The organism is Rhizobium sp. AN80A (genome assembly GCF_030053015.1).
GTDB lineage: Bacteria > Pseudomonadota > Alphaproteobacteria > Rhizobiales > Rhizobiaceae > Rhizobium > Rhizobium metallidurans.
Map to the genome: position 1 here is coordinate 852,800 of NZ_JASJPX010000003.1, position 225,157 is coordinate 1,077,956.

207 protein-coding genes, 3 tRNA genes, 23 pseudogenes and 3 riboswitches (2 of these 236 cut by a window edge) are annotated in these 225,157 nt (G+C 62.8%); of the genes and pseudogenes, 89 read left to right on the forward strand and 144 right to left on the reverse strand.

What is annotated here, in order from left to right; all coding sequences use genetic code 11:
* Positions 1–214: the 3' portion of a DUF1127 domain-containing protein gene (locus P3R82_RS15690; RefSeq protein ID WP_283194507.1), read on the forward strand. It extends 38 nt beyond the left edge of the window; the window shows 214 of its 252 coding nt (coding positions 39–252); its start codon lies beyond the left edge, outside the window; the stop codon is at positions 212–214.
* 23 nt (positions 215–237) lie between these two features.
* Here P3R82_RS15690 and P3R82_RS15695 read toward each other — a convergent pair whose 3' ends face one another.
* The 7 genes and pseudogenes from P3R82_RS15695 to P3R82_RS15725 all read right to left on the reverse strand — a co-directional run bounded on the left by P3R82_RS15695 (position 238) and on the right by P3R82_RS15725 (position 6,102).
* A complete protein-coding gene (locus P3R82_RS15695) occupies positions 238–636 on the reverse strand; it encodes a hypothetical protein (RefSeq protein WP_283194508.1) in 399 nt (132 codons plus the stop codon).
* A 48-nt stretch (positions 637–684) separates the two neighbouring features.
* Positions 685–1,356, reverse strand: coding sequence for a phosphoribosylformylglycinamidine synthase subunit PurQ (gene purQ / locus P3R82_RS15700; RefSeq protein WP_283194509.1), 672 nt, complete (start codon positions 1,354–1,356; stop codon positions 685–687).
* Positions 1,353–1,610 carry a hypothetical protein gene (locus tag P3R82_RS15705; RefSeq protein ID WP_112941606.1) on the reverse strand — a complete coding sequence of 86 codons (258 nt, stop codon included), beginning with the start codon at positions 1,608–1,610 and terminating at the stop codon, positions 1,353–1,355. Before P3R82_RS15705 ends, purQ begins: the two co-directional genes overlap by 4 nt.
* Before the next feature lie 19 nt (positions 1,611–1,629).
* Positions 1,630–1,873, reverse strand: a pseudogene (purS, locus tag P3R82_RS15710) (phosphoribosylformylglycinamidine synthase subunit PurS).
* Between the two features lie 47 nt (positions 1,874–1,920).
* Entirely contained in the window at positions 1,921–2,685 is a 765-nt protein-coding gene (gene purC / locus P3R82_RS15715; protein WP_183901804.1) for a phosphoribosylaminoimidazolesuccinocarboxamide synthase, read from the reverse strand.
* Positions 2,686–2,914: 229 nt separating this feature from the next.
* A complete protein-coding gene (locus P3R82_RS15720) occupies positions 2,915–5,152 on the reverse strand; it encodes a GGDEF domain-containing phosphodiesterase (protein WP_283196355.1) in 2,238 nt (745 codons plus the stop codon).
* 395 nt (positions 5,153–5,547) lie between these two features.
* Positions 5,548–6,102, reverse strand: coding sequence for an alpha/beta hydrolase (locus tag P3R82_RS15725; RefSeq protein ID WP_183901802.1), 555 nt, complete (start codon positions 6,100–6,102; stop codon positions 5,548–5,550).
* A gap of 154 nt (positions 6,103–6,256) precedes the next feature.
* On the opposite strand from P3R82_RS15725, the pseudogene P3R82_RS15730 reads away from it, so the two are divergent.
* Both P3R82_RS15730 and P3R82_RS15735 read left to right on the forward strand, forming a co-directional pair.
* Positions 6,257–7,061, forward strand: a pseudogene (locus P3R82_RS15730) (DUF2189 domain-containing protein).
* Positions 7,062–7,146: 85 nt separating this feature from the next.
* Positions 7,147–7,683: a low affinity iron permease family protein gene (locus P3R82_RS15735; protein ID WP_283194510.1), complete on the forward strand. Its 537-nt coding sequence runs from the start codon at positions 7,147–7,149 to the stop codon at positions 7,681–7,683.
* Here the strand turns inward: P3R82_RS15735 and purB are convergent.
* The 4 genes from purB to P3R82_RS15755 form a co-directional block, all read right to left on the reverse strand.
* Positions 7,658–8,965, reverse strand: a complete 1,308-nt coding sequence (purB, locus tag P3R82_RS15740) for an adenylosuccinate lyase (protein WP_283194511.1) — start codon at positions 8,963–8,965, stop codon at positions 7,658–7,660. The two genes, P3R82_RS15735 and purB, sit on opposite strands and share 26 nt — an antisense overlap.
* Before the next feature lie 79 nt (positions 8,966–9,044).
* Positions 9,045–9,533: a hypothetical protein gene (locus P3R82_RS15745; protein WP_283196356.1), complete on the reverse strand. Its 489-nt coding sequence runs from the start codon at positions 9,531–9,533 to the stop codon at positions 9,045–9,047.
* Between the two features lie 22 nt (positions 9,534–9,555).
* On the reverse strand, positions 9,556–10,233 hold the full coding sequence (rpe, locus tag P3R82_RS15750; protein ID WP_183901798.1) for a ribulose-phosphate 3-epimerase: 678 nt from the start codon (positions 10,231–10,233) through the stop codon (positions 9,556–9,558).
* Between the two features lie 39 nt (positions 10,234–10,272).
* Complete coding sequence (locus tag P3R82_RS15755) at positions 10,273–11,355, reverse strand: branched-chain amino acid ABC transporter substrate-binding protein (protein WP_283194512.1); 1,083 nt, start codon at positions 11,353–11,355, stop codon at positions 10,273–10,275.
* Positions 11,356–11,517: 162 nt separating this feature from the next.
* Here P3R82_RS15755 and P3R82_RS15760 point away from each other — a divergent pair, with 162 nt between their 5' ends.
* Complete coding sequence (locus tag P3R82_RS15760) at positions 11,518–12,012, forward strand: flavin reductase (protein WP_283194513.1); 495 nt, start codon at positions 11,518–11,520, stop codon at positions 12,010–12,012.
* Between the two features lie 14 nt (positions 12,013–12,026).
* Entirely contained in the window at positions 12,027–12,344 is a 318-nt protein-coding gene (locus P3R82_RS15765) for a TfoX/Sxy family protein (RefSeq protein WP_283194514.1), read from the forward strand.
* Positions 12,345–12,369: 25 nt separating this feature from the next.
* On the opposite strand, the gene P3R82_RS15770 is transcribed toward P3R82_RS15765, so the two are convergent.
* The 4 genes and pseudogenes from P3R82_RS15770 to P3R82_RS15785 form a co-directional block, all read right to left on the reverse strand.
* A complete protein-coding gene (locus tag P3R82_RS15770; RefSeq protein WP_183901794.1) occupies positions 12,370–12,789 on the reverse strand; it encodes an NUDIX domain-containing protein in 420 nt (139 codons plus the stop codon).
* A 4-nt stretch (positions 12,790–12,793) separates the two neighbouring features.
* Entirely contained in the window at positions 12,794–14,308 is a 1,515-nt protein-coding gene (locus P3R82_RS15775; RefSeq protein ID WP_283194515.1) for a DEAD/DEAH box helicase, read from the reverse strand.
* A gap of 158 nt (positions 14,309–14,466) precedes the next feature.
* Positions 14,467–15,786 carry a M23 family metallopeptidase gene (locus tag P3R82_RS15780; protein WP_283194516.1) on the reverse strand — a complete coding sequence of 440 codons (1,320 nt, stop codon included), beginning with the start codon at positions 15,784–15,786 and terminating at the stop codon, positions 14,467–14,469.
* A gap of 125 nt (positions 15,787–15,911) precedes the next feature.
* Positions 15,912–16,386, reverse strand: a pseudogene (locus P3R82_RS15785) (peroxiredoxin).
* 118 nt (positions 16,387–16,504) lie between these two features.
* On the opposite strand from P3R82_RS15785, the pseudogene P3R82_RS15790 reads away from it, so the two are divergent.
* A pseudogene (locus tag P3R82_RS15790) lies at positions 16,505–19,904 on the forward strand (hypothetical protein).
* Positions 19,905–20,141: 237 nt separating this feature from the next.
* On the opposite strand, the pseudogene P3R82_RS15795 reads toward P3R82_RS15790, so the two are convergent.
* Positions 20,142–21,307: pseudogene (locus P3R82_RS15795) on the reverse strand (IS481 family transposase); the annotation flags it as partial.
* 102 nt (positions 21,308–21,409) lie between these two features.
* Between P3R82_RS15795 and P3R82_RS15800 the strand changes: the two are divergent.
* A complete protein-coding gene (locus tag P3R82_RS15800; RefSeq protein ID WP_283194517.1) occupies positions 21,410–21,532 on the forward strand; it encodes a hypothetical protein in 123 nt (40 codons plus the stop codon).
* An 11-nt stretch (positions 21,533–21,543) separates the two neighbouring features.
* Here P3R82_RS15800 and tyrS read toward each other — a convergent pair whose 3' ends face one another.
* On the reverse strand, positions 21,544–22,800 hold the full coding sequence (gene tyrS, locus P3R82_RS15805; protein WP_283194518.1) for a tyrosine--tRNA ligase: 1,257 nt from the start codon (positions 22,798–22,800) through the stop codon (positions 21,544–21,546).
* Positions 22,801–22,930: 130 nt separating this feature from the next.
* On the opposite strand from tyrS, the gene P3R82_RS15810 reads away from it, so the two are divergent.
* A complete protein-coding gene (locus tag P3R82_RS15810) occupies positions 22,931–24,055 on the forward strand; it encodes an anhydro-N-acetylmuramic acid kinase (RefSeq protein ID WP_283194519.1) in 1,125 nt (374 codons plus the stop codon).
* Complete coding sequence (locus P3R82_RS15815) at positions 24,052–24,579, forward strand: GNAT family N-acetyltransferase (RefSeq protein ID WP_283194520.1); 528 nt, start codon at positions 24,052–24,054, stop codon at positions 24,577–24,579. Before P3R82_RS15810 ends, P3R82_RS15815 begins: the two co-directional genes overlap by 4 nt.
* A 9-nt stretch (positions 24,580–24,588) precedes the next feature.
* Here P3R82_RS15815 and P3R82_RS15820 read toward each other — a convergent pair whose 3' ends face one another.
* The 3 genes from P3R82_RS15820 to P3R82_RS15830 are packed head-to-tail and all read right to left on the reverse strand — an operon-like array spanning position 24,589 to position 25,906.
* A complete protein-coding gene (locus P3R82_RS15820; RefSeq protein WP_183901786.1) occupies positions 24,589–24,807 on the reverse strand; it encodes a hypothetical protein in 219 nt (72 codons plus the stop codon).
* Positions 24,804–25,226 carry a putative toxin-antitoxin system toxin component, PIN family gene (locus tag P3R82_RS15825; RefSeq protein WP_283194521.1) on the reverse strand — a complete coding sequence of 141 codons (423 nt, stop codon included), beginning with the start codon at positions 25,224–25,226 and terminating at the stop codon, positions 24,804–24,806. The genes P3R82_RS15820 and P3R82_RS15825 overlap by 4 nt, the downstream gene beginning before the upstream one ends.
* Positions 25,227–25,228: 2 nt before the next feature.
* Complete coding sequence (locus P3R82_RS15830; protein WP_283194522.1) at positions 25,229–25,906, reverse strand: alpha/beta hydrolase; 678 nt, start codon at positions 25,904–25,906, stop codon at positions 25,229–25,231.
* Between the two features lie 204 nt (positions 25,907–26,110).
* Here P3R82_RS15830 and P3R82_RS15835 point away from each other — a divergent pair, with 204 nt between their 5' ends.
* The 7 genes and pseudogenes from P3R82_RS15835 (at position 26,111) to P3R82_RS15865 (ending at position 33,044) form a co-directional block, all read left to right on the forward strand.
* Complete coding sequence (locus P3R82_RS15835) at positions 26,111–27,277, forward strand: cysteine desulfurase family protein (RefSeq protein WP_283194523.1); 1,167 nt, start codon at positions 26,111–26,113, stop codon at positions 27,275–27,277.
* A gap of 164 nt (positions 27,278–27,441) precedes the next feature.
* Positions 27,442–28,910 (forward strand): annotated as a pseudogene (sufB, locus tag P3R82_RS15840) (Fe-S cluster assembly protein SufB).
* Between the two features lie 69 nt (positions 28,911–28,979).
* Entirely contained in the window at positions 28,980–29,201 is a 222-nt protein-coding gene (locus tag P3R82_RS15845) for a hypothetical protein (RefSeq protein WP_018902232.1), read from the forward strand.
* 39 nt (positions 29,202–29,240) lie between these two features.
* Complete coding sequence (gene sufC / locus P3R82_RS15850) at positions 29,241–29,996, forward strand: Fe-S cluster assembly ATPase SufC (RefSeq protein WP_183901782.1); 756 nt, start codon at positions 29,241–29,243, stop codon at positions 29,994–29,996.
* Between the two features lie 24 nt (positions 29,997–30,020).
* Positions 30,021–31,295, forward strand: a complete 1,275-nt coding sequence (sufD, locus tag P3R82_RS15855) for a Fe-S cluster assembly protein SufD (RefSeq protein ID WP_283194524.1) — start codon at positions 30,021–30,023, stop codon at positions 31,293–31,295.
* A gap of 12 nt (positions 31,296–31,307) precedes the next feature.
* The gene (locus P3R82_RS15860) at positions 31,308–32,549 is read left to right on the forward strand and encodes a cysteine desulfurase (protein WP_283194525.1); all 1,242 of its coding nucleotides are present in this window, start codon (positions 31,308–31,310) and stop codon (positions 32,547–32,549) included.
* 114 nt (positions 32,550–32,663) lie between these two features.
* A complete protein-coding gene (locus P3R82_RS15865; RefSeq protein ID WP_183901779.1) occupies positions 32,664–33,044 on the forward strand; it encodes an SUF system Fe-S cluster assembly protein in 381 nt (126 codons plus the stop codon).
* A 3-nt stretch (positions 33,045–33,047) separates the two neighbouring features.
* Here P3R82_RS15865 and P3R82_RS15870 read toward each other — a convergent pair whose 3' ends face one another.
* Together P3R82_RS15870 and P3R82_RS15875 are read right to left on the reverse strand one after the other, a co-directional pair.
* Positions 33,048–33,350, reverse strand: a complete 303-nt coding sequence (locus P3R82_RS15870; RefSeq protein ID WP_283194526.1) for an addiction module antidote protein — start codon at positions 33,348–33,350, stop codon at positions 33,048–33,050.
* The gene (locus P3R82_RS15875) at positions 33,347–33,649 is read right to left on the reverse strand and encodes a type II toxin-antitoxin system RelE/ParE family toxin (RefSeq protein ID WP_283194527.1); all 303 of its coding nucleotides are present in this window, start codon (positions 33,647–33,649) and stop codon (positions 33,347–33,349) included. Before P3R82_RS15875 ends, P3R82_RS15870 begins: the two co-directional genes overlap by 4 nt.
* A 152-nt stretch (positions 33,650–33,801) precedes the next feature.
* On the opposite strand from P3R82_RS15875, the gene sufA reads away from it, so the two are divergent.
* Entirely contained in the window at positions 33,802–34,194 is a 393-nt protein-coding gene (gene sufA / locus P3R82_RS15880) for a Fe-S cluster assembly scaffold SufA (protein ID WP_283194528.1), read from the forward strand.
* Between the two features lie 159 nt (positions 34,195–34,353).
* Complete coding sequence (locus P3R82_RS15885) at positions 34,354–34,974, forward strand: LysE family transporter (protein ID WP_283196357.1); 621 nt, start codon at positions 34,354–34,356, stop codon at positions 34,972–34,974.
* A 169-nt stretch (positions 34,975–35,143) separates the two neighbouring features.
* On the opposite strand, the gene P3R82_RS15890 is transcribed toward P3R82_RS15885, so the two are convergent.
* On the reverse strand, positions 35,144–36,094 hold the full coding sequence (locus P3R82_RS15890) for an IS110 family transposase (protein ID WP_283194529.1): 951 nt from the start codon (positions 36,092–36,094) through the stop codon (positions 35,144–35,146).
* Positions 36,095–37,134: 1,040 nt separating this feature from the next.
* On the opposite strand from P3R82_RS15890, the gene P3R82_RS15895 reads away from it, so the two are divergent.
* Positions 37,135–37,809: a VIT1/CCC1 transporter family protein gene (locus tag P3R82_RS15895; RefSeq protein WP_283194530.1), complete on the forward strand. Its 675-nt coding sequence runs from the start codon at positions 37,135–37,137 to the stop codon at positions 37,807–37,809.
* A 16-nt stretch (positions 37,810–37,825) separates the two neighbouring features.
* Here the strand turns inward: P3R82_RS15895 and P3R82_RS15900 are convergent, their stop codons facing one another.
* On the reverse strand, positions 37,826–39,679 hold the full coding sequence (locus P3R82_RS15900; RefSeq protein WP_283194531.1) for an ABC transporter ATP-binding protein: 1,854 nt from the start codon (positions 39,677–39,679) through the stop codon (positions 37,826–37,828).
* Between the two features lie 144 nt (positions 39,680–39,823).
* A complete protein-coding gene (locus P3R82_RS15905) occupies positions 39,824–39,964 on the reverse strand; it encodes a hypothetical protein (RefSeq protein ID WP_283194532.1) in 141 nt (46 codons plus the stop codon).
* 216 nt (positions 39,965–40,180) lie between these two features.
* Here P3R82_RS15905 and P3R82_RS15910 point away from each other — a divergent pair, with 216 nt between their 5' ends.
* On the forward strand, positions 40,181–40,654 hold the full coding sequence (locus tag P3R82_RS15910; RefSeq protein WP_283194533.1) for a cupin domain-containing protein: 474 nt from the start codon (positions 40,181–40,183) through the stop codon (positions 40,652–40,654).
* A 12-nt stretch (positions 40,655–40,666) separates the two neighbouring features.
* Here P3R82_RS15910 and P3R82_RS15915 read toward each other — a convergent pair whose 3' ends face one another.
* The 5 genes from P3R82_RS15915 to P3R82_RS15935 form a co-directional block, all read right to left on the reverse strand.
* On the reverse strand, positions 40,667–40,939 hold the full coding sequence (locus tag P3R82_RS15915) for a DUF982 domain-containing protein (protein WP_283194534.1): 273 nt from the start codon (positions 40,937–40,939) through the stop codon (positions 40,667–40,669).
* A gap of 316 nt (positions 40,940–41,255) precedes the next feature.
* Positions 41,256–44,120, reverse strand: a complete 2,865-nt coding sequence (gcvP, locus tag P3R82_RS15920) for an aminomethyl-transferring glycine dehydrogenase (protein WP_283194535.1) — start codon at positions 44,118–44,120, stop codon at positions 41,256–41,258.
* On the reverse strand, positions 44,120–44,482 hold the full coding sequence (gcvH, locus tag P3R82_RS15925) for a glycine cleavage system protein GcvH (RefSeq protein ID WP_112945865.1): 363 nt from the start codon (positions 44,480–44,482) through the stop codon (positions 44,120–44,122). Before gcvH ends, gcvP begins: the two co-directional genes overlap by 1 nt.
* Positions 44,483–44,913: 431 nt before the next feature.
* Entirely contained in the window at positions 44,914–46,050 is a 1,137-nt protein-coding gene (gcvT, locus tag P3R82_RS15930) for a glycine cleavage system aminomethyltransferase GcvT (protein WP_283194536.1), read from the reverse strand.
* A gap of 70 nt (positions 46,051–46,120) precedes the next feature.
* Positions 46,121–46,202, reverse strand: a riboswitch (glycine riboswitch).
* 3 nt (positions 46,203–46,205) lie between these two features.
* Positions 46,206–46,293, reverse strand: a riboswitch (glycine riboswitch).
* Positions 46,294–46,404: 111 nt separating this feature from the next.
* Positions 46,405–46,674, reverse strand: coding sequence for a hypothetical protein (locus P3R82_RS15935; RefSeq protein ID WP_183902103.1), 270 nt, complete (start codon positions 46,672–46,674; stop codon positions 46,405–46,407).
* Between the two features lie 202 nt (positions 46,675–46,876).
* Here P3R82_RS15935 and P3R82_RS15940 point away from each other — a divergent pair, with 202 nt between their 5' ends.
* The 8 genes from P3R82_RS15940 (at position 46,877) to P3R82_RS15975 (ending at position 52,704) form a co-directional block, all read left to right on the forward strand.
* On the forward strand, positions 46,877–47,035 hold the full coding sequence (locus P3R82_RS15940; protein ID WP_283194537.1) for a hypothetical protein: 159 nt from the start codon (positions 46,877–46,879) through the stop codon (positions 47,033–47,035).
* 68 nt (positions 47,036–47,103) lie between these two features.
* The gene (crcB, locus tag P3R82_RS15945; RefSeq protein WP_283194538.1) at positions 47,104–47,481 is read left to right on the forward strand and encodes a fluoride efflux transporter CrcB; all 378 of its coding nucleotides are present in this window, start codon (positions 47,104–47,106) and stop codon (positions 47,479–47,481) included.
* A gap of 121 nt (positions 47,482–47,602) precedes the next feature.
* A complete protein-coding gene (locus tag P3R82_RS15950; RefSeq protein ID WP_183902100.1) occupies positions 47,603–48,595 on the forward strand; it encodes an RluA family pseudouridine synthase in 993 nt (330 codons plus the stop codon).
* 32 nt (positions 48,596–48,627) lie between these two features.
* Positions 48,628–49,281: an HAD-IA family hydrolase gene (locus P3R82_RS15955; protein ID WP_283194539.1), complete on the forward strand. Its 654-nt coding sequence runs from the start codon at positions 48,628–48,630 to the stop codon at positions 49,279–49,281.
* An 8-nt stretch (positions 49,282–49,289) separates the two neighbouring features.
* Positions 49,290–50,084 (forward strand): ATP12 family chaperone protein, encoded by a 795-nt coding sequence (locus P3R82_RS15960; RefSeq protein WP_283194540.1) that lies wholly within the window; start codon positions 49,290–49,292, stop codon positions 50,082–50,084.
* A 75-nt stretch (positions 50,085–50,159) separates the two neighbouring features.
* Positions 50,160–50,630 carry a hypothetical protein gene (locus P3R82_RS15965; protein ID WP_283196358.1) on the forward strand — a complete coding sequence of 157 codons (471 nt, stop codon included), beginning with the start codon at positions 50,160–50,162 and terminating at the stop codon, positions 50,628–50,630.
* A 23-nt stretch (positions 50,631–50,653) separates the two neighbouring features.
* Positions 50,654–52,186: an acyl-CoA carboxylase subunit beta gene (locus P3R82_RS15970; protein ID WP_283194541.1), complete on the forward strand. Its 1,533-nt coding sequence runs from the start codon at positions 50,654–50,656 to the stop codon at positions 52,184–52,186.
* A gap of 125 nt (positions 52,187–52,311) precedes the next feature.
* Positions 52,312–52,704, forward strand: coding sequence for a DoxX family protein (locus tag P3R82_RS15975; RefSeq protein ID WP_283194542.1), 393 nt, complete (start codon positions 52,312–52,314; stop codon positions 52,702–52,704).
* A gap of 135 nt (positions 52,705–52,839) precedes the next feature.
* Here the strand turns inward: P3R82_RS15975 and fghA are convergent, their stop codons facing one another.
* The 11 genes and pseudogenes from fghA to P3R82_RS16030 form a co-directional block, all read right to left on the reverse strand.
* Complete coding sequence (gene fghA / locus P3R82_RS15980) at positions 52,840–53,673, reverse strand: S-formylglutathione hydrolase (protein WP_283194543.1); 834 nt, start codon at positions 53,671–53,673, stop codon at positions 52,840–52,842.
* 1 nt (position 53,674) lies between these two features.
* Complete coding sequence (locus tag P3R82_RS15985; RefSeq protein ID WP_183902094.1) at positions 53,675–54,142, reverse strand: YaiI/YqxD family protein; 468 nt, start codon at positions 54,140–54,142, stop codon at positions 53,675–53,677.
* Positions 54,143–54,469: 327 nt separating this feature from the next.
* Positions 54,470–54,727, reverse strand: a complete 258-nt coding sequence (locus tag P3R82_RS15990) for a type II toxin-antitoxin system ParD family antitoxin (RefSeq protein WP_183902092.1) — start codon at positions 54,725–54,727, stop codon at positions 54,470–54,472.
* Positions 54,728–54,862: 135 nt separating this feature from the next.
* The gene (gene gfa, locus P3R82_RS15995) at positions 54,863–55,441 is read right to left on the reverse strand and encodes an S-(hydroxymethyl)glutathione synthase (RefSeq protein ID WP_283194544.1); all 579 of its coding nucleotides are present in this window, start codon (positions 55,439–55,441) and stop codon (positions 54,863–54,865) included.
* Positions 55,442–55,659: 218 nt separating this feature from the next.
* Complete coding sequence (locus P3R82_RS16000; RefSeq protein WP_283194545.1) at positions 55,660–56,118, reverse strand: GNAT family N-acetyltransferase; 459 nt, start codon at positions 56,116–56,118, stop codon at positions 55,660–55,662.
* Positions 56,115–57,242: an S-(hydroxymethyl)glutathione dehydrogenase/class III alcohol dehydrogenase gene (locus tag P3R82_RS16005; RefSeq protein ID WP_283194546.1), complete on the reverse strand. Its 1,128-nt coding sequence runs from the start codon at positions 57,240–57,242 to the stop codon at positions 56,115–56,117. The genes P3R82_RS16000 and P3R82_RS16005 overlap by 4 nt, the downstream gene beginning before the upstream one ends.
* Positions 57,243–57,376: 134 nt before the next feature.
* The gene (locus P3R82_RS16010) at positions 57,377–58,645 is read right to left on the reverse strand and encodes a hypothetical protein (protein WP_283194547.1); all 1,269 of its coding nucleotides are present in this window, start codon (positions 58,643–58,645) and stop codon (positions 57,377–57,379) included.
* A gap of 100 nt (positions 58,646–58,745) precedes the next feature.
* Positions 58,746–60,755, reverse strand: a complete 2,010-nt coding sequence (locus P3R82_RS16015; protein ID WP_283194548.1) for an acetyl/propionyl/methylcrotonyl-CoA carboxylase subunit alpha — start codon at positions 60,753–60,755, stop codon at positions 58,746–58,748.
* Positions 60,756–60,849: 94 nt separating this feature from the next.
* Positions 60,850–61,548 carry a hypothetical protein gene (locus P3R82_RS16020; RefSeq protein WP_283194549.1) on the reverse strand — a complete coding sequence of 233 codons (699 nt, stop codon included), beginning with the start codon at positions 61,546–61,548 and terminating at the stop codon, positions 60,850–60,852.
* Between the two features lie 96 nt (positions 61,549–61,644).
* Positions 61,645–62,572: pseudogene (locus P3R82_RS16025) on the reverse strand (DMT family transporter).
* Positions 62,573–62,705: 133 nt separating this feature from the next.
* A tRNA-Leu gene (locus tag P3R82_RS16030) sits at positions 62,706–62,790 on the reverse strand.
* 178 nt (positions 62,791–62,968) lie between these two features.
* On the opposite strand from P3R82_RS16030, the pseudogene lipB reads away from it, so the two are divergent.
* A pseudogene (gene lipB / locus P3R82_RS16035) lies at positions 62,969–63,688 on the forward strand (lipoyl(octanoyl) transferase LipB).
* 69 nt (positions 63,689–63,757) lie between these two features.
* On the opposite strand, the gene P3R82_RS16040 reads toward lipB, so the two are convergent.
* Positions 63,758–64,126, reverse strand: coding sequence for a hypothetical protein (locus tag P3R82_RS16040; protein ID WP_183902081.1), 369 nt, complete (start codon positions 64,124–64,126; stop codon positions 63,758–63,760).
* Between the two features lie 267 nt (positions 64,127–64,393).
* Positions 64,394–65,089: an HAD family hydrolase gene (locus P3R82_RS16045; protein ID WP_283194550.1), complete on the reverse strand. Its 696-nt coding sequence runs from the start codon at positions 65,087–65,089 to the stop codon at positions 64,394–64,396.
* Between the two features lie 224 nt (positions 65,090–65,313).
* On the opposite strand from P3R82_RS16045, the gene rpiA reads away from it, so the two are divergent.
* The 4 genes and pseudogenes from rpiA to gor all read left to right on the forward strand — a co-directional run bounded on the left by rpiA (position 65,314) and on the right by gor (position 69,629).
* The gene (gene rpiA / locus P3R82_RS16050; protein ID WP_283194551.1) at positions 65,314–66,012 is read left to right on the forward strand and encodes a ribose-5-phosphate isomerase RpiA; all 699 of its coding nucleotides are present in this window, start codon (positions 65,314–65,316) and stop codon (positions 66,010–66,012) included.
* Between the two features lie 16 nt (positions 66,013–66,028).
* Positions 66,029–66,589: a DUF2059 domain-containing protein gene (locus tag P3R82_RS16055; RefSeq protein WP_283194552.1), complete on the forward strand. Its 561-nt coding sequence runs from the start codon at positions 66,029–66,031 to the stop codon at positions 66,587–66,589.
* Positions 66,590–66,686: 97 nt separating this feature from the next.
* Positions 66,687–68,057, forward strand: coding sequence for an IS1182 family transposase (locus tag P3R82_RS16060; protein ID WP_283194553.1), 1,371 nt, complete (start codon positions 66,687–66,689; stop codon positions 68,055–68,057).
* Between the two features lie 187 nt (positions 68,058–68,244).
* A pseudogene (gor, locus tag P3R82_RS16065) lies at positions 68,245–69,629 on the forward strand (glutathione-disulfide reductase).
* A gap of 22 nt (positions 69,630–69,651) precedes the next feature.
* On the opposite strand, the gene P3R82_RS16070 reads toward gor, so the two are convergent.
* Positions 69,652–70,968, reverse strand: coding sequence for a TadE/TadG family type IV pilus assembly protein (locus tag P3R82_RS16070; protein WP_283196359.1), 1,317 nt, complete (start codon positions 70,966–70,968; stop codon positions 69,652–69,654).
* A gap of 323 nt (positions 70,969–71,291) precedes the next feature.
* Between P3R82_RS16070 and P3R82_RS16075 the strand changes: the two are divergent.
* Positions 71,292–72,663, forward strand: a pseudogene (locus tag P3R82_RS16075) (3-deoxy-7-phosphoheptulonate synthase class II).
* A gap of 55 nt (positions 72,664–72,718) precedes the next feature.
* Here the strand turns inward: P3R82_RS16075 and P3R82_RS16080 are convergent.
* From P3R82_RS16080 to P3R82_RS16095, 4 genes and pseudogenes are all read right to left on the reverse strand, one after another.
* Entirely contained in the window at positions 72,719–74,458 is a 1,740-nt protein-coding gene (locus tag P3R82_RS16080; protein ID WP_283194554.1) for a pilus assembly protein TadG-related protein, read from the reverse strand.
* Positions 74,455–74,877 (reverse strand): TadE/TadG family type IV pilus assembly protein, encoded by a 423-nt coding sequence (locus P3R82_RS16085; protein WP_018902358.1) that lies wholly within the window; start codon positions 74,875–74,877, stop codon positions 74,455–74,457. Before P3R82_RS16085 ends, P3R82_RS16080 begins: the two co-directional genes overlap by 4 nt.
* 173 nt (positions 74,878–75,050) lie before the next feature.
* Positions 75,051–75,575: a DUF1003 domain-containing protein gene (locus tag P3R82_RS16090; protein WP_183902075.1), complete on the reverse strand. Its 525-nt coding sequence runs from the start codon at positions 75,573–75,575 to the stop codon at positions 75,051–75,053.
* Positions 75,576–75,662: 87 nt separating this feature from the next.
* Positions 75,663–77,559: pseudogene (locus P3R82_RS16095) on the reverse strand (LTA synthase family protein).
* Between the two features lie 274 nt (positions 77,560–77,833).
* Here P3R82_RS16095 and P3R82_RS16100 point away from each other — a divergent pair.
* Together P3R82_RS16100 and bluB are read left to right on the forward strand one after the other, a co-directional pair.
* A complete protein-coding gene (locus tag P3R82_RS16100) occupies positions 77,834–78,667 on the forward strand; it encodes a hypothetical protein (protein WP_283194555.1) in 834 nt (277 codons plus the stop codon).
* Positions 78,668–78,692: 25 nt separating this feature from the next.
* A riboswitch (cobalamin riboswitch) is annotated at positions 78,693–78,876 on the forward strand.
* A 39-nt stretch (positions 78,877–78,915) separates the two neighbouring features.
* Positions 78,916–79,602 (forward strand): 5,6-dimethylbenzimidazole synthase, encoded by a 687-nt coding sequence (gene bluB / locus P3R82_RS16105; protein WP_283194556.1) that lies wholly within the window; start codon positions 78,916–78,918, stop codon positions 79,600–79,602.
* Between the two features lie 12 nt (positions 79,603–79,614).
* Here bluB and P3R82_RS16110 read toward each other — a convergent pair whose 3' ends face one another.
* Positions 79,615–80,745, reverse strand: coding sequence for a DUF2865 domain-containing protein (locus P3R82_RS16110; RefSeq protein WP_283194557.1), 1,131 nt, complete (start codon positions 80,743–80,745; stop codon positions 79,615–79,617).
* A gap of 171 nt (positions 80,746–80,916) precedes the next feature.
* Complete coding sequence (locus tag P3R82_RS16115) at positions 80,917–83,229, reverse strand: NADP-dependent malic enzyme (protein ID WP_283194558.1); 2,313 nt, start codon at positions 83,227–83,229, stop codon at positions 80,917–80,919.
* Between the two features lie 252 nt (positions 83,230–83,481).
* On the opposite strand from P3R82_RS16115, the gene P3R82_RS16120 reads away from it, so the two are divergent.
* Together P3R82_RS16120 and P3R82_RS16125 are read left to right on the forward strand one after the other, a co-directional pair.
* Positions 83,482–84,294, forward strand: coding sequence for a UDP-2,3-diacylglucosamine diphosphatase (locus P3R82_RS16120; RefSeq protein ID WP_183902114.1), 813 nt, complete (start codon positions 83,482–83,484; stop codon positions 84,292–84,294).
* Between the two features lie 168 nt (positions 84,295–84,462).
* Positions 84,463–85,684 (forward strand): annotated as a pseudogene (locus P3R82_RS16125) (MFS transporter).
* On the opposite strand, the gene dgcA reads toward P3R82_RS16125, so the two are convergent.
* Positions 85,636–86,619 carry an N-acetyl-D-Glu racemase DgcA gene (gene dgcA, locus P3R82_RS16130; RefSeq protein ID WP_283194559.1) on the reverse strand — a complete coding sequence of 328 codons (984 nt, stop codon included), beginning with the start codon at positions 86,617–86,619 and terminating at the stop codon, positions 85,636–85,638. The pseudogene P3R82_RS16125 and the gene dgcA sit on opposite strands and share 49 nt — an antisense overlap.
* A 98-nt stretch (positions 86,620–86,717) precedes the next feature.
* On the opposite strand from dgcA, the gene P3R82_RS16135 reads away from it, so the two are divergent.
* Genes P3R82_RS16135 through P3R82_RS16155 form a run of 5 tightly spaced genes read left to right on the forward strand, consistent with a single transcriptional unit; the run spans position 86,718 to position 91,277 of the window.
* Entirely contained in the window at positions 86,718–87,887 is a 1,170-nt protein-coding gene (locus tag P3R82_RS16135; RefSeq protein WP_283194560.1) for an MlaE family lipid ABC transporter permease subunit, read from the forward strand.
* 9 nt (positions 87,888–87,896) lie between these two features.
* Entirely contained in the window at positions 87,897–88,745 is an 849-nt protein-coding gene (locus tag P3R82_RS16140; protein WP_183902066.1) for an ABC transporter ATP-binding protein, read from the forward strand.
* Between the two features lie 9 nt (positions 88,746–88,754).
* Complete coding sequence (locus P3R82_RS16145; protein ID WP_283194561.1) at positions 88,755–90,125, forward strand: MlaD family protein; 1,371 nt, start codon at positions 88,755–88,757, stop codon at positions 90,123–90,125.
* Between the two features lie 16 nt (positions 90,126–90,141).
* Complete coding sequence (locus P3R82_RS16150) at positions 90,142–90,756, forward strand: ABC-type transport auxiliary lipoprotein family protein (protein WP_283194562.1); 615 nt, start codon at positions 90,142–90,144, stop codon at positions 90,754–90,756.
* A 29-nt stretch (positions 90,757–90,785) separates the two neighbouring features.
* Positions 90,786–91,277, forward strand: a complete 492-nt coding sequence (locus P3R82_RS16155; RefSeq protein ID WP_283194563.1) for a GNAT family N-acetyltransferase — start codon at positions 90,786–90,788, stop codon at positions 91,275–91,277.
* 283 nt (positions 91,278–91,560) lie between these two features.
* On the opposite strand, the gene P3R82_RS16160 is transcribed toward P3R82_RS16155, so the two are convergent.
* Complete coding sequence (locus tag P3R82_RS16160) at positions 91,561–91,716, reverse strand: hypothetical protein (protein ID WP_183902062.1); 156 nt, start codon at positions 91,714–91,716, stop codon at positions 91,561–91,563.
* Between the two features lie 159 nt (positions 91,717–91,875).
* Positions 91,876–92,160 (reverse strand): hypothetical protein, encoded by a 285-nt coding sequence (locus P3R82_RS16165; protein WP_283194564.1) that lies wholly within the window; start codon positions 92,158–92,160, stop codon positions 91,876–91,878.
* A gap of 106 nt (positions 92,161–92,266) precedes the next feature.
* Between P3R82_RS16165 and coaD the strand changes: the two genes are divergently transcribed.
* The 5 genes from coaD (at position 92,267) to tgt (ending at position 96,186) form a co-directional block, all read left to right on the forward strand.
* Positions 92,267–92,761, forward strand: coding sequence for a pantetheine-phosphate adenylyltransferase (gene coaD / locus P3R82_RS16170; protein WP_183902060.1), 495 nt, complete (start codon positions 92,267–92,269; stop codon positions 92,759–92,761).
* Between the two features lie 25 nt (positions 92,762–92,786).
* Entirely contained in the window at positions 92,787–93,350 is a 564-nt protein-coding gene (locus tag P3R82_RS16175; protein WP_183902059.1) for a peptidylprolyl isomerase, read from the forward strand.
* Positions 93,351–93,376: 26 nt separating this feature from the next.
* Positions 93,377–93,886, forward strand: a complete 510-nt coding sequence (locus tag P3R82_RS16180; protein ID WP_283194565.1) for a peptidylprolyl isomerase — start codon at positions 93,377–93,379, stop codon at positions 93,884–93,886.
* Positions 93,887–93,972: 86 nt separating this feature from the next.
* Positions 93,973–95,055, forward strand: coding sequence for a tRNA preQ1(34) S-adenosylmethionine ribosyltransferase-isomerase QueA (gene queA, locus P3R82_RS16185; RefSeq protein ID WP_283194566.1), 1,083 nt, complete (start codon positions 93,973–93,975; stop codon positions 95,053–95,055).
* Positions 95,056–96,186 carry a tRNA guanosine(34) transglycosylase Tgt gene (gene tgt, locus P3R82_RS16190; protein ID WP_283194567.1) on the forward strand — a complete coding sequence of 377 codons (1,131 nt, stop codon included), beginning with the start codon at positions 95,056–95,058 and terminating at the stop codon, positions 96,184–96,186.
* A 2-nt stretch (positions 96,187–96,188) separates the two neighbouring features.
* On the opposite strand, the gene P3R82_RS16195 is transcribed toward tgt, so the two are convergent.
* The 7 genes from P3R82_RS16195 to rutA form a co-directional block, all read right to left on the reverse strand.
* The gene (locus P3R82_RS16195) at positions 96,189–96,617 is read right to left on the reverse strand and encodes a DUF4864 domain-containing protein (protein WP_283194568.1); all 429 of its coding nucleotides are present in this window, start codon (positions 96,615–96,617) and stop codon (positions 96,189–96,191) included.
* A 79-nt stretch (positions 96,618–96,696) separates the two neighbouring features.
* The gene (locus tag P3R82_RS16200) at positions 96,697–97,005 is read right to left on the reverse strand and encodes a hypothetical protein (RefSeq protein ID WP_283194569.1); all 309 of its coding nucleotides are present in this window, start codon (positions 97,003–97,005) and stop codon (positions 96,697–96,699) included.
* 124 nt (positions 97,006–97,129) lie between these two features.
* Entirely contained in the window at positions 97,130–97,663 is a 534-nt protein-coding gene (locus P3R82_RS16205; protein WP_283194570.1) for a flavin reductase, read from the reverse strand.
* A 9-nt stretch (positions 97,664–97,672) separates the two neighbouring features.
* On the reverse strand, positions 97,673–98,464 hold the full coding sequence (gene rutD / locus P3R82_RS16210) for a pyrimidine utilization protein D (protein WP_283194571.1): 792 nt from the start codon (positions 98,462–98,464) through the stop codon (positions 97,673–97,675).
* Positions 98,465–98,469: 5 nt separating this feature from the next.
* Positions 98,470–98,859, reverse strand: a complete 390-nt coding sequence (gene rutC / locus P3R82_RS16215; RefSeq protein ID WP_111565069.1) for a pyrimidine utilization protein C — start codon at positions 98,857–98,859, stop codon at positions 98,470–98,472.
* A gap of 23 nt (positions 98,860–98,882) precedes the next feature.
* Positions 98,883–99,620: a pyrimidine utilization protein B gene (rutB, locus tag P3R82_RS16220; RefSeq protein WP_283194572.1), complete on the reverse strand. Its 738-nt coding sequence runs from the start codon at positions 99,618–99,620 to the stop codon at positions 98,883–98,885.
* Positions 99,617–100,708, reverse strand: coding sequence for a pyrimidine utilization protein A (rutA, locus tag P3R82_RS16225; RefSeq protein WP_283194573.1), 1,092 nt, complete (start codon positions 100,706–100,708; stop codon positions 99,617–99,619). Before rutA ends, rutB begins: the two co-directional genes overlap by 4 nt.
* A gap of 73 nt (positions 100,709–100,781) precedes the next feature.
* Here rutA and P3R82_RS16230 point away from each other — a divergent pair, with 73 nt between their 5' ends.
* Together P3R82_RS16230 and P3R82_RS16235 are read left to right on the forward strand one after the other, a co-directional pair.
* Positions 100,782–100,922, forward strand: a complete 141-nt coding sequence (locus P3R82_RS16230; protein ID WP_283194574.1) for a hypothetical protein — start codon at positions 100,782–100,784, stop codon at positions 100,920–100,922.
* A gap of 217 nt (positions 100,923–101,139) precedes the next feature.
* The gene (locus tag P3R82_RS16235) at positions 101,140–102,912 is read left to right on the forward strand and encodes an ABC transporter ATP-binding protein (protein WP_283194575.1); all 1,773 of its coding nucleotides are present in this window, start codon (positions 101,140–101,142) and stop codon (positions 102,910–102,912) included.
* A 133-nt stretch (positions 102,913–103,045) separates the two neighbouring features.
* Here the strand turns inward: P3R82_RS16235 and P3R82_RS16240 are convergent, their stop codons facing one another.
* From P3R82_RS16240 to metG, 5 genes are all read right to left on the reverse strand, one after another.
* Positions 103,046–103,825: an ATP-binding cassette domain-containing protein gene (locus P3R82_RS16240; RefSeq protein ID WP_283194576.1), complete on the reverse strand. Its 780-nt coding sequence runs from the start codon at positions 103,823–103,825 to the stop codon at positions 103,046–103,048.
* Between the two features lie 477 nt (positions 103,826–104,302).
* A complete protein-coding gene (locus P3R82_RS16245) occupies positions 104,303–104,497 on the reverse strand; it encodes a TetR-like C-terminal domain-containing protein (protein ID WP_283194577.1) in 195 nt (64 codons plus the stop codon).
* A 41-nt stretch (positions 104,498–104,538) separates the two neighbouring features.
* Positions 104,539–105,372: an MBL fold metallo-hydrolase gene (locus tag P3R82_RS16250; protein ID WP_283194578.1), complete on the reverse strand. Its 834-nt coding sequence runs from the start codon at positions 105,370–105,372 to the stop codon at positions 104,539–104,541.
* 4 nt (positions 105,373–105,376) lie between these two features.
* Complete coding sequence (locus P3R82_RS16255) at positions 105,377–106,159, reverse strand: TatD family hydrolase (RefSeq protein ID WP_283194579.1); 783 nt, start codon at positions 106,157–106,159, stop codon at positions 105,377–105,379.
* A 7-nt stretch (positions 106,160–106,166) separates the two neighbouring features.
* Positions 106,167–107,720: a methionine--tRNA ligase gene (metG, locus tag P3R82_RS16260; RefSeq protein WP_283194580.1), complete on the reverse strand. Its 1,554-nt coding sequence runs from the start codon at positions 107,718–107,720 to the stop codon at positions 106,167–106,169.
* A 269-nt stretch (positions 107,721–107,989) separates the two neighbouring features.
* On the opposite strand from metG, the gene P3R82_RS16265 reads away from it, so the two are divergent.
* Positions 107,990–108,784, forward strand: coding sequence for a sulfite exporter TauE/SafE family protein (locus tag P3R82_RS16265; RefSeq protein ID WP_283194581.1), 795 nt, complete (start codon positions 107,990–107,992; stop codon positions 108,782–108,784).
* Positions 108,785–108,813: 29 nt separating this feature from the next.
* On the opposite strand, the gene P3R82_RS16270 is transcribed toward P3R82_RS16265, so the two are convergent.
* The 8 genes and pseudogenes from P3R82_RS16270 to P3R82_RS16305 all read right to left on the reverse strand — a co-directional run bounded on the left by P3R82_RS16270 (position 108,814) and on the right by P3R82_RS16305 (position 118,346).
* Positions 108,814–109,839: a DNA polymerase III subunit delta' gene (locus P3R82_RS16270; RefSeq protein WP_283194582.1), complete on the reverse strand. Its 1,026-nt coding sequence runs from the start codon at positions 109,837–109,839 to the stop codon at positions 108,814–108,816.
* Positions 109,832–110,528: pseudogene (gene tmk / locus P3R82_RS16275) on the reverse strand (dTMP kinase). The gene P3R82_RS16270 and the pseudogene tmk overlap by 8 nt, the downstream one beginning before the upstream one ends.
* Positions 110,529–110,669: 141 nt before the next feature.
* Positions 110,670–111,878 (reverse strand): D-alanyl-D-alanine carboxypeptidase family protein, encoded by a 1,209-nt coding sequence (locus P3R82_RS16280; protein WP_283194583.1) that lies wholly within the window; start codon positions 111,876–111,878, stop codon positions 110,670–110,672.
* Positions 111,879–111,920: 42 nt separating this feature from the next.
* Positions 111,921–113,018, reverse strand: a complete 1,098-nt coding sequence (locus P3R82_RS16285; protein ID WP_283194584.1) for a septal ring lytic transglycosylase RlpA family protein — start codon at positions 113,016–113,018, stop codon at positions 111,921–111,923.
* 226 nt (positions 113,019–113,244) lie between these two features.
* A complete protein-coding gene (locus P3R82_RS16290; RefSeq protein WP_183902044.1) occupies positions 113,245–113,907 on the reverse strand; it encodes a porin family protein in 663 nt (220 codons plus the stop codon).
* A gap of 134 nt (positions 113,908–114,041) precedes the next feature.
* A complete protein-coding gene (locus P3R82_RS16295) occupies positions 114,042–115,505 on the reverse strand; it encodes a pyridoxal-dependent decarboxylase (protein WP_283194585.1) in 1,464 nt (487 codons plus the stop codon).
* Positions 115,505–117,037: a hypothetical protein gene (locus P3R82_RS16300; RefSeq protein WP_283194586.1), complete on the reverse strand. Its 1,533-nt coding sequence runs from the start codon at positions 117,035–117,037 to the stop codon at positions 115,505–115,507. The genes P3R82_RS16295 and P3R82_RS16300 overlap by 1 nt, the downstream gene beginning before the upstream one ends.
* A gap of 37 nt (positions 117,038–117,074) precedes the next feature.
* Positions 117,075–118,346 carry a tetratricopeptide repeat-containing protein gene (locus tag P3R82_RS16305; protein WP_283194587.1) on the reverse strand — a complete coding sequence of 424 codons (1,272 nt, stop codon included), beginning with the start codon at positions 118,344–118,346 and terminating at the stop codon, positions 117,075–117,077.
* A 365-nt stretch (positions 118,347–118,711) separates the two neighbouring features.
* On the opposite strand from P3R82_RS16305, the pseudogene P3R82_RS16310 reads away from it, so the two are divergent.
* Positions 118,712–120,359, forward strand: a pseudogene (locus P3R82_RS16310) (phosphoethanolamine--lipid A transferase).
* A 55-nt stretch (positions 120,360–120,414) separates the two neighbouring features.
* Here the strand turns inward: P3R82_RS16310 and P3R82_RS16315 are convergent.
* The 7 genes from P3R82_RS16315 to P3R82_RS16345 all read right to left on the reverse strand — a co-directional run bounded on the left by P3R82_RS16315 (position 120,415) and on the right by P3R82_RS16345 (position 125,705).
* Complete coding sequence (locus P3R82_RS16315) at positions 120,415–120,744, reverse strand: response regulator (RefSeq protein WP_283194588.1); 330 nt, start codon at positions 120,742–120,744, stop codon at positions 120,415–120,417.
* Between the two features lie 52 nt (positions 120,745–120,796).
* Positions 120,797–121,441 carry a tyrosine-protein phosphatase gene (locus P3R82_RS16320; protein WP_283194589.1) on the reverse strand — a complete coding sequence of 215 codons (645 nt, stop codon included), beginning with the start codon at positions 121,439–121,441 and terminating at the stop codon, positions 120,797–120,799.
* 222 nt (positions 121,442–121,663) lie between these two features.
* On the reverse strand, positions 121,664–123,337 hold the full coding sequence (locus P3R82_RS16325; protein ID WP_283194590.1) for a phosphoethanolamine--lipid A transferase: 1,674 nt from the start codon (positions 123,335–123,337) through the stop codon (positions 121,664–121,666).
* Positions 123,338–123,483: 146 nt separating this feature from the next.
* Positions 123,484–124,038 carry a dual specificity protein phosphatase family protein gene (locus tag P3R82_RS16330; RefSeq protein ID WP_283194591.1) on the reverse strand — a complete coding sequence of 185 codons (555 nt, stop codon included), beginning with the start codon at positions 124,036–124,038 and terminating at the stop codon, positions 123,484–123,486.
* A 212-nt stretch (positions 124,039–124,250) separates the two neighbouring features.
* Positions 124,251–124,339, reverse strand: a tRNA-Ser gene (locus P3R82_RS16335).
* A gap of 185 nt (positions 124,340–124,524) precedes the next feature.
* Complete coding sequence (locus P3R82_RS16340) at positions 124,525–124,731, reverse strand: hypothetical protein (protein ID WP_283194592.1); 207 nt, start codon at positions 124,729–124,731, stop codon at positions 124,525–124,527.
* Between the two features lie 692 nt (positions 124,732–125,423).
* Complete coding sequence (locus P3R82_RS16345; RefSeq protein WP_018899882.1) at positions 125,424–125,705, reverse strand: hypothetical protein; 282 nt, start codon at positions 125,703–125,705, stop codon at positions 125,424–125,426.
* Between the two features lie 218 nt (positions 125,706–125,923).
* Between P3R82_RS16345 and P3R82_RS16350 the strand changes: the two genes are divergently transcribed.
* From P3R82_RS16350 to P3R82_RS16375, 6 genes are all read left to right on the forward strand, one after another.
* On the forward strand, positions 125,924–127,816 hold the full coding sequence (locus tag P3R82_RS16350; protein ID WP_283194593.1) for a peptidylprolyl isomerase: 1,893 nt from the start codon (positions 125,924–125,926) through the stop codon (positions 127,814–127,816).
* A gap of 15 nt (positions 127,817–127,831) precedes the next feature.
* Complete coding sequence (trpD, locus tag P3R82_RS16355) at positions 127,832–128,848, forward strand: anthranilate phosphoribosyltransferase (RefSeq protein WP_183900235.1); 1,017 nt, start codon at positions 127,832–127,834, stop codon at positions 128,846–128,848.
* A gap of 9 nt (positions 128,849–128,857) precedes the next feature.
* Entirely contained in the window at positions 128,858–129,670 is an 813-nt protein-coding gene (trpC, locus tag P3R82_RS16360) for an indole-3-glycerol phosphate synthase TrpC (RefSeq protein ID WP_283194594.1), read from the forward strand.
* Between the two features lies 1 nt (position 129,671).
* Positions 129,672–130,172: a cyclic pyranopterin monophosphate synthase MoaC gene (moaC, locus tag P3R82_RS16365; protein ID WP_283194595.1), complete on the forward strand. Its 501-nt coding sequence runs from the start codon at positions 129,672–129,674 to the stop codon at positions 130,170–130,172.
* Positions 130,169–131,392: a gephyrin-like molybdotransferase Glp gene (gene glp / locus P3R82_RS16370; protein WP_283194596.1), complete on the forward strand. Its 1,224-nt coding sequence runs from the start codon at positions 130,169–130,171 to the stop codon at positions 131,390–131,392. The genes moaC and glp overlap by 4 nt, the downstream gene beginning before the upstream one ends.
* Before the next feature lie 112 nt (positions 131,393–131,504).
* A complete protein-coding gene (locus tag P3R82_RS16375) occupies positions 131,505–131,918 on the forward strand; it encodes an ACT domain-containing protein (protein ID WP_283194597.1) in 414 nt (137 codons plus the stop codon).
* Positions 131,919–131,946: 28 nt separating this feature from the next.
* Here P3R82_RS16375 and P3R82_RS16380 read toward each other — a convergent pair whose 3' ends face one another.
* From P3R82_RS16380 to P3R82_RS16400, 5 genes and pseudogenes are all read right to left on the reverse strand, one after another.
* The gene (locus P3R82_RS16380; RefSeq protein WP_283194598.1) at positions 131,947–132,660 is read right to left on the reverse strand and encodes a 50S ribosomal protein L11 methyltransferase; all 714 of its coding nucleotides are present in this window, start codon (positions 132,658–132,660) and stop codon (positions 131,947–131,949) included.
* A gap of 161 nt (positions 132,661–132,821) precedes the next feature.
* Positions 132,822–134,744, reverse strand: coding sequence for a DEAD/DEAH box helicase (locus P3R82_RS16385; protein WP_283194599.1), 1,923 nt, complete (start codon positions 134,742–134,744; stop codon positions 132,822–132,824).
* Between the two features lie 96 nt (positions 134,745–134,840).
* Entirely contained in the window at positions 134,841–136,700 is a 1,860-nt protein-coding gene (locus tag P3R82_RS16390; protein WP_283194600.1) for an adenylate/guanylate cyclase domain-containing protein, read from the reverse strand.
* A 6-nt stretch (positions 136,701–136,706) separates the two neighbouring features.
* Positions 136,707–137,240, reverse strand: coding sequence for a FecR family protein (locus tag P3R82_RS16395; RefSeq protein ID WP_283194601.1), 534 nt, complete (start codon positions 137,238–137,240; stop codon positions 136,707–136,709).
* 116 nt (positions 137,241–137,356) lie between these two features.
* Positions 137,357–138,498: pseudogene (locus tag P3R82_RS16400) on the reverse strand (citrate synthase).
* A gap of 85 nt (positions 138,499–138,583) precedes the next feature.
* On the opposite strand from P3R82_RS16400, the gene P3R82_RS16405 reads away from it, so the two are divergent.
* Complete coding sequence (locus P3R82_RS16405; protein WP_283194602.1) at positions 138,584–139,672, forward strand: citrate synthase/methylcitrate synthase; 1,089 nt, start codon at positions 138,584–138,586, stop codon at positions 139,670–139,672.
* Between the two features lie 104 nt (positions 139,673–139,776).
* Positions 139,777–141,489, forward strand: coding sequence for a PAS domain-containing methyl-accepting chemotaxis protein (locus tag P3R82_RS16410; RefSeq protein ID WP_283194603.1), 1,713 nt, complete (start codon positions 139,777–139,779; stop codon positions 141,487–141,489).
* Positions 141,490–141,773: 284 nt separating this feature from the next.
* On the opposite strand, the gene P3R82_RS16415 is transcribed toward P3R82_RS16410, so the two are convergent.
* From P3R82_RS16415 to P3R82_RS16430, 4 genes are all read right to left on the reverse strand, one after another.
* Positions 141,774–143,402, reverse strand: a complete 1,629-nt coding sequence (locus P3R82_RS16415) for a CTP synthase (RefSeq protein WP_283194604.1) — start codon at positions 143,400–143,402, stop codon at positions 141,774–141,776.
* 182 nt (positions 143,403–143,584) lie between these two features.
* Positions 143,585–144,133 carry a preprotein translocase subunit SecG gene (gene secG / locus P3R82_RS16420; RefSeq protein WP_018899897.1) on the reverse strand — a complete coding sequence of 183 codons (549 nt, stop codon included), beginning with the start codon at positions 144,131–144,133 and terminating at the stop codon, positions 143,585–143,587.
* Between the two features lie 106 nt (positions 144,134–144,239).
* Positions 144,240–145,010, reverse strand: a complete 771-nt coding sequence (gene tpiA, locus P3R82_RS16425) for a triose-phosphate isomerase (protein ID WP_047510594.1) — start codon at positions 145,008–145,010, stop codon at positions 144,240–144,242.
* A 152-nt stretch (positions 145,011–145,162) separates the two neighbouring features.
* The gene (locus P3R82_RS16430) at positions 145,163–146,053 is read right to left on the reverse strand and encodes an alpha/beta hydrolase (RefSeq protein WP_283194605.1); all 891 of its coding nucleotides are present in this window, start codon (positions 146,051–146,053) and stop codon (positions 145,163–145,165) included.
* Positions 146,054–146,272: 219 nt separating this feature from the next.
* Here P3R82_RS16430 and parE point away from each other — a divergent pair, with 219 nt between their 5' ends.
* The gene (parE, locus tag P3R82_RS16435; protein ID WP_283194606.1) at positions 146,273–148,360 is read left to right on the forward strand and encodes a DNA topoisomerase IV subunit B; all 2,088 of its coding nucleotides are present in this window, start codon (positions 146,273–146,275) and stop codon (positions 148,358–148,360) included.
* A gap of 20 nt (positions 148,361–148,380) precedes the next feature.
* Here the strand turns inward: parE and P3R82_RS16440 are convergent, their stop codons facing one another.
* A complete protein-coding gene (locus P3R82_RS16440) occupies positions 148,381–148,842 on the reverse strand; it encodes an OsmC family protein (RefSeq protein WP_283194607.1) in 462 nt (153 codons plus the stop codon).
* A gap of 326 nt (positions 148,843–149,168) precedes the next feature.
* Here P3R82_RS16440 and P3R82_RS16445 point away from each other — a divergent pair, with 326 nt between their 5' ends.
* A complete protein-coding gene (locus tag P3R82_RS16445; RefSeq protein WP_183900333.1) occupies positions 149,169–150,338 on the forward strand; it encodes an AI-2E family transporter in 1,170 nt (389 codons plus the stop codon).
* A 117-nt stretch (positions 150,339–150,455) separates the two neighbouring features.
* Positions 150,456–150,866: a hypothetical protein gene (locus tag P3R82_RS16450; protein ID WP_283194608.1), complete on the forward strand. Its 411-nt coding sequence runs from the start codon at positions 150,456–150,458 to the stop codon at positions 150,864–150,866.
* Between the two features lie 5 nt (positions 150,867–150,871).
* Here P3R82_RS16450 and P3R82_RS16455 read toward each other — a convergent pair.
* The 3 genes and pseudogenes from P3R82_RS16455 to P3R82_RS16465 all read right to left on the reverse strand — a co-directional run bounded on the left by P3R82_RS16455 (position 150,872) and on the right by P3R82_RS16465 (position 153,321).
* Positions 150,872–152,012: pseudogene (locus P3R82_RS16455) on the reverse strand (DUF2336 domain-containing protein).
* Between the two features lie 123 nt (positions 152,013–152,135).
* Positions 152,136–152,737: pseudogene (locus tag P3R82_RS16460) on the reverse strand (flavin reductase family protein).
* A complete protein-coding gene (locus P3R82_RS16465) occupies positions 152,737–153,321 on the reverse strand; it encodes a nitroreductase (RefSeq protein WP_283194609.1) in 585 nt (194 codons plus the stop codon). Before P3R82_RS16465 ends, P3R82_RS16460 begins: the two are co-directional and overlap by 1 nt.
* A gap of 113 nt (positions 153,322–153,434) precedes the next feature.
* Between P3R82_RS16465 and P3R82_RS16470 the strand changes: the two genes are divergently transcribed.
* Positions 153,435–154,526 (forward strand): hypothetical protein, encoded by a 1,092-nt coding sequence (locus tag P3R82_RS16470; protein ID WP_283194610.1) that lies wholly within the window; start codon positions 153,435–153,437, stop codon positions 154,524–154,526.
* A gap of 87 nt (positions 154,527–154,613) precedes the next feature.
* On the opposite strand, the gene thrS is transcribed toward P3R82_RS16470, so the two are convergent.
* The 4 genes from thrS to P3R82_RS16490 all read right to left on the reverse strand — a co-directional run bounded on the left by thrS (position 154,614) and on the right by P3R82_RS16490 (position 158,118).
* On the reverse strand, positions 154,614–156,620 hold the full coding sequence (gene thrS, locus P3R82_RS16475; protein ID WP_283194611.1) for a threonine--tRNA ligase: 2,007 nt from the start codon (positions 156,618–156,620) through the stop codon (positions 154,614–154,616).
* A 122-nt stretch (positions 156,621–156,742) separates the two neighbouring features.
* On the reverse strand, positions 156,743–157,270 hold the full coding sequence (locus P3R82_RS16480; RefSeq protein ID WP_283196360.1) for a DUF1697 domain-containing protein: 528 nt from the start codon (positions 157,268–157,270) through the stop codon (positions 156,743–156,745).
* A complete protein-coding gene (gene yidD / locus P3R82_RS16485) occupies positions 157,267–157,668 on the reverse strand; it encodes a membrane protein insertion efficiency factor YidD (RefSeq protein ID WP_283194612.1) in 402 nt (133 codons plus the stop codon). Before yidD ends, P3R82_RS16480 begins: the two co-directional genes overlap by 4 nt.
* 3 nt (positions 157,669–157,671) lie before the next feature.
* Positions 157,672–158,118, reverse strand: coding sequence for an iron-sulfur cluster assembly scaffold protein (locus P3R82_RS16490; RefSeq protein ID WP_283194613.1), 447 nt, complete (start codon positions 158,116–158,118; stop codon positions 157,672–157,674).
* A 303-nt stretch (positions 158,119–158,421) separates the two neighbouring features.
* Between P3R82_RS16490 and folE the strand changes: the two genes are divergently transcribed.
* The 3 genes from folE (at position 158,422) to P3R82_RS16505 (ending at position 160,591) form a co-directional block, all read left to right on the forward strand.
* Positions 158,422–159,036 (forward strand): GTP cyclohydrolase I FolE, encoded by a 615-nt coding sequence (gene folE, locus P3R82_RS16495; protein WP_283194614.1) that lies wholly within the window; start codon positions 158,422–158,424, stop codon positions 159,034–159,036.
* Positions 159,037–159,060: 24 nt separating this feature from the next.
* Entirely contained in the window at positions 159,061–159,519 is a 459-nt protein-coding gene (gene hisI, locus P3R82_RS16500; RefSeq protein ID WP_283194615.1) for a phosphoribosyl-AMP cyclohydrolase, read from the forward strand.
* A 109-nt stretch (positions 159,520–159,628) separates the two neighbouring features.
* Complete coding sequence (locus tag P3R82_RS16505; protein WP_283194616.1) at positions 159,629–160,591, forward strand: patatin-like phospholipase family protein; 963 nt, start codon at positions 159,629–159,631, stop codon at positions 160,589–160,591.
* 19 nt (positions 160,592–160,610) lie between these two features.
* Here P3R82_RS16505 and P3R82_RS16510 read toward each other — a convergent pair whose 3' ends face one another.
* Both P3R82_RS16510 and P3R82_RS16515 read right to left on the reverse strand, forming a co-directional pair.
* Positions 160,611–161,045, reverse strand: coding sequence for a CBS domain-containing protein (locus P3R82_RS16510; protein WP_183900205.1), 435 nt, complete (start codon positions 161,043–161,045; stop codon positions 160,611–160,613).
* A 102-nt stretch (positions 161,046–161,147) separates the two neighbouring features.
* Positions 161,148–161,915 (reverse strand): rhomboid family intramembrane serine protease, encoded by a 768-nt coding sequence (locus tag P3R82_RS16515; protein WP_283194617.1) that lies wholly within the window; start codon positions 161,913–161,915, stop codon positions 161,148–161,150.
* 280 nt (positions 161,916–162,195) lie between these two features.
* Between P3R82_RS16515 and P3R82_RS16520 the strand changes: the two genes are divergently transcribed.
* The 7 genes from P3R82_RS16520 (at position 162,196) to P3R82_RS16550 (ending at position 168,558) form a co-directional block, all read left to right on the forward strand.
* Positions 162,196–162,858 carry a PAS domain-containing protein gene (locus tag P3R82_RS16520; RefSeq protein ID WP_283194618.1) on the forward strand — a complete coding sequence of 221 codons (663 nt, stop codon included), beginning with the start codon at positions 162,196–162,198 and terminating at the stop codon, positions 162,856–162,858.
* A gap of 88 nt (positions 162,859–162,946) precedes the next feature.
* A complete protein-coding gene (locus P3R82_RS16525; RefSeq protein WP_183900202.1) occupies positions 162,947–163,558 on the forward strand; it encodes a PilZ domain-containing protein in 612 nt (203 codons plus the stop codon).
* 60 nt (positions 163,559–163,618) lie between these two features.
* Complete coding sequence (gene pip, locus P3R82_RS16530) at positions 163,619–164,587, forward strand: prolyl aminopeptidase (RefSeq protein ID WP_283194619.1); 969 nt, start codon at positions 163,619–163,621, stop codon at positions 164,585–164,587.
* A 376-nt stretch (positions 164,588–164,963) separates the two neighbouring features.
* The gene (locus P3R82_RS16535) at positions 164,964–165,569 is read left to right on the forward strand and encodes a transglutaminase-like cysteine peptidase (RefSeq protein ID WP_283194620.1); all 606 of its coding nucleotides are present in this window, start codon (positions 164,964–164,966) and stop codon (positions 165,567–165,569) included.
* A gap of 247 nt (positions 165,570–165,816) precedes the next feature.
* Positions 165,817–166,587, forward strand: coding sequence for a hypothetical protein (locus tag P3R82_RS16540; protein WP_283194621.1), 771 nt, complete (start codon positions 165,817–165,819; stop codon positions 166,585–166,587).
* Between the two features lie 122 nt (positions 166,588–166,709).
* Positions 166,710–168,164, forward strand: a complete 1,455-nt coding sequence (locus P3R82_RS16545; RefSeq protein WP_283194622.1) for a serine hydrolase — start codon at positions 166,710–166,712, stop codon at positions 168,162–168,164.
* Positions 168,165–168,279: 115 nt separating this feature from the next.
* Positions 168,280–168,558, forward strand: coding sequence for a hypothetical protein (locus P3R82_RS16550; protein WP_183900197.1), 279 nt, complete (start codon positions 168,280–168,282; stop codon positions 168,556–168,558).
* Positions 168,559–168,595: 37 nt separating this feature from the next.
* Here P3R82_RS16550 and P3R82_RS16555 read toward each other — a convergent pair whose 3' ends face one another.
* Both P3R82_RS16555 and P3R82_RS16560 read right to left on the reverse strand, forming a co-directional pair.
* Positions 168,596–169,033 (reverse strand): DUF1489 family protein, encoded by a 438-nt coding sequence (locus P3R82_RS16555; RefSeq protein WP_183900196.1) that lies wholly within the window; start codon positions 169,031–169,033, stop codon positions 168,596–168,598.
* A 124-nt stretch (positions 169,034–169,157) separates the two neighbouring features.
* Positions 169,158–170,564, reverse strand: coding sequence for an L-serine ammonia-lyase (locus P3R82_RS16560; protein ID WP_183900195.1), 1,407 nt, complete (start codon positions 170,562–170,564; stop codon positions 169,158–169,160).
* A gap of 188 nt (positions 170,565–170,752) precedes the next feature.
* Between P3R82_RS16560 and P3R82_RS16565 the strand changes: the two genes are divergently transcribed.
* Positions 170,753–171,517, forward strand: coding sequence for a DUF599 family protein (locus tag P3R82_RS16565; protein ID WP_283196361.1), 765 nt, complete (start codon positions 170,753–170,755; stop codon positions 171,515–171,517).
* Positions 171,518–172,504 (forward strand): DUF1624 domain-containing protein, encoded by a 987-nt coding sequence (locus tag P3R82_RS16570; protein ID WP_283194623.1) that lies wholly within the window; start codon positions 171,518–171,520, stop codon positions 172,502–172,504.
* Between the two features lie 16 nt (positions 172,505–172,520).
* On the opposite strand, the gene P3R82_RS16575 is transcribed toward P3R82_RS16570, so the two are convergent.
* Both P3R82_RS16575 and mgtE read right to left on the reverse strand, forming a co-directional pair.
* Entirely contained in the window at positions 172,521–172,913 is a 393-nt protein-coding gene (locus P3R82_RS16575) for a MerR family DNA-binding transcriptional regulator (protein WP_183900193.1), read from the reverse strand.
* A gap of 77 nt (positions 172,914–172,990) precedes the next feature.
* Positions 172,991–174,402, reverse strand: a pseudogene (mgtE, locus tag P3R82_RS16580) (magnesium transporter).
* A gap of 169 nt (positions 174,403–174,571) precedes the next feature.
* On the opposite strand from mgtE, the gene P3R82_RS16585 reads away from it, so the two are divergent.
* Positions 174,572–175,066: a peptide deformylase gene (locus tag P3R82_RS16585; protein WP_283194624.1), complete on the forward strand. Its 495-nt coding sequence runs from the start codon at positions 174,572–174,574 to the stop codon at positions 175,064–175,066.
* Between the two features lie 5 nt (positions 175,067–175,071).
* On the opposite strand, the gene P3R82_RS16590 is transcribed toward P3R82_RS16585, so the two are convergent.
* From P3R82_RS16590 to pcsA, 14 genes and pseudogenes are all read right to left on the reverse strand, one after another.
* Positions 175,072–175,776, reverse strand: coding sequence for a DUF502 domain-containing protein (locus P3R82_RS16590; RefSeq protein WP_183900190.1), 705 nt, complete (start codon positions 175,774–175,776; stop codon positions 175,072–175,074).
* Positions 175,777–175,891: 115 nt separating this feature from the next.
* Complete coding sequence (gene glmS / locus P3R82_RS16595) at positions 175,892–177,718, reverse strand: glutamine--fructose-6-phosphate transaminase (isomerizing) (protein ID WP_283194625.1); 1,827 nt, start codon at positions 177,716–177,718, stop codon at positions 175,892–175,894.
* 108 nt (positions 177,719–177,826) lie between these two features.
* Positions 177,827–179,188, reverse strand: coding sequence for a bifunctional UDP-N-acetylglucosamine diphosphorylase/glucosamine-1-phosphate N-acetyltransferase GlmU (gene glmU / locus P3R82_RS16600; RefSeq protein ID WP_283194626.1), 1,362 nt, complete (start codon positions 179,186–179,188; stop codon positions 177,827–177,829).
* Between the two features lie 81 nt (positions 179,189–179,269).
* Positions 179,270–180,022, reverse strand: a complete 753-nt coding sequence (locus tag P3R82_RS16605; RefSeq protein ID WP_283194627.1) for a FadR/GntR family transcriptional regulator — start codon at positions 180,020–180,022, stop codon at positions 179,270–179,272.
* 14 nt (positions 180,023–180,036) lie between these two features.
* Positions 180,037–181,004 (reverse strand): annotated as a pseudogene (gene yjfF, locus P3R82_RS16610) (galactofuranose ABC transporter, permease protein YjfF).
* Complete coding sequence (locus tag P3R82_RS16615; protein WP_283194628.1) at positions 181,001–182,017, reverse strand: ABC transporter permease; 1,017 nt, start codon at positions 182,015–182,017, stop codon at positions 181,001–181,003. Before P3R82_RS16615 ends, yjfF begins: the two are co-directional and overlap by 4 nt.
* Complete coding sequence (gene ytfR / locus P3R82_RS16620) at positions 182,014–183,537, reverse strand: galactofuranose ABC transporter, ATP-binding protein YtfR (RefSeq protein WP_183900331.1); 1,524 nt, start codon at positions 183,535–183,537, stop codon at positions 182,014–182,016. The genes P3R82_RS16615 and ytfR overlap by 4 nt, the downstream gene beginning before the upstream one ends.
* A gap of 120 nt (positions 183,538–183,657) precedes the next feature.
* Positions 183,658–184,620: a galactofuranose ABC transporter, galactofuranose-binding protein YtfQ gene (gene ytfQ, locus P3R82_RS16625; protein ID WP_183900184.1), complete on the reverse strand. Its 963-nt coding sequence runs from the start codon at positions 184,618–184,620 to the stop codon at positions 183,658–183,660.
* A gap of 145 nt (positions 184,621–184,765) precedes the next feature.
* Positions 184,766–185,839 (reverse strand): BMP family ABC transporter substrate-binding protein, encoded by a 1,074-nt coding sequence (locus tag P3R82_RS16630; RefSeq protein ID WP_283194629.1) that lies wholly within the window; start codon positions 185,837–185,839, stop codon positions 184,766–184,768.
* Between the two features lie 45 nt (positions 185,840–185,884).
* Complete coding sequence (locus P3R82_RS16635) at positions 185,885–186,805, reverse strand: ABC transporter permease (protein WP_183900182.1); 921 nt, start codon at positions 186,803–186,805, stop codon at positions 185,885–185,887.
* Entirely contained in the window at positions 186,802–187,887 is a 1,086-nt protein-coding gene (locus tag P3R82_RS16640; RefSeq protein ID WP_283194630.1) for an ABC transporter permease, read from the reverse strand. Before P3R82_RS16640 ends, P3R82_RS16635 begins: the two co-directional genes overlap by 4 nt.
* A complete protein-coding gene (locus P3R82_RS16645; RefSeq protein ID WP_283194631.1) occupies positions 187,877–189,451 on the reverse strand; it encodes an ABC transporter ATP-binding protein in 1,575 nt (524 codons plus the stop codon). The genes P3R82_RS16640 and P3R82_RS16645 overlap by 11 nt, the downstream gene beginning before the upstream one ends.
* 39 nt (positions 189,452–189,490) lie before the next feature.
* Positions 189,491–190,474: a quinone oxidoreductase gene (locus P3R82_RS16650; RefSeq protein ID WP_283194632.1), complete on the reverse strand. Its 984-nt coding sequence runs from the start codon at positions 190,472–190,474 to the stop codon at positions 189,491–189,493.
* Positions 190,475–190,484: 10 nt separating this feature from the next.
* Complete coding sequence (gene pcsA / locus P3R82_RS16655; RefSeq protein ID WP_283194633.1) at positions 190,485–191,213, reverse strand: phosphatidylcholine synthase; 729 nt, start codon at positions 191,211–191,213, stop codon at positions 190,485–190,487.
* Between the two features lie 247 nt (positions 191,214–191,460).
* Here pcsA and P3R82_RS16660 point away from each other — a divergent pair, with 247 nt between their 5' ends.
* Positions 191,461–192,273 carry a ferredoxin--NADP reductase gene (locus tag P3R82_RS16660; protein ID WP_283194634.1) on the forward strand — a complete coding sequence of 271 codons (813 nt, stop codon included), beginning with the start codon at positions 191,461–191,463 and terminating at the stop codon, positions 192,271–192,273.
* Positions 192,274–192,328: 55 nt separating this feature from the next.
* Here the strand turns inward: P3R82_RS16660 and P3R82_RS16665 are convergent, their stop codons facing one another.
* The 5 genes and pseudogenes from P3R82_RS16665 to P3R82_RS16685 all read right to left on the reverse strand — a co-directional run bounded on the left by P3R82_RS16665 (position 192,329) and on the right by P3R82_RS16685 (position 196,760).
* Entirely contained in the window at positions 192,329–192,946 is a 618-nt protein-coding gene (locus P3R82_RS16665) for a GntR family transcriptional regulator (RefSeq protein WP_283194635.1), read from the reverse strand.
* Between the two features lie 110 nt (positions 192,947–193,056).
* Positions 193,057–194,265, reverse strand: a complete 1,209-nt coding sequence (locus tag P3R82_RS16670) for an ABC transporter permease (RefSeq protein ID WP_183900175.1) — start codon at positions 194,263–194,265, stop codon at positions 193,057–193,059.
* Positions 194,255–194,971, reverse strand: a complete 717-nt coding sequence (locus P3R82_RS16675; protein WP_283194636.1) for an ABC transporter ATP-binding protein — start codon at positions 194,969–194,971, stop codon at positions 194,255–194,257. Before P3R82_RS16675 ends, P3R82_RS16670 begins: the two co-directional genes overlap by 11 nt.
* Positions 194,968–196,294, reverse strand: a pseudogene (locus tag P3R82_RS16680) (efflux RND transporter periplasmic adaptor subunit). The gene P3R82_RS16675 and the pseudogene P3R82_RS16680 overlap by 4 nt, the downstream one beginning before the upstream one ends.
* Before the next feature lie 259 nt (positions 196,295–196,553).
* Positions 196,554–196,760 (reverse strand): hypothetical protein, encoded by a 207-nt coding sequence (locus P3R82_RS16685; RefSeq protein ID WP_183900172.1) that lies wholly within the window; start codon positions 196,758–196,760, stop codon positions 196,554–196,556.
* Positions 196,761–197,127: 367 nt separating this feature from the next.
* On the opposite strand from P3R82_RS16685, the gene P3R82_RS16690 reads away from it, so the two are divergent.
* The 5 genes and pseudogenes from P3R82_RS16690 to P3R82_RS16710 all read left to right on the forward strand — a co-directional run bounded on the left by P3R82_RS16690 (position 197,128) and on the right by P3R82_RS16710 (position 199,160).
* A tRNA-Lys gene (locus tag P3R82_RS16690) sits at positions 197,128–197,203 on the forward strand.
* Positions 197,204–197,417: 214 nt separating this feature from the next.
* Complete coding sequence (locus tag P3R82_RS16695; protein ID WP_283194637.1) at positions 197,418–198,038, forward strand: hypothetical protein; 621 nt, start codon at positions 197,418–197,420, stop codon at positions 198,036–198,038.
* A gap of 96 nt (positions 198,039–198,134) precedes the next feature.
* A pseudogene (locus tag P3R82_RS16700) lies at positions 198,135–198,398 on the forward strand (DUF2934 domain-containing protein); the annotation flags it as partial.
* Positions 198,399–198,484: 86 nt separating this feature from the next.
* The gene (locus tag P3R82_RS16705) at positions 198,485–198,646 is read left to right on the forward strand and encodes an entericidin (RefSeq protein WP_283194639.1); all 162 of its coding nucleotides are present in this window, start codon (positions 198,485–198,487) and stop codon (positions 198,644–198,646) included.
* 184 nt (positions 198,647–198,830) lie between these two features.
* The gene (locus tag P3R82_RS16710) at positions 198,831–199,160 is read left to right on the forward strand and encodes a DUF6665 family protein (protein ID WP_283194640.1); all 330 of its coding nucleotides are present in this window, start codon (positions 198,831–198,833) and stop codon (positions 199,158–199,160) included.
* A gap of 28 nt (positions 199,161–199,188) precedes the next feature.
* Here P3R82_RS16710 and P3R82_RS16715 read toward each other — a convergent pair whose 3' ends face one another.
* Complete coding sequence (locus P3R82_RS16715) at positions 199,189–200,994, reverse strand: sensor domain-containing diguanylate cyclase (RefSeq protein WP_283194641.1); 1,806 nt, start codon at positions 200,992–200,994, stop codon at positions 199,189–199,191.
* Positions 200,995–201,147: 153 nt separating this feature from the next.
* Between P3R82_RS16715 and P3R82_RS16720 the strand changes: the two are divergent.
* A pseudogene (locus P3R82_RS16720) lies at positions 201,148–201,896 on the forward strand (cytochrome c biogenesis CcdA family protein).
* 59 nt (positions 201,897–201,955) lie between these two features.
* Here P3R82_RS16720 and P3R82_RS16725 read toward each other — a convergent pair.
* Genes P3R82_RS16725 through P3R82_RS16750 form a run of 6 tightly spaced genes read right to left on the reverse strand, consistent with a single transcriptional unit; the run spans position 201,956 to position 207,355 of the window.
* A complete protein-coding gene (locus P3R82_RS16725) occupies positions 201,956–203,167 on the reverse strand; it encodes a UbiH/UbiF family hydroxylase (RefSeq protein WP_283194642.1) in 1,212 nt (403 codons plus the stop codon).
* 37 nt (positions 203,168–203,204) lie between these two features.
* Positions 203,205–203,717: a DUF934 domain-containing protein gene (locus P3R82_RS16730; protein WP_283194643.1), complete on the reverse strand. Its 513-nt coding sequence runs from the start codon at positions 203,715–203,717 to the stop codon at positions 203,205–203,207.
* Positions 203,717–205,390, reverse strand: coding sequence for a nitrite/sulfite reductase (locus P3R82_RS16735; RefSeq protein ID WP_283194644.1), 1,674 nt, complete (start codon positions 205,388–205,390; stop codon positions 203,717–203,719). The genes P3R82_RS16730 and P3R82_RS16735 overlap by 1 nt, the downstream gene beginning before the upstream one ends.
* A gap of 8 nt (positions 205,391–205,398) precedes the next feature.
* The gene (locus P3R82_RS16740) at positions 205,399–205,713 is read right to left on the reverse strand and encodes a DUF2849 domain-containing protein (protein WP_111561437.1); all 315 of its coding nucleotides are present in this window, start codon (positions 205,711–205,713) and stop codon (positions 205,399–205,401) included.
* 2 nt (positions 205,714–205,715) lie between these two features.
* Positions 205,716–207,152 (reverse strand): siroheme synthase CysG, encoded by a 1,437-nt coding sequence (gene cysG / locus P3R82_RS16745; protein WP_283194645.1) that lies wholly within the window; start codon positions 207,150–207,152, stop codon positions 205,716–205,718.
* A 2-nt stretch (positions 207,153–207,154) separates the two neighbouring features.
* A complete protein-coding gene (locus tag P3R82_RS16750) occupies positions 207,155–207,355 on the reverse strand; it encodes a hypothetical protein (RefSeq protein WP_283194646.1) in 201 nt (66 codons plus the stop codon).
* 59 nt (positions 207,356–207,414) lie between these two features.
* Between P3R82_RS16750 and P3R82_RS16755 the strand changes: the two genes are divergently transcribed.
* The 3 genes from P3R82_RS16755 to P3R82_RS16765 are packed head-to-tail and all read left to right on the forward strand — an operon-like array spanning position 207,415 to position 210,096.
* The gene (locus P3R82_RS16755) at positions 207,415–208,002 is read left to right on the forward strand and encodes a nucleoside deaminase (protein WP_283194647.1); all 588 of its coding nucleotides are present in this window, start codon (positions 207,415–207,417) and stop codon (positions 208,000–208,002) included.
* 19 nt (positions 208,003–208,021) lie between these two features.
* The gene (mazG, locus tag P3R82_RS16760) at positions 208,022–208,855 is read left to right on the forward strand and encodes a nucleoside triphosphate pyrophosphohydrolase (RefSeq protein ID WP_283194648.1); all 834 of its coding nucleotides are present in this window, start codon (positions 208,022–208,024) and stop codon (positions 208,853–208,855) included.
* An 11-nt stretch (positions 208,856–208,866) separates the two neighbouring features.
* Entirely contained in the window at positions 208,867–210,096 is a 1,230-nt protein-coding gene (locus P3R82_RS16765) for an NAD(P)/FAD-dependent oxidoreductase (RefSeq protein WP_283194649.1), read from the forward strand.
* Positions 210,097–210,129: 33 nt separating this feature from the next.
* On the opposite strand, the gene hflX is transcribed toward P3R82_RS16765, so the two are convergent.
* The 7 genes and pseudogenes from hflX to dusB all read right to left on the reverse strand — a co-directional run bounded on the left by hflX (position 210,130) and on the right by dusB (position 219,481).
* A complete protein-coding gene (gene hflX, locus P3R82_RS16770; RefSeq protein ID WP_283196362.1) occupies positions 210,130–211,458 on the reverse strand; it encodes a GTPase HflX in 1,329 nt (442 codons plus the stop codon).
* A gap of 76 nt (positions 211,459–211,534) precedes the next feature.
* Positions 211,535–211,777 carry an RNA chaperone Hfq gene (gene hfq / locus P3R82_RS16775; protein ID WP_018325164.1) on the reverse strand — a complete coding sequence of 81 codons (243 nt, stop codon included), beginning with the start codon at positions 211,775–211,777 and terminating at the stop codon, positions 211,535–211,537.
* 241 nt (positions 211,778–212,018) lie between these two features.
* On the reverse strand, positions 212,019–213,383 hold the full coding sequence (locus P3R82_RS16780) for a sigma-54 dependent transcriptional regulator (protein ID WP_018899970.1): 1,365 nt from the start codon (positions 213,381–213,383) through the stop codon (positions 212,019–212,021).
* Positions 213,373–215,644 (reverse strand): annotated as a pseudogene (locus tag P3R82_RS16785) (PAS domain-containing sensor histidine kinase). The gene P3R82_RS16780 and the pseudogene P3R82_RS16785 overlap by 11 nt, the downstream one beginning before the upstream one ends.
* Before the next feature lie 224 nt (positions 215,645–215,868).
* Positions 215,869–217,320 (reverse strand): nitrogen regulation protein NR(I), encoded by a 1,452-nt coding sequence (gene ntrC, locus P3R82_RS16790; RefSeq protein ID WP_283194650.1) that lies wholly within the window; start codon positions 217,318–217,320, stop codon positions 215,869–215,871.
* On the reverse strand, positions 217,317–218,468 hold the full coding sequence (locus tag P3R82_RS16795) for a nitrogen regulation protein NR(II) (RefSeq protein ID WP_283194651.1): 1,152 nt from the start codon (positions 218,466–218,468) through the stop codon (positions 217,317–217,319). The genes ntrC and P3R82_RS16795 overlap by 4 nt, the downstream gene beginning before the upstream one ends.
* Positions 218,465–219,481: a tRNA dihydrouridine synthase DusB gene (gene dusB, locus P3R82_RS16800; protein WP_283196363.1), complete on the reverse strand. Its 1,017-nt coding sequence runs from the start codon at positions 219,479–219,481 to the stop codon at positions 218,465–218,467. Before dusB ends, P3R82_RS16795 begins: the two co-directional genes overlap by 4 nt.
* A gap of 147 nt (positions 219,482–219,628) precedes the next feature.
* On the opposite strand from dusB, the gene P3R82_RS16805 reads away from it, so the two are divergent.
* Both P3R82_RS16805 and P3R82_RS16810 read left to right on the forward strand, forming a co-directional pair.
* Positions 219,629–220,849: a bifunctional 2-C-methyl-D-erythritol 4-phosphate cytidylyltransferase/2-C-methyl-D-erythritol 2,4-cyclodiphosphate synthase gene (locus P3R82_RS16805; RefSeq protein WP_283194652.1), complete on the forward strand. Its 1,221-nt coding sequence runs from the start codon at positions 219,629–219,631 to the stop codon at positions 220,847–220,849.
* Entirely contained in the window at positions 220,846–221,346 is a 501-nt protein-coding gene (locus tag P3R82_RS16810) for a CinA family protein (protein WP_283194653.1), read from the forward strand. The genes P3R82_RS16805 and P3R82_RS16810 overlap by 4 nt, the downstream gene beginning before the upstream one ends.
* Positions 221,347–221,352: 6 nt before the next feature.
* Here P3R82_RS16810 and P3R82_RS16815 read toward each other — a convergent pair whose 3' ends face one another.
* The 8 genes from P3R82_RS16815 to P3R82_RS16850 form a co-directional block, all read right to left on the reverse strand.
* Complete coding sequence (locus P3R82_RS16815) at positions 221,353–221,796, reverse strand: type II toxin-antitoxin system RatA family toxin (RefSeq protein ID WP_283194654.1); 444 nt, start codon at positions 221,794–221,796, stop codon at positions 221,353–221,355.
* 9 nt (positions 221,797–221,805) lie between these two features.
* A complete protein-coding gene (locus P3R82_RS16820) occupies positions 221,806–222,375 on the reverse strand; it encodes an AAA family ATPase (RefSeq protein ID WP_283194655.1) in 570 nt (189 codons plus the stop codon).
* Positions 222,376–222,417: 42 nt separating this feature from the next.
* A complete protein-coding gene (locus P3R82_RS16825; protein ID WP_283196364.1) occupies positions 222,418–223,005 on the reverse strand; it encodes an AAA family ATPase in 588 nt (195 codons plus the stop codon).
* A 147-nt stretch (positions 223,006–223,152) separates the two neighbouring features.
* Positions 223,153–223,359: a type II toxin-antitoxin system RelE/ParE family toxin gene (locus P3R82_RS16830; RefSeq protein ID WP_349294071.1), complete on the reverse strand. Its 207-nt coding sequence runs from the start codon at positions 223,357–223,359 to the stop codon at positions 223,153–223,155.
* 5 nt (positions 223,360–223,364) lie between these two features.
* The gene (locus tag P3R82_RS16835) at positions 223,365–223,601 is read right to left on the reverse strand and encodes a type II toxin-antitoxin system ParD family antitoxin (RefSeq protein ID WP_283194656.1); all 237 of its coding nucleotides are present in this window, start codon (positions 223,599–223,601) and stop codon (positions 223,365–223,367) included.
* A 66-nt stretch (positions 223,602–223,667) separates the two neighbouring features.
* Positions 223,668–224,642, reverse strand: coding sequence for a lipoyl synthase (lipA, locus tag P3R82_RS16840; RefSeq protein WP_283194657.1), 975 nt, complete (start codon positions 224,640–224,642; stop codon positions 223,668–223,670).
* Positions 224,643–224,682: 40 nt separating this feature from the next.
* Entirely contained in the window at positions 224,683–224,931 is a 249-nt protein-coding gene (locus tag P3R82_RS16845) for a GlsB/YeaQ/YmgE family stress response membrane protein (protein ID WP_283194658.1), read from the reverse strand.
* Between the two features lie 14 nt (positions 224,932–224,945).
* Positions 224,946–225,157, reverse strand: the 3' portion of a protein-coding gene (locus P3R82_RS16850; protein ID WP_283194659.1) for a GlsB/YeaQ/YmgE family stress response membrane protein. It continues 43 nt past the right edge of the window; the window shows 212 of its 255 coding nt (coding positions 44–255); the start codon falls outside the window, past its right edge; the stop codon is at positions 224,946–224,948.

Here is a 225,157-nt window from a genome sequence, read left to right on the forward strand (position 1 = left end):
CCATCAACCGGAGCAATTCCGCGACAGGGCGAGATTTGACCGGCGCAATGTGTGGGCCACTTTTGGCCAAGTCTGGAGCAGCATTCTGATCTGGCACAAGAAACGGGCCAGCCGGCGCGTGCTCCGGGATCTGACGGATTCCGAGCTCCACGACATCGGCATCAGCAGGGCCGATGCCGACAAGGAGGTCGCAAAATCGTTCTTCTGGGATTGAGGCCGGGAAGCGTCGGTGGCCGCTTAGCTGCAGCTCTTGTTGCCGCCGGCCCAGCGCGTAACGTCCTGCGCGATGCGCGGACGTGCCGGGCCATCCATCATCGGGCCAAAGGCGTCGAGCTTGGAAGGGTTGCCTTCCGCCTGGACGACCAGCAGCGGCCGACCTTCCGGGCTGTTCCTGGGAACGACGAGGATACGCGGGCGGCCGGAGAACGAGTTGAGTTCGGGAGCGAGCCTGTAAGCGGTAAACGCCGCGTCGCCCGACTTGAACCAGCAAGTGTTGGCGGCCACCGCCACGCGTTCCATGGTCGACAGCGCGCTGCGATCCTGCGAGGGCGCCGGTGTCTTGGATTGGCAAGACGCAACCAGTGCCGCGATCGCGGCAACGGCGAAGATATGTGTCAGGGGCATGTGAGGGCGCATCGATCTTGCTCCAGTGGACCGGATGAATGGCCTCATACCCGTTTAAGGTTAAGCAGCGATTACGTCGAGCGCGGAAGCGAACAACGCCCGGCCGTCGGAACCGCCATGGGCTGCCTCGATCAGGTTTTCGGGGTGCGGCATCATGCCGAGCACGTTGCCGCCCTCGTTCATGACGGCGGCGATGTCGTTCATCGAACCGTTCGGGTTGGTGCCCTCGGCATAACGGAAGACCACCTGGCCGTTGCCTTCGATCTTCGCCAGCGTTTCGGCGTCGGCGAAGTAGTTGCCGTCGTGGTGGGCGACCGGGCAGCGGATGATCTGGCCCTTGGCATAGGCGCGGGTGAAATCGGTCTCGGCGTTCGCCACTTCGAGCTTGATCTCGCGGCAGACGAACTTCAGCGACGAATTGCGCATCAACGCGCCCGGCAGCAGGCCGGATTCGACGAGGATCTGGAAGCCGTTGCAGACGCCCAGAACCTTCACGCCCTTGTTGGCCTTCTCGATGATCGCCTGCATGACCGGCATGCGCGCGGCGATCGCGCCGCAGCGCAGGTAGTCGCCATAGGAGAATCCACCCGGAATGACGATCAGATCGACATCTGGAATGTCGGTCTCCGTCTGCCAGATCGTCACCGGCGCCTTGCCGGAGATCTTGGTGAGAGCGGCGATCATGTCACGATCGCGATTGAGGCCCGGAAGCTGAACGACGGCGGATTTCATGGGTGTGGTTCAAACCTTGCTTGTGCTTCTGCGAGTTCTCGAAGTTCGAGACGGTTTTCAATGCGTTCGAGGCGTTGGTCGTGACGGTCGAGCACGCTGTAGATGTTATGGATGTCATGATGCATGGACACCATCGTTCCGCGCATCGCGTTCATCTCTTCCTTCAATCCGCGCTGGCCGAATTTCAGCTCAGCAATGTCTGCATGCACTCGCTTCAAAAGTTCATACACCAGTTCACTGCTGATTTCAGCCATCGGACAATCTCCACAACCTTTAGTCGAGAGAAATAGTATAATTCTCGATAACGGTGTTGGCGAGGAGTTTTTCGCACATGGCCTTGATGTCGCCTTCGGCCTTGGCCTTGTCGGTGCCTTCGACTTCGACGTCGAATACCTTGCCTTGGCGGACATGGCCGACGCCATCGAGATCCGAGCGCGCCGAGCGCGCCTTCGATGGCCTTGCCCTGCGGATCGAGAACGCCGTTTTTCAGCGTGACGGTTACACGAGCCTTGATCACTTTGTCTTCCCTTGCCTTTTTAGCGAATGGCTTGCTCAGCCACTATGTTACTTGACGAGCACCGGACCGGTGCCGCGCACAGGCTCGTTCTCGTTGATGATGCCGAGGCGGCGCGCCACTTCCGAATAGGCTTCGAGAAGGCCACCCATGTCGCGGCGGAAGCGGTCCTTGTCCATCTTTTCCTGGGTGTCGATGTCCCAGAGACGGCAGCTGTCCGGCGAGATCTCGTCGGCGAGGATGATGCGCATCATGTCGCCCTCATAGAGGCGGCCGCATTCGATCTTGAAATCGACGAGCTGGATGCCGACGCCCAAAAACAGGCCGGTCATGAAGTCGTTGACGCGGATCGCCAGCGCCATGATGTCGTCGAGCTCGGCGGGATTGGCCCAGCCGAAGGCGGTGATATGCTCCTCGGAGACCATCGGGTCCTCGAGCGCGTCGGACTTGTAGTAGAACTCGATGATCGAGCGCGGCAACACCGTGCCCTCGTCGATGCCGAGACGCTTGGCGAGCGAGCCGGCGGCGACATTGCGCACGACGATCTCAAGCGGGATCATCTCGACTTCGCGGATCAACTGCTCGCGCATGTTGAGGCGGCGGATGAAGTGCGTGGGAATGCCGATCTTGTTCAGATGGTTGAATATGAACTCGCAGATGCGGTTGTTCAGAACGCCCTTGCCATCGATGACTTCGTGCTTCTTCTTGTTGAAGGCGGTGGCGTCGTCCTTGAAGAACTGGATCAGCGTGCCTGGCTCGGGTCCCTCATACAGAATCTTGGCCTTGCCCTCGTAAATACGGCGGCGACGGTTCATTGCGATTGTTCTCTTGTCGTTGGCGCTCTTGGGATTAGCGCGAGTGGATCGATCTCGTGGCGTCCCCATAAAGGAAAAGCGAGGGTTTCACAATCCGCCTGTCACTCCTTCCCCGGATTCCGGTCTTCCGGAGCACCGATGCGAGAATCGAATGTCTGAGAATGGCATTCTACCCCGTTTCCCGGCTTAACAAAACGACCGTAGGTTTATGCCGGGGTTGTGCAGTGTTTTATTTGGCGGCAGTCGCCTTGCTCGGCTTGCTCGGCTTGCGCGGCGAGGGCGCTTGGGCGGCGGCCGCCTGGCGCCAGCTGGCGGCCCGCACGAAAGAGGGGATCTGCACTGACGGCATCGGACGGGCCAGCGCATAGCCCTGCAGCACGTCGCAGCCGAGGTCGCCGAGAATCCGGGCGTGCTCCATGGTCTCGACGCCTTCGGCGGTGACCAGAATGCTCAGGGAGCGGCCGATCTCGATGATCGAGCGGACGAGCTTGCGCTGTTCGGAGGAGGTCGGCAGCATCCGGATCAACTCGCGGTCGATCTTCAGCGTCTTCGGGCTTAGCCTGAGCAGGCTGACGATCGAGGCGTGGCCGGTGCCGAAGTCGTCGATCTCGATGTCGATGCCGAGCCGGCGGAACTGGCGGAGATTGGCGATGACAGCGTCATCGCAGTCATCGAGCGAAATGGATTCCAGAAGCTCGAAGGCGATGGTTCCGGGCACGATCTTCAGGGCCCGCAGCTTCTTGCCCAGAGCTGGATCGTCAAGTCTCCGGGAGGAGACATTGACGGCGATCTTCGGAATGACGATGCCTTCGCGCTCCCACGCTTTGCGATCGGCGAGCGCCTGCTCGAGGATGACACCGTCGATGGTCGCGACGACGTTGATATCCTCGGCTATGTCGAGAAAGCGATCGGGCGCAAGCAGGCCGTGTTCGCGGTGTTGCCATCTCGCCAGCGTCTCGACACCCGTCACGTCGAGCGTGCGGGCATCGAACTGCGGCTGATAAAAGGGCACGAATTCGCGCCGCTCGAGACCGATGAGGATATCGTCGGCCAGCCGCTTGCTCGCGATCACCTGGCGACGGGCGTCCTTAGAGAAGAATTCGTGCCGGTTCCTGCCGCCGCTCTTGGCGCGATAGAGCGCGATGTCGGCGTTGAGCAGGAGCTGCTTACCATCCAGCATCGGGCCGCTGTCGGTGGCGATGCCGACGCTGGCGCCGAAGCGGCACTCGTGATGCTCGTAGCGGATCGGGCGGCTGAGTTCGCGCACGATGCGCTCGGCCATGTTGGAAATCTTCTTCGGCGTGACATCGATCGCGCACAGCACCACGAACTCGTCTCCGCCGATGCGGGCCACGAAATCCCCCGGCCGAACGGCTTCGGTCAGGACCGAGGCGGCATGCTTCAGCATGGCGTCGCCGGCGCGGTGGCCGAGCGTGTCGTTGATCTGCTTGAAACGGTCGAGGTCTATGTGCAGAACCGCGAGCGTATCGTCGCCGGTGCTGCTCGCCGTCGAATATTCCTCCAGCTTGCGATCGAGATAGCGTCGGTTCGGAAGCCCTGTGAGGAAGTCATGAAGGGCGAGATGCTCGATGCTCTCCTTGGCCGCCTCCAGTTCGCGGTTGTGGGCCTCTGCGAGGTCCTTGGCCCGTTGAAGCTCGGCGTTGAGCGCCACTTCCTCGGTCACGTCCCAATTGGCGCCGATCAGCTTGCGGTGGCCGTTGCCGTCGATGAAGAAGGCCGCCTTGGCGCGGATGACGCGCTCGGCGCCATCGCCGCGGATGATCCTGAATTCATGCTGGAATCCCGACTGGCGCTCGATGTTTTCCATCACGGTCCTATGCACACGGTCGCGGTCGTCGGGATGCAGCGTCTCGCTCCAGGCGTCGCCGTGCCAGGCGCGCGTCGCGTCCTTGATGCCGTAGATCCACAGCAGGCGCGCGTCCCATTCGACGGTGCCGGTATCGAGATCGGACTCGAACACGCCGATCCCTGAAATGTCGAGCGCGAGATCGAGCCGCCGCGACATATGCGCCAGACGCTCTTCCGCCTCCTTGCGGGCGGTGATGTCGGTGTCGGTGCCGACGAGACGGGCAGGGGCGCCGTTTTCATCCCACTCGACGCAGGCGCCGCGGCATTCGATCCAGATCCAGTGGCCGTCCCGGTGCCGCTCGCGATATTCGAAGACACGGAAGTTCGGATCGCCGGCGTTCTGCCGATCGATCGCGTCGATGACGAAAGCGCGGTCATCGGGATGGATCAGCGCGATCCAGGTATCGTAGTCGCCATCCGCCTCTTCGTCGGGCGCGATGCCGCGCATGGCCTTCCAGGTCTGCGAATAATAGCGCGTTCCAAGCTTCAGGTTGTGATCCCATACGCCGAGATCGGAACCGACCAGCGCATAGTTCCAGCGGCTTTCGCGCTCGACAAGCGCGTCGTTTTCGCGATCGGAAGCATCCGCGGAGGCGATGGTGTCATCGCTTTTTCTCGAACCAACCGGTTGATCAGGCGTCTTCTTCGTCAATGCTCGCACTCGCTCGTCTGGCGTGTGTCAATTTGCTTATGTTAAATTAATCCGGGCTTAATAACGGAGAAAACTTATGCGTCTGTCCAGTCTTTCGGGCGAACGCTTCCGGCTGAACGCTTCACGCCGATGCTCGCGGCGATATTTTGCCAGGATCGTCGCGACGGCCGCAAAAATACCGCCCGGTGTTTTGCGCCCTATATGAGGGGCATGGAGGAAAAGCCATGGCTCAGGATTGGCCAATGTTCATCATGCAATGCGTCGTGCTCGCCGCGTTCGCGAGCGTGTTCTTCGTTCGCGGCGAGGGCGACTGAGCTTGTCGGCGTTGGAACGCGCGCAGCCTAGCCCTTGAGGCGGCTGAGGAACTGCGCGAAGACCATCGTGCCCTCGGGCCACGGGCCGTGGCCGGAGTCGGCGTTGATGTGGCCGGACTCTCCCGCATCGATCAGCAATGAGCCCCAGCTGGCGGCAATCTCGTCGGCGTGCTCGTAGGCGCCGAAGGGATCGTTGCGGCTTGCGACGGTGATGCTCGGGAACGGCAAGGGATCGCGGGGATAGGGACCGAAGGTCATCAGATGCTTGGGGCGGATGTCGGGATTGGTGACATCGGGCGGCGCCACCAGAAAGGCGCCGGCGACGGGTTTCTTGAACTGCGGGATCGCATGCAGAAGCGACGGCACGCCGAGCGAGTGGGCGACCAGCACCACCGGGCGGGTCGACGCATTGACTTCCTCGGCAATTCTGGCTGCCCAGTCCTCGCGCACGGGCTTGGACCACTCCGCCTGCTCGACGCGGCGCGCGGTGCTGAGTTTGGCCTGCCAGCGGCTCTGCCAGTGGTCGGGGCCGGAATTGGTGTAACCGGGAATGATGAGGATATCGGCGTCTGAAGCTTTCATGGTGCCGCCGATGTGAGAAGGCGTGGCGACAAAGTCAAGGGAAAGCGGGACAGCTCCGGCGATTTTTGTTATACTGCGCCACTGCCGGTCGCGTTCGATGTCGGCACCGCCGATGCTTTCGCCGCTGGCCTCAATGGCTGAGGAGGAGAAAGCCATGACGGCATTTCACGTCATGTCCGGCGCGGACAATGTCTATTCGCGCCCGGTCATCAACAGAATTGGCCTTGCGGACGTCTTCGACGCCATCAGGCTCGGCATGGCGGATTTCAGGGAAAAACCATCGCATTACGTGTTTCTGTGCCTGATGTATCCGATCGCGGGCATATTTCTCGCGGTCGCGACGTCGAGCGCCAACCTGCTTCCGATGATATTCCCGCTGATCGCCGGCTTTGCCCTGATCGGCCCCCTGGCGGCGATCGGTCTCTATGAAATCAGCCGGCGACGGGAGGCCGGAATGGACAGTTCCTGGCGGCACGCCATGGACGTGACGCGGTCGCCGGCCTTCCCGTCGATCGTCACGGGCGGGCTTCTCCTGTTTGCGTTCTTCGTCGTCTGGCTCGTGGCCGCGCAGACGCTCTACATGAACGTGTTGAGCGACGTGTTTCCTCGGTCGATCTCCACCTTCTTCTCCGAGATCTTCGGCACGCCGCAGGGCATGCAGCTGATCGTCTGGGGCAACCTGATCGGCTTCGGATCTCGCGCTGATCGTGCTGGCGACGACCGTCGTCACATTCCCGATCCTGCTCGATCGCGATATCGGCCTCGTCGCCGCCATGGAAACATCGTTGCGGGCGACGCTTGCCAATCCCGTTCCGGTCCTGTGCTGGGGCCTGATCGTTGCGGTCTCGCTCGCCGTCGCGACCATCCCGCTCTTCGTCGGGCTGGCGCTGGTGATGCCGATCCTCGGTCATTCGACCTGGCACCTCTACCGCAAGCTGGTGGCGCCGCCGATCGTGTGACTGCCACCTTATTGCGACCTGGGCTGCGCAGGAACACAATGCCTCCCTCCAAGTTTGACTGATGCAGGCTTCGAGGGAGGCAATCATGACCGACACCCAGCATATCTTCATGCGCTTTTCGGCGAAGACGTCGGAATGGGCGGGCAAGCCCGCCACATTCGTGCTTGCTTTGGTGCTCGTCATCCTTTGGGCCGCGACAGGATCGTTCTTCGACTATTCCCAGACATGGCAACTGGTCATCAACACCGGCACGACGATCATCACCTTCCTCATGGTGTTCGTGCTGCAGAACGCGCAGACGCGCGACACGCGCGCCATTCAGGCCAAGCTCGACGAACTGATCCTGACAAGCCATGCGGAGAACCGGTTCATCGGCATCGAGAACCTCGACGAGGACGACCTCAAACATCTCGATCGGCTGGTGGCGAAAGCTGCGAAGGGCGGGCAGGCGGAGAAGCAGGCGGCGGCCGACGCCGCGCCGAAATCCACCAAGACCGCCACCGCCGTGCGCAAGAAGATCGATGCGGCGGCGCGTTCGCGCAAGGACAAACGAAGCGGCGCCCCGAAAGGCGCCGCAGAAGAATTGACCGTGCCGATCAGCCGTTGGCGAAGACGCGGCTGAAAATCGTGTCGACGTGCTTGGTGTGATAGCCGAGATCGAACTTCTCGCGGATTTCCTCTTCCGTGAGCGCCGCGCGCACTTCCGCGTCGCCAAGCAGTTCCTCGAGGAAATCGGCGCCCCTTTCCCAGACCTTCATGGCGTTGCGCTGCACCAGACGGTAGCTGTCCTCGCGCGAGACGCCGGCCTGGGTCAGCGCCAGAAGCACGCGCTGGCTCATGACCAGTCCCTTGAACTGGTTCATGTTGCGCAGCATGTTTTCCGGGTAGATCACCAGCTTCTCGACGACGCCGGCGAGACGGTTCAGCGCGAAATCCAGCGTGATCGTCGTATCGGGGCCGATGGCGCGCTCGACGCTCGAATGGCTGATGTCGCGCTCGTGCCAGAGGGCGACATTTTCCATGGCCGGAACAACCGACATGCGCACGAGGCGGGCGAGACCCGTCAGGTTTTCGGTGAGCACCGGGTTGCGCTTGTGCGGCATGGCGGACGAGCCCTTCTGGCCGGGCGAGAAGAACTCCTCGGCTTCGAGCACTTCGGTGCGCTGCATGTGGCGAATTTCGATGGCGACGTTTTCGATCGACGAGGCGATGACGCCGAGCGTCGCGAAGAACATCGCGTGGCGGTCGCGCGGGATGACCTGGGTCGAGATCGGCTCGGCGGCGAGGCCGAGCTGTTCGCAGACATATTCCTCGACGCTCGGGTCGATGTTGGCGAAGGTGCCGACGGCACCGGAGATCGCACCGGTCGCGACTTCGGCGCGGGCGGCGACCAGACGGTCGCGGTTGCGCTTCATTTCAGCGTAGAAGCGCGCGAAGGTCAGGCCCATCGTGGTCGGCTCGGCGTGGATGCCGTGGCTGCGGCCGATGCGGACCGTGTCCTTGTGTTCGAAGGCGCGGGTCTTCAGCGCCGCGAGCACGCGGTCCATGTCGGCGAGCAGAAGGTCGGCGGCGCGCACCAGCTGGATGTTGAAGGTGGTGTCCAGCACGTCGGAAGATGTCATGCCCTGGTGGACAAAGCGGCTGTCGGGACCGATGAATTCGGCGAGATGCGTCAGGAAGGCGATGACGTCGTGCTTGGTGACGGCCTCGATCTCGTCGATGCGGGCGACGTCGAATTGGGCGACCGAACCCTTTTCCCAGATGGTGCGCGCGGATTCCTGCGGAATGACGCCGAGATTGGCGAGCGCGGTGCAGGCATGAGCCTCGATCTCGAACCAGATGCGGAACTTGGTTTCGGGCGACCAGATGGCGACCATTTCAGGTCGGGAGTAGCGCGGGATCATGGCTTCCTGCTTTCGTTCTAGGGAATGTTGGCGTTTTTCAGAAATGTTGGCGCCCCTGTAGCAAAGACGGGCGGCAATCTCAACGCATGCGTTTCGCAAGGGCGAAACTCGTCGCCAGCAGGCAGACGAGGCCGAGGGGGAAGAACAGCCGCAAACCGAGGACCATGAACTGGTAGACGGAGCTCGCGCCGGTGAAGAGGAACTGCACAAACCAGATCACCGAGCCGGGCGAGGCATGCCAGCGCGAGTAGAAGACGCGGTAGTCCATCGCGAAGAGAAATGCCGTCATCAGGATCGTGCAGGCCGAAAGTGCGACGAAGAAGGCGGCGAACCGCGTTTCGATGCGGCGCCGGTACGCGAAGAAGCGTCCCAGCATGAGCGCGAACGGCCAGGCAAGCAGGCCGCCCGCGAAATAGAGGATGGCGAGGTCGTCGACGTGGCTTGTCCGCAGGCCGTTGCGGACGTAAAGCGTGCTCATCGCCGAGGCCAGCATCTGGAGAGCCCAGAGAGGCGCGCCGGCGAGCACGGCGGAGTAGGGCGGGTAAGCCGCCTGCAGCCGTTCTCCCATCAGCGACACGTCGGTCCCGGCATTATTTGGATTGGCCTTCAGCGGCCGCGCGGAGCGCCGATATGGCCGACCTGTAGGCCTCGACGGAGCCGCCCTTGAAGATGGCAGAGCCGGCGACGAGCACGTTGCCGCCCGCCTTGCCGATGACGGGAGCGGTCTCGACCGTGACGCCGCCATCGACCTGGAGATCGATCGGTCGGTCACCGATCAGTGACCTGGCGGCGGCGATCTTGTCGGCCATGGCGGGAATGAACTTCTGGCCGCCGAAACCGGGATTGACCGACATGATGAGGATCATGTCGATATCATCCAGCACGTTTTCGAAGACCGAGAGCGGCGTTGCCGGGTTGAGGGTGACGCCGACCTTCTTGCCGAGATTACGCACCGTCTGCAGCGAGCGGTGCAGGTGCGGGCCGGCCTCGGCGTGAACGGTGATGCGGTCGCAGCCGGCCTTGGCGAAGGCCTCGAGATAGTCGTCGACGGGCGCGATCATCAGGTGGCAGTCGAAGGTCGCGTCTGTATAGGAGCGCAGCGACTTGATGACGTCGGGACCGAAGGAAATATTGGGAACGAAGTGACCATCCATGACGTCGAGGTGGATCCAGTCGGCGCCGGCCGCTGTCACGTCGCGCACCTCCTGGCCGAGCTTGGCGAAGTCGGCGGCCAAAACGGATGGCGCGATGCGGATGGGCTGGGTCATTGTCTCTCTCCGTTGAAGTCGCCCGACATCAGGCAGGCGTTATTGCGCCGGCGCGTTGAAGGGCACGAATGCCCCGGCGCGCCATTGCATCAGCTGGTAAGGGTTTTGCGACAGCTCGCGGCCGGCGTCGAAGGCGATCTGGCCAAGTACGGTGTCGAAGGGCGTGCCGGCGAGATGCTGGGCGACGGGTCGCTCATCGGCGGCCGCGGCCTGCACCGCCTTGATCGCGATCTCGACGGCGGCATAGGACGGCAGGACATAGCCCTCGGGCTCGATACCGGCTGCACGCAGCGCCACGCCCGCGGGCGACGCGTCGGCGCGGGCGGTATAATCGGGCAGCGTCACGGCACGGACGCCGTCCGCAAGCGGCAGAGGCTGGTCGGCCGCGCGCATCGCGTCACCGCCCATCAGGTCGAGCGCGATCTTGTCGGCCTTTGCGTCGCGGGCGATGATGGAGACGTCGCTGCGGTCGCCGCCGATGAAGACCTTGGTGGCGCCCGCTCTCTTGAGCCGGCGAACGAGCGCGATCTGCTGTTCCTGGCCGGGGCGGTAGGTATCGGTGAAAACGGGCTTCAGGCCGTTCTGCTCCAGCGCGTTGCGCACCGCTTCGGTGAGTTCCCGGCCGTGGATCGTTCCGTCCTCGACAAGCGCGATGGGGCTCGATGCCCAATCGCGCAGGATGACCTCGATGATCTTCGCCGCCTCGGCGCCATCGGCGGGCGCGAGCCGAAACAGCGGCCAGCCGTTCTTCAGCGCATCTTCCATGAGAATGCGGGAGCGCACGGAGACGGTGATAGCCGGGATATTGGCGTCCTTCAGCTTGGGGAGCGCGCCGTCGAGCGTCTGGCTGCAGAGAAAGCCGACGGCGACCTGAACCTTGGCCGATATCAGCGCGTCGGCGACCGTGCCGCCGCTGCCATCCTCACAGGTTTCATTGACGGTGACGATGGTGTCGCCATCCTCGCGGATCTTCGCCCCGGCGCCGGCCACGATCTGGGCACCGAGCGCGGCGAAATTGCCCGTCTGCGGTGCAACGACGCCGATCGTCACGCCGGCTGCATGGGATTCTCCCGCTGCGACAAGCAGCAACGGAAGAAGACCTAAGCAACGCGAGATAGTCATGAAGGATGCGCCCCAAGCGATTATTCCTGCTCTTTTATCCGTCCGAACCGGATCGTCAAAGAAAAACGCACGGATCGGTCGCTTTTCGGCAGCGGTTTGTAGAAAAGATAACCTATCGCCGTCATAATGCGCCGCAAATGCGTGTGTTCGTGGAGTAAAATTTTGTTGAGCAAGCAACCGATCCATCCCGGCCTTTACAGGGACGCGATGAGCCGCTTCGGCGGTCACGTCCAGTTGGTGACGACGGCAGTCGGCGATCTGCGGCGCGGGGTGACGATCACGGCGGCCTGTTCGGTGTCGGACAATCCGGCGACGGTGCTCGTGTGCCTGAACAACAGCAATCCGAAGAACGAGATCTTCTTCCGCAGCGGCATCTTCGCGCTCAATACGCTGGGCGCGCATCACCAGACACTCGCCGACGCGTTTTCCGGACGCACCAAGATGGAGGACGGCGAGCGTTTCTCGACGGGCCGGTTCGACAGGCTGGTCACAGGCGCGCCCGTGCTGATGGACGCGCTCGCCTCCTTCGATTGCCGGGTGACGGAGATCAAGGAGATGACCACGCATCACATCATCTTCGGCGAGGTGATGGCCGTGCGGTTCGACGAGGCGAAGCCGGCGCTGTTCTACATGAACCGCGATTACTACACCCTCTAGAAACGGGCTTTCTCATGGACGCGGCCGAAATCGAAGAGATGTTTCAGGGGCTCGGCCCGGTCACCATCAAGCGCATGTTCGGCGGCAAGGGGATCTATCATCTCGGCCGGATCGTCGCGCTGGAGTTTCGCGGCGACATGCTTTTGAAGGCCGACGACGTCAGTTCACCCGCCTTCGCGGAGGCCGGCGCCAGCCAGTGGACCTATGAGGGAAAGAGCGGCAAGCCGGTGAAGATGCCGTACTGGTCGATCCCCGACGACGCCTATGACGATCCAGACCTGATGGCGGGCTGGGTGCGGCTTGCTTACGAGGCGGCCATCAGATCGGAGTGATCGGCCGCGTCTTCCAAGTTCAATTCTAGAATTGCTCGCTGCCGAGACGGCCGATGGCGGCCTCGGCGAAGGCGGAGAGCGGCCGCGGCAACTCGCTGCGTGTGAACCAGCCGAAATCAGACAGCTTGTCAGGCTCGGTCAATGCCGGCTCGCCCGAGTAGTCTTCGGCGATATAAAGAAGTGAGATCCAGTGCTGGCGGTCGGCGTCGCTGATGACCTCGGTCGGGCCGAGAAGGCTGACGCGGCCGATTTCGAGGCCGCTTTCTTCCTCGGCCTCGCGCTTCGCGGCCTGCTCGGCGGGCTCCATATGATCGACCTTGCCGCCCACGATGCTCCAGTGGCCGGCTTCGGGCGCCTTGACGCGCTTGTAGAGCAGGATCTTTCTGTCGCGCAGGATAACCAATCCCACGCCGAGACCCGGAAAATCAATACCGGGGCTGCCCATCGCGTCAGATCTTGGCGTTCGCCGTGATCAGCATGAAGGCGGGAATGTCGTCGCCGAAACCGACCGGTGTCGGGCCGTCGTCGTGGTCGCGATAGCGGCGGCGGTCGCGATTGTCGTCGTTAGCCGGGTAAGGGCGGTTGCCGCGCGCGTTGTTGTTCTGTCTGTTGTTCTCTGACTTGCGCTCTTGCTTCACGCTTTCGACCCTTGCTGGTGCGGCTTGTACCGGTGCGGCTGCTGTTTCGATCGTCTCGACGCCATTATCCTCGGCGGCGATATCAGATTTATGACCCGAACGATTTCTGCCACGGCCACGGTCCTTGTCCCGCTCACGGCCGCCCTTGCGGCGCGAGCGATCGTCGTCACGGCTCGGCTCGGCCGGCGGCAACGTCGAGAGATCGCCATTGTGCCATACGATCTTCTCACCGATCAGCTTTTCGATCGCGTCGGTGAATTTCTGGTCGCGGCTGGTGACGATGGTGAAAGCAGCGCCTGCGCGGCCTGCGCGGCCGGTACGGCCGATGCGGTGTACATAATCCTCGGCGTGAATAGGTACATCGAAGTTGAAGACGTGGCTGACATCGGGGATGTCGAGACCACGGGCCGCGACGTCGGAAGCCACCAGAAGCTGGAGCTGGCCGTCGCGGAAATTCTGCAGCATGGTCGTGCGCGAACGCTGGTCCATGTCGCCATGCAGCGCGCCGACGGAGAAGCCGTGACGTTCCAGCGAACGGAACAGATCGGCGACGTCCTTCTTGCGGTTGCAGAAGATGATGGCGTTCTTCAGCTCTTCCTGGGCACGAATGAGGTCGCGCAGCGTCGAGCGCTTCTCGTAGTCCTTGCCATGGGCGGCGACGAAGCGCTGCGTGATGGTCTTGGATGCGGAGGCGGGCTTGGCGACTTCGACACGTTCCGGATTCTGAAGGAAGCGGTCGGCCAGCTTCTGGATCTCCGGCGGCATGGTGGCCGAGAAGAACAGCGTCTGGCGGGTGAACGGGATCATCTTGGCGATGCGTTCGATATCGGGAATGAAGCCCATGTCGAGCATGCGGTCGGCTTCGTCGATGACGAAAATCTCGACGCCGCTCATCAGCAGCTTGCCGCGCTCGAAATGGTCGAGCAGGCGGCCGGGGGTGCAGATGAGGACATCGGCGCCACGCTCGAGCTTGCGATCCTGATCCTCGAACGAAACGCCGCCGATCAAAAGCGCGACGTTGAGGCGGTGGTTCTTGCCGTATTTCTCGAAATTCTCGGCGACCTGGGCCGCGAGTTCGCGGGTCGGCTCGAGGATCAGCGTGCGCGGCATGCGGGCGCGGGCGCGACCCTTCTCCAGCAGCGACAGCATCGGCAGAACGAAGGAAGCGGTCTTGCCGGTGCCCGTCTGTGCGATGCCGCAAATATCGCGGCGCTGAAGCGCAAACGGAATCGCGCCAGCCTGGATAGGTGTTGGCACCGTGTAGCCCGCGTCCGTGACAGCGGAAAGCACTTTTTGGCTCAAGCCAAGATCAGCAAATGTCGTCAAAGGGAAAACTGTTTCCGTTCCGGTTCGGCCGGACTCAGGCTTGAGTCGGCGTGATTGCATGCCGCAATGCAGCGCCACATAGGCTGAAACGGTTGAGAAGTCAAGGAAGCGGCGCGGTCTCAGGGTTGTTGAGGTAAAACCACGGTTAGCGAGATCGTTCAGTTTATATAACCGGCGAGTTTCGTGCCGGCGCTGATGAAGTAGATCGGGTCGACGGCGCGTCCATTCTGGCGCACCTCGTAGTGCAGGTGGGTGCCGGTGGAGCGGCCCGTGCTGCCGGCCAGCCCGACCGCGTCCTCGCGGCCGACGATGTCGCCGACCTTGACCAGGACCCCGGCCATGTGGCCGTAGCGGGTGATGATGCCATTGCCGTGGTCGATCTCGACCATGTTGCCATAGCCGCCGCTCCATCCCGCCGTAATCGCCTTGCCGGGGGCCGTCGGGCGGATCTTCTCGTTGGGCGTGAAGCGGAAATCGATCCCGGAATGCAGCGCCAGCCGGCCCATGAAGGGATCGCGGCGGTTGCCGAAGGGGCTGGTGACTTCCTTGCCGATCGCGGGATGCTGGAATGGCAGCGATACGGCGGTTTCGCGCACGGCTTCGAGCCGGGTGAGGGCGGTGTCCAGTTGCGCCAGCGAATTGTCGAATTCATTGCCGATCCCGGGGCCGATCTCTGGCTCGACATAGGGGCCGCCGACGGCGCTGTTGTCATCCGGCTTGACACCGGCCGTCTCGGAGGGGACGCGGATCTGGAAGCGGGTCAGGACGTTGGAGATCGCGGCCGAGGCATCGCTGGCGTCGGTCGTCAGCTGGCTGACGCGATCGCGCTGGCGCTGCTCGATCCCCTTGAGGGATAGCGTGACCTTGGAGAAGACGCGGTCGGCACGATCGCCGCTGGTTTCGCGCGGCGGGACGTAGGCGAGCGTCGAATTGTCCGGCGTCACGTCGGCCGGTGTCGCGTCGCCGGCGAGCTGGCGTTCGATCGGTTGCATCGCGGCCGGCAGTTCGGCGCGCTTGCCTTTGGCGTCGGCCGCATCGGCGGATGCCGGCGTTTCGGTCTTGGCGTCGAGGCCGGAATTTTCCGCCCGGTCGAGCAGCTGGCCGAGCTTGCCGCGGCGCGAGACCAGCGCCTGCTGCTGCTCCATCAGCTTGTCGACCTTGTCTTCGACGACCTGCTGGTCGAGCAGCTGGCGCGAGGTGACGCGATCGACCTGGGCACGCAAGGCGGCGATGCGATCCTCGTAGTCGTGCTGCATGCGCGCCTGGCGCGCCATCGTGGCGCCGATGAGATCGTCACGGAGCACGAGGTAGGAGGTGGCGAGCAGGTAGCCGATCGCGAAAACACCCACGAAGCAGAACGCGATTGCCGCCATCCACGGCTTGACGGTCAGGTGACGGACCCGGTCGCCGCTGGCAAGGATCAGGATATGTTCCTGTTTTTGTTTGCCGAATATGCGGTTCTGCTGTGTGTGCGTCACGGAGAATCTCCCAACTGACGGACCTGCCTCAATTGGATCGATTACACACTGTTAAGGTTAATAAAGCCTTAGATTTGGCCTTGTTCAACACATGGGTGAATTTTCGGAATTTACTCTTTTCGCGGTCAGGAGGGGAGATTCCTGACCGCCTCCAGCACCGCTTCGGCGTGCCCGGCGACCTTGACCTTCTGCCAGATGGCGGCGATCTCGCCATTGGGGCGGATCAGGAAGGTCGTGCGCTCCACGCCCATATAGGTGCGGCCGTACATGCTCTTTTGCTTCCAGACGCCATAGGCCTCCAGCGTGGTCTTGTCCTCGTCGGCGGCGAGCGTCACGCCAAGCTTGTGCTTCTTGATGAACCGATCATGGCAGGTGGCCGAGATCCGGCGACATTCCGACAATGGCGGCGCCCGATTTCTCGAACGCGTCGGCGAGCGCCGTGAAGGCGATCGATTCGGTGGTGCATCCGCTCGTGTCGTCCTTCGGATAAAAGAACAGAACCAATGCCTTGCCGCGAAAATCCGTCAGTTTCACGCGTCCGCCGCCGTCGCGCGGGAGGTCGAAATCGGGCGCCATGGAGCCGATGGTGAGTTCCGCCATGGGGAAACCTTTCTTTTGCCGGGTTTGTGGATAAGAGGTGATTTGCCAGATATATATTGGACAAATCAGCGTCCAGCCAGTCTGGTCCAATCACAGAACAGGGGTACAGGCGAGGCGCATGTCGGCGATCCGCGGCGAGAAGGTCAGATTCCGCAAGAAAGATATCGTCGCGCTGCACGATCTTCCCTCCGCACGGACCGAGGATCCGCTGATCGTGCATTGCCCGCCGATGCGCTCGGGCATGCGTCGGACGGCCGGTCTCGCGGGCGGCCTGATCGGCTTGTTTATCTTCATCGTCGCCGCCATCATCTTCACCGTCGAAAGCGGCGTCTTCGATGAGCCCTTGTCGCGGCAGGCGCAGTCGGCGTTGAATTCGGCGATCGGGCCGCGTTACCGGGCCGAGGTCGGCTCCACGGTCATCCGCTTCACATCCAACATGCGGCTGGCGCTCGAAGCGCGCGACGTCAGCGTGATCGACGAAAAGAGCGGTCAGCATATGTCGACGACGGGCGCCATGCGCATGGCGCTCGATCCCCTGCAATTGTTCCGGGGACGGATCGCCATCGCGCAGGTGGAGGCGCAGGACATCGCTCTCGACACCGCGCTGCTGCCTTCGGGCAAACCCTTGAAGCTGGACGGCCTCAGGATCGACCAGATTCCGGCCGCGATGGAAACGGTGTTCGAGCAGCTGGATGTTCTCGACGGCTTCGTCGATCGCGGCGGGACGAAGTCGATCAAGCTCGAGGGCCTCGACATCAAGCTCGCCGACACGGCCAACGGGCCGCTGTCCATCGTCGTCAACAGCCTGGTGTTCTCACGAAACCCGCAGAACGCGCTGCAGCTCGATGGCGAGGTCGCGATCAACGGTCGTTTGACGACGCTGCACCTGGCGACCGAAAAGGCCAACGGGCGAACGTCGCGGCTGACGGGCGAGCTCGATGGCGCCGATCTGGCGCCGTTCACGCTGAAGCGCAACGCGATCGGCGAGATCCGCCAAGGTGTCGACGCACTGGCGGGTACGGCGGTTTCAGCCGTGCGCGGCGACGAGGCGACCACGCCGTCGCTTGCCGTCGCGGTCAATCTGCAGGCGGGCAAGTTCTACATGGACGGCGACGAGCAGGAGCTGACGGGCGGGCAGGTCAACCTTGCCTATGACTTCAGCAAGCAATCGCTGGAGATCGCACGCTCGCGGCTGCAGTTCGGGCCAACGATCGTGCCCTTCAACGGCGCGCTGATCGACCTCGACAAGATCGACACCACCGCCGCGAAGGGTTTCGGCGTCGATCTCCTGATCAGCGGCGGCACGGCCGCGCCGGTGACCTCGGGCGAACAGCCGCTTGCCTTCGATGTTCAGGCGACGGGGCGCTATTTCGTCGACGCGCGCGAGCTGCAGTTCGCCAATATGACCGTGTCGAGCCCGGGCGGATCGCTCTACGGTTCGCTGCGGGTCCGTTTCGGAGACAAGTCGCCCGAGATCAGCTTCTCCGGCCAGTCGCAACAGTTGCAGACCACCGCGGTGAAGCAGCTCTGGCCGTTCTGGATGGCGACCAAGGGGCGCGAGTGGGTCGAGCGCAACCTTTACGGCGGCGTGGTGTCCAATGCCTCGATCGATGTCTTCATTCCCTTCGGGCGGCTGGAGGAGGCCGTCGGCAAGGGGCTGAAGCTGGATGAAAACCAGATCAGGATCGCCTTCGACATCGCCAATACGCGCATGAACGTGACCGGCGACATTCCGCCAATCCGCGATACCAACGCGCATTTCTCGCTTGCCGGTCCGAAGGCGACGATCTCGATCAAGAGCGGCAAGTCGTTCTTCCCGTCCGGGCGCACCGTCGACGTCGGCGAGGGTACGTTCATCCTGCCGTCCACCTACGACAAGCCGCTGATGGCCGAGCTCAACCTGCCGATATCGGGCGCGGCCGACGCGATCGGCGAGCTGCTGACCTTCAAGCCCATCCAGGTGCTGCAGCGGGCGGGCTTCGTGCCAGAGGATCTGAAGGGCAACGTCACCGCTTCGGTGCAGGCGCGCATCGGTCTCATCGCCTCGCAAAACCCGCCGCCGGTCGAATGGAAGGCGGTGCTGCAATTGCAGGACCTGGACGTCGCCAAGGCCATATCGGGACGCAAGATCACCAATCTCGACGGCACGCTGACGGCCGACCCGAAACAGGTGGTTCTCGACGGCAAGGGCTACATCGACGGCGTGGCGGCGGCGATCAAGCTGGTCGAGCCGACCGAAAAGTCCTCCGACATCCAGCCGCAGCAAAGCGTGACGGCAACGCTCAACAACGATCAGCGCGAGAAGATCCTGCCTGGCCTGTCCGATATCATCGACGGTCCGATCAGCGTCCAGCTCGACCGCATCGACAAGGATCGCCAGTCCGTATCGCTCGATCTCGGCAAGGCGAGGCTCGATCTGCCGTGGATCGGATGGTCGAAGGGAAGCGGCATCGGGGCGACGGCCGATTTCGAGATTTCCGGGCCCGACGACAATCTGCAGATCAAGAATTTCGTCCTGAAAGGCGACGGATTTGGAGCCAGCGGCGCGCTGTCGATGAGCAAGGGCAATCTGCAGAAGGCCGATTTCGACAGCGTGAAACTGTCGTCGCTCGACAATTTCGCGATCTCGCTTCGCCGCGCCAAGGGCGGCATGGAGGTCTCGGTCTCCGGCGCCAGCGCCGACGTGCGTCCGGTTCTGGCGCGGATCAAATCGGGAAGCGGAGACAAGGGCGACGGGGCGTCGAAGAGCGACAGCAGCGTTTCGCTGAAAGCCAGCCTTGGAAGCGTCGTCGGCTTCAACGACGAGAAGCTGCGCAACGTGCAGGCCACCTACATGGCTGATGGCAGCCGCATCCGCTCGCTCAACCTGTCCGGCCTCACCGACAGCGGCGAAGCCGTGGTCGCGCAGACGCAAGGCGGCGGCGCCATCACCGTTACCAGCGGCGATGCCGGCGCCGTCTCGCGGTTCGCCGATCTCTATCAGCACATGCGCGGCGGCCTGCTCAACCTTTCCATCCGGCTCGGCGCCGGCGACGACTGGGACGGCTCGATCGACGTGCGGCGCTTCTCCATCGTCAACGAGCAGCGCCTGAATTCGATCGTCTCGACACCTGTCGGCCAGGAACAGCGCAGCCTGAACGCGGCCGTGAAGCGCAACATCGACACATCCGCGCAACGATTCCAGCGCGGCTTCGCCCGCATTCTGTCGAGAAACGGCGTCGTCGGCATCGAAAACGGCGTGGTGCGCGGCGATCAGGTCGGCGCGGTGTTCCAGGGCACGCTGCGCGACGGTTCGCGGCAATATGGACATGACCGGAACCTTCATGCCCGCCTACGGCCTGAACCGGCTGTTCGCCGAACTGCCGATCATCGGCATCATCCTCGGCAACGGCACCGACCGCGGCCTGATCGGCATCACCTTCAAGCTGACGGGCAAGCTCGATGCCCCGAACCTGACGATCAACCCACTGTCGATCATCGCACCCGGCGTTTTCAGGAATATTTTCGAGTTTCAGTGAGGCGATGATGGGTGAGGATCGCTAACCTGCCGAATTTACGGTGTTTCCTTCTCCCTCGACGCCATCCTCGGGCTCGTCCCGAGGATCTGAGCACGTGCCCCGGAGTGCGACGGTGATGGTGCTTGTGGTGACGGTCCAGCAATTGGCTTTTGCGTAGGCCAATCGTTGGAAACGCCCGCCATGTGTCCACTCGCGTCGAGCAAGTGGCGCCGTGCTCAGATCCTCGGGGAGTGTAAAGCCCGGAGACATCCGTGACAGTCGTTCGGAGACATGCCTGACACTCACGTCGGGTTTGCGAGGTCGATTTTTGCGACCTTGGTTGCGCCGAAGAAGACGCCATAGAGGCCGTCGCGGTCGAGGGGGCGGATGGCGAGGCATTCGCCCTTGAAGGCGCCGGGCACGCGCCATGCCTGGCCCTTGAAGCTGATGTAGCCCTTGGTGGTGCTGATGCGCCGGACGATCTCGCCGCTGTCGTAGACGGGCTCCGGCAGGCGCTTGGGAAACGATCTTGGCGAGGGGCTGTAGCGACTGGCCGGAACCGCCATGCCGATCGCCTCGTGCGGGCGGTGGTGATTGTAGATCTCGCGCCAGAGATCGAATGCCTTCTGCGCCTGGGGCTGGCCGGAGAGCGTCGCGAAGTTCAGTACCTCGGCCTTGAGGCTGCGGTGGAAGCGCTCGTTCTTGCCGCGTCCCTGCGGGTGATAGGGCCTTGCATGGATGAGATCGATGCCGAGCTTGAGCAACCAGACGCGCAGCCGCGTCCACTGGTTGGGAACGCCGGTGCCCCACGGGTTGCCGTTGTCGGTATAGATGGCCATGGGCAGGCCGTAGCGGCGCAAAATAGGCTCCATGCGGCCGCGAACGGTCGGCATCTGCTGGTCGAGGCAGGCCTCGATGGCGATGGCGAAGCGGGAATGGTCGTCGATGATGGTGAGCGGATGGCACCATGCACCCGAGGTCAGCCTGATCTGTCCCTTGAAGTCCATCTGCCAAAGCAGGTTGGGCGCCTCGCGCTCGAAGCGGCCTGGCGCCAGGTGGTCCTTGGTGTGCGGGCCGATCCTGCCGTGGCGGGCAAGGATCGCATGCACGGTCGAGGCGCAGGGCGGCGCGATGCCGAGATCGAGCAGCCGCCTTGCGATCTTGCGGGCGCCCCATGCCGGGTGTTCGTCGCGCACCGAAAGCACCGAGCGCTCGAGATCAGTGGTGCGCCGCGGGCTTGCATGCGGCCGCCGCGACCGGTCCTCGACCGTTTCGCCGGCGGCGAACCGCTTCAGCCAGACATAGCCCGTCTGGCGGCTGATGCCGAAGCGCTCGCAAAGCGCCGAAACATTCGCTCCCTCACGTCCAGCCAACCGGCAGAATTCCAAACGCTCGTCCACAACCGACCTCGCCCGCCAAGCCATCAAAACCTCCCGGATTGCAATCCGAAAAGTGTCAGGCATGTCTCCGAACATCTGTCAGGTATGTATCAAGGCTGTACAACAAGGCCGAGGATGACGGTTGAGATGGTGGTTTCCGTCTCGAAAGCGTTGAATCTGCGCCATTTTCGGCTCCTCGGCGTCATCCTCGCGACGCGGCAAAGCACAAAAAAGGCCGGCGATCGTGCCGGCCTTTTGGTGAAGTCCTGAACAACCCGCGCTTACGCGGCCGGGCGGATCAGGATGTGTTTCTTCTTGCCGAGCGACAGCTTGATCACGCCGTCGGCGGTCACTTCACCTCCGCCGATGAGCTTGCGCTCGTCGCTGATGGCCTGGTCGTTGATGCGGACCGCGCCGCCCTGGACATGGCGGCGGGCTTCGCCGTTGGAGGCGGCGAGGCCGGCGCGGACGATCAGGGCGAGCAGGCCGATGCCGGCGTCGAGTTCGGCCGCGGGCACGTCGATCGAGGGCAGGTTGTCGGCGAGCGCGCCTTCCTCGAAGGTCTTGCGGGCCGTTTCGGCCGCCTGTTCGGCGTTTTCACGGCCGTGCAGGATCGTGGTGACCTCGGTCGCCAGGATCTTCTTGACCTCGTTGAGCTCGGAGCCGGCAAGGGCCGAAAGGCGGGCGATCTCGTCCATCGGAAGCGTGGTGAAGAGCTTCAGGAAGCGCGGCACGTCGGCGTCTTCGGTGTTGCGCCAGTATTGCCAGAAGTCATAGACCGGCAGCAGGTCGGCGTTGAGCCACACCGCGCCCGAAGCGGACTTGCCCATCTTGGCGCCCGACGAGGTGGTGAGCAGCGGCGAGGTCAGCGCGTAGAGTTGCTCGGTCCCCATGCGGTGACCAAGGTCGATACCGTTGATGATGTTGCCCCACTGGTCGGAGCCGCCCATCTGCAGCCGGCAATCGTAGCGCTTGGCGAGCTCGACGAAGTCGTAGGCCTGCAGGATCATGTAGTTGAATTCGAGGAAGGACAGCGAGTGCTCGCGGTCGAGGCGCGTCTTGACGCTGTCGAAGGAGAGCATGCGGTTGACCGAGAAATGACGGCCGACATCGCGCAGGAATTCGAGGTAGTTCAGCGAGCGCAGCCACTCGGCGTTGTTGATCATCAGCGCCGGATTGCCCGACTTGTCGTAGTCGAGGTAGTTGGCAAAGCAGCTCTTGATCGAGGCGATGTTCTCCTCGATCGTATCGACCGTCATCAGCTTGCGGGCCTCGTCCTTGAAGGAGGGGTCGCCCACCATGCCGGTGCCGCCGCCCATCAGCGAGATCGGACGGTGGCCGGTGGCTTGGAACCAGTGCAGCATCATGATCTGGGTGAGGTGGCCGACATGCAGGCTCGATGCGGTCGGGTCATAGCCGATATAGGCGGTCACGGTTTCCTTGGCGAGCAGGGCGTCGAGGCCGGATTCATCGGAGATCTGATGAATGAAGCCACGCTCTTTCAGCGTGCGGAGGAAATCGGATTTGAACTCGGTCATGACCTTTTGCTTTCGGATCAGGATTTTCGGATTGGCTATTGTTGAAGCAACGCGGCGCGTTTAGCACTGTTTTCTCGCACAGTCACCATTTGGTTGATTGGCTCCTTTATTTGTAGATCATCGAGGGACAATGGGGAAAATCCTGACAGCGATCGGCCTGATGAGCGGCACCTCGATGGACGGGGTCGATGCGGCGCTGCTTGAGACCGACGGCGAAAATATCATCCGTCGCGGCCCGAGCCTCTACGTGCCCTATGACGACGATCTGCGTGGCCGCTGGAAGCAGGCGCTGCAGACGGCCAAGGCCGTGGTCGAGCGCGGCGACCGGCCGGGCGACCTCGCGGACGCCGAGAGGGTGCTGACGCTTTGCCATGCCGCCGTGGTCAAGTCCTTGCTTTCGCGTCACGGCCTCAAGCCTGACGATATCGACCTCATCGGCTTTCACGGGCAGACGGTGCTGCACCGGCCGGATGCCGGCGTCACCGTGCAGATAGGCGACGGACCGCTGCTCGCGTCGGAGACCGGCATCGACGTCGTCTACGACATGCGGGCCAACGACATGGTGCATGGCGGGCAGGGCGCGCCGCTGATCCCGGTCTATCATGCGGCCCTCTCCGCCAACCTGCCGGACGGTTTCGCCGCGCCCGTGGTGTTCGTCAATATCGGCGGCATTTCGAACCTCACCTATGTAGGTGCCGACGGCGCGCTTTCGGCTTTCGACAGCGGGCCGGGGAATATGCTGATCGACCAGTGGGTCGAGGCGCATACCGGCCGGGCCTACGACCGCAACGGCGAGACGGCCAGCCGCGGGGCGGTGGTGCCGGATCTTACGCGCCGCTATCTGTCGAGCCCGTTCTTTTCCGGCAATATCAGGCGCTCGCTCGACCGCGGCGATTTCCTGCCGCCTGAAAAAGGCGAGGTGTCGCTGGAGGACGGCGCGAGGACGCTGGCGCATGTCACCGCCGCCTCGATCGTCACGCTCGCCGATCACCTGCCGCACCCGCCCAGGACATATGTCGTCTGTGGCGGCGGGCGGCTCAATCCCGTGATCATGCGCGAATTCGCCGATCTCGCCACGGCAAAGGGCGCGCGGGTCGTCTCGGCGGAGATGGCAGGCTTCGACGGCGGCGCCATGGAGGCGGAGGCCTGGGCCTATCTGGCGGTGCGCTCGCTCAACGGACTGCCGCTGACATATCCAGGGACGACAGGCGTTTGTGCGCCCGAGACCGGCGGCGTGATCGCGAGGAAGCCATGACCGACACCATTATCCTGAAGACGCCCCGGCTCGTCTTGTCCATGTGGGGGCAATACGACGTCCATCTGCTGCAATTGCTGCATTCGACGATCGAGACCACCCGCTACCTCTCGGGTGCCGCACCCTGGAGCGCTGCCAAGGTGCAAGAGCGCTTCATGAGCTTTTTCGCCGAGCAGGCCCGCGATGGCGTGACAAAATACAAGGTCACCAGCCTCGACGACGGTCGCTTCATCGGCCGCGCCGGCTTTTCCCGTTATGGCGGAGATCGCGGCGCGTTCGAGCTCGGCTACTCGCTTCGGCAGGAGGAGTGGGGCAAGGGTTACGCGACGGAACTGGGGAAGGGCCTGGCGGACTGGTTTTTCGACAAGGGGCTGGCTGACCAGTTCATCGCATTCACGCATCCCGACAATGTCGCGTCGCAACGTGTTCTGACGAAAATCGGCATGCGGGGCCGCATGCCGCTGACCATAGACAACATGTCCTGCCCGACCTTCGAGCTGACCGCCGAGATGCGCCAAGCCTAGCGGACGCGCTTAGCTTCTGTCGGGCTTACGCAGGAGGTCCAGCGCCTTGTCGACATCACCGCGTCCGCGTTCCGACATCGCTTCGAACGTCTGGCGCGCTTCGAAGTCCCGCACCATCCGCGCCGTCATGTCGCTCAGCAGATCCTCCACGGTTCTACCGCTCTCGGCCGCGATGTCCGCGACTTTCCTCTCGACATCCTTGGAAACCTGAAAACTCAGCATCGTCATGAATTTCGCTCTTCGAGAAAGACATCGGGCGTGACGACGCGCAAATCGGGAAACCGCAATTCCCGCTGGCGAAAGTCTCGCTGGTTATAGGTGACGATTGTAGCGCTGTTTGCCGCAACGGCCAATTCGAAAACATGGTTGTCGGCTTCGTCGGGAAGATTGGGCCGCCAGAGGTAGAATACTTCCTGCCATTGGCTGCGGGAAACGAAAGCACGGAGCAGCAGCTGGCGTTCCTCCAGACTCAAACGAGCCGCCCTGAAGAGCGGCTCGCGTTCGATAACATCGAGATATTCCAGAAACAGCGTGGCGCCGATTACGGGCGTCAATTCCCCCGTCAGGCACAGCTCAATAACGCGGCTGGCTGGGCCGTTGCCGATACAAGCGCTGACGAGCACGTTGGTATCGACAACGATCCGCATCGTCAGCGGATGCGCTTGGCGGCGGGCTCCGGGACCAGTTCGCCGTTGAGGCGGCGGTCGAGGTAGTCCTCGCATTCGCCCATCAGCGTTTCCACCTGGCCGTTGAAGAAGTGGTTGGCGCCCGGCACCGTGCGGTGGGTGATGAGGATGCCCTTCTGGGTCTTCAGCTTCTCGACCAGGCCGTTGACGTCCTTCTCCGGTGCCACCTTGTCGGCGTCGCCGTTGATGATCAGGCCTGATGACGGGCAGGGCGCGAGGAAGGAGAAGTCGTAGGTGTTCGGCTGCGGCGCGATCGATATGAAGCCTTCGATCTCCGGACGGCGCATCAGGAGCTGCATGCCGATCCACGAGCCGAAGGAATAGCCGGCGACCCAACAGGTCTTCGAATCAGGATGCAGGCTCTGCACCCAGTCGAGCGCGGAGGCCGCGTCCGAGAGTTCGCCGGCGCCATGGTCGAATTCACCCTGGCTGCGGCCGATACCCCGGAAGTTGAAGCGCAACGTCGTGAACCCGCGCTTCTGGAACATGTAGAAGAGCTGGTAGACGATCTGGTTGTTCATCGTGCCGCCGAACTGTGGGTGCGGGTGCAAAATGAGGGCAATCGGCGCGCTCTTTTCCTTGGAGGGCTGGTAGCGGCCTTCAAGGCGGCCTGCGGGGCCGTTGAAAATGACTTCGGGCATCGGTACTCCGGCTTTTATTTCTCGCGTTCGCCCTGCGCAGACTTGACGGACGTTGTCAGCTTTTCTAAAACGCAGTTTAGAACAATTCGAAACTTGCATGGCAATCCACGCAGTGTTGGATGTGTCATAGGACAAGCCCGGCTGACTTTTCAAGGAAAATGCACCGGTCCGCCACGCAAGAAACAAGCGCAGGACGAAAAGATCATGGCGCCGGCCCGGCTCTATCTCGATTGGAACGCGACGGCACCGCTGCATCCCGCAGCGCGCGACGCGGTCCTGCGGGCGCTTGATATGTTCGGCAATCCGAGTTCCGTCCATGGCGAGGGCCGCGCGGTACGCGCCGCGATCGAAGGTGCCCGCCGGCAGGTAGCGGCCCTCGCCGGCGCCGATCCCGCCCATGTCATTTTTACCAGCGGCGCCACCGAGGCCGCCAACATGGTGCTGACGCCCGATTTCCGCATGGGCCGCACGCCGATGGCGATCGGGCATCTCTATCACTCGGCGATCGAGCATCCGGCGATCCGCGAGGGTGGACGGTTCGGCAAGTACCGCACGACCGAGATTGCGGTGACCGCTAACGGCGTCGTCGATCTCGATCAGCTGCAAAGCCTTCTGGCCGGCCACGACAAATCGACCGGGCTGCCGATGGTCGCGGTCATGCTCGTCAACAACGAGACGGGCGTGGTGCAGCCGGTGGGCGAGGTGGCCAAGGTCGTTCAGGCACATGGCGGCCTGCTCGTGGTCGATGCCGTGCAGGCGGCTGGCCGGATCGCGCTTGATATCAATGCGTTGGGCGCCGATTTCGTCATCGTCTCCTCGCACAAGATCGGTGGTCCTAAAGGCGCCGGCGCGCTGGTGTCGCGCGGCGAAGTGCTGATGCCGAGGGCGCTGATCCACGGTGGCGGCCAGGAAAAGGGTCACCGGTCGGGGACCGAGAATTCGCTTGCCGTCATCGGCTTCGGCGCGGCGGCCGAGGTCGCTGTCCGAGAGTTCGACGAGCGCAATGCCCGCATCTCCAGCCTGCGGCAGCAGCTGGAAGACGGAATGCGCGCGGCAGCGCACGATGTCGTCATTTATGGCGCGGATCAACAGCGGGTCTCCAACACCACCTTCTTCACCCTGCCGGGGCTGAAGGCGGAGACCGGGCAGATCGCATTCGATCTCGAAGGCGTGGCGCTGTCTGCCGGTGCTGCCTGCTCGTCCGGCAAGGTCGGCGAGAGCCATGTTCTGGTGGCGATGGGTCGTGATCCAAAGCTCGGCGCGCTCCGGATGTCGCTCGGTTTTTTCACGACGGACGAGGATATCGCCAGGGCCGTCGCGACATTCACGAAGATAGCCGCGCGGCGCAAGCCGGCGGGAGAGGCGGCGTGATTGCCTGATAAGGCGCCACGACCGCCTGATAAATTTGCGAAAACGCAAATTTCCACTTGCCATTCGGGCTGAAAAGTCCCCTTTGGCCACTTACATAAGGGGCAACCAAAATTGCCCGAACGACAAGCTGCCGGACCTTTTCTCCGGCGAGATTGGAGAACGATATGCCCGCCGTCCAGGAAACGGTCGATCGCGTCCGCGAGATTGACGTCGATCAGTACAAATACGGTTTCGAGACGATCATCGAGATGGACAAGGCACCCAAGGGCCTGTCCGAGGATATCATCCGTTTCATCTCCGCCAAGAAGCAGGAGCCGGAATGGATGCTCGAATGGCGTCTGGAAGCCTACAAGCGCTGGCTGACGCTGGAAGAGCCGAACTGGGCTCGCGTCGATTATCCGAAGATCGATTTCAACGACATCCACTACTACGCGGCGCCGAAGTCGACGCCGGGCCCGAAGTCGCTCGACGAGGTCGATCCTGAAATTCTCAAGGTCTACGAGAAGCTCGGCATTCCGCTGAAGGAACAGGAAATTCTGGCTGGCGTCGAACGGCCGAAGATCGCCGTCGATGCGGTTTTCGACAGCGTTTCCGTCGTGACGACGTTCAAGGAAGAGCTGAAGAAGGCCGGCGTTATCTTCATGTCGATCTCGGAAGCCATTCGCGAGCATCCGGAACTCGTGCGCAAGTATCTCGGCTCGGTCGTTCCGACCTCCGACAACTACTATGCGACGCTGAACTCGGCCGTCTTCACCGATGGTTCCTTCGTGTTCATTCCGAAGGGCGTTCGCTGCCCGATGGAGCTGTCCACCTACTTCCGCATCAACGAGAAGAACACCGGCCAGTTCGAGCGCACGCTGATCATCGCCGAGGAGGGCGCCTACGTCTCCTATCTCGAGGGCTGCACCGCGCCGCAGCGCGACGAAAACCAGTTGCATGCGGCCGTGGTCGAGCTCGTTGCTCTCGACGACGCCGAGATCAAGTATTCGACGGTCCAGAACTGGTATCCGGGCGATGCCCAGGGCAAGGGCGGCATCTACAACTTCGTGACCAAGCGCGGCGATTGCCGTGGCGCGCGTTCGAAGATCTCGTGGACGCAGGTCGAAACCGGTTCGGCGATCACCTGGAAGTACCCGTCCTGCATCCTGCGCGGCGATGATTCCAGGGGCGAGTTCTACTCGATCGCGGTGTCGAACGGCCATCAGCAGATCGATCGGGCACCAAGATGATCCATCTTGGCAAGAACACGTCGAGCCGCATCGTGTCGAAGGGTATTGCTGCCGGCGTCTCGCAGAACACCTATCGCGGCCAGGTCTCGGCCCACCGCAAGGCATCGAACGCCCGCAACTTCACGCAGTGCGATTCCCTTCTGATCGGCGACAAATGCGGCGCTCACACGGTTCCCTACATCGAGGCGAAGAACTCGACCGCGCAGTTCGAACACGAGGCGACCACCTCGAAGATCTCCGAGGACCAGAAGTTCTACTGCCTGCAGCGCGGCATTCCCGAAGAAGAGGCGATCGCCCTGATCGTCAACGGCTTCGTCAAGGAAGTCCTGCAGGAACTGCCGATGGAATTCGCCGTCGAAGCGCAGAAGCTGATCAGCATCTCGCTTGAGGGTAGCGTCGGTTAACCTGAGGCAGGTGTCGTCCTCGGGCTTTGCCCGAGGATCCGAGAAGCGGTCGTTTGAAGGACGGCAGATATGAACGAGAAGGTCGAACATCTCATCCTCGAACATTTGCGCGCGGTACGGGCGGATATCAGTTCGATGAAAGAGGAAATGGCCGGCATGCGCGGCGAAATGTTCGCAATGCGCCAGCACATGGGCGGGCTTATGAGCGCCCAACTTGTTCAAGACACGGAAATCGCGGGCCTCAAGGTCCGCATAGAGCGAATGGAAAAGCGGCTTGAGCTGAGCGAATAGGCTCGCGGACCGTCGACTGAGACCTGAAGGATAAAGAGAATGCTTGAAATCAAGAACCTGCACGCCCGCATCGCCGAAGACGGCACCGAGATCATCAAGGGGCTGAACCTCACCGTGAAGGCGGGCGAAGTGGCTGCGATCATGGGGCCGAACGGCTCCGGCAAGTCGACGCTGTCCTACATCCTGTCCGGTCGTGACGATTACGAGGTCACCGAGGGCGACATTCTCTACAACGGCGAGAGCATTCTCGAACTCGATCCGGCGGAGCGCGCCTCCAAGGGCATCTTCCTCGCCTTCCAGTATCCGGTCGAGATTCCCGGCGTCGCCACCATGCAGTTCCTGAAGGTCGCGATGAACGAGCAGCGCAAGGCGCGCGGCGAGGAAGAGCTGAAGACGCCTGATTTCATGCGCCTCGTCAAGGATGCGGCCGCCAAGCTGCAGATCAACACCGAGATGCTGAAGCGTCCCCTGAACGTCGGCTTCTCCGGCGGTGAGAAGAAGCGCGCCGAGATCCTGCAGATGGCGCTGCTGGAGCCTCAGCTTTGCATCCTCGACGAAACCGACAGCGGCCTCGACATCGACGCGCTGAAGATCGTCGCCGACGGTGTCAACGCGCTGCGCTCGCCCGACCGCGCCACCATCGTCATCACCCACTACCAGCGCCTGCTTGACTACATCGTGCCGGATACCGTTCACGTTCTCTACAAGGGCCAGATCATCAAGAGCGGCGACAAGACGCTGGCGCATGATCTGGAAGCCAACGGTTATGCCGACATCATCGGCGCGGCGGCCTGATCTAGGCGGAAAGGAACTGGTCGCATGAACATGCAGACGACGACCCGCCTGACCGCCGCTGAAGCGGCGCTGATCGAGGCGTTCAACAACGAGATCGGCGAGCTGCCGGGCGATGGCGCCGTGATCGCCATTCGCGACCGGCTGCTCGACGACCTGAAGACTTCGGGGCTTCCAACGCGCCGCGTCGAGGCCTGGCACTACACCGACCTGAAGACGCTGCTGCGCGCCGTGCCCGTACAGGCAGGCGACGCCGGCTCCGACGCCCGCGATCCGCTGGTCGAGGGTTCGGCCGTGCTGTCCGTCATCCAGGGACGTCCTGATCACAAGGCGCGCGCCGGCGATCTCGCGATCTCGTGCTATGCCGACCAGCTGTCGGATGGTTCGGCCGCCGATCGCCTCGGCGCGCTCGACAAGGACGACGCGGTCGGCCGGATCAACGGCAGCTTCGTGCGCGACGGCTACGTCATCGACGTGCCCACCGAGGCCGTGCTTGAAGAGCCGCTGGAGATCCAGTTCGTGCATGCTGGCGGCCAGACGCATATGCGCCTTCCGGTCAGCATCGGCGCCGCCGTCCAGGCGACCGTGATCGAACGTCACCTGTCGGTGACGGCGGACGCGGCGCTGGTTTCGCATGTCAGCGACGTCACGGTCGGCGAGGGCAGCGAAGTGACCTGGATCATCCTGCAGCAGCAGGGCGGCGACGATACGCATCTCGGCCAGATCCGCGTCGAGCTTGCCGCGAACGCCAAGCTGAAGCTGTTCGTCATCAATGCCGGCGGCCAGCTGGTGCGCCAGGAACTGCATATCAAGGTGGCGGGCGAGGGTGCTGACCTGACGCTGCGCGGGATCAACCTGCTCGGCGCCGAGACGCATACCGACGTGACCATGGTGCTCGGCCACAACGTGCCGCATACCGGTTCCACCGAGATCATCCGCAACGTCGTCTTCGACCGCGCCAGGGGCGTGTTCCAGGGCATGATCCGGGTGGCACCGGACGCGCAGAAGACCGACGCGAAGATGGCGTGCAACACGCTGCTGATGTCCGACGACGCCGAGTTCTCGGTGAAGCCGGAGCTCGAGATCTTCGCCGACGACGTGCAATGCGGCCATGGCGCCACGGTTGCCGATATCGACCACAACCATCTCTATTATCTGATGGCGCGTGGTATCCCGGAAAACAAGGCGCGCGCCATGCTCGTCAACGCCTTCGTTGCCGAGATCGTCGAGGAACTGGAAGACGAGGCCCTGGTCGAAGCGCTGGAAGGCGTGATCTCGGCCTGGCTCGAAAAGCACGCCTGATCGGACGAGATGATGGACAAGATAGTGCCCGCAACCGCCTATGACGTCGAAGCCATTCGCAAGGATTTTCCGATCCTTGCGAAGGAAGTGTACGGCAAGCCGCTGGTCTATCTCGACAACGGCGCCTCGGCCCAGAAGCCGCAGGTGGTGATCGACGCGATCAGCCACGCCTATTCCAGCGAATACGCCAATGTCCATCGCGGCCTGCACTTCCTGTCCAACGCCGCCACCGAAGCCTATGAAGCCGCGCGCGAAAAGGTGCGCCGCTTCCTGAACGCGCCGTCGGTCGACGACATCGTCTTCACCAAGTCCTCGACCGAGGCGATCAACACGGTCGCCTATGGCTGGGGCATGCCGAATATCGGCGAGGGCGACGAGATCGTCATCTCGATCATGGAGCACCACTCCAACATCGTGCCGTGGCATTTCATCCGCGAGCGGCAGGGCGCCAAGCTGGTCTGGGTCCCCGTCGACGACGAGGGTGCCTTCCACATCGAGGACTTCGAAAAGAGCCTCACCGAGCGCACCAAGCTGGTCGCCATCACGCATATGTCGAATGCGCTGGGCACGGTCGTTCCGGTCAAGGAGATCTGCCGGATCGCGCATGAACGCGGCATTCCTGTCCTCATCGATGGCTCGCAGGGCGCCGTCCACATGCCTGTCGATGTGCAGGATATCGATTGCGACTGGTACGTGATGACCGGCCACAAGCTCTATGGTCCCTCGGGGATCGGCGTGCTCTACGGCAAGAAGGATCGGCTGAAGGCGATGCGGCCGTTTCAGGGCGGCGGCGAGATGATCTTCGAGGTGACCGAGGATGCCGTCACCTACAACGACCCGCCGCACCGCTTCGAGGCCGGCACGCCGCCGATCGTGCAGGCGATCGGGCTCGGTTATGCGCTCGACTACATGGACAAGATCGGCCGCGAGGCGATCGCACTTCACGAGGCTGATCTGGGGGCCTATGCGGCCGAGCGGCTGCGCGACATCAATTCGCTGCGCGTCATCGGCAACGCGCCCGGCAAGGGCGGTATTTTCTCCTTCGAGATCGAGGGGCTGCATGCCCACGACGTCTCGACCGTGATCGACCGTCGCGGCGTCGCTGTTCGGGCCGGCACGCATTGCGCCATGCCGCTCTTGAAACGTTTCGGCGTCACCTCCACATGCCGTGCATCCTTCGGCATGTACAATACCCGTGCCGAGGTAGATGCCTTGGCCGACGCGCTCGAGTATGCGCGCAAGTTCTTTGGCTAGAGCTGTTCCATCTTTTTTCGAATGGAAGAACAGCTCTGGTTTGTTTTGTATACGCAATTCCGGACGGAAAACCGCTTCGCACTTTTCCTGGAATTGCTTTAAGGAGTGGTCCGCATGAGTTTGGACGATAGCGAACAGAAGATCGACGTGCGCGAAGGCATCGTGCATTCCAGCATTCCGGCCGACGAACTGGCGCGCCTCAGCGACGACGTCATCATGGCGCTGAAGACGGTCTACGACCCTGAAATTCCCGCTGACATCTTCGAACTCGGGCTGATCTACAAGATCGACATCGAGGACGACCGGATGGTCAAGATCATGATGACGCTGACAGCCCCCGGCTGCCCTGTTGCCGGCGAGATGCCCGGCTGGGTCGAAAACGCCGTCGGTTCCGTCGAAGGCGTGTCGGGCGTCGAAGTGGCGATGACCTTCGATCCGCCGTGGACGCCGGATCGGATGTCGGAAGAAGCGCAGGTGTCGGTCGGCTGGTATTGATGCTCAGGCCGCCGATCTGTCGCCGGGAATGACGGGCGCAATGCCGATGCCGAGCGCCTTCATCACTTTCATGATGGTAGCAAATTCCGGATTGCCCTGGCCGCTCAGCGCCTTGTAGAGCGCTGCACGGCTCATTCCGATCTCGCGTGCCAGTTCGCTCATGTTGCGGGCTTTGGCCACGACGCCGAGGCTTTTGGCGATAAAGGCCGCGTCCTGGGTTTCGAAGGCGGCGGCGATGAACTCCTCGATCGCTTCTTCGCTGTCGAGAAATTCGGCGGCGTCAAAGGGCAGGGTCTCTGTCGTCATCGTGCGTCCTTCCATTCCCTTGCGAGGCGCTTCGCCTCGATGATATCGCGGGTTTGCGTCGACTTGTCGCCGCCGCTAAGCAGCACGATCAGCGTCGAGCGGTCCATCGTGACATAGATCCGGTAGCCCGGTCCGTAGTCGATGCGCAGTTCGCTTACGCCATCGCCGACCGCCTTGATGTCACCGAGATGCCCGGTCTCGATGCGCAGCAGCCGCGAAGCGATCCGGGCAACGGCGCGGCGATCTCTCTGCCGTGAAAGCCATTTGGCGAAAGTCGCCGTTTGAACCACCGTTAGCATGAAGAATGCATCCTGTGGAGTACACAAATCGATGAAAAAGCATTTGAAGGCAATGATCTCGGCATTCGATATTGAAGCATCGATCATCGCCGCTTAAATTGGAAAGAACAAGCGCCGGACCTTGACCCCGGTTGCGGAAGGAGAATGGGCCCATGGGCTTTGCAGTCATGAGCATGACCGACACCGCCGCCGCGCGCGTGAAGGCGATCGTCGAGAATTCCGGGCCGGAGGCGAAGGGGATCTGCGTCGGTATCAAGAAGGGTGGCTGCGCGGGGATGGAGTATACCATCGACCTCGTCACCGAACCCAATGCCAAGGACGACCTGATCGAGCGCGATGGCGCGCGCGTGTGGATCGAGCCGTCGGCGGTTCTCTATCTGCTTGGCACCGAGATGGGCTTCGAGCAGACGACGCTGCGCTCCGGCTTCACCTTCACCAATCCGAACCAGACGTCGGCTTGCGGCTGCGGCGAATCGGTCGAACTGAAGCCCGCCGATCTGGCGGCGCTCGCGGCGCGCGGCGATGCCGTGGTGCCTGCGCGGTAAAGACCGCGGCGTCGACCGCAACCGTGCCTCCATTATGGCCCGGTATTTTCTCTCGGGTATTTTGTCATGAGACATTTCGTCTTGAGCAATTCGCAAGGGGCCGCCGGTTTCGGCGGCTTTTTCGTTGCGGCGCGCGCCAGAGCGTTTAAGACCCGCCAGATGTTTCTGCTGCTCCTCAAGGGCGCTCTCCTGGGTGTCATCATCACCGCGCCGCTCGGGCCGATCGGCATGCTGTGCATCAACCGGACGCTGGAGCGCGGCTTCCTCGCCGGCTTTTCCTGCGGTTTCGGCACGGCGATCGGGGATGCCAGCTATGCGCTGGTGGCCGTCACCGGCATCGCGGTTTTCGCCGAAGCCATGTCGATGGCGACCTTGCCGCTGGCGATCGGCGGCGGATTGCTGCTTCTGTTTATCGGTTGGCGCGGGCTGACCCATGACCCGGCTCAAGCGGCCGAGATCGGCGCCGGCGGCCTGCTTGCCACCACGGTCGCGACCTTCCTGCTCACCATATCCAACCCGGCGACGATCCTCTCCTTCGGGGCGCTGTTCGCCGGCTTCGGCCTGCTCGACGAGACGAGGCGCTTCAGTTCGGTCGCGATCGTCGGTGGCGTCTTTGCGGGCTCGCTGGCCTGGTGGTTCTGCCTCAGCGGCGCGGTCAGCCTGGCGCGTGATCGGTTGTCGGAGAATTTCACCACGAAGGTGATGCGGGCGACGAGTTGGCTGCTGATCGTCTTTGGTGTCGTGGCGCTTGGCTCGGCGGCGTATACGTTGCTTGGGTGAGGGGTTTGCGGGTTAGAGGTGGCTGGCGTTGTGCCGGTGGCCCCCTCATCCCCGGTGCAACTTTGTTGCACCTGAAACCTTCGGGCACCTTCTCCCCGTTGGGGCGAAGGGGAGGTTGGCGCGAGCGGCTTGCCACGAATCTCTTCTCCCCGCGGGGAGCAACCATGTCTCATCTTCTCACATATTTCGGCGTCCATTCGGTCTGTCGGGTGAGGATTGTGTTGGCGAGAATGACGAGTTTGCGGGCCACCGCGATGACCGCGCACAGGTGCTCCTTGCCGTTGCCGCGCAACCGCTTGTAGAAGGCCGCGAGATCCGGATTGTGCCGGCTGGCGGTGAAGGCGCACATGAAAAGGCTCTTGCGCAGCCGTTCGCGACCGCCCTGGATCCGGCGCCTGCCGCGATGCTTGCCGCTGTCGTCATCATAGGGTGCGACACCGGCAAGGGCGGCGACCTCGTTGCGGCCGGCATGGCCGAGTTCGGGCATGCGGATGACGAGGCACAGCGCGCTGCGCATTCCGATCCCCTTGATGGAGACCAGAAGATCGAGCCGCCGCGCCAGATCGGGGTCGTCGCGCACCAGCTTTTCGAGCCGCAGCATATGCGCATTGCGGCAGGTCTCGAGCCTGGCGATTTCGCGGGCGTGGCGGCGCTTGACGATCTCAGGCACGGCGGTCTCGGCGAATGTCTTCACCAGCGCGACCTGCTGTTCGATCTGCTCCAGATAGGTCAGTTCGGCCGAAAGCCGGTCGAAGCGGGCATCGGGCAGCGCCGGCAGCGTCTTCAGGCTGGCGGTGAAGACGGCAATCAGCGTGGCGTCCAGCCGGTCGTTCTTGGCCCGCTGCAGCCGGCTTCTGGCGAAGTACCGCAATTGCGCCGGCTGCAGGCGCGCCGCCGGGCGCTTCTTGCCCCGCAGATGCACCATCAGCCGCCATTCGTAGCCACCGGAGGCTTCGAAGCCGACCCTTTTGACATCATGCTCTTGAAGAAAGGCGTCGAGCCGCTTCAGGCCCGCCGCGTCGTAGGTGACCCGCAGCCGCGCGTCACCGGGATGGATGGCGATGTCGAGATGGCTTTTGCCGACATCGATTCCGGCACAGATCATGCTATCATCGGTCATCTTCGTCGTCCCTGTCTTGGATACGAACCCCAAGGTTCCTGCAACCACACGGGCCTGATGAAGAGCCGGTTGCGATCCTGCTCCCCACAGCCCCTGACGGCTGAGAAGGTGACGATCCGACAACCAACTGCCGGGCGGGCGGCCACCCGCCCGGCAGAAACAACTATCTCATATTTTGATCATCCAAGAAGGTGGCGGCAGCCGGATGAGGGGGTTGCGGGCGCTGACGTTGGCCACTTTTAAAACTCCCACCTGCAAAACAGCATGCGTTTCCCCCGGCAGGGTCTTTCCCCCCCGGTTGATACGGTATCTGATCGGACGGGGCGCCAAAAGCTGCCTCGTAAATAGTTTAGTTTTGTTGACACCTTCCGGCGCCCCGTTCGGCGGTCTGCTATCGTGTCCTGGTTCCTTTACCGGGTGATCGGCATCTTTTCAGAGATATGCTCGCGGGATTGTTCTTGTTCTTGAGGCTTTCGCTCCCCGGGCATCCCGAAGGGCCGTCTTGATCGACGCCGGGAGGGCCTCCACGGACCTGTCGCCCGCGGCACCCCGGCGCCGTTCCGCAAAACCCTTTCGGGCTCAACGGTCGGCCAGTCGCCGTCCCTCATGTGCATAGGCGCGTGGTATCGGCGAACCGACCTTCGCACCCGCACACCAACTCTTCGCTGGCGGGACCATTCCGCGACGCCCCTCGTTTCACCCTGCGTCAGGGGCTTCCCGAAAGCGCCGGTCCCGCCTCGCCGGTAACGCAACCGGTGTATCCGAAGACGGGACGGGGTGAGTGTGGCGCAGGCGGTGAGCGCGGGGATGAAAAAATGGCCATGCTGCTGATTTCGTTGCCGGAGCACTGATTTTCATCAACGTGCATGCGGCGAGCGTGGGCGTGCGGCAAAGAGACGAGCCACTCCGCATAACCCTGGATCCGGGCCGTCGATCCGGGCCCTTGATCCGGCTCAATGAAGAAACCGGCCATTTCGACCATAGTTCGCTGTCGCATGCCGGCAGGGCGACGGGTGGATGTTGCCGGTTGGAACAAGGCCGTGACGTTCAGGACGATCCGCTCCATCTTCGAGACGCTCGATCCGGGCGACGCGCTCGCCGAAGTGCTTTTCGGCCTGATCATGGCGCTGACCTGGACGATCGGTTCCAGGCTCGTGATGCAGGAAGAGGGGCTTGATGTCAGGGGCCTGATCGTCTCGACACTCGGATGCAACATCGCCTGGGGGCTCATCGACGCCGTGCTGCGCATTCTTGGCACGACGTTCTTCAGGAACAGGCGGTTGCAGCTGTTCGCGAAGATCAGGACGGCGCGCGACGAAGCCGCAGCCCTTGCCGTGATCCGCAAGGAGTTTCCAACCGAGGGGGCGGCGCTCTCGGTCGACGATGCCGATGCCGAGGCGCTCTATCGGTCGGTGCTGACGCTTGCCGGCCGGTCTACGCCGCGCCGGCTTTCCTTGACGAGAGACGATCTTGTCGCGGCGCTCGCGGTGTTTCTGCTGGTTTCGGCGACGGCCATTCCGGCGGTCATCCCCTTCTTCCTGATCGCGGATGGCGAACGCGCCTTGCGGGTGAGCAACCTGCTGCTGACCGGCCTGCTGTTCTTTACCGGATATGCATGGGCCGGCTTTTCCGGCGGCAGGCCACTGCACGCGGGAGTGACCATGACCTGCCTTGGGTTGGCCCTGGTCGGCATTGCCGTGGTGCTGGGTGGCTGACGCGTGAGCGGTCTAGCTAGCCGACCTCCTCGGGGATGAAACCGCCGGTCTGGCGTTTCCATAGACGCGCGAAGAGGCCGTCTCCTTCGGCCAGTTCGGCGGGGCTTCCCTCCTCGACGATGCGTCCCTGGTCGAGCACGACGATGCGGTCCATCATGGCGATGGTCGAGAGGCGGTGGGCGATGGCGATGACGGTCTTTCCCCGCATCACCAGATCGAGCTTTTCCTGAATGGCGGCTTCGGATTCGCTGTCGAGTGCCGATGTCGCCTCGTCGAGCACCAGGATCGGCGCGTCCTTCAAAAGGACGCGGGCGATGGCCACGCGCTGGCGCTGGCCGCCCGAGAGCTTGATGCCACGATCGCCGACATAGGCGTCGTAGCCCTTACGCCCCTCGGCGTCGCGCAGATCGGCGATGAACCGGTCGGCGCTCGCTGTCCTTGCCGCCTGTTCGATCTCGTCGCGCGCCGCCTCCGGCCGGCCGTAACGGATATTGTCGCCGACGGAGCGGTGCAGCATCGAGACGTCCTGCGCGATGACGCCGATGTTGCGGCGAAGGCTCGCCTGGGTGACATCGCGGATATCCTGGCCGTCGATCCGGATGGTGCCCGAGCCGACGTCGTAGAAGCGCAGCAGCAGGCTCACCAGCGTCGTCTTGCCCGCGCCGGAGAGCCCGACCAGGCCGACCTTCTCGCCGGGACACAGCGTGAGCGACAGGTTGGCGACGACCGCTTTGCCGGCCTTGTAGGCGAAGGTCACGTCGTCGAAGCGTATTTCGCCGCGGCTGACATCGAGATCGACGGAATCGGCGCGGTCGGTGATGGTCGGCGGTGTCGTCATCACCGGCATGGCGTCCTTGATCGTGCCGATCGCCTGGAAGATCTGCTGGCCCATCTGCAGGAAGGTGAAGGTGTGACCGGAGAGGCGTTGCAGCACATAGACGGCGCCGACGAACTCCCCGATCGTCAGGAACTGCCTGATCAGGCCGGTGAAGCCGATCGTCAGGATCGCCAGCCACAGGAGCATGTTGAGCGCCACGACGATGAGCTCCGAGGTGCGATAGATCCGCTGCTCGCGGTGCTGGGTGCTGATCGACGTGCCGATGATGCTTCGGATGGCGCCGGCCTCGCTGTCTTCGGCGGCGAACTGCTTGATCATCTGCATGTTGGTGTAGAGATCGGTGATGGCGCCGGCAACCAGGCTGCGCTGCCTGGCGGTGCTGCGCGACCGCTCGGTGAAGACGGGCGCCATCTTGACCGCGAGCGCGACGTTGAGCGCGATCCAGATGGCGGCGGGCACGGCGAGCTGCCAGGAGAGCGCGCTCAGGAGGACCACCGAGCCGACCATCTGCAGCAGGAAGCGCGGGATCGACTGGAAGGCTGCGATGATCTGTTGCTGCACGGCCGACGACACCTGCTGCAGCCGCGAGGCGACCTGGCCGGCGTAGAGATCATGGAAGAAGGCGAGATCCTGCCGCTCCACCGCCTTGTGCCCCTGCCACTGGATGGCGGCGGGCATGCCGACGCCGAGCGTGTGCGAGGTCAGCGTATTGACGAGAAAGGAGGCGACCGGCATGGCCGGGAAGATCAGCAGCCCGAGGACGGTGAGAAGCGGCCATTGCTCGCCGAGGAAGAGCGCGGCACCTTTCTGTGTGACGCCGTCGACGATGACGGACAGGCCCCAGACGATCGCCAGGTTCATCGCCTCGATCGCCATCGATGACAGCGCCAGCGCGATCAGCACGCCGCGGAACATCGAGATGAAATGCAGGAGGACGGCGACCGGCCCTTTCGACGGCAGCGGCTGGTAGGGGATGTCGAGCGGCCGGATCAGGCGCTCGAAGGGGCGGTAGATGGCATCTGAAATCGACATGGGGTCTCTGGTCCGTTGCCGGTAACGCAGTCGTTTCCCGTCGGGATTGACGGGATCACGCAAACAGGCCTGGTGGTCTCATGTCCTCACGCGGTGACTGGAGATGGCGCACGAGACGTTCATAGGCGGCGAAGGCTGGCGACGTCAGTGCAAGGACGCCGAATGCCAGAGGGCAGTTGGCCGCCGTGGCGGATCGAAGAGTTTCGGCGGGCCGATCACGGCTGTGGCCGCGCGCGGGGCGGGGAGGTCGACTTCCCGCGCGATCATGCTGATGACAGGCGACATGCGATCCTCCTCGTCTGGATGAACGGTGACGTGCTCGAGTGTCGATAAGTGGAGATTATAGCAATTTTCGCGCGCATCAAGCTTTCGCGATGCCGTGTTTGACGCGCTGTGCGTGCATGTTTTGCTGGAGGCTAGCGGCGCTCGACGGGGCTTGGTAGAGCTTTGTGTCTGCCATCTAGGGCGGTTTCTCTTTCAATCCCGCAAGGATACCGTGTCATGACCATCGAGATGTCTCATTCCAAAGCGACCGAAGAGGTCATCAAGATACCGGCGATCGGATTGGAGCTCGGCGTGCGGGTCGATCCATCGACGACAGGCGGCGCGTTCTGCTTCATCGACACGGTCAACGCGCCCGGCTTCGGGCCGCCGCGCCATCGGCACAAGGAGACCGAGGTCTTCCGGGTGATGGAGGGGCGGTATCTGTTCGAGGTGGATGGCGCGCGGTTTTACGCCGATGAGGGCGATGTCGTCACTGTCCCCGGTGGTGCCGCGCATGCCTTCGTCAACGTGACCGACCGGCCGGCGCGGCAGTATATCCTGATCGCGCCGGGACTCGATGCGCGGGCCTTCTTCCTCGGGCTTGCCGACGTCATGCGCGACGGGCGGCCGGATACGGCGGCGCTCAATGTCTTCGCCAAGACATGGGACGTGGAGTTTCTGGGGCCGCCGCTGACGGTGCCGACCGAGTGACAGCCCGTCCGCTCAATCCTTCCTGATATCGATGCCGGCCTCGAGCGCCGCGGCGATGAAGGCCTTGCGGGCGTCGTCGTTGCTGCGCTTGCCCTTGATGACGTCGGCGCAGATCAGCAGCGCCTTGTCGAGCGCGGGGCCGTCTTCCGTCGGCCAGTCCTCGATCATCGCCCAGGAGGCGGCCTGGGTGGTGGCGATGGTGACGTACTGGCCGGGCTCCTCCAGCGCCAGCGTCACGGGCTGAGGCCAGGGCTGTTGGGTGAGATCGCCGTCGGATTTTGCCATGAAACTGCTCGCCTGTTGTCTATTGCCGCGTGGCGGCCTGCTTAAAGCGACGGGCGGGTGGGGGCAAGCGGAAAGACGCGGGATGTGAGCCATCGGGCGATGATGGCGGGGGAGGAGCGGTGGGTGCGCAGCAGGTGGCTTTGTCCATGCCGGTGCGGCTTTGGTGGGCGTGCTTAGATCCTCGGGACGAGCCAGAGGATGACGGTCGAGAGCGGATTGTGGCTCGATATCAACAGGTTGGCGCTGCGCCGTTTCTGCACCATCCCCAAAAACACCAAAACGCCCGGACAAAGCCGGGCGTCTCGATCTCGTATCCCTACTCGGCCGCTTCGGCGTAATCCTCGAGCGGCGGGCAGGTGCAGATCAGGTTGCGGTCGCCGAAGACGTTGTCGACGCGGTTGACCGGGGACCAGTATTTGTCCACGCGGAAGGCGCCGGGGGGGAAGCAGGCCTGTTCGCGCGAATAGGGGCGATCCCATTCGCCGACAAGGTCTTCGACCGTGTGCGGGGCGTTCTTCAGCGGGTTGTTGGTCTTGTCGGAGCGGCCTTCCTCGATGTCGCGGGCTTCCTGGCGGATCGCCAGCATCGCCTCGCAGAAGCGGTCGAGTTCGGCCTTGGTTTCCGATTCCGTCGGTTCGATCATCAGCGTGCCGGCAACGGGCCAGCTCATGGTCGGCGCATGGAAACCGCAGTCGATCAGGCGCTTGGCGACGTCGTCGACGGTCACGCCTGCTCTGTCGACCAGCGGGCGCGTGTCGATGATGCACTCATGCGCCACGCGGCCGGCCTCGGACTTGTAGAGCACGTCGTATTCGCCCTTCAGCCGGGCGGCGATGTAGTTGGCGTTGAGGATCGCCACCTTGGTTGCCTGCGTCAGGCCTTCGCCGCCCATCATCAGGCAGTAGCTCCAGGAGATCGGCAGGATGGATGCCGAGCCGAAGGCTGCCGCGGAGACCGCACCCGAACGGCCGTCGGTTTCGGGATGGCCGGGGAGGTGGGGCGCGAGGTGCGACTTGACGCCGATCGGGCCCATGCCGGGTCCGCCGCCGCCATGCGGGATGCAGAAGGTCTTGTGCAGGTTGAGGTGGCTGACGTCGGAGCCGATGTCACCAGGGCGGGACAGGCCGACCATGGCGTTCATGTTGGCGCCGTCGAGATAGACCTGGCCGCCATGCCTGTGCACGAGATCGCAGATCTCCTTCACCGTTTCCTCGAACACGCCATGCGTCGAGGGGTAGGTGATCATGCAGCAGGAGAGGTTGTCCGAATACTGCTCGGCCTTGGCGCGGAAATCGTCGAGGTCGATGTCACCGTTTTCGCGAACCTTGACGACCACGACCTTCATGCCGACCATCTGGGCGGATGCCGGGTTGGTGCCGTGCGCGGACGTCGGAATCAGGCAGACGTCGCGATGGCCGTTGCCGTTGGCGATGTGGTAGTTGCGGATCGTCAAGAGGCCGGCATATTCGCCCTGCGCGCCGGAGTTCGGCTGCATGGAGAAGGCGTCGTAGCCGGTGACGGCGCAGAGCTTTTCGGTGAGGTCGTCGATCATCTCGCGATAGCCGAGTGCCTGATCGGCCGGCACGAAGGGATGGATATCCGAAAACTCGGGCCAGGTGATCGGCAGCATTTCGGCCGTGGCGTTGAGCTTCATCGTGCAGGAGCCGAGCGGGATCATCGAGCGGTCGAGCGCCAGATCGCGGTCCGAGAGGCGACGGATGTAACGCGTCATCTCGCTTTCGGCGCGGTTCATGTGGAAGATCGGATGCGTCAGGTACTCGCTGGTACGCGCGAGGCCCTTGGGCAGGCGATAGCTGGGCTCGAAATCGGCGACGGCGAAGTTGCCGCCGAAGGCGCGCCAGACGGCTTCCAGCGTCGCCGGGCGGGTGCGCTCGTCGAGGCTCATGCCGATCTTGGTGGCGCCGACCTTGCGCAGGTTGACGCCTTCGGCGACCGCCGCGCGCAGGATGACGCCCTGCATGTGGCCGACGTCGACGGTGATGGTGTCGAAGAAGGTTTCCGGCTCTATGGTGTAGCCGAGCTTTTCCAGACCCTTGGCCATCAGCACGGCCTTCTGGTGGACTTGCTGGGCGATCGCCTTGATGCCCTTGGGGCCATGGAAGACGGCGTACATCGAGGCCATGACGGCGAGCAGAACCTGCGCGGTGCAGATGTTCGACGTCGCCTTTTCGCGGCGGATGTGCTGTTCGCGGGTCTGCAGCGACAGGCGGTAGGCGCGGTTGCCGCGGGCATCGACGGAGACGCCGACCAGACGGCCGGGCATGGAGCGCTTGTGGGCGTCCTTGACCGACATGTAGGCCGCGTGCGGGCCGCCGTAGCCGACGGGAACGCCGAAGCGCTGCGACGAGCCGATGGCGATGTCGGCGCCCATTTCGCCGGGTGACTTCAGAAGCGTGAGCGCCAGGATGTCGGCGGCGACGATGGCGATGGCGCCGGTCTGGTGCAGGCGCGAGATCAGGCCGGTGAAATCATGCACATGACCGTGCGTGCCCGGATACTGGAAGATGGCGCCGAAGACGTCGACCGGGTCGAGATCGGTGAACGGGTTGCCGATGACGACGCTCCAGCCGAGCGGCTCGGCGCGGGTCTTGATCAGCTCGATCGTCTGCGGATGGCAGGCGGCGTCGACGAAGAAGGACTTGGCCTTCGACTTGGAGACGCGCTCGGCCATCGCCATGCCTTCGGCGGCGGCCGTTGCTTCGTCGAGCAGCGAGGCGTTGGCGACGTCGAGGCCGGTCAGGTCGCAGATCATCGTCTGGTAGTTCAAGAGCGCCTCGAGGCGGCCCTGGGAGATTTCCGGCTGGTAGGGGGTATAGGCCGTGTACCAGGCCGGGTTTTCCAGGATGTTGCGCTGGATGACCGGCGGCGTGATCGTGCCGTAATAGCCCTGGCCGATCAGCGAGGTCAGGACCTTGTTCTTGTTGGCGGTTTCGCGCAGCTTGTCGAGCGCCTCCCGCTCCGTCATCGGCGCGCCCCAGACGAGCGGCGCCTTCTGGCGGATGGAGGGCGGCACGGTCGCGTCGATCAGCCCGTCGAGGCTGTTATAGCCGATAACCTTGAGCATATCGGTCATTTCGGCCGGCGAGGGGCCGATGTGACGACGATTGGCGAAGTCGTAGGGCTGGTAGTCGGTAAACTGGAATTCCGTCGGCGTCGTCATTACGCGGTGAGCTCCTTGTATGCCGCTTCGTCGAGCAGGCCATCGGCATCGGCGGCGTTGGCAAGCTTCAGCTTGAAGAACCAGCCAGACCCTTGAGGATCGGAATTGACCAGCGACGGATCGGCGACGATGGCCGGGTTCACTTCGGTGATTTCACCTGCGAGCGGGCAGTAGACATCCGAGGCCGCCTTGACGGATTCGACGGTGGCCGCGTTGTCGTTCTTGCCGAAGGTGGCGCCGACTTCAGGCAGTTCCACGAACACCAGATCGCCGAGTTGCTCGACGGCATAGGTGGTGATGCCGACGGTGGCGACACCGGCTTCGATCTGCAGCCATTCGTGTTCTTCGGTGAATTTCAGCATGGGATGGTCCTCTCTGGGGAATGGGGTGATTGGGTGGTTTAAGTGGAGGCGATGGTGGAGGCTTTGCCGGGTGATACCCCCCTCTGTCCTGCCGGACATCTCCCCCACAAGGGGGGAGATCGGCGAGTGGCCAGGTCTAGGTCAAACAATGAAGGTTGAGCGAGCGGGTGCGTCCAGCCAATCTCCCCCCTTGTGGGGGAGATGTCCGGCAGGACAGAGGGGGTACCCCACGCGCAATGCTAACAGCGGCGGCCCGCTCCACGCTCACCGTTTGGCAAGGCGCTTGCTCCGGGTCGATCTCCCCTCTTGTGGGGGAGATGCCCGGCAGGGCAGAGGGGGGTAATCCTCGCGCAACGCCAGCGACGGCGGCCTGCGAACAGTGCGCCTGAATAGGCAGTGCAACGATATGGATCGCCGCCGCGCTCATGGTCTTATCGCTTGTACGTCGGAGCGACGAAGGGCAGGGCCGCGACGGTGACCGGCAGGTACTTGCCGCGTACCTCGGCGTAGACGACCGTTCCGACATCGGCAGAGGCGACCGGTACGTAGCCCATGGCAACAGGGCCTTCGGCGCTCGGGCCGAAGCCGCCTGAGGTCACTTCGCCGATCTCGGTCTTGCCTTCCTGGTCGGCGTAGAGCTTGGCGTGGCCGCGCACCGGCGCCTTGCCATCGGGCTTCAGGCCGACGCGGCGGCGGGTGGCGCCGTGGTCGAGTTCGGAGAGGATGCGTTCAGCGCCGGGGAAGCCGCCGGCGCGGGCGCCGCCCGATTTGCGGGCCTTCTGGATGGCCCAGACGAGGGCTGCCTCGACGGGGGTCGTGGTCGTGTCGATGTCGTTGCCATAGAGGCAAAGGCCGGCTTCGAGGCGCAGGCTGTCGCGGGCGCCGAGGCCGATCGGCTCGACGTCGGGATGTTCGAGCAACCGCTTGGTGACATCGACGGCCATCTCCGAGGGGATCGAGATCTCGTAGCCGTCCTCGCCGCTGTAGCCGGAGCGCGAGACAAGACAGGAGACGTCGTGCAGGCGGCAATGGCGGACGTCCATGAACTTCATGGCGGCGACATCGGCCCAGAGTTCGGCCAAGGCTTCGACGGCGCGCGGACCCTGCAGCGCGATCAGCGCGCGGTCGAGCACCGTGATGTCGCAAGTGTCGGAAAGGTGTTTTTGGAGGTGCGCGACGTCGGCATCCTTGCAGGCGGCGTTGACGACGACGAAGAGGTGGTCGTCGAGATGGGTGATCATCAGGTCGTCGAGGATGCCGCCGTTGTCGTCGGTGAAGAAGCCGTAGCGCTGGCGTCCTTCGGCAAGCCCGAGGATATCGACCGGAACGAGGCTTTCGAGCGCGAGCGCTGCGTCCTCATACTTGCCCGACTTCGCCTTGATGACGACCTGGCCCATGTGGGACACATCGAAGAGACCGGCGGCCGCGCGGGTCTGCAGATGTTCCTTCATGACGCCGGCTGGATATTGCACCGGCATGTCATAGCCCGCGAAGGGTACCATGCGGGCGCCGAGCGACAGATGCAGGTCATGCAGCGGGGTTTTCTTCAGGGCAGCAGTATCGTCCAAGGACGCCTCCGGTGTTTGCGCGTGGGTTCCATGCGCGGGCTCAATATTCGGGCGCGGTTGCGCCTTGTTTCGAGCCCCCTCTGTCTGTTTGCCTGAGATTGTTATCCCTTCGGCGCACGTTTTTTTAAACGCGTCTCTCCAGAGTTCCGTCTGCCCCTTGCTGGTCCTTTTGCCTGAGAGTTTCCGGGGCGGTTGCTCCTTCGGCACCGGCTGCGACGAGCCGGCTTCTCCCAACAAGGTTGAGCGCAATTATCTGGCGATGGTGCGGCTTGGCAAGGGGGAATGTCGCCGGCGAGCAATTTTTTGTCGCGTGCATCTGCCGATCGGCTCCCGCAGGGATCGCGACCGGTGGTCTCAGTCTTCCTCGTAGAGCTTGAGAGCCTGCTGCAGGGCGGCCTGCGGCTGACGCTGGCCCATGGTCATCAGGTCGAGCGCGACTTCGGTCGAGTTGATGACGGCGGCCGTTTCATCGGGGCCTTCGTCGGCATCGGCGTGGCGCTGCCGTTCGGCCACCTTGCGGGCGTCCTTGGCGGCGGTGCTCGCGGATACGCGCGGGGCGATGCGCAGCGCTTCAAACGCCGCTGCCGCCGTACTTGCCGAAATGGAACCAACGAGAACTGACATGTGACAGATTTAGGACGGCGCACCTTCCCGTGCCGCTAAGAATATCGCTAAAATATGAGCGAATGTGATGGTTCTTGTGCCGTGCTTCTGCTTTTTGCGATATATTTCAAATGTAGTGCGCCGCTAGATCTTTCTCATGGCCTCGTTACTTTCCGCGTTACTCGAAAACATGATCGTCAAATCCTTCAAAGGAGGAGTTCAGATGCACCGTTTTCACGCGCTTGCGCTTGTCGGAGCGCTGCTTGCAACCGCCTTCATCGCCACGGCCTGCACGTCGACCGCGCCGAGCCGCAATGGCGACATGCCAATGAACTCGGCCTGCGCGCTGGGATTCAACAACGACCGGCCGTGCAGCTATTGAGGTGTCGGGGTGAATTGTAGCGATCACTGTCGATTGGCAACGCTTCCGGCCTGCGCTACACAAGCGGCATGATCCAGGCTCTTCTCGTCGCCGTCGGCGGCGCCATCGGTTCGGTGCTTCGCTATTATGTCGGCCAGTGGTCGTTGCGGCTGATGGGGCCGGGCTTTCCGTGGGGGACGCTTGCCGTCAATGTTGTCGGTTGTTTCGTGATCGGGGTTTTCGCCGAGCTGATCGCGCGGCGGTTCAATGCCTCGAACGAATTGCGGCTGCTGTTGATCACCGGGTTTCTCGGCGGCTTCACGACATTCTCCGCCTTTTCGCTGGATGCGATTTCGCTGATCGAGCGCGGGGCGATGGCGTCGGCGGCGGTCTATATGGTGGCGAGCGTGGGGCTGTCGATGGCGGCGGTTTTCGCCGGGCTTGCGATGATGCGCGCGTTGATCTGAGGTCAGACATGGGCTGATCTGACGTCTTCTGAGATTCAGGTTTCCGTTTTTGCGTAAAATGCTCTAAAGCCAGCGGCAAAGGCCGCGCCTGGTGCCGGCAACTCTTTCCGAAAGTACAGACATGGCTGGCATTGAACATATTACCGTCGAAGCCGACGAGGCGGGCATGCGCCTCGATCGTTGGTTCAAGATCCACTATCCCGGCCTCGGATTCGGTCCGCTGCAGAAGCTGATGCGTTCCGGCCAGGTGCGTGTCGATGGCGGCCGCGTGAAGACCGATGCGCGCGTGCAGCCGGGGCAGGTGGTGCGGGTGCCGCCGCTCGATGTCGACGCCAAGAAGAGCGGGCCGATCGCCAGCCACGATCTCAAGCATGGCGGCGACTACGAACTGTTGCAGCGCATGGTTTTGCATGAGGACGACAAGGTGATCGTGCTCAACAAACCGGCCGGCCTTGCCGTGCAGGGCGGTTCCGGCGTGACGCGCAACATCGACAAGATGCTGGAGGCCTGGACGAGCCCGAAGGGCGAAAAGCCGAGGCTGGTTCACCGCCTCGACCGCGACACCTCTGGCGTGCTGGTCATCGCCCGCACGCGCGGTGCGGCGCAGAAGCTGACGGCGGCGTTTCGCGAGCGCGACACCAAGAAGACCTACTGGTCGCTGGTCAAGGGCGTGCCGCGCAAGCACGAGGACAAGATCTCGACCTGGCTGGTGAAGGAACAGACGCCCGACGGTGACCGTATGCGTGTCTGCAAGCACGGCGAGGAGGGCGCCGACCACGCGATCTCCTATTACAAGGTGCGCGAGACGGCGGCCCAGAACCTCGCCTGGCTGGAGATGGAGCCCTATACCGGCCGCACGCACCAGCTGCGCGTCCACGCGCTGCATATCGGGCACCCGATCATTGGCGATCCCAAGTATTTCGACGACGACCACAACTGGGATTTCCCCGGCGGTATCCAGAAGCGGCTGCATCTGCACGCCCGCAAGATCGACGTTCCGCATCCGAGCGGCGGGCGCCTGCGGGTGACCGCGCCGCTGCCGCCGCACATGGTCCAGACCTGGAACCTGCTCGGCCTCGATCTGGCGGAAGCGGACCGGGAAGACTTCGAATAAACTTGGGAATGACGCTTGAAATGAATTCGGGAATGAAACTGGCATTGTTCGATTGCGACGGCACGCTTGTCGATAGCGCCGCGCTGATCCATGAGGTGATGGCGCGCACCTTCGTGCATTTCGGCCATGACCGGCCCGATATCTCGCAGACCAAGGCGATCATCGGGCTGACGCTCGATATCGCCATCGCGCGCATGCAGGGCAAGCCGCATGTGGACGACGAGGCGGTGGCGATGACCGCGCACTACAAGGCGATCTACGCCGATGTGCGCGCCGAAGCCGGCGTCGACGTGCCGCTGTTCGACGGTATCGGCGAGTTGATCCGGACGCTGGCCGAGAAGGACGAGGTGTTGATCGGCGCGGTGACGGGAAAGTCGCGTCGGGGACTGGTGCACATTCTCGAGACGCACGGTTTTGCAGGCGATTTCATCGTCTCGCGCACCGCCGACGATTGCCCGTCGAAACCGCATCCGGCCATGGTGACGGAATGCTGCAGCGAAACGGGGATGAATCCCGCCGACACCATTGTCATCGGCGATGCGATCTACGATATGCAGATGGCGAAGGCGGCCGGTGCCACGGCGATCGGCGTGTCCTGGGGCTATGCCAGCGTCGACGAGCTGGTCGCGGCCGGCGCCGATATGATCGCCTACCATCCGGCCGACATACTGAAGCATTTTTCCTGAGGTGAGCCATGCGTGATCTGTTGAACGACCTGTCCGAGGGGCTGAGCCATCCCGATCCGATCCGCCGCGCGCAGATCCAGATGAAGAAGCCGCTGCCCAAGCGCTTCTACAAGGACGTCTCGGTCAGCGAGGCCCAGGGCACCGACGCCGGCTTCGTGGTCGCGCTCGACGGCAAGCCGGTGCGCACGCCGGCCCGCAATCTCCTGGCTGCGCCGACGCGCAAGCTCGCCGAGCTGATGGCGGGCGAGTGGACGGCGCAGGGCGACGAGATCGATCCGGCCTCCATGCCCGTCACCAAGCTGATCAACACGGCCATCGACGGCGTTGCGACCGACACGCAGGCGGTGTTCGAGGACATACTGCGCTTTTCCGGCACCGACATGCTGTGTTACCGCGCCGAGGGTCCGGAAGAGCTGGTGGCGCGGCAGACCGCGCTCTGGGACCCGGTGCTCGACTGGGCGTCGAACGCGCTCGGCGCACGCTTCATCCTGGCCGAGGGCATCGTCCACCAGCAGCAGCCGCAAAGCGCCATCGCTGCGTTTTCGGCGGCGCTGCGCAAGCACGACAACGCGATCGCGCTCGCGGTGCTGCACACGATCACGACGCTGACGGGCTCGGCGCTTTTGGCGCTGGCGTTTGCCGAAGGCGAGCTCGATGAAAACGAAGTCTGGTCGCTCGCGCATCTCGAAGAGGACTGGACGATCGAGCACTGGGGCAGCGACGAAGAGGCGCAAGAGCGGCGCGCGTTGCGTTTCATCGATTTTCTCGCCGCCACCCGTGCTTTTTTGGCACTGAAGGGCTGAAATAGATTGCCATGACCGTCTTTATGGCGAAGATCGCGACTCTTAGTGGGGTGGACGCGGTTTTTCGTCATGAATATGTTTCAGTCGGTTGTTTCCAAAATCTTATTTTCGCTTGTCGCACTCGTTTCGAGCCTGGCGCTGGCTTCCTGCGGCTCGCTGATGCCGAAGGAGGCGCCGGGTCCGGTTTATGACGTGCGCAGCGCCGTGGTCGTCTCCGGGCCGAAAGTGCCGCCCGCAGTGCTTGCCGGCGTGGGCGATCGGGTCAACAAGGCGATCAACGCCACGGTGCGCAAGGAGGTCTATCCGCGCGTCGTGCTGACCATCCGCGTCGTTTCCGTCGCCAAGGAGCAGGGGTACGACAAGAGCCAGAGCTCGGCGAAGATCACCGTCGATGCGGCGTCGGTCGACGACGGCACCGTCATCGCCGTCTCGCAGTTCGAGGTGCTCAGCCGCTCGAACCTTTCGGATGCGTCCGACGAAATTCTTGCTGAAAACATCGCGGCGCGTATCCGGTCGATCTTCACGCTCAGCCCGGGTTCGGAATAATCGCGCCGTAACGGGAGGTCGCCTTGAAGGAAATTCTCGAAGAGCTCGAACGCCGCCGCGATATCGCCCGCAAGGGTGGCGGGGAGACACGCATCGAGGCGCAGCACAAGCGCGGCAAGCTGACGGCGCGCGAGCGCATCGACCTCATTCTCGACGAGGGCTCCTTCGAGGAGTTCGGCATGTTCGTCGAGCACCGGTCGAACGATTTCGGCATGGAGAAGAGCCGGATCGCCGGCGACGGCGTGGTCACCGGATGGGGTACGGTCAACGGCCGCACCGTCTTCGTCTTCGCCAAGGATTTCACGGTGTTCGGCGGCTCGCTGTCGGAGGCGCATGCCGAGAAGATCATCAAGGTCCAGGACATGGCGCTGAAGAACCGCGCGCCGATCATCGGCATCTACGACGCCGGCGGCGCGCGCATCCAGGAAGGCGTGGCGGCGCTCGGCGGCTATGCCGAGGTGTTCCAGCGCAACGTGCTCGCCTCGGGCGTGATCCCGCAGATCTCCGTCATCATGGGGCCTTGCGCCGGCGGCGACGTCTATTCGCCCGCCATGACCGATTTCATCTTCATGGTGCGCGACACCTCCTACATGTTCGTGACAGGTCCCGATGTGGTCAAGACCGTGACCAACGAGACGGTGACCGCCGAGGAGTTGGGCGGCGCCTCGGTGCACACGACGAAATCCTCGATCGCCGACGGCGCCTATGACAACGATGTCGAGGCGCTCTCGCAGGTGCGCCGGCTGATCGATCTGCTGCCGCAGTCGAACACGTCCGCGGTTCCCGAGATCGAATGTTACCAGTCGGTGACAGATACCGACATGTCGCTGGATACGCTGGTGCCAGCCAATGCCAACAAGCCCTACGACATCAAGGAACTGATCCTGAAGACGGCGGACGAGGGCGATTTCTTCGAGATTCAGGCGAGTTTCGCCAGGAACATCGTCTGCGGCTTCGGCCGGATCGAGGGCTCGACGGTCGGCTTCGTCGCCAACCAGCCGATGGTGCTGGCCGGCGTTCTCGACAGCGATGCCTCACGCAAGGCGGCGCGCTTCGTCCGCTTCTGCGACTGCTTCAACATCCCGATCGTCACCTTCGTGGACGTGCCGGGCTTCCTGCCGGGGACGGCGCAGGAGTATGGCGGGCTGATCAAGCACGGGGCGAAGCTGCTCTTCGCCTATGCCGAAGCGACCGTGCCGAAACTGACCGTGATCACCCGCAAGGCCTTCGGCGGCGCCTACGACGTGATGGCGTCGAAGCATCTGCGCGGCGATCTCAACTATGCGTGGCCTACGGCGCAGATCGCCGTGATGGGCGCCAAGGGCGCGGTCGAGATCATCTTCCGCAAGGACATCGCCGATCCCGAAAAGATCGCCGAACATACCAGAATGTACGAGGAGCGCTTCCTGTCTCCGTTCGTGGCGGCGGAGCGTGGCTATGTCGACGAGGTGATCATGCCGCATTCGACGCGGCGGCGCTTGGCGCGCGGGTTGAAGATGCTGCGCAACAAGGATCTTACCAATCCCTGGAAGAAGCACGACAATATTCCGCTCTAGGGTGATTAAGTCGTGGAAAAACGATGAAAATCAAGTGGATGTGATTGGAGTTGCTGTGAGGGTGGCTTTTTTGTCTTCGAGCGTATCGCTAACGCTCCTCTGTCTTATGACCTAAGGAGAGACTTATGCCCAGTTTCGAACGCCTTAACGCGTACCAGCCCTATGCGCTGGCCGCGCTCCGCATCATCACCGCCTTGCTCTTCATCGAGCACGGCACGATGAAGCTTTTCGCCTTCCCGATCCCCCAGCCGGGTCTCGGCGATTCCCTTCCGCCCATGCTTCTGGCAGCTGCGCTGCTCGAGGTCTTCGGCGGTCTGGCGATCCTCGTCGGATTCCTTACCCGCCCTGTTGCCTTTATCCTGTCGGGCCAGATGGCGGTCGCCTACTTCATGGCGCATGCGCCGAGCGGCTTCTACCCGGCCGAGAACGGCGGCGAAGCAGCAATTCTTTACTGCTTCATCTTCCTGTTCCTGGTGTTCGCGGGCGCCGGCGCCTTTGCGATCGACAAGCGCAGGTAACAAGCGCGAGGTTTGATCGGACGGCGGCGGATCTGTCACGCGGCGCGGTTCGATCAGGCGACATATGGAGGCGCAAACGACGAGCGCATCGACCGATCGGCCCCTTTCGGGGCCGATCGTGTGTCCGGGGACGTCTCAGCCGAGACGTTCGGCATGCCACTTCAGGTGATCGTCCATGAAGGTCGAGATGAAGTAGTAGGAGTGATCGTAGCGCTCGTGCATGCGCAGCGTCAGCTTGATGTCGGTGCCCTCGATCGCCTCTTCGAACAGCCAGGGGCGCAGGCCGTTTTCCAGGAAGCCGTCGGCCTTGCCCTGGTCGATCAGGAATTCGGGGAAGCGGGCGCCATCCCTGACCAGGGCGCAGGCATCGTACTGGCGCCATGCGGCGCGGTCGGCCCCGAGATATTTTTCGAAGGCGGGGGCGGACCAGTTGGCGGTCGAGGGCTCGACGATCGGGGCGAAGGCCGAGCAGCTCTTGAAGCGGCCGGGGTTCCTGAGCGCGATGGTCATGGCGCCGTGGCCGCCCATGGAATGGCCGAAGATGCCCTGGCGATCCATGTCCATGCGGAAGTGCGGGCGGATAAAGGCGGGCAGTTCCTCGGTGATGTAGGTGTACATCTGGTAATTCTCGGCCCAGGGCTTTTCGGTGGCGTCCAGGTAGAAACCGGCGCCCTTGCCCATCTGCCAGTTGGTCAGTTCGTCCGGCACGTCGTTGCCGCGCGGGCTGACATCAGGGCAGACGATGATCAGGCCGAGCTCGGCCGCCATGCGGCGATACTCGCCCTTTTCCATGACGTTGGCGTGGGTGCAGGTGAGGCCGGAGAGATACCACAGCACCGGGCAGGGCTTTTCGATCGCCTGCGGGGGCACGAAGACGGCGAAGGTCATGTCGCACTTCAGCGCATCCGACGTGTGCGTGAAGACGCCCTGCATGCCGCCGAAGGCGGTCGCCTGGGATAGGATGTTCATTCTACTCTCCTGGTGGTGGCGTGACGGCCTTGGCGCGGCGGCACAGCCGATCGAATGTTTCGAGGAATCGGGAGCGGTCCTTCGGGCCGAAGGCGGCGTTGTAGCCCTTGCTTTCGCCGGTCTCGCGCAGATGCGCGCCGAGATCGCGCATGGCGCTCGCCATACCGATATTGGTGTCGTCGAAGACGCGGCCGGTGGGGCCGGTGACGAAGGCGCCCGTCGCGACGCAGCGCACCGCAAGCGGTACGTCGGCGGTGACCACGACGTCGCCCGGGCCCGCATGCTCGGCGATCCAGTTGTCGGCGGCGTCGAAGGCGCTGGAGACTATGACATTGTGCACCATCGGATCGCGCGAGGGGCGCAGGCCGGAGTTGGCGACGAAGGTCACCTCGATGCCGAGGCGTTCGGCGACCTTGAGAACCTCTGGCTTGACCGGGCAGGCGTCTGCGTCAACGTAGATATGGTGCATGGGTGTTTGTCGGTGTCCGTGGTGTCAGTCTTCAAAAAAGCGATGATAGTCTCGCGCGGCATGTAAGAGGCGGAGCAGTTCTATGCCCGATCCGTCGGAAATGGGTTCATAGACCACGATATATTGTCTGAAAGTAAAAAGCCGGAGGTTTGGGAACTTCGGAAAACGGGTTACGCCAAGAAACGGATTGTCGGCAAATATCTGCGGCTCGAGCTTCAAGTCTCAATGCGAAATCGTCCGCGCGAGATTCACTATCCTTGGCAATGAAGTTCCAGGCATCAAGAGCATCCAGAAGGAACAGCCGTCGACGACGTATCGTGCCGCTGCTCATATCTTTCCGGTGCGGAACTTGACGAGGAGATCTTTCATCGGCTCCATCGGCTCCGAAGGGCCACTGGCTAGCCCTTTTTCGATCTCGGCCTCGATTCCGGCAATAAATGCTGCCGCCTGCCGTTCACGTTCTTCGACCAAGCGAAGCCCTGTCGACACAACGTCGTTCGCGCCGTCAAAACGGCCGGTCTCGACTAAACGATCGATGAGATTCTGCTGCTGTTCTGTCAGAGACAAGGCGGATGTTGCGGACATACGTGATCCCTTGGTTTGTCGTTGGAAGCAGTTTATCAAATCGACACAGTCGGCGCTTCCTAAAAATACATGGATTCGCGTACGCAGGCGCTGCGCGCGGTCGGCGCGCAGCAGGTTTCACAGTAAGTACGATCCTCACGCCTCCTTCAGCGTGCCGGCCTTCTTCGCGGCGAAGGTCGCGAGCACATCCATGAGCGTCGGGTTCAGGCAGTCGTAGGGCGCAAGGCCGAGTTCGTTCAACCGACCGCGAACGCCGGCCATGGCCGAGGGCGGGGTGCCGCTCTCGATGATCGAGGAGACGAAGGCGGCGAAGGTCGGTTCGGGCCAGCCAGGCTCCTGGAAGCGTTCCGGATGGACGAAGGACAGTCCCTTGAAGGCGTGGTCGCGCTCGACGGGGCCGTACATGTGGACGCCGCACTCCTTGCAGGCGTGGCGCTGGATCAGCGCGTCCTTGTCGACGACGGCGAGCTTGTCGCCGTTTTCGAGAACGGTGACGTTGTCGGTCGAGGCGACCGCGACCACCGAGAAGGCGGCGCCCTTGGGCTTCCAGCACTTGGTGCAGCCGCAGGCATGGTTGTGCGCGACCGTGCCCTTGACCGCGAGTTTGACCGGGCGGCTGGCGCAGGCGCAGACAAGCGTGCCACCACCGAAATTCGACTGGCCTTTCTTGACCCCGCCATCGAGCGCGGGGTGGATTGATACCTGATATGCCATGCTCAGCTTCTCCTCCTCAGCTGCCGATGGCTCCCAAATCAGGACCGATTTGTGAAAAAGCCGCCGGCCATTTCAAAGTCGTGCCGCATTGCGTGGTGGGTGTGTCTTGGCGCTCCCCGCGCCCTGTTGGGCAGGGTTGGATGTCGGATACAAATCTAACAAACCGGCCTGATGAAAACCAGCGAGATCCGCATGGTGGGATCCGCTGGTCCGGCTCGTCAGGCTCTGACCATGTCGACGTGCGGGATGCCGTCCTCGAGATATTCCTCCGACGTCGTCTCGAAGCCGAAGCCGCCGTAGAAGCGGGCGAGGTGGCTTTGGGCGGAGAGGTAGATCGGCGCTTGCGGATAGCGATTTTCACAGACGGAAATGGCCTCGCGCATGACGGCGTCGCCGAGGCGTTTGCCGCGATGATCAGGCGAGACGACGACGCGGCCGATCTTGGCGGGTGCGTCCTTGTCCGCCGGTGCGAAGATGCGGGCGGCGGCGATCAGATCGCCATCCTGCAGCAGGCGCAGATGCAGGGCGTCCGCGTCCTTGCCGTCGAGTTCGGGATAGGGGCAGTTCTGCTCGACGACGAAGACGTCGACGCGCATTTTCAGCAGAGCGTACAGCTCGACGGCGGAGAGCTCATCGAGCCTCCGCGCATCGACCGTGTAGTTTGGCTGGGTGATCAATAGACCACCACGCCGCGGATCGATTCACCCTTGTGCATGAGGTCGAAGCCCTTGTTGATGTCTTCGAGCGGCATGGTGTGGGTGATCATCGGATCGATCTGGATCTTGCCTTCCATGTACCAGTCGACGATCTTCGGCACGTCGGTGCGGCCACGCGCGCCGCCAAAGGCGGTGCCCATCCAGTTGCGGCCGGTGACCAGCTGGAACGGACGGGTCGAGATTTCCTGGCCGGCGCCGGCGACGCCGATGATGACCGACTTGCCCCAGCCGCGATGCGAGGATTCGAGCGCCTGGCGCATGACCTTGGTGTTGCCGGTGCAGTCGAAGGTGTAGTCGGCGCCGCCGATCAGGTCGCCGTGGCGCTTCGTCATGTTGACCAGATAGGGCACGATGTCGTCGCCGACTTCCTTCGGGTTGACGAAGTGGGTCATGCCGAACTTCTCGCCCCAGGCCTTGCGGTCAGGGTTGATGTCGACGCCGATGATCATGTCGGCGCCGGCGAGGCGCAGGCCCTGAAGGACGTTGAGGCCGATACCGCCGAGGCCGAAGACGATGGCGGTGGAGCCGATCTCGACCTTGGCGGTGTTGATGACGGCGCCGATGCCCGTCGTCACGCCGCAGCCGATGTAGCAGACCTTGTCGAAGGGGGCGTCGGGGTTGATCTTGGCGAGGGCGATCTCGGGCAGAACGGTGAAGTTCGCGAAGGTCGAGCAGCCCATGTAATGGTGGATCTTGTCCTTGCCGATCGAGAAGCGGCTCGTGCCGTCAGGCATGACGCCTTGCCCCTGCGTCGAGCGGATCGAGGTGCAGAGGTTGGTCTTGCGCGAGGTGCAGGAGTAGCATTCGCGGCATTCCGGCGTGTAGAGCGGAATGACGTGGTCGCCCTTCTTCAGCGAGGTGACGCCGGGGCCGACGTCGACGACGATGCCGGCGCCTTCATGGCCGAGGATCGCCGGGAACAGGCCTTCCGGGTCGGCGCCCGAGAGCGTGAAGTCGTCGGTGTGGCAGATGCCCGTGGCCTTCACCTCGATCAGCAACTCGCCGGCCTTGGGGCCTTCGAGCTGCACGGTCATCACTTCGAGTGGTTTTCCTGCCTGTACGGCAACAGCGGCGCGAACGTCCATGGTCGTCTCCAATATGCTGATTTGATCGGGCGGACTTTTGCACGCCTGGGGAGCGGGGCTCAAGGAAAAAGCCTCGCCGCCTGGTAAAATCCTTGTCGGATGAGCGGCTTGCGCCGGTCTTTATACCATCTGCGTCAAAACAGCCGGTCGATCGCGGTGATCACGGCATAGCCGTGCATGGCGATGGCGGCGTAGAGGCCGAAGGAGACGAGCAAGCGTTCGCCGCCGTTCATCTCGTCGAGCTTCTGGCGCGGCTTGAAGGAGCCGCCGCCGATGACGCTGACGAGGGTGAAAATCAGCAGGCCGACGACGAGATAGCGCGCCGGAAGCCCTATCGCCGCGCCGATCGACAGGATGCAGAGCGTGACGAGAAAACTCGCGAGGATCTGCGAACGGTGGGTTCTGAAGATCTGCCGCAACACCTGGCCGCCATCGAAGCGCTGCATCGGCAGAAGGTTGAGCAGATTGAAGGCGCCGAGGATCAGCAGGAACACCAGGATCGGCGGGTCAGCCGCGGCCGGCAGTATGCCGTTTTGCGTGAAGCCGTGGCCAAGGATGAGGATCGGCACCAGGAATGCAGACATGCCCGATCCCATCAGCGCGCAGGTCGCGACCTCGAACAGGGAGCGATAGGGCCGGCTGCCGATGGCGATGCCGCCGAGGAAGGGAATGAAGATCATGCGCGCAGACGTGTGGCCGAACATGCGGTAGGCGGCCATGTGGCCGAGTTCGTGCAGGGCGATCACGACTGTCAGGAAGGTCGAGATCATCAGGCCGCGCGTCGTCAGGCCGATGAAGGGCCAGAGGAGCAGCGTCGACAGGATGGCAAGCGCCACCTGCACCAGCGGGTGCTCGAAATAACCCTGCGGCTCTGACGTGCCGGTCTTCAGCCAGCCGTCCAGCGCCTGCATTTCGCGGCGGAGGGCGACGTAGCGGAAGATCAGGAAGGCGAGGCCGCGATAGCGATCCGTCTGGTCGATTTCCAGAACCGCGCCGCCCGCCACCGGCCTGATGATCCGGCGCTCGCGATAATCCCTCCAGAAGGACGCATCGAGCGTGCTGTCGTCGATGACGGATGATTGAAAACCGTGGGCGTTGGCGGTGATCGCCGCCAGGGGCTCGATCGAAAGCAGCCGGCGAAGGGGAGCGTCGTTTCTGTCGGTATGGCGATAGATCTGTTCGACGATGTTGCCGCCAGCCTCCACCTGCCGGCTCGATATCACCGAATGGTGCCAGCTGGCGTGCGCGCCCATCGGGTTCATGGCGTTCCAGAGCGCTTCCGGCGTGCAGTCGAAGGCGCGGCTGACATGCAGCGTCCTCATCCCCAGGGGCATTCGCATCAGGAGCCACAGCATGCCGAGATTGATGGACAGCAGCAGCAGCGCGGATTGCATGACACTCATCGCTTACTCCATCCGGCAGGCCTCCGGATGGGTTAAATATTAGCGGTCACGCGTTAACAAATGCGGAGCGGATCGCGACGGGGCGGTGTGCCGGAACAGGTCAGGCAAACTCCATGATGACGGCATCGACGGCCAGGCTTTCGCCCGGCCTGGCGTTGATGACGCCGACCACAAGGTCGCGCTCGGCGCGCAGCACGTTTTCCATCTTCATGGCTTCGACGACCGCGAGCGTCTCTCCGGCCTTGACGTCCTGTCCCTCGGTGACCGCGATCGAGACGACCAGACCCGGCATCGGGCAGAGCAGCAGCTTGGACGTATCCGGCGGCAGCTTGACCGGCATCAGACGGTCGAGTTCGGCGTGACGCGGCGTCAGCACCCTGGACTTCACCGACAGGCCCTGCCAATCCAGCCTGAGGCCGTTGAGGATCGGGCGCAGCTGCGCCGTGACCGGCTGCCTGCCGACCTTGCCGCGCCAGACCGGCTCGCCCGGTCTCCAGTCGGTGACGACGCTCAAGGTCTCGCCGGCGACATCCATGTCCATTTCGAAGGGGACGGTCACGAGACCATCGAGCAGGCGGACGTCGATATAATCGTCGCCGAGCCGGACGCTCCAGTGATCGCGCAGCGGATCGGACGCGCCGCGCAGCCGGTCGGCGAAGGTTTCGCGGCGATTGGCTTCGATCAGCGCGGCGGACAACGCGATGGCGGCAAGCGTCGCGCGCTGGCGCTCATCGGGCATCATGGGCGCGAAGCCATCAGGATATTCCTCGGCGATGAAGCCGGTCGACAGCCGGGCCTCGCGCCAGCGGGGGTGTTTCATCAGGGCCGACAGGAACGGGACGTTGTGCTCGATGCCGTCGACCACGAAGCCATCCAGCGCTTCGCCCATGGCCTCGACCGCCTCGGCGCGCGTCGGCGCCCAGGTGCAGAGCTTGGCGATCATCGGATCGTAATACATCGAGATCTCGGCGCCTTCGAAGACGCCGGTGTCGTTGCGCACGACCGCGTTGCCGGCCTTGCCTTCGGATGGCGGCCGGTAGCGGGTCAGGCGGCCGATCGAGGGCAGGAAATTGCGGTAGGGATCCTCGGCGTAGATGCGGCTTTCGACGGCCCAGCCGTTGAGTTCGATGTCCTGCTGCGCGAATGGGAGTTTCTCGCCGGCAGCTATGCGGATCATCTGCTCGACGAGATCGATGCCGGTGACGAGTTCGGTAACAGCGTGTTCGACCTGCAGGCGGGTGTTCATTTCGAGGAAGTAGAAATTGCGATCGCGATCGACGATGAACTCGACGGTGCCGGCGCTCTGGTAGTCCACGGCCCTGGCAAGCGCCACCGACTGCGCGCCCATGGCCGCGCGCGTGGCCTCGTCGACGAAGGGCGAGGGCGCCTCTTCCGCGACCTTCTGGTTTCGGCGCTGGATGGAGCATTCGCGTTCGCCGAGATAGACGACGTTCCCGTGCGCGTCGGCGAGAAGCTGGATCTCGATATGGCGGGGATCGACCACGTATTTCTCGACGAAGACGCGATCATCGCCGAAGGAGCTCTTCGCCTCCGAGCGGGCGCGGTCGAAGCCGTCGCGGACCTCGGCCTCGTTCCAGGCGATGCGCATGCCCTTGCCGCCGCCGCCGGCCGAGGCCTTGATCATCACGGGATAGCCGATCTCGGCGGCGATCGTCTCCGCGTGCTCGGTGTTTTCGATGACGCCGAGATAGCCGGGGACGGTGGAGACATTGGCGGCGCTGGCGAACTTCTTCGATTCGATCTTGTCGCCCATGGCGTTGATCGCCTTGGGCTTCGGGCCGATGAAGACGATGCCTTCCTTCTCCAGAGCTTCGCAGAAGGAGGCGCGCTCGGAGAGGAAGCCGTAGCCGGGGTGGACGGCCTGGGCGCCGGTCGCCTTGCATGCCTCGATGACTTTCTCGGCCACGAGATAGCTCTCGGCGGCGGCGGCCGGGCCGATGTGGACGGCTTCGTCGGCCATCTCGACATGGAGCGCGTCACGATCGGCGTCGGAGTAGACAGCGACGGTCGCTATCCCCATGCGGCGCGCCGTCTTGATGACGCGGCAAGCGATCTCGCCGCGATTGGCGATCAGAATTTTCGTGAACATGAAGACTCCACCCGTGACGTGCGCTTCGAGTCTTAAGCATAAAGACGGGAACGCACAATCACGGAGAAGAGGGCACGGATCGAGCTGTGTTCGATCAGGCGACGGCGGCTTCGCCGCTATCGACGAGCCGGAGCCAGCGGGTGCGCCGTGGCGCCTCGGCGTAATCGACCAGCACGAGCGCCGAGACGATCTGCGACCAGCGCGGATGGTTGGAGGCGGGAAGCGTTTCCTCGCCTATGCGCATCAGCACCGCCCAGGTGAGCGCCTGTACCGTTATGGCACCGCCGTCGCTGAGCGCCCGCAGCACGCGCATGATGTAATCCACATCCTGTCTCGTGATTCCGCGGCGCGCGATGGCGCGGCCGTGATGATAGGCGCCGCGGCTGTCGGACAGCGCCAGGCGCAGCTGGTCTAGCGCGAAGGCGCGCAGCTCGTCGGGGACGTAGGCGGAGATCTCGATGACGTGCAGCACGAGTTCCAGCTCGACGGCCGAATGGACGACGCCGTCGGCGGCGATCATGCGCATCAGCCATGCGACGTTGATTTCGTCGAGAGAGCCTTGTGGGTAGTTATAATGGACGATGAAGGCCGCGAGTTGCTCCACGAAATAGGTGTTCCATTCGGGGCATTTTTCGGGGCAGGAATTGTTCAGGGCCAGCATGACGACAACGTCGTCGGCGCTCCTGACGCCCTCGGGAAAACTGTGTCTGCGCAGAAGATCGATGTCCTCCACGCCAAGTCGATGCTTTCCGGCGATGACACATGCCGGAAAAGCGAGTCGAATTTCGCTCATCTTTTCTCTCCAGGCCTCATCATGAGACCGAAGATTCTTCTAGCGCCAGCGAATTGATGTTCTCTCAATAGGCGGAGTTAACAAGGCGTTTACGGTTCAGGCCTGTTTGGCGGCTCGCGCCTGCACCCGTTCGCGCCAGATGATGAAGAGGCCGGAGGCGACGATGATCATGATTCCCACCCATTTGGAGAAGTTCGGGAAATCGCCGAACAGGGCGTAGCCGAGGACAGTGGCGGAGATGATCTCGAAATACTGGAACGGCGCCAAAAGCGAGAGCGGCGCCATTCGGAAGGCCCTGACGACGATCATGTGCACGTAGCCCGAGAGCGAGCCGAGAATCAGCAGCAGCACGAGGCCGAGAAGGGATGCCGGGAGCGAGACTTCGAAATCGCTGACGCCCAGGCCGTTTCCGACGATCAGCGCGACGGACATGAAGAGCGTGCCGCCGATGCCGGCCATGGTCTGCATCGTGAGCGGCGAGATCGGCGTTGCCGATGGCGCGGTTGAGGAAAAGATAGAGCGAGAACAGGAAGGCGCACAGAACGGGGAGCAGCGCCTTGAGGCCGAAGACTTCATAGCTCGGCTGGATGACGATCATCGCGCCGCCGAAGCCGACCACGATCGCCGTCCAGCGCCGCCAGCCAACCTTGTCGCCGAGAAAGAAGGCCGACAGGGCGGCGAGCATGAAGGGCTCGACGAAATAGATCGCGAAGACGTCGGCGAGCGGCATGTATTTGACGGCGATGAAAAAAAGGAGGCTCGCCGCCCCATGCAGCGCGCCGCGCAGCAGGTTCATCCACGGTCGCTTGGCCCGCAGCGCGTTCCAGCCGAACATGACGAAAAGAATCGGCAGCGTGCAGACGAGCTGGAAAAAGAATCGGTAGAACGTGACCTGGCCGGGCGACATGCCCTCGAATGTCGCCATGTACTTGGCGATGGCGTCCATGGCGGGAAGGACGATCATGGCACCGATCATCAGCGCCATGCCTTGCAGGGGATTGTGCCAGTCGGTCTTATCGGACATCGTCGAGAAATTTCATTGGGCTGGGAGACAGCCGTTATAGACAATAAAATCTCTCATTAAGAGATGCCGTGCGCGACATTTCGCGTCGCCGGGAGCCAGTCGTACTGGCTGGTCTCACTCCTCGGGAGAGAGATGGTGCGGTCGAGAAGACTCGAACTTCCACGGGTTGCCCCACAGCGACCTCAACGCTGCGCGTCTACCAATTCCGCCACGACCGCATCGTGGTAGGTGCCGGTTTGTGCCGGCGACGCAGCATGTAGCAAAAGGTTTTTCGGGACACAAGGGCCATGTGACAGATTTTTTCAAACAAGGTGACAGCGTTTGTAAAGGCGGCAAATCGGAGCCATATAGACGCTCTGAAAAGCCCGCTCTCACAGGCAGTGCGGGTCGCAAGGAATGGCTATGTTACGCACGGATCTCGATTTTTCCATGTTTCCACACGCCGGTTCGCGCCCGGCGCGCTGGCGGATATCCGATGGGCTGGTGCCCTATCAGGAGGCTGTGGATATCATGGAGAAGGAAGTGGCCGATATCGCCGAGGGCGGCGACGAGCTGGTGTGGCTGGTGGAGCACCCGCCGCTCTATACGGCCGGAACCAGCGCCGATGCACGCGATCTGGTGCAGCCCGACCGCTTCCCGGTTCATGCGACTGGTCGTGGCGGAGAGTACACCTATCATGGGCCCGGCCAGCGGGTCGCCTATGTGATGCTCGACCTGAAACGCCGCCGCCAGGATGTCCGCGCCTTCGTGGCGGCACTGGAGGAGGTGATCATCCGTACGCTGGGCGGGATGAACGTGCGCGGCGAGCGTCGCGAGGATCGTGTCGGCGTGTGGGTCTGTCGTCCCGACAGGCTGCCCCTGCCGGATGGAAGCATGGCGGAGGACAAGATCGCCGCTCTCGGCATCCGCCTGCGCAAATGGGTGACGTTTCACGGGCTGTCGCTCAATGTCGAACCCGATCTCGATCATTTCGGGGGGAATCGTTCCCTGCGGGATTTCGGCCTATGGGGTCACCAGCCTCGTCGACCTCGGCCTGCCGGTGACGATGGACGACGTGGACGTGCTGCTGCGCAGAATCGTTCGAGATCGGTCTTCGGCGAGACGGTCAACGGCTGAGCGGGCCGTCAGGCGCCGCCGCTGTCGAGAAGGGCCGGTTGCAAGCCGGCCCTTTCGCTTTTCGCCGGTCTACTTGTCGCCGACGTCGCGGCAGGCATCGGTGTGCGAGGCGCCGCCGTCACCGCCTGCCGTGTGCAGGCCATGGCCTCTCGGCGTGTAGTCGCATGCGGGGAGTGGCTTGATGCTTGCCGTCGCCATCTTGTCGACCGGCGGCGAGGTGCGAACGGGGGCGAAGCCGTCGCTGTCGTTGGTGTAGTCGCTGGAATACTGCGGCGCCTTGTGCTGGGTGTAGTGAACCGGCTTCGGCGGGGCAACCCTGACGGGAGCAAAGCCGTCGCTGTCATTGTTGTAGTCGTTGGAATACATCGGCTGGGCAAGGGCCGCACCGGAAAGTCCGAGGGCAAGCACCGCGGCAGCGGCTGCGAATTGAATGCGCATATCAGATCTCCTCAATCCATCATTGCACACAAAGTGGCGAACATTACCCTCGGCAAGAGCCAGTTCGCGCCTCAATTGAGGCCGGATTGTGAAGCGGATCTGACAGTCGCGAGCACGTTTTTTCACATGAAATCACGGGGTCGCGACTTCGTTTGATCGCTAATTGATCAGGTTCGCGATTCGCTAAACCAGGGAGTGACGCGGCGTCATCGCGGCAATCGTGAGATGATGTTTTCGCTCAAAACAACCCGTTTTGGCCGCGAAATGTTAGCCGGCGTTGCGGACTTCGGCCGCGCCGATCAGGTCTTCCACGAGGTCGGGCGTGAGCTCGCTGAACGCGGCGATGATGTGGGTCGGCCGCAGGCTTTCGATCGGCACGTCGGAATAGCCGAAGGGCACGGCGATCGAGGGGATGCCGGCATTGCGCGCGACGAGGATATCGTTGGCGCTGTCGCCCACCATGATCGTGCGTCGCGGGTCGCCGCCTGCCATTTCGACCGTGCCGAGGAGATGGCCGGCATCGGGCTTGCGGACCGCGAAGGTGTCGCCGCCGGTGATCGCGTCGAAATAATGCGTCAGCTGCAGCCGCTCCAGCAGCGTGCGGGCGAGGCCCTCCAGCTTGTTGGTGCAGACGGCGAGCCTGTACCCCTTGCTCTTCAAATGATCCATCGCATCGATCAGCCCGGGATAGGGCACGGTCGCGCCCGGCATGTTTTCTGTATAATGAGCGATGAAGCGTTCGAGCAGGCCGGGCAGTTGCTCGGGTTCCAGCGAATGCCCCTGCAGCTTGCAGGCCCTCTCGATCATCACCTTGGCGCCATGGCCGACCAGATGCGTCAGGTCGTCATAGGTGACCGGCGCGAGGTCGAGCGCGGCGATCGTGTGATTGAGGCTATCGACGAGGTCGATATGGGTGTCGAGGAGTGTTCCGTCGAGATCGAAGACGACAAGGGCAGGGGTCAATGGAGTTTTCGCCTGTTCAGTGTTGGGATGCATCCGAGTTAAGCGATGAAGGCCGCAAAAGCAACGCTTTGGCCCGGCGAAGCGGGCTTTCGGCATGTGGTTTGGATTTCCAAACCGCGATGTTATTTTGGCTTTCGTTTGACTGGCGGGCCGTGTAAACAACGCAACCAGCCTAACGCTGGGTCGCCCAACACCGGGCAAAGCAAACTGGGAGTGAGCGGCGCATGGATGCCCGCGAAATGAAGATCAAGGCCGCCGCGGCGGCACTCGCCCATGTCGAGCATGGGATGCGTCTCGGGATCGGAACCGGAAGCACGGCCGAGGAATTCGTGCGGTTGCTCGCCGAGAAGGTCGCGGACGGGTTCAAGGTCGAGGGCGTTCCGACATCGGAGCGCACGGCGCGGCTTTGCGTCGAGCTCGGCGTTCCCTTGAAGTCGCTCGACGAACTGCCGGAACTGGATCTGACGATCGACGGCGCCGACGAAGTCGACGCGGCGCTCGCATTGATCAAGGGTGGCGGCGGCGCCTTGCTGCGCGAAAAGATCGTTGCCGCCGCGTCCGGCCGCATGATCGTGATCGCCGACGAGAGCAAGCTGGTCGATACGCTGGGCGCCTTCGCGCTGCCGATCGAAGTCAACATGTTCGGCCTCGTTTCGACGCGCATCGCGATCGAAAAGACGGCCACGAGACTTGGCCTTTCGGGTGGGTTGACGCTGCGCCAATCCGGCGACGGCAATTTCACCACGGATGGCGGGCACTATATTATCGATGCATCTTTTGGCCGTATTCCTGATGCAGAGGCGCTCTCAACTCAGTTGAATGCGATCCCTGGTGTCGTGGAACACGGCCTCTTTCTCAATATGGCCGCGCTGGCGATCATCGCCGGCCCGGCGGGCGCGCGCGAACTGCGGGCAACAAGGTAACAGGAGCAAGGAACTCATGAATAAATTTGCAGGTTTTGGCCGTTTTGCTGCTGCGACCGTCATTCTCTCGGGTGTCGTCCTGGGCTCGGTCGCCCATGCGCAGGAAGCGTCGCCGGAACAGCTGAAGGCAGCCCGCGCGGCCATCGACGCGATCGGCGCCACCACCCAGTTCGACAACATCCTGCCGGGTCTCGCGGAGCGCCTGAAGGCCGACCTGATCCAGGATCTGCCGAACTATCAGGACCAGATCACCGCCGAAGTCGACAAGCAGGCGCTGGCTCTGGCGCCGCGTCGCGCCGACCTCGAAAAGGAAGCGGCTCTGACCTACGCCAAGGCGTTCTCGATCGAGGAACTCAATGCGATCGCCGCCTTCTACAGCTCGCCGGTCGGCCAGAAGCTGCTGAAGGACGGCCCGATCGCCTCGCGCGAAACCGTCAAGGCCGCCGACATCTGGGCGCAGGGCATCTCGCGCGACCTGCAGAAGACGACCAGCACCGAGCTTGCCAAGGTTATCAAGCCGGCTCCGGCCGCCGAAGCGGCTCCCGCCGCCGGCGCCAAGCCCGCCGCCAAGCCGTAAGGTTCGCAGCATCGCTCAATACGAAGCCCCGGTTCGCCGGGGCTCAGACTGCTGACAAACCCCTGGCTCTGGCTGGGGGTTTGTGATTCACTGGGACATGCTGAAGAAACCTGCTCCCGAACAGACGGCTCTCGAGATGGTGACGCTCGACAGTCTGGTGCCCAAGGATCACCTGCTTCGCAAGATCGATGCGGTGATCGACTTCACCTTTATCCATGATCGCGTTGCCGGGCTTTATTGCGCCGACAACGGCCGGCCGCCGCTCGATCCGACCTTGATGTTCAAGGCGCTGTTCATCGGCTACCTGTTCGGTATCCGCTCGGAGCGTCAGCTGGTGCGCGAGATCGAGGTCAATGTCGCCTATCGCTGGTTTCTGCGGATGAAGCTGACGGACGGGGTGTTCGATGCCTCGACGCTCAGCCAGAACCGGCGGCGGCGCTTCAACGATACGTCGGTCGCCCAGGACATCTTCGACCACATCGTCGAACAGGCGATCGGCCATGGCCTGGTCGACGGCACCGTTCTTTATACCGACAGCACGCATCTGAAGGCCAATGCCAACAAGGGCAAGTACGATCTCGAGATGGTCGCCAAGTCGCGTTCCGACTACTGGGCCGATCTCGACAGGGCGATCGAGGCCGAGCGGGCGCTGCATGGCCAGAAGCCCTTGAAGGAGAAGGAGCGCGAGCCCGAGATCAAGCAGACCAAGGTCAGCCGCACCGATCCCGACAGCGGCTACATGGTGCGCGACGGCAAGCCCAAGGGCTTCTTCTATCTCGATCATCGCACCGTCGATGGCCGTCATGCGATCATCACCGACACCCATGCGACGCCGGCCAACGTGCATGACAGCATCGTCTACCTCGACCGGCTGGACCGCCAGCGCGAGCGCTTCTCTTTCGACGTCAAGGCGGTGGGCCTGGATGCCGGCTATGCGACTTCGGGCATCGCCAACGGCCTGGAGGATCGCGCCATCCTCGGCGTCACCGGCTACCGCAATCCGACCCCGCCGAAAGCCGGCATGATGCGCAAGTCGAAGTTCGTCCATGACGCCGAGGTGGATGGCTATCGTTGCCCCGAAGGCCAGTTGCTTACCTACGCCACCACCGACCGCAACGGCTATCGCCACTATACATCCGATCCGGCGATCTGCCGCGATTGCCCGCTACTGGCGTCGTGCACATCGAACGGCAAGGCGGTACGCACCATCACCCGCCATGTCTGGGCCGATGCGCGCGAGCGCACCGATGCCAACCGGCTCAAGCCCTGGGGCAAGGCGGTCTATAAACGGCGCAAGGAGACGGTCGAGCGATCCTTCGCCGACGCCAAACAACTGCATGGCCACCGCTACGCGCGGTTCCGAAGTCTCGTCCGGGTCCAATGCCAGTGCCTGATGGCCGCAACCGCCCAGAACATCAAGAAGATCGCAATGGCCCTCACCAAGGCCAGCCAACCGAGCCCCGCATGAGAAAGCGACCATCCGAAAGCCTCGTTCAAAACAGCCGATCCAGCGCGCAACTCAGAACAAAATAAACCCCGCCAAAAAATGACGGGGTTTGTCAGCAGTCTGAGCCCCGGTTCGCCGGGGCTTTTGTTTTTGGCGATATCGGTACTATATCAAAGTTCCTTCCTGACGATTCCTGCCGGAGATCCCCATGACAGCCTATGATTACGACCTCTTTGTCATCGGTGGCGGCTCGGGCGGCGTGCGCAGCGCGCGGGTGGCGCGGCGCTTGGAAAGAAGGTGGCGATCGCCGAGGAATATCGATACGGCGGCACCTGCGTCATTCGCGGATGCGTGCCGAAGAAGCTCTTCGTCTACGCCTCGCAATATCGCGAGCATTTCGAGGACGCGGCCGGATCCGGCTGGACCGTCGGCGAAAGCACGTTCGACTGGAAGAAGCTCATCGCCGCAAAGGACGCGGAAATCGCCCGGCTCGAAGGGCTCTACAAGAAGGGCCTGTCGGGCGCCAACGCGGAGATCCTCGAGACGCGCGCGGAACTCGTCGACCGACATACCGTGCGGCTCGTCAGTAGCGGCAAGACGGTGACGGCGAAGACGATCGTGATCGCGACCGGGGGTACGCCGAACCTGCACCCCGCGCTGCCCGGTCACAATCTCTGCATCACCTCCAACGAAGCGTTTCATCTGGAGGAATTGCCGCGCTCGATCGTCATTGTCGGCGGCGGTTATATCGCCGTCGAATTCGCCAATATCTTCCATGGGCTCGGCGTCGAGACGACGCTCGTCTATCGCGGAGCGGAAATCCTGTCGCGCTTCGACCAGGACCTGCGGCACGGCCTGCACGAGGCGATGGTCGCCAAGGGGATCAAGATCCAGTGCCACGACATGCTGAAGAGCGTGGCGAAGGGCAAGGACGGGCTGATCGTCGAGACGCTCAACAACGGAACGATCGACGCCGACGTGGTGATGCTCGCCATCGGCCGCGTGCCGAACTCGCTGGGGCTCGGGCTCGAGGCGGCCGGCGTCGAAACGAACGCGCAGGGCGCCATCGTCGTCGACGCCTATTCGCGCACCAGCGTCGACAACATCTACGCGCTGGGCGATGTCACCGACCGGGTACAGTTGACGCCGGTGGCGATCCACGAGGCGATGTGCTTCATCGAGACGGAATACAAGAACAACGCGACGAAGCCGGATCACGAGACGATCGCGACCGCGGTCTTCTCGCAGCCCGAGATCGGCACGGTGGGGCTGAGCGAGGAAGAGGCCGGCAAGCGCTACAGCGACGTCGAGGTCTATCGCGCGCAGTTCCGGCCGATGAAGGCGACGCTGTCGGGGCGTGCCGAGAAGATGATCATGAAGCTGATCGTCGATGCGGCGAGCCGCAAGGTCGTTGGCGCCCACATTCTCGGCCACGATGCCGGCGAAATGGCGCAGCTCCTCGGCATCACGCTGAAGGCCGGCTGCACCAAGGACGATTTCGACCGGACCATGGCCCTTCACCCGACCGCCGCCGAGGAGCTCGTCACCATGTATGCGCCGAGCTACCGGCTCAAGGACGGCGTGCGGGTCTGACGCGCGTCAGCTGGTAAACCTATCAGCTGGTGATGCGGGGCGTGCTGACGATCTTCATGAACAGCGCCTGCATGGCTTCGGCGATGCCTTCGGTGGGGCTGACGGCGAAATAGAGACCGGGGCTGGCGCATTCCTCCATCTTCGTCGAGATCTTGCCTTCGAAGGGTTTCACCCAGTCGTTGTAGAAGGGGTTTTCCGGAAGCGGCAGATAGCGCGTGTAGAGGACGGCGATCTTGATGCCCTTGTCCTTGAGCGCCTTGCAGCTCTTGACGTCGATGGGCTCGATGCAGCGGTTGCCATTGGCGCCTTTCGGGCTGGTGCAACCTGACGGCTTGCGGCTGTCGGCAACGCCGTCGGCCACGAAGAATACGATCTTCTGACGGTCGGCGTCGCTCGTGCCCTTGCCGATGGTGCCCTTGATCTCGTCCTTGATGCCGGCGAGCGCGTTGTCGAAGCTCGTTTGCTGGTCGTCGTCGTAGTTCTGATAGGGGATGCTCATCAGCTGGATCGCATTGGTCGCCGTCGCGACCTTGCCGAGGTCGGTGTTGATCTCGGCGACCTTGAACAGCTTGGCGTCCTGCGCGGTCTTGCCGAACGTGTAGGCCGCGACGCGGAACTGGTTGTTCATCGTCTGCGTGTCGGTTGCCTTCGCCATCAGCGCCTTGACGGCCTGGGCGACCACGTCGATGCGGATCGTTATCTTGTTATTGCGGGCGATGTTGTAGTAGCTGTTCTTGTCCTCGACACCGGATGTCGACACAATGTGACAGGCGAATGCGCAGGTGCCGTCGGAGCCATTCTTCGTGGCCTTGAGCATCTTGTCGATGTCGGTCTGCGTCGCGCCGACGCCCATGGAGGGCGTGTTGTCGAGCAGCATGTAGAAATCCATGTAGGACGGCGTTTCGTAGCGAGCGGTGGCCGTGCCCGAGATCGGCATGCTGGTCTGGCCGAGGATCTGCATGAAGGAGGTCGGCACCCGTGTCTGGAAGGTGACGGATGACGTCAGCACGCTGCCGGTCTTTACGACATCGACGCTGACGTCGATCGGAAAGCTGGTGGCTTCGCCCGACAGTTGCGAGCGGAAGAGTTCCTGAGCGTCGGTCTTGCCGATCGCGATCGTACCGTCGCCGGTCATCGTCTGCGCTTTCTTCATGGCCGGCGACATTTGCGCGACGGCGCCGACGGCGGCGGCATCGGCCGCGCCCTGAAGCTGTGTGCGCATGGTGAGCGCCTGCGAGAAGTCGATCGACAGGCCGGCCGCGCCGATCAGGGGCACCATGAGGATGGCGGTGATCAGGCCGAAATTGCCCGAACGATCCGCCAGCAGGCGATCAAACATACGCATTGGAAATATCCGAGGAGGGGAAAAGTCATGATTGAAAAGCGGGAGCGTCATGCTCGGCTGTCTGAAAACAGCGTGATCCTTAACGTCAAAGCATAAATTAGATACAAAGCGTCTTGGTATATCGAACGTTAAGGTCGTGCCGGGCATTTGAAAACGCGGCCGCGAATACCTTTATAGGGCGTCATCTAATGGCGCGGCGAGGCGGACAAAAGCGCGCCGAACCCCGCTATGCAAGATGACGCTAAACGGCTATAAGCCGCCCATATTTCAAAGACGGGATATCCGGCCGGTACCGGATACTGAAACAGGTGAACGAGATGGCACAGAATTGGACTCCGAACAGTTGGCGGCAAAAACCGATCCAGCAGGTTCCGGACTATCCGGATCAGGCAGCAGTTGCGGCGACGGAAGCCCAGCTGGCGTCGTATCCTCCGCTCGTTTTCGCAGGCGAGGCGCGTCGTCTCAAAAAGCATCTTGCCAATGTGGCCGAAGGTAACGGCTTCCTCTTGCAGGGTGGCGATTGCGCCGAAAGCTTCGCGGAACACGGCGCGGACAATATCCGCGACTTCTTCCGCGCGTTCCTGCAGATGGCCGTCGTCCTGACCTATGGCGCGCAGCTTCCGGTCGTCAAGGTCGGCCGTATCGCCGGTCAGTTCGCCAAGCCGCGCTCGTCGGGCATCGAAACGCTCGATGGCGTGTCGCTGCCGAGCTACCGTGGCGACATCATCAACGGCATCGAGTTCACCGAGGAAGCGCGCATTCCGATCCGGAACGCCAGGCCATGGCGTACCGCCAGTCGGCCGCGACGCTGAACCTTCTGCGCGCCTTCGCGATGGGTGGCTATGCCAACCTCGAGAACGTGCATCAGTGGATGCTCGGCTTCATCAAGGACAGCCCGCAGGGCGAGCGCTATCGCAAGCTGGCGGATCGCATCAGCGAGACGATGGATTTCATGAAGGCGATCGGCATCACCGCCGAGAACCAGCCGAGCCTGCGCGAGACCGATTTCTTCACCAGCCACGAAGCGCTGCTGCTTGGCTATGAAGAAGCGCTGACGCGCGTCGATCCGACCTCGGGCGACTGGTACGCCACGTCTGGCCACATGATCTGGATCGGCGACCGTACGCGCCAGCTCGATCACGCGCATGTGGAATACTGCCGCGGATCAAGAACCCGATCGGCCTGAAGTGCGGCCCGACGCTGCAGGCGGACGATCTGTTGAACCTGATCGACGTCCTGAACCCGCAGAACGAGGCCGGCCGTCTGACGCTGATCTGCCGCTTCGGCCACGACAAGGTCGCCGAGCATCTGCCGCGCCTGATCCGCGCCGTCGAGAAGGAAGGCCGCAAGGTCGTCTGGTCCTGCGATCCGATGCATGGCAACACGATCACGCTCAACCACTACAAGACCCGCCCATTCGAGCGGATCCTGTCGGAAGTCGAAAGCTTCTTCCAGATCCACCGCGCGGAGGGCTCGCATCCCGGCGGCATCCACATCGAGATGACCGGCAAGGACGTGACCGAATGCACCGGCGGCGCGCGCGCCGTGACGGCGGAAGACCTGCACGACCGCTACCACACGCATTGCGACCCGCGTCTCAATGCCGACCAGGCGCTCGAACTCGCCTTCCTGCTCTCCGAGCGGATGAAGAGCGGCCGTGATGAGAAGCGGATGGCCGTCAACGGCTGAGGCTGATCGCCTGCTTAGACTGTTTGAATGAGCCCGGCCATCGCGCCGGGCTTTTTCATTGCACCAGCACGGATTGCTGGCACCGCGCATCGGTGAAGCGCACATCGGCCTCGCCGATCTTGATGCCGAGCATCAGCAGCGTGTTGTAGAGCACCTCGTCGAGCGGAGCGGTGACGCTCGACAGCGTATCGGCGATTGCCTGCATCACCGCCTTGTTGGTCCCGAGCGTCAGCACCAGCAGCTGGATCTGGATATCGGTGCCCGCGATCAGCGACTGCACGGCGGAGGTGAGCGTATCCCTGGTCGAGACGTTCTTGATCGTCTTGTTGGTGATGTCGTTCGGCTGGAATGTCAGGCGTGTCTTGCTGGTATTGGTCAGGTTGATGTCGGCGAGCGCGTTCACCTTGAGGAGCAGCGCGTCGATGATGGTGGCTGATGTGACGCGCGGCTTGGTTCCGAAATTGGCCATGGCGGTCGGGTCGACGTCGCCGAGCGCGATTTCGGCGACGCCAGGCACGACGTCGACGCCGATGCTGGCGCTTTTCGGACCGCCGCCGAGGCAGGCGAAGTTCGCGAGCTTGGCTTCCGCGTAAGCGGCCTCGACATAGAGCGGCACGCGCAACTTGATGCCGGCGATGGCGCTGAGCCCGGTCACGCCGGCTTCGATGGCAATGCGGATCTGCGCCGTCCTGACGGCCGATCCCGTCGTGCCGATGGCATTCGAGGCGATCCCCTTGGGGCGTTCGCCGATCGCGATCTTCAGCGTGACGCTGGTCAGCCCCGGAACGGTACCGGCGAGATTGACCCCGACCTGCTTTCCCTGGTTGGCGGCGAAGGCGCTTGCCGAGATGATGTCGAGCGCGCTGGCTTCGAGCAGCAGGTGCGATCCGGAGCCGATCATCCGCTCGCCGACGGAACCGAGGCTGATGAGGTTCTGCAGCTTGACCTTGATCTGCGTGGTGCCGAGCCCCTTCGACAGCGAGGTGATCGCCTTGTTGACCGATGGCGTCAGCCCTTGCGTGGCGGCCAGCGTGTCGAGCAGGCGCGGATAGGAGATGTCGGTCGCCAGCAGTTCCTCATAGGTGCCGGCGGTGAGATTGAGCCTTGTCGCGAGAAGATCGAGATAGGACAGGAGGTCGATGTTGGCGGAGGCGAGCGCGTCGTAATCCACCGCCTTCAGCGACACCGTCGTGCCGAGCAAGCCACCGAGAACGGCGTTGAGCAGGCCGCCGTTAAGGCTTGCGTGGCGCGAGCCGACCGAGAAGGCGGCGAGCTTGGAGGCGGATGCCGTTCCCGTGGCGCTCAGCGTCGGGGGCGGGATGATGGCGGCGGCGAAGGTCAACTGCGCCTTCTGCTGGATCGCAACCTTGACGGCATCGTAGGGCTGGGTGCCGGCCACGAAGCGCTGTTCCAGCGGCACGTTGGGATCGGCGAGATAAATCCCTGGCGTGTACTGGACGACGGCATCGAAAGTGCCGAGCTGGGCGGCGTTCAACAGTTTCGTTCCGGATGATGTTGCGTAAGCGACGCCTGACTTTACGGCGACGTTCAGGCCGTTTTGCTGGAAGTTTGTCACCAGATTGCCGGCGGCGTTGTTGATGTCGGAGGCCGCGACGATGGCGCCGATGTCGCTCAATTGCTGCAGGCGGCGCTGTTGCAGCGTCATCGCGCCGAAATCTATGCCGAGCGCCAGCGTCGAGATGATCAAAGGCGCGCTGAGCGCGGCCATGATCGCGATATTGCCATCCCGGCGGGCGCAGAGGCCCGCCAGATATCGCCTTACGCCTGCTTTCATATACCCCCCATGCGGATGGTGGCGAAGCGGCGGATCTTCGTGTCGGGAAGTGGAAATGTATAGAGATTCCAGATCGGTAGCGCGCTGGCATCATACTCCGTCGTGACCGTGAACTGGTTGGCGTTCGTGGGGTCGGTGGCGACGGTGACCTGAAGCTTCTTGCGATCGATCAGGGGATCGTTGAGGGTCGACAGCGCGATGTAATTATTGACGAGCTGGGCGCGTTCCTGCTCCGACAGGCCGGCCACCGCCGTGCGCGCCGCGTCCGCCGTCAGCTGCTGCAGCGCATGGGCGGCGCTCAGGTAGATGCCGTAGGCGATCAGGGTGAGAAGAACGAGCAGGAAGACCGGGGCAACGATGGCGAACTCGATCGCGGCAGCGCCCTGCCGATTGGCGAGAAGACGTCGGGCATTCCTCATGCACTGCACTCCTTGCGATGATCCTCGCCGCAGCGAAGACAACCGAAGGATACATTTGTCCGTCTTAATTTTTACTTACCTAATAAACCACATGCGTGTACCCGCGAGATATCGGAGTGTACGGAAATGACGCGCCGTGCCTGTGGCCGGCTAAATTTTCGCTCACCCGGATGTCAATCGCCGAGCTTGCGGGTGAGCTTGGCGATATCCTCGCGCAGGGCGGCGATTTCGGTCATCACCTGCATGTCGATCTTCTGATGCAGCGACAGCACTTCCAGCTCGGCCTTCAGGTTGACCTCGTAGTCCTTGGCGGCCTCGAAGCGGTCGCGCTCGGCCTGCCTGTTCTGCGACATCATGATGATCGGCGCCTGGATGGCGGCGACCATGGAGAGGACGAGATTGAGGAAGATGAAGGGGTAGGGGTCGAAGGCACCGGTGGCGAGAATGATGGTGTTGACCACGCACCAGACGGCCAGAAAGACCAGGAAGGTGGTGATGAAGGCCCAGGAGCCGCCGATGCGGGCGATGTTGTCCGCCATCCGCTCGCCGAATGAGGATTCGGCGCTAAGGGCGGCGTTGATATCCGTCGAAATGACCTTGCGCGCATGCGCCTTCGCCAGCACGCGCTTTTCGATGTCGCCGAGTTCGTTGGCGGATTTGTCGAAATGCAGGTGGACCAGACTGGAGAGATTGTTCATGGCGCGACTCCCGATCAACTTGTGTTGGCGGGGAGTATTCCGTTCTGCGCCAGGAATGCAATGCAGCAAGATGCGCGAATGCCAGACTCAGGTGCCCTCGGCCTTCAGCCAGGCGTGCTGCGGGAAGAAGCGTTCGATGCTCTGCCCCTTGCCGAACATGACGTCGTATTGCAGGTAGCGGTAGTCGCGGACCAGCGGATCGACGGTCTTGGCGTCGCGGATCCAGTCGGGGGAGGCGGCGTTGTCGCGGGCGATCAGCTGGTAGCGGTCGACGACCGGGTATTTCTTCTGCACGCGGCCGAGAAAGCCGGTGTAGAAGGGGTGCTCGTAGCCGGCGAATTTCAGCAGGTGATAGGGCAGCTGCGACGGGCTGATGGTGCCGACATCCTGCTTGACGCCCTTCCTGTTCGACCAGATGACCAGCGGCGTCTCGTGTTCCTGCTTCATGACATCGACGGAGGCGCGACGGGTCGCGACCTGATCGGGCATGTAGCCGGTGTTGGTATAGACGCTTCCAAGGGGCGGCAGATGATCGCCCCAGAGCACGATGATGGTCTCGCGATCACGCCTGGACGCCCATTCGGTCAGCATCCTGAAGCTGTCGTCGGCCTCCTTGATGCCCTGGGTATAGGTGCCGAGCGTCGTGCGGTCGGCGTCGGTCAGACTGCCGGCGATGTCGACCGTGTTGCTGGCATAGCGGTTGGCCTCGTAGGGTCCGTGTCCCTGCAAGGTGACGCCGAAGAAGAAGAAGGGCTGATCGAGCCCGTCGGCCTCCTGCATGATCTCCCGCATCAGGCTGTCGTCGGAAGCGAAGATACCGCGCTTTTCCATGGCCGGCATGGTTTCCTCGGTGCGAAACTCCTCGAAGCCGAAATTCTTGTAGACCTCGTTGCGGTTCCAGAACCAGCCGCTGAACGGGTGGAGCGCACGGGCGGCATAGCCTTCGCCACGGAAGAAGGTGGCGAGCGAGGGGACGTCGTTGCGGATATATTGCTGGTAGGGGATGCTGCCATAGGGCAGGAAGGCGTTGGAGAAGCCGGTCAGCGCCTCGAATTCGACATTCGAGGTCATGCCGCCGAATTCCGGCGAGAAGACGTGGCCGGACTGCGCGGCGCGAATGGTCGGCATCGGGTCCTGCTGGAACTCCAGCGTCTTCAGGCGCGTCGGATCCCAGAAGGATTCTGCTCATCAGCATGATCACGTCGGGCTTGTCGCTCGGCCCCTTGATGTAACCGTAATTGCGCGACGGGATCGCGTCGAGCGCCTGCGTTCCAAAGCCCGCGGGCGAGGCGACGTCGGCCATGGGTATGTTGAAGATGAAGGCGAGGATGAAGCCGTTGCTGCGGTAGTTCTCCTTCTGATCCCACATCATCGGCACGACCTGCAGGCGGTCGCGAATATAGGAATACTGCGAGTAATCCATCAGCGAGCCGAAGGCGGCGATGACGGGAACCGTCAGGCAGAGATTACGGATGCGATTGCGGCTTGTCATCTTCGGCAGGCGGCGCCAGGCATGGCGCCAGGCAAGCAGGAGACCGGTGACCGAGAGCAGAATGCCGACGGCCACCGCCACCGCCGTCATCGGCCGGTCGCGTACCATGACGGGAAGCAGTTCGAGGATCTGGCGGCCGAACAGCATGTCCGAGGGATAGAGCGGATCGGAGAGATAGTGCTGTTTCTGGTTGGATATCAGCGCCGGCACCAGCACGAGCGGCAGGACCACCAGCGCCGACAGGAAACGTCGCCCGAGCGCCGCATCGACGCACAGCATGACGACCGTCAACATGACGACCGTCGTCATTCCCGGACGGGCCATCGACGTCAGGAAGGCGCCGACATCGGTGACGCCGCCGCGCGAGATCACTTCGACAGAGAACGTCGCGAGCAGCGCCATCACCGCAGTCAGGGCGACCGCGATCGAGCCGCGCAGGATGGATGGACGGGTTTGGGAGCCGACGCCACCATAGAGCACCGCCTCGCGCATTGCCGCTCCGGACCTTAAAACTTGCGCGATCAATGTCGGAACTCCAGCGTCATGATAATGTCATCGAACTGTCACATCTTTGTCATGAACGCCAGATGAACCATGGTTGTTTCCCGGCCTTAACGTTTTTTTGATCACAAACTTCTCGACGCCCGGTTGTCCCGGGCCAGATGGACACGGCGGCAGGGCCGGGCGACGCCGCGACTGCGCGATCCTTGCGCGCCCGATTTAGCTGTCGTAGGTCTTTAAGGTGTTCGCGTAAGAGGAGGTTTGCATGCGCAGTTCCGTCGAGATCCACAACATCAGGACGGGCGAGACCCGTGTGATCTGGCAGACCGAGAGGCTGGTGGAAGCGCCCAATTACGCCCCGGACGGAAGCTATCTGCTGCTCAACGACGAAGGCTTGCTCTACCGGCTGGCGCTCGACGGATCGGCGAAGGTGGAGAAGGTCGATACCGGTTTCGCGACGGCCTGCAACAACGACCACGGGATTTCGCCCGATGGCACGAGGATCGTCATTTCCGACAAGATTGAGTTCGGCAAATCGGCGATCTACACGCTGCCGATCGATGGCGGCACGCCACAATTGGTGACCACCAATCATCCCTCCTACTGGCACGGCTGGTCGCCCGACGGGAAGGAACTCGCCTATTGCGGCATTCGCGACGACGTCTTCGACATCTACACGATCGACGTCACAGGCGGCGAGGAACGGCGGCTGACGCATGGCGAGGGGCGCAATGACGGGCCGGATTACTCGGCCGACGGACGCTGGATCTACTTCAATTCCAGCCGCACCGGCCTGATGCAGATCTGGCGCATCCGCCCTGATGGAACCGGCGTCGAGCAGGTGACGCACGACGATTACGGCAACTGGTTCGCGCATCCATCGCCCAGGAACGACAAGGTCGTGCTCATCTCCTACGATCCCGATGTCTTCGATCACCCGCGCGACAAGCATGTGCGGATGCGGATCATGGATATGGATGGCAGCAACCTGACGACGCTGTTTACGCTCTTCGGCGGGCAGGGGTCGATCAATGTTCCGAACTGGTCACCTGACGGTGACGCGTTCGCTTATGTCCGATATTTCCCGGTCGAAGCTTGAGCGATTGCATCCGGCGCGGTTTGTCGGCATAGGTGGCGCGTCGGGTGCCCGCGCGCTTGCGGGAGAATCGGGAATTCGGTGCAAGACCGGAACGTGCCCAACGCTGTAAGGCCGACGTCTGCCGCTTGATGCCACTGGCGATTTGCCGGGAAGGTGCCGCAGACGGATGAAGCCAAGTCAGAAGACCGGCCCGACATCCATAGACTGACCGCCTGGACAGCGGCCGGTTGTGTTGTTGGGGATTGACGATGCGACCAGACCAATCTGGCTCTCTCACGAGCGCCGGTGCCTTTTCGGCGAGCGAGCGCGACGCCGTTTATAGAGCCATAGAGACCAGACGAGACGTGCGATCGGAGTTTCTGCCTGATCCGGTACCGGATGACGTCATCGGGCGGCTTCTCTCGGCTGCCCATCACGCGCCTTCGGTCGGCTTCATGCAGCCGTGGAATTTCATCGTGGTGCGCGACGAGGCCGTGCGATCGGCCGTGTGGGAGGCTTTCGCCAAGGCCAATGCCGAGGCCGCGGAGATGTTTTCCGGCGAGCGTCAGCAGGCCTACCGCGCCTTGAAGCTGGAGGGCATTCGCACCGCGCCCGTCGGCATCTGCGTGACCTGCGATCCGGATCGCTGCGGCGAGGTGGTGCTGGGGCGGACGCACAACATGCGAATGGATTCCTACTCCACCGTCTGCGCCATCCAGAACCTGTGGCTTGCGGCGCGTGCCGAAGGCGTCGGCGTCGGCTGGGTCAGCATCTTCCACGAAAGGGATCTGAAGCGCGCGCTCGGCGTGCCTGAGCGGATCGAGATCGTCGCCTGGCTCTGCGTTGGCTATGTCGACCGGCTTTACGAGGAGCCGGAACTCGCCGCGAAGGGATGGCGGCAGCGGTTGCCGCTGGACGAGCTGGTGTTTGCGGATCGCTGGGGCGGGGGCGTGTAGCCGGCGATGCCCCTACCGCTTCGGCGCGGGTGCCGGCGGCTGTTGCTGCTGCGCGCCCGGCATGGCGGGGTTCTTGAGGTCGATCGTACCCCGGTCGCCGGCAAGGAACTGTGGGCCGACCTGGCGCACCTTGCCGGCTGTCGGATCGTAGGGACGATCGGGGACCTGCGGCTGGGGCGGTGGCGCCGGCTGTTGCGGCGTCGCGTTGCTCTCGGGCTTGGCGATGGCGGGTTTCGGGGTTTCGATCGATGTGATCGAACTCTGCTGTGGCGGAGGCTCGCCGACCTGCTGGTTGCGGCGCATCTGTTCGTAATAGGCGGGCAGATTGCAGCTGCAGGACGACGTCTCGCCGGGCTTGCGGTTCTTGTAGGCGAAGGCATACGGCATGGCGCTATAGGGAGCGCCTGACGAGGCCGAGATCATGCTGTCCGTCTCGCCACTGGAGACGTCGCGATAAAAGAGCTCCGTCTGGATGCCGGGGCACATCTGCTGGCAGGTGCTGGCGTCGCGGGCGAAATCGAAGGAGGTGGCGTTCGAGCGGAGCGGGAAGAATCCGCCGTCGCAGGTGCGCACGCAGACGGTATTCAGATTGGAGAGCGGCTGGCCACTCGGCGAGAACGTGTAGGAGCGCTGCCGCTCGCCACCGAGCGGAATGAAGGTGTCATCGCGCATCGCCTGATCGTCGATGCTGGGCGGGCTCGCATATTGCGGTTCGTCATACTGCTGCATCGGCGCATTGCAGTTGTTTTCATCGAGGGCCGCGAACAGCTCGTTGCGCAGGCGGGCGTCGGGGCTTTGCGCGCGCAGCTGGTCTCGGCGCATCTGCAGGTTGGCGATGTTGTCGAGCATCTTCGCTTCGGCCTGATCGAGCTCGCCGCAATAGCCGGCATTGTCGCCGCCGATGATCACCATGCTGCCGCTGCTGCAGCCGTTGCGGCGCAGGTCGCTGCGCAATTTGCGAAGCTCGATGTTCTGCTCGGCGATGGCGCTGGCGAACCTGCGGACCTCGGGCGAGTTGCCGCCGATCGTCTCGGGTACGGTGGCGAGACGAGCGCGCAATTGGCCGCAGATCGGCGCCATCTGCGCATAGGCGGGGGCGGATAGGGCAATCAGAAATGCTGCGGCCATATTGAGGCGGATCAAGGCATCGTCCCGTCAGTGAGCAAATACCGAATGGCGAAGGGCGGACCATGGCCCGCCCTTCGATATAACCTGCTTGTCTTAACAAGCTGCCGCTCAAAGCCTAACGCATTTCCGGCGTTCAAGGCAAATCACGCCGGTACACATCCGCGCGGGCCAAATCAGGCGGCCAGATCAGGCGGGTTGCGAGGCCTCGACGACCGCGAGCGCGGCCATGTTGACGACGCCGCGCGAGGTGACCGACGGCGCCAGGATATGGGCGGGCATGGCCGCGCCGAGCAGGATCGGGCCGACATGCAGGCCATCGATCATCGACTTGACGACGCCAAGGGTGATGTTGGCCGCATCGAGGTTCGGGAAGACCAGGAGGTTGGCTTCGTCGTGCAGCGTCGTGTTGGGCATGACGCGCTTGCGCAGCGTTTCGGAAATCGCGCTCTCGCCATGCATCTCGCCATCGACCTCGAGATCGGGCGCGGTCTCGCGCACGAGCTGCAGGGCGTCGCGCATCTTGGTGGCGCTCTCGGATTCACGCGAGCCGAAGTTCGAATGCGAGACCAGGGCGGCGCGCGGCGTGATGCCGAAGCGCTTGATTTCCTCGGCGGCGAGCACGGCGGATTCCGCCACTTCCTCGGCCGTCGGGTTGAACGTGACATAGGTGTCGGTGAAGAAGGTGGCGCCACGCTGCGAGATCAGCAGGCTGAGCGCCGAGAAATCGCGGACATTCGGGCGCTTGCCGACGATCAGGCGGACATCGCGCAGGTGCTTCTCATAGCGGCCTTCGAGACCGCAGATCAGCGCGTCCGCCTCGCCACGCTTCAGCGCCAGCGCGCCGATGACGGTCGTGTTGGTGCGAACGATGGTGCGGGCGGCTTCCGGGATGACGCCGCGGCGGCCGACCAGCGACAAATAGAGCTCGACATATTCGCGGAAGCGCGGATCGTCCTCGGGATTGATAACGTCGAAATCCGCCAGCGGACGGATGCGCAGGCCGTAGCGCTGCAGGCGTGTTTCGATGACCTGCGGACGGCCGATCAGGATCGGCTTGGCGATGCCTTCCTCGAGGAGGACCTGGGCGGCACGCAGCACGCGCTCGTCTTCGCCTTCGGAGAAGATGACGCGCTTCTTGTCGGCATTCTTAGCCGCCGCGAAAATCGGCTTCATGACGAAGCCGGAGCGGAAGACGAAGCGGTTCAGCTGGTCGAGATAGGCATCGAAATCGGCGATCGGGCGCAGTGCCACGCCACTGTCGGCCGCAGCCTTGGCGACGGCGGGGGCGATGCGCAGGATGAGCCGCGGATCGAAGGGCGAGGGGATCAGGTAGTTGGGGCCGAAGATCGGCGTTTCATCCGAATAGGCGCGGGCGGCGACATCGGACGGCTCCTCGCGCGCGAGTGCCGCGATGGCGCGCACGGCGGCCATCTTCATTTCCTCGTTGATCGTGACGGCGCCGCAATCGAGCGCGCCGCGGAAGATGTAGGGGAAGCAGAGGACGTTGTTGACCTGGTTGGGGAAGTCCGAGCGGCCGGTGCAGATCATCGCGTCGGGGCGGGCGGCGCGGGCGAGATCGGGCATGATTTCGGGGTTCGGGTTGGCGAGCGCCATGATGAGCGGCTTATCCGCCATCTGCGCCAGGAGCTCGGGCTTCAGGACGCCGGCGGCGGACAGGCCGAGGAAGACGTCGGCGCCGCCGATGTTTTCGGCGAGCGTACGCGTGTCGCTCTTCTGCGCATAGACGCTCTTCCATTCGTCCATGAGCTCGACGCGGCCTTCGTAGACGAGGCCTTCGAGGTCGTGAACCCAGATGTTTTCGCGCTTGGCGCCGAGGGTGACCAGCAGATTGAGGCAGGCAAGGGCCGCGGCACCGGCGCCAGAGGCGACGATCTTCACCTCCTCGATCTTCTTGCCGGCGAGCTCCAGGCCATTCAGGATCGCGGCGGCGACGATGATGGCGGTGCCATGCTGGTCGTCATGGAAAACCGGGATCTTCATCTTCTCGCGCAGCTGGCGCTCGATCTCGAAACATTCCGGCGCCTTGATGTCCTCGAGATTGATGCCGCCGAAGGTGGGCTCCAGCGAGGCGACGGTCGAGACCATATGGTCGACGGTCGATGCGTCGACCTCGATGTCGAAGACGTCGATGTTGGCGAACTTCTTGAAGAGGACGGCCTTGCCTTCCATGACCGGCTTGGAGGCCAGCGGGCCGATATTGCCGAGGCCGAGAACGGCGGTGCCGTTGGAGATCACGGCAACCAGGTTGGCGCGCGACGTATAGTCGGCGGCCGTTTCCGGATTGTCGCGGATGGCAAGACAGGGGGCGGCGACGCCCGGCGAATAGGCGAGCGCCAGATCGCGCTGGTTGCCGAGCGGCTTGATGGCCTGGATCTCGATCTTGCCGGGACGGGGATAACGGTGGAAGAACAACGCCTGTTCATCGAGGCTGCCGCCTGCCGCCTTGTTGTCCGTCTTCGGTTTGTCGCTGTGATCCATCGTAATGCTCCGGGCTGCCGCACATGCTTTCATTGGAGCGCTTTCAATACATCAATCGAAAGGCGGTAACAGCGGGAATTTCGGTTCCTGTTCTCAAAAATTGCGCAAATGTCGAACCGCGCCCGCGTGATGCCGCCGATTGGTCAGCAAGGGCCGCCGATCACGTTCGTGTCATCATCCTGAAACACGAGTCTGGTTTTCAGGGGCACAGATGAAGCATGGGGCACGGGCAGGATGCTTGTGAAGGACAATATGGATACCCGCCACTTCCGTACGCTCTTTATTTCCGACGTGCATCTCGGCTCGAAAGCCGCGAAAGCCGACTTCCTGATCGACTTTCTGAAGTACCATGAAGCCGACACGATCTTTCTCGTGGGAGACATCGTCGACGGCTGGCGCCTGAAGCGCAGCTGGTACTGGCCGCAGGAATGCAACGACGTGATCCAGAAGCTGCTGCGCAAGGCGCGCAAGGGGACGCGCATCATCTATATCCCCGGCAATCACGACGAATTCCTGCGCGACTTCCCCGGCATGCACTTCGGCGGCATCGAAGTGGCCGAGCGGATGATGCACGAAGCGGCCGACGGCAAGAAGTATCTGGTGCTGCACGGCGACGAATTCGACGTCGTCGTGCGCAATGCCCGCCTGCTCGCCTATCTCGGCGACTGGGCCTACGACATGGCGATCATGATCAATATCGGGCTCGCCGCTGTCCGCCGCAAGCTCGGCATGCCGTACTGGTCGTTCTCGGCCTGGGCGAAGCTGCAGGTCAAGCACGCGGTCAACTTCATCGGCGAGTTTCAGAAGGTCGTGGCCGAGGAAGCCCGCAAGAGCGGCGCCGACGGCGTGATCTGCGGCCACATCCACCATGCCGTCATGGAAGACATGGACGGCGTGCGCTACATCAACACCGGCGACTGGGTCGAGAGCTGCACGGCGATCGCCGAACACGAAGACGGCACCTTCGAACTCATCGAATGGCGCACCATGGGTGGCGCCCTAGCTCCGGCGCCGCTGGCGCTCGAAGATCATCGCAAGCGCGAGCCGGCGCAGCAGGCAGCTTAGCGCCCTGATATCTCGCTGTTGCGAAACGGAATTGTGCGGGTGCTGCCGTTGCCGTTTCGCGACAGCTTCGGCTTATTTTTGAAATCGGTTTGGGGCGACCTTTTCTCGCCTTGGTCGCGCTTACGGTGACATGTTAGGCAACGCAAAGGTTCCTTTCAGGTCACACCGATGATTCCCGCCACGAAAGCCTCCTTCACCGAGGCCGCGCCAGCCCATTTCCGGCTGCTGAGCGCTTTGTCCTACTGCGCGCCACTGCTCGTGAACGGTGTCGCGCTGCCGTTTTTCCCCATCTGGCTGGCGATGCACGATTTCAGCGATCGTGAAATCGGCATCATCCTGGCCGTGCCGATGGTGGTGCGCGTTCTCGTGGCGCCCGTCGTCGCGATGTATGCCGACAGGATGAAGGAACGCGCCGACGTGCTGGTGTTTTCCGGCGGCCTGTCGCTCCTGACGGCGATCGCGCTCTACTGGACCGACACCTTCTGGCCGGTGCTGATCGTCTACACGATCCAGGGCGCGACCTTTTCTCCCTATGTGCCCGTGGTCGAGATCGATCGTCATCTCGGGCGTGCGGCGCTGGGGTTTCGACTACGGCTCGATGCGGGTCTGGGGCTCGATCGCCTTCATCGCCTCGACGCTGGTCGGCGGCCGGCTGATCGGAAACTGGGGCGGGCAGATGGTTCTGCCCGTGATGATCTTCGGCTTCCTGATGACCATGGTGATGGCGGTCTACTGTCCGCGCATCGGGCCGACGCGGCGGCGCGGTACGCCTGTCGATCTGCAGCAGGCAACCGGCAGTTCGCTTCGGCAGCCGCATTTGCTGGTGCTGCTCATCGGCGTCGCCATCCAGCAATCGAGCCACGCGCTGCTTTATGTCTTCGCCACGATCTATTGGCGTGATCTCGGATTTTCCGGCACCGAGATCGCGGTGCTGTGGAGCGCGGGGGTCGCCGCCGAGGTCACCGTGTTCTTCCAGTCGAAGAGGATCTGCTGCTATTTCGACGCCTGGACGCTGATCCGCGTCGGCGCCGCCATCTGTGTCTGCCGCTGGCTGCTGTTTCCGATGCAATGGGGCTTCGTCGGCTTCTTCCTGCTGCAGTGCCTGCACGCCTTCAGCTATGCCTTCGTTCATACCGGCGTGCAGCGGCGCATCATCGCCTCGGTGCAGGCGGCGCAGGAATCGTCGGCGCAGGGCGCGTATTTCTTCTACAACGGCATGTTCATGGGGCTGATGACCATCGCCTCCGGCTATATCTACGCGCTGCTCGGCCTGGCGAGCTACTACGTCATGGCGCTTGCGGCGGTGCTGGGGCTCGGACTGATCATCGTCGCCTATTATCTTCAGCCCCAGAGCGCGGATTCGGGCGGAAAGACGAGCGAGCCGGCATAGCGCAGGCCCGGCTCGCGATCGCGGGCGAGAAGCAGCGGTCCGTCGAGATCGACGAAGGCGACATCCTGGGCAAGGAGTACGGCCGGCGCCATGGCAAGCGACGTTCCGACCATGCAGCCGAGCATGATGCGGAAATCGAGCCGCTCGGCTTCGCGCTTCATCGCCAGGGCCTCGGTCAAACCGCCGGTCTTGTCGAGCTTGATGTTGATGGCGTCGTAGCGGTCGCGCAGGCTGGCGAGATCGCCGGTATGGTGGACGCTCTCATCGGCGCAAACAAGGATCGGGCGGTCGATGTCGGCAAGCAGTTCGTCCCGGCCGGCCGGCAGCGGCTGCTCGACCAGCGCCACGCCGCATTCGGCGGCGATCCGCAGATGGTGGGCGAGGCGTTCCTCCGGCCATCCTTCGTTGGCGTCGAGAATGATCGCGGCATCGGGCGCGGCCGCACGAACCGCGCGGATGCGGCTCTCGTCGTCTCCGGTGCCGACCTTGACCTTGAGCAGGGCGCGCGCCGCGTTGGCGCGGGCGTGCTCGGCCATCACCTCGGGCTCGCCGAGGGAGATCGTGAAAGCGGTGGTCAGCGAATGCGGCGCGGCCAGGCCAAGCATGGCCGCGACCGACGTGCCGGTTTGCTTGGCTTCGAGGTCCCATAGGGCGCAATCCACGGCGTTGCGGGCGGCGCCGGGCGGCATGGCCTGCTGCAGATCGGCGCGCGAGAGGCCTGCCTCGATCAGCGGGCGCGCGGCTTCGATCTGCGCGCCGACGCTTTCCATCGTCTCGCCGTAGCGGCGATAGGGCACGCACTCACCTCTGCCCGAGAAACCGTGCTCGCCGACCGTGCAGACGATCACCTCGGCGCTGGTCTTCGTGCCGCGCGAGATCGTGAATGTACCCGCGATTGGAAATGAGTCCGTCTGAATTTCAAGTGACCGTGGCATAAATGCAATCCTGCAAGCATGGAAATCTGGTGCGGCATCGTTATATTGGCTCAACGCTGCGGACCTGTGTTCGCGAGTCGGCAATGTCGCCGTAAGCCTTGAGAGACACAAGCATTTTGAAGTCCGAGAACCGTAACGCCGCCTCACTGCACGTGGACGACCAAGCACAGGGTTCGGATACACTCGTGCATCTCGAAGGCAATTGGCGAAGCGCCAACATACATCTCGTTCTCAAGGATTTCGACAAGCTTTCGGCCCGCAAGGGCGGGAACCTGACGATCGATCTCTCGGGAATCACCGATATCGACACGGCCGGCGTCTGGCTGCTGTGCCGGCTGAGGAAGCAGGTCGAGAGTGCCGGCGGCACGATGACGATCGAGGGCAGCAATCCGCATATCGACGAACTGCTCGAATCGTTTTCCGAGGAACGGCCGAAGCCGGAGGTGGAGCAGGTTCCGCCGCTTTCGCTGCCGGAACGGATTTTCGCTCCGATCGGCCGGATGATGTACGACCTGTGGAACAATCTCGCGGCGGCGATGTACATCCTCGGATCGGCGGTGCGCGGCGCGCAGATGAAATTCGGTCGCGGCAGCGGCGTTTCGCCAGCGTCGATCGTCAACCAGATCGACCATATGGGCGTTCGCGCCGTGCCGATCATCCTTTTGATGTCGTTCCTGATCGGCGCGATCATCGCCCAGCAGGGCGCTTTCCAGCTGCGCTATTTTGGCGCCGAGGTGTTCGTCGTCGATCTCGTCGGCATTCTGCAATTGCGCGAAATCGGCGTGCTTTTGACCGCGATCATGATCGCCGGCCGTTCCGGCAGCGCGATCACGGCCGAAATCGGCTCGATGAAGATGCGCGAGGAGGTGGACGCGCTGAAGGTCATGGGCCTGAACCCGATCGGCGTCCTGATCTTTCCGCGACTGGTGGCGCTGACCGTGGCGCTGCCGCTTCTGAGCGTGCTTGCCAATTTCGCCTCGCTGTTCGGCGCCGCCGTCGTCGCCTGGGCCTATTCGGGCATCACCTTCGCCAACTTCATAGCGCGCCTGCACGAGGCGATCACGCTGTCGACCGTGCTGTCGGGGATGATCAAGGCGCCGTTCATGGCGCTGGTTATCGGTATCGTCGCCGCCGTCGAAGGCTTAAAGGTAGGGGGCAGCGCCGAATCGCTCGGCCAGCACGTGACGGCGGCCGTGGTGAAGGCGATCTTCGTGGTCATTCTCATGGACGGGCTGTTCGCCATGTTCTATGCAGCTATTAATTTTTAGGGATTTTGCGTGGACGAGCAGCAAACGACGACCAAGGACGAGGCAGGGCGGGACATCGTGCTTTCAGCGCGCGACGTCACCGTTGGCTTCGGGTCGAAGATCGTTCTCGATAATCTGAACCTCAATATCTACAAGGGCGAGATCCTGGGCTTCGTCGGTGCGTCGGGGACGGGCAAGTCGGTACTGATGCGCACGGTGCTGCGCCTGCTGCCGCGCCGCTCCGGGCAGATCAAGATCCTCGGCCAGGACTTCGACGAGCTCGACGAGCCGCAGCGCAACGCGCTCGACATGCGCCTCGGCGTGCTCTTCCAGCAGGGCGCGCTGTTCTCGTCGCTGACGGTGAAGGAGAACATCCAGGTTCCGATGCGCGAGTATCTCGACCTGCCGCCGGCGCTGATGGACGAACTGGCGCATCTGAAGATCAGGCTGGTGGGCCTGGCGCCGGACGCGGCCGACAAATATCCTTCGGAGCTCTCCGGCGGGATGATCAAGCGTGCCGCATTGGCGCGCGCGCTGGCGCTCGATCCGGAACTGGTGTTTCTCGACGAGCCGACCTCCGGCCTCGACCCGATCGGCGCGTCGGAATTCGACGACCTCATCGCCAAGTTGCGCGACACGCTCGGTCTGACCGTCTACATGGTGACGCACGACCTCGACAGCCTGTTTTCGGTTTGCGACCGTATCGCGGTGCTTGGCAAGAAGAAGGTGATGGTCGAGGGAACGATCGAAGACATGCTGGCCTATGACGACCCCTGGGTTCAGGCTTATTTCAAGGGCAAGCGCGCGCGTTCGATCGTGCCGCAGAATGGCCACGCATCAGCCGACATCAGGCTGGCGCAAGATAGCCGCGGGAAGTGAGCGGATAAGATGGAAACCAAAGCGAACTACACAATCGTCGGCTTCTTTACGGTTCTGGTCATCGCGGCAGCCTTCGGCTTCGTTTACTGGATGGCCCAGTACGGCCGCGGCGGACCGATGGCCGAGCTTATCGTGCGCATTCCGGGCTCGGCGAACGGGTTGAGCGTCGGCTCGCCGGTGCGCTTCAACGGCATCCAGGTGGGTTCGGTACAGTCGCTGTCTATCGACGCCGATGATCCGCAGTTCTCGCTCGCCTTCACCGAAGTGCGTGTCGATGCGCCGATCTACCCGACCACCAAGGCGGTCCTCGAGATCCAGGGCCTTACGGGGGCTGCCTATGTCGAGCTGTCGGGCGGCCGCGTCGGGGAGAAGAACATCCTGCAGGCGGCCTCCGAGGCCGGCAAGCGCGCGGTCATCGTCGCCGACCAGTCGAGCGTCACCAACCTTTTGTCCACGGCCGACAAGATTCTCGAGCGTGCCAACGATGCCGTCGGCCAGGTTCAGGGCTTCGTCAAGGATGCCCGTGGACCGCTGACGAAAACGCTGCAGAACGCCGAGACCTTCTCGGACGCGCTGGCCAAGAATTCCGGCAATATCGACAGCTTCCTGCAGAGCGTGGGCCAGTTGTCAGACACCGTGCGCAACGTCTCCGGCCGCGTCGACTCGACGCTCGCGGCCATTGAATCGCTGGTGAAGACTGTGGATGCCAAGAAGATCGACACGATCCTGTCCAATGCGGAAACGGTGAGCCGCAATGTGGCAGACGCGTCGGGCGGCCTGAAGGACGCCATCCAGAAATTCGAGGAGACGGCGACCACCTACAACGACTTCGGCAAGAAGGCGCAGGCGACGCTCGACAAGGTCGACACGCTGGTGGCGCAGATCGATCCGGCCAAGGTCAGGGGTTCCATCGACGATATCGCGCAGACGACCAAGGATGCCCGCGCGGCGGTCGCCTCGATCAAGGATGTCGCCGATACCGTGAACGCGCGCCGCAGAGACGTCGATTCGACGATCCAGAACGTCACCGAGATGGCCAACAAGCTGAACGCCGCATCGACCCGCGTCGACGGCATTCTGGTGAAGGTCGACAAGCTGCTCGGCGACGACAGCACGCAGTCGATGTTCACGCAGGCGCGCGACACGCTGGAATCCTTCAAGAAGGTGGCGGACAATCTCAACAGCCGCATCGGACCTATAGCCGACAATCTGCAGAAGTTCTCGAGCGGCGGCCTGCAGAACGTCCAGGCGCTGGTCAACGACGCGCGCCTGACAGTGCAGAATTTGAACGATGCGATCAGCAATTTCGACAAGGACCCGCAGCGGTTGATCTTCGGCGGGGACACGGTCAAGCAGTATGACGGCCGGACCAGGCGTTAACAGGGGAAGTCAGCATATGGCTGTGTCGGATATAGTGGTGTCTCGCTCGTGGCTCATGAAAAGCATGATCGCCATGCCGTTGCTGGCCGCTGCGCTGGCCGGCTGCGGGACAGCGGCCAAGAACGATACCTATGATCTCTCGGCGCCGGCAAGCGGCGCGGGACCTTCGGCGAAGGGGCGCCAGATCCTGGTGCAGCAGCCGACGGCGCTGCAGGCGCTGAACAGCGAGCAGATCGTCATCAAGGTCTCGTCTTCGGAGATCCAGTATCTTGCCAAGGCGCAGTGGAGCGACAAGCTGCCGCGCATGGTTCAGGCCAAGCTCGTCGAGGCCTATGAGAATTCCGGCAAGGTCGGCGGTGTCGGCGTTCCCGGCCAGGGGCTGGCGATCGACTATCAGGTGATCACCGACATCCGCGCCTTCGAGATCCGCACAGGTGGCGGCAGCCAGGCCGTCGTCGAAATCTCGGCCAAGATCGTCAACGATCGCAATGGCTCGGTCCGGGGGCAGAAGGTGTTTTCGCAGACGGTGCCGACCGGCGGCGGCTCGAACGAGGCCTTCGTCAAGGCGCTTGACCGTGCCTTTGCGAGCGTCACCACCGAGATCGTCGACTGGACGCTGACGTCGATCTGATCGATCGGGAAGCCGTTTCGGAGGCTGGCATGATCAGGATTTTGGGCGCGGACGATGTCGAGGCGTTCAAGCGCATCCGGCTCGAGGCGCTCCGCATGGAGCCGGCCGCTTTCGCCAGCAGTTTCGAGGATTGGGCGGAGCTTGCCGACGAGGAATGGCGGCGACGACTGCTTGCCGACGCCGTCTTTCTTGCTTTCGACGGCGAGGAGCCCGTGGCGATCATGGGACTGATCAGGCAGCGGGCAAGCAAGATGGCGCATCGCGCGACGATCGTGATGGTCTATGTGCGCCGGGACAAGCGTGGTACCGGTCTGGCGCGCGAGCTGCTCGACCATCTCGTGAACCACGCCCGGCAGCAGGGTATCCGCCAGCTTGAATTGACCGCCAGCGCTGAAAATCCGGCCGCGATCGGCTTTTACCGGAACGCGGGGTTCGTACAGGCGGGGCTGATCCCCGGAGGCGTGATGGAAGGCGGTCGCGAGATCGACGACGTGATCATGGTCAGGCGGATCACACAATAATCTTCCCGGTCGTTCATCGAAATTCGGCCGCTCGTCGCGTTCAAGAAACGAAAAGGCCGAGCGCTGGGACACGCTCGGCCTTTCGTATTTCAGCTGTCGGGCTGCTCAGGGCCGATCAGAAGACGCTATGCTTTCCATGCAGTCTCTTATCTTCCTCGGTTTCGCGCCGCAGGGCGGTCACGGTCGATGCCACAGATACGATAAACATGATGCTGATAAGGGCAGTAAGCACAGTCAAGATCGTGAACATAAGCAATCCTCCAGGATTTTGCTTTCACGCCCCTCAGTATTGGCTCACAACGGAGGTGCGGGCCGATGCGTAAGGGCCGTATACTTTGGACGTTTCTACCTTCTGATCATAAAGCGCAACAGTTGCTGCAAGCATACCGGTCATCATTACCATCCATACTGCGTTAATCATGGTAATCTTGTTTGGCATATTTATCTTCCTTGTAGCGCCTATTTGCGCAACGCTTCGATTGAAAGAACGCGTCCGTTTGGATTTGGTTCCGCAGGACATTGACAAGTCGTTTACCAACGCCGATCTGAAGCCTCTTTGAATGCCTCGTTCATCTGGCGTTCATCTTCCTAAATCGGTTTATGCGTCTTCTCTAATCGGTTTAAAGGAGACGCGACCCATAACGCGCACGATCTCGTGATGTTCCCTGACGTCCCGGCGCACCCACGCACCGTCGCGCATCTCCATGATGTAGGCGTAGAGAAATTCGGCGGCGAGGGAGAGAGCGACTGATATGATGACAAGGAGGATGAGCATCTTGGGTTTCCAGAAGTGAACCGATCCCTGACGGCATCGGCGGCGTTGATGCATCCGGTTATAAGGATCGCGGCTGAAGCGGCCTTGAATGGGGCGTTCATCCGGCATTCAGTCGCCCGCCGCGCCCTCGCGCGCGCCGCCGGCGTCCGGGGCAAATGACTTGCGGCAAGGGCCTATCCGTGACAAAAGGCGTCGAAACAAATGGCCGGGGCCAATGACGACAGCTTTCTATCCGGGGTCTTTCGACCCGATCACGAACGGACATGTTGACGTGCTCGTGCAGGCGCTGAACGTGGCGTCGAAGGTGATCGTGGCGATCGGCATTCACCCGGGCAAGACGCCGCTCTTTTCGTTCGAGGAGAAGGGCGAACTCATCCGTCGGTCGCTGGCCGAGGCGTTGCCGGAGCGGACGTCGGATGTGTCGGTGGTGTCCTTCGACAATCTCGTCGTCGATGCCGCCCGAGCGCATGGCGCGGCCCTGCTGATCCGGGGTCTGAGAGATGGCACCGATCTCGATTACGAAATGCAGATGGCCGGGATGAACAGGCAGATGGCACCCGATATCCAGACCGTTTTTCTGCCCGCCGGCACGGCCTCGCGGCCCATAACCGCCACATTGGTCCGGCAAATCGCGGGCATGGGAGGCGATGTCAGTGCTTTCGTGCCTGCCGCCGTCTTGAAAGCCCTTCAATCCAAGCGCAAATCCTAGGCGAATTCGCCGCAACGGAGCTCACATGAAACTGTTTTATATTGCATTTGCCGGCGTGCTCTATCTCGCTTCGTTCGTTGGCGACGCTTTCGCCGCCGACACGATGACGATCGAGCTGAAGAGCGGACCCGTCGTGATCGAACTCGCGCCCGACGTCGCGCCGAAGCATGTCGCCCAGATCGAGGCGCTGGCCAAGAAGGGCGCCTACGACAACGTTGCCTTCCACCGCGTCATCGACGGCTTCATGGCGCAGACCGGCGACGTGCAGTACGGCAACATGGAAAAGGGCTTCGACAAGAACCAGGTCGGCACCGGCGGTTCCGACATGCCTGACATTCAGGCCGAGTTCTCCAAGACGCCATTCGTGCGCGGCACGGTCGGCATGGCGCGCTCGCAGGACCCGAATTCGGCCAACTCGCAGTTCTTCATCATGTTCGCCGACGGCTCCTTCCTGAACGGCCAGTACACGGTTGTCGGCAAGGTGATCTCCGGCATGGAAAACGTCGACAAGATCAAGAAGGGCGAAGGCCAGAACGGCGAAGTCAGCGATCCCGACCGCATGGTCAAGGTCACCATCGCCAAGAAGTAAGTTTCAAGACCAGTAGGAGAATAAGAATGGCTGAGATCAAGGATCCGGAAAACACCATCATCCTGGAAACCACCAAGGGCAAGGTCGTCATCCAGCTTCTGCCCGAAGTCGCGCCCGAGCACGTGGCCCGCATCAAGGAACTCGCGCGCGAGAAGGCCTATGACGGCGTCGTGTTCCACCGCGTCATCAACGACTTCATGGCGCAGACCGGCGACGTGAAGTTCGGCAAGAAGGGCAGCGAGAGCTTCAACCCGGGCCGTGCCGGCATGGGCGGCTCCGAGAAGCCGGACCTCAAGGCCGAGTTCTCGGCCGTCAGCCACATCCGCGGCACCTGCTCGATGGCCCGTTCGCAGAACCCGAACTCCGCCAACTCGCAGTTCTTCATCTGCTTCACCGACGCTCCGTGGCTGAACAAGCAGTATTCCGTCTGGGGCCAGGTCATCGAAGGCATGGATAACGTCGACAAAATCAAGAAGGGCGAACCGGTCGTCGATCCGGATTCGATCGTCTCGATGCGGGTTGCCGCCGACGTCTGATTGTGATTTCTGCTGAAACCCGCCCTTGCGCGAGAGCGCGGGGCGGGTTTCGCTTTGCCTGGACCAGCCTTCCCGGAACTGCCTTCATGCGCGTAGACCTTTTCGATTTCGAGCTTCCCGATGAACGGATCGCTCTGCGGCCCGCCGAGCCGCGCGACAGCGCGCGCCTGCTGGTCGTCGACCCGCACCGCGAAGCGCAACTCTCCGATCACCGCGTTTGCGACCTGCCGTCGTTCCTGAAGCCGGGCGATGCGCTCGTGTTCAACGACACCAAGGTCATTCCGGCGCAACTCGAAGGTATCCGCCACCGGGAGGGTGCGGGCGGCCAGCAGGTTTCGGCGACGCTGCACATGCGGGTCGGCGCCAATCGCTGGAAGGCATTCGCGAAGCCGGGCAAGCGCATCAAGGTCGGTGACCGGATCGCCTTCGGCGATAGCGGCGAGAGCTGCCTGCTCGGCGCGCTCGACTGCACCGTGGAAGAGAAAGGCGAGGGCGGCGAGGTGACGCTTGTCTTCGATCTGTCGGGCCCTGCGCTCGACGAGGTCATCCATTCCGTCGGCCATATTCCGCTGCCGCCCTACATCGCCGCCAAGCGTGCCGAGGACGAGCGCGATCGCGCCGACTACCAGACGATCTATGCCCGCGAGGACGGCGCCGTCGCCGCGCCCACCGCCGGGCTGCATTTCACGCCGGAGCTTTTCGCGGCACTCGACGAGGCCGGCATCGAGCGGCATTTCGTGACGCTGCATGTCGGCGCCGGCACCTTCCTGCCGATGAAGGTCGACGACACCGACGATCACAAGATGCATCTCGAAAGCGGCTATGTCAGCGACGAGACAGCCGCCAGGCTGAATGCCGTGAAAGCGAGGGGCGGGCGGATCGTGTGCGTCGGCACCACGTCGCTCAGGCTGATCGAAAGTGCCGCGCAGAACAGCGGCGAGATCCGCGGCTGGGCGGGCGCCACTGGCATCTTCATCACGCCGGGCTACCGCTTCAAGGCGGTCGACGCGCTGATGACCAACTTCCACCTGCCGCGCTCGACGCTGTTCATGCTGGTTTCGGCCTTCGCCGGCCTGGAGACCATGCACGCGGCTTATGACCATGCCATTTCGACAGGCTACCGCTTCTATTCCTATGGCGATTCCAGCCTTCTTTTCCGGAAAGACTAGATGACCGAGAACTTCCAGTTCACCCTCAAGAAGACCGATGGCGGCGCGCGCCTCGGCGAAGTCTCCATGCCGCGCGGCACGATCCGCACGCCGGCCTTCATGCCCGTCGGCACCGTCGGTACCGTCAAGGCGATGTATCTCGACCAGGTGCGCGACGCCGGCGCCGACATCATCCTTGGCAATACCTATCACCTGATGCTACGCCCCACTGCCGAGCGCGTCGCCAGGCTTGGCGGTCTGCACAAGCTGATCCGCTGGGATGGGCCGATCCTCACCGACAGCGGCGGCTTCCAGGTCATGTCGCTCTCGGGCCTGCGCAAGCTCGACGAGCAGGGCGTGACCTTCAAGAGCCATGTCGACGGCAGCCTGCACCACATGTCGCCGGAGCGCTCCATCGAGATCCAGGGGCTGCTCGACAGCGATATCCAGATGCAGCTCGACGAGTGCGTGGCGCTGCCGGCCGAGCCGCGCGAGATCGAGCGCGCCATGGAGATGTCGCTGCGCTGGGCCGAACGCTGCAAGGTGGCTTTCGGCAACCAGCCGGGCAAGGCGATGTTCGGCATCGTGCAGGGCGGCGATATTCCGGCGCTGCGCGTGCGCTCCGCAGCAGCGCTCGCCGATCTCGACCTCAAGGGCTACGCGGTCGGCGGCCTTGCCGTCGGTGAGCCGCAGGCTGTCATGCTGAAGATGCTCGAGGAGACGCTGCCGGTCCTGCCGACCGAGAAGCCGCGCTATCTCATGGGCGTCGGCACGCCCGAGGATATCCTCCGCTCGGTGGCGCGCGGCATCGACATGTTCGACTGCGTGATGCCGACCCGCTCCGGCCGTCACGGCCTGGCCTTTACCCGCCGCGGCAAGGTCAACATCCGCAATGCGCGCCATGCCGAGGATATGCGCCCGCTCGACGAGCAGTCGAACTGCCCGGCGACGCGTGATTACTCGCGTGCCTACCTGCACCACCTCGTGCGCTCCAACGAGGCGCTGGGCGGCATGCTGCTCTCTTGGAACAACCTCTCCTATTACCAGGAACTGATGCAGGGCATCCGCAAGGCGATCGCCGAAGGCCGCTTCGCCGATTTCATGGCGGAGACGGAAGCGGAGTGGGCTAGGGGCGATCTCGAACCCGTCTGAACTCAGATACCCTTGCTCTCAGTGTCCGGCAGGATCTGGACGCCGCCGATCTTGTAGCCGCCATCCGGCTGACGGATGACCTGGTAGATCGCCGTCCAGTCCTTGCCGTCGCGGCCGGAGATCAGCACCTCGTGGTAGATCATCGCGCCGTTGTCGATCGAGCGGCTGCGGCCGAAGGCGTAGTTTCCGGGGTGATAGACCGGCTCGTAGCTCTTCTTGACCATGGCGAAGAAGAGGTTCTTGTCGGGATAGGCGGCCTTGATGCCGGGGGCGGCATAGGAATAGGCCTTTTCGGAATCGTCCTGCAGGAATGCCTTGATCTGCGCCTCGATCATCGACCGCGTGGTGTCCAGAGGGTCTTGCGCGCGCGCCGGAGACAGCGTGACGATGGCGGTGAGACCGAGGATGAGGACTGCGAAGAAGGCGCGCATCGGCATATCTCCCACTATCCGCGGCGCATGGCCGCCACCCCTTGGATAGTAGGGCTTTCAGCGCGCAAGGAAAGGGCAATCAGAGCCGGCCGCGTGCGAAAATTCGCGACAGGAGCAGGCCCGCGACGAGCACGCCGGCGGCGATGAAAATGGTGTCGATGGGCGTGCCGATATAGAGCGGCCCGACATTGGCAAACAGCAGGAAGGCGATGACGAAATTCGTCCAGCCCCAGACGACATTCAGTTCCGCCGAGCTTTCCCCGGCGCCCGACCCGCGCGCGAATGGCGTGCGAAACGGGCGGCCGCAGACGCCGTTGACGAAATGCGGAATGCCGTTGGTCATGATGGCTGCGGCGAAGAAATGAACGATAAAGGCGATCCAGGGCATCGACGTCTCCGAGCTGTTCATCCGGGCCGATCATGCTCGTGACGCAACGGCAGGTTACGCTACGGGACGACCCGGAATTCCGGCAGGGAACGCGCTGACCTAAGCTCTTGTTCCATAAGCCGGATCAGATCGTGTGATAGCGGCGATCGAAGTAGATAAGCGCCCGGCCGCCTTCGCTTTCCCTGATGGCGACCACCTCGCAGATCAGGATGTCGTGGGTGCCGCCATCGGAGACCGACTTCACCTTGCAATCGAGCGAGATCAGTGCGTCGTCGAGCGCCGGCGCCCCGGTCGCGAGGGACGACCAGCTGGCGCCTTCGAACCGCTCCCGGACGGGCGTCTTGCCGCCGAAGCGCCGGCTCAGCTCTTCATGGGCGTGCGACAGGGTGTTGACGCAAACTACGCGGTTGGCGCTGACGGCGGGGTAGGCGGAGGAGCCGCGATTGATGCAGACGAGCAGGGTGGGCGGATCGTCGCTGACGCTGCAGACGGCGGTTGCGGCAAAGCCCGCGAGGCCCGCAGGACCGTCCGAGGTGACGACGTTGACGGCGGCGCCGAGGCGGGCCATGGCGTTGCGGTATTCCTGCTTGCGCTGGTCGGGAACAGCATCCGCGATTGTCGCTGGCGCTTCTGGGATCATTTTGGCTGATGCTTGCATATCTGGGTCCTAGCGGATTTCGGATCTCGCGTCACGAAGGAAGCGCAGCACGGTGTCGTTGAAGGTCTCGGGCTCCGTCACGTTGACGGCATGCGCGCCGAAGTCCGTCAGAGCCAGTTCGGCGTGCGGCAGTCCCTCGGCGAGGCGGACCGATCGGGTGCAGGGGACGAGGAGGTCGTCGCGGGTGGCCATGACGAGCGTGTGGGCGGCGATGTCGGACAGCCGGTGATCGAGATCGAAGGCCCGGAGCGCCGCGATACGACGCAGGATATTGGCCTTGCCCTGGAAATGGGCAATGGCGTGCCGCTCCTCGGCATCAAGACGCTCGGCATTTTCGGACATCCAGACCGAGGGATAGAGGAAGAGCGGCTGCGCCTTGACGAACATCTCGACCCCCGACCGCTCCAACAGTTCAATCCTGACATCGAAGCAACGATCGGAGTGCGGATCGGCCTTGCTCCAGGCGTTGACGAGGACGAGCTGGCCGATCATGTCGGGCCGGCGGAGCGCGAGGTCCAGCCCGATCAGCCCGCCAAGCGCATGCCCCATGAAGTCGAAGCGCTCGAGGCCGAGAGCCAGCGCGATCTCCAGCACGTCGTCGGCCATGGCGGCGATGCCGCCCGCCTCGGGCATCTCGCCGCCGGTACGGCCGGTGCCGCGATGATCGTATGTGACGACGCGGAAGTCAGCTGACAGCGCCTCGATCTGCGGCGCCCAGTAGCCGGCCGCGCCGCCGAGGCCCGATGACAGGATGATGGTGCGAGCGCCGGCATGGGTCTGGCCATGAATGTCGAAATGCATCCCGGTCATTTCTTGCCGATATGGGCGACGGTCGCGATCTCGACCAGAGCGTCCGGCTTCACCAGGCCGCACTGGACGCAGTAGCGGGCCGGCTTGTCGCCGGGGAAATACTCGGCATAGACGGCGTTGACGGCCTGGTAGTTGGCCCAGTCGGTGACGAAGATGTGGTTCATGGTCACGTCTTCCATCGTACCTCCCGCCGTTTCGATCACCGACTTGATGATCTCCAGCACATGGCGGGTCTGGGCGCCGGCGTCGCCGACATGGACGACATCGTTGTTCTTGTCGAAGGGCAGCGTGCCGGAGACATAGACGATGCCGTCGGCAAGCGTGCCTGGCGAATAGGGGGCGATCGGCTTCTGCGTTCCCTCGGGGACGATGATCGATTTTGGCATGATGTGTCCTCTTCTGTTCCTGATCAGGCTTCGGTTGGCGCTGCTTGAGAGATGACGCCGCAGAAATCGTTGACGGTGGCGACCCAGCCGAAGAATTTCTCGACGTTGTAGACGGTCGCCTGCTGGATGAAATCGGGCCCGAGGTGATGGGTCGCGTCCTCCAGCATCACGCCGAAATACTCGAGGTGGAAAGCATCGCGCAGCGAACTCTCGACGCAGACGTTGGTGGCGATGCCGACGAAGACGAGATTGCGGATGCCGCGGGCGCGCAGCACGCTGTCCATGTTGGTGTTGAAGAAGCCGCTGTAGCGGGTCTTCGGCACCAGGATATCGCCCGGTTGCGGCTGCAGCTCGTCGACGATCGCGTAGTCCCAGGTGCCCTTGGCCAGCAGCTGGCCCTGCAGCTCCGGCCGCTGGCGCATGGTCTTGAGGGCATTCGACTTGTGATAGTTGGGCGAGCCCGGTCCGCCGGCCTCGACGTAGTCCTTGTCCCAGCCGTTCTGGAAATAGATGACCTGGACGCTTGCAGCGCGGGCGGCGTCGAGCGTCTTCTTGATGTTCGCGATCGTGCCCTTGGCGCCCGAGATGTCGAAGCCGGCGAGGTCGACATAGCCACCTTCCGTCGAATAGGCGTTCTGCATATCGACGACGACGACGGCGGTTTCGCTCGGCCTCAGCGTGATCGGCTCGGGGCGGGCGGGGAGGGTGACGCTCCGCGTGCGCTCGCGCGGCGGCTGGTATCCTGCCGGTGCGACGCTCATTCGGCTGCCTCCAGCATCGGCTTGACATGCCGGCGGCATGCCATCAGCGGCTGGATGCGGGTGCCGAAATCCTCGACGCCCTTGACGAAGTCGTCGAAGGTCAGGAGCACGCCGCCGGTGCCGGGGACGGTTGGCACTTCGTCGAGCAACTTCGCCACGGTCTCATACGAGCCGACAAGCGTTCCCATGTTGATATTGACGGCGGAGACGGGGTCGGCCATCTGGCGGATATTGGTGTCGGCGCCGGATTTGGTGTCGGCCGCGCCCTGAACGCCGAGCCAGGAGATCGCCTCCTGATCGGCACCGGCCTTGTAATGCTCCCACTTGGCGCGGGCGGCTTCGTCCGTCTCGTCGGCGATCACCATGAAGAGCACGAAGGAGGAGACGTCACGGCCGGTCCTGGCGGTGGCGGCCTTCAGGCGTTCGGCGGCGGGCGCGAAGGCCTTGGGCGTATTGACGCCGACGCCGAAGCAGAAATTGTAGTCGGCATATCGCGCGGAGAATTCCATGCCGGCATTCGACGAACCGGCGCAGATGACCTTCATATCGGCCTGCGGGCGTGGAGAGAGGCGGCAATCGTCCATCTGGAAGAACTCGCCCTTGAGATCGCTCCTGCCGGTTTCCCAGAGTTCACGCAGCACGGTGGCATATTCGCCGAGATAATCGTAGCGCCTGGAAAAATACTCGTCGCCCGGCCACATGCCCATCTGCGAATATTCCGGCCGCTGCCAGCCGGTGACCAGATTGAGGCCGAAGCGGCCGTTGGAGATGCTGTCGATGGTGGACGCCATGCGCGCGACGATGGCCGGCGGCATGACGAGGGTGGCGGCGGTGGCGAAAAGCCGGATGCGCGTGGTGACGGCGGCCAGTCCCGACATCAGCGTGAAGGATCTGAGATTGTGATCCCAGAACTCGGTCTTGCCGCCGAAGCCACGCAGCTTGATCATCGACAGCACGAAATCGAAGCCGTATTTCTCGGCCTTGAGGGTGATCTCCTTGTTGAGCTCGAAGCTCGGCTTGTACTGCGGCGCGTTTTCCGACAGCAGCCAACCATTGTTTCCGATCGGGATGAAAACACCGACTTCCATATCTGCTCTCCTCTTGAGGCCTCGCGGCCAGGATCTGGTTCGGCATCTTCAATGCAGGCGGCGTGCCAGATTGATGAAGATCAATGAAATCAACACCATGCGGCAGGGCGCGACCGAATTTATTTATCGTTTGGTCAAATTTTTATCGGGCGGTAAAATTCATGCCGAAAAAGCGGACATGGATGCTCAAATTTTTGGCCACGTTCCGACATGACCGAATATTCGACGGATCCGATGCGCCGGTCCTGCCAGCCACAACCTCGGGAGGCGGTCTCACCAAGAAGTAACTTGACTTTTTGACGCTGGATTTGGATATCGGGCAAATCCTTGAAGCGGCTGGCTTTTGCCGGGACGCGCTGTTTTCCACACAGTTGCATTCTGCGCCCGATGGCGCGCCGCGGCATATTATATTGATTGGGAAGGGCTCGCGGATGAGCACATCGTCGCTGCTGAAACGCTTCGCCGGCTATTACAGGCCGCACCGGGGGCTGTTCGTGCTCGATTTCGGCAGCGCCGTGACGGCGGGCCTGCTGGAGCTTGCGTTTCCCGTAGCCGTCACGCTGTTCATCGACCGGCTGCTGCCGACGGGGCAGCTCGGGCTGATCGGACTGGCCGTCATCGGGCTGCTCGCCATCTATGTCGTCAACGCCGGATTGCAGCTGATCGTGACCTATTGGGGCCACATGCTTGGCCTGAAGATCGAGACGGAGATGCGGGCGAAGGCGTTCGATCATCTGCAGAAGCTTTCCTTCTCCTATTTCGACAATCAGAAGACCGGCCATCTCGTGGCGCGGCTGACCAAGGATCTGGAAGAGATCGGCGAGGTGGCCCATCACGGCCCCGAAGACATCTTCATTGCGATCATGACGCTGGCCGGCGCCTTCATTCTCATGTGGTGGGTGCATCCGCCGCTGGCGATCGTCACCGCGCTGATCGTGCCGCTGGCGGCCGTGGTGACGACGCGCTATGGCGGCCGGATGACCAGGACCTGGCACGCGCTCTATGGCCGCGTCGCGGATTTCAACGCCCGCATCGAGGAGACGGTTGGCGGCATCCGTGTGGTTCAGGCGTTCGCCAACGAGGATCACGAGCGCCGGCTCTTCGCGGTCAACAATGCCGGTTATCTTTCGACCAAGCTGGACGCCTATTGGGCGATGGCGGCATCGACCTCGCTTTCCTATCTGTCGATGCGTCTCGTACAGGTGGTGGTGATGCTCGTCGGGGCCTGGTACGTGACGAGGGGCGAGCTGTCCACGGGCGGTTTCGTGGGTTTCCTGCTTCTCGTCGGCGTCTTCTTCCGGCCGATCGACAAGATCAATTCGGTGATCGAGACATATCCGAAGGGGATCGCCGGCTTCCAGCGCTACGCGTCGTTTCTCGATACCGACCCGGATATCGCCGACCGCGCGGATGCCAGGAACATGCCTCGGCTGACGGGCGACATTCGCTACAGCAACGTGCATTTCGGCTATCGGGCCGGAAAGCCAATCCTCGACGGGCTCGATCTGACGATCAAGGCCGGCGAGACGATCGCCTTTGTCGGGCCATCGGGTGCCGGCAAGACGACCGTCTGCTCGCTGCTGCCGCGCTTTTACGAGGTGAGCAGCGGCGAGGTTTCCATAGACGGCGTCGATATACGCCAGATGACGCTGGCGTCGCTGCGCTCGAGCATCGGCATCGTGCAGCAGGACGTGTTTCTGTTTGCCGGGACGATGCGCGAAAACATCGCCTATGGCAGGCTCGGCGCCACCGAAGACGACATTCTCGAGGCGGCCCGCCGGGCCCGTCTCGACGAGGTCATCGCCGGCCTGCCCGATGGCCTCGACACGATCATCGGCGAGCGGGGCGTCAAGCTGTCGGGTGGCCAGAAGCAGCGCCTGGCGATTGCCCGCATCTTCCTGAAAAACCCGCCGATCCTCATTCTCGACGAGGCGACGTCGGCTCTGGACACGGAGACCGAGCGGGCGATCCAGCAATCGCTGTCCGAGCTCTCCGAGGGGCGCACGACGCTTGTCATCGCGCACCGGCTGGCGACGATTACCGAGGCCGACCGGATCTGCGTCATCGACAAGGGCAGGGTGGTCGAAGAGGGCAGCCACCGCGACCTTCTACGGCGCGCCGGCCCCTATCGGCGGCTGCACATGGCGCAGCAGACGGGCGCGCCCGATGACGACGGCGAGGCGGGTACGAAGAAGCTGGCCTAGCGTAAACACAATGACATCCTCACCTAGCGTGAGGATGGTTTTCGCCTAAGGTGACGATCGGGTTTGTCCTGTCCCGTCAGATGGTTGGCCGGCTGTGTTGTTGTCAGGCGAGGCCGGCGCGCACGCCGGGACGCTACAGCAGATAGCTGACCGGCTCGTTGCTCACAGGGTGCGGGAAAACGCCCATATCAACCCCGAAGACGGACTTCAGCACATCCGACTGAACGATATCGGCAGGCTTTCCGCGGGCCGAAATCCTGCCGTCGTTGAGCGCCACCAGCTCGTCGCAGTAGCGCGAGGCGAGATTGATGTCGTGGAGGACGACGACGATGGTCAGGCCACGCTCATGGCTCAGTTCGCGCAGCAGCGACAGGACGCCGGCCTGATGGGCAAGATCGAGGGCGGAGGTCGGCTCGTCGAGCAGCAGGCAGCTGGCGTTTTGCGCCAGCATCATGGCGATCCAGGCGCGCTGGCGCTCGCCGCCCGACATGTTGGCCACGAGGCTATCGGCGAAGCGCTCGAGATCCGTGCGCCGGATCGCATCCTCGACCAGATCGCGGTCGGCCTTCGTGAAGCGTCCAAGCGTGCCGTGCCACGGAAAGCGACCGAGCGCGACGAGCTCGCGCACCGTCATGCCGTCGGTGGCGGGCGTGAACTGCGGCATATAGGCGATCTCGCGGGCAAAGGCGCGCCCGCTCCAGCTCGCCGCCGGCTTTCCCTGGAGCGCAACGGTGCCCGATGTCGGATCGACCTGGCGGGCGATGGTCTTCAGAAGCGAGCTCTTTCCCGAACCATTCGGCCCGACAAGCCCGTAGACACGACCGGCCTCGAGCTTCAGGTCGACGCCACGCAAAATATGCTTCTTGCCGGCCTCGTAATGGATCTGCGACAGGGCGAGGAATTCGGCGGGCATGATGGCATCTCCGGCTGCGTACATAGGGTGCGACGCCGGACATCCGGACCGCACGGATGTAACTGCAAAACTTCACTGATCATGTCAACTTATGGCGGTGAAACGGCGGCGGAGCAGATGGCCTGGTTTCTCGGGCATGATGGCGTGCGGCCGTGGGAGGATGTGATGTCGCGAACGACGGGCGGCAGACGGTCGATGCGCGCTGCGGCTTTCCGGAGAAGGGAGCGGGCTGCTGCAAACGTCAGCTTTGTGGCAACAGACCGTTGAAATCATTGGCATGTTGCAGTTGGAAATAGAACCCACCCTACATATATACAAATATCGCATAAGATAGATTATGGAACAAAAAGATATATGCGGTAGCGGGAAACTGGCTCGATCTAGTGGCAGCCGCTTATTGCTTCGCTTCGTCGATCAGGCTCAATCGCCGTCGCCGCGCAATCCCAGGCAGACCTGCCGGATCACCTTGTCGAGCTGCTAAGTGTCCTCCTCGAGCCGGCCGGTCAGCAAACGGCTCCAGGCGAAGCCGGCCGGGAGTTCGATCGTCAGTTCCGGATCGACGTCGGCACGGATGTCGCCTCGGCGCTTGGCGCTGCGCACCAGTTCGGCTGTCCGACCGATGCGCTCGGCCATGTAGGTCCTGAGCGCTGCCGACGACGTCGTGTTCGTCACAGACCTGACAAGCCACCTCGGAAGCCGGAATTGCGTGAGGCTTAGTCCCCGCGCTCCGGGCTTTCGAGTTCAATCTCGAAGCTCATTTGGTCATAGGCCGGAACGACGTGATCGGGCGTCTCGGCCATGACGGTGTCGTAGTCGAGCGGCGTATGCATGTGGGTCAGGATGGCGCGCTTGGGCTGCAGGCGGCCGATCCATTCGAGCGACTGCTCGAGCGACAGATGGCTCGGGTGGTAGCGGTATTGCAGCGCATCGATGATCAGCACGTCGAGGCCCTGCAACTTCTGTACGCTTTCGGGCGGAAAGTCGCTGATATCGCTGCAATAGGCCACATCCCCGATCCGGAAGCCGAGCGAGGTGATGTCGCCGTGCTGTTGCAGGTGCGGGTGCAATGAAATGGCGCCGCCGGCGCCGGTGATACGAACAGGCGTGTCGAGATCGCGGATCAGCCTTGCTTCGACGATCGGCGGATAATTGCTGCCGGGAGGCGTTTCCAGGCAATAGCCGAAGCCCTGGCGAATGCGGTCCATGGTCGCTTCGTCGGCGTAGATCGGTACGCGCTGCTGGGCGCCGAAATAGTAGCCGCGCAGATCGTCGAGCCCGTGGATATGATCGGCGTGTGGATGGGTGTAGGCGACGGCGTCCACATGCCCGACCCTGGCTGATATCATCTGCTCGCGAAAATCCGGCCCGGTATCGATGACCACGGTGGTGACGCCGCCGTTGTCGTCATATTGCTGGATCATGAAGGAGGCGCGGGTGCGCCGGTTCTTCGGATTGTCGGGATTGCAGGCGCCCCAGTCGCCGGTGATGCGCGGAACGCCTGGAGAGGACGAGCAGCCGAGAATGGTGAACCGCCGCCTGTAGCCCACCGTGTCAGATCCTCGGCATCTTGGAGAAGCAGCGGAAGGCGTTGTCCGTCGTGATCGTCGCCATCTCGGCGTAGCTGAGGCCAAGCGTCTCGGCGAGCACCTCGGCCGTGTTGACCACGTAGGACGGCTCGTTGCGCTTGCCGCGCCACCGCTTCGGCGCGAGATAAGGCGCGTCCGTTTCGACCAGCAGGCGGTCGTGCGGGATGGTGGCGGCGATGTCGCGCAGCTCCTGCGACTTCGGGAAGGTCAGGATGCCGGAGAAGGACACGTAGCCGCCGAGCTCCACGCCCGTGCGCGCCAGATCGGCACCGGCCGAGAAGCAGTGGAGGATGAAGGGGAAGGCGCCCTTCCCCGTCTCCTCGGTCAGGATCGCGGCCATGTCCTCGTCGGCGCTGCGGCTGTGAATGACCAGCGGCAGCCTGGTTTCTCGGGCTGCCTCGATGTGGCGCAGGAAACCGGTCTTCTGGTCCTCGGGCTTTTGCGTGTCGTAGAAGTAGTCGAGACCCGCCTCGCCGATCGCGACCACCTTCTCATGCGCATTGGCCAGACGGATCAGGTCTTCGGCCTGAATGTCCAGCTCTTCGTCGGCATTGTTGGGATGCGTGCCGACGGAGCAGTAGACGGACGGATACTTCCCGGTGATCGCGAGCAGATTTTCCAGCTTGCGGACGCGGGTGGAGATCGTCACCATCTGCTTGACGCCACTGTCGTGCGCACGCTTGACGATCTCGTCGCGCTCCTCCTCGAAGTCGGCGAAATCCAGATGGCAATGGGTATCGATCAGCATCCTGGCCTCACGCCTGCGGCGCGACGTAGCGCGGGAAGACCGGCGTCGGCGCTTCGAGCGGCGTGCCCGACACCAGGCGTCCGGCTTCACCGAGCGCCGTGAAGTCGCGCTTGTCGGCGGAGGCTCCCACGAGGTCGAGCATCTTTTCGGCGGAGCCCGGAACGAAGGGCTGCAGCAGGATGGCGATCTGGCGCACGACTTCGGCCGTGACGTAAAGCACGGTCTCCATACGAGCAGGATCGGTCTTCTTCAACGCCCAGGGCTGCTGGCCGGCGAAATAGCGGTCGGTCTCGGACACGACGGATATGATCGACGTCAGCGCGCGATGGATGAGCTGCTTTTCCATGTCCTCGCGCGTCGAGGCGAGCAGCGCGTCGGCTGCGGCCAGCATCGCCTTGTCCTCGTCGGTCAACGGACCGCAGACGGGGATCTTGCCGTCGCAGTTCTTGACGATCATCGACAGCGAGCGGCTGGCGAGGTTGCCGATGCCGTTGGCCAGGTCGGCGTTGATGCGGGTGCCGATCGCCTCTTCGCTGCAATTGCCGTCATGGCCGAAGGAGATTTCGCGCATCAGGAAGTAGCGGATCGCGTCGAGCCCGAAATGCTCGATCAGTTCGAACGGATCGAGCACGTTGCCGAGCGACTTCGACATCTTCTCGCCGCCCTTGGCCAGCACGAAGCCATGCGCGAAGACGCGCTTTGGCAGCGGCAGCTTGGCCGACATCAGGAAGGCAGGCCAGTAGACGGCGTGGAAACGGATGATGTCCTTGCCGATGATGTGTACGTCGGCCGGCCAATACTTGGCGCGCGGGCCGTTCTTGTCCTCGAGGTAACCCGTGGCGGTCAGATAGTTGGTCAGCGCGTCGACCCAGACGTACATGACGTGTTCCGGATCGTTCGGCACCTTGATGCCCCAGTCGAAGGTGGTGCGCGAGATCGACAGATCCTTCAGCCCCGACTTGACGAACGAGATCACCTCGTTGCGTCGCTCGGCCGGACCGATGAAATCCGGCTCGGCTTCGTAGAGCGCCAGCAGCTTGTCCTGGTATTCGGAGAGCTTGAAGAAGTAGCTTGCCTCCTCCACCCACTCGACGGGCGTGCCCTGCGGTCCGTAGCGCACGCCGTCGGCGCGCAGCTCGGTCTCGTTTTCCTGGTAGTAGGCCTCATCGCGCACCGAGTACCAGCCGGCATAGCTGTCCTTGTAGATGTCGCCGGCGTCGGCCATCCGGTTCCAGATGTTCTTCGACGTCTCGTGGTGACGCTCCTGCGTGGTGCGGATGAAGTCGTCGTTCGAGGCGTTGAGGAGCTTGGCCATCGCCTGGAATTCGCCGGAATTGCGGTCGGCGAGTTCCTGCGCGGTGATGCCTTCGGCGCGCGCCGTCTGCTGCATCTTCTGGCCGTGCTCGTCGGTGCCGGTCAGGAAGAACACGTCCTTGCCATCGAGGCGCTGGTAGCGCGCCATGGCATCCGTCGCGATCAGCTCGTAGGCGTGGCCGATATGCGGCTTGCCGTTCGGGTAGGAAATCGCGGTGGTGATGTAGAAGGGTGTCTTGTCTGTCATGGCGGCCATTCTCGTGCGGCTTATTCTTTGAAATCTATACGCCGCTCCTTAGCGCATGTGGCGGCGAAGCGAAACAGTAAGTTTGGAATGGTACGCCTCCAACGCGTGCCGAAGCAATCTTCGTGACGGCCGCGTGCTTGACTCGTTTTTTTCCGCATTCTACCCAAGGGAACCATCGAACAGGGTTCAGCAAACGTGACAACAGACGCCCGCCGCACCGCCGTTTTCAGCGCAGGCTTGCTCCGCGTAGGCTTGGGGCCGGCGATCTGATGCTCTCCAACTTCGATCCGCTTTATTCGCTCTCCGGTTTTTTCGTGGGAGCGCTGGTCGGCATCACCGGTGTCGGCGGCGGCTCGCTGATGACGCCCCTGCTCGTCTTGTTGTTCGGCGTCCATCCGGCGACCGCCGTCGGAACGGACCTGCTTTACGCGGCCGTCACCAAGAGCGCCGGCACCGCCGTCCACGGCATGCATGGACGCATCAACTGGCGGATCGTCGGCTGTCTTGCCGCCGGCAGCGTGCCGGCCGCCCTTGTCATGCTGTGGCTTCTTTCAGGCGTCGACCGCAAGAGCATCGAAGTCGCGCATACGATCACGACGGCGCTTGGCTGGCTGCTCGTCATGACGGCCTTCATGCTGGTGTTTCGCAAGCAAGTGATGGCGCTTGCGCAGCGCTCGATGGGCGAGCGGCGGCCGCTGCGGCCGGCAACGCTCGCCATTCTGACCGTCGTGCTCGGGCTGGCTCTCGGTATCCTGGTGACGTTGACGTCGGTGGGTGCCGGCGCGCTGGGGGTAACCATCCTGCTCGTGCTTTATCCGCGCCTCGACGTGCGCGAGATCGTCGGCTCCGACATCGTCCATGCTGTTCCGCTGACGCTGATCGGCGGCATGGGCTACTGGATGATCGGCGAGATCGACTGGACCATGCTTGCGGCGCTGCTCATCGGCTCGATCCCCGGCATCATCGCCGGCAGCCTGCTGGCGCCGAAGCTGCACGAGCGAACCATCCGCCTGGTGCTGGCGGCGACGCTCTCGATCGTCGCCTACAAGCTCCTGGCCACCTGATCACGATCCGGGTGATCACGGCCTTCCGATCAAGGTCCGGGCTGCTTGATATCGCCGAGAATGCCGAGAATGGTCTGCTTGCGGTCGAGATTGTAGGCATCGGAGACCGTCAGGCGCTCGACGATATCGCTGTGCAGGCGCGACAGACGTTCGGCCTGGGCCACCTGCCCCGCCATCGCCGCAGCCTTCGCCCTGCCCATCAGGTCGTCGCCGAGATGGCTTGCGAAGAACTCGAAGATCGTGTCGCTTTCCTTGCCCGATAATGCGTCGGCGAGACGGTGCATGGCCTTTCGCGCCGATGGCCCCTGCAGGGTCAGCGCCTCGTTATAGGCGGCAATGATTTCGCCGCCGCCGTAGTTCACCAGCTTCAGCGCTTCGCCGACGCTGCCATTGGCCGAGGCCAGCAGCGACGGCTCGTTCGCGTCCACGCCGAGATGGCCGAGAGCGGAGCGCAGCGCGTCGTCACCGAGCGGCGACAACTTGAGCGGCAGGCAGCGGGAGCGGATGGTCGGCAGGAGCTTGCCCGGCGCATGCGAGATCAGCAGGAACAACGCGCGCTTCGGCGGCTCCTCGAGGATCTTCAGGATGGCGTTGGCGGCACTTCGGTTCATGTCGTCGGCGGGATCGATGATGACGATGCGCCAGTTGCCCGTGCCCGAGGTCTGCGAGAAGAAGCGTCCGGCCCGGCGCACCTCGTCGACGGTGATCGCCGATTTTACCTTGCCGGTCTTCTCGTCGACCGGACGAGCGAGATGCAGCAGGTTGTGCGAGGCGCCGGAATTGATCTGGCGGCTGACGGACGAATTCGGGTCCGGATCGGCCAGAAACTCCGGCGCGCTCTCCGGATCCGGATGCGACAGGACATGATTGGCGAAGCGGAAGGCGAGCGTCGCCTTGCCGATCCCCGACGGCCCTTCCATCAGCAGCGCATGGTGCCCCTTGCCCGATCGGTAGGACTGCGCCAGGAAGGCTTCCGCGTCTTCGTGACCGAACAGCCTGGTGTTTTCCGGCGGCCAGATGGCGCCGTCGAGAAGGCTCGGGTGCTCCTCACTCATCGATATCACTCATCGCCGGCTCGGCGACCTTCGGCGCATCCGTCGGCGCCAGCAACTGGCTGACGATCGAGACGATCTCCGCCGCGATCGCCTCCTCGGTCTGCATTGCGTTGACGACGTGGCAGCGCTCGGGCTCGCGCGAGGCTATGTCGAGGAAGGCTTCGCGGCGCTTCTCGTGTGTTTGGATCTCTTCCTTCTCAGAATCGATCGGGCGCCACATCGCCGGCAGCACCGCGGCGCCTGGCGCGCTCGAGGCCTGCCTTGGCCGGCAGGTCGAGCATCAGCGTGCAGTCGGGAACGACGCCGTTGATCGCCACGCGTTGCAGCGTTTCGATGAAGTCGGGCTCGAGATTGCCCGTGACGCCCTGATAGACACGCGAGGAATCCATGAAGCGGTCACAGAGCACGACCTTGCCCTCGGCAAGTGCCGGACGGATAATCTCTTCGACGTGATCGTTGCGGGCGGCCGCGAAAAGGACTGCCTCCATGCGGGTTCCAAAGGATTCGGCAGCACCCGACAAAAGCACATGCCGCACGGCCTCGGCGCCCGGCGAACCGCCCGGCTCGCGCGTGACCACGACATCATGGCCCCTGGCGCGCAAGGCATCGGCCAGCCTGCGGATCTGGGTGGACTTTCCAGCCCCCTCACCGCCTTCAAACGTAACGAACAATCCGGTAGCGGATGACAACAATATCTTCCTGCGATCTTGGCCTGCACTCAATCGGCGCCGCTGCGCCACGCCAGTACGTCTAACCGAAGATGACGGCGAGCGGAACCGATTCGCGTCGATCTCCGAGCTTTGTCACAGGGTGAAACGCGACTATGGCGATCATGTGGGCTCGGCCGGCTTATCCCAGAGCCAGGAAAACAGCAGCGTTTCGCCCAGTTCCAGCACGGCGTCGACGGCGCGGCTGCTGAGCGAGCCCTCCTCGATCGACGTCTTGGTGTAGAGCGGCACTTCGCGCAGCAGTCTGCTGCCCGCGAAAAGCCGCAGCGTGCCGACTTCGCGGTCCGCTTCGACCGGGGCCGGCAACGGCCAGCGGTAGACGATGCGGGCCGCCAGCCGGTCGGGATTGGTGACCGGGATGTAGACGCTGATCGGGCTTTTCGCGACGAGTTCGACGCTGCGCGATGCGCCGCCATAGACGCTGGCGGTGCCGATGACCTCGTTGTCGGCGAAAAGCTGGCGGATTTCAAAGGCGCTGAGGCCCCATTCGAGCACGCGCCTGGCTTCCTCGGTGCGCTCCTTGTCGGATGCGATACCACCGAGCGCCATGAACAGGCGGCGACCGTTGCGCTCGGCCGACGCGACGATCGAGTAGCCCTCGCCTGCGGCAAAGCCGGTCGCCAGACCGTCGACGCCGATCCCGAAGCCAAGCAGCGGGTTGCGGTTTCGTTGGAAGATCTTGTTCCACTGGAAATCCGGCTGGGCGAAGTAGGGATAATAGGCCGGGTAGCCCTGTTGCAGCCGCTCCGCCAGCGCCACCATGTCGAAGGCCGTCGTCTTGCTCTTGCCGTCGGGAAGCCCGGTGGAATTGGCGAACAGCGAATGCTGCATCCCAAGCGTCTTCGCGCGCCGTGTCATGCTTTCGGCGAAAGCCGCCTCGCCGCCGCTCATGCCTTCGGCGAGAATGATGCAGCTGTCGTTGGCACCCTGAATGGCGATCCCGCGCAGGAGGTCCTCGACGCGGACGTTGGATTTCAGCGCGGCGAACATGGTGGCGGTGCGCGACGGCGCGCCGCCGGTGCGCCAGGCGTATTCGGATACGGGATACAGGGTATCAAGCGTCAGCTGGTTGCTCGCCAGCGCGTCGAAGACGAGCTCGGCGGTCATCAGCTTGGCGAGCGAGGCCGGCGAGAATGTCTGATTTTCGTTCTTGGCAAGCAGGACCGTACCGGTCGACGCCTCGACCATATAGGCCTGCGCGGCCTTGGTGGCGAAGCCCTGATTGGCATCGCCCGCCGCGACGGCATCGGTCGAAACGGCCTGCGCCAGCGGCAACAGGCACACACAAAGACGAAGCACATGTTTCAGCATCGAAACCCTCATCGATCCGATCCCGAGAGACCTGGGAAACATTTACTTCAACGCAGACTTCGATGCCTGCTGACGCTTGAATGATGCCAGGATGCTTTCTTCGGTCAAGCCGTCATTGCGGACCATTACCGCATCGAAGGCGAGACCGACCGCGACAGTCTTCGCGCCCTCTTCCTGGTAGCCCATGGCCATCGATCCCTGCTGCCAGCCATAAGGCCGCTCGTAGGGATAGGGACCGACTTCAGGCAGAACAACGACCTCATCGAACGATGGGGAAGCGGCATTGTCGAAAGACGGCGTGCGCAAAGGTGTGGGAACCGCGGCGGCATAGGGCTCGCTCGGGGTCGATCCGGCGTAGGAGGTGGCGGACTGCGGAACGGGAACGCTGTCTTCCGCCGGCGGAGTGAAGCCGCCGAAACTCTGGATTTCGTCGCGCGTGATGCGCTTGCTGTTGGACGCCACCATGACGCCGCTGGCGATCTGCCCCTCGCCCGGCGACACGCCCGGGATACGGCTGCCCTTCGGCACGTAGGAGGCCATCAGATACGGCATGTCGTAGCCATCCATGCGGGCCTTGCCGACATACTGCACGCGCACATTGCCGGTGCCGCTACGCCGGAGATCGAGCATATCGGCGGTCTTGTTCGAGAGATCGATAATGCGGCCTTCGTGATACGGGCCGCGATCGTTGACGCGCACTATGATCGACGAGCCATTTTCGACATTGGTGACGCGTGCATAGCTCGGCAACGGGAAAGTCGGATGGGCGGCGGAAATGGACATCTGGTCGTAGACTTCGCCGTTGGCTGTCAGGCGCCCATGGAAGGCCGAGCCGTACCAGGAGGCGATGCCGACCTTGTTATAGGAGAAGTCTTCCTTCGGGTAATAGGTCTTGCCCTTGACGACGTAGGGATTGCCGACAAGGTAACGCCCGCCGCCCTTGGGGATGTTGTTGCCATTGGCAACGCGCGGGCTCGCCTTGACGCCGTATTCCTTCTCGGAAAAATATTCCTTGCCGTGCGTGCGCTTGGCCGTCGTCGTGGGCGCCGTTCCGCATGCGGTCACCATCACACTGATAAGCGACAAGCCCACCCACCGCATAGGTGTCGCAAATGCCGCCGCCCGGAAGTCTCGTCTCATATGTTCCACGCCGCTCAAGACCGTTATGGCTCAAAGTCCGCCTTTTCAGGCAAACTAGCCGTACCGTCATCAACCTAACGAGACTTTAATCATGCGGCTTTCACGGCGAATTTGCGAAAGCTTTCGCCCAGATAGAGACAATTCTAATCAATATGGTTAATGAATCGCTAAATTAACGAAGCGATCCGACACATCCAAGCCGTCTCAACCCGCCGGAATCCGGCCGTCAGAAACGGAATGAAACACCGAGGTTAACGGCATTGGTGATGATGTTTGTCTTGAGCTTGTCGCCGCTGTCGATCGGCACGTTCACAAGCGAATAGTTTCCCTTGTACTCAAGGAAGGTCGACCAGCGGTCGGTGATGCGGAAGTCGACGCCGGCCTGGGCCTGGAACGTGACGCCGCCGACTTCGTAGCCGAACGTCGTGCCGGATGGGCGCGTCACTTCGACATGCGGGATGTTGAGGCCGACACCGGCGCCGACATAGGGCGTCCAGCGCTTGCCCTCCTGCGGGAAGCGATAGAGCGCGTTCGCGGTCACAAGGTTCAAACCGTCGGTGAATTCGAACTTGGACCAGCCCGACGTGGCGAGCGTCTTCTCGTCGGCGTAGACCTTGGCGTGGGTGTAATCGATCGACAGGCCGAGGTTGGGATAGTTGAAGTTCTCGAGCCACCAGATGGCGCGTGCGCCATAGTAGGGCGGCGTGCTGAAGGACTTGCCTTCCCAGCCGGCGTTGAAGCTGGTTCCATCGGACACGTCGACGCCGCTGTGCGGCGCTGTCTGGTAGCCGCCGTATACGGAAAACTGCAGATCCTCGGCTTGCGCCGGGGCGTAGAGACAGGCGGCTGCGACGAATGCGTATGTGGACAGGCGGAATGCGCGACGCATGAATGGTCCCCAGGTTATCAACCCGGCGATATTCGCCGCCGTTTGTAACAGCCCTATTTCATTTCGGCGGGCGGAGGATTGATTGGCGACCTGTGTCAATAACGCCACAATGCAAGGCCGGGCCGATGAAAAGGCTAACCGAGACGCTGCGAGAGAATTGTGACGAAGCTGTCGATATCAGCCTTCGTCGTCCGGTGGTTGACGATCGCGCAGCGCACTGCAAGTTCGCCGTCCACCGTGGTCCACGATGGAGCCGCGAGGCCTGATTCGTGCAGATCGAGCACGAGTTCCCGGATGAAATCGTCATTGGCTCCGCCAATGCCGAAGCAGACGATATTGAGCGCAACCGGCGCCCTGATCTCGAAACGCGGGTCACGGTCAAGGCGTGCGGCAAGATAGCGAGCGAGCTCGCACGTATGGGCCATCGCGTCGCCCATGCGCTCCGCGCCGAGCGTCTCGATCGTCATCCAGGTCTTCAGCGCCCGGAAGCCACGGGACAGGTCGGGTCCGAGGTCGCAGGGCCAGGTATCGCCGGCCGCAAGCCCCCTGCCCGAGCGCTGCAGATAGGCGGCCGGCTGCGCGAAGGCTCGCTTGTGAGCGTCGCTGTCGCGCACCAGCAGGAAGCCGGCATCATATGGAACGTGGCCCCACTTGTGGAAATCAAGCGCCACGGAAGCCGAGCGCTCGATGCCTGCGAACAGGTTTTTCAATGCGGGCGCCAGCACGCCCAAGGCGCCTATCGCGCCATCGACGTGAAACCAGATTTTCTCCGCTTCGGCGATCCCGGCGATCTCCTCCAGAGGATCGATGGCGCCGGCATTGACGGTTCCCGCCGTCCCCACCACGAGGAAGGGGCGAAAACCCTGCGCGCGGTCTTTTGCGATGGCGGCCCTCAGCGCCTGCATGCTCATGCGGCCGGCTTCGTCGACGGCGACGGAGCGCAGGTTCGCGGAACCGATGCCCGATAGCTCCATCGCCTGGGCGATGCAGACATGCGCCTGCGACGATGTATAGGCGACGAGTTGCTCGCCGGTTGCACCCACACCATCCCGCCGAACGCCCTCGCCCAGCGCTTCGGTTCTGGCAACGATCAGCGCCAGGAAGTTGGCCATGGACGAGCCGGTGACGAACAGGCCGCTTGCCGATCGCGGATAGCCGAGCGCTTCAGCCATCCAGCGCGTGATCTGCTTCTCGACCTCGATGCCGACATGATCGCGGCCGCCGCAGTTCATGTTCAGTCCGGCGGCGACCATCTCGGCCACCATCCCGACCGGCGTGCCGGCGCCGTGGACCCATCCCATGAAAAGCGGATGCAGATTGCCCGTTGCGTAAGGAAAGATGTGCTCACGCACGTCGCCAAGGACGTCATCGAGCGCGCGCGGATCCAGCGGCAGCGAGCGCGTGAATTTCGCTCGCGTTTCCGGCGGCATCGGCTGCCAGACCGGCTTTTGCCCGACATTGGCGATATGGTCGATCGTATCGTCGAGCATGCGGTGCGCGGCCTGGCGAAACGCCTGCCAGTCGGTGGGATCGAGGCTCGTCTTGCGCTCGAGAGCATCCGGGCCTGTCGACACATCTGGTTGCTGCATACGAGACATCACATCCCTCGAACGGATCGGGACAGGATGGCCCACTTGTCGAACAGCCTATCGAGATCGTCGGCGATCGGTTGCATTGCCCGATCCATGCTGGCGCCCTCGACCAATCTCGCCGATACGGCGTTGATGTCGGTAGCCGAGGCGGCGATCCGCAGGATCGTGCGGCTCCCCAGATTGACCGCCTGCCCGACGTGGCAGACCGGTCCGGCGACATCCTCGCGGAGCGACCGATGCAGGCGCTGCGTGTACGCGAGCGATGCGAAAGCGTCGGAGCCGGTGGTGATCGTCAGCGGGACGATCGCGCGGTCGACAATGTGGTCGCCCTCGTCGTCGGCGTGGATCAGAGCACCGTCGAGACGAGCGGCGCGCAGGCGCACGAGGTCGGCGAATGCTTGCCTGATCTTGCGCTGCAGGTCGGCTCCGACTGCTGTCAGCGGATCGAGCTGTTCGAGCGCGGCGATCCACCGCAAGCCGAGGCCGAGATTGAAGTGCGAGCCGAACTCCAGTTCGGTCCGGCCGCGCATCAGCGCCGACCAGTCGTGAAGAGCCGTGTAGTGCGAAAGGCCGGCCGCGAGCGGCGCCGTCACGGCCAATTCGTCGGCCAGCGCGGGCGGAAGAGCAAGAGCACCGGCGAAGGGTGGGCCGGCCAGGAATTTCGAGCCGGTCACGGCGACGAGGAAACCGTCGGCGATATCGCGGCGAAGGTCGGCGCTACCGCAGCGGAACTGGCAGGCATCGACCAGAACACGGACGCGGCCCGGCGCCAGCCCCGCGACGTGGCGCGCGGCGGCGCGCGTGACCGCCGTCAGACCAGTTTTCGACGTATCGAGAACATGCAGGAGGACGTCGCGGTCGCGTTTCAACGCATCTTCCGCCAGCGCAATGACGTCGCGATCGATGTCGTCGGCGCTGCGCGCCTGTCCCGCGTCGTTGCGGATCGCCACTGTCCGCACCTCGACGCGGTCGGCAGATATGCCGTCGAGCATCTCGCCCGCGGCAGCACGATATCCGAGCGCCGTCGCCTCGGCGAAATGCCTTCCTGCCGCGGCCCTCGGGATACCGCTGCCGGTTTCCTCCGGCGCGATCAGGATGTTCGTCACCGGCCGCTTCGACAGCGCCAGCGTCAGGCCGAGAGCGAGAAGCTCCACGTCGGTGCCGGATGCCGCAAGAACGACGCCGCTGCCGGGGCAGCCGAGATGGCGACCGATACGATCGCGGATGTCAGCGAACCATTGGTCCATCGCGACGGCATGCGATCCATCGACACCGAACAGACGCTTCAGTTGACCGTCGGCAGCCGCAAAACCCTGTGATGACACGTTGCTGGCGGTCGTGGAAGCAAACGAGATCTCGCTTCCGGAGGGGATCGTTCGCGTCCCGTAGCGATTGCGGCCCGTTTCCGGGTCGAGCTGGATGCGCCCGTCGCCGCCCGCCGAAAGCAGCAGCGACAGGGCATGACCAGCACTCGTCCGATCGCCGAGAAGCCCATGGTCGTCCGACGCGTCATCGGTCATCTTGGTGGCGGCGATCATGTCGTCTCCATATGCTGGGAATGCTGGGGTTTTGTGATCAGAGCGTCTTGACGACCAACAGGGGACCGGCCTTGGCGTCTCGCACCACGCGCTTCGCAAGGGCGTTTTCAAACGCCGCGAACAGTGCCGCCATCGGCTTTTTCTTGTAGGGAAAGACCGTTTCGGAATCCATCGAGTGCACGATCATGGCGACGTCGGCTTCAAAGAGCAGCAGACGCCCGTCGGAGAGCTCCGCGCAGTCGACCGCGAAATAGTCGAGACCGAAGCGGCGGCTCAGCGCATCGAAGGCTTTCGCGTGACGCATCGCGAAATCCTCGTCGAAATTCTCCATCCACGACGCCTCTTCCAGACGCCGCTCGCCGTGCTCGGCCATGCCGGCGCTGAGATAATGCACCATCCAGTGATCCGAGATCGCGAGATGGCTCGCATAGGGCTTGCCATCGATCACCGCGATGCGCTGCTTGCGAAACTTGCCATCCTCGCTGCTGTAATCGATGAAGGGGGCGATATAGAAATCGGTCTCGTCGCGCCCTTCCAGATAGCCAGCCAGCTCGTCTTCGCTTGCGATCTTTTCCATGCCGTGACCGGCATGCGTGCCTGTCGGGCGGACAATGACCGGAAAGGTGGAGAGGCCGTCGACCGTGTCGAGCCCACGCGTTCCATTCGCGAGATCACGCAACTCCGCGCGCGCGATCCGACTTGTGAGCGGGGCTAAAATGCTGGGCTCGTCCCGAAACGCTTCCGAGACACCCTCACGCGACAGATCGATGATCGCGCGTGGCGCATTGTTGAGGATCGGACCCTTCCAGGTCTCCAGCATGCGTTCGAGATTTTCGAGCACCGGGCGATTGTCGGGCGATTCGCCGACCGCCACGAAGGCGACGTCGTGTTCGGGGACGTTGTCGAGAGCTGCGGTCGTCTCGTCGACATAGTGAAGCAGGATACTGGTGTCGGAGCTCTCCAGCAGGAATTCGATCGGCGTGTTGGCCATGAAGTCGCCGCGCGTGACGATCACCAGCACGCGAATCCCCGTGCCCATGCCGTTGCGAATCCGGTAGTCGCGGCTTGTCTCCAGCGCCCCATTTTGGGCGATGGCGGCCTCATCGGACCTGCCGAGCACCTGGAGAATGATCGAGAGATCCATGAAGGCGCCCGCGTCGGCGAGGTTCGCCGACACCCGTGCCATCAACATCTCCCAATAGGGTGTGACGTCCTTGCCTTCATAGACGGCGCGCACGATCACCGCCTTGCCGGCGATCACATGCCCTTCTTCTTCAGCCTCGAGGATCCTGGCGGCAGCATTGTTCAAAGCATCAACTCCATTGACCGACAGCAGCGACGGCGGTGGCGTGCTGCGCCGCCGCTTCACTGATGTGCAGATATTCGAGGATACTTTTGTGCCCGGTTGCTTGCGTAGACCTTACTGTCCGGCGGAGGCTCGCATTCGATCCGGGATGACAGCGCCAGCGCAGACCGATCTTGCTGCCGGCGACTATCGCTTCCAGCCCTACCTCTGCCGTGACGCCCGAGCGCGTAACAGCGTCTTCCGCGGGAGCTTGCCCGGAAAGTCGTTCAGGTTGGTGTCAGGGTTCTGCCGCACTTACGACCTTTGCGGTGATGAAGCGCGGTCGGCTCTCGCCCATTCGGTGTGCAGAAAGACCATAGAGTATCGGCATGACAGAAAAAAAACACGTCCGTAAATTCCTGCTGACCCGTCCAACAATCGGCAGCGTCACCCTTTCCGCGATCGTCGGTCTCTATCTCGCTCTGTTCACCAATTTCACCTTCTGGAAGAAGGTTCACGCCTATCTCGGCTTCGAACCGGGCGCGGTCATCGCACTGTACATCGCGATCATCACGCTGTTCATCGCCGCGACCACGCTGTTCTCGGCCAAATACGTGATCAAGCCGGTGCTGATCTTCCTGATCATCGCAGCCGCGATGGCCGCCTGGTTCACGGACTCCTTCGGCGTCGTCATCGATACGGACATGATCCGCAACGCGATGCAGACGACGCCCTCCGAAGCCCAGCATCTGATTACGCCTGGCCTGCTTCTCCACGCCTTGCTGTTCGGAGTTGTTCCGGTGGCCCTCGTCCTGTGGGTGCGTGTCGTGCATCGACCAATCATGCAGAAGCTGCTCTGGAACAGCGTGACCGTCATCGCCTGTCTTGCGGTCTTTTCCGTCGCAGCCCTCGTCTATTCCAAGGCCTACACGACCGCCATCCGCACGCATCGCGACCTGGTGAAGACACTCAACCCCGTCGTTGCGATCGTCAGCACGGCCAAGTATTTCGTTCAGGCCGGACAGGAGGCGGCGATCGTGGTGACGCCGCTCGGGCTGGACGCAAAGGTCTCGACACCCGCGGACCAACGACCAAGCCGAGGGTCACGATCATCGTCGCCGGCGAAACGGCGCGCGCGCAGAATTTCTCGCTCGGCGGCTACGAGCGCGAGACCAATCCCGAGTTGAAGAAACAGGATATCGTCTACTTCCCGAACACGACGAGTTGCGGCACGGCAACGGCAACGTCGATTCCTGCATGTTTTCGCAGTTCACGCGCAGCAATTACGATCACTACAAGGGACTGGCGAACGAGGGCCTGCTGGACGTCCTGTCTCGCGCGGGCGTCGACGTTGCATGGTTCGACAACAATACCGGCAGCAAGGGCGTGGCCGACCGGGTTACCTTTGTCGATCTGGCCAAATCGACCGACGCGCGCTTCTGCAGCGGCGGCGAATGCCAGGACGGGGTTTTCCTCGACAAGATCGACGAATGGCTGAGCAACGTGAAGAAGGACAGCGTGCTGGTGCTTCACCAGATGGGTAGCCACGGACCGGCCTACTATATCCGGTATCCGGAAGCATTTCGGAAATTCAAGCCTGAGTGCATGACTTCAGAGCTCGGCAACTGCAAGGACAGCGAGATCGTAAACACCTATGACAACACCATCCTCTACACCGACTACTTCCTGTCGACGGTCATCGACAGGCTGAAGAGCCGGAGTGGAACGATGGCGACGAGCATGGTCTACATGTCGGACCATGGCGAATCGCTTGGTGAGAAAGGTCTCTACCTGCACGGTACGCCTTACATGTTTGCCCCCGAAGAGCAGACGCGCGTGCCCTTCTTCGTCTGGCTCGATCAGGACTTCCAGAAATCGATGATGGTCGACATGGCCTGCGTCGCGCAGTCCCGGACACAGCCGATGTCTCACGACAATCTCTTTCACAGCGTGCTGGGGATGATGAACGTGACGACAAAAGCCTACGACCAGAAGCTCGATCTGTTTTCCGGCTGCGTATCCCGCAAGTCCTCGTGAGCGTTACGTTTTCAGGCAATTGCCGCGGTGTTTCGAACACACCGCGTGCATCCTGTTATCGAGATCCGACAGGCCGAACGGCTTGACCAGATAATCTGTCGCACCGCAGCTGAAGCCCTCGATCTCGATCGGAGACCTGGTCGTGGGCGGTCAGGATGATGATCGGGACGTCGTTGCTTCTGCTCCTCAGACGGCGAAGCAGCGAAAGGCCATTGCCGTCGGGAAGGCGAAGATCGAGCAGGACCAGCGCGTGATCCCCGCGGTCGGCGGCAGCTGTTGCATCCGCAAGCGTCTGACACCATTCGACATCGTGTCCGTTCGCCGAGACATGGTCGCAAACGGCGTCGCCAAGGACGGGGTTATCTTCGACCAATAGCACATTCATGGATGCTTGCCTTTTGCTTGCCTGTATTCCGGGCGCGGGATCGGCGCATGCCTTAGCCGGCCCCGCGATCGGTGCCGATGGTTTCAGCCTGCACGTCGCGCACAGACGCGGTGCCCTCGCCTTCACCAACGCCGAAGTGCCTTTCGAGGTTCTTCCAGGTCTTATCCATCGCGTATGCCGACGAGAGAACCGGGATACCCACGTGTCCGAACGCGAAGGAGAGCTGACGCTCGGCGACGTCCTCCTTCATGTTCGCGATCTGCTGGCTGTACATGACCGAAGCCAATCCGGTCCGGTCGGCGCCGGAGAGGCAATGGACCAATATCGGCTTGGGAGCGTCGCGCATGATGGCGAGAAGCTCGTCGGCCCGTTCAGCGGACAGTATCTTCGAGGCGGACATGCCGAAATCGACATGCTTCACGCCGAGACGTTCCGCTACCGCGACCTCCTCGGCCCACCATTTCGCATAGCCCGCGTTGCCGCGGAGATTGATGACCGTCTTGATCCCGTAATCGCGGATGTAACGCTCGAGCTGCGCCGGCGACGGCTGGGCGGAGCGGTAGAATTGACCGGCAATGACGGTATGAAAGTTTCCGGTGAACTGGAGATAGCCGGCATAGCCACCAAACGTCAGGGCGGCCAACAGAACAAGGCCGCCGATAACCTTTACGGGGCGCGGAACGCGAAGTCGTTTCAATGCTCGCACAAGTATCTCCAGGAATTATCCGAGAGGCCAAGCTATGCCGCGAGCGGCTGACAACTACCTGAAAGATAAGTGACATTATTGCGACAGCGTGACCGCCGGGCGTCGCTATACTTGCGCGACGGACGCGGATCTATACTATTGCCATGTTAGAGGGGCCGAGCGCGCCGACGCGACCCAGGCGCATGATCGCGGTCGCGATTTGCAACCAGCGTCTCAGTTCACGCCGGTCGCCACGCTGGCGACCCGCATGTTGCCCTTCCGGCAGCTTGAAAAGACGTCGAGCGCGGGATCGTAGACCTTCGTGGAAACGTCGGTGATCCCCAGAACGCTATGGAAGAAGTTGTCGTGCGAGGTCGTCTTTTTCGCATTTGTCGCGAGGCATGCCATGTCGTAGCCGGCCGACGCCTGCAGGTCGTCCGACATCCAGACCAGGAACGGCACCTTTGTCTGCTGCGCCGGGGCCAGAACATACGGCGTTCCGTGCAGGTACAGGCCGTTTTCGCCAAGCGATTCGCCGTGATCTGACATGTAGATCGCCGATGCGGCCAGCGTCGCGGAGCGCTTCTTCAGCTTGTCGATGACCGTGGAGACGACGTGATCCGTGTAAAGGATCGTATTGTCATAGGCATTGCGTATTTCCTCCGGCGAGCAGGCCACGAAATCGTTGGCGCGGCAATCCGGTGTGAAACGGCGAAATTCCTCGGGGTAGCGGGCGTAATAGGCGGGGCCGTGACTGCCGAGCTGGTGAAGCACCAGCACGCTGTCGCCCTTGACCTTGTCCAGCCAGCCATCGACCCTGTCCAGCAGGATGTCGTCCAGGCACTCGCCGTCCCTGCAAAAACGGGGATCGGCGGAATCGGGAAGGAATTCGTAAGAGACCCTATCCGTCACCCCATAGCTGCCGGTGTCGTTGTCGAGCCACGATACCGACACCTTGGCGCGGCCGAGCACGTCGAGGACGTTTTCCGTCTCGAGGCCCTTGCGATGCGTATAGTCGTTTCTCGGATAGATCGAGAACATGCACGGGACGGAGATCGCGGTGGCCGTTCCGCAGCTGCTCGTATTCGGGAAGTAGACGACGTTCCGTTTGGCGAGTTCCGGGTTGGTGTCCCGTTCATATCCGGCCAGCGAGAAATCCTGCGCGCGCGCGGTCTCGCCCAGCACGATGATCGTCACGCGGGGCTTGCCTGTTGCGGCGGTGTTGACGCGCCTTGCATCCGTGCCTAGCGGCTGCGCCACGACATTCGCATCCTTGCCGGACGAAATGGCGAAACGTACGGCGCTGGTGATCGGCACAAAGGGATTGAAGGTATCGAGCAAATCCTTATGCGCGCGGCCGATGCCGGCGAAAGCACGGTAATCACCCAAGCCGATCACGGCGAAAACCGCCGTGCATGCGAGGATGACCGCCGTGTTATGTCCGAGCTTCCTGAGGATCGGGCGATGCCGGATACGAACCCAGACGATCAGCAGCGACGGCACGATGCCGCTGAGCAGAAGATGCAGCACAAAGCGCGCGGTGATGAGACGTCCGGCCTCGGCATTGGTCGAGACGACGGCGTTGCGGATCATTTCCTTGTCGACGATGACACCGAATGAATCGGTGAACCAGGATGCCGCGGAGGCGACCATCACGAGGAAGATCAAGACAGGCTTGGTGACGTATTTGGCGGAAAAGAAGGTGACGACGCCCATGCTCGCCGCGGCGATGCCGACCACGAAAATCGTGAAGCCGAACCGATCTCCGGCAAAATATCCGAAGGCTTTCGACCAGAAGGTCTGATTGGCGGCGATCAACAGGTAGGCGGTCGTCAACAGGCAGAGCGTCACGCTGCCGACTTCCGGCCGGAAGAAACGTGGTGCTCGTCTGGAATTGCTGTCGTTCAACTCGATGTCTCCGCGGTGCTCGTGCGGGATACCGTCAAGGAGAACGATGGCTCGTATCCCGCCAATCCTCGACGGGATGCCCTTCTTTTCTGACATAGGCCTGAAAGAGCCATTGGCGCGGGACGCAACTCGCGGCGGCCGATCCGCTAGCCCTTGAGACCGTAATGCGTCTCCAGGCGATCCCAGCTCACATCCATCGCATAAACCGACGAGATGTGCGGGATGGCGACATGTCCGTAACGCACGGAGAGTTGGCGTTCAGCGACGTCCTCGTCCACACCGGCGACCTGCTGGCTGTACAGTACCGAGACCAGACCAGTGCGATCGGCGCCGCTTTGGCAGTGAATGAGGATCGGCTTGGGCGCGGCCTTCATGATCGCGACCAGCTGATCGGCGCGTTCCGGAGTCAGCACCTTCCCGGAGGACATGCCGAAATCGATATGCTCGACACCGAGTTGCTCGGCGGTGGCGACCTCGGCGTTGTACCACTGCGCGTTCACATTCTCGCCGCGCAGATTGATGATGGTCTTGATGCCGTGGTCGCGGACATGGCGCTCCAGCTCCGCCGGAGACAGCTGCGCGGATCGATAGAGTTGACCCGAGATCACGCGGTGAAAATTGCCGTTCAGCTGCAGATAGCCGATATATCCGCCAAACAACGCCCCCGCCAGCAACACGCCAGCGACTACGCCCCGAAACATCCTCTTACGGCCGATAACAAAGCTTTTCACGGGAACCTCGGTGCTCAAAGGACCGGAAAACCTTGAACGACGAGGCTGACGGCCACCTTAAGGCCGGAGGTTCGCGCAGGCGAACGGTCAGCGACGCGGCTTTGGAACCGATGCGCTGCCCGCGCGCTTCGACACACGCGCCATCGCTGGCGTCATTATCATCCGCTGTAAACACGTAGAAATGGCGGATGGGGTGGGATCGAACCCACGGTACGGTTCCCCGCACGACGGTTTTCAAGACCGTTGCCTTAAACCACTCGGCCACCCATCCACGGGTCAATCCGGTGACGAGTTGCGGAATCCGCACACGTTTGGTGTCACCAAATCGGGTTTCGAAGGCTTTATAGCTGCTTCGTCGCCACCGTCAACCAGCCCCGCCGCGTCCTGGCGTCGTGTTCTCGCAGAATCAGGCAAGAGCACGCGCGAAGACGCTGGATGAGCGAAGGAAAAGGACGGTCAGTGCGCGGTGGTTTTGCGGTTCGCCAGAAGAAGAATGTAATCATCGGCGGCGTCGGCGATCGCCATGGCCACCTCGGCCGCCGCCCAGCCGTTCTTCTGCGCTTCCCTGATAATCTGGTGGAGTGCGGGTTCGACGTCGGCGCGGCAATCGAGCAAACGCTGGTCTTGGTTGGTGTCACTGCGAGCTGACTGAAGATTGATCATCTCTGTTACCCCTCATGTCCAAGGCTGTACCATGACATAGATTGCAGGTTGAGCAAGGGATTGCTGATCAAAACGGAAATTTTGCCCGCGAATGAGGTTTTTGAACGACACTCGCCTAACGCGATCAGTCGCGCAACCTAACCGCAAGCACCGCAACGACGATCATTTATATGTTCCATAGTTGGCGATACATCCTTGAAAAGGATGAAACATACTTCAATAGAAACAAGACAACCAAATATCTATTGTCGACGCATCGAAGTTATTCGAAGTATTATTCGCCATCACAAAGATAAGTCCGGCGCACGGATTTCACTTTTATATTTCGCATTAATTCAACTCTATACGATTTACCAAATACTTCCAAAGGTTGATTTAATTTGAGCCGGGAAGCTATACGGAAACAACGTTGCGGCGGAAATGAAGAATCATGTCGATGGCACTCCCTCATTGATTGGTATGCAATGGATCGGCACTCGACAATGTGTCGAGTAATTCTATAAAAATCCCCCCTCGGTTGTATTTCACATTTCCGTGAGACTTCGCATCGCTAGTGCTATTCCAACGTCCACGGAGCACGCCTATCGAAAGGCGCGCCGCCCGGCGGCACGGCACGCAAGAAATCTCGCGCTAATATCATGCAAAAAGGCCGAGCTTTGCGGCTCGGCCCATCCGGTCTCCGTCGAGATATTCTATCGGCGGCTCATCAGGCCAAACAAGTATGCCACGCCGGCGGTCACCGCGATCGCGAGGATCGGCTCCTCGCGGACCTTGTCGCGAACGCGTTCCGTCAGGACCGAGGCTTCATCGGCAACGGCGGTCTTGGCGCCCTGCCCCAGCGCAACGACGCTCTCGGACAAACGCGCCAGATCTTCCCGCAATGCGGCCACCTGCGCGGACAGATCGTCCGTTGCGATTTCCGCCTTGACGCGCGCGGCTGTGGACTGTGCGGAGGCGGTTTTCATGTCGGCCATTGTTTGCTCCTGTTTCCTGGGAATGCTGTTCAACGAAATAGCGCCGCCAAAGGTTCCGCAAGCGAGCATCTTTTGTCGTTGGTCGGCGCCGCGAAACGGGGCTGATATAGCGCGGATGTTTTCGCGCGATAACCCTTCAATTCCTGATGCGTTTGCTCTAAGGAACGTCCAATGCTTTGCCCGCGAACGGGCGAATATATTGCGAGGTTTGCGTTTCGATGTTCGATCTTCTCCGTAGAGCCGCCCGGACCTGGGCCGCCAAGCTCCTGTTGCTGCTCCTTGTCGCCTCTTTCGGCATCTGGGGCGTGTCGAGCTCCCTGCTTACCGGCAGCACCAGCACGACCGTGGTCAAGGTTGGCGACCAGGAGGTCGGCGTCAACGAGTATCGCCTCGCCTATCAGCGCCAGGTCTCGAACCTCAGCCAGCAGTTCGGTATGCGCCTGACGCCCGAGCAGGCGCGCGCCTTCGGCGTCGAACAGCAGGTGATTTCGCAGCTGGTTGCCGGCGCTTCGCTCGACCAGCTCGCGGCGGACATGAATCTCGGCCTCTCCGAAGACCGCCTGGCCAAGCTGATCGGCGACGACCCGGCGTTCAAGGCCGTCAACGGCCAGTTCGACCGTTCGCTGTTCACCTCGCGCCTGCGCAATGCCGGCATCCGCGAGGACGACTATATCAACGAGCGCAGCAAGGTCGCCGTCCGCAGCCAGATCGTCGATGCGATCTCGAACGGCTTCACGCCGCCGAAGACGCTCGTCGATTCCCTTAAGCTCTACCGTCAGGAAAGCCGGGGCATCGAGTATCTGCTGCTCACCAACGCCAATATCGAGCCTATCAAGGCGCCGGCCGACGACGTACTGGCGAAATGGTTCGAAGGCGCCAAGCCGCGGTATCGCGCGCCCGAGTACCGCAAGTTCACCTATCTGAAACTGCAGCCGGCCGACATCGCCGACGCTGGAACGGTGACCGACGATCAGATCCGCGAGGATTTCGAGAAGCGCAAGGACACCTACCGCACGCCGGAGAGCCGCACGATCGAGCAGCTGACCTTCCAGAACAAGGATCTCGCCGACGCGGCCGCCAACGCGCTGAAAACCGGCACGACCTTCGACCAGCTGGTGACCGACCAGGGCAAGACCGCCAACGACGTGATGCTCGGCGAATTCACCAAGGACAACATTCCCGACCAGTCGCTGGCCGACGCGGCCTTCGCCGTCTCCCGCAGCGGCGGCACGTCGCCGGTCGTCGAAGGCAGCTTCGGCCCGGTGATCCTGCGCGTCACCAACATCAAGCCCGAGAGCGCGAAGACCTTCGACGAGGTCAAGGAAGACCTGCGCAATCAGCTCGCCGTCGCCAACGCATCGCAGCAGATGATCACCGTTCACGATCAGATCGAGGAAATGCGCAGCTCGGGCTCGACGCTCGACCAGATCGCCACGCAGCTGAAGCTCAAGGCTGTCACCATCGACGCCGTCGATGCAACCGGCCTTGACAAGGCGGGCGACGCCGTCAAGGACATTCCGGAACAGCAGCAGGTGCTGAGCGCCGTATTCCGCGCCGAAGCGGGCGCGGACGTCCCGTCGCTGTCGATCGGCACGGATGGCTATCTCTGGTTCGCTCTGGGTGAGGTCACGCCCGAGCGCGACCGCCCGCTTGCCGAAGTGCGCGACAAGGCCGTCGCCGACTGGACGGCCGAGCAGCAGAAGATCGAACTCGCCAAGAAGGCGGACGAGCTCAAGCAGCAAGCCCAGAAGGGCACCGCGCTTGCCGATATCGCCGCGCCGCTCGGCATCTCCGTCGAAACCAAGAGCGGCATCACCCGCGGGATGGACGACGTGGTTCTCGGAACGCCTGGTGTCAACGCCGCCTTCTCCGGTCCGATCGACACGATCGCGGCCGCTGTCGGCGCCGATCCGACGACACAGATCCTGATGAAGGTGACCGAGGTGAACACCGAGCCGACCGGCGACGTGCTCGCAAACCAGGACCAGCAGATCAACGCCATCGCCAACGCCGCCGGTGACGATATCCTGGATCAGATGGTCTCGCTGCTGCAGACGCAGTATGGCGTCTCGGTCAACCAGCAGCTCGCCGAACAGGCAGCATCACGCTAAGGGGACATTGAACGCATGACCGATCTGAAGCCCCTCCTGGCGAAGGCCGCAAGCCGCGAACCTCTCACGCGCGAGGAGGCCCGCGAGGCCTTCGACATCCTGATGTCCGGCCAGGCAACGCCTTCGCAGATCGGCGGCTTCCTGATGGCGCTTCGGGTTCGCGGCGAGACCGTCGACGAGATCGTCGGCGCCGTCACGACCATGCGTTCGAAGATGCTGACGGTGGAAGCACCCGCCGACGCCATCGACATCGTCGGCACGGGCGGCGACGCCAGCGGCACCTACAACATCTCGACGCTGGCGGCCTTGATCGTCGCCGGCGCCGGCGTGCCCGTCGCCAAGCACGGCAACCGCGCTCTGAGCTCCAAATCGGGTGCTGCCGACAGCCTGGCGGCGCTGGGCGTCAAGCTCGACGTAACGCCCGAGATCATCTCGCGCTGCATCCGTGAGGCCGGTGTCGGCTTCATGTTCGCGCAGCAGCACCATTCGGCGATGCGCCATGTCGGCCCGTCGCGCGTCGAACTCGGCACGCGCACGATCTTCAACGTTCTGGGCCCGCTCTCCAATCCGGCCGGCGTACGGCGTCAGCTGCTTGGTGTCTATTCGCCGCAGCTCGTCATGCCGATCGCCGAGGTGATGCGCGATCTCGGCTCCGAGAGCGTGTGGGTCGTGCACGGCAACGGCCTCGACGAGATCACCACAACGGGCAAGACCAGCGTGGCGGCGCTCGAGGGTGGCAAGATCCGCAGCTTCGAACTGTCGCCGGCCGATTTCGGTGTCGACACGGTCGAACTCGAGGCCATCAAGGGCGGCGACGGCGTCGTCAACGCGGCTGCGCTGCGCGACGTGCTCAGCGGCGCGAAGAACGCCTACCGCGATATCGCGCTGGCCAATGCCGCCGCATCGCTCGTCATCGCCGGCAAGGCGGAAACGCTGCATGACGGCATGCGGCTCGCCGCCCAGTCGCTCGACAGCGGCGCGACCGCGGGTGCGCTCGACAAACTTGTCGCCGTATCCAACGACCTGGACTAGGATACGGACATGAATGACATTCTGCAGAAGATCGAACTCTACAAGCGCGAAGAGATCGCCGCGGCGAAAGCCAGGGTTTCGCTCGCCGATCTGAAGGCGCTACAGCAGGACCAGACCCCGCCGCGCGGTTTCCACAAGGCGCTGATCGCCAAGCGTGATGCGGGCGAGTTCGGCCTGATCGCCGAGATCAAGAAGGCAAGCCCCTCCAAGGGCCTGATCCGGCCGGACTTCGATCCGCCGGCTCTGGCCGAAGCCTACGAGCTCGGCGGCGCAGCCTGTCTTTCCGTGCTCACCGATACGCCGAGCTTCCAGGGCGCGCCCGAGTTTCTGGTGGCGGCGCGGGCGGCCTGCAAGCTGCCGGCGCTGCGCAAGGATTTCATGTTCGAGACCTATCAGGTGCAGGAAGCCCGCGCCTGGGGCGCCGATTGCATTCTGCTGATCATGGCCTCGCTCACGGACAGCGATGCGGAACGCCTGCAGGACGAAGCCTTCGGGCTTGGCATGGACGTGCTCGTCGAAGTGCATGACGCAGACGAGATGGAACGGGCGCTGAAGCTCTCGTCGCCGCTGGTCGGGATCAACAACCGCAATCTCAGAACCTTCGAGGTCAGCCTCACCGTCAGCGAGGAGCTATCGGCCATGGTGCCGGATGACAGGCTTTTGGTCGGCGAGAGCGGCATCTTCACGCATGAGGATTGCAAGCGGCTGCAGGCTTTCGGCATCAACACCTTCCTCGTCGGCGAGAGCCTGATGCGCAAGGACGATGTGACGGCGGCGACGCAGGCGCTGCTCTTCGGCCAGGCCTCGCTGGCGGCCGAATAAGATGAGTGGAGAGAAGGCCGGTCTGACCCATATCGACGCGGCCGGCGAAGCGCATATGGTCGATGTCGGCGACAAGGCCGACACCACCCGCATCGCCACGGCCGAAGGCCACGTGAAAATGGCACCCGCGACACTTCGGCTGATCCTCGAGGGCAACGCCAAGAAGGGCGATGTGATCGGCACGGCGCGGCTGGCCGGCATCATGGCCGCCAAGCAGACCAGCAATCTCATCCCGCTCTGCCATCCGCTGATGCTGACGAAAGTTTCCGTCGACATCAGCGAGGACAGCGCACTGCCCGGCCTGCGCGTCACCGCGACCGCCAAGCTCACGGGAAAGACCGGCGTCGAGATGGAAGCGCTGACAGCCGTCTCGGTTGCCTGCCTGACGATCTACGACATGGCCAAGGCGGCAGACAAGGCAATGGAGATCGGCGGCATCCGACTGCTTGAGAAATCGGGCGGGAAGTCGGGCGACTTCAAGCATCCGGAGCATGCGAGATGAGCCTTCTGCCCGTTGCAGATGCGCAGGAACGCCTGCTGTCGCGGGCAAAGTCCGTCATGGCGGTCGAGACCGTTTCATTGACTGAAGCGGATGGTCGTGTTCTCGCCACCGACGTCGCGGCACGGCTGACACAGCCGCCCTTCAATTCATCGGCGATGGATGGCTATGCGCTGCGCGGCGAGGATGCCCTTCAGCCCGGCAGCGAACTCCTGTTGATCGGGACGTCGTCGGCCGGCCATGCCTTCGGCGGCACGGTCGGAGCAGGCGAGACCGTGCGGATCTTCACCGGTGCGCCGGTTCCAGAGGGCGCCGACAGCGTGTTGCTGCAGGAAGATGCGGAAAAGACCGAAAGCGGCATCCGCACCACCTATGCGGTGCGGCCGGGCCAGCATGTGCGTCCGCGCGGGCAGGATTTTGTCGAGGGCGCGCCGGTGCTGATGGCCGGCACAGTAGTCGACTTTTCGCGACTGACCGTTGCCGCCGGCATGAACCATGCGACGCTCGACGTTCGGCGCAAGCCTCTCGTCGCGCTGCTTGCGACCGGCGACGAACTGGTGACGCCGGGCCAGCAGCCGGGCCCCTCGCAGATCATTGCTTCCAGCACGTTCGGCATTGCGGCACTCGCGCGCAAGGCCGGCGCCGAGGTGCTCGATCTCGGCATCGTCGCCGATGACAAGGCGGCGATCACGGCTGCCGTCGAGCGAGCAAGAAAAGCCAAGGTGGACGTGATCGTTGCGCTGGGCGGCGCATCCGTCGGAGACCACGATCTCGTGCAGGCGACCTTGCTCGATGCGGGCATGAAGCTCGATTTCTGGCGGATCGCCATGCGCCCGGGAAAGCCGCTGATGGTCGGCAGTTTCGGCGATACGCATGTGCTCGGCCTGCCAGGCAACCCGGTTTCCAGCCTCGTCTGCGGCCTGCTGTTTCTCGAGCCGCTGATCCGCAAGCTCGCGTCTCTGCCTCCGGTCAAGCGGAGCGCCATGGCGGAAGCCGCCGTCGGCATGAAGGCGAACGACCAGCGGCAGGATTACGTCAGGGCAAGAGCGGTGTGTTCGCCATCTGGCGCCTTGAAGGTCGAGCCATTCGGCAAGCAGGATTCGTCGATGATGAAGATCTTCGCGGAATCAGACTGCCTGATCATAAGGCCGCCGCATGCGCCGGAGCTCGCGGCCGGAGGGGCATGCGAGGTTATGTTGATCCGTCCGGAGCTGCTCGTCTGAACGCTCGGTCGGAGGCCACCGCTTACCGATCTTGGTTATCGCGGTGACTTGTGCGGGTACCGCGCTTGTTTCACACTACACGCATCGTCACTCATAGCCTGGAAGCCTGATCATGACCACCGCGCCAGTTCGCGATACGAAAGCCATGCTGCGCGGCATGACGCCAAGCCTTGACGCTGCGGACTATGTGTTCTGCACGACCGAAGACGAGCAGCTCGCGATGTTGGCTGCACCAATCTCGCTCGGCTGGTTTCGCGAATCCGAGGGCGTGTCCTTGATACTCGCACATGGCGACGCTCTGCGACTGGGCTTCGACACCACACTCACCATGCGACGGATCACGCTCACCGTGTTTTCGTCACTTGAAGGTGTCGGGCTAACGGCGGCCGTCGCTACCGCGCTCGCCAATCACAACATCTCCTGCAACATGGTGGCTGCCTATCATCACGACCACGTCTTCGTGCCAACGGCGGACGCGGAAGAGGCCATGAGGGTTCTGTTGGACCTGCAGGTGGCGGCAGGCTGATACTGGAGCGACTGGAATTGGCTAGCCGTCAGAAACTGGCCAAGCTGAACACGCCGGCCCGCACTTCGCCTCCGTCGCTGCAAAGACCGAAATCGGACACGGAATACTCGGCGATGCAGTGCAGCCTCTGCGTTGGCAGCGGCACGCGATAGGGATCGCCGATCAGGACGTCGATGCCGCCGGCACGGCAGGTTTCGAGAAAGGCCAGCGCGCGCTTTGCCAGTGCTTCGTCATAGAAAAGATCACCGGCCAAAACGATATCGACCGCAGGTGGCGGACCGTCGAGGAGATCGGCATGGATAAGATCGATCGCGACGCCGTTGGCGCTCGCATTGAGGCGGGCGGCGGCGATGGCATTGCCGTCGATGTCGGTTGCTACCACGGATGTCGCGCCTGCCTTGGCGGCGGCGATCGCGACGAGGCCGGACCCGGTGCCCAGATCGAGAACGCGGCGGCCGCGCACAAGATGCGGATTTTCGGCGATATAACGCGCCAGCACCGCGCCGCCGCCCCAGCCATACGCCCAGTAAGGCGCCGGCGCCTCGGGGTTGGCGCCACCGAGGCGTGACAGCCGGCTTCCGGAATGCGCTGTGTAGAGCTGGATATCTTCGAGACCCGGCACCGGCAGAAGCCGGAGGTTCCTGGCGATGAAGGCGCTGGCGTCGAAGGACGATGTGCGCCTTTGCGGCTGGGGACCATCTTCAGCGGAAACGGATGTCATGCGTTCGGTTTTATCATGCATGGCGCCGCCCGGTCCGGATCGGCAATCGCGAAAACCGTGTTTCGCGATTGCTAGACATCAAAGACGGCAAGACGTGGCTGCCAGCTCGAACAACGCCCCGATACCGGGACCATTGGAACGACCGGCGGCGCATGCGATCCTCGCCGTCGCGATTATAGGCCTCAGCCCTTCTTCTTGGAGAATTTCGGCTTCGGGCCGTTGCCGTCGAACTTCGGCTTGCCTTCGTATTTCGGCTTACCCTCGAACTTGGGCTTGCCTTCGAACTTGGGCTTGCCGGGCTTGCTCCACGGCTTGCTGTCGCGTTCGCCAGCCGGTGCCGCATCGCTGCGCGGTCCCTTCTTGAAGCCACCGTCGCGCGGACGGTCGTCATAGCTCTTCTTGGCGGCGTAGGGCTTCGGACCCGATTTGTTGAAATCCGGCTTGTCGTACTCCTGGCGACCGAATTCCGGCATGCCGGGCAGACGGCTGACGCGGATGCCGCGCTCCATCGTCTTGTTCGGACCGGTTGCCGCGAGGAAGGCATCGGCGCTGCCGGCGGCGATCTCGACGAAGGTCTCTTCCGACTGCATCTTGATGGCGCCGATCTCGCGCTTGGTCAGGTTGCCGTTGCGGCAGATCATCGGGATCAGCCAACGCGGCTCGGCGTTCTGCTTGCGGCCGACAGACAACGAGAACCAGACGCTGGGGCCGAAATCGTCGCGCGGGCCGCGTGGGCCTGTGTCGCGCGGGCCATCGGCATTGTCGCGCGGCTTGCGCGGGCCGGCCTGCAGGCTGATCTCCATCAGATCCTCCGGCGCCGATTGCTTGGCGCGATAGAGGTTGACGAAAGCGTTGGCGAGCTTTTCGGCGCCATGCGCGTCGAGCAGGCGCTTGACGATGTCCTGCTCTTCCTCGCGCGGCGCTTCCTCGAAGATCGGATCGGCGAGCAGACGTTCCTCGTCGCGGGCGATCACTTCCTCGGCCGACGGCGGCAGCGCCCAGGTGGCGGCGATGCCGGCATTGTCGAGCAGACGCTCGGCCTTGCGGCGGGCATTCAGCGGCACGATCAGCGCGCTGACACCCTTGCGGCCGGCGCGGCCGGTGCGGCCCGAGCGGTGCAGCAGGGTTTCCGGATTGGTCGGCAGGTCGGCATGGATGACGAGATCGAGGCCCGGCAGGTCGATGCCGCGGGCGGCGACGTCGGTGGCGATGCAGACGCGGGCGCGGCCATCGCGCATTGCCTGCAGCGCGTGGCTGCGCTCGTTCTGCGTCAGTTCTCCCGAGAGCGCGACGACGTCGAAATTGCGGTTATGGAAGCGGGCGGTCAGATGGTTGACGGCGGCGCGGGTCGAGCAGAAGACGATGGCGTTGGTCGCCTCGTAGTATCGCAGGACGTTGATGATGGCGTTTTCGCGGTCGCTCGGGGCGACGGCCAGCGCGCGATATTCGATATCGACGTGCTGCTTTTCTTCCGTCGTGGTGGCGATGCGCACGGCGTTCTTCTGGTAGCTCTTGGCGAGCTTGGCGATCGCGGCCGGCACGGTCGCCGAGAACATCAGCGTGCGCCGATCGTCCGGCGACGCATCGAGAATGAATTCGAGGTCTTCGCGGAAGCCCAGGTCGAGCATCTCGTCGGCTTCGTCGAGCACGACGGCCTTCAGATCGGACATGTCGAGCGCGCGGCGGCGGATGTGATCACAGAGACGGCCGGGCGTGCCGACGACGATGTGGGCGCCACGCTCGAGCGCACGGCGCTCGCTGCGGATATCCATGCCGCCGACGCAACTGACGATGACGGCGCCGGTCAGCTCATAGAGCCATTCCAGCTCGCGCTTGACCTGCAGCGCAAGCTCGCGGGTCGGGGCGATGACGAGCGCCAGCGGGGTTGCAGCCGGCTCGAAGCGATCGTCGTCGCCAAGCAGGGTCGGCGCCATGGCGAGGCCGAAGGCAACCGTCTTGCCGGAGCCGGTCTGCGCCGACACCAGCGCGTCGGATGCGGCAAGGGCCGGATCGAGCATGGATTGCTGAACGGGGGTGAGCTCGGAGTAACCGCGCTTCGCCAACGCCTTGCCGATCGCCGGAACGACGCCGCTTATCTCTGTCATTTTGTCTGTCTTTCGGAATAATCGGGCGCACGGTGCGCCGTCCGGAACTTGCCGGTTGAAAAGTTGGGCTGTTCCTACTGCGTCACACGACAAATGTCAAAGCGGATGTCCGCGCCACAGAAAGACATCGATGCTTTCGGCGCGGCCCCGGATCCTGGCGGAGACCGGGCCTCCGAGATCACCCTGCTGGCTGGGCGCTGCCCCCGCCCTCGCCGCGCTCATCAACGCGGCGCTGAGCGCGAGCTCGAAACCGCGACTTGCCGCCACTTCCATGAGGCGGCTCGCGACGTTGACGGTATCGCCGGTCGCGGTGATCTGCTGGCGCGCACCGGTGCCAAGACGCGACGCAACGACGGGGCCGCAGTGGGCGCCGATCTTGAAGCCGATCTTGCGCCCGGAGAGCCCCGGATCGGCTGAAAGCCACGCCCTCAGGCGGTTACCAAGCCCGACTGCGCAGGCAGCCGCACGCAAGGCGTCGTCGTCGGCTGGACGCGGGAGCCCGAAGAGGATCATCGCGCCATCACCCATGAAGCTGGTGATCGCGCCGCCATGGGTGCGCGCCTCGTCATCGACGAACTCGAAGAAGCCGCTCAGCACCTGTTGCACCCGCGCCGCGCCGATCGCCTCGCTCAATCCGGTGAAGCCAGACAGGTCGACGAACACCGCCGAGGCTTCCTGACGCACCGGGCGCGACAGAAAGGATGGATCACGCGCAAGCCATTCGCCGAGGCCGGGCGCCTCGATCTGCTGGAGCAGATCGCTTTGCGCCGCGAAATGCGTGGCGCGGCGGCGATCCAGCCACAGTTCCATCGCACCGAACAACAACACCGGCGGTAGCGTCGCGGCGATCGGCAGCGCGGCGCTGAACCAGTAGCCATGCGAAAAGGCGACGACGTTGAACACCAGCCACGCCAGCACAACGGCCGCGATGGCGCTATATGCCGCGGCGCTGCGCCGCCAGCCGAGCAAGCTGATAACGAGTACCGGCAGCATGATGCCGAGCAGCGCGTCGAAGGAGCGCACATTGCCGTCACGCACGATGTTGTCGCCTGAGATCAACCGGGTGATGGCCGTTGACATCACCTCGACGCCGGGCAGAACCGGATCGAACGGCGTCGGAAAGACATCGCCGCCGCCAGTCACGGTCGAGCCGATCACGACCACCCTGCCCTCGATCGCCTCGGCATCGATCCCGCCGGCCAGCGCATCGGCTGCGCTGAAAGTGGGGATCGTTCCGCGCGGGCCGTAGAAGGTCAGCGGCAGGCGCTGCCCGACATCGGTGGGAAGACGTCTGTCGCCCAAAGTCAGGGTCGCGGGCGTGAACGCCGGATTGACGCCAAGCGCCAGCGATGCGACGCGTAACGGAAACGAGGCATCCACCCGCTGCGCGCCGCGCGAGATCAGCGGAACATAGCGCGGCGTACCACCCTGGTCGGTCGACACGTTGACGACGCCGATGGCGGCGGAATCGGCGAAGCGGGCGATCGGCAGCATCATCCGATCCGCTACGGGAATGGTCGCCAGCGGGTCTTCGGCGCTCGATGTCACCGACTGGACACTCGAGGGAAAGACACCGGCCGCGGCGACGACGCTCGGCACGCTCTTCAGCGCATCGGCCAGCGCCCGATCACCCTCCTCGGGGCCCGGATCGACGAGCAGCAGGTCAAGCGCGATGACCTTCGGCTTGAGCGCGCCGATGGTTTCCACCAGGCGCGCAAGTGTTGCCCTGCTCAAGGGGTATCCATTGGCACTCGCCGTCCGGTCATCGATCGCGACGATACTGACGACGGAGGGCGCGCTGCCCGGCCCGAGAAGATGGCTCCTGAGGTCGGCCAGCGATGCTTCCATGCGGTCGAGAAAGCCGGCATTGCCCTGCATGTGGAGATAGCCGAGCGCGCCGGCCCAAAGGGCGGCCGCGATCATCGATATCGTCATCAGAAGCCGTCTGGCCTGCATGGGCAACTACTGGCCCAACCGCGCGAGAAGCGCCGCCGCGCGCGCCTGCGGCCAGCGCCGTACGGTGAGCGCAGCGCTGCCGCTCGACACGTCCACGCCCTCGCCCGGCGCCAGCACGACCGTCGGCCTTGCCGACGGTCTGCCGACGGCGACACGGCCGCGCACCACGAAGACCGAGGTGGTGCCGTTCTTGACGTCGACGGCCCAGCGCGTACCGCGCACGGCGGCGATCGCCTGTGGCGTCACCACCTGGAAGCCATTGCCGCGCCTGGCGCGATCGACATCGACGAGCACCGCCTTTTCGCGCAGCGACACCGAATCGGGGCGACCGTCGCCATTGCTGTCGACAAGCCTGAAGCGCGCGCCACCTTCGGCGGTGACAGTCACACCATCGGCGCAGCGCATGATCTGGCGCGACGAGCCCGCGACGCGCTCGAGCGCGCAGCCAGCCGACTGAGCCGGTGCGATATCCGCCCAGAGCAGGATCGTCGCGGCGATGGCCGCGACCAGACAAGAGCGACCGCCCGATAATGTCTCCATGATATCCCCCAGTGGCGACTTTTGCTTTCCGACTGATTGATGCAGTTTAACTCCGCCTCGCCCGACACCGCAATGCGCCACAGGTGGCCAGATAGTCGATGCTACCGCCTGTTTGATCATAACGTTTGCGGCGCAGGACCGATGTAGCGGGCACGCGGGCGGATCATATTTCCGCTGGTCACCTGTTCGATGGCATGCGCGAGCCAGCCGGCAGTGCGCGCGAGAGCGAAGATGACAAGCGGGGCATCGTCGGGGAGGTCGAAGTGCCCGGCCAGGGCAGCCAGCGCGAAATCGATATTCGCAGGCTCGCCCAGCAAATCCGCGCCAAGAGCGGCAATTTCCAAGTAGAGCTTCGGCATCTCGAACGAATGCATGATCGCCGCCGCGCGGGGATCGCCTTCCGGATAGAGCTGATGACCAAAGGCCCGCACCACGCCTTCCGTCGCCAACATCATTCGGATCGCCTCGCGCGCGCCCACCTCTCGCGACAACTCCATCAGTCGCACGGCACCCTGCCAGGCGCCGCCGTGGCGAGGGCCGGTCAGCGTTGAAAGACCCGACAAGGTCGCGGCAGCCAGTGAAGCGCCCGACGACGCGGTGACGCGTGCAGCGAATGCCGAGACGTTCAACTCGTGTTCGGCGGCCAGCACAAGTGCCCGCCCGATCGGCTCCGCCGCCTCCGGCCGAGCCCAGCTGCGTGCGAGGCGCTCGTGCAGCGGCAAGTCGAGCATTTGGCTCGGGGCGAGCGCCGCGGCTACCGTGACAAGCACCTGACCAGCTTCGGACTTCAACGCGGACGGCGCGCGGCCCAACGCCGGCAGGTCCGCAGCAGCTCGCCTGGCAAGCAATGCGAAAGCGCCAGCTATCCGTGACGGCTCGCCTGGAGATACGTCGATTGGCGGGCATATGGCCGCCGAACTCTCCCACAACAAGGCCGACACCTGCTCGAACGTTGCCCGCTCGGACAAACCGACCGCATCGTGACCTCGATAGTAGAGCCGGCCATCGGTGATCGTCGATATCGCGGTCGGCAGGACCGGCTCGCCCCAATCGATCGTCTCGGCGGCAATGGTTTCCGCCTTTCGTCTGCCGGCATGGCGCTTGGCCAGACGCGCGACGTCCTCGGAATGATAAAGGCTTCGACGGCTATCAGCCTCATCCGGGCGCGCGCAATCCGACCGCGGCTGACATTGGCGTAGAGCGTCTGCGGCTTGGTGCCGAGCCGTTCCAAAGCCTGCTCCGCCGTCAGCCACGTCATGAGACCCTCTTACATTGATCTATTTCATCAAGATTGACGTCAATCTATCTAGGTCCGATCTTTCCTGGCGTAAAGGAGAAACGCAATGAACAATGGCTTGGAAGACGTGATTGCAGCGGAGACCCGACTTTCCGATGTGGATGGTGAACGCGGACGCCTGGTGATACGCGGCGTCTCGCTGGACGATCTCGTTCCCGGCGGGACCTATGAGAGTGTCGCGACGCTGCTGCTCGACGGCCTGATGGAAGATCCGGTCGACGCGACGACATTGCGGCCGCTGCTCGCCAGCGCGAGGATCGACGTGTATTCATACGTCACACAGCTGGACGAAACACTTCTGGCGCTGCCGCCTGTCGATGCGATGCGTGCCATGATCGCGCGCCTGGCCGACGGTCAGGACTTGGATACGGCTCTGCACTTGATGGCAGCTCCCGCCGTGTTCCTGCCCGCCATCCTCAGGCTGCAGGCCGGCCAGCGGCCGGTGGCTCCAGATGCGGCGCTGTCGCAGTCAGCGGACATATTGCGGATGACGACCGACCAGATGCCGAGCGCGGAGCAGATGGCGGCGTTGGACGCCTATCTGGTGACCATCTCGGACCATGGACTGAACGCCTCGACCTTTGCCTCGCGCGTCGTCGCCTCGACCCAGGCGGGTCTGACATCCTCGGTACTGGCCGCCATCGGTGCGTTGAAAGGACCTCTTCACGGCGGCGCGCCCGGCCCGGTGCTCGACATGCTGGATGCGATTGAAACAGGGGGCGACGCCCAGGCTTGGCTGACGGTGGCGCTCGATCGTGGAGACAGGCTGATGGGGTTCGGGCACCGAATCTATCGCGTTCGCGATCCGAGAGCCGATGCGCTGAAGAACGCCCTTGCGCCCCTGGTTCGCGCGGATCAGGTCAATCGTGAACGCATTGCGCTCGCCGGGGCGGTCGAGCGGGCCGCGCTTGCCCTCCTCAAGGCGCGAAAGCCGGATCGGCCGCTCGACGTCAATGTCGAGTTCTACACGGCGCTGCTTCTCGAGGCACTCGGTTTTCCGCGGCAGGCATTTACCGGCGTCTTCGCCATCGGGCGCACGATCGGCTGGATCGCCCATGCCCGCGAGCAGGCACTCAACGGCCGATTGATCCGTCCCCGCTCGATCTACACCGGCCCTCTACCAAAGGTCGCATAATCCGAAAAACTCAACACTAATAGAGATTTAGCGAATATTTACTCAAATCCCATAGATTCGCCCGGCGTGCGGTTTGGCACGCTTGGCATATCGGGGTTTGTCCAATGGTCGGATTTCTATCAAGCATCGGCTCTTCCAGCAGCGCGGTGCTGGACGCGCTAAACAAGTCGCAGGCAATCATCGAATTCGACCTCAACGGAAAGATTCTGACGGCCAACGAGAATTTCTGCAAGGCGGTCGGCTATGAGCTCGGCGAGATCGTCGGCAAGCATCACAGGATGTTCGTCGATCCGTCCGAGGCGAACTCGAAGGAGTATGCTGATTTCTGGGCTCGTCTCGGCGAAGGCAAGTTCGACCAGCGCCAGTACAGGCGCATCGCCAAGGGCGGCCGCGAGATCTGGATCGAGGCGACGTACAATCCGATCTATCGCGGCAGCAAGCCCTACAAGGTGATGAAGTTCGCGACCGATATCACCGCCGCCAAGAAGCAGGCAGCCGAGGACAAGGGCAAGCTCGAGGCGCTGTCGCGCGCGCAGGCTGTGATCGAGTTCACGCCTGAAGGCAACATCATCACCGCCAACGAGAACTTTCTCTCGACGCTCGGCTATTCACTCGCCGAGATCGTCGGCAAGCATCATGCGATGTTCTGCGAAGACGATTACAGCCGTAGTCCGGCCTACAAGGCCTTCTGGGCAAACCTCGCCGCCGGCAAGTTCGCGGCCGACCAATTCAAGCGGATCGGCAAGGGCGGGCGCGAGATCTATATCCAGGCTTCCTACAATCCGATCCTCGATGCCTCCGGCCGCGTCTTCAAGGTCGTGAAGTTCGCGACCGATGTGACCGAGCGGATGAAGGTCGTCAACGATCTCGGCGCCGGGCTTGCCCGCCTCTCCGAGTGCAATATCCGGCAGACGATCGACGAGCCATTCGTCGGCGAATTCGAGACGTTGCGCCGCGATTTCAACACCTCGATCGGCGCGTTCCAGGCGACGCTGGTGAAGGTGCTGCAGCAGACCAACGCGCTGAACGGCAACAGCCAGGAAATGCGCGACGCCGCCGAACAGCTCTCGGCGCGGACCAGGGAACAGGCGGTCTCGCTGGAAGAAACCTCTGCGGCGCTTGAAACGGTGACGGCGACGGTCAAGTCCTCGACCGAGAACACGCAGGCGACGCGCAAGCTGGTGCAGAGCGCGCGCGCCTCTGCCTCGACGTCCGCCGCCGTGGTGCGCGAGACGATCACCGCCATGCAGCGGATCGCCTCGGCCTCGAAGGAGATCGGCCAGATCATCGGCGTCATCGACGAGATCGCCTTCCAGACCAACCTTCTGGCGCTCAATGCCGGGGTCGAGGCGGCGCGTGCGGGCGAAGCCGGCAAGGGTTTCGCCGTCGTTGCCCAGGAAGTGCGCGAACTGGCGCAGCGCTCGGCCAAGGCCGCCAAGGAGATCAAGGGCCTGATCGAGAATTCCGGCAAGGAAGTAAATGAAGGCGTTCGTCTCGTCGACGCGACCGGCACGGCGCTGAACGAGATCGAGACCTTCGTCGAATCGATCGACACCAACATGACCGCGCTGGCGACCGCCGCCGCCGAGCAATCGACCGGCCTTTCGGAGATCAACAACGCGGTCTCGCAGATCGACCGGATGACGCAGCAGAACGCCGGCATGGTGGAACGCACGACCGGCATCAGCTCGGAACTCGCATCGGGTGCGGCGTTGCTCGCCGAGCTGGTCAACCACTTCAAGCTCAATCGGCGCGGAGCGATCCGCGATCAGGGGACGCAATCCGGAGCTCCCGCGCGGGGACAGCGCGCGGCCTGAGGCGGCGAGGCGCAGATTTGGGAATGACGGCCGAAGACACCTCTCCGCCCTCATTTCTGTGCTCGTCACAGAAATCCAGTCAGCCCAAGTCCTTGGGCTGGAAAGAGTCTTTTCGCCGCGCGGACGCGCGGCGGCTGGATCCCGCCACAAGGGCGAGAATGAGGGGAATTTTTAGCACCCGGTGCTGCCCGCATCAGCGTCAGCCAACTCGCTTACATCCCTATCCCCAAAAGCAAAAAGGCCGCTCTCGAAAGCGGCCTTCCCAATCGTCTTGCGACTATGTCTTAAACCAACCGGCTCTGCTCGGTCGCCGCTTCGATGAAGCTCTTGAACAGCGGGTGCGGTTCGAGCGGGCGGGACTTCAGTTCGGGGTGGTACTGGACGCCGATGAACCAGGGGTGATCCGGATATTCGACGGTCTCCGGCAGCACGCCATCCGGCGACATGCCGGAGAAGACGAGGCCGCAGTTTTCCAGGCGGTCCTTGTAGTCGATGTTGACTTCGTAGCGGTGGCGGTGGCGCTCGGAGATGTCGGTCGAGCCGTAGATCTCGGCGATCTTGGTGTCCTTCTTGAGCGCGGCCTTGTAGGCGCCGAGGCGCATGGTGCCGCCGAGGTCGCCGGCCGCGTTGCGCTTCTGCAACTCGTTGCCCTTGACCCATTCGGTCATCAGGCCGACCACCGGCTCGTCGGTCTTGCCGAACTCGGTCGACGAGGCCTTTTCGATGCCGGCCAGATGACGGGCCGCTTCGACGACCGCCATCTGCATGCCGAAGCAGATGCCGAAATAGGGAACGTTGCGTTCGCGAGCAAACTGGGCGGCGAGGATCTTGCCTTCCGAGCCACGCTCGCCGAAGCCGCCAGGCACCAGAATGCCGTGGACCTTTTCGAGGTAGGGCGCCGGGTCTTCCTTTTCGAAGACTTCCGATCTGATCCACTCGAGATTGACCTTCACACGGTTGGCGATGCCGCCATGGTGCAGCGCTTCGATCAGCGACTTGTAGGCGTCCTTGAGGCCGGTGTACTTGCCGACGATCGCGATCGTGACCTCGCCCTCGGGCGTGCGGATGCGATTGCAGACCTCTTCCCAGGAATCGAGACGCGGCTTGGGCGCCGGTTCGATGCCGAAGGCCGCCAGAACTTCGTTGTCGAGGCCTTCCTTGTGGTAGGCGATCGGCACGTCGTAGATGTTGGCGACGTCGAGCGCCTGGATGACGGCGCTCTCGCGGACGTTACAGAACAGCGAGAGCTTGCGGCGCTCGGCTTCCGGGATTTCGCGATCGGCACGAACGAGCAGGATGTCGGGGTGAATGCCGAGCGCCTGCAGTTCCTTGACGGAGTGCTGGGTCGGCTTGGTCTTCAGCTCGCCGGCTGCCGGGATATAGGGCATCAGCGTCAGGTGAACATAAACCGCCGTGCCGCGCGGCAGGTCGTTGCCGAGCTGGCGGATGGCTTCCATGAAGGGCATCGCTTCGATATCGCCGACGGTGCCGCCGATTTCGCAGATGACGAAATCATACTCGTCATTGCCCTCGATCACGAAATCCTTGATCTCGTTGGTGACGTGCGGGATCACCTGAACGGTCGCGCCGAGATAGTCGCCGCGGCGTTCCTTGTCGATGATGTTCTTGTAGATGCGGCCGGTGGTGATGTTGTCGGTCTTGGAGGCCGAGCGGCCGGTGAAGCGCTCGTAGTGGCCGAGATCGAGATCGGTTTCCGCGCCATCGTCGGTGACGAAGACTTCGCCGTGCTGGGTCGGGCTCATGGTGCCCGGATCCACGTTCAAATAGGGGTCGAGTTTGCGCAGCCGCACCCGGTAACCACGGGCCTGCAGCAACGCTCCGAGAGCGGCGGCCGCAATTCCTTTACCGAGAGAGGAAACCACGCCGCCAGTGATGAATACGTATCGCGCCATGGGAGCTACCGCTTACCTTTTCAAAAACGATTCCACCAGCCCTAAAATTCATGTCCTGAATTTTAGGGCTCTAATTTAACAGCATTCTTCCCGCGCTTGCCGCGCGATCGCTGTCGGTGACTTCAAGACAAAAGAAAACCGGCAGACCCTGGGGCCTGCCGGCGGTTTATGCGTTGTGTGGCTTACTGCCCGCTCGGAGCAGTCGCCGGGGCCGGAGCGGCAGGCGTGGTGGCCTGCGGTGCTGCCGGAGCGGTTTCAGTCGCTGCCGGGGCTGGCGTCGTCGCGGCGGGAGCCGGTGCGGTGGCTGCAGGAGCAGCCGGAGCGGTCGCGGCAGGAGCCTGAGCGGCCGGAGCAGCAGGTGCGTCGCCGCCGGTCGGAACGCCGTTGCCGGCGGGAGCCGCGGGTGCAGCCGGAGCGGCGGCGCCGTTCTGCTGACCGCCAAGCGAATCGAGAATGCCGTTGCCCTGCCCGCTCGTTGCCGGAATGCGGTTCAGGATATCCGTCGGACGGCTTTCGTAGCGGTTCAAGACGCCGAGGCCGAGCGAGGTGATGAAGAAGAGTGCTGCGAGGATCGCGGTCGTGCGGGTCAGCGCATTGGCCGTGCCGCGCGCCGACATGAAGCCCGAACCGCCGCCGATACCGAGGCCACCGCCTTCGGAGCGCTGGATAAGCACAACGCCGACAAGCGCCAGCACGATCATGAGATGAATGACAATCAATACGGTCTGCATGGGTCCAGTCCTGCCGGCGCGAAGCGGGCATAAAGTAAAATTCTGGCGCTCTTTACATGAGGTGATCCGCTATTCCAAGCCCTTCGGCCCGGAATATACACGCATCTCAAGAGAGCAACGCCTCGTATGCGCCGTAGATGGCGAGGAAATCGGTTGCTTTCAAGCTCGCACCGCCGATCAGCGCGCCGTCGACATTGGCGACGCCCATCAGTTCCCGGGCGTTGCCGGGCTTGACCGAGCCTCCATAGAGGATGCGGAACTTGCGGCCGTTGTCGCCGAAGCGTGCGACCAGCTCGGCGCGCATGAAGGCATGCGCCTTCTCGACGTCCTCGACGGTTGGCGTCACACCGGTACCAATCGCCCAGACGGGCTCGTAGGCGATCACGGTGGTTTCGGGCGTGGCGTTCTCCGGCACGGAGGCCGACAGCTGCCGCTTGATGATATCCAGCGTCTGGCCCGCCTGGCGCTCGGCAGCGGTCTCGCCGATGCAGACGATCGCAGTGAGATCGGCGGCGGCGGCGGCTTCCGCCTTGGCGCGCACCAGATGGTCCGTCTCTGCGTGATCGGTACGACGTTCGGAATGGCCGACGATGACATAGGTGCCGAAGCAATCGGCGATCATTTCGGCCGAGATATCGCCGGTATGGGCGCCTTCGGGGTTCTGGTGGCAATCCTGCGCGCCGATGGCGAGCGGGCTATCGGTGCAGAGCGCCGTCGCGACGTAGAGCAACGTCGCCGGCGGGCAAATCAGCGCTTCCACCTTGTTGGAAAGAGGACCCTGCACGCCCGACGCAATCGCCTTGATCTGATCCAGCGAGGCACGCGTGCCGTTCATTTTCCAGTTTCCCGCCACAAGCGGGCGCACGTCAGGTGTCATGCCGGCCTTCCCCATTTCTCGGTCAGGACGGCCTTAGCAAAAGCATGCGGCAATGAAAAGGTTTCGGACGCTTACGTAAGGGAAATTGCGGCGTTTTGCGGCGCAAATGCTTAAAATTTGTCGGCCGCGTTGCCTAAACTATGGCTGGCCCCTCAATTTTTGGAGGCCAATATCCAGTTCAGCGTCCGGCGCCAGTCGATCATGCGGATCGGCGTGCCGTGATTTCCCGTCTGGTACAGGGTGAAATGCGTCGGATAGCCCGATTTGATCAGCGTTTCGAAGAGCACCTGCTGGTCGGCGGCGGCGTAGGTCGGATCGCGGCTGCCGTGGGCGAACCAGAGCGGCCGCCTGGCCTTGTAGAAGGCGCTCTTCGCAAAATCGGGATCGGCGACGCCGCTCATGATGACCATTCCCTTGAGCCGCTTGACCGTTTCGGCATCACGCGTCGCACCCCAGCAGATCTGGCTCCCCATGGACGCGCAGGTAAGGATGATCGGCCGGCCCGGCGCCTGGGCGCTGGCATAGCGGATCAGGCCGGCGACGGCGGTCACGCCATCGCTGTCGAAGGTCCTGACCGAGGGCGCGTAATAGACGCCACCATTGCCGGCGACGAGGTTTTTCAGCCGGTTGAAATTGCCGCCGAAGGTGTAATCGTTGACGCCGAGGCGGCGGTCGCCGTTTCGGCCGTGGACGAAGATGACCGTAAAGGCGGCGCCAGCGCTCGGCCCTACCCTCGCAACGTCGAGCTTGACGCCGTCGAGCGACAGCGTCTCGTTGTTCTGCAGCTTGCGGATGCCGAGCGAGACGTATTTCTGCTGCGTGCGTTTTTCCGGGATCTGGTCGCGACCGTTGATGTCGCGCATCTCGTCGTAATCGATGACATCGAAGGCGCCGTCATTGCCGGTCTGAAGCGTCGTCTGCGTCGAAAACAGGTCGTCCTTGAACGGCGGCAAGGTGTCGGCTGCGCTGATATCGGCGTATGCGAACATGAAAAAGGCCGCAATTGCTGTGATAGTTATGCAATGACTTGTGGACATTCGCATGCGCAAGGTTCCCTGAGGCGTCTGGCCGCTTGCCATTCGGCGACCCAGGACGCAAATCATTTCTTGAAGAAAGTCCGCCCGACGAGGCGGCGTCGCGTATCGAGGTGCTTTCTGGCAGACTCTGCCTGATCTGCAAACGTGACATGAATTGCGGTGATTTTGGGTCGGGCTCAAGCGCAAGCGGCCAGCCCACGACAAGATGAAGATCTGAACGGCTCCATGGACGATAGCAACGACCTCTTTTCCGGAATGCCCCTGACCAAGAAGCAGGAGGATGCGCCGCAGCCGGCCAAGACGGCACCCGCTGCCGCTCCGGCTGCGCCGAGCGCTGCCGCCAGTGCCGCGCCACGGCAGGCGCCGCCGGCGAGCTCGACGTCCGAGGACTACGGCGCCTCGTCGATCCGCGTTCTGGAAGGTCTCGAGCCGGTCCGCATGCGGCCGGGCATGTATATCGGCGGCACCGACGAAAAGGCCCTTCACCACCTCTTCGCGGAAGTCATCGACAACTCGATGGACGAAGCGGTCGCCGGCCACGCCAATTTCATCGAAGTGCATCTCGACGCGATGGGCTTCCTGACCGTCAGCGACAACGGGCGCGGTATTCCGGTTGAGAACCACCCGCAGGTTCCTGGCAAGTCGACGCTCGAAGTCATCATGACCAAGCTGCATGCCGGCGGCAAGTTCGACGGCAAGGCCTACGAGACATCGGGCGGTCTGCACGGCGTCGGCGTCTCCGTCGTCAACGCGCTGTCGGATGTTCTCGAAGTCGAGGTCGCGCGCAATCGCAAGCTCTATCGCCAGCGCTTTTCGCGCGGCATTCCGCAGGGTGGCCTTGAGGAACTGGGCGACGTTCACAACCGCCGTGGTACGCGCGTGCGCTTCCATCCGGACCCGCAGATCTTCGGCGATCACGCCAAGTTCGATGCCGGCCGCGTCTTCCGCATGGCGCGCTCGAAGGCCTATCTGTTCGGCGGCGTCGAGATCCGCTGGAGCTGCGATCCTGGTGTCGTCGCAGAAGGCGGCGAGATCCCCGACAAGGCGGTCTTCCACTTCCCCGGCGGCCTGAAGGATTATCTGCAGGCGACGATGGGCAAGGAGTTCACCGTCACCCGCGAGATCTTCGCCGGCAAGACGGAAAAAACCAGCGGCCATGGCTCGCTCGAATGGGCGATCACCTGGTACGGCGGCGACCCGCAGGTTCACTCCTACTGCAACACCATTCCGACGCCCGAAGGCGGCACCCACGAGGCCGGCCTGCGCATCGCGCTGACCAAGGGCCTCAAGGCCTATGGCGAGCTGACGCAGAACAAGCGCGCCGCGCAAATCACCACCGATGACGTGATGATCTCGGCCGTCGGCATGCTCTCGGTCTTCATCCGCGAGCCGGAATTCGTCGGCCAGACGAAGGACAAGCTTGCCACGGTCGAAGCCCAGCGCATCGTTGAAAACGCGCTGCGCGATCCCTTCGACCACTACCTCGCCGACAATCCGAACGAGACAGCCAAGCTGCTCGACTGGGTGATCGAGCGCGCCGAGGAGCGCCTGCGCCGCCGCAAGGAAAAGGAAGTCAACCGCAAGACCGCCGTGCGCAAGCTGCGCCTGCCCGGCAAGCTTGCCGATTGCTCGCAGAACACCGCCCAGGGCGCCGAACTCTTCATCGTCGAAGGGGATTCGGCCGGTGGCTCCGCCAAGCAGGCGCGCAACCGCGCCAATCAGGCGATCCTGCCGCTGCGCGGCAAGATCCTGAACGTCGCCAGCGCCGGTCGCGAAAAGCTTGGCGCCAACCAGCAGCTCTCCGACCTCGTTCAGGCGCTTGGCTGCGGCACGCGCTCGAAGTACCGCGAGGAAGACCTTCGCTACGAGCGCATCATCGTCATGACCGATGCCGACGTCGACGGCGCGCATATCGCCTCGCTGCTCATCACCTTCTTCTATCAGGAGATGCCCGAGCTCGTTCGCGGCGGTCACCTGTTCCTCGCCGTTCCGCCGCTCTACAAGATCACGCAGGGCGCGAAATCGGCCTATGCGCGTGACGACCGTCACCGTGCCGAGCTGATGGAGACGGAGTTCAAGGGCAAGACGAAGGTCGAGATCAGCCGCTTCAAAGGTCTCGGCGAAATGCTGCCGGCGCAGCTCAAGGAAACCACCATGGACCCAAGCAAGCGCACCATGCTGCGCGTGCTGATCGACGAGGTGGATTTCGAGGGCACGCGCACGGCGGTCGACGATCTCATGGGCACGAAGCCGGAAGCCCGCTTCCGGTTCATCCAAGATCGCGCCGCGTTCGCGGAAAACCTCGACATCTGACGCCGAGGTCCGACGGAAGATCAGGCTCGGCCGAGCCTGATTTCGATCACGGTCTTTACCGAATTGGCGAGGAAGCAGAGCTCGTGCGCCTGATGGTGCATCTGCTCCTCGAGTTCACGGCTTGGGACTTCGTCGGTGTAACCGACCTTCGGCCGCAGCTCGACGCGGCTGACCATCATTCGTCCGTCGACCTTTTCCATCACGCCGAGAGCATCATCGACATAGCTGTCGATGCCGATGCGCTTTTTCGACGCGATCCAAAGATAGAACAGCATGTGGCAGCTGGAGAGCGCCGCCACATAGGCTTCCTCCGGATCGACATTCTCCGCCACCGCATAGGGCAAAGGCACATTGTGAGGAGATGCGGAAGCCGGCACCGTGATGCCGCCGTCGAAGGACCAGCTGTGGCCGCGGCTGTAGCGCCCGTCGATAAAGTTGTCCTCACCGCGCTGCCACGCCACCTGTGCCGAAAACGTCGTCATGCCTCTTCTCCTTCTTGGGTCGCAGCGCCGCCACTATCAGCTCCAGGCATACTTGTCTCGGCTTTCGCTCCCGGCGCTCGGCGCGCACACGAGATCACGATGTCGTCAGCATTCGGCGCTCGCGCTGTATGAAAACCATATCGAAGGAATTCTGTCTTAATGATTGCGCTATGTGAGATTATGAGGTCTGCGGGACGACCGATCGACGGACGACGGGGGCGTTGTCCGGCATAAATCGGCGATGGAGCTTGCGTGCAGAGGACGCATGGCCCATATCGGTAGGTGAAATAGGGGAAAAGGACGACGTGAGCCTTCCAAACAACAACATGCAGCGTGAGTCGAGATGGATTGGCCCATCGTCTCATGCACGTACGCCGCTCATTCCTTCGATCTCCGCGGCGCGCTGGCTTTTGATGCTTGTCGTGGCCGCTGGCGTTTATTTTTTCTACGGCTTCCTCGTGCCGGTGCTGGCCGCTCTGGTCATCGGATTTGCAAGCTGGCCGCTCTATCGCAAGCTGCTGCAGAAGGTCGGCGGCAACACGACGATCGCCGCAACCATCGCGCTGATACTGATCATCACCTTTCTCATCACGCCGATAGTGCTTGCCGTCACCTACACGACGGGCGAAGTGCGCGAATGGGTCGCCTGGCTGATCCACGCGAACCGCGCCGGCGCGCCCACGCCGACATGGATCGCAGCACTTCCGTTCGTCGGTCCGAACCTCGACGAGATGTGGGTCAAGTATATCGGCACGCCGGGCGCCATGGGCGAACTGATCCAGGCGGTCAGCGGCGCCCATATTGCAAACATCTACCGCGCCGTGCTCGCGGCCGGCGGCGGTGCCTTCCATCTGCTTCTGACGCTGCTGTTCATGCTGATCGCGCTGTTCTTCGTCTATCGTGACGGCGCGGCGTTCTCGCGCCAGATCGACATGCTCGGCGAGCGTATCCTGCCCAACCGCTGGGAGCGGATCTCGCGCGTGGTCCCGGCCACGATCAGCTCGACCGTCATGGGCATGACGCTGATCGCCATTGGCGAAGGCATCGTGCTCGGCGTCGCCTATTGGATGGCCGGAGTGCCCTCGCCCGTGACGCTCGGCGTCATCACCGGCATCATGGCATTGATCCCCGGCGGCGCGCCGCTGTCGTTCACGCTGGTCTCGATCTACCTTGTCGCCAGCGGCTCGCCCCTGGCCGGCGTCGTCCTGTTCGTCTGGGGTACCGTCGAACTCTTCATCGTCGACAAGACACTGCGCCCCAAACTGGTCGGCGGCCCGATCAAGCTCCCCTTCCTGCCAACCTTCTTCGGGCTGATCGGCGGCGTGAAGACGTTGGGCTTCCTCGGGGTGTTCATCGGCCCGGTGCTGATGGCGCTTCTGGTTGCGATCTGGCGCGAATGGATGCACGAGGTCCGCACGGCCGAAAAGCCGGATATCGGCCCTCAGGTGCTGATCGACGAACAGGCGCCGCCGCCGCCCAGGGTCGCCGAAGGCTGATCAGGGCGCCGCCTTTCCGGATAGCAAACATTGTTCCGCATGGATGCCGGAAAGCGGCCTTCATTTGGCTGAAATTGCTGCGTCTAAGGGGAGCGGTTCAATATCGAAAGCGCCCCCATGCAAGCCGTCCTCATCGCCATGACCATCCTCGGATGCAACGACGCGGTCACGCAATGCAATTACGTTGCGACGGTCGAGAAGCGCTGGGAAACGGTGGCGATGTGCGACGGCGATTCCGAGCGGCAACTGACGCGTTATTCCAACATCAACTACCCGACGGTCATCGCCGTCTGCGAGCCCCCGCGGCCGCCGGAACCGAGTGTCGTCGCCGCAGCGCCTGCGCCCGCATCCGCCGTGGTCGAGGAAAGGTCGCAGACCGGTATTTCCGGCCTGGGGTCCAGAATGGCGGCAGAGGTACGCGCATACCTGCCCTCCGGCCATTCCATGAAATCCGCGCTCGCAACGCCCGTGCATTTCCTATCAGGAAGCTATTCCTGGGTCATCAGGCGCTTGAGCAATCAGAGCTAGACTAGCTAGGCCGCGGCCAGTGCCGTCATATGGGCATATCCGCGTGCGGACTGTCGCTGCTCGGCGACATGCAGCTTCTCGACCATCTCCAGCAACTCCTGCACGGCGCCATGGGTGGCGTTGCGGCCTCTGAAGCTCTGCAGCAGCCGGCCGCAGACATTCGCAAGCATGGTGCCCGATGTGGATTTCGACGCCTCGCGCCACAGCAAGGTGGCTTCGACGAAGATCACGCTGATGTCGCGGGCGAGACCGGCCGTCTCGTAAAGCGCGCGCACGGCGTGCATGCGGCCGGTCGCCAGGATCGAGCGCACCCGCCGCTCGTCGCAGCCGGTCAGATTAACGATGGCGCCGGCGAAGAACTCGACCTTGCCGGAGCACAGCGCGTGCATGAGGAAAGACGGCGTGAGGCGTCCGCTGACACGCAGATGCTCGACCAGGTCGGCGACCTCGCCCGGCGTGATTTCACCGGCAAGGGCGACGATCGCGGTTTCGGTCGCCTCGCGCGCAACACGCTGAAGACGGCCGGCGCCGATCGCCGCCTGCGCCAGCGGCAGATTGATCAGGGCGTCGCTCACATGCTGCGTCAGCAACTGGCGGGCATCGGCCGGCAGGTCGGGACGGTCGAGCAGGAGGTTGCGCACCTCGCAGTCGTCGCCCAGTCGCTCGGCAATGCGCTTCCAGAGCCTGCGGCGCGATCTCGGCGCCTTCGTTTTCGAGCAGACACAGAACATCTTCCTCGCCGCCGATCTCCGCCAGGGCGGCGGAAACCGAACGCGATATGCTGGAGCGTGCGGCAATCAGCATGCGCGTGACGGCGCTGCCGCGCGCGGCAAGATCGACGAGATCCGTGTCCGATAGTAGCGGCGAGCAGGTGATGGCATGGCAGGCGATCTCCGCCTGGTCACCGGCCAGGGACAAGACGATGGCGCGCGGCGCATCCGGCGACCACGCGATGGCTTCCGCCATGGCGAGCCGAACCTTCGGTGACGGGTCGTCGAGCAGGAAGGTCATGGCCATTTCCGCGGCCTTGCGCTCTTCCCGCGACATTTCCGACTGCAGGTAGGCGCGGCCGAGCGCGCTTGCCGCCCTCGCCCGGTCTCCGGTCTTGGCAGTCTCAACCCAACGAAGAAATGCCTCTACGATCACTGCGAACCCCGATCCTCAAGTGCGATTCTCTCACACCCCAAGTGTTGAGGATGACGGTAGCGGCAAAAAGTTTATGATTGGTTCACCATATACTTTAACCCTTCTTCAGGGCTGCGGGGCTTTTCAGGCCTTGGGCCGGAAGAGCTCGAATACATCGCTGCTCTCGCTGTAATCCATGTAGCCCAGACGGGCGACGGGTCTCGCCAGACCCATGTCGATACGGCCGTCGCGCAGGATCGCTTCATCGATATGGATACCGACGACCTGCCCGAAGATCATGACGCTGTCCGACGGCTCGCCGCTGAGTGACTTCGGCTCGATGATCTCGGTTACCTTGCATTCCAGGACCGCGAAAGCTTCGGCCACATAGGGAGCATCGACGAGCTCCCCTTCTTCGGCGTCAGTCCGGACAATGCAAACTCGTCGACGTCATAGGCGACGGCGGCCGAGGACATGTTCATCTTGTCGATCAGGTTACGGCTGACGAAGTTGCAGGTGAATTCGCCGGTTTCGCTGGCGTTTCGATAGCTGTCCTTGCGACCGCTCGACGAGAACATGACCAGCTTCGGACGGTCCGATATGGCGTTGAAGAACGAATAAGGCGCCAGGTTCAGCGTGCCGTCCCCGCCCTTACTGCCGATCCAGCCGATCGGCCTTGGCGACACGATCGCCTTGAAGGGATCGTGCGCAAGGCCATGCCGGTTCTGATCCGTCGTGTAGAACATCAACCTTCCCCGCCGACCCAGGTGACCGTCTCGGAAAGCTCGGGGCGCGGGCGCTCGACGGGCGGGAACGTCGTCGAGCCCATGTGGATGAAGCCGGCGACCTTCTCGCCGGGCTCGACGCCCAGCAGCGGATAGGCGCGTTCGTCATAGGCGAACCACTCGGTCAGCCAGTTGGCGACCCAGCCATGGGCATTGGCCGCGAAGATCATGTTGAGGCAGACGGCGCCGGCCGACATCAGCTGCTCCCATTCCGGGATCTTGACGTGCGGGCCGGCCTTGCTGACGACCGCGACGACGACGGGCGCGCGCGTGAAGCGGCTGCGCTCCACCTGAATCATCTCGTCGGACAGATCGGGCTTCTTTTCCAGGGCAAGCTTCAGAAGCTCCTCGCCAATGCGGGTCCGTTCCTCGCCGCGATAGACGATGAAGCGCCAAGGTGCCAGCTTGCCGTGATCCGGCACACGCGAGGCAAGGCGCAGTATCTCCTCGATCTCGGGCTTTTCGGGGCCCGGCTCGGACATCTGGAAGGCGGGAATGGAGCGGCGGACGCCGAGATAGTCGATCAGCTTGATATCGGATCTCATGGACAAGAAACTCTCATTTTCATTGCGGTATCGGCGATGGGTCTTGAATTTGCCATCGGGTTGGTCTTGAAGTGGCCTCTGTCATTTCAGTTGTCAATTGGTTCGCAAAACACATGCTCGGCATTTTGCCATACGCCCGCTGGAGTGTTGCCGCCGCTCTCCTTGCCTTGATGCCCGTCGTCGCCGGCGCGCAGGACGCCTTCAAGGAGTTCAAGCAGCTCGACACGACCGCGAAGATGCCCAAGCTCAATGCCTTCATCGCGCCCGGAGGAGCGCCGCAGGGCACGCAGCTGCGTCCGGTCGCGCTCGAGGCAAAGCTCACGGCGTCGGGCGATGCCGTCAAGGATGGCCTCTCCTGGTATGTGTTCAGCCCTGTTGCCGGGAGCGACGGCAAGCTGCCGCTGATCGCCAGTTCCCAGGGCGGTTCGGCCGACTTCCAGCTCGCGCCGGGCGACTATTTCGTCAACGTGTCGTTCGGTCGTGCCGGCGTGACACGCAAGCTTTCGGTTCCAGAGGACGGCGCGCTTGAAAAGCAGACCATGGTTCTTGAGGCCGGCGGTCTGCTGCTCAACGCGGTCTCCGGATCGGATGTGAAGATCCGGCCCGATCAGCTGAGCTTCTCGATCTATTCCGGCGATGTACGCGAGGATGGCGAGCGTGGTCTCGTGATGGCTGATGTGCCGCCGAATACGGTGGTAAGGCTCAACGCCGGCACCTATCATGTCGTTTCCGAATATGGCGAGACCAACGCATCGGTACGTGCCGACATCCAGGTGGAAGCGGGCAAGCTCACGGAAGCGACGATCCAGCACAAGGCGGCGCAGATCACCTTCAAACTCGTCTCCGACAAGGGCGGCGAAGCGATCGCGGATACCGCCTGGTCGATCCTGACGGCCGCCGGCGACGCCGTTGGCGAAAGCGTCAGCGCCTTTCCGACCATGGTGCTTGCCGAGGGCGAATACTCCGCCGTCGCGCGCAACAAGGACAAGATCTATCAGCGCGAATTCAAGGTCGCGGCAGGCAAGAACATGGACGTCGAAGTTCTCATGAAGGACGTGCAGCCGGACCAGGGACCGGCGGCGACGACATTGCAGCAGCTGCCGCCGGAGCAGCAAAACGAAACGGAACAGCCGCATAACTCGCAAGCAATGCCCTCGTTCGAACAACTCCAGAGCGGTACGGCGGACAGTGGCGTCGATTCCTGACTGAGGCAATCGATATCCTCATCAATGCAAAGCGCCCGGCCATTGCGGACCGGGCGTTTTCGTTTTCAGTCGAAGATCAGAAAAGCCTCAGGCGGCCTTCGCCTTCCTGGCAGCAGCCTTGCGCAGCACATCCGGCGGCGTCGCCTCGTGCGTCAGCGCCGCGATCGCGTCGTCGAGCGACATCGAGCTCTGCTCCTGGCTGCCGAGACGGCGGATGTTGACCGTGCGCTCTTCGGCTTCCTTCTTGCCGCAAACGATGATGACGGGCACCTTGGTGACCGAGTGTTCGCGGACCTTGTAGTTGATCTTCTCGTTGCGGAAGTCGGTCTCGACATGGAGCCCGGCCTCGCGCAACGCCTCGGCAACTTCCTCGCCGTAGGCGTCGGCTTCCGACGTGATCGTCGCGACGACGATCTGCAGCGGCGACATCCACAGCGGCAGGTGTCCGGCGAAGTTCTCGATCAGGATACCGAGGAAGCGCTCCATCGAGCCGCAGATGGCGCGGTGGATCATCACCGGCTGCGTCTTTTCGGAGTTGCTGTCGATATAGAAGGCGCCAAAGCGTTCCGGCAGGTTGAAGTCGACCTGCGTGGTGCCGCACTGCCATTCACGGCCAATGGCGTCCTTCAGCGTATATTCGAACTTCGGACCGTAGAACGCGCCCTCGCCCGGCAGGATGCCGGTCTTGATGCGGCCTTCGGACTGTTCCTCGATGGTCTTCAGCACCTCGGTCATCACGGCTTCGGCGCGGTCCCAGAGAGCGTCGGATCCCACGCGCTTTTCAGGACGGGTCGAGAGTTTGACGACGATTTCCTTGAAGCCGAAGTCTTCATAGACCGACAGGATGAGGTCGTTGATGCGCAGGCATTCGGCCGCCATCTGCTCTTCCGTGCAGAAGACGTGCGCGTCGTCCTGGGTGAAGCCGCGAACGCGCATCAGGCCATGGAGCGCGCCGGAGGCCTCGTAGCGGTGCACCGTGCCGAACTCGGCCAGACGGATCGGCAGCTCGCGGTAGGACTTCAGGCCATGCTTGAAAATCTGCACGTGACCCGGGCAGTTCATCGGCTTCAGCGCGAAGACGCGGTTGTCGGCTTCCTTGTCCTCCGGATGCGTGAAGGCATAGGCCGACTTCACCGCGAACATGTTTTCCTGATACCAGCCCCAGTGACCAGAGGTCTCCCAGAGCGAGGCATCGAGAACCTGCGGGGCGTTGACCTCTTCATAGGTGCCGGCAAGGCGGCGACGCATGTAGGAGGTCAGCGCCTGGAACATCCGCCAGCCCTTGCCGTGCCAGAAGACGACGCCGGGGCCCTCTTCCTGGAAATGGAACAGATCCATCTCGCGCCCCAGCTTGCGGTGATCGCGCTTTTCGGCTTCCGCCAGCATGTGCAGGTAGTTGTCGAGATCCGCCTGCTCGGCCCAGGCCGTACCGTAGATGCGCGAGAGCATGGCGTTGTTGCTGTCGCCACGCCAGTAGGCGCCGGCAACCTTCATCAGCTTGAAGGCCGTGCCGACCTGGCCGGTGGAGGCCATGTGCGGCCCGCGGCAGAGGTCGAACCATTCGCCCTGATTGTAGATCTTCAGGTCCTGCCCTTCCGGGATCGCATCGACGAGCTCGACCTTGTAGCTCTCGCCCTTGGCGGCGAAGACTTCCCTGGCCTTCTCGCGCGACCAGATCTGCTTGGTGAAGGCAGCGTTGCGCGAAATGATCTCCTTCATCTTCTTTTCGATCTTAGGAAGATCGTCGAGCGTGAAGGGGTCGTTCTTGGCGAAATCGTAATAGAAGCCGTTCTCGATCACCGGACCGATCGTGACCTGCGTGCCGGGCCAGAGCTCCTGCACGGCTTCGGCCATGACGTGGGCGGCATCGTGGCGAATAAGCTCCAGCGCACGCGGATCGGCGCGGGTGATGATCTCGATCGCGCCGTCGACGACGGGATCGGAAAGGTCGCGCACGGTGCCGTCGATCGCGATGGCGACGGCCTTCTTGGCAAGCGACTTGGAAATGGATTCAGCGACATCCTTGCCGGTTGCGCCAGCGTCGTAGCTGCGCACGGAACCATCGGGGAATGTCAGGGAAACGGATTGGGACATTTTAGACTTCTCCTTGTCCAGTCCCGCCAACGAATGCGGGTGGTTGCAATGATGCGTTTCGGATCACGAACACGCCGCCGCCTGATACCGGGATTTGCCGTCGCAGTAAAGGAAAAGACGGGTTAGCCGACCATTTCGGCGAGCCCGCGAACGGTGTTCCAGTTGCGCAGTGTGCCGACGCCCATACGCTTCGTCGTGAGCGCGGAGAGCAGTTTCCATTCGCTGGGCTTGCCGGCAAAATCGATCCAGAGATCGCCGCCGATCACGGCAAGGCGCTGGTTCGGCTGCGCATGCGGCCGTAACCTATCGAGAACCGCGTGGTCGAGCGGCTTTCGCATGACGCGCAGGATCACCTGGCTGCCATCGCCCTCGGGAAACGGGTTGGTGGCGGCGATCTTGCGCCAATCCTCTCCCGTTCGAACAAGGATATCGACCGGCTTTCCGAAGCGCGCTTTGAACGCCTGCTCCAGCCGCAGCTCGATATCACCGATCGGTGACGGCTGCGTTTCGAAGACGATATTGCCCGTCGAAACCAGTGTGCGCGGATTTCGATAGCCGAGCGACGAGGCCATGTCGCGCAGATCAGACATGACGACCCTGCGGCCCGGCGCCAGAACGATGCTATGCAGGAGTGCGACGCAGGTGATCACGCCGGCTTGCGGCCGAGCGCCAGATAACGCCACGGCGTCCACCAATGGAAACGCGAACCGAGCGTTTCCGGAACGCGGTCGAGCCCGCTGGTGCCGCCGGGGCCGCAACGGCCGACGCGAAACAGCGTCATCCATCCGCCGCTCCACAGACCATGGCGGGCGATGGCCTCGTAACCGTATTCCGAGCACGTTGGGATATGGCGGCAGGAATTGCCGATGAAGCCGGACAGCGTCAGCTGGTAGAGCCGGATAAAGCCCATTCCGAACAGCCGGTCAGGCGTCTTGCGGAAGGGTCCGGTGTAATTGCGCGACGGCACAATCGGCCTTGCCTGGGTTGGCGCGGCGGCGCCGCCTTCATCCTCGTCGTCGTGATCGTTCGGCAAGCAGAACTGGCACATGGTTCAAGCCTCCACCATCTCGGCACGCTTGGCCTCGACCTGTCCGATCGCGTCGACCACGGCGTCGAAGGTCAGCATCGTGGAGGCGTGACGGGCCTTGTAGTCGCGGACGGGCCTCAGATAGCGCATGTCCTCGAAGCGCCCGGAGGGGCCCTCGCCCTCCTCTTTCAGCATGGCGAGCATGTCCGAACGGGCCTGGCGCAGCTCCTGCGCCGTCGCGCCGACGACATGGCGGGCCATGATCGAGGACGAGGCCTGACCGAGCGCGCAGGCCTTGACGTCATGGGCGAAGGCCGAAACCGTATCGCCATCCATCTTCAGCCAAATCCTGACTTTCGAGCCACAAAGCTTGGAATGCGCCTGGGCGCTGGCATCTGCCTCCTCAAGAGAGCCGATCAGCGGTATATTGCCGGCGAATTCGAGAATTTTGCTGTTGTAGATGTCGTCCATCGGGTATTCCGCTCCATATTTCATGCGGATAGGCGGCTGATCGTTTATTGTAGCACAAACAAAAACACACCGTGTCGCGCTGGAAGACTTACATAGCGATGCCATTTTCCTATATGTATGTCGTTCGAAGGCCATCGAAATGCAATGGCCTCGTGTAAGTTTGAATGGGAAACCGTGCCGGAAGGGCCGCAGATTTTCGCCCTGAAAGCCCCGGAGCCTGCCAAAGGTGCACTATTCCCGAGTGGGATTGCCAGTGGCTAGTCCGAAATACGGTCCGCCTTGCGGATCAGGAGACAGTTGCAGATGGACGCCATCGTAAAGAACTTTCCGCAGACCACGCCAGAATCCAATCGCCCAACCCAGAAGGAAGCCGAAGAGGCGGTGCGCACGCTGCTCCGCTGGGCCGGCGACGACCCTTCGCGCGAGGGACTGCTGGATACGCCGGCGCGTGTCGCGAAAGCGTATCGCGAGCTCTTCGCCGGCTACGAGATGGATGCCGGAGAGGTGCTTGGCCGGACCTTCGAGGAGGTCGCCGGTTACGACGACATGGTGCTGGTGAAGGATATTCCGTTCTTTTCGCATTGCGAACATCACATGGTTCCGATCATCGGCAAGGCGCACGTGGCCTACATGCCCGACGGCAAGGTTCTCGGTCTGTCGAAGATCGCGCGCGTCGTCGAAATCTACGGCCGCCGCCTGCAAACGCAGGAAACCATGACCGCCCAGATCGCCCGTTCGATCGACGAAACGCTTGCCCCGCGCGGCGTCGCGGTGATGATCGAGGCAGAACATATGTGCATGGCGATGCGCGGCGTTCAGAAACAGGGCTCGACCACATTGACGACAACCTTCACCGGCACATTTAAAACTGAGCCGGCTGACCAAGCCCGATTCATATCCATGGTGCGGAGCCGCTGACCGGCTTCATTTCAGAAAGCCGCGATGATGCCATTTGCCTTCAATGCGCCGTCCGAAGACAAGTCCGAGCTTGAGGATGCCGGTGATTTCACGCCGCGGTTCGACGATCGCGGCCTAATCACTGCGATCGTGACCGACGCCCATGACGGCGAATTGCTGATGGTGGCGCATATGAATGCGAAGGCGCTAGCGCTCACCATCCAGACCGGCCAGGCCCACTATTTCAGCCGCTCGCGCGGCAAGCTATGGCTGAAGGGCGAGACTTCGGGCAACATCCAGACGGTGAAGGAAATCCGCACCGACTGCGACCAGGACGCAATTTGGCTAAAGGTCGAAGTTGCGGGCCACGATGCGACCTGCCACACTGGCCGGCGATCCTGCTTCTATCGGACCGTCAGCCTGGAAGACGGCAAACCGATGCTTGCGATCGCCGACGACGAGCGCCAGTTCGATCCCCACGAAGTCTACGGAAAAGAGCCGTAACGACGGCCAGCCGTCTCTTTTTGGGTCAAGAGAGGCGGCCATATACCAATTCGAAAGGGTGGCGGCGCACTAATATTTGCGTGGGTGTCGTGCCAGGGGGAGGTTTGCCATGGTGAGCTGGAGTTTGATCCGTCAAGGCTCCGAAACCGTCGGTTCCGACGCCGGCATAGCCACGCCCTCCGATATCAAGCTCCCCGTTCCCGCACAGCAGAAACCGAAGCTGGCGCTCGCGCTGGGCGGCGGCGCTGCGCGCGGCTGGGCGCATATCGGCGTGCTCAGGGCGCTCGACGAAGCGGGAATTGAGATCGGCATGATCGCCGGCACGTCGATTGGCGCGCTGGTCGGCGGCTGCTATCTTGCCGGCAAGCTCGACGAACTCGAGAGTTTCGCCCGTTCCTTGACCATGCGCCGGATCGCAAGCCTGCTCGACCTTACGATCGGCGGCAGCGGCCTGTTCGGCGGCATGCGGCTTACCAAACGCATGCAGGAGCATCTGGAAGGGCTGAATGTCGAGGATCTCGACCGGCCGTTCGTCGCGGTTTCAGCCGAGGTCAACAGCGGCCACGAGGTGTGGATCGCCAACGGCTCGCTGATCACGGCGCTCAGGGCCTCCTATGCCCTGCCCGGCATTTTCGAACCCGTGCGCAGCAATCACCGCACGCTGGTCGATGGCGCTCTCGTCAATCCCGTGCCCGTCTCGGTGTGCCGTGCCTACGAGCAGCCGCTGGTCGTCGCCGTCAACCTGAACTACGACATCTATGGCCGCTCGGCCGTGGTTCGCCACAGCGCCAGCCTGACGCCATCGGAAGTGCAGAAGCAGGAGCACGCGCCTTATGCCAAGCTCGGCATGACCGGGGTCATGGTGCAGGCATTCAACATCATCCAGGATCGCATCGCGCGCGCGCGTCTCGCGGGCGACCCGCCCGACATCTCGCTTCAACCAAGATTGAGCGATATCGGCCTTTCGGAGTTTCACCGCGCCGGCGAAGCCATCGAGCGCGGTTATCAGGAAGCCACAGCGCGGCTTCCCGAGTTGAGGCGCATGCAGGAGCTATTTGCCGGCTCCAGCTGAGCGAGCCGGCGCGCCCTTGTCAGCCTGCGATATAGGCCTTGATATCCTCGGCTTCACGCTCGACCTCGGCGATGCGGGTCTTGACCACGTCACCGATCGAGATGATGCCGGCCAGCTTGCCGGCGCTTTCGACCGGCACGTGGCGGAAGCGACGGCTGGTCATCAGTTCCATCAGCTCGTTGACGGTCGTCGCCTCGTTGCAGCGGTAAACCTTCGCCGTCATCACCGATGCCACCGAACTATCAAGACAGGCGGGGCCGGACTTGGCGATCGCGTGAACCACGTCGCGCTCGGTGAAAATCCCCGCGATCTTGTTTTCCATGCCGACGATGACGATGGCGCCGATTTTCTTCTTGCTGAGAATCGCCGCGGCCTCGGAAACGGTGGTGTTCGGGCCGGCGGTGACGACATCCCTGCCCTTGGCATCGAGTATGGCTTTGACTGTATTGGACATTTGAACCTCCTATGTCGAAAGTGAGACACTTCAGCTGATCACAGGCATCCGCGGCGGTCTCTCCTCCCAACGCGGATCAGTTCGAATGGTGCACTTCAACGGTCAGGATTGCAATATATCCGCTTCCTCCGAAACAGACGGAAGTTCGGGCGGCGGGCGATCGAACAGCGAAAACAGCAGGAAGCCGAAGACGAAGCCGCCGATATGGGCTTCCCACGCGATCGGCTGACCGGTGTCACCGATCAGTGGAACGCCGACCGCAATCAGGAGATTGCCGGCGAACCAGAAGAGCATGAACATGACGACGGTACGGCTGCGCAACGCCTCGGCAATCGACAGCCGGGGATTGAGGTGGGCTGGAACCGTCGCGCGGCGTTCGGACGGAAAGGCGAAGCGGCAGGCGGCGCCCATCAGCGCGGAGACCACGCCGGACGCGCCGATCAGCACCGCGGCGTCACCCCAGTTCAGCACGGCTTGAAGCGCTGCCGACGCGACCGCGGCAAGCACCCAGAAAACCGTGTAGCGAACCCAGCCGATGCGGCGGGCGACGGGGGCGCCGAACGCCATCAGCCAGAGGCCGTTAAACAGGATGTGCTCGATACTTCCGTGCAGCAGCGAATAGGTGAGCGGCGTCCAGAACAATTGCGGCCCCTGCTCGGACAGAGGCGTGATGTAGCGCAGCGGGATGAAGCCGAAATCGAAGAACAGCGCATCGACACCGCTGTCGGAGAGCAGAAGCGTCTGCCCGGCGTAGATCACGGCCAACAGACCGATCGTTGCGACAATGGCACCCGGAAGATTGAAAATGGGCGTGCGCGGCGGCTTGGCGGCGGGCTCGGTCGGCTGATGCGGCTCGTTCGTATCGTCCATTGCATTCCTCGTTCACTTCGCGTGCACTGGCTTACAGGACGACAGGTCAAAAAAAGCCGTCCGGCAATCTACCGAACGGCTTGCCGAGCGTCCCCCGAGAATGACTTCGCGCCCGAGCAATTCATGCTGAACTTCCAATACCGGAAGCAATGAAAAGATACTGGCACGGCGGGGGCCGGCAGACAATCGAAACCCTTCCTTAACCTTAACTGGCCGGATCTGGCATGAAATCCGCATGGCATGGGGCAAGGTGGCCATGATGGTCGCCGTTTGAACCGAAATGAAACAGATCGGCAGTCCAATGCGCCTCAACACCACTATCCAGATCTTCGACTACTGGAACAAGCTACGCGGCAGCGAGATCGCTCCCCTGCGGACGCAGGTGGAGCCTCGCGACATCAGACATCTTCTTTCAAGCCTCTTCATGCTCGAGACATCCGGCGCAGGCCGCGTCACCTTTCGTCTCGCCGGCACGCGGATCTGCGACCTCTTCGGCCACGACCTCGGCGGCAGCTGCCTGTCGGAACTCTGGGCGCATGGCCACGAGGACATGGAGAAGACCGCCATCGGCGTCATGGAGCATGGTATTCCGGCCCTGTTGAACGCAACCGGATACAGCACCGCCGGCCATCGCGCCGCCTTCGAGATCATTCTTCTGCCCCTGCGCGATGCAGACGGCGAGTGCGGCAAGCTGCTCGGCGCCATCGCGCCGGCCACGACCGCCAGCTGGCTGGAAGTCGTTCCGCTGCAGTTTCTGGCGCTCGACCGCAGCCGGCTGCTGCACGAGCAGCTCTACCCGCTGGCGAACACCACGCAAGGCGCGAAGGAACCGCAAGCCGCGACAAGCCGCAGCCGCTCGATCGCCGATACGGTGCGCCGTTTGATGTCGAGCCTGATCGACGATCCCGCGAAACGAGATGCTCCATTTCGGCACTACCGCTGAGCGGTAAAACACCCCCTCCTGAACAACCTTCTGTTAATGGATTGCGAGTAAAGCTTGGCGCCAAGCTATTTGTAAAAGAAGCCCTTTAATGCACGCTTTCCAGCAAGCTCAGACGCAAAAAACTGCGCCTCGCCTTGAACAAGGTGCATTCCAGCGCGTGCCCATCAACATGCAGGGCCGCCTTATGCTGGCAAATTACGAGGAATTCGAGTGCCTGGTCATCGATATGTCGCCCGGCGACATGTATGTGACCTGTCAGGGCCGCCCGCGTGTGAACGAGCGCGTCGTCGCCTATATCGATCACCTCGGTCGCGTCGAAGGCTATGTCCAGACGATCGACAATCGCGGCTTCACCATGTCGATCCACGCCACCGAGCGCAAGCGCGAGAAGCTTGCGGCACAGCTGACGTGGCTCGCCAACAAGCATGAGCTCGGCCTGCCGGAAGACCGCCGCCACGACCGCCTCATGCCGCGCGAGACCCAGACGGAAATCACGCTCGAGGACGGCACGCAGTATACGTGCCGGATCATGGACCTTTCGCTTTCGGGTGCCGCCGTCGACGTCGAGGTTCGTCCTGCCATCGGCACGCCGCTGCGTCTCGGCAATATGCGCGGCCGCGTGGTGCGCCACTTCGTCGAAGGCGTGGCGATCGAGTTCCTGTCGCTGCAATCCCGCGACACGCTGCGGGAATTTCTCTGATCATCGTCATACCGGCTTCACGAAGCTGATGGATTGAGGCGCCTTTCAGGAGGCGTCCGGATGGCGATTCTTTTTCCCGAGATCGAAGCTTACGACCGCGGCCTTCTCGATGTCGGGGACGGCCACCTGATCCATTGGGAAAGCTATGGCAATCCGCAGGGCCGGCCGGCGCTCCATCTGCATGGCGGGCCGGGTTCCGGCTCCTCGCCCTCGGCGGCACGCTATTTCGACCCTTCGGCCTATCGCATCGTCCTGTTCGACCAGAGGAATTGCGGCCGCAGTCTTCCCGATGCCGCCGATATGGGCACGGATCTTTCCGCCAACACGACCTGGGACCTCATCGAGGATATCGAGAAGCTCCGTCATCACCTTGCGGTGACGGACTGGGTCCTGTTCGGGACATCCTGGGGATCCACGCTTGCGCTCGCCTACGCGCAGACCCATCCGACCCGCGTCTCGGCAATGGTGCTCGCTGGCGTGACGACCACGCGCCGCCTGGAAATCGACTGGCTGACACAGGGCATGGCAGCGCTGTTTCCAGCCGAATGGCATCGGCTCAACGGATCCCTGCCCGGTGATATGAGAGCCAAGGGTGTGATCGAGGGCTATAGGGCATTGCTCAATGCGCCGGATCTCGAGGTGCGCCTCAAGGCGGCTCGGGACTGGCACGATTGGGAGGCGGCCTCCATCTTGCTCGTCAATGCCGACGGCTACCCCCGACGCTGGCGCGATCCGGCATACCTGCTGACCCGCGCCCGGATCGTAACGCATTACTTCAGTCATGCGGCATGGCTCGAGGAAGGTGTACTATTACGGGACGCCGGAAGGCTCGCTTCCATCCCCGGCGTTCTCGTTCAGGGCCGGCTTGACCTCGAAGCGCCCTTGACCACGGCGTGGGAACTGGCGCGCGCTTGGCCGGGAAGCGAGCTTGTCGTCGTCGAAAATGCCGCCCATTCGCCCGCTCATGACGGTATGGCGAGCGCAATTATCGCTGCGACCAAAAAATTTCTCGAAATTTCTCAAAAATAATTTTTGTCTCAGCACGCGAAAAAGCGGCTCAAAATGCGCCAATCCGCGTGGAATCCGGCCTATCGGCACCCAGCAAAGCGTTGATTACCCAAGGACGACATGATGAACGCAATATTACCGAAATCGCGCCACAGCCGAGCGCGTTAATCTTTTGCCCCGAAACGAGCCACCCGGCGACATGGAGGGCTTTTCGCAAAAGCTAAAACTTGAATCAAAAATGGTGAAGACTTTCTTCGAATTCCCGTAAAATTCGATATTGATTTTAGCCGAATTCGACGCGCTTTTGAATCAACTAAGTCTTTAATTTTGCTTCTGAATTTTGCGCCGAATAAAAACACGTCTGGCAATGTCCTCCTCACGAAACGGGGACATACAAATGACGATCACGAAGTTCATCAAGAGCGGCCTCGCCGCTGCGGCAATGGTCATGTCGATGGCAAGCGCCGGACAGGCCGGCTACCAGACCATGACGCTGCTGGGCAACACCAGCCCGCCGATCGGCGCCTACCAGTTCTGCAAGGAAATTCCAGAGGACTGCAAGAACGCGGCCGGCGACCAGGGCCCGATGGTGCTGACGGAAAGCAACTGGAAGACCATTCTGCAGGTCAACTACGATGCCAATACGACGTTCACGCCGATGACCGACAAGGAAATCTACGGCGTCGAGGAGCGCTGGGCCTACCCGCAGACAGCTGCTGACTGCGAAGACTACGTGCTTGAAAAGCGCAAGAACCTTATCAAAGCCGGGTTTTCTCCGTCCGATCTCCTCGTAACGGTTGTTCTCCAGCCGACTGGCGACGGTCATGCCGTCCTGACGGTGCGCACCGATCGAGGCGATTTCGTCCTCGACAACATGCGCAACAAGGTCATGCTTTGGGCTGACACCGAATACACCTACCTGAAGCGCCAGTCGGTCGACGATCCGGCCCAGTGGGTGAAGATCCAGGACGGGCGTGCCGTCGCGGTCGGCAGCATCAAGTAATCTCTTTCGCCGGAGCAATCCGACACTCGATCGAGACGCCTGGTTCCGTCCCGCATACTCGTCTAAACCGGCGTCTTAGGAGCCGCTCCTGCTGTCCCAGGAGCGGCTCGTTTTTTATGGGCATCGCAGCCATCGCGCCGCCACCCTTAACGCTTAATTAACCATACAAGCTTGATGATCGCGACACAGTTCAGCGATACCGGCGGCTCACGTTTTTCCTGCGACGGTCAGATATTCGAAAGCCGTCATGCGCCAGGCCCTTCAAAGCTCCACGGAGGTCGAGGAATCCCCTCTCCTGTCGAGCGGCTTTCTTATTCGCACAACCCTTGTCGTCACCCTTCTGGCGGCACTGACCGTTGCCATCAGCATTGGCGGGCGATGGTTCGGCGCCCGCGTTTCGCTTGCCGGAAACACCGACAGCACGGCTCAGGTCACGCTGACGATCGGTCAGGATACGCTGCAGCTGCAGGAAAATACGATTCGTTTCCCGAGCCAGCGTCACAGCGGCTCCGCCGAGCGCGCGGACCTCTACCTAACGTGGCCGCAGATGCAGGGCTATTCCAGCGAGAACCGCGATCGCTTCGACGATACCGCCAAGTCATCTGATCTGATTTTCCTGCAAGTCACGCAGGCGACCATGTCGCGCGACATGTCCGGGCGATTCGAGCCGATCTATTCGCATCTGGTCGACCCTACGCCGCAGCCTTACGCCAATGGCATGACGCTGCGCAGGTTTCGGGCCGATTCCGGATATGGCGAGGAAGTGCTGCTCACCGCGCCGCGCCAGGGCCGTCCCGACTACGTGGTGCGCTGCCTTTTGCCGGCGACCCCGGAATTGTCCACGAGCGGTGACTGCCAGCGCGATATCAGGGTCGGGCGCGACTTAAGTGTGCTTTATCGCTTCTCCAGCCGGCAATTGGCACAGTGGGAACATATTGATGCCGCTATTGCCCAATTTGTGGAAACGCGCCTTGTGAACCGTTCCGTGACATCTCGGTCGAATGGTCCCGAACGGTGAAACAAACGATTAATCATAAACGGATTGGTAACCCCGAAAGGCTACCTTCGATGAGCTTGATCGTGCGGGAGAAGCGCGGTCTCGATTCTTTCTAAAGTGCAAGCCAAGCAAAGAGTGAAATAGTGTCAAGGTCAGCCTCCTCCGCTTCCCCATCCCGCTCCAGCAATTTCCTGATCAAGGCAATCGTTGCGCTGTCAATGGCAGTTGGTACGCTCGGCCTGGACCTGGTCAATGCCGACGCGCAAGCAGCCAATTCGAAGTATGCGGGCATCGTCGTCGATGCCAATACAGGCAATGTCCTCTACAGCGAAAACGCCGATCGCTTGCAGTATCCGGCATCGCTCACCAAGATGATGACGCTTTATCTTACGTTCGAAGCGCTCGATCAGGGCCGCATCCGTCTCGATAGCGCCGTCCCCTTCTCCGCTTTTGCATCCGGCCAGGCGCCGACCAAGCTCGGCGTTCGCCCGGGCACTTCCATTTCGGTCGAGCAGGCAATTCTCGGTCTCGTCACCCTGTCCGCCAACGACGCCTCCACGGCGCTCGGCGAGTTGCTCGGCGGTTCGGAAGACCGTTTCGCCCAGATGATGACGGCCAAGGCGCGTGCGCTCGGCATGACGCGTACCACCTACCGCAATGCCAATGGCTTGCCCAATACCGCGCAGATGACCACTGCGCGCGATCAGGCTCGGCTCGGCATCGCGCTGCGTCAGCACTTCCCCCAATATTATGGCTATTTCTCCACGCAGAGCTTCAAGTTCGGCACCCGCATCATCCGCAGCCATAACCGCCTGGTCGGTTCGGTTCGCGGCGTCGACGGTATCAAGACGGGCTATACGCGCGCCGCCGGCTTCAATCTCGTCAGCTCGGTCCAGGTCGATGGCAAGTCGATCGTCGGTGTCGTTCTGGGTGGTGCCTCCACGCCTGCCCGCGATACCCAGATGCGCAACCTGATCGCGTCGTATCTGCCGAAGGCTTCGACACGCGGCGGTTCGTCGGCGCTTGTCGCCCAGGCGCCGAAGATTTCTCCTGAAACCGTCATTCCGGTGACCGTCGCCAAGCAGGAGGTCGCTTCCGCCGCCGCGCTGCCGCAGACACGTCCGGCACCCGTCAGCCGCACCGAAGTTGCCTCGGCGCAGGCGGCTTATGCCGCGCCGGCTTCCTCCAAGTCCGAAAATCCACTGCTGCAGGAAATGCCGCAGCCGACGCGGGTGAAGACACAGCCGATCCGGCAGGCGGCAGTAGCGCCCGTGCCGACGCCGACCGCAGCCTATATTCCGCCGGAACAGGGTGACACCTCGGTCGATAGCATCACGACGGCATCGGTGAAGGAATCGCTGCCCTCCGGCTGGGTCGTGCAGGTCGGCGTGTCCGCCAGCCGCGAAGCCGCGATGGAACTGCTTGACGGCGCCAAGAACAAGGGCGGCAAGGCGCTGAGCTCCGCAAAGCCTTTCGCTGTCGCCAACGCCGGCAGCTATCGCGCACGTTTCGGTGGCTTCGACGACCAGAAGCAAGCCGTCAATGCCTGCAACACGCTGAAGCGTGCAGGCGTGAAGTGCTGGGCCTCCGCCCAGTAATGATCGATACCGCCGCCTATCAATTCAGGCGGCGGCCCCGGAAGTCGGCCTTGATCGGTGTTCGCGACAGGGCCGGCCTTCCTAGACCTGATTTGTATTGCGTACGGGGATAATTATGGCGATCAACGAGAATGTTCCGGAATTTCCGGCCGAAGGTCGATTGACTGGCAAGAATCCACGCTCGGTTCTGCATCCGCTTCACGAAGCGGCCATGCGGCTTGCCGAGATCGGCATGCCGCGGCCGAAAACAACCACGGCCAAGACCAAGGACTTGATCAACCTGCTGCTGTCGCACGGCGCGCGCGCCTGGCGCTACTCGCAGCCGGAAGCGCGCATTCATCTTCACGTCACCAACCCGGAAGGCCGGGCGCCGGTGACGATGCGTCTGCGCTGAGCCGATGGACCCGGCCTCTCTGTCGTCATTCGTTGCGTCAGAGAAGGCCGAGTTCCGATAGTTCGCGGCGCAAGTCCGCCGGCATTTCGGCGACGCCCTCGCCGAGCGTATCGAGATCGCGCGGGCGATCATCTTCCGGATAATAGCGCCAGCCTTGAAATGCGCGCTTCGGCTGCACGGCCGTTTCGATGACCTCGGGCCCGAGCACCAGATGGCAGCGGCCGATGCCTTCGCCATCGGTAAAAGCCTGGATATCGAGCAGCTTCTGCCGCGCCTGAACCTGCCCCTTGATCACCCAGTAGAGCGAACCGCCGTCGAGCAGTTCTTCAACGCGCTTCGGGACCATCCGGGTCGTATGAACGGAATGCGGTTCCATGCCGGCGGCGATCGCCCTCAAGGAACGCTCGGCCACCCATTCGCGCAGGTCGTCGATCGAGTCGGCGCCGACGCAGAGTTTGATTAGATGCAATGCCATACCGCCGTTCAAATCCTTTTGCGCGGCAGCGTCAAGCGACTTGCGCGTGCCGGCGGCCGGTAGCCGCCGGTTTTCCAATCACAGTGTGATGCACCGTCCAGACCGCGATAGCCGGTCTGTCCGATCAACACTCCACGACGTTGACCGCGAGGCCGCCGGTGGAGGTTTCCTTGTACTTCTCGCTCATGTCGTAGCCGGTCTGGCGCATGGTCTCGATGCAGGCGTCGAGCGGGACGAAGTGGCGACCGTCACCCTTGATCGCGAGCGATGCGGCGGTCACGGCCTTCACGGCGCCAAGCGCGTTGCGTTCGATGCAGGGAACCTGGACGAGGCCAGCCACGGGATCGCAGCTCATGCCGAGATGATGTTCGAGCGCGATTTCGGCGGCGTTCTCGATCTGCTCCGGCGTACCGCCCATGACGGCTGCGAGACCGGCTGCAGCCATGGCGGCCGCCGATCCGACTTCGCCCTGACAGCCGACTTCGGCGCCCGAGATCGAGGCATTGTGCTTGATGATGCCGCCGACCGCAGCCGCCGTCAGCAGGTAGTCGCGGATGCCGTTCTGATCCCAATCGTCATGGAAGTGCTCGTAATAGCGGATCGTCGCCGGGATGACGCCGGCCGCACCGTTCGTCGGCGCGGTGACCACGCGGCCGCCGGCGGCGTTCTCCTCGTTGACGGCCATGGCGTAGACGCTCAGCCAGTCGTTGGCGAGCAAGGGATTGATGCGGTTGCTGCGCCACTCTTCCTGCAGCTTGTCGTGGATGGAACGGGCGCGGCGGCGAACATTGAGGCCGCCGGGCATGATGCCGTCGACCTTGAGGCCGCGTTCGATGCAGGAGCGCATCGCTTCCCAGATCCGGTCGAGGCCCTCATCCAGTTCCTCGCGGCTGCGCTGGCTTTCCTCGTTGGCGCGCTTCATCTGCGCGATGGAGACTCCGGAGCGCGCCGCCATCTCGAGCATCTGCTTGGCGGTCGAGAAGGGATAGGGCACCTTGATGCCGTCCGACGGCGCCTTCTTCTTGGCGCGCATCGTCTCAAGTTCCGTATCGGTGACGACGAAGCCGCCGCCGACGGAATAATAGATGCGGCGGATGAGCATTCTGCCGTCCTTGTCGAAGGCGGAGAAGGACATGCCGTTGGCGTGACCCGGAAGCGGCTGCTTCTTGTCGAACACCAGATCGGTCTTCGGCTGGAACTGGTAAGCGGGATGCCCTTGCGGAGTAATGCGGCCGGAGCGCTCGACCTTGTCGATGATACCGTCCATCTGGTCGGGATCCACGCTATCGGGCTGCTCGCCCATCAGACCGAGGATGACGGCCCTGCCCGTCCCGTGGCCTATACCGGTATGGGCGAGCGAACCATGCAGGCTGACCTTGATCGCCGCGACATTGGCGCCCGAGGACGGGCGCGGCCATTCATCCGACAGAATCAGATCGAGAAAGCGGTTGGCCGCCGTCATCGGCCCCATGGTGTGGGAACTGGAAGGGCCGACGCCGATCTTGAATACGTCGAAAACAGAAAGGAACATGGGTGCGTCCTGTTGAGAATTTGCTTGTTCAGGCTACGCCAGCGCGGCCTGCGATCCGTTCGGTTCACCGACATAGCATTTCACGCGTGCGACATCATCCTGTGAAAGGTTCCCTATCCGTGCGTTGTTGCGGTCAGCGCTTGCATCTATAGAGTGGGCGCGTGGAGAAGGACTGAATCAATATAATGATGACGACAGCAGATTACATCGCCCTGTGCTTCTTCGCACTCATGTGGTTCGGTTACGCCCGGCTGCTGCGGAGCGCCAGTCTCTTCGGCCGCACCAGCCTGACGCATGCGATGATCGAGCGTCGGCGCGAGTGGATTTACAATTCGCTGCGCCGCGACCTGAAGATGATCGATACGCAGATCATGGCGGGCCTGCAGAACGGCACGGCCTTTTTCGCCTCCACCTCGATCTTCGCGATCGGCAGCTGCTTTGCGTTGCTCGGGGCGGCGGACAAGGTCGATGCGGTGTTGGCCGACGTACCGCTGGTCTTGCAGAGTGGCCGTGTGGGGTTTGAGATGAAGGTAGGCGGGCTAGCCGTCCTGTTCGGCTATGCCTTCTTCAAGTTCGGCTGGTCCTACCGGCTGTTCAACTACTGTACCATTCTCTTCGGCGCCATCCCGATGATGCGCGATAGCGAAAACGACGTTCTCGCGGCGGAGCGGGCCGCCGAGCGCGTCATCCGCATGAACATCATCGCCGGCGGTCATTTCAACGAGGGGCTCCGGGCGATCTTCCTGTCGATCGGCTATCTCGGCTGGTTCATCAATCCCTACGTCTTCATGGTGACGACCACCATTGTCATCGTGGTTCTCGCGCGGCGGCAGTTCTTCTCGGAGGCACGATTGGCGATCATGGATCGTGACCCGTCATCAAATCTCCACCTTTCTCCTATTCCCCGCACTAGACCGTCAGCCGACGGAAACGACTCACATGGGGGACTGTGAATGACTGTTCCAACGACGGACACCGCCGTAAGGCCTAAACTGCCGCGCATCGGCCTGCTCGATACGCTGCGCGGCGCGGCACTGATCGCCATGGCGACCTATCACTTCGGCTGGGATATCGAACTCGTCGGCTACCTTCCGCCGGGCACGGCCACGACCGGCTGGATGAAGCTCTACGCCCGCTCCATCGCCTCCACCTTCGTGTTTATCGTCGGCGTCAGCCTCGTGCTCGCCAATACGCCAGAGACACGCTGGAAATCGTTCTGGAAACGGCTGGGGATGATTGTCGCGGCGGCCGCCGCCATCTCTGTCGCGACCTACTTCCTGACACCGGGAGAATGGATTTTCTTCGGGATCCTGCACTCCATCGCCGTGCTGAGCGTGATCGGCATGCTGCTCTTGCGGCTGCCTCTGCCCGTGATCATCGTCCTCACGGTGGTGGCGACGGCCGCGTGGATCGCCGATACCTTTGTATCGCCGGGTATCCTGCGCTGGCCGTTCTTCAACCCGCGCTATCTTGCCTGGATCGGCTTCGCGGAGATGCCGCAGCGCTCCAACGACTATGTCCCGCTGTTCCCCTGGATCGTGCCATTTCTGCTCGGGTTCACGAGCGCGGCGCTCGCGATCAGAACGGAACTGCCAGCGAAACTGGCCGCCATGGGAACGGGGTCAAGCCTGCTTGCCAAGATCGGCCGTCGCAGCCTCTCCTTCTACCTGATCCATCAGCCGGTGCTGATCTCGATCGCCTTCGCCATGGCTTACGTCGTGCCGCCGGCCAAGCCGGATCCCGCGGAGACCTACCTGCAGCAGTGCAACACATCCTGCACCGTTGAGCAGGGCCAAGCGCTTTGCCGCAGCTTCTGCCAGTGCACGCTCGACAAACTTCAGGAACAGCAGCTCTTCACGCCGTTTCAATCCGGCGAGATCAAGCCAGATGACGGTCGTATCCTCAGCCTTGCCAGCGAATGCAGCGCCGCGCCCCAATAAGGGGCGCAGTGCCTGATCAGGTGCCGACACCGATCTCGGCGAGGCGGCCAAGGCAGGCCTCCTCGATGTTGTCCAATTCGGCCAAGGTATCGTCGATGTCCTTACGCTTCTGGCGCAGATCGTCGCGCTTCTCGTCGACGCGCTTCATCAGCAGCTTGAGCTGCCCAAGCTCGCCCGGCGGCTCCTTGTAGACCTGGATGATTTCGCGAATTTCGGCGATGGTGAAGCCGATACGGCGACCGCGCAGGATTTCCTGGATCAGGCGCCGGTCGGTTGGGCGAAACAGCCGCGTGCGACCGCGACGCTCCGGATGGATGAGACCTTCGTCTTCATAAAAGCGAAGCGTGCGCGTCGAAACTCCGAATTCGCGCGTCAACTCCGTGATGCTGTAATACTTGCTAACCGGCATGGATCCCTCGATTTTCAGGAACCCATAATATTGACTTTTACGTAATAGTCAATTTGTGCAACCCGCTTGCGAGCGGCCTATATGCCGAACCACCAGGTGGCGATCCCCAGAAAGGCAAAGAAGCCGGTACAGTCAGTGACCATGGTCACGAAAACCGACGAGGCGATGGCGGGATCGGCACCAATCTTGTCGAGCAGCAACGGCAGAAGAATGCCGGCGAGCGCGGCGGCGAAGAGGTTGATGATCATCGCCGCGCCGATGACGAAGCCGAGTTGATAATCGCCGAACCATGTGGCCGCGACGGTGCCCATGATCGTCGAGAACATGACGCCATTGGCCAGACCGACGGCGGCCTCCCTTCGAATGACGCGCCCGGCATTGTAGATGTCGAGATCGCCGGTCGCCAGCGCGCGCACGGTCACGGTCATCGTCTGCGTGCCGGCGTTGCCGCCCATGGAAGCGACGATCGGCATCAACACGGCAAGCGCGATCATCTTCTCGATCGATTCGTCGAACAAGCCGATGACGCTGGCCGAGATGAGCGCGGTGCCCAGATTGATCGCCAGCCAAAGGAAACGCGATCTGACGGTCGAAGAGACGTTGTCCGACAGTTCTTCGTCGCCGACACCGCCGAGGCGCTTGATATCCTCGTCGGCCTCTTCGTGGATAACGTCGACGACGTCGTCGATCGTCAGCACGCCGACCAGCCGGTCGTTCTCATCAACGACGGCGGCGGAGAGAAGGTCGTATTGCTCGAAGAGCTGCGCGGCCTCTTCCTGGTCCATTTCGGCCGGAATCGGGTGGTTGGTCTCGCGCATGATCGTTTCGATCTTGCTCTGCCGCTTGGTGCGCAGGATCTTGTCGAGGTCGATTGCGCCGAGCAGCCTGAATGTCGGATCGATGACGAAGATCTGCGAGAAAGATTCAGGCAGGTTCTCCTCATCGCGCATGTAGTCGATCGTCTGGCCGACCGTCCAGAACGGCGGCACGGCGACGAACTCCGTCTGCATGCGGCGCCCGGCGGAACTTTCGGGATAATCGAGTGCCCGGCGCAGGCGAACGCGCTCGGTGAACGGCAGTTGCGCCAGGATCTCGTCGCGATCTTCCTGGTCGAGATCCTCGAGAATATAGACGGCGTCGTCCGAATCGAGCTCGCCGATCGCGGCCGCGATCTGGTCGTTCGGCATCTGGTCGACGATCTCGCGGCGGATCGCCTCGTCGACCTCTGTCAGCGCCGTCATGTCGAACTGGTCGCCGAGCAGCTGGACGAGCGCCAGGCGTTGATCAGGCTGGATCGATTCCAGCAGATCGCCCAGCTCCGATCGTGCAGGCGCGCCACATGCTGTCTGAGGAAGATCGTATCGCGGTCGGCGATGGCCGCGCCGACTAGCGCCAGGAAGTCGCCGCGGACGTTTCCGTTCTCGTCGTAGAGGTCGGCTTCGTTGTCCTCAGGACGCGTGCGGACGAGCTCTTCTGCGTCGTTCGTCATCTTTGCCGCCCCTTGCATCTCTCTCGAAGTTTAGAGTTCTTCGATACACCGGAAGTCCATCCCTGCTAGCTTAAAGACATGGGAACGTCCAGCGTTAAACCGTTCATACGGATGACAATTCGCCAGCCGGAAGATAGTTTCGGCGGGTCTCAAATCAGGAGAGATTTTCGTGACCGTCCGCGCCATTTTACGCTTCCCTCACACAGGTCTTAAAACCCGCTGCGCGCCGGTGACGGTCTTCGACGAAGCGTTGCGCACACTTGTCGGCGATCTCCTCGATACGATGCGCGCGGCGCCGGGTGTCGGCATCACCGCGGCGCATATCGGGGTGTTCGAGCGCGTGACGGTCATCGAGCTTGCCCGAGAGGATGGGGTACGGGTCTACATCAATCCGGAGATCATCAACGCATCCGAGGAGACCAGCCGCAACACGGAGGGGAGCGTCTCGATGCCCGGAGCGACCGACGAGGTGATCAGGCCGGACGCGATCCGGTTTCGCTACCATGATATCGAGGGGAAGATGCATGAGGAGGACGCAAAAGGCTTCCTCGCCATCTGCATCCAACACGAGATCGACCAGCTCGACGGCATTTTCTGGCTGCAGCGTCTGTCGAAGCTGAAGCGTGACCGGTTACTGAAGAAGTGGGAAAAGGCCGGCGGCTGATCGGCCTACATCTCGACCGGCGCCGGCAACGGCTTGCGCACGGCTTCGGGTGCTGCGATCTGCGAGGCGAGTTCTTCCGGCGTCACGAGGCCGCCCGAGATCAGGAGCTTCGCCGCATCCTCCGGCGACATGTCGAGAAGCACGATCTTTTCGCGCGGCACGAAGATCAGGAAGCCCGCCGTCGGCACCGGGGTCGGCGGCAGGAAGACGCTGACCATGTCGTGGCCCATGGCGTTGAACTTCGAGGCGATCTCGCCCTTCGCATCGGTCGCGATGAACACCATCGCCCAAAGGCCCGGGCTTGGATATTCGATCAGCCCGACCTTCTTGAACGAGTTGCTGCGTTCCTTCAGCACCGTCTCGAAGATCTGCTTGACGCTCTTGTAGATGACGCGGACCAACGGCACGCGGCGCACGAGAGACTCGCTGAACATCACGATCTGCTGGCCGATCAGGTTCTTGCCGAGAAAGCCGATGAGCGTGATGATGATCAGGCCGATCAGCAGGCCGGAGCCCGGCATGGCGAAGTTCAGGTAGTTGTCGGGATCGTAACGCGCCGGAAGATAGGGCTTCACCCAGCTATCGGCCCAGCGCACCACCGACCATGTCAGCCAGAGCGTGATGGCGATCGGCGCGCAGATGATGATGCCCGCCAGAAAATTGTTTCTGATGCGGGTCGCGACCGACAATCGAGGCAGTTTTTCCGTCATCGTATGCCGACGAACTCCGTTGAGTTTAGCTGCGATCGGAAATCAGTGCCCCCATGCTTTCCATGAGAAAAACTGACAGAATTCGCCGCGCCGCACAAGCCTAGGTCGGCCGGCCTCACTCGACAGTGACCGACTTTGCCAGATTGCGCGGCTGATCGACATCGGTGCCCATGAAGACCGCCGTGTGATAGGCCAGGAGCTGGATCGGCAGCGAGAAGATCATCGGCGCGATGATCTCGTCGACGTTTGGAAGAACGATCGTCGCCATGGTCGGAAGCTTGGAGTGGGCGGCACCCGCTTCATCGGTGATGAAGATGATCCGGCCGCCTCGGGCAGCCACTTCCTGCATGTTGGACACGGTCTTTTCGAAGAATCGATCATAGGGGGCGATGACGATGACAGGCATGTTCTCGTCGATCAGCGCGATCGGGCCATGCTTCAACTCGCCCGCGGCATAGCCTTCGGCGTGGATGTAGGAGATTTCCTTGAGCTTCAGCGCGCCTTCCATGGCGAGCGGATAGCTGGTGCCGCGGCCGAGATAGAGCACGTCCTTGCACTTCGACAGCTCGCGCGACAGCGTTTCCATCTGCGGCTGGATGGCGTTGAGCACGCGGCTCATGATGCGTGGCATTTCGGCGAGATGGCGCACCATCTCCCTTTCCTGATCCGGGCTGATCGTTCCCCTCGCCTTGCCCGCGCCGAGCGCCAGCGATGCCAGCACGGCGAGCTGGCAGGTGAAGGCCTTGGTGGAGGCGACGCCGATTTCGGGGCCGGCCATGATCGGGAAGATCGCATCCGATTCACGGGCGATCGTTGATTCCCTGACGTTGACGACGGCGCCGATCTTCAGGCCGTTGTCCTTGCAGTAACGCAGCGAGGCCAGCGTATCGGCGGTTTCGCCCGACTGCGAGATGAAGAGTGCCGCCTGGGTCGGCGACAGAGGCATCTCGCGGTAGCGGAACTCCGAGGCGACGTCGATCTCGACAGGCAGGCGCGCATAGCGCTCGAACCAGTATTTCCCGACGAGACCCGCGAGATAGGCGGTGCCGCAGGCGGAAATCGCCAGACCGCTCACCGATTTGAAATCGATCGCCGCCGTGTTGGCGCTCAGCGTGTTGCTGGCGAAATCCACATACTGGCTGAGCGCGTGAGAAATGACCTCGGGCTGCTCGTAGATTTCCTTTTCCATGAAGTGGCGATGGTTGCCCTTGTCGACGACATAGGCCGTCGTCTGCGAGATCTGGCGCGGACGCGAAACTTCGTTGCCGGCGAAATCGAGGATGGTCGCGCCATCCTTCGTCAGAACCGCCCAGTCGCCGTCGACGAGGTAGGTGATCTCGCTTGTGAAAGGCGACAGCGCGATGGCATCGGAGCCCAGGAACATCTCGCCCTTGCCGTATCCGATTGCGAGCGGCGGGCCGGAGCGCGCCGCCATGATCGTGCCGGGGTCCTTCTGCAGCATGACGGCCAGCGCGTAGGCGCCGGTCACGCGGTTCAGCATCTTCATCATGGCCGCGCGCGGCTCAAGGCCTTCGCCGAGATATTTCGCGACAAGATGCGCCACGACTTCGGTGTCGGTCTGCGTTTCGAACACGGCGCCCTCGGCGGTCAGTTCGTCGCGCAGCTCGGAAAAGTTCTCGATGATACCGTTATGAACGACGGCGACGCCCTTGACGAAATGCGGGTGGGCGTTGGTTTCGTTGGGGACGCCGTGCGTCGCCCAGCGGGTGTGAGCGATACCGATCGTGCCGGCCAGCGGCTCGGCATCGAGGCGCTTTTCGAGATTGAAGAGTTTGCCTTCGGCGCGACGGCGGTCCATGGCGCCGTCGTGAATGGTAGCAACGCCAGCCGAATCATAACCGCGATATTCAAGCCGCTTCAGCGCATCGACCAGACGCACCGCCACAGGGCTGTTACCAACGATACCAACAATACCACACATAAAGAAATCCTCAGGGCCAGCAATCAATTGCAGGCAGTCGTAACAATTTTCGCTTTTTTCTCAATCGGCTCGGCGGTCACTTTCGGTGACCGCGCGTTACGAAGACAATCAGCCTTTCGCCTTCTTCGCGGCCTTCTTCGCGAGCGCCAGTTCGCGCAGGATGGCGGCGCGGCCGGGCTTGATTTCCTGGCGCGCGCGCCCGAACGCCAGCGCGTCGGCCGGCACGTCATTGGTGATGACGCTGCCCGAGGCGATGTAGGCGTTGTCGCCGATGCTGACGGGCGCGACCAGCGAGGAGTTCGATCCGACGAAGGCATGCGCGCCGATCACGGTCTCGCTCTTGTTGACGCCGTCATAGTTGCAGGTGATCGTGCCCGCGCCGATATTGGCGCCGGCGCCGATGCGGGCGTCGCCGATATAGGTCAGATGGTTGACCTTGGCGCCCTCGCCCACCTTGCCGTTCTTCACCTCGCAGAAATTGCCGACCTTCGATCCCTCGGCGAGATCCGCGCCCGGCCGCAGCCGCGCGAAGGGACCGACCGTCGCGCCGGCGCTGACATGCGCGCCCTCGATATGCGAGAAGGCGTGGATGACGGCACCACCGTCGATCACCACGCCGGGGCCGAAGACCACGTTCGGCTCGATCAGGGCATCCTGGCCGATGACCGTGTCGTAGGACAGGAAGACGGTTTCGGGCGCGATCATGCTGACGCCCGACAGCATCAGTTCGTGACGGCGGCGCTCCTGCCAGAGGCGCTCGATGACGGCAAGTTCGGCGCGGTTGTTGGTGCCGGTCATTTCGACCTCGGGGGCATCGACCGCGGTGACGCGGCCACCCTGCGAGCGGGCGATCTCGACGAGATCGGTCAGATAATACTCGCCCTTGGCATTGTTATTGCCGATCAGCGCCAGCAATTCCAGCGCCTTGCGGCCGTTGATCGCCATCAGGCCGCTGTTGCACCAGGTGACGGCGCGCTCGGCATCGGTCGCGTCCTTTTCCTCGCGGATGGCGATCAGTTCGCCGTCCTTGACCAGCAGGCGGCCGTAGCCCGTCGGCTTGTCGGTGTGGAAACCGATGACGACGATATCGCTGCCATCGGCCAGCGCCTGGCGTGCCGCCTTGAGCGGCGCTTCGGTCTGCAGGGGAACGTCGCCGTAAGTTACGATCACATCGTCATAGCCGCGGGCAATGGCATCGCGCGCCGCGAGCACCGCATGGCCGGTGCCGAGCCGTTCCTTCTGCAGATAGGCCTCGATCTCGACGCCACCGACCGCGGCGGCCTTGGCGACCTCGTCGGCATCGCGGCCGACAACGAGCGCCACGGCGCCGATAGCGGTCTTGGCCACGGCTTCGACGACATGGGCGATCATCGGACGATTGGCCACCGGGTGGAGAACCTTCGACTTCGACGATTTCATTCGCGTGCTGTCACCCGCGGCGAGAATGACGGCAAGACAAGTGCGTTCCATGGTCTGCTCCCAAGAATCCGTTACAGGCGCGTTGCCGCCTCATAGCAGCAAGTCGCTGACGGAACAAAGATCAAAAAAGGATCAGGCGGAAACCCTGGTCATTCCGGCATAGGCGTCATGGACGTGATCGCGCCCCTCGACGATGACCGCTTCCATGGCGGTGCGCGCCGCCGGCACGTCGCCCGCCGCGATCGCGTTGACGATGCGCATATGCGTTTCGGCGATGTTCGAGAAGCCGTTCTGCGACGGCGGTGTGCTGATCCGGAACATGCCGACGAGCGCCGCCTCGATGAGGCTTCCCAACGTATGCATGAAGGGATTGTGGGCGGCGTCGGCGATCGCCATGTGAAACTGCAGGTCCGCCATCGCCAGGCTTTCCGTCGTGTGATCGGGTGCGGCCATGTCCTTGGCGAGATCGGTCAGCAGCGCGACCTCCTCAGCCGTTGCCCGCTCCGCCGCGAGACCGGCCGCGAAGGGTTCGACGGCCAGCCGGATATCATAGAGCTGCAGCAGGAATTCCTCGGTCACGTCGTCGTCGAAGTGCCAGGCGATCACCTCGCTGTCGAACATGTTCCACTGGCTCTTTTCGGTAACCCGGGTACCGACGCGTGCCTTGGCGACGATCATGCCCTTGGCGGCCAGCGTCTTCATCGTTTCGCGAAGAACCGTGCGGGACACCTTGAAGCGTTGCGCGAGCTCTATGTCACCCGGGAGAATGGTTCCGACAGGATAGGTTCCGGCCACGATGGCGCGGCCAAGTTCATCCACCACCTGCGCGTGGCTGGTGCGAGATCGCCGTTGTGTCTTCCCGGTGTCCAGAATTCGATTGCGCAAGCCAACAGCCCCCGTCAGGCATACCTCTTGTTCAGACTAGAGAGGAACAGGATGGCTTTCTGCATCAGGATGAATGCAAAAAGCAGCAGGCCGATCAGTATCTTCGTCCACCAACTGGAGAGTGTTCCATCGAAGGTGATGTAGGTCTGAATCAACCCCTGTATCAGGAGGCCGATGAAGGTCCCCGCTACAAATCCGGCTCCACCCGTCAGCAAAGTGCCCCCAATGACGACCGCCGCTATGGCATCGAGCTCGACACCGACAGCCGCCAACGAGTAGCCGGCGGACGTATAGAGGGAAAAACGATTCCCGACAGGCCGGCAAGGAAGCCGGACAGCGCGTAAATCTGAATTGTGGTGCGACCAACCGGCACACCCATCAACTGCGCCGTGTGCGCACCGCCGCCAAGCGCGTAAACGTTGGTGCCGAACCGGGTGCGGTGCGCGATGAAGATGCCGACCGCGAAGACCAGAAGCATGACCGCCCCTACCAGCGTCAGTCGTCCGCCGCCGGGCAGCTTGTAATAGAGGCCGGAGAGCGTGCTGTAATAGTCGTGGCTGATCGGGATGCTGTCGATGGAGAGCACGAAGGCCATACCGCGCGCCAGGAACATGCCGGCCAGCGTGACGATGAAGGCCGGCATCTGCAGATAGTGGATGACGGCGCCCATCGCAGCCCCGAAAGCGGTGGTGATGACGAGGACCAGCGCGAAGGCGGCCAGCGGATGGATGCCGGTGTTCTGCAGGATGACGGCGAGGAACACGCCGGTGAAGGCGATGACCGAGCCGATCGAGAGATCGATGCCGCCGGAGATGATCACGAAGGTCATGCCGACCGCGGCGATACCAAGGAAGGCGTTGTCGGTCAGGAGATTGCCGATCACGCGTGTCGACAGCATGCTCGGATACTGCATCGCGCAGACGGCGTAGGAGAGGATGAAGATCACGATGGTCGCGAGCAGCGGCAGGTATTTCGAATTCATTTCTGCATTACCCCTCTCGGGCTGGAGCGACGCCCCATGAAGACGGCTGCCGATTGCACGGCCGGAGACTGAATCACCAGGATCACGAGAACGATCACCGCCTTGATGATCAGGTTGAACTCCGGCGGGAAGCCCGAGAGCAGGATGCCGGTGTTGACCGACTGGATGATCATCGCGCCGATCAGGGAGCCGACGATGCTGAAACGGCCACCGAGCAGCGAATTGCCGCCGACGACGACCGCCAGGATGGCGTCGAGCTCGAGCCAGAGGCCGGCATTGTTGGCGTCGGCGCCCTTGATATCGGCCGCGACGATGATGCCGGCGATCGCCGCGCACAATCCGCTCAGCATGTAGACCGCCATCAGGAGCACCGGCGTGCGAACGCCGGACAGCGTGCTTGCGCGGCGGTTGATGCCAGTTGCCTCGATCAGCATGCCGAGCGCCGTGCGGCGGACGAGGAGCGTGACAAGAAGGCCGACCGCCAGCCAGATGACGACGGGCATCGGCATGAATGCGAAGGAGCCGCTGCCGAAGAAGGTCAGGCCATCATCGTTGAAGGTCATGATCACGCCTTCGGTGATGAGCTGCGCGATACCGCGGCCGGCGACCATCAGCACCAGCGTGGCGATGATCGGCTGAATGTTCAGGACGGCCACGAGGAAGCCGTTCCAGACCCCGCATGCCAGACCGACCAAGAGCGTGAGCACCAATGTCCAGGCGAGCGAATTGCCGGATACGATCGACGACGCGGCGACGGCGCCGCAGATGGCGATGACCGCGCCGACGGACAGGTCGATGCCCTTGGTGGCGATGACGAGCGTCATACCGATCGCCAGCAATGCGACGGGCGCGCCGCGATTGAGGACGTCGATCAAACTGCCATAGAGCCTACCGTTTTGAATGGTGACATTAAAAAACTGCGGGAACATAATGAAGTTCAACAGCAATATTACTGCCAAAGCTATCAGTTGCGGTGCCAGGCGGATCAGCAGCGCCTTCTGTGACGACGTCATGCGTCCTCCGTCTTTTTCTGCACGGCGGCGATTGCCTGCACGATGCGCGAGGTGCTGACGTTCTCACCCGTCAACTGCGCCACATGCTCGCGGTCCCGCAATACCAAGATACGTGAACTATAAGCGATAAGCTCTTCTAATTCCGATGAAATGACGATCAGGGACATGCCTTTTTCGCACAGTTCCTCGATCAGCCGGATGATCTCGGCATGGGCGCCCACATCGATGCCTCGCGTCGGTTCATCGAGGATCAGGAAGTCGGGATTGGTGGCCAGCCAGCGGGCCAGGATCGCCTTCTGCTGGTTGCCGCCCGACAGCAGTCGGATCGGCTTTTCGCGGTCGGTGGTGCGAATATCGAGCGCCTTGATGTACTGATCGGCGAGCGTGTTCTGCTCACCGCGCGACAGCGGCCGCGCCCATCCCCGGCGGGCCTGCAGCGCCAGCGCGATGTTCTCGCGGATCGAGAGATCGCCGATGATGCCATCGGTCTTGCGGTCCTCGGGGCAGAAGCCGAAGCCGGCGCGGATCGCGGCGCGCGGATTGGAGAGCGCGATCGGCTTGCCATCGATCTTGGCGGTACCGCTATCGGCGTTCTCGATGCCGAAGAGAAGTTCGGCGGTCTCCGTCCGTCCGGAGCCAAGCAAACCGGCGACGCCGACGACCTCGCCGACGCGGACGTCGAGATCGAACGGCTTGACCTTGCCGCGCTTGCCGTATCCCTCGAAGCTGTATTTGACGGGGCCGGCGGCGACGCTGCGCTCCTTCACGGCGGCCTCGGCATGCGCCAGTTCGTGACCGAGCATCATCGAGATCAGGCCTTGCCGCGGCAATTCGGCCTTGTCGCGGGTGCCGACCAGCTTGCCGTTGCGCAACACCGTGATGCGGTCGCTGATATCGTAGACCTGTTCCAGAAAATGAGTAATGAAGACAATGCCGAGGCCGCGTTTCTTCAAGTCACGCATGATGCCGAAGAGCATGGCCACTTCCTGCGCGTCGAGGCTGGCCGTCGGCTCGTCGAGGATCAGCACCTTGCCCGAGAGATCGACGGCGCGGGCGATGGCAACGACCTGCTGCACGGCGACGGAGAAGCGGTCGAGCTGGGCGGAGACGTCGATCTCCATGCCGTACTGGCGCAGCAATTCGCGCGCCTGACGGTTCATGGCGGACACGTCGATCATCCCGAAGCGCTTCGGCTGGCGTCCGAGAAAGAGGTTTTCGGCAACGCTGAGATTGGGAAGGAGGTTGACCTCCTGGTAGACCGTTCCGATCCCGAGCTTCTGGGCGGCCAGCGTATCGGCCGGATCGATCTCGACGCCGTCAAGCGTGAGGCTGCCTTCGTCCCTGAGATAAGCGCCGGTGATGCACTTGATCAGCGTCGATTTGCCGGCGCCGTTTTCACCGAGCAGCGCGTGCACCTCGCCCTTGCGAAGGGTGAAATCGACCTTGTCGAGGGCTACGGCTCCGGGGAAGAATTTCGATATGCCGGTTGCGGCTAGGACGTTCTCGAAATTGTGAATCATCAAGTGGATTTTTCCTGATATTGACCGACACGGCCTGATAGCAACCCGACATGATGTCTGGCAGCGTTCGCGGCAGTTCCGCACCGGTCCATGACGGACCGGTGCGGTTCCTATGTCAGATCAATAGCCAAGGCCCTTCTTGGACTCGTAGACCTTCTTCGGATCATCAGCCTGGGTGTAGAGCTTCGATTCCGTCTGGATCCACTTCGGCGGAGCCTTCTTGTCCTTGAGATAGGCATCGAGCGCGTCGAAGGCAGGACCCGCCATGTTCGGCGTCAGTTCGACGGTGGCGTTGGCTTCACCGGCTTCCATCGCCTTGAAGATGTCAGGAACGGAGTCGATCGAAACGACGAGGATGTCCTTGCCCGGCTTCAGGCCGGCTTCCTTGATCGCCTGGATGCCGCCGACGGCCATGTCGTCGTTATGGGCGTAGAGGGCGCAGATATCCTTGCCACCGTTCTCGGCCTTCAGGAAGCTTTCCATGACTTCCTTGCCCTTGGTGCGGGTGAAGTCGCCGGTCTGGCTGCGAACGATCTTGAAGTTCGACTTGCCAGCGATGGCGTCCTCGAAGCCCTTCTTGCGGGCGATCGCCGGCGAGGAGCCGGTGGTGCCCTGAAGCTCGACGATGTTGCACTTCTTGTCCGCAACCGTCTTCACGAGCCAGTCGCCGGCAACCTTGCCTTCGTGCACCTGGTCGGAGGTGACAGCGGTCAGGTAGAGGTCTTCAGGCGCCTTGATCGTGCGGTCGAGCAGGATGACCGGGATATCCGCTTCCTTGGCTTCCTTCAGAACCGCGTCCCAGCCGGTTTCGACAACCGGTGCGAGCAGGATGGCATTGACGCCCTGGGCGATGAAGGAGCGGATCGCCTTGATCTGGTTTTCCTGCTTCTGCTGAGCGTCGGCGAACTTCAGGTCGATGCCGCGCTTCTTGGCCTCTTCCTTGGTGACGGTCGTTTCAGCAGCGCGCCAGCCCGATTCCGAACCGATCTGCGAGAAGCCGACAACCAGTTCGGCGGCCTGTGCCGAACCGAACATGCAGGCAGCAAAAACCGTGGCACTCATGAGTGCTGTCTTGAATTTCATGATTTCCTCCAAAAGCCGCCTCCCGCGGCACGCACTAGGAAAATCATATAGTATTACTTTTGTAAATGCACTTTCTGGTATGCACTGCAGCAAAAAGGGCGCCCGAAACGAGCGCCCTTTCGCACCTGCTAACAGCAGGAAAAGCTCACTTCGGCAGCTTGTCGTCCACGCCCTCGACGTAGAAGTTCATGCCGAGCAGCGTGGCGTCGTCGGCCTTCTCGCCGGCCTTCAGCCACGGCGTACCGTCCTGCTTGTTGATCGGGCCGGTGAAGGGGTGCAGTTCGCCGGACTTGATCTTGGCCTCGGTTTCCTCGGCCATCTTCTTCACGTCGTCAGGCATGTTGGTGTAGGGCGCCATTTCCAGGATGCCGTCCTTCAGGCCGTCCCAGCTCTGCTCGGGCTTCCAGGTGCCGTCGAGCAGCGCGCGCACGCGCTTGGAGTAATAGTTGCCCCAGGTGTCGACAATCGCCGTCAACTGCGCCTTCGGACCGGCCGCGATCATGTCGGAGGCCTGGCCGAATGCGTGGATGCCGCGCTCTTCGGCAACCTGCATCGGCGCCGTCGTGTCGGTGTGCTGCGTCAGCACGTCGACGCCCTGGTCGACCATGGCCTTGGCGGCATCGGCTTCCTTGCCCGGGTCGAACCAGGTGTTGACCCAGATGACCTTCAGCTTGAAGGCGGGATCGACCGACTTGGCGCCCTGTTCGAAGGCGTTGATGCCCATCACCACTTCAGGAATGGGGAACGAGGCGATGTAAGCGGCGCCCTTGTTCTTCGAGGTCTTGGCGGCGATCTGGCCGAGGATGTAGCGGCCTTCGTAGAAGCGCGAATTGTAGTTGCCCAGATTCGGGCCGCTCTTGTAGCCGGTGCCATGCTCGAACTTCACATCCGGGAACTTGGCGGCGACCTTGACGGTGGCGTCCATGAAGCCGAACGACGTGGTGAAGATCAGCTTGCAGCCGGAGCGGGCGAGACGCTCGATGGCGCGCTCGGCATCCGGGCCTTCAGGAACGTTTTCCAGGAAAGGCGTATCGATCTTGTCGCCGAATTCCTTCTGGATCTGCTGGCGGCCGAGATCGTGCGCCTGCGAGTAGCCGCCGTCGGTACGCGAGCCGACGTAGACGAAGCAGACCTTGGTCTTGTCCGCGGCCTCAGCGGTCGAGCCGAAGCTCATAATGGCCGCCGCCGAAGCGGCGAATGCGAATGCTAGTCTTTTCATGATAACCCCTGTGGTTTGGAAGTTCATTGTTCGTTTGTTGTTGTTCTATCGTTCCGGGACGAATGGTTTTCCCAGTGACGCCGGTGTGTTGATCAGCGTCGTGCGCCGATTATGAGAAATGATGACGAGAACCACAATAGTCGCCGCATAGGGCAGCATCGACAGGAACTGCGCCGGAATGCCGATGCCGAAAGCCTGGGCGTGCAGCTGCAGGATCGTGACCGCGCCGAACAGGTAGCCGCCGGCGAATACCCGCCACGGACGCCAGGAGGCGAAGACCACCAGCGCCAGCGTGATCCAGCCGCGACCGGACGACATGTTCTCCACCCATTGCGGCGTGTAGACCAGCGACAGCTGCGCGCCGGCAAGCCCCGCGCAGGCACCGCCGAACATCACGGCGAGATAGCGCGTGCGGATGACGCCGATGCCGAGGGCATGCGCCGAGCCGTGGCTGTCACCGATGGCGCGCAGCTTCAGGCCGGGGCGGCTGCGGAAGAGGAACCAGCTGACGCCGAAGAGCAGAGCGAGCGACAGGTAGAAGGTCAGGTCCTGCTTGAAGAGCACCGAGCCGACGAAGGGAAGGTCGGAGAGATAGGGCACGACGATCGGCGCCAGGCGAACGCCGGGGACGCTGACATAGCCCTCGCCGAGCATGCCGGACAGGCCGAGACCAAGGATGGTGAGCGCCAGGCCCGTCGCCACCTGGTTGGCGACCAGTGTCAGCGTCAGGAAGGCGAAGAGCAGCGAGAACAGCGCGCCCATGGCGATGCCGGCCAGAAGCCCGACATAGGGCGAGCCCGACATCTGCGCCCCAGCGAAGGCCGCGACGGCGCCCATGATCATCATGCCCTCGACCCCGAGGTTCAGCACGCCGGAGCGTTCTGTCACAAGCTCGCCGAGGGCGGCGATGACGAGCGGCGTGGAGGCCGTGATGACAGTGAGCAGGATCGCTTCGAAAATGCTCATGCCACACCTCCCCTGACGCGCGACCAGACGATGCGGATCTTGTAGAAGATCAGCGTGTCGCAGGACAAAACGAAGAATAAGAGCAGCCCCTGGAATACACGGGTGACCTTGTCGGAAACGCCGATGGACAGCTGCGCCGCCTCGCCGCCGAGATAGGTCAGCGCCAGCACCAGCCCGGATGCGATGATGCCGAGCGGATTGAGGCGTCCGAGGAAGGCGACGATGATCGCCGTGAAACCGTAGCCGGGCGAGATCGCCGGCTGCAGGTGGCCGATCGAGCCCGAGACTTCGGAGATGCCGGCAAGGCCCGCAAGGGCGCCGGAGAACAGGAAGCTGAACCAGATCATCTTCTTCGACGAGAATCCGGCGAAACGCCCTGCCCGCTCGGACTGGCCGAGCACGACGATCTCGAAGCCCTTGAGCGTGTATTTCAGCATGAACCAGGCGAGGATCGCGGCGATGATCGCAAAGACGAAGGCCCAGTGGGCGCGGCCGGACGCTTCCCAGATGGCCGGGAGCACCGCTTCGGGGGGAAAGGACACGCTCTTGGGGAAATTGAAGCCGGCGGGATCGCGCCAGGGACCGCGGATCAGCCAGTCCAGAAACAGCTGAGCGATATAGACCAGCATCAGGCTGGTGAGGATTTCGTTGGTGTTGAAATACGCCTTTAGCAGAGCCGGAATACCGGCGAAAAGCGCGCCGCCAAGCGCGCCCATGACCAGCATCAGCGGCAGCACCAACGGCGATTGCCACCCGGTAAACAGGATCGGCAGGATCGAGCCCGCGATCGCGCCCATGGTGAACTGGCCCTCGGCGCCGATATTCCAGTTGTTGGAGCGGTAGCTGACTGCCAGTCCGACGGCGATGATGATCAGAGGTGCCGCCTTGATCGCCAGTTCATGCAGCGACCAGACCTCCAGCAGCGGTTCCAGGAAAAAGGCATCGAGCGCCTCGACCGGGTCCTTGCCGAGGATCTTGAACATGATGGCGCCGGTCACCAGCGTCAGCACCAGCGCCAGGAGCGGCGAGACGAGACCGTAGAGCTTCGACGCCTGCGGGCGCTTTTCGAGTTCAATGCGCATGCGTTGTCTCCGGCGCGGTCTTGCTCTCATGCAGGCCGCCCATGAGCAGGCCGATCTTCTCGCGCGTCAGCTCGCCGGCCGGAAACGGCGAGGACAGCCGTCCCTCGGAAATCACGGCGATCTCGGTCGCGACCTCGAAGATCTCGTCCAGATCCTGGCTGATCACGACCACCGCCGAACCATTGCGGGCGAGATCGACGAGGGCCTGACGGATGCGGCTTGCGGCGCCCGCGTCCACGCCCCAGGTCGGCTGGTTGACCACGAGGACGGCCGGCTGGCGGTCGAGCTCGCGGCCGACGATGAACTTCTGCAGGTTGCCGCCCGACAGCGAGCCGGCGGCAGGGTCCTCGCCGCTCTTGCGTACGTCCATCTGCTCGGAAATACGCTTCGTCGCGTTCTTGACGGCGCCGCGGCGGATGATCTTGAGGAAGCCGCCCGACAGAAACGCCTTGCGGTCGGATTTGCTGCGGGCGAGCACGAGGTTGTCGGAGAGCTTCATTGCCGATACCGCCGCGTGGCCGTGCCGTTCCTCGGGCACGAAGCCGGCGCCGAGCAGGCGGCGGGCGGTGATCCCTAGCGTTCCGACCGGCTTGTTGCGGATGACGACGGCATCGGGGGTCGATACCGGATATTCGCCCGACAGCGCATCGAACAACTCGCCCTGGCCGTTTCCGGCGACGCCGGCGATCGCCAGGATCTGGCCCGAACAGACGGTCAGCGACACGTCCTTCAGCGGCATGGCGAAGGGCGTGCGCGGGGCGACGGAGAGGCCGGAGACGGCAAGCTGAACCGGCCCCCTGGAACCCCGGTCCGGGTGGGTGACCGAAGCCACGTCGTTTCCGACCATCATGCGGGCCAGCGATGCCGGTGTTTCGTCGGCGGGTACGCAGGCGCCGGTAACCTTGCCGTGGCGCAAAACCGTGGCGCGGTCGCAGATGCGCTGCACCTCTTCCAGGCGGTGGCTGATATAAAGCACCGAGCGCCCCTCGGCCTTGAGCTTGAAGAGCGTCTCGAACAGCTTGTCGGCCTCCTGCGGCGTCAGCACCGAGGTCGGCTCGTCAAGAATGATCAGCTTCGGGTTCTGCAGCAGCGCGCGGACGATCTCGATACGCTGGCGCTCGCCGACGGACAGATCGGCCACATGGGCGTGCGGGTCGAGCGGCAGTCCATAGGCATGAGACAGCGCCCTCGCCTCCTCGGCGATCTTGCCGATCGGGATGCCGTCATCAAGCGAGAGCGCGATGTTTTCGGCGACGGTGAGCGCCTCGAACAGCGAAAAGTGCTGGAACACCATGCCAATGCCGAGCTTGCGCGCCGCGCCCGGCGAGCCAATCGCCACGGGACGCCCCTGCCACAGGATCTCGCCCTCGCTCGGTTCCAGGACGCCGAACAGCATCTTCACCAGCGTGGATTTGCCGGCGCCGTTTTCGCCCAGCAGTGCGTGGATTTCGCCGGGAGCGATATCGAGGTCTATCTGGTTGCAGGCAGCAAAGCTGCCGAAGAGCTTTGTCAGCTTCTGGACCGACAATAACGCGCCTGATGCCGGCACAGTCGATGACGACACTTTCCCCTCATTTCCCACTGCCGACCTGCCCCTTCGGGATCATTCTGGGATCAGCAGCGTCGTTCCGGTCGTTTTTCTAGCTTCCAGTTCCGTATGGGCTCGCCCAACCTCGCGCAACGGATAGGTCTGATTGACATTGATACGCACTTTGTTGCTCAAAACAACATCAAATAATGCGTTTGCACAATCAGTTAGCTCATCGCGCGTGGCGATATAGGTGAAAAGCGTCGGCCGGGTGGCGAAGAGCGAGCCCTTCTGCGCAAGCAACGCCAGGGTGAAATCCTCGATCGGCCCGGACGACTGCCCGAAGGACACGAACATGCCCAGGCGCTTGAGGCAATCGAGCGATTGGGGAAAGGTATCGCGGCCGATGGAATCGTAGACAACATCGACGCCCTTGCCGCCGGTGATTTCGGCCACCCTGGCGACGAAATCCTCGGTGGCGTAGTTGATGACGTGGTCGTAGCCATGCTCGCGCGCGAGCTGCGCCTTGGCGGCCGATCCGACCGTGCCGATAACCGTCGCGCCGAGCGCCTTGGCCCATTGGCCGGCGATCAGGCCGACACCGCCGGCGGCGGCGTGGAAGAGCAGCGTGGTATCGGGGCCGACCTTGAAGGTGCGGTTCAACAGATACTGCGCCGTCATGCCTTTCAGCATCATCGCCGCGGCTGTTTCAAGCGCGATGCCATCGGGCACCGTGACCAGATGCCTGGTCTCGATGTTGCGCTCAAGGCTGTAAGCGCCGTCGGAGCCGGCATAGGCGACGCGGTCGCCAACCTTGAAATCCGAAACGCCGGGGCCGACCGCCTTCACCGTTCCCGCCGCTTCCTTGCCCGGCACGAAGGGCATGTGCGGGGCCTTGTAGAGGCCGGTGCGGAAATAGACGTCGATGAAGTTCAGGCCGATCGCGGCGTGCCGTATCCGCACTTCGCCGGCCTTTGGCGGCGGCAGGTCGATATCGACATATTCGAGAACCTCGGGACCACCGGTTCCGTTCAGCACGACGGCCTGCGTCTTCGTCATTCGTCTTCTCCTAAGCGCGGCGCCCCAGCGCCGGCAGGAACTGCAGGACGGCACCGATGCAATACAGATAGATACCGCTCGCAACGAAAAGAACGAGAGCCCATTGCGGCACGACGAAATGCATCAACAGCGCGTAGACGCCGATCGCCGACCACAGGAGGAAGACGCCGAGATTGAGCGGACGCAGGCGCTTGACGCGCACCGGATGCAGAAAATTGATCGGCAGGAAGGTCAAGATCACCGAGACGGTGACGACCGCGAGTGCCGTCGTGGCGCTCGCATCCATGACGAACAGCGTGAAGACGATCATGTTCCAGACCACGGGGAAACCGGAGAAGAAATACTCCTCCGTCTTCATGCCCATGTCGGCGTAATAGATAGCACTCGACACGACGATCATGCCGGCGGCGACAAACGACCATGGCTCGCCGATCATGCCACTCTGATAGAGCGCGAATGCAGGCAGCAGCACGTAGGTGACGTAATCGATGATATTGTCGAGCGTATCGCCCGACCAGTTCGGCAGCACCTCCTTGACCTTGACCTTACGGGCGATCGGTCCGTCGATGCCATCGACCAGAAGCGCCAACCCCAGCCACCAGAACATGTCGACGAAACGCTGCTCGGCGGCGGCGACAACACCGAGGAAGGCAAGAAAGGAACCGGAGGCCGTCAAAATGTGGACGGAAAATGCGCGCATTTCCGCGTAGGGTACGCGCTTGTAGTTGAAAATCTTCATGTTTCCCCGAGTTGCCATAAGCAATCCGCACCCCCGAGGCGCGATTTCGGCTTAATATGCATCCTTTGTCCGGCTTCGCCAGAGCAAAAGCGAACGATGCACATCGCGTTTCCCAAACCTGACGAGAACATGCATATTTCATGCATGTCGCCGCGGAGGGAATGGTATACCTTTAATCCGTGGCCTATTTGTAATATCTGGCTCGCATCGAATTGATGATCGACGAACTACGGGATCCGATACCGCAATGAACGCCCCTGCAAAGACCGAAGAATTCGCAGCCCCAATCCCTGCCGGCGTCTTCGCCGAAACCGTTCTCAGCGTCACGCACTACACGGACCATCTGTTCCGCTTCACGATGACGCGTCCCGAGGGGTTCCGCTTCCGCTCGGGCGAGTTCGCGATGATCGGTCTCATGATCGAGGGCAAGCCGATCTTCCGTGCCTATTCGATCGCCAGCCCCGCCTGGGCCGAGGAACTCGAATTCTTCTCGATCAAGGTTCCCGATGGTCCTCTCACCTCGCATCTTCAGGCGATCAAGCCGGGCGATCAGGTTCTGATGCGCAAGAAGCCGACCGGCACGCTGGTGCTCGACGCGCTGACGCCGGGACGTCGTCTCTATATGTTTTCGACGGGTACCGGCATCGCGCCCTTCGCGAGCCTGATCCGCGATCCCGAGACCTACGAGAAGTTCGACCAGGTTATCCTGACCCACACCACGCGCGACGTGGCCGAACTGAAGTACGGCTTCGATCTGGTTCATGAGATCCAGAACGACGAGCTTTTGCAGGAAGTGGTCGGCGACAAGCTGCTGCACTATGCGACGGTGACGCGCGAGGATTTCGCGTATCGCGGCCGCATCACCGACCTGATCTCGTCCGGCAAGCTGTTCACCGATCTCGGCGTTCCCAAGCTCGATCCGGAGATCGACCGCGGCATGATCTGCGGCTCGTCGGCGATGCTGAAGGATACCAAGGAACTGCTGGAGAAGGCGGGTCTCGAAGAGGGCGCCAACAGCAAGCCCGCACAGTTCGTCATCGAGCGCGCCTTCGTCGGCTGACCGCTCCGATTAATCGTCTGTCGCATGAACAACGGCTCCGGAAACGGGGCCGTTTTCACTTGTGGCCGAGATAATCGATCAACGCGGTCATCGCCTTGCGCGCTTCACCGGCCTTGCCCTGCTGGATCGCGCGAATGACGGCGACATGAAGGGAGATCGACCGATCCATGCGCTCGGGGCTTGCCTTCGAATACCAGAGCCGGCGCGAATGGGTCTGCACGGGGCCGAGCGCCGAGGTGATGAAGGCATTCGGGCACGACTCTTCCAGTATCTCGTCGAATGCCTTGTCCGCCGCGAAGAAACCCGCGAGATCGCCGCTGACGGCGCAGTTATTCATCGCACGCGCGCATTCGACAAGCTGGTTGCGCTGCCCTTCGGTCGCGTGTTCGGCGACGAGGGCCGCGGCGATCGGCTCGAGCTCACGGCGAACCTGCATGACATGGGCGTGGTCGGTCGCCCCGATCTCGGCGATCTGCAGCCCGACGCGTGGCTTCACCACGATCAACCCCTGCCAGGCGAGCTTCTGTATCGCTTCGCGCACCGGCGTGCGACCGTGTCCCGAGAGATCGATCAGCTGCTTTTCATTGACGAGCGCACCAGGCGTCAACGCCAGGGTCACGATGGCATGTTCCAGCGCCAGGTAGGCAAGATGGCTCTGTGAGGAGTTCGGCATCGCGGATCCGTGATTCGAGCTGATATATCATAACGTAGGCACCAACGGATTCAATGGCAGGTTGCCATGATATATCAGACCGAGAGGTACGTCCGTTCGTTCACAAGGGTTTATTCGTGCCTCAGCGCATCGATCGGATTGAGCTGCGCGGCGCGCCTCGCCGGGAAGTAGCCGAAGATCATGCCGATCGCGGCGGAGAAGACGAAAGCGACGGCGATCATCGTCGGGCTCACCACGAACGGTACCTTGAGCAGGGAAACCGCGCCGAAGCCAAGCCCCAATCCCAGCAGAATGCCGCTCATACCGCCGAATATCGACAAGGCCACCGCCTCGACGAGGAACTGCATCAACACCTGCCGCTCCAGCGCGCCTATCGCCAGGCGGATGCCGATTTCGCGCGTGCGCTCGGTCACCGAGACCAGCATGATGTTCATGATGCCGATACCGCCCACGAGCAGGCTGATGGCGGCGACGGCGCCAAGCAGGCTGGTCAGCAGCGTCGTCGTTCCGGTCATGGCGGCGGCGATCTGGGTCATGTCGTTGACGCTGAAATCGTCCTCGCGGCCGGGAATGATCTTGCGGCGTTCGCGCAGCAGGTTTTCCGTATCCGACTGAACCTTGGACGTCGCGACACCGTCACGCGCCGAGATCAGGATCATCGAGACATTGGCATTGGCCTTGCCGCCGATGCGGCGCTGGTAGACCTTGATCGGAACGATGACGACATCGTCCTGGTCGTTGCCCATGCCGGACTGCCCGCGCTTGGCCAACACGCCGATGACGCCGCAGGAAACCTTGCCGACGCGCACCTGCTGGCCGATCGGATCGGCCGAACCGAAGAGCTGCGACCGGACGGTCTCTCCGAGAACGCAGCGCGCGCGGCCGCGCTCCTCGGCGGCGTCGAAGCTGCGGCCGGATGCGATGTCCCAGTCCTGCGCGGTGAAATAATCGTTGGTGGTGCCCATCACCGTCGTCGAATGGCTCTGCCCGCCATAGATCACGGTCGCCGTCGTCTGGTTGAGCGGCGCCACGGCCCTGAGGCCGCCGACCTGCTCGCTGATGGCATCCACGTCGGCGACGGTGAAGCGCCGCGCCTCGGCACTCGCGCGGCCGGGACCGAACTGGCCGGGGCGGGCAAAGAGCATGTTTGTGCCAAGCCGCGACAGCTCGGAGGTGACCTGTGCCGTCGTGCCATTGCCGATCGTCACCAGTGCGATGACGGCGGCGACGCCGATGACGACGCCAAGCACGGTCAGGAACGACCGCAGCATGTTGCGGCTGATGGCGCGCAGCGCGAGCTTGACCGTCTCAAGAAACATGACCCGCCCTTCCCTGATGCGCGGTTTCGGTTTCCAGCTTGCCATCGACGAAGCGCAGCAGCCGCTGGGCATAGGCCGCGATATCGGGTTCGTGCGTGACCATGACGATGGTGATGCCCTGCTCGCGGTTCAGCCGCGTCATCAGGTCCATGATCTCGATACTGGTCTTGGTGTCGAGATTGCCCGTCGGTTCGTCGGCGAGAAGCAGGGATGGTCGGGTGACGATGGCGCGGGCGATGGCGACGCGCTGCTGTTGGCCACCCGACAGTTCCTGGGTCTTGTGATGCTCGCGGCCGCCGAGCCCCACCAGCCCGAGCGCTTCCGTCGCCAGACGATGCCGATCCGCTGCCGGCATGCCGCGATAGATCAGCGGCAGCTCGACATTCTCGACCGCCGAGGTGCGCGGCAAAAGGTTGAAGCCCTGGAAGACGAAACCCAGCATATGCCGGCGCAGCATAGTCAATTGCGCGCGATCGAAACCGGTGGTCGAAATACCCTGAAACAGATAGTCGCCGGCGCTTGGAACATCGAGGCAGCCGAGAATGTTCATGGCCGTGGACTTGCCGGAGCCAGACGGTCCCATGATCGCGACGAACTCATGTTCGCGGATCGCCAGATCGACATGATCGAGCGCGCGGATCGAGGCTTCGCCGCGACCGTAGATCTTCGACACCCTGCTGAACTCGATGAGAGGCGGCGTTGTCATGGCGCGCCTTTTATCTCGACCGCTCGGTCGAGATCGGTGATGATCGCGTCTCTTTCCTTGAGATCGCCGGAGACCACCTGGGTGAACTGCCCGTCCGAGGAACCGACCTGGATGACAACGGGCGCCGGATTGCCGGCTTTCAGTACCCAGACGCGACGCTTGGCGCCGGTCAGCGTCTCGCCGCCGCCCTGGTTGCCGCCGCGTCGGCCCATGCGCGGCGGAGCGAATATGCCGAACAGGCCACGGTTCCGCCTTGCTTCCGTGGCCGGCGGCGCGTAGCGCAAGGCGGCATTCGGCACCATCAGCGTGCTCTTGACCGCCTCCACCGTAACGTCGGCTGTCGCCGTCATGCCCGGGCGCAGCAACAGATCGGCGTTGTCGACGGAGAGGATGGCCTTGTAGGTGACGACGTTGTTCGTCGTCTCCGAGGCGAAGCGGATCTGCTTGATCTCGGCCGGGAATGTGCGATCGGGATAGGCATCGACGGTGAAGGTGGCTTTCTGGCCGACGGCAATCTGGCCGACATCGGCCTCATCGACATCAACCTGCAATTCCATCTTCCTGAGGTCGCCGCCGATGACGAAGAGCACGGGCGCCGACAGCGAGGCGGCAACTGTCGCGCCCGGATCGACCGAGCGCGTCAGGATCACGCCATTGATCGGCGAGATGATCTTGGACTTGGCGAGATTGACCTGGGCGAGCTGCAGATCGGCTTCCGCCGACAGCACCGCCGCTTCGTTAATCTCTTTCGTGGCAACAGCCGAATCGTACTTGTAGCGCGCGTCCTCGAGGCTCTGCTGCGTGGTCACGTTGCTCTGGACGAGGTTGCGGTAGCGGTCGTAGGAACTCTTGGCGGATTCGAGATCGGCGGTGGCCTTGACGACGTTCGCCTTGGCCGAGATCGAGTTTCGCCTGCGTGCTCTTGACGTCCGCCTCGACCTTGATCGTGTCGAGCACGGCCAGCACGTCGCCAGCCTTCACCTCGCTGTTATAGTCGACATTGACATCGCGAACGGTACCAGAGAGCTCGCTGGATATATCGACCTGTTCGGTCGGCTGCACCGATCCGGTCGCCGTCACGAGGACGGTCAGGTCGCCGCTCTTGACCGGTTGCGTGGTGTAGCTCACCTCGCCGGCGCCCTGGCGCGAATAGAGATAGAGGCCACCGCCGGCCACCACCGCGAGCACGACCAGCGACACGAGCGAGCGCTTCAGCCACCGGCCCTTCTGCTTCTGCCGCGACGCGGCAAGCACAGCGGCGAGATCGGCGGTTGCCGTGCTTGTCGGTTGGCCCGTGCTCTTGGGTTCGTTTGGCTTGGTCATATCGTTCATGCGGGCGGCCTCGGTCAGATACAGCCAATACGACTGTCAGCTTCGGGAATAACGGTCCGAAGCTGAACGCAGGATTAGCAAGTTGACCGCATTGGCACGCAGCAACGTCAAATGGAAATGAAATCTTGGTAATGAAACTCGAGTTTGTCGCGCGCGAACGGCGCAATTCCGACGTCGCTTGAGATTCCCAACCCACGGGCGCTGGCGGCCCGCGCGCTTGTCGCAACAATTCGCAGGCGGATGGCGCCTATCAGGCGCCAAGTGATTCCAGCGAGACCGGCGGACGACGCTTGGCGGCCATCAGCAGATCGAGCTCGGTGGCAGAAGGGCCGAACTTCTCGAACAGGCGAATGGCTTCATCGTCACCCAGCCGGTATTTGCGCGAGAACTCCGTCAGACTGTAGGCACGGCCACGCAGTACCTTACGTGTATTGGTGTGTTCGATCACATTGGTCATTGTCATCTCCTTGTATAAAGAAGATTTAGGGTCCAGGATCGATTTGTTAAGTCGCAAACGCGATTGAACCGATTGATTTTCTTAAATATTTTTAGGGAACTTTATCATCACTCGCGCATTGCATGCTTACAATCCAGCCATAAATGCTGTCACTGACGGCGGTCTTCACCGCGATCTTACGCTTGCACCGTCAATCCATAAAAAGCAGACTTTCCCGCGGCCATGACCACCGTCTGCTTCGCCGTCCCGCGCAAGAAATGTGCCTAATGCACAGGAAAGGTGGATTTTTCAGTTGACCGCAATGGGTCGTCTGCATATGTTCCGCGCACTTCCAGCCGGGGTCCTTCACGGATACTTCGGAACACGGGAGAGCGTAGCTCAGCTGGTAGAGCAACTGACTTTTAATCAGTAGGTCATGGGTTCGAGCCCCATCGCTCTCACCACGTAAAATCAATAGCTTATGATGTCATTTGGTTTTAACTGCTACTAAGCGGGATGTCCCTCCTGCTTGCGTTTTGCGGTTCCAACACCCTCGCGCGATCTCCCTACGTCCTTAATGCGATTGGCTAAGGCGATGTTCGCGTCGCTTCCGGCTATCGTCGTCGCGTCCGTCGACGTGTTTGGGGGTGCGAAATGGATGCTGCAGCAGCTCGAAACGTGTTCGTCAACGGCGACCGGTCCGTGTCAGCGCGCATCAGGATCAAACGCTGGGAGATGATTCTGGAGCTCATGCCGGATCTGCCCAATATGAGAATCCTGGATCTCGGCGGAACGAGAAGCTGGTGGCACGACGCACCATTCCAGCCGCCACAGGTCACGATCGTCAACCTTGATATCGACGAACAGAGCGGCCGGATCAGAACGATCCGAGGCAATGCCTGCGAAGCAGACGTGATTCCGCAAGACGAACGATTCGACCTCGTCTTTTCCAACAGCCTCATCGAGCATGTGGGCGGGCATCAGTCATTTTTGAAACTCGCGCAGGTCGCAAGCAAAATGGCGCCGCGCTACCTCATCCAGACGCCCTATCGGTATTTCCCGATCAAGCCGCACTGGCTGTTGCCCGACATGCAGTCCATGCCGATGGCGCCTGATTTCAAGACCGCGCAGTGGTGGCCGTTCGGGCATGGTTGGGGGTGCCCGCAGGGCCGGACGTTCGACGAGGTGCAGTCGACGCAACTCCTGACGGTAACCGAGATGAAGCGCTATTTCCCCGACGCCACCATCCATTGGGAACGTTTCATGGGCCTGCCGAAATCGATGATCGCCATCCGCTAGAGGCTGCCAGTTGTCCGTTGTCGCTGACCGGGCGATTCTCCGGAACATTTGACGTTGCCGCCAGTTCTAGCGATGCAAACATTGGAGAGCACCATGTCAGACCGTGAGAAAGACATTCGCGACCGCGCCCACGCCATCTGGGAGCGCGAGGGCAAGCCTGAGGGACGGCATGAAGAGCATTGGTCGCAGGCGGAGCATGAGATCAGTCATGGCGGCGACCAGATAGACGGCGATGACGTGCCGAATCTCGAGGCGCTCCGCGAAGCCGCGAGACAGCATACGGATGCATTCATCGTGAAGACGGATCTGGAAGATGCCGACCAGCGGGAAGCGACCCCCGGCATGCGTGAGCAGCCATAGAGCGAGCCGCATGCGCGGTGAACACAGAATGCAACCAGCTGGCCTGCCGTGCGTTCTGTCACAGGTTCCACGAAAAGGATTGTGACATGACTTCCTCCTTAACCACGAAGATCGCGGCTGTTCTTTGCGTCATGCTAGCCCTCAGTTCCTGCGGCAATACGATCCGCGGCATGGGCAAGGACGCCGCCAACACCGTGGATGCGACGCAAAATGCGGGCAACCGGGTTGGCAACGCCGCTGCCAAGTAGACGGCCCAGATAAGCTGGGCTGGCTGACGTGCCCGTCGAGACAGGCGATCAAGGCCGAGGCATATGGGATGCCTCGGCCGTCGCCGCCTTTACCAGCGCGCCGATCAATCCTACTCTGCCGTGGCATTCGTCAATCGAGCGACGCGCGCCGATCGCTTGTCCGCGCGAACATTGAGGGCATGTCATGACCGTTCGTCCGCCGCAATCGCTGAGGCAACCGTTCTCGATCGAAGGCGGGTTCAATGTTCTCGAATACGAGTTGAGAGCCGAACGCGCGAGTTCGCTCGGTCGCAGCGGGCTGAAGGCGGAAGAGGCATTGGCCAGTCTGAAGGGCTGGGACGCCTCGCGCCATCACCAGGAAGACCGCGACGCGCGCCTCAGTAAGGCCGTGGACGCGGTATGGGGTCTCTTCGTCCAGCGTGAGATCTGCGGCCTGCGCAACAGCCGCGACGTCGTCCAGCGCTACGGCATTCCCGACGAGGTGCTGGTGCGGCTTGGGTCGACGCAGAAATAGAAAGCACTACCCTTACTTCGGCCCTCACTCAGGCGGAACCGCGTCTTTTGCTATCCGGTAGAAGCACGGATGCCATGACGGTCATGTTCCGTCCCTGCGCTTTGGCTTCCAGCAGCGCTGCGTCGGCGCGGGTGAGCAATGTCGAGACGGCGGCGCGTTCCGCCAGCGAGCCGACGCCGATCGATACCGAGATCGGCCCGAGAATGCGGCCGCGATGCGAAAGCGGCAGGCCGCGAATATTGGACCTCAGGCGCTCGGCGATGTCGAAGCCTTCGGTGTCGCTTATACCAGGCAACAGGACGGTGAACTCCTCGCCGCCAAACCGGTATGCGCGACCGGCCTCGCCAATCGTATCGACAATGGTCTGGGCGACGTAGCGCATCACCTCGTCGCCGGCATCGTGGCCGAACTCGTCGTTGAAGCGCTTGAAGTGATCTATGTCGATCATCATGCAGCAAAGCTGCTCCATCTCGCGGTCGCGGGCGTGATGGTTCACGTCCTCGTCAAGCGAGCGCCTGTTGTAAAGCCCCGTCAGCGCGTCGCGAATGGAAAGGTTGGTCAGCTTGTCGCGCAGCTGCAGGTTGGCGGCCGCCAGGCCGATATTCTCGGCGATCAGCTCGAGATAGAGACGCGATGCCTCCGCCTGAATGTGGCCCTGCGGTCGCTCCTCGAAATAGAGCAAGCCGACGACATCGCCCTGCGCCGTCAGCGGTACACAAAGCCCCATTGCATCCTGATGGTCGAGATGCTGGCAACTGATGTCGCCGTGCTCGCGTGAACTCGCATGCGGGCGGCCGCGCCGCAGGCCCCAGCAGGCCGTGGCGGGAAACACCGGCTCGGATCGCCGGGGCTCGTGCCAGGAGGAGATGCGCGACAATGTCGAGCGGCTCTCGTTCATGATGTAGAGGTTGCCGGCGAGATCCGGAAAGATCTGCGGGGCGAAGAGCGCCACGACTTCGGCCAACTCATCCTGCGCCTGACAGGCCTGCAGGCGGTGCATCATCTGCAGGATCAGGTCCTTCGTCTGCTGATCGCGCCGGCGTTCGGCATCCAGGCGATCGCGTTCCAGGCCGTTTTCGCGGAATATGTGGATCGCCTCGTTCATCTCACCGATTTCGTCGCGGCGGCGATCGAGCGGCACGTCGACGGCGTAGTCCTGCCTGGCAAGGCGGGTGACGATGCCGGTCATCCGCATCAACGGCATGGCGATGCGACGCTTGAGAATAAAATAGAGAACGCTGAGAAACACGGCGGCGGTGACAGCCAGAAGCGTCTTGGCGACAAAGCCCCACCAGTCGCTGCGCTTCTGCGTGTCCTGCATCACCGCCTGGGTGCGCGCGTTCACCAGGTCGCGGAAGCGCGTGACGGCGCTGAGCAGGGCCGTCTGGATACGCTCGTGTTCCGGGCCGAACAGGGCCTGGCGGGCGCCTGCCTGATCGCCCTTGCGATAGAGGGCGATGGCCTCCTGCTCGATCCTGTCGAGAACGTCGGCGTTCTTCTGCACGTCATCGAGCGCCTGCAGTTCGATAGGCGCGGCGCCCAACTCGCGGATGCCCTTGATCGAGCGTTCGCGCAGGCGCTCCTCGGCTTCCTTGCCCTGGAAGGCGCTGAGATAGCCGATATCGTCGCGCATGACATAAAGGCGCGCTTCATCGGTGCGTTCCTCGGCGCCCAGCGCCAGGCCGTCGGCGAGATCGCTCAGCGCCAGATGTTCCTCGACCGCGATCCGCTCGCGGTTCGCGCTGGTGGCGGAAAGGATGAAGGCAGACCCGGAGAGGACGGTCAGAACAACCGTCGCTGCATAGGCCCAGTTGGTGATGACGCTGATCCGCATGGGATGACAGTAGACCGTCCGAATTGCCAGACAATTAACACAGGTTGTATCGGTTCGGCCAAGCTCCCCAGAGGTGAGGCGCAAAAAGGTGATTGGCGGCGGGCCATCGGCTGCGCTAGGACTGCACACGAATGCCCTGCGCCGGAGAACCGCGTGTCGATTGCCGATATTTCCCTGTTTAGTGCCTTGCTTGCCGGTGCACTGTCGTTTCTTTCGCCCTGCGTCTTGCCGCTGGTCCCCCCCTATCTCTGTTACATGGCCGGCATATCCGTCGATCAGTTTCGCGGCGGCGGACCGGTGACCATCGCGCCGGATAAGCGCCGCAGCGTGCTGTTTTCGGCGCTGTTCTTCACGCTTGGATCGCAACCGTCTTCGTGGCGCTCGGCGCGGGCGCGTCGAGCATCGGCATGGCGCTGCGCCAGCATCTCGACCTCCTCTCCAAGATCGGCGGGCTGGTCATCATCGTCATGGGCCTGAATTTCCTGGGCGTCTTCCGGATCGGCCTGTTGTCGCGGGAAGCACGCTTCCAGGGCAACGGCAAACCGGCGACGCTGACGGGCGCCTATGTGATGGGGCTTGCCTTCGCCTTCGGCTGGACGCCGTGCATCGGCCCCGTGCTCGGCACCATCCTTGGTGTCGCGGCCTCGCGCGAGACGGTCGGCTCGGGCGCCAGCCTGCTTGCGGTCTATTCGCTAGGCCTTGCCGTTCCGTTCTGGATCGCCGCCGCCTTTTCCGGCGCCTTCATGAACTTCCTCACCCGCTTCCGCCGTCACGTCGGCACGGTCGAGAAGATAATGGGCGTGTTCCTCATCCTCACCGGCCTCGCCTTCATCTTCGGATTCGTCACCGACGCCGCGATCTGGTTCCAGCAGACCTTTCCAATCCTGATGAAAATCGGCTAGGCCTTGGCTTGTCCGCAGACAAGCCGCAGTGGCCGCTGCGTCTCCTGATGGCGATGAAGTCAGGCTTTCTTCCGACGTAGGTGTTCCTTGATCGCATCCGGGATCGCGCGCAGACCGCGCCCCGGTTCGACACCCTCGCGCATCACCATGCTGCGGAACGGCGGGATGGCGGCCAGGACATGCAGGCCGGCGGCGCGCAGCACCTGCATCGGCAGGAAATCGGATAGAAGCGAGCGGTTCAGGACGTCGACGCTCGCCGTGCGCGTCATGATATCGACGCGGCGCTTGCGATCGAACTGGCTGCCCGCATCCTTCGAGATCGGCAGTTCCGGCCGGTCGCAGAGGATATCGGTCAGCGCCATGACATCGCGCAGGCTCAGATTCAGCCCCTGAGCGCCGATGGGCGGGAAGACGTGGGACGCCTCGCCGATCAGCGCCACCCTGCCCTTGCCGGAGCGGTGTGCCATCATGCCCGACAGCGGCCAGATCTGCGCACCGTCTTCGACAGTCACCTTGCCCAGCAGCGATTGCATGCGCTCCTCGACGACATTGCCAAGCTCGGCCAGCGAAAGCTCCCGGCGCGCTTCAGCATCCGAAGGGCTCTGCACCCAGACCAGGCTCGAGCGCTTGCCGGGGAGCGGCACTTGCGTGAAGGGACCGCTTTCGGTGTGGAATTCGGTGGAGATGTTTTCGTGCGGCAGGGAATGCTCAAAATTCAGCACCATGGCCGACTGCGGATAGGACCATTTCTTGACGTCGATACCAACCGTCTCGCGCAGCTTCGACTTGCGGCCATCGGCACCGATCGCGAAATCGGCGGTGAGCGTCTCGCCATTGTCGAGCGAGATGGAGACGGCGTCGTCGGTGACATCGATCACATCGGCGAAGGCGGTGAAACGGGTGATGTTGCCCTCGGCGGCGGCGGCCGCTTCCAGCACATCCATCAATGCCTTGTTGGGAAAATTGTAGCCGAAGGCTTCGAGCCCGACTTCGGCGGCGCGAAAGGTCGCGGTCGGCGCGCGCAACAGGCGGTTGGTGCCGTCGATGATGCGCATGGTCGATAGCGGCGCGGAAGACGGCCGCAGGCGCTCCCAGAGCGTCAGCCGGTCGATGAAGCGGATCGACTGATCCATCAGCGCCGTGGTCCGGCGGTCTTCCCTTGGTGCCGGCGGCGCAACGAGTGCAACGTTGCGCCCGCCGCGTCCAAGGGCGATTGCGGCGATCATTCCGGCCAGTCCGCCACCGATCACCGCGATTTCGAAAGTCTTCATTGCACCGTTCCGCAAATTCTGAAACGGCGAGCCGGCCTTATGCCGCCGGCTTCGCCTGACGGCGCCAACTATAGCTCTTGCCCGGCTCCGCGTCACGCGCAGTCGGCTGATAATAATGCGGAATCTCCGGCAGACGCTTTTCGGTGAGACGCTTTATCGCAGTCTCGTTGGTGACCGCGAAGCTGTCGATGCCACAGCGCAGCATGTGCGGCACCTGGTCGATCAACACATCGCCGACGGCGCGCAGCTCGTTGGTATAGCCGAGACGCTCACGTAGCAGCGATGCATGGCTGAAGGCGCGGCCGTCGTTGAAGGCCGGAAAAGCCACCGCCACCAGTTCGAGGCGATAGAGATAGGGCTCGAGCTTGCGCACGTCGTCGGCGGGCTTGATCAGCACGCCGAAGCCGACTTCGTTGCTCTCCTCGGCCTTGACCGCCAGTTCCTCGAGGCTGAGCAGAGGCTTATGCCCCTCACCCGCCTTCACTTCCTCGGTCTCGATGACCCAAGGGTCGTTCTCGACGAAGCCGGTTTCTCTCCAGATCCTGGTCATTACGCGGCCTCCGCCTTGGAATCACCGTAGAGCGCATCCTTGAAAGGTTGCGGACCGACGCGACGGTAGGCATCGAGGAAAATCTCGGACGGATCGTTGCGTAGGCCGAGATAGGTGTCGACGATCTTCTCGATCGCATCCGTCACCTTCTCCGGCTCGAAGCCGCGGCCGATGATTTCGCCGATCGAGGTGTGTTCGTCGCCGGAACCGCCGAGCGTGATCTGGTAGAGCTCGGCGCCCTTCTTCTCGACACCCAGCAGACCGATATGGCCGACATGGTGGTGGCCGCAGGCGTTGATGCAGCCGGAGATCTTGATCTTCAGCTCGCCGATCTCGGCCTGGCGCTCGGGGTTGCCGAAACGCCTGGAGATTTCCTGCGCGACAGGGATCGAGCGCGCATTGGCGAGCGCGCAGTAGTCCAAGCCGGGACAGGCAATGATGTCGGTGATCAGGCCGGCATTGGCTTCTGCGAGACCAATTGCGACCAGACCGCGATAGACGGCTTCGAGGTCGGCCAGCGCCACATGCGGAAGGATCAGGTTCTGCTCGTGGCTGACGCGGATTTCGTCGAAGGCGTATTCCTCGGCGATATCGGCAACCGCGTCCATCTGGCTGTCGGAAGCGTCGCCCGGGATGCCGCCGATCGGCTTCAGCGAGATCGTGACCATGCCGTAATCGGGATTCTTGTGCGGCTGGACGTTCTGGTGGACCCAGCGCGAGAACGCCGGATCGGCCTTCTTCCAGCGGGCGAGATTTTCCCAGCCTTCGGCACGCTCAGGCAAAGCCGGCGGCGCGAAATAGGCGGTGATAGCGGCAACATCGACTTCCGGGAGCTTCAGCTCGGTGTCCTTCAACGCCGCGAACTCGACCTCGACCTGGCGGGCCAGCTCTTCGGCGCCTGTTTCGTGGACGAGGATCTTGATGCGGGCCTTGTACTTGTTGTCGCGGCGGCCGTGCAGGTTATACACGCGCATGACGGCGGTCGTGTAGGACAGCAGGTCCTCTTCCGGCAGGAAGTCCTTGATAAGCTTGGCGATCATCGGCGTACGGCCCTGGCCGCCGCCGACATAGACGGCAAAGCCGATCTCGCCCTTGTCGTTCTTCTTCAGGTGCAGGCCGATGTCGTGGACCTGGATCGCGGCGCGGTCGCGCTCGGCTCCGGTCACGGCAATCTTGAACTTGCGCGGCAGGAAGGAGAACTCCGGATGAACGGAAGACCACTGGCGCAGGATTTCGGCATAGGGGCGCGGATCGGCGACTTCATCGGCGGCGGCACCGGCGAAGTGGTCGGCGGTGACGTTTCTGATGCAGTTGCCCGAGGTCTGGATCGCATGCATCTCGACGGTGGCAAGCTCGGCCAGCACGTCGGGCATATCGGACAGTTTCGGCCAGTTGAACTGCAGGTTCTGGCGGGTGGTGAAGTGGCCGTAGCCGCGGTCATAGGTGCGCGCGACATGGGCCAGCATGCGCATCTGCTTGGAGTTCAGCGTGCCGTAGGGAATGGCGATGCGCAGCATGTAGGCATGCAGCTGAAGATAGACGCCGTTCATCAGGCGCAGCGGCTTGAACGCGTCCTCGGCCAGCTCGCCGGACAGACGGCGCTCAACCTGATCGCGGAACTGCGCGACGCGCTCGGCGACAAAGGCGTGGTCAAATTCGTCGTAACGGTACATGGTATTCCTCAGACTGCAATGAATGCTGGATCGGCGGGCTTGTAGCCCGGCGCGTATTCCATGGTCGGACCCTGTGCACGAATGCGCTCGCGAAGGCGCAGAGGCCAGAGAACACCATCGGTCTCCTGCACGTCAACCACGGCGACATCGACGACCAGATTATCGGCATAGGACTTCTTGCCGATCGCCTCCAGCGCGGCGACGGCCTCGGCGTGGCGCGCGACCAGCGCATCCTGCAGCGACGTCACCCAGGTGCCGTTGGCATCGAGCCAGACGGCGATGCCGTCGGTCAGCCTGTTGGCGGTCAGAACCTTGTCTCCCATAGTCAGCTCCTTAGCAGTTCATCGGACCGGGCGCGTGCACGCACGAGCGGTTCGGACAGTTCGAAATTGGCGCCGGCGACGGCGTCGCCGATGATGACCATGACAGGTCCGGTGAGTTCATCGCGGTTCTGCAGATCGGGCAGATCGCGCAGCGTGCCATGAAGCAGCCGGCGATCGGCGCGGCTGGCGTTCTCGATGACGGCGACCGTGGTTTCCGGCGCGATGCCGGCACGCATCAGCCGCTCGGCAACCGATGCGGCAACCGTGCGGCCCATGTAGACGGCGATCGTGGCGCCTGAGACGGCAAGGCTTGCCCAATCGGGAAGCACGTCGCCGGTCAGGTCGTGGCCCGTCGTGAAGACCAGCGACGAGGCGACGCCGCGCAGCGTCAGCGGCAGCTCGAAATCGGCGGCGGCGGCGAAAGCAGACGTAATGCCTGGAACGACCTCGTAGGCGATACCGGCGGCGCGGAGTGCGGCCATTTCCTCGCCGGCGCGGCCATAGACCAGCGGATCGCCAGACTTCAGGCGGACGACGCGCTTGCCCTGGCGACCGAGATAGACGAGCAGGTCGTTGATCTCTTCCTGCGACTTGGAATGACACCCCTTGCGCTTGCCGACCGAGAGGCGCTCCGCATCGCGGCGACCCATGTCGACGATTTCCTGTGGCACCAATGCGTCATAGACGATGACATCGGCTTCCATCATCACGCGCTGGGCGCGCAGCGTCAGCAGATCGGCGGCACCCGGGCCGGCGCCGACCAGCCAGATACGGCCCTCGGCCTTATCGGCGGAGTGCAACAGTTCGTCGGCGAGGTGTTGTGCCTGCGGCATGTTTTCGTTGGAAACAGCATCGGCCACGGCACCGGAGAAGAAGCGGCGCCAGAACAGACGGCGCGTAGCGCCCTTCTCAAGAGCATGCTCGACGCGACCGCGATAGCTGACCGCCAATTCGGCAAGGCGACCGAGCGACGGCGCCAGCAACTGGTCGACCTGGGCGCGGATCATCTGCGCGAGAACGGGCCCTGCTCCTTCCGTGCCGATCGCAACCGCGACGGGCGCGCGATTGACGAGTGCCGGGGTGTAGAAATCGCAGTAGTCAGGCTGATCGACGGCATTGGCCGGGACCCTGGCGGCGCGCGCGGCATCGACGATGGCGCGATCGGCGGCGCCATCGCCTGTTGCGGCGAAGATTAGCGTTGCGTCCTCGACCTGTTCGGGCGCGAAGGGCGCGCGCACGGTCTCGATGCGGTTGGCGATCAGGTGGGCGTGATAATCGGCCTCGGGACGATCCGCATAGGCGACGATCCGGGCCTTGGTGTTCGACAGAAGGCGCACCTTGGCGAAGGCTTCATCGCCATTGCCGAAGACAGCCGCGATCTTGCCTTCGACACGAACGAAGGCAGGAAAAACCGACAGTTGCTCACTCTTGGAAGGCATCATCAATCCATTTCGAAGTTGCCGGAATATGCACCACCCGACCAGCCAAATGAAGAAACAGAAATTCCAAACCCGGTATGGCCGCGTATTGTTTTACCCGGCATGTCAATGATTTGAGCAAAACTCACCGATGCGGCGCGCGTGGCACGATGAATCGCGCTGCAATGCGGCACAAAGCCTGTGACAAATTCGGGTGCTCCCAAGAATCCTCGTTTGCCTCGCGCGGTACCGGCGATAAGGTGCCGGCAACAAGGAGAACGCCATGACCGACACCACCATTGCCGCCCGCCTGCTCGATGTCATGGAGGCGAATATCCTTCCCTTGACCGAACGCGGCGTCGGCCTCGGCAACAAGGTCTTCGGCGCGGCCATCCTGCGCAAATCGGACCTTTCGCTCGTCGTCGCCGAGACCAACAACGAGCTGGAAAACCCACTCTGGCACGGCGAAGTGCACACGCTGAAGCGCTTCTACGAGCTGGCCGAAAAGCCATCCACCAAGGACCTGATCTTCCTCTCGACGCATGAGCCCTGCACCATGTGCATGTCGGCGATCACCTGGGCCGGGTTCGACAATTTCTACTATTTCTTCAGCCACGAGGATTCCCGCGACGCCTTCGCGATCCCGCACGATTTGAAGATCCTGAAGGAAGTGTTCGGGCTCGAGCCCGGCGGCTACCGTCGCAGCAACGCCTTCTGGAACAGCTTCGCCATCGCCGATCTAGTCGAGACCGAGAGTGATGCCAGAAAGGCCGAACTCAAAGCGCAGACGGCGCGGATCAAGGGGCGCTACGACGCGCTTTCCGAAAGCTACCAGTCGTCCAAGGGCGACAACGACATCCCGTTGAACTGACGCGAGCGACCAGAACACGATGGAAGCCTCCAAAGACATTTCCCGCCTGATCGAGATCATGGCCGCCCTTCGCAATCCCGAGACCGGTTGCCCCTGGGACATCGTCCAGACCTTCGAGACGATCACGCCCTACACGATCGAGGAGGCCTACGAGGTCTCCGACGCGATCGAGCGCAACGATATGGACGACCTCTGCGACGAATTGGGCGACCTGTTGCTGCAGGTCGTGTTCCATGCCCGCATGGCCGAGGAGGCCGGCGCGTTTTCGTTCGGCGACGTGGTCGAAGCGATCACGCGAAAGATGATCCGCCGCCATCCGCATGTCTTCGCCCGCTCCGAGGCGGATACGCCCGACGCGGTGAAAAAGCAGTGGGACGACATCAAGCAGGCGGAAAAGCGCGAGCGCGCCGAGCGACGGGCCGCGCGCGGGATTTCAGAGGATTTCAAGGCAGGTTTTCTTGGCTCCGTGCAGCGCAGCTTTCCGGCGCTGACGGAAGCGCTGAAGCTGCAGGAACGCGCCGCCAAGGTCGGCTTCGACTGGTCGGCGCCGGAGCCCATTCTCGACAAGATCGAGGAGGAAATCGCGGAATTGAGGGAGGCGTTGGCCTCGGGCGACCACGCCAAGGTCAGCGACGAACTCGGCGACCTGATCTTCGCCGTGGTCAATATCGGCCGGCATGTGAAGGCCGATCCGGAGCAATCCTTGCGTGGGACGAACACGAAATTCAGATGCCGTTTCAGTCATATAGAAACGTCTCTTGAAGCGGAAGGTGAAACGCTGGAGGCCGCGACGCTGGAGCGGATGGAAGAACTCTGGCAGGCCGCCAAGGCCATTGAGCGGCAGCTGGGCTGACTGGGCACGTCATGAAGCTTGAAACGCTCGACATCGCGATCGCAGGCGCCGGCGTTGGCGGTCTTTCGTTGGCCGCCCTTCTGGCAGGCCGCGGCGCCCGCGTGACCGTCTATGACCAGATGAACGCGCCGCAGCCGGTTGGCTCCGGATTCGTGCTGCAGCCGACAGGGGCTGCGGTGCTCTCGCGCATGGGCCTGCTTGGGCAAGTCGAGGCGCGCGGCGCCCGCATCAGCCGGATGCATGGGCGCCTGTCCGGCAATGGCCGCACCGTGCTCGACGTCGGCTATCGCCCGGGCGCCTACGGTATCGCCATCCAGCGTGTCGCACTGTTCGATCTTCTGCTCGCAGCGGCGATCAATGCCGGTGTGCGGTTCGAGACATCATCGCGGGTCACTGACATCGAGCCAGGTAGCGCGCCGCGTCTCGTGCTTGCGACCGGCGCCCGGACGGCGACCGCCGATCTCGCTATCGACGCCATGGGCGCCAACTCGCCGGTCGCCGCGAAGGCCGCCACCGAGCTCGGCTACGGCGCGCTATGGGCGACGGTTCCCTGGCCGGAGCACGACGTTTTCCGTAAGGACGAGCTCGAGCAACGCTACAAGAGAGCAAGCCAGATGGCCGGTGTGCTGCCTGTCGGCACGGCACGCGATGGCGCGGCTCCGATGGCGACGTTCTTCTGGAGCATCCGCAACAAGGATTTCGAGGCATGGCGGGCTGCCGGGCGCGAGGCCTGGATCGATGCGGTGCGTTCCTTCTGGCCTGAGGCGGAGGCGCTAGCCGCCGCGGCCGAGCCGGTGCACGCGCGCTACCGGCATCTGACCCGCACGCCGGTTGCCGGCAAGAACGTCGTGAAGATCGGCGACGCCTGGCACGCAACGAGCCCTCAGCTTGGCCAGGGCGCTAATATGGCGCTGCTCGACGCAGCGTCACTCGCTTCCGCGCTCTCCCGTGAGGCAACGGTTGGCGAGGCGATCGTGCGCCATCTGCAGCAGCGGCAGATGCATATCCACTTCTATCAGCTGCTCAGCCGTATCCTGACGCCCTTCTATCAATCGGACAGTTCAGTGCTGCCTTTCAGCCGCGACATCATGATTGGCCCGGCGACCAAGCTGCCGCTGGTGCGTAACCTGATCACCACGCTGGTCACAGGCGAGTTGCTTGATCCGGTTGGACGGATCGACCTCGATCGGCTCGTGTCGGAGGAAAAAGTCGCGGCGAAGGATCAGGGTACGCTGGTCTAGCCGCGCGCGACGACTGAATAACGGGGCGCCTGATCAGCGCTCCCAGTCTTCCTTCGGCCTTGCCGTATTGCCAAGCCGGCGCTCGAGTTCGACGGCTTCCGTTTCAGACAGCCTGAGATCGAGCGTCACCGATCCGTCCTCATTGTCTTCGCGGCTGTCGACGATGGCGTGATCGTAAAGCCATGGCAGCAAGGCCAGCTTGTCGACCGGGAGCACGACGGTCGTCTCCGTCAACACGCCGGACAGCCTGCGGCTGATTTCTTCCATCAGCGCATCGACGCCCTCGCCCGTCACGGCGGAGACCGCCACGACATTGCGGGCGCCTTCGGCCTTCTGGACGATCGCTTCGTGGTTTTCCGGCTCGAGGCGGTCGATCTTGTTCCAGACCTCGATGATGCGCTTCTCGCCCTCGGCCTCATCGATGCCGAGATCCTTCAGGATGCGGAGCACGTCGGCGCTCTGCGCCTGGTTGTCGTCGTCGGCCATGTCGCGGACATGCAGAACGAGGTCCGCCTCCAGCACTTCTTCCAGCGTCGCGCGGAAGGCGGCGACAAGGTGGGTCGGGAGGTCGGAGATGAAGCCGACGGTATCCGACAGGATGACGGTGCGGCCATGCGGCAGCTTCATGCGGCGCAGCGTCGGATCGAGCGTCGCAAACAGCATGTCTTCGGCGAGAACGCCGGCGCCGGTGATGCGGTTGAACAGCGTCGACTTGCCGGCGTTGGTGTAGCCGACCAGCGCCACGATCGGATGCGGCACCTTGCGGCGCTTGGCGCGATGGAGCTGGCGGGTACGGACCACCTGTTCCAGCTCGCGCTCGAGCTTGATGATGCGGTCCTGCAGCATGCGGCGGTCGGCTTCGATCTGGGTCTCACCCGGACCACCCATGAAGCCACCGCCACCGCGCTGGCGCTCAAGGTGGGTCCAGCTGCGAACCAGCCGGCCCTTCTGGTAGTTGAGATGCGCGAGATCGACCTGCAGCGTGCCTTCCTTGGTGGAGGCGCGGCGGCCGAAGATTTCAAGAATGAGGCCCGTGCGGTCGATGACCTTGGCGTTCCATTCCTTTTCGAGATTGCGCTGCTGAACCGGCGTCAGCGGATGATCGACGATGACGAGGCCGGAATCGGTCTCGTCAAGGCTGTCCTTGATCTCCTGGATCTTGCCGGTGCCCATCAGCGTCGCCGGACGCGGCTCGCTGACGGTGACGATGGTACCCTTGACCACATCGAGATCGATCGCCTGCGCCAGGCCCGTCGCCTCTTCGAGGCGGCTTTCCGGCGTACGGGTCGTGGTGACGGTGTCGGCACCGCCGCGGCTGCCGCGTGCCTGCTTGAGCACGGGCACGACGACGGTCGCGCGCATGTCATCCCGGTGCTTCATGGCTTCCGGGATGATCGAATCATTCTTGGTATCGCGTGTCGAGATGACGTCTGTCCTGTCAGGAAGCGGATTCTTCGCTTTCGAACATCTGCATCGGCTGGCCGGGCATGATGGTCGAGATCGCGTGCTTATACACGAGTTGCGAATGGCCGTCACGGCGCAGCAGAACGCAGAAGTTGTCGAACGACGTAACAACGCCGGTCAGCTTCACACCGTTAATCAGAAATATAGTCAGGGAAATCTTTTGCTTGCGAACAGTATTGAGAAATAAGTCCTGCAGGTTTTGAGAACGTTCCGCCATCGCGCCGATTCTTTCTTTATTGCCGGCCTTCACGTGCCGGTAAAATACTTCTTATTTTTCCATCAGGCAGCCGACAACCCTCATCCCTGCTGCCCGGAAAGCCCTTGGTATCAAATCGCAATCTTTTCCGCAACGGCGAAAAAGGCCCGTCTAATTTTATGGACGCCGGATCGCCGCCAAGCGCCGCCAGCACCCTGCCCGCCGACCACAAACGCACGCCGGCTACCGATCACACCTGTCGTCAGACGCCGAGCGACTTCAACTTGCGGTGCAATGCCGAGCGCTCCATGCCGACAAACTCGGCGGTGCGCGAGATATTGCCGCCGAATCGATTGATCTGCGCGATGAGATAATCCTTCTCGAACATCTCGCGCGCTTCGCGCAGCGGCAGCGTCATGATGTGGTAGTCGTTCTTCGCCGATACCTTGGGCAGCATGTCGCCAAGGTCGGTCGGCAGCATCTCGGCGGTGATCGGCGCATCCGGGCCGTCGGACCGGGCGAGAATCATCAGGCGTTCGATGTTGTTGCGCAGCTGGCGGATATTGCCCGGCCAGTCGTGCGCCTGCAGCACCGCCATGGCGTCGTCGCCGATGCGGCGCGGGCGAATGCCGGCCTGTTCGGAGATCTGGCGCATCAACTGATCGACGAGGAACGGGATATCCTCGCGACGCTCGGCCAAGGACGGCACCTTGACCGGCACCACGGCAAGGCGGTGATAGAGATCCTCGCGGAACCAGCCTTCGGCGATGCGGCTTTCCAGATTATAGGCGGTGGACGAGACGATGCGCACGTCGACCTTCACCCGCTTTGAGCCGCCGACGCGCTCGAACTGCTGATCGACGAGCACGCGCAGGATCTTGTTCTGCGTCTCGCGCGGCATTTCGCCGACTTCATCAAGATAGAGAATGCCGCGATGGGCTTCCTCGAGCGCGCCGATCTTGCGGGCCTGACCGGGCGAACCCTCGGTCCCGAAGAGCGCCACTTCCATGCGGTCGGGCGTGATGTTGGCGGCGTTGATGGCCACGAACGGGCCACTCGCGCGCGACGACTTCTTGTGGATCATCCGCGCGACCAGCTCCTTGCCGGAGCCGGAGGAGCCGAGGATCATGATGCGGCTGTTGGTCGGCGAGACCTTCTCGATCGTCTGGCGCAGCTGCGAGACGGCAACGGACGTGCCGATCAGCTCGACCGGATCGCCGGCCTTGCGCTTCAATTCGGAAACTTCGCGCTTGAGCTTGGAGTTTTCCAGCGCACGCTCGGCGATCAGGATCAGGCGATCGGCCTTGAAGGGCTTCTCGATGAAATCGAAGGCGCCGCGCTTGATGGCGGAGACGGCGGTCTCGACGTTGCCGTGGCCGGAGATCATGACGACGGGAATGTCGGGATGGCGCGCCTTGACCTCATCCAGCAGCGCCAGACCATCGAGCTTGCTGCCCTGCATCCAGATATCGAGGAAGATCAGCCGCGGCGCGCGGTCGGAAATCGCGGCCAGGGCGCTGTCGCTGTCATGGGCGGTGCGGGTCTCGTGGCCCTCGTCGGAGAGAATGCCGGAGACGATCTCGCGGATGTCGTGTTCGTCGTCGACGACCAGAATGTCAGAGGCCATATGCATTTTCCTTGTCACTTGCGGCCGAGGCGGCGGGCGTCTGCTCCAGGCGCGGCAGATGCACGCGGATCATGGCCCCTCTTCCCTGGTCAAAATCAGCGGGTGCGTCATGCAGTTCGAGCTGCCCGCCATGTTCTTCAATAATCTTCTTCACGATGGCGAGGCCGAGACCGGTCCCCTTCTCGCGCATCGTCATATACGGCTCCAGAATGCTGTGCCGGTTCTCGACAGGCAGACCGCGGCCATTGTCGATGATATCGACGGTGAACCGGTCACGCGGCTGATCGAGCGATGCGCGCACCAGCACCTTGCGTTCCTCGCGTTCACCGGCCGGCACGCCCTCGATCGCTTCAACCGCGTTCTTGATGAGGTTGCCGAAGGCCTGGCCCAGCATGCGGCTGTCGAACTGTCCTTCGAGCGGCGCATCGCCGAACTCCTGCAGGAACTCGACATGGCTGTTGCCCATCTCGCGCAGGAAGACCGCGTCGTGCAGGATCTTGCGCAGATCGCTCGGCTCCTTGGTGGGCTTGGGCATGCGCGCGAAAGAGGAGAACTCGTCGACCATGCGGCCGATATCGCCGACCTGACGGATGATCGTTTCGGTGCACTGATCGAAGACGCCGCGATCATCCTGGTTGATCTGCTTGCCGTAGCGACGCTGGATGCGTTCGGCCGACAGCTGGATGGGGGTGAGCGGGTTCTTGATCTCGTGAGCGATACGGCGCGCCACGTCGCCCCAGGCGGTTGAGCGCTGTGCGATGACGAGATCGGTGATGTCGTCGAGCGTGATGACGTAGGATTCGCTCATGTCGCGCACTTCCTCGCGCGTCACCTGGACGCTCAGCGTGCGCACGGTGCCGGCGCGCACGAGCGCGATCTGCTTGCGGAAATCGCCGCGATAGCGCGAGGCCGCCTCGGTCAGAACCTGGTCCACCTCGGGGGCGATTTCGGAGAGCTGCTTGCCGAGCATGTCACCCGCGTCAAGCGCCATCAGCGTCTCGGCCGAACTGTTGACGATAGTGACGCGGCGATCATGCTCGACGCCGATGACGGCGGCGGTGACGCCCGACAGCACGGCTTCGATGAAGCGGCGGCGGTCGTCCACCTCGTCCTTGGCTTCGAGGATCTCGTCGCGCTGGGTGCGGATCTCGGAGATCATCTTGTTGAAGGTGCGCGACAGGTTGGCGACGTCGCCATCGACGGCGTGCACGGGCACGACGATGTCCATGTTGCCTGATGCGACGCTATCCGCGGCAGTGATCAGCAGGCGGATCGGCCGGACGATACGGTCGGCGACGGCGATCGCGGTCCAGATGGCCGCGAGCAATACGATCAGCGCGAAACCGACGTAGAGGATAGCAAAGGCGATCTGCAGCGAGAAGCGCCCCGCCTCCATCGACTTATATTCGGTGGCGTTCTCCTCCATCATCCGCATCGCGGTCATGACCTTCGGGTCCACCGCGCGTACCGTATAGAGGAAGGCGCCGTCGATGGATTCCAGCCGGATGATGGCGCCGACAAGATCTCGTAACGCCTGGCGGGATCAGTGTCGGCTGGCCGGCCGAGGCCTTATTGAGCGCGTCCTGCGGGATCGCCGGCAGCGGTTTCTCGGTCTTGATATCGGCCTGCGTGATCACAGTACCGTCAGCCTGGACCAGGAAGGCGCCGAGCAGGCCGCGTCCCCTCGCCTGGCGTGTCATCAGTTCGGCGAAGCCCGTTCGATCCAGATTGAACAGCTGGCGATTGCGCTCCAGGTCGTTTGCCATGGAGACCGTCTGGCCCTGCAGATAGCTCGCATTCTCCATCATGTAGGCCTGCCCGATATTGCGGGAGGAACTGACGATCGATTGCGTCCTCAGCGCGAACCAGCGGTCGAGACCGGCGTTCAGCGTGATACTGGCGAAGAGAGCGACGAGGATGGCGGGCGTGATCGCCACGATCGAGAACAGGACGACAATGCGGATATGCAGCCGTGCGGCGGCGCGACCGCGCTTGCGCGCCTTCAACAGTCGCGAGACCTCGCGGCCGATCAGCGCCATCAGACCGAGCACGAAGAAGGAATTGACGACGACCGAGGTGATGACGACGGGCGACGTCGGCGCGATCGGCGTCAGGCCGAGCAGCACGAAGAGCGTCATCGTGGCGCAGAGAAGCGCGCCCCCGGCAAGGACCAGACCGGGCAGAGCAAACAGCGCGCGGCGATCCGTTACCGTGGTAACTGCTTCGCCATCCGCCGCCGGCGGCAACGCATCCTCGTTCATTCGTTTAACTCTCCACGCGGTGAAACGTATTTCACCGCCGTCCATGGGTCAGTTATGAAGACCGCGCTCGATCTCCCGCTCGTGCATCGTCGAGCCGGATCATCGGACGCAGAACTGACCGCAGGAACACAAACCCCTTGCGTGACTTATTGGCAACGCAATGTGGCGAAAATGCAACGCATCGCGTCACATTGTCAAGCCATGCAGGGTCAAGCCATGCGGCTTCAAGCGGTGCGAGAGCTTCTGTAGACCGATACGCCGAGTTCGCGGATCTTCTTGCGCAGCGTATTGCGGTTGAGACCGAGCAGATCGGCTGCCTTGATCTGGTTGCCGCGCGTGGCCGTCAGCGCTGCCAGGATGAGAGGATACTCCATCTCGGTCAAAACGCGGTCATAAAGGCCCGGAGGCGGCAGATTGTCGCCGAAAGTCGCGAAATAGGACCGCATGTTTTCCTCTACGGCCTGGGCAATGGTCATGTTGCCATTGCGGATCGGACCCTTCTCGATCGGGCTGTCGGGCACGTCGGAACGGAGTTCGGACTCGATGATCTCGCGGGTGATCACATCCTGTGGATAAAGTGCCATGAGGCGGCGGATCAGGTTCTCCAGCTCGCGCACGTTGCCCGGCCAGGCATAAGCCTTCATCAGATCGAGCGCTTCCTGATCAAAACGCTTGGTGCCGAGGCCTTCCTTCTCCGCCTGCTGGATGAAGTGACGGACGAGATCCGGGATGTCCTCGGCGCGATCGCGCAGCGGCGGCAGGCGCAGCGGCACGACGTTGAGGCGGTAGTACAGATCCTCGCGGAAGAGGCCCTGGTTGATCGCCTGCTTCAGATCCTTGTTGGTGGCGGCAACGATGCGCACGTCGGTGCGGATCGGGGTGCGGCCGCCGACGGTGGTGTATTCGCCCTGCTGCAGCACGCGCAGCAGGCGCGTCTGCGCATCCATCGGCATGTCGCCGATCTCGTCGAGGAACAGCGTGCCGCCCTCGGCCTGCTCGAAGCGGCCGGTGGAGCGGGTCTGCGCACCGGTGAAGGCACCCTTCTCATGGCCGAACAGCTCGGATTCGATCAGGTCGCGCGGGATCGCGGCCATGTTGATGGCGACGAAGGGGCCGTTGCGGCGCTTGCCGTAATCGTGCAGCGCGCGGGCGACGAGCTCCTTGCCGGTGCCGGATCTGCCGGTGATCATCAGCGTCAGGTCGGTCAGCATCAGGCGCGCCAGGACGCGATAGATTTCCTGCATGGCGGCCGAGCGGCCAACCAGCGGCATGCCGTCCTGCACGTCGTCCTCGACCTTCGCCGGCTTGCGCTTCGGCTCCGACAGCGCGCGGCCGATGATGCCGATCAGCTCGGTCAGATCGAAGGGCTTGGGGAGATAATCGTAGGCGCCCTTCTCCGAGGCCTTGATCGCCGTCATGAACGTATTCTGCGCGCTCATGACCAGCACGGGGAGATCCGGACGGGCCTTCTTGATGCGCGGAAGCAGGTCGAAGGCATTCTCGTCGGGCATGACGACGTCGGTGACCACGAGGTCGCCCTCGCCGGCCGAAACCCAGCGCCACAGGGTGGCCGCGTTCGAGGTGATACGCACGTCATATCCGGCGCGGCTCAAGGCCTGATTAAGCACCGTACGAATTGCCGCATCATCATCCGCGACGAGGATCGTTGCTGTCATCGAGAGGGTCCTGTGGAGGTTATGGTTGCGTCCTCAAGCGATGCGTCCTTGGAGGCAGGCATGAGCACGCGGAATGTGGTTTTGTTGGTCTGGCTGTCGCATTCGATGATGCCGCCATGATCACCGATGATCTTGGCGACCAGCGCGAGGCCGAGGCCGCTGCCATTGGTCTTGGTGGTGATGAACGGGTCGAACAGATGCGGCAGCAGGTCCGCCGGCACGCCCGGACCGTTGTCCTGCACGCAGAATTCCAGCGGCAGCGAGACCTTCTCGCGGGTTCCTGCGACCGAAAGGCGGATGCCGGGACGATAGGCGGTCGTCAGCACGACCTCGCCATCCGGCCGGTCGCCGATCGCCTCGGCAGCGTTCTTGACGAGATTGAGGAAGACCTGCACCAGCTGGTCGCGGTTGGCGTAAACCGATGGCAGCGACGGGTCGTAGTTCTCGGTGATCTTGATGTGACGCGCAAAGCCTGCCCTGGCCACCGCCTTCACATGATCGAGCACGGAATGGATGTTCACGGGCACACGGTCGACGGGGCGCTCGTCGGAGAAGACCTCCATGCGGTCGACCAGCGAAACGATCCGGTCGGTCTCGTCGCAGATCAGCCTTGTCAGCGCGCGGTCATCGTCGGTCGCCGAGTGTTCGAGCAGCTGGGCGGCGCCGCGAATGCCCGAGAGCGGGTTCTTGATCTCGTGCGCCAGCATCGAGGCGAGACCGGTGACCGAACGGGCGGCGGCGCGGTGCGTCAGCTGCCGGTCGATCTTGTCGGCCATCGAGCGTTCCTGGAAGACGATGACGACGGAGCCCGGCTCGCTCGTCACCGGCGCGACGTAGATGTCGACGAGCTTGTCCTGGCCGAGCCTCGGCGAACTCAGATCGACACGATACTCGTTGATCGGCGCGCGGCGCTCGCGTACCTGGTCGATCAGGGCCAGTAGCGGGCTGCCGAAGGGAATGAAGGTCGAGATCTTGTAACGCGCCAGATGCGAGGCGCTGGCCCCGAAGAAGGCTTCCGCCTCCCAGTTGGCAAAGGCCACAAGCCCGGCATCATCGACCATGATGACGGGGTTCTGGATGGCGTTGAGAACGGCCATGGCGACGGCACTGCCGGCATGGGCAGATGATAGCGACGCGTCGTTTGTCATGCAGCCTCCCGGGCATCTGTATTGTCTGCCGCCGCGACCAGGGCATCGTGGAATCGTTGCGAAACCTCGCGAGGATCGCGCGTGGTCATGATCGCCGCCTTGTCGTTTGCCGATACCGAGGGTGCGAAGCGCTCCATATACCAGCCAAGATGCTTGCGAGCATGACGAACGCCGACCGTTTCGCCGTAAAAATCGAGCATCATGCGATAATGTTCGACCGCGATATCGGCGATCTCCCATGGCTGAGGCGCATCGGCGCCGGCGAGCACGCCCGCATGCCACGGGCGTCCCTGGCAGCCACGGCCGATCATCACGGCATCGGCGCCCGAGCGGCGCAGGATTTCATGGGCATCCTCGACCGTTTCGACGTCACCATTGGCGACCAGTGGGATGGTGAGGACATCGCGCACGGCGCGGATCGCGTCCCAATCGGCGCGTCCCTCGTAAAACTGCATGCGCGTACGGCCGTGGATCGTCACCAGCTGGACGCCGGCCTCCTGGGCACGCTTTGCGATTTCGGGGGCGTTGATCGAATTTTCGTCCCAGCCAAGCCGCATCTTGAGCGTGACGGGAACATCGACCGCCTTGACCGTCGCCTCGATAAGGCCGAGCGCGTGATCCGGATCGCGCATCAGCGCCGAGCCGGAATAGCCGCCGATCACCTTCTTGGCCGGGCAGCCCATGTTGATATCGATGATATCGGCACCGTGCGCGGCGGCGATCTTCGCGCCCTCCGCCATCCAGTGCGCTTCGCGACCGGCAAGCTGCACCATGTGCGGATTGAAGCCCGCGGTCTTCAGCCGCACCCAGGATTGTTCGGTGTCGTTGACGAGCTCGCGGCTTGCCACCATCTCGGTCACCACCAGTCCCGCGCCATGGCGCCAGGCCAATTGACGGAACGGCATATCGGTGACGCCGGACATGGGCGCCAGCACGATACGGTTGCGCACCGCAACGGTTCCGATGCACAAAGGAGATGCGAGGTGTATGTCAGACAACTGATTATCTTTCAGGCACGCTAAGCAGGTGCACTATTTTTAGACAGATTTAAAAGACTTGCCAAGGGGGAAGTGCCCGAATTGATATTTTTCGGGCAAATGCTGGAATTCGGTGCGCCGAGCCGTTAGAGCACCCCCAGAAATTCTGCTTTTTGGGGATTTATGCCGCAAATGCATCAAAAGCAACCGATATCAATCGGAATTATCGTGGTGGCCGCAGGCCGGGGCGAGCGCGCCGGCGCATCCGTTGAAGGCCCAAAGCAATATCGCCGGATCGGTGGCCGGCCCGTCATTGCCCACACGCTCGAAATTTTCGCGACATGGCCTCAAACGACCGAGATCGTCGCCGTGATTCACGCCGATGATGAGGCGCTGTTTGCGAAGGCAACCGCTGGTGTCACGTCCGGGCTGCCGATCGCGACAGTGCATGGTGGCTCGACGCGCCAACAGTCGGTACTCGCGGGGCTTTGGCATCTGAAGGACAAGGGTATCACTCACGTGATGATCCACGACGCCGTGCGGCCGTTCTTCGATCATGATCTGCTCAACCGCGTCGCGGCCACCCTTGCTGAGGCCGCGCCTGCCGTGCTGCCGGCCATGCCGGTCGCCGATACGCTGAAGCGTGCCGATCAATCCGGCATCGTGGTCGAGACTGTCCCCCGCGCGCAGCTCTATGCCGCGCAGACACCGCAATCCTTCGACTTCGGCATCATCCTTGCCGCGCATGAGAAGGCGGCCGCCGCCGATCGCACCGATTTCACCGACGATGCGGCGATCGCCGAATGGGCCGGCCATCCCGTGACGATCGTCGAGGGCATGGCCGACAATGTAAAACTGACAGTGAGGCGCGATATCGCAATGGCCGATCAGAGACTTTCCAGCACACGCCTTCCCGATGTGCGCACCGGCAACGGCTACGACGTGCACCAGCTGGAGGCCGGCGATGGTGTTACGCTCTGCGGCGTGTTCATTCCGCACGACCAGAAGCTCAAGGGCCACTCAGACGCCGACGTCGCGCTGCATGCGCTGACGGACGCGCTGCTTGCCACCTGTGGCGCCGGCGATATCGGTGACCACTTCCCGCCGTCAGACCAGCAATGGAAGGGCGCGCCGTCGCGCATCTTCATCGAGCATGCGGCCAAGATCGTGCGTGAGCGCGGCGGCACCATCATGAACGCCGACGTGACGCTGATCGCCGAGGCACCGAAGGTCGGGCCGCACCGCGACACGATGCGCGCCATGCTTTCGGAATTCCTCGGCATCTCGATCGACCGCTGCTCGGTCAAGGCGACGACCAACGAGACCATCGGCTTCGTCGGCCGCCGCGAGGGGATCGCCGCCATCGCCACCGCCACCGTCGTCTATCAGGAAATCGCCCAATGAGCCTGTTTCCCGCTGATATCCTGTCCGAGGCCGAAGCCATTGTCAGGACATTCGGGGCGGCGGGGTTGATGGTGTCGACGGCGGAATCATGCACCGGCGGGCTGATCGCCGGCGCGCTCACGGAAATCGCCGGTTCGTCAGCGGTCGTCGACCGCGGCTTCGTCACCTATACGAACACCGCGAAGATGGAGATGCTGGGCGTCCAGGAAGCGACGCTTGCGCGTTTCGGCGCGGTGTCAGAGGAGACGGCGCGGCAGATGGTGCATGGCGCCCTCTTCCGCTCGCGGGCATCGATCGCGGTCGCGGTCACGGGCATTGCCGGGCCAGGCGGCGGATCGGCGGAAAAGCCTGTTGGCCTCGTGCATCTCGCCGCCAAGTCACGCAACGGTGACCTCATTCACAACAAGATGCTTTATGGCGATATCGGTCGTGGCGCGGTTCGTCTCGCCACCGTCAGGACGGCGCTGGCGATGATCCGGCAGCTCGGGCCGCAGTAAGCCGGATCAGCTGTAGATCTTGCCTGCGCGCGTTTCGAAGGCTTCGGTGAACATTCGAAAGGCGCGGTCGAACATCGAGCCCATGAGGGCGCCGAGGATGCGGCTCTTGAACTCGTAGTCGATGAAGAAGTGCACGTTGGAGCCCGACGGGGTGTCTTCGAAGCGCCAGCGATTGTCGAGATACTTGAAGGGGCCGTCGATGTATTTGACGTCGATGACGCGCTCGGCCTTGTTGAGCAGCACCTGCGTCGTGAAGGTCTCGCGGATCGCCTTGTAACCGACCGTCATGTCGGCGATGAGCAGAACCTTGCCATCGCGCTCCTTGCGGCTGCGGATCGCAAGCCCTTCGCATAGCGGCAGGAATTGCGGGTATTTCTCGACATCGGCAACGAGATCGAACATCTGGTCTGCGGAATGCGGGACGGGGCGGTGCGTTTCGAACTGAGGCATGAGCCGCAGTTAAGCGGGCGCGCCAAGAAGATCAAGAAGGCGGCGCATTTCCCGGTGCGATTTCAACTGAAGGACGGGCACATCGGGCTTGTGTCGCTCGATCCCCGCGATGATGAGCGGCGCCCAGCGTTGCTCGAAGTTCCAGATGTAGGTCAGGAACTCGCCATCCAGCTTTTCCGGGCAACCCGGCGCCATCTCCGGCCGCGCCTTGCCCCGCCAGCGAAACCACCTTGTGGTGACACCGAGCAGACAACGCCAGCGCGGCAGCCGCACCCAGAGCACCACATCGGTGCGCGGCATCCTGAGATCGAAGGTCGAGGCGCCGGTGCCGTCCATCAGCCACCGCTCTTCGGCAACGGCCGCCGCGATCATCTCGCGCTCCTCGGCCTTGGGTCGCTTCACCCAGCCCGGCAGCCAATAGAAGTCGCGGTCCATCGAAATATGCCGCACGCCGAGCCGCTCCCCAAGCCGTCTCGACAGCGTGGTCTTGCCGCCGCCAGAGCAGCCGATCACGAGAATGCGGTCGGCGCGGCTGACGAGGTCCGCGGCACTGGAGATATCGGTGACGAAATTCGGCATGTCTTTCCCTCCCGCAAGCAAAGACCGAACCAGGCCATCAACCTAGCCGATGGCTTCGAGGCGCTGAAGCAGCTGTCCCATCTGCGCCCTGCTCCCCAATTCGACGAGCGGGACGTCAGGCCCATGCAGGCGGATGCCTTCCATGAATTCGGGCACGTCGTCCCGCTCGAAATTCCAGACATAGGAGATGAACTCCCGGTCCGGCCACTTTTCCGTGCATCCGGGCGCCATGTCGGGCCGTGTCCTGCCGCGATGGACGATGCCGCGCTTGAAGATGCTCCAAAGGCAGAGCCAGCGCGACACCCGCACCCACAGGATCACATCGGCGCGCGGCAGCCTGAGATCGAGCGTTCTCGGGTTGTTGCCATCGATGATCCAGCGGTCTTCAGCGACGATCCTGGCGATGATCTCGCGTTGCTCCGGCCTCGGCCTCGAGACCCATCCTGAAAGCCAGAACACCTCGCGGTCCATGGAGACGTAGCGAACACCGAGGAGCCGCGCCAGCTTCTGCGCCAGCGTGCTCTTGCCGCCACCTGATGAGCCGAAGATGACGATGCGGTCGGCACGCTTCAGGAGTTCGGCCGCCTCATCAAGGCCAGTGACGTTCAGCCGATGCTTCGGTTGTTGCAACACTATGGCCTCTTGTCTGATTGCGGGGAAGATCAGGCCGCCTCGACGGGTATGGAAGGCTGGACCGAGATTATGCCTGCCAGTTCTCGTGGCCATGGCGCACGCGGATGATGAGAATGCCACCATCACCCAACTCATGGTAGACGATCAAGTGAGCGCCGCAAGGATGTATCCTACGGGAGGCGTAATTTCTTGGCGAAGCCGCGCGAGTTTCGGGTTGTCCGCGAGTATTTCGAAGATATCGCCCAAATGACGGTGATAGCTGTCGGCTTGCGCTTTTCCAAAAAGCCGAAGGCCCGTCGCGTGAATATTACGAATATCATGAGCGGCCTGACGCGACAGCCGGTAGCTCATGAGACCTATTCCGCCGCTTCGTTGAGCGACCGCAGAATGTCATCCATGCTTTCGTCGGATACGCCGCTCGCCAGCCCTTCATCGACGAGAGCCTGCATATGGGCTATCTTAATCGCACGCTCCTGATCGCGGCGAACGAGATCGCGGACGTAGTCGGAGGCATCGGCATAGCGGCCGGCAGCAGCCTGCTTTTCCAGCCAGGCCTTCATCTCATCCGGCACCGTCACTGTTAACACGGGCATGACGTGTTCCTCCGTTGCATTGCCTGCTGCCAATCATGGCACAGCAAGCGACACAAGAGAACCGCTCTACTCCGCGGCCACCAGCAGCTTCTTCTCACGCGCCGCGCGCAGGCGGGCGAAGTCGTCGCCGGCGTGGTGCGAGGAGCGGGTCAGCGGGCTGGAAGCCACCATCAGGAAGCCCTTGGTGTAGGCGACCGTTTCGTAGGACTTGAACTCCTCGGGCGTGACGTAGCTCATGACGGCGTGGTGCTTGCGGGTCGGCTGCAGGTACTGGCCGATCGTCAGGAAGTCGACGTCGGCGACGCGCAGATCGTCCATCAGCTGCAGCACTTCGTTGCGCTCCTCGCCGAGGCCCACCATGATGCCCGACTTGGTGAACATGGTCGGATCCAGTTCCTTCACCCGCTGCAGCAGGCGAACGGAGTGGAAGTAGCGCGCGCCCGGGCGGACCGTGAGATAGTTGCCCGGCACGGTTTCCATGTTGTGGTTGAAGACGTCGGGCTTGGCGGCGACGACGCGTTCCAGGGCACCGGGCTTCTTCAGGAAGTCGGGCGTCAGGATTTCGATCGTCGTCGTCGGCGATGCGGCACGGATCGCCCAGATCACCTTCTCGAAGTGCTCGGCGCCGCCGTCTTCCAGATCGTCGCGGTCAACCGAGGTGATGACCACGTGGCTGAGGCCCATCTCCTTGACCGCCTTCGCCACGCTGTCGGGCTCGGCCATGTCGAGCGCGTTCGGCTTGCCGGTCGCGACGTTGCAGAAGGAACAGGCGCGCGTACAGATCTCGCCCATGATCATGAAGGTGGCGTGCTTCTTGTCCCAGCACTCGCCGATATTCGGGCAGCCGGCTTCCTCGCAGACGGTGACGAGCTTGTGCTCCTTCACGATCGAGCGGGTTTCGGCGTAGCCCTTGGAGGTCGGCGCCTTGACGCGGATCCAGTCCGGCTTGCGCATGACCTCGGTATCCGGCCGATGCGCCTTTTCCGGGTGCCGCACGCGCTTTTCAGCGTTTGGATTGATCCTGTCGAGAATAGTTACCATCAATAACCTGCCTTCAAACCGCCGGAAGCGGCCTCCTTCGTCAGCGTCTGACGAGTTTTGCCAGAAATAGCAAGATACAAGAGCCGATGAAACCCGTCACAAGGTAACCCAGCCAACCGCTGGCGACATAGATCCCGGCACGGGTGAAGATCGCGCTGCCGATGACGGCACCGACGATGCCAATGACGATGTTCATCAAAACGCCGAAGCGTATGCCCATCAAGATGCCCGCGAGCCAGCCCGCCAAGCCGCCGACGATGATCGCCGTAATCCAGCCCACACCTTCCATCCAGTCCTATCCCCTCAAGCTATCGCCCTTGCGATCAGCACCACGATGATGGCGCCGACCGTGGCATGAATGATCTGCACGACGAGCGCATTGTCTATGCCCAGGTTGATCCCCAGCGCGTTGAAGAGAAAGCCTCCGACGAACGCGCCGATGATGCCGCTGAGCAGGCACCGTATCAATCCGCCTCCGCCAACGATCAGGCTGGCGAGGAACCCGGCGACCAGAC

Excerpts from the sequence above, each read along its gene's own strand:
- P3R82_RS15695 (WP_283194508.1), bottom strand. The coding sequence starts at position 636 with ATGCGCCCTCACATGCCCCTGACACATATCTTCGCCGTTGCCGCGATC.
- purQ (WP_283194509.1), bottom strand. The coding sequence starts at position 1,356 with ATGAAATCCGCCGTCGTTCAGCTTCCGGGCCTCAATCGCGATCGTGAC.
- P3R82_RS15705 (WP_112941606.1), bottom strand. The coding sequence starts at position 1,610 with ATGGCTGAAATCAGCAGTGAACTGGTGTATGAACTTTTGAAGCGAGTG.
- purC (WP_183901804.1), bottom strand. The coding sequence starts at position 2,685 with ATGAACCGTCGCCGCCGTATTTACGAGGGCAAGGCCAAGATTCTGTAT.
- P3R82_RS15725 (WP_183901802.1), bottom strand. The coding sequence starts at position 6,102 with ATGAAAGCTTCAGACGCCGATATCCTCATCATTCCCGGTTACACCAAT.
- P3R82_RS15735 (WP_283194510.1), top strand. The coding sequence starts at position 7,147 with ATGACCGACACCCAGCATATCTTCATGCGCTTTTCGGCGAAGACGTCG.
- purB (WP_283194511.1), bottom strand. The coding sequence starts at position 8,965 with ATGATCCCGCGCTACTCCCGACCTGAAATGGTCGCCATCTGGTCGCCC.
- P3R82_RS15745 (WP_283196356.1), bottom strand. The coding sequence starts at position 9,533 with ATGGGAGAACGGCTGCAGGCGGCTTACCCGCCCTACTCCGCCGTGCTC.
- rpe (WP_183901798.1), bottom strand. The coding sequence starts at position 10,233 with ATGACCCAGCCCATCCGCATCGCGCCATCCGTTTTGGCCGCCGACTTC.
- P3R82_RS15755 (WP_283194512.1), bottom strand. The coding sequence starts at position 11,355 with ATGACTATCTCGCGTTGCTTAGGTCTTCTTCCGTTGCTGCTTGTCGCA.
- P3R82_RS15765 (WP_283194514.1), top strand. The coding sequence starts at position 12,027 with ATGGACGCGGCCGAAATCGAAGAGATGTTTCAGGGGCTCGGCCCGGTC.
- P3R82_RS15770 (WP_183901794.1), bottom strand. The coding sequence starts at position 12,789 with ATGGGCAGCCCCGGTATTGATTTTCCGGGTCTCGGCGTGGGATTGGTT.
- P3R82_RS15800 (WP_283194517.1), top strand. The coding sequence starts at position 21,410 with ATGGTGGTTTCCGTCTCGAAAGCGTTGAATCTGCGCCATTTTCGGCTC.
- tyrS (WP_283194518.1), bottom strand. The coding sequence starts at position 22,800 with ATGACCGAGTTCAAATCCGATTTCCTCCGCACGCTGAAAGAGCGTGGC.
- P3R82_RS15810 (WP_283194519.1), top strand. The coding sequence starts at position 22,931 with ATGGGGAAAATCCTGACAGCGATCGGCCTGATGAGCGGCACCTCGATG.
- P3R82_RS15815 (WP_283194520.1), top strand. The coding sequence starts at position 24,052 with ATGACCGACACCATTATCCTGAAGACGCCCCGGCTCGTCTTGTCCATG.
- P3R82_RS15820 (WP_183901786.1), bottom strand. The coding sequence starts at position 24,807 with ATGACGATGCTGAGTTTTCAGGTTTCCAAGGATGTCGAGAGGAAAGTC.
- P3R82_RS15825 (WP_283194521.1), bottom strand. The coding sequence starts at position 25,226 with ATGCGGATCGTTGTCGATACCAACGTGCTCGTCAGCGCTTGTATCGGC.
- P3R82_RS15830 (WP_283194522.1), bottom strand. The coding sequence starts at position 25,906 with ATGCCCGAAGTCATTTTCAACGGCCCCGCAGGCCGCCTTGAAGGCCGC.
- P3R82_RS15835 (WP_283194523.1), top strand. The coding sequence starts at position 26,111 with ATGGCGCCGGCCCGGCTCTATCTCGATTGGAACGCGACGGCACCGCTG.
- P3R82_RS15845 (WP_018902232.1), top strand. The coding sequence starts at position 28,980 with ATGAACGAGAAGGTCGAACATCTCATCCTCGAACATTTGCGCGCGGTA.
- sufC (WP_183901782.1), top strand. The coding sequence starts at position 29,241 with ATGCTTGAAATCAAGAACCTGCACGCCCGCATCGCCGAAGACGGCACC.
- sufD (WP_283194524.1), top strand. The coding sequence starts at position 30,021 with ATGAACATGCAGACGACGACCCGCCTGACCGCCGCTGAAGCGGCGCTG.
- P3R82_RS15860 (WP_283194525.1), top strand. The coding sequence starts at position 31,308 with ATGGACAAGATAGTGCCCGCAACCGCCTATGACGTCGAAGCCATTCGC.
- P3R82_RS15865 (WP_183901779.1), top strand. The coding sequence starts at position 32,664 with ATGAGTTTGGACGATAGCGAACAGAAGATCGACGTGCGCGAAGGCATC.
- P3R82_RS15870 (WP_283194526.1), bottom strand. The coding sequence starts at position 33,350 with ATGACGACAGAGACCCTGCCCTTTGACGCCGCCGAATTTCTCGACAGC.
- P3R82_RS15875 (WP_283194527.1), bottom strand. The coding sequence starts at position 33,649 with ATGCTAACGGTGGTTCAAACGGCGACTTTCGCCAAATGGCTTTCACGG.
- sufA (WP_283194528.1), top strand. The coding sequence starts at position 33,802 with ATGGGCTTTGCAGTCATGAGCATGACCGACACCGCCGCCGCGCGCGTG.
- P3R82_RS15885 (WP_283196357.1), top strand. The coding sequence starts at position 34,354 with ATGTTTCTGCTGCTCCTCAAGGGCGCTCTCCTGGGTGTCATCATCACC.
- P3R82_RS15890 (WP_283194529.1), bottom strand. The coding sequence starts at position 36,094 with ATGACCGATGATAGCATGATCTGTGCCGGAATCGATGTCGGCAAAAGC.
- P3R82_RS15900 (WP_283194531.1), bottom strand. The coding sequence starts at position 39,679 with ATGTCGATTTCAGATGCCATCTACCGCCCCTTCGAGCGCCTGATCCGG.
- P3R82_RS15905 (WP_283194532.1), bottom strand. The coding sequence starts at position 39,964 with ATGTCGCCTGTCATCAGCATGATCGCGCGGGAAGTCGACCTCCCCGCC.
- P3R82_RS15910 (WP_283194533.1), top strand. The coding sequence starts at position 40,181 with ATGACCATCGAGATGTCTCATTCCAAAGCGACCGAAGAGGTCATCAAG.
- P3R82_RS15915 (WP_283194534.1), bottom strand. The coding sequence starts at position 40,939 with ATGGCAAAATCCGACGGCGATCTCACCCAACAGCCCTGGCCTCAGCCC.
- gcvP (WP_283194535.1), bottom strand. The coding sequence starts at position 44,120 with ATGACGACGCCGACGGAATTCCAGTTTACCGACTACCAGCCCTACGAC.
- gcvH (WP_112945865.1), bottom strand. The coding sequence starts at position 44,482 with ATGCTGAAATTCACCGAAGAACACGAATGGCTGCAGATCGAAGCCGGT.
- P3R82_RS15935 (WP_183902103.1), bottom strand. The coding sequence starts at position 46,674 with ATGTCAGTTCTCGTTGGTTCCATTTCGGCAAGTACGGCGGCAGCGGCG.
- P3R82_RS15940 (WP_283194537.1), top strand. The coding sequence starts at position 46,877 with ATGCACCGTTTTCACGCGCTTGCGCTTGTCGGAGCGCTGCTTGCAACC.
- crcB (WP_283194538.1), top strand. The coding sequence starts at position 47,104 with ATGATCCAGGCTCTTCTCGTCGCCGTCGGCGGCGCCATCGGTTCGGTG.
- P3R82_RS15950 (WP_183902100.1), top strand. The coding sequence starts at position 47,603 with ATGGCTGGCATTGAACATATTACCGTCGAAGCCGACGAGGCGGGCATG.
- P3R82_RS15955 (WP_283194539.1), top strand. The coding sequence starts at position 48,628 with ATGAAACTGGCATTGTTCGATTGCGACGGCACGCTTGTCGATAGCGCC.
- P3R82_RS15960 (WP_283194540.1), top strand. The coding sequence starts at position 49,290 with ATGCGTGATCTGTTGAACGACCTGTCCGAGGGGCTGAGCCATCCCGAT.
- P3R82_RS15965 (WP_283196358.1), top strand. The coding sequence starts at position 50,160 with ATGTTTCAGTCGGTTGTTTCCAAAATCTTATTTTCGCTTGTCGCACTC.
- P3R82_RS15975 (WP_283194542.1), top strand. The coding sequence starts at position 52,312 with ATGCCCAGTTTCGAACGCCTTAACGCGTACCAGCCCTATGCGCTGGCC.
- fghA (WP_283194543.1), bottom strand. The coding sequence starts at position 53,673 with ATGAACATCCTATCCCAGGCGACCGCCTTCGGCGGCATGCAGGGCGTC.
- P3R82_RS15985 (WP_183902094.1), bottom strand. The coding sequence starts at position 54,142 with ATGCACCATATCTACGTTGACGCAGACGCCTGCCCGGTCAAGCCAGAG.
- P3R82_RS15990 (WP_183902092.1), bottom strand. The coding sequence starts at position 54,727 with ATGTCCGCAACATCCGCCTTGTCTCTGACAGAACAGCAGCAGAATCTC.
- gfa (WP_283194544.1), bottom strand. The coding sequence starts at position 55,441 with ATGGCATATCAGGTATCAATCCACCCCGCGCTCGATGGCGGGGTCAAG.
- P3R82_RS16005 (WP_283194546.1), bottom strand. The coding sequence starts at position 57,242 with ATGGACGTTCGCGCCGCTGTTGCCGTACAGGCAGGAAAACCACTCGAA.
- P3R82_RS16010 (WP_283194547.1), bottom strand. The coding sequence starts at position 58,645 with ATGAGTGTCATGCAATCCGCGCTGCTGCTGCTGTCCATCAATCTCGGC.
- P3R82_RS16015 (WP_283194548.1), bottom strand. The coding sequence starts at position 60,755 with ATGTTCACGAAAATTCTGATCGCCAATCGCGGCGAGATCGCTTGCCGC.
- P3R82_RS16020 (WP_283194549.1), bottom strand. The coding sequence starts at position 61,548 with ATGAGCGAAATTCGACTCGCTTTTCCGGCATGTGTCATCGCCGGAAAG.
- P3R82_RS16040 (WP_183902081.1), bottom strand. The coding sequence starts at position 64,126 with ATGCGCATTCAATTCGCAGCCGCTGCCGCGGTGCTTGCCCTCGGACTT.
- rpiA (WP_283194551.1), top strand. The coding sequence starts at position 65,314 with ATGGATGCCCGCGAAATGAAGATCAAGGCCGCCGCGGCGGCACTCGCC.
- P3R82_RS16055 (WP_283194552.1), top strand. The coding sequence starts at position 66,029 with ATGAATAAATTTGCAGGTTTTGGCCGTTTTGCTGCTGCGACCGTCATT.
- P3R82_RS16060 (WP_283194553.1), top strand. The coding sequence starts at position 66,687 with ATGCTGAAGAAACCTGCTCCCGAACAGACGGCTCTCGAGATGGTGACG.
- P3R82_RS16070 (WP_283196359.1), bottom strand. The coding sequence starts at position 70,968 with ATGTTTGATCGCCTGCTGGCGGATCGTTCGGGCAATTTCGGCCTGATC.
- P3R82_RS16080 (WP_283194554.1), bottom strand. The coding sequence starts at position 74,458 with ATGAAAGCAGGCGTAAGGCGATATCTGGCGGGCCTCTGCGCCCGCCGG.
- P3R82_RS16085 (WP_018902358.1), bottom strand. The coding sequence starts at position 74,877 with ATGAGGAATGCCCGACGTCTTCTCGCCAATCGGCAGGGCGCTGCCGCG.
- P3R82_RS16090 (WP_183902075.1), bottom strand. The coding sequence starts at position 75,575 with ATGAACAATCTCTCCAGTCTGGTCCACCTGCATTTCGACAAATCCGCC.
- P3R82_RS16100 (WP_283194555.1), top strand. The coding sequence starts at position 77,834 with ATGCGCAGTTCCGTCGAGATCCACAACATCAGGACGGGCGAGACCCGT.
- bluB (WP_283194556.1), top strand. The coding sequence starts at position 78,916 with ATGCGACCAGACCAATCTGGCTCTCTCACGAGCGCCGGTGCCTTTTCG.
- P3R82_RS16115 (WP_283194558.1), bottom strand. The coding sequence starts at position 83,229 with ATGGATCACAGCGACAAACCGAAGACGGACAACAAGGCGGCAGGCGGC.
- P3R82_RS16120 (WP_183902114.1), top strand. The coding sequence starts at position 83,482 with ATGGATACCCGCCACTTCCGTACGCTCTTTATTTCCGACGTGCATCTC.
- dgcA (WP_283194559.1), bottom strand. The coding sequence starts at position 86,619 with ATGCCACGGTCACTTGAAATTCAGACGGACTCATTTCCAATCGCGGGT.
- P3R82_RS16145 (WP_283194561.1), top strand. The coding sequence starts at position 88,755 with ATGGAAACCAAAGCGAACTACACAATCGTCGGCTTCTTTACGGTTCTG.
- P3R82_RS16150 (WP_283194562.1), top strand. The coding sequence starts at position 90,142 with ATGGCTGTGTCGGATATAGTGGTGTCTCGCTCGTGGCTCATGAAAAGC.
- P3R82_RS16155 (WP_283194563.1), top strand. The coding sequence starts at position 90,786 with ATGATCAGGATTTTGGGCGCGGACGATGTCGAGGCGTTCAAGCGCATC.
- P3R82_RS16160 (WP_183902062.1), bottom strand. The coding sequence starts at position 91,716 with ATGCCAAACAAGATTACCATGATTAACGCAGTATGGATGGTAATGATG.
- P3R82_RS16165 (WP_283194564.1), bottom strand. The coding sequence starts at position 92,160 with ATGCCGGATGAACGCCCCATTCAAGGCCGCTTCAGCCGCGATCCTTAT.
- coaD (WP_183902060.1), top strand. The coding sequence starts at position 92,267 with ATGACGACAGCTTTCTATCCGGGGTCTTTCGACCCGATCACGAACGGA.
- P3R82_RS16175 (WP_183902059.1), top strand. The coding sequence starts at position 92,787 with ATGAAACTGTTTTATATTGCATTTGCCGGCGTGCTCTATCTCGCTTCG.
- P3R82_RS16180 (WP_283194565.1), top strand. The coding sequence starts at position 93,377 with ATGGCTGAGATCAAGGATCCGGAAAACACCATCATCCTGGAAACCACC.
- queA (WP_283194566.1), top strand. The coding sequence starts at position 93,973 with ATGCGCGTAGACCTTTTCGATTTCGAGCTTCCCGATGAACGGATCGCT.
- tgt (WP_283194567.1), top strand. The coding sequence starts at position 95,056 with ATGACCGAGAACTTCCAGTTCACCCTCAAGAAGACCGATGGCGGCGCG.
- P3R82_RS16195 (WP_283194568.1), bottom strand. The coding sequence starts at position 96,617 with ATGCGCGCCTTCTTCGCAGTCCTCATCCTCGGTCTCACCGCCATCGTC.
- P3R82_RS16200 (WP_283194569.1), bottom strand. The coding sequence starts at position 97,005 with ATGCCCTGGATCGCCTTTATCGTTCATTTCTTCGCCGCAGCCATCATG.
- P3R82_RS16205 (WP_283194570.1), bottom strand. The coding sequence starts at position 97,663 with ATGCAAGCATCAGCCAAAATGATCCCAGAAGCGCCAGCGACAATCGCG.
- rutD (WP_283194571.1), bottom strand. The coding sequence starts at position 98,464 with ATGCATTTCGACATTCATGGCCAGACCCATGCCGGCGCTCGCACCATC.
- rutC (WP_111565069.1), bottom strand. The coding sequence starts at position 98,859 with ATGCCAAAATCGATCATCGTCCCCGAGGGAACGCAGAAGCCGATCGCC.
- rutB (WP_283194572.1), bottom strand. The coding sequence starts at position 99,620 with ATGAGCGTCGCACCGGCAGGATACCAGCCGCCGCGCGAGCGCACGCGG.
- rutA (WP_283194573.1), bottom strand. The coding sequence starts at position 100,708 with ATGGAAGTCGGTGTTTTCATCCCGATCGGAAACAATGGTTGGCTGCTG.
- P3R82_RS16230 (WP_283194574.1), top strand. The coding sequence starts at position 100,782 with ATGAAGATCAATGAAATCAACACCATGCGGCAGGGCGCGACCGAATTT.
- P3R82_RS16235 (WP_283194575.1), top strand. The coding sequence starts at position 101,140 with ATGAGCACATCGTCGCTGCTGAAACGCTTCGCCGGCTATTACAGGCCG.
- P3R82_RS16240 (WP_283194576.1), bottom strand. The coding sequence starts at position 103,825 with ATGCCCGCCGAATTCCTCGCCCTGTCGCAGATCCATTACGAGGCCGGC.
- P3R82_RS16255 (WP_283194579.1), bottom strand. The coding sequence starts at position 106,159 with ATGCTGATCGATACCCATTGCCATCTGGATTTCGCCGACTTCGAGGAG.
- metG (WP_283194580.1), bottom strand. The coding sequence starts at position 107,720 with ATGACAGACAAGACACCCTTCTACATCACCACCGCGATTTCCTACCCG.
- P3R82_RS16265 (WP_283194581.1), top strand. The coding sequence starts at position 107,990 with ATGCTCTCCAACTTCGATCCGCTTTATTCGCTCTCCGGTTTTTTCGTG.
- P3R82_RS16270 (WP_283194582.1), bottom strand. The coding sequence starts at position 109,839 with ATGAGTGAGGAGCACCCGAGCCTTCTCGACGGCGCCATCTGGCCGCCG.
- P3R82_RS16280 (WP_283194583.1), bottom strand. The coding sequence starts at position 111,878 with ATGCTGAAACATGTGCTTCGTCTTTGTGTGTGCCTGTTGCCGCTGGCG.
- P3R82_RS16285 (WP_283194584.1), bottom strand. The coding sequence starts at position 113,018 with ATGAGACGAGACTTCCGGGCGGCGGCATTTGCGACACCTATGCGGTGG.
- P3R82_RS16290 (WP_183902044.1), bottom strand. The coding sequence starts at position 113,907 with ATGCGTCGCGCATTCCGCCTGTCCACATACGCATTCGTCGCAGCCGCC.
- P3R82_RS16295 (WP_283194585.1), bottom strand. The coding sequence starts at position 115,505 with ATGTCTCGTATGCAGCAACCAGATGTGTCGACAGGCCCGGATGCTCTC.
- P3R82_RS16300 (WP_283194586.1), bottom strand. The coding sequence starts at position 117,037 with ATGATCGCCGCCACCAAGATGACCGATGACGCGTCGGACGACCATGGG.
- P3R82_RS16315 (WP_283194588.1), bottom strand. The coding sequence starts at position 120,744 with ATGAATGTGCTATTGGTCGAAGATAACCCCGTCCTTGGCGACGCCGTT.
- P3R82_RS16330 (WP_283194591.1), bottom strand. The coding sequence starts at position 124,038 with ATGTTTCGGGGCGTAGTCGCTGGCGTGTTGCTGGCGGGGGCGTTGTTT.
- P3R82_RS16340 (WP_283194592.1), bottom strand. The coding sequence starts at position 124,731 with ATGATCAATCTTCAGTCAGCTCGCAGTGACACCAACCAAGACCAGCGT.
- P3R82_RS16345 (WP_018899882.1), bottom strand. The coding sequence starts at position 125,705 with ATGGCCGACATGAAAACCGCCTCCGCACAGTCCACAGCCGCGCGCGTC.
- P3R82_RS16350 (WP_283194593.1), top strand. The coding sequence starts at position 125,924 with ATGTTCGATCTTCTCCGTAGAGCCGCCCGGACCTGGGCCGCCAAGCTC.
- trpD (WP_183900235.1), top strand. The coding sequence starts at position 127,832 with ATGACCGATCTGAAGCCCCTCCTGGCGAAGGCCGCAAGCCGCGAACCT.
- trpC (WP_283194594.1), top strand. The coding sequence starts at position 128,858 with ATGAATGACATTCTGCAGAAGATCGAACTCTACAAGCGCGAAGAGATC.
- moaC (WP_283194595.1), top strand. The coding sequence starts at position 129,672 with ATGAGTGGAGAGAAGGCCGGTCTGACCCATATCGACGCGGCCGGCGAA.
- glp (WP_283194596.1), top strand. The coding sequence starts at position 130,169 with ATGAGCCTTCTGCCCGTTGCAGATGCGCAGGAACGCCTGCTGTCGCGG.
- P3R82_RS16375 (WP_283194597.1), top strand. The coding sequence starts at position 131,505 with ATGACCACCGCGCCAGTTCGCGATACGAAAGCCATGCTGCGCGGCATG.
- P3R82_RS16380 (WP_283194598.1), bottom strand. The coding sequence starts at position 132,660 with ATGCATGATAAAACCGAACGCATGACATCCGTTTCCGCTGAAGATGGT.
- P3R82_RS16385 (WP_283194599.1), bottom strand. The coding sequence starts at position 134,744 with ATGACAGAGATAAGCGGCGTCGTTCCGGCGATCGGCAAGGCGTTGGCG.
- P3R82_RS16390 (WP_283194600.1), bottom strand. The coding sequence starts at position 136,700 with ATGCAGGCCAGACGGCTTCTGATGACGATATCGATGATCGCGGCCGCC.
- P3R82_RS16395 (WP_283194601.1), bottom strand. The coding sequence starts at position 137,240 with ATGGAGACATTATCGGGCGGTCGCTCTTGTCTGGTCGCGGCCATCGCC.
- P3R82_RS16405 (WP_283194602.1), top strand. The coding sequence starts at position 138,584 with ATGAACAATGGCTTGGAAGACGTGATTGCAGCGGAGACCCGACTTTCC.
- P3R82_RS16410 (WP_283194603.1), top strand. The coding sequence starts at position 139,777 with ATGGTCGGATTTCTATCAAGCATCGGCTCTTCCAGCAGCGCGGTGCTG.
- P3R82_RS16415 (WP_283194604.1), bottom strand. The coding sequence starts at position 143,402 with ATGGCGCGATACGTATTCATCACTGGCGGCGTGGTTTCCTCTCTCGGT.
- secG (WP_018899897.1), bottom strand. The coding sequence starts at position 144,133 with ATGCAGACCGTATTGATTGTCATTCATCTCATGATCGTGCTGGCGCTT.
- tpiA (WP_047510594.1), bottom strand. The coding sequence starts at position 145,010 with ATGACACCTGACGTGCGCCCGCTTGTGGCGGGAAACTGGAAAATGAAC.
- P3R82_RS16430 (WP_283194605.1), bottom strand. The coding sequence starts at position 146,053 with ATGCGAATGTCCACAAGTCATTGCATAACTATCACAGCAATTGCGGCC.
- parE (WP_283194606.1), top strand. The coding sequence starts at position 146,273 with ATGGACGATAGCAACGACCTCTTTTCCGGAATGCCCCTGACCAAGAAG.
- P3R82_RS16440 (WP_283194607.1), bottom strand. The coding sequence starts at position 148,842 with ATGACGACGTTTTCGGCACAGGTGGCGTGGCAGCGCGGTGAGGACAAC.
- P3R82_RS16445 (WP_183900333.1), top strand. The coding sequence starts at position 149,169 with ATGCAGCGTGAGTCGAGATGGATTGGCCCATCGTCTCATGCACGTACG.
- P3R82_RS16450 (WP_283194608.1), top strand. The coding sequence starts at position 150,456 with ATGCAAGCCGTCCTCATCGCCATGACCATCCTCGGATGCAACGACGCG.
- P3R82_RS16465 (WP_283194609.1), bottom strand. The coding sequence starts at position 153,321 with ATGAGATCCGATATCAAGCTGATCGACTATCTCGGCGTCCGCCGCTCC.
- P3R82_RS16470 (WP_283194610.1), top strand. The coding sequence starts at position 153,435 with ATGCTCGGCATTTTGCCATACGCCCGCTGGAGTGTTGCCGCCGCTCTC.
- thrS (WP_283194611.1), bottom strand. The coding sequence starts at position 156,620 with ATGTCCCAATCCGTTTCCCTGACATTCCCCGATGGTTCCGTGCGCAGC.
- yidD (WP_283194612.1), bottom strand. The coding sequence starts at position 157,668 with ATGTGCCAGTTCTGCTTGCCGAACGATCACGACGACGAGGATGAAGGC.
- P3R82_RS16490 (WP_283194613.1), bottom strand. The coding sequence starts at position 158,118 with ATGGACGACATCTACAACAGCAAAATTCTCGAATTCGCCGGCAATATA.
- folE (WP_283194614.1), top strand. The coding sequence starts at position 158,422 with ATGGACGCCATCGTAAAGAACTTTCCGCAGACCACGCCAGAATCCAAT.
- hisI (WP_283194615.1), top strand. The coding sequence starts at position 159,061 with ATGATGCCATTTGCCTTCAATGCGCCGTCCGAAGACAAGTCCGAGCTT.
- P3R82_RS16505 (WP_283194616.1), top strand. The coding sequence starts at position 159,629 with ATGGTGAGCTGGAGTTTGATCCGTCAAGGCTCCGAAACCGTCGGTTCC.
- P3R82_RS16510 (WP_183900205.1), bottom strand. The coding sequence starts at position 161,045 with ATGTCCAATACAGTCAAAGCCATACTCGATGCCAAGGGCAGGGATGTC.
- P3R82_RS16515 (WP_283194617.1), bottom strand. The coding sequence starts at position 161,915 with ATGGACGATACGAACGAGCCGCATCAGCCGACCGAGCCCGCCGCCAAG.
- P3R82_RS16520 (WP_283194618.1), top strand. The coding sequence starts at position 162,196 with ATGAAACAGATCGGCAGTCCAATGCGCCTCAACACCACTATCCAGATC.
- P3R82_RS16525 (WP_183900202.1), top strand. The coding sequence starts at position 162,947 with ATGCACGCTTTCCAGCAAGCTCAGACGCAAAAAACTGCGCCTCGCCTT.
- pip (WP_283194619.1), top strand. The coding sequence starts at position 163,619 with ATGGCGATTCTTTTTCCCGAGATCGAAGCTTACGACCGCGGCCTTCTC.
- P3R82_RS16535 (WP_283194620.1), top strand. The coding sequence starts at position 164,964 with ATGACGATCACGAAGTTCATCAAGAGCGGCCTCGCCGCTGCGGCAATG.
- P3R82_RS16540 (WP_283194621.1), top strand. The coding sequence starts at position 165,817 with ATGCGCCAGGCCCTTCAAAGCTCCACGGAGGTCGAGGAATCCCCTCTC.
- P3R82_RS16550 (WP_183900197.1), top strand. The coding sequence starts at position 168,280 with ATGGCGATCAACGAGAATGTTCCGGAATTTCCGGCCGAAGGTCGATTG.
- P3R82_RS16555 (WP_183900196.1), bottom strand. The coding sequence starts at position 169,033 with ATGGCATTGCATCTAATCAAACTCTGCGTCGGCGCCGACTCGATCGAC.
- P3R82_RS16560 (WP_183900195.1), bottom strand. The coding sequence starts at position 170,564 with ATGTTCCTTTCTGTTTTCGACGTATTCAAGATCGGCGTCGGCCCTTCC.
- P3R82_RS16565 (WP_283196361.1), top strand. The coding sequence starts at position 170,753 with ATGACGACAGCAGATTACATCGCCCTGTGCTTCTTCGCACTCATGTGG.
- P3R82_RS16570 (WP_283194623.1), top strand. The coding sequence starts at position 171,518 with ATGACTGTTCCAACGACGGACACCGCCGTAAGGCCTAAACTGCCGCGC.
- P3R82_RS16575 (WP_183900193.1), bottom strand. The coding sequence starts at position 172,913 with ATGCCGGTTAGCAAGTATTACAGCATCACGGAGTTGACGCGCGAATTC.
- P3R82_RS16590 (WP_183900190.1), bottom strand. The coding sequence starts at position 175,776 with ATGACGGAAAAACTGCCTCGATTGTCGGTCGCGACCCGCATCAGAAAC.
- glmS (WP_283194625.1), bottom strand. The coding sequence starts at position 177,718 with ATGTGTGGTATTGTTGGTATCGTTGGTAACAGCCCTGTGGCGGTGCGT.
- glmU (WP_283194626.1), bottom strand. The coding sequence starts at position 179,188 with ATGGAACGCACTTGTCTTGCCGTCATTCTCGCCGCGGGTGACAGCACG.
- P3R82_RS16615 (WP_283194628.1), bottom strand. The coding sequence starts at position 182,017 with ATGACGTCGTCACAGAAGGCGCTGCTGATCCGCCTGGCACCGCAACTG.
- ytfR (WP_183900331.1), bottom strand. The coding sequence starts at position 183,537 with ATGATTCACAATTTCGAGAACGTCCTAGCCGCAACCGGCATATCGAAA.
- ytfQ (WP_183900184.1), bottom strand. The coding sequence starts at position 184,620 with ATGAAATTCAAGACAGCACTCATGAGTGCCACGGTTTTTGCTGCCTGC.
- P3R82_RS16630 (WP_283194629.1), bottom strand. The coding sequence starts at position 185,839 with ATGAAAAGACTAGCATTCGCATTCGCCGCTTCGGCGGCGGCCATTATG.
- P3R82_RS16635 (WP_183900182.1), bottom strand. The coding sequence starts at position 186,805 with ATGAGCATTTTCGAAGCGATCCTGCTCACTGTCATCACGGCCTCCACG.
- P3R82_RS16640 (WP_283194630.1), bottom strand. The coding sequence starts at position 187,887 with ATGCGCATTGAACTCGAAAAGCGCCCGCAGGCGTCGAAGCTCTACGGT.
- P3R82_RS16650 (WP_283194632.1), bottom strand. The coding sequence starts at position 190,474 with ATGACGAAGACGCAGGCCGTCGTGCTGAACGGAACCGGTGGTCCCGAG.
- pcsA (WP_283194633.1), bottom strand. The coding sequence starts at position 191,213 with ATGAAGATTTTCAACTACAAGCGCGTACCCTACGCGGAAATGCGCGCA.
- P3R82_RS16660 (WP_283194634.1), top strand. The coding sequence starts at position 191,461 with ATGAACGCCCCTGCAAAGACCGAAGAATTCGCAGCCCCAATCCCTGCC.
- P3R82_RS16665 (WP_283194635.1), bottom strand. The coding sequence starts at position 192,946 with ATGCCGAACTCCTCACAGAGCCATCTTGCCTACCTGGCGCTGGAACAT.
- P3R82_RS16670 (WP_183900175.1), bottom strand. The coding sequence starts at position 194,265 with ATGTTTCTTGAGACGGTCAAGCTCGCGCTGCGCGCCATCAGCCGCAAC.
- P3R82_RS16675 (WP_283194636.1), bottom strand. The coding sequence starts at position 194,971 with ATGACAACGCCGCCTCTCATCGAGTTCAGCAGGGTGTCGAAGATCTAC.
- P3R82_RS16685 (WP_183900172.1), bottom strand. The coding sequence starts at position 196,760 with ATGACCAATGTGATCGAACACACCAATACACGTAAGGTACTGCGTGGC.
- P3R82_RS16705 (WP_283194639.1), top strand. The coding sequence starts at position 198,485 with ATGACTTCCTCCTTAACCACGAAGATCGCGGCTGTTCTTTGCGTCATG.
- P3R82_RS16710 (WP_283194640.1), top strand. The coding sequence starts at position 198,831 with ATGACCGTTCGTCCGCCGCAATCGCTGAGGCAACCGTTCTCGATCGAA.
- P3R82_RS16715 (WP_283194641.1), bottom strand. The coding sequence starts at position 200,994 with ATGCGGATCAGCGTCATCACCAACTGGGCCTATGCAGCGACGGTTGTT.
- P3R82_RS16725 (WP_283194642.1), bottom strand. The coding sequence starts at position 203,167 with ATGAAGACTTTCGAAATCGCGGTGATCGGTGGCGGACTGGCCGGAATG.
- P3R82_RS16730 (WP_283194643.1), bottom strand. The coding sequence starts at position 203,717 with ATGACCAGGATCTGGAGAGAAACCGGCTTCGTCGAGAACGACCCTTGG.
- P3R82_RS16735 (WP_283194644.1), bottom strand. The coding sequence starts at position 205,390 with ATGTACCGTTACGACGAATTTGACCACGCCTTTGTCGCCGAGCGCGTC.
- P3R82_RS16740 (WP_111561437.1), bottom strand. The coding sequence starts at position 205,713 with ATGGGAGACAAGGTTCTGACCGCCAACAGGCTGACCGACGGCATCGCC.
- cysG (WP_283194645.1), bottom strand. The coding sequence starts at position 207,152 with ATGCCTTCCAAGAGTGAGCAACTGTCGGTTTTTCCTGCCTTCGTTCGT.
- P3R82_RS16755 (WP_283194647.1), top strand. The coding sequence starts at position 207,415 with ATGACCGACACCACCATTGCCGCCCGCCTGCTCGATGTCATGGAGGCG.
- mazG (WP_283194648.1), top strand. The coding sequence starts at position 208,022 with ATGGAAGCCTCCAAAGACATTTCCCGCCTGATCGAGATCATGGCCGCC.
- P3R82_RS16765 (WP_283194649.1), top strand. The coding sequence starts at position 208,867 with ATGAAGCTTGAAACGCTCGACATCGCGATCGCAGGCGCCGGCGTTGGC.
- hflX (WP_283196362.1), bottom strand. The coding sequence starts at position 211,458 with ATGCGCGCGACCGTCGTCGTGCCCGTGCTCAAGCAGGCACGCGGCAGC.
- hfq (WP_018325164.1), bottom strand. The coding sequence starts at position 211,777 with ATGGCGGAACGTTCTCAAAACCTGCAGGACTTATTTCTCAATACTGTT.
- P3R82_RS16780 (WP_018899970.1), bottom strand. The coding sequence starts at position 213,383 with ATGGCCTCTGACATTCTGGTCGTCGACGACGAACACGACATCCGCGAG.
- ntrC (WP_283194650.1), bottom strand. The coding sequence starts at position 217,320 with ATGACAGCAACGATCCTCGTCGCGGATGATGATGCGGCAATTCGTACG.
- P3R82_RS16795 (WP_283194651.1), bottom strand. The coding sequence starts at position 218,468 with ATGACAAACGACGCGTCGCTATCATCTGCCCATGCCGGCAGTGCCGTC.
- P3R82_RS16805 (WP_283194652.1), top strand. The coding sequence starts at position 219,629 with ATGCCGCAAATGCATCAAAAGCAACCGATATCAATCGGAATTATCGTG.
- P3R82_RS16810 (WP_283194653.1), top strand. The coding sequence starts at position 220,846 with ATGAGCCTGTTTCCCGCTGATATCCTGTCCGAGGCCGAAGCCATTGTC.
- P3R82_RS16815 (WP_283194654.1), bottom strand. The coding sequence starts at position 221,796 with ATGCCTCAGTTCGAAACGCACCGCCCCGTCCCGCATTCCGCAGACCAG.
- P3R82_RS16820 (WP_283194655.1), bottom strand. The coding sequence starts at position 222,375 with ATGCCGAATTTCGTCACCGATATCTCCAGTGCCGCGGACCTCGTCAGC.
- P3R82_RS16830 (WP_349294071.1), bottom strand. The coding sequence starts at position 223,359 with ATGAGCTACCGGCTGTCGCGTCAGGCCGCTCATGATATTCGTAATATT.
- P3R82_RS16835 (WP_283194656.1), bottom strand. The coding sequence starts at position 223,601 with ATGCCCGTGTTAACAGTGACGGTGCCGGATGAGATGAAGGCCTGGCTG.
- lipA (WP_283194657.1), bottom strand. The coding sequence starts at position 224,642 with ATGGTAACTATTCTCGACAGGATCAATCCAAACGCTGAAAAGCGCGTG.
- P3R82_RS16845 (WP_283194658.1), bottom strand. The coding sequence starts at position 224,931 with ATGGAAGGTGTGGGCTGGATTACGGCGATCATCGTCGGCGGCTTGGCG.